Annotated in this window: 171 protein-coding genes, 6 tRNA genes and 1 other RNA gene (1 of these 178 only partly in view); 101 read left to right on the top strand and 77 right to left on the bottom strand. The window is 68.3% G+C overall.

The genetic code is table 11. The annotated features are described in order from the left end of the window. Positions 1 to 1,780, bottom strand: a 1,780-nt coding sequence (locus O7R11_RS02195; RefSeq protein ID WP_337995832.1) for a methyl-accepting chemotaxis protein, incomplete at its 3' end; no start/stop codon positions are given. A 475-nt stretch (positions 1,781 to 2,255) separates the two neighbouring features. Here O7R11_RS02195 and O7R11_RS02190 point away from each other — a divergent pair. From O7R11_RS02190 to O7R11_RS02180, 3 genes are all read left to right on the top strand, one after another. Continuing rightward, positions 2,256 to 2,726 carry a helix-turn-helix domain-containing protein gene (locus O7R11_RS02190; RefSeq protein WP_337995831.1) on the top strand — a complete coding sequence of 157 codons (471 nt, stop codon included), beginning with the start codon at positions 2,256 to 2,258 and terminating at the stop codon, positions 2,724 to 2,726. Positions 2,727 to 2,828: 102 nt separating this feature from the next. Continuing rightward, positions 2,829 to 3,668 (top strand): 23S rRNA (adenine(2030)-N(6))-methyltransferase RlmJ, encoded by an 840-nt coding sequence (rlmJ, locus tag O7R11_RS02185; protein ID WP_337995830.1) that lies wholly within the window; start codon positions 2,829 to 2,831, stop codon positions 3,666 to 3,668. A gap of 240 nt (positions 3,669 to 3,908) precedes the next feature. After that, positions 3,909 to 4,943, top strand: a complete 1,035-nt coding sequence (locus O7R11_RS02180; RefSeq protein WP_337995829.1) for a hypothetical protein — start codon at positions 3,909 to 3,911, stop codon at positions 4,941 to 4,943. Between the two features lie 130 nt (positions 4,944 to 5,073). Here the strand turns inward: O7R11_RS02180 and O7R11_RS02175 are convergent, their stop codons facing one another. Continuing rightward, a complete protein-coding gene (locus O7R11_RS02175; protein ID WP_337995828.1) occupies positions 5,074 to 6,528 on the bottom strand; it encodes an aminoacyl-histidine dipeptidase in 1,455 nt (484 codons plus the stop codon). A 49-nt stretch (positions 6,529 to 6,577) separates the two neighbouring features. Beyond that, on the bottom strand, positions 6,578 to 7,492 hold the full coding sequence (locus O7R11_RS02170) for a DMT family transporter (protein WP_337995827.1): 915 nt from the start codon (positions 7,490 to 7,492) through the stop codon (positions 6,578 to 6,580). A gap of 162 nt (positions 7,493 to 7,654) precedes the next feature. On the opposite strand from O7R11_RS02170, the gene O7R11_RS02165 reads away from it, so the two are divergent. From O7R11_RS02165 to O7R11_RS02145, 5 genes are all read left to right on the top strand, one after another. Further along, on the top strand, positions 7,655 to 8,446 hold the full coding sequence (locus tag O7R11_RS02165) for an ABC transporter ATP-binding protein (protein WP_337995826.1): 792 nt from the start codon (positions 7,655 to 7,657) through the stop codon (positions 8,444 to 8,446). Positions 8,447 to 8,484: 38 nt separating this feature from the next. Further along, complete coding sequence (locus tag O7R11_RS02160; protein ID WP_337995825.1) at positions 8,485 to 9,246, top strand: ABC transporter substrate-binding protein; 762 nt, start codon at positions 8,485 to 8,487, stop codon at positions 9,244 to 9,246. 63 nt (positions 9,247 to 9,309) lie between these two features. Beyond that, positions 9,310 to 10,002: an ABC transporter permease gene (locus tag O7R11_RS02155; protein WP_337995824.1), complete on the top strand. Its 693-nt coding sequence runs from the start codon at positions 9,310 to 9,312 to the stop codon at positions 10,000 to 10,002. Then, complete coding sequence (locus O7R11_RS02150; RefSeq protein WP_337995823.1) at positions 10,002 to 10,703, top strand: ABC transporter permease; 702 nt, start codon at positions 10,002 to 10,004, stop codon at positions 10,701 to 10,703. The genes O7R11_RS02155 and O7R11_RS02150 overlap by 1 nt, the downstream gene beginning before the upstream one ends. Before the next feature lie 207 nt (positions 10,704 to 10,910). After that, a complete protein-coding gene (locus O7R11_RS02145) occupies positions 10,911 to 11,315 on the top strand; it encodes a GIY-YIG nuclease family protein (protein ID WP_337995822.1) in 405 nt (134 codons plus the stop codon). Positions 11,316 to 11,328: 13 nt separating this feature from the next. Here O7R11_RS02145 and O7R11_RS02140 read toward each other — a convergent pair whose 3' ends face one another. The 8 genes from O7R11_RS02140 to gph all read right to left on the bottom strand — a co-directional run bounded on the left by O7R11_RS02140 (position 11,329) and on the right by gph (position 20,209). Continuing rightward, complete coding sequence (locus O7R11_RS02140) at positions 11,329 to 13,131, bottom strand: sigma-54 interaction domain-containing protein (RefSeq protein WP_337995821.1); 1,803 nt, start codon at positions 13,129 to 13,131, stop codon at positions 11,329 to 11,331. A gap of 113 nt (positions 13,132 to 13,244) precedes the next feature. Continuing rightward, positions 13,245 to 14,588 carry a short-chain fatty acid transporter gene (locus O7R11_RS02135; RefSeq protein ID WP_337995820.1) on the bottom strand — a complete coding sequence of 448 codons (1,344 nt, stop codon included), beginning with the start codon at positions 14,586 to 14,588 and terminating at the stop codon, positions 13,245 to 13,247. 66 nt (positions 14,589 to 14,654) lie between these two features. Further along, positions 14,655 to 15,602: a 3-hydroxyacyl-CoA dehydrogenase family protein gene (locus O7R11_RS02130; RefSeq protein WP_337995819.1), complete on the bottom strand. Its 948-nt coding sequence runs from the start codon at positions 15,600 to 15,602 to the stop codon at positions 14,655 to 14,657. Positions 15,603 to 15,617: 15 nt separating this feature from the next. Beyond that, positions 15,618 to 16,454: a beta-keto acid cleavage family enzyme gene (locus O7R11_RS02125; protein WP_337995818.1), complete on the bottom strand. Its 837-nt coding sequence runs from the start codon at positions 16,452 to 16,454 to the stop codon at positions 15,618 to 15,620. A 348-nt stretch (positions 16,455 to 16,802) separates the two neighbouring features. Further along, a complete protein-coding gene (locus O7R11_RS02120) occupies positions 16,803 to 17,591 on the bottom strand; it encodes a slipin family protein (RefSeq protein WP_337995817.1) in 789 nt (262 codons plus the stop codon). 105 nt (positions 17,592 to 17,696) lie between these two features. Beyond that, entirely contained in the window at positions 17,697 to 19,118 is a 1,422-nt protein-coding gene (locus tag O7R11_RS02115) for an MFS transporter (RefSeq protein ID WP_337995816.1), read from the bottom strand. Between the two features lie 247 nt (positions 19,119 to 19,365). Then, positions 19,366 to 19,440, bottom strand: a tRNA-Val gene (locus O7R11_RS02110). A gap of 46 nt (positions 19,441 to 19,486) precedes the next feature. After that, positions 19,487 to 20,209, bottom strand: a complete 723-nt coding sequence (gph, locus tag O7R11_RS02105; protein WP_337995815.1) for a phosphoglycolate phosphatase — start codon at positions 20,207 to 20,209, stop codon at positions 19,487 to 19,489. Between the two features lie 170 nt (positions 20,210 to 20,379). Between gph and glmU the strand changes: the two genes are divergently transcribed. Both glmU and glmS read left to right on the top strand, forming a co-directional pair. Continuing rightward, positions 20,380 to 21,738 carry a bifunctional UDP-N-acetylglucosamine diphosphorylase/glucosamine-1-phosphate N-acetyltransferase GlmU gene (gene glmU, locus O7R11_RS02100; protein ID WP_337995814.1) on the top strand — a complete coding sequence of 453 codons (1,359 nt, stop codon included), beginning with the start codon at positions 20,380 to 20,382 and terminating at the stop codon, positions 21,736 to 21,738. Positions 21,739 to 21,781: 43 nt separating this feature from the next. Further along, entirely contained in the window at positions 21,782 to 23,605 is a 1,824-nt protein-coding gene (gene glmS, locus O7R11_RS02095) for a glutamine--fructose-6-phosphate transaminase (isomerizing) (protein ID WP_337995813.1), read from the top strand. Positions 23,606 to 23,779: 174 nt separating this feature from the next. On the opposite strand, the gene O7R11_RS02090 is transcribed toward glmS, so the two are convergent. The 4 genes from O7R11_RS02090 to thiE all read right to left on the bottom strand — a co-directional run bounded on the left by O7R11_RS02090 (position 23,780) and on the right by thiE (position 26,874). Beyond that, complete coding sequence (locus O7R11_RS02090; RefSeq protein WP_337995812.1) at positions 23,780 to 24,841, bottom strand: AbrB family transcriptional regulator; 1,062 nt, start codon at positions 24,839 to 24,841, stop codon at positions 23,780 to 23,782. Between the two features lie 76 nt (positions 24,842 to 24,917). Further along, positions 24,918 to 25,793, bottom strand: a complete 876-nt coding sequence (locus tag O7R11_RS02085; RefSeq protein WP_337995811.1) for a LysR family transcriptional regulator — start codon at positions 25,791 to 25,793, stop codon at positions 24,918 to 24,920. A gap of 84 nt (positions 25,794 to 25,877) precedes the next feature. Continuing rightward, positions 25,878 to 26,150 carry a hypothetical protein gene (locus O7R11_RS02080; protein WP_337995810.1) on the bottom strand — a complete coding sequence of 91 codons (273 nt, stop codon included), beginning with the start codon at positions 26,148 to 26,150 and terminating at the stop codon, positions 25,878 to 25,880. Between the two features lie 106 nt (positions 26,151 to 26,256). After that, positions 26,257 to 26,874, bottom strand: a complete 618-nt coding sequence (gene thiE / locus O7R11_RS02075) for a thiamine phosphate synthase (protein ID WP_337995809.1) — start codon at positions 26,872 to 26,874, stop codon at positions 26,257 to 26,259. A gap of 129 nt (positions 26,875 to 27,003) precedes the next feature. Between thiE and O7R11_RS02070 the strand changes: the two genes are divergently transcribed. Beyond that, positions 27,004 to 27,780: an enoyl-CoA hydratase gene (locus O7R11_RS02070; protein WP_337995808.1), complete on the top strand. Its 777-nt coding sequence runs from the start codon at positions 27,004 to 27,006 to the stop codon at positions 27,778 to 27,780. On the opposite strand, the gene O7R11_RS02065 is transcribed toward O7R11_RS02070, so the two are convergent. Further along, positions 27,767 to 28,219, bottom strand: a complete 453-nt coding sequence (locus O7R11_RS02065; protein WP_337995807.1) for a hypothetical protein — start codon at positions 28,217 to 28,219, stop codon at positions 27,767 to 27,769. The two genes, O7R11_RS02070 and O7R11_RS02065, sit on opposite strands and share 14 nt — an antisense overlap. 81 nt (positions 28,220 to 28,300) lie before the next feature. Between O7R11_RS02065 and O7R11_RS02060 the strand changes: the two genes are divergently transcribed. The 25 genes from O7R11_RS02060 to O7R11_RS01940 all read left to right on the top strand — a co-directional run bounded on the left by O7R11_RS02060 (position 28,301) and on the right by O7R11_RS01940 (position 51,553). Then, complete coding sequence (locus O7R11_RS02060) at positions 28,301 to 28,552, top strand: hypothetical protein (RefSeq protein WP_337995806.1); 252 nt, start codon at positions 28,301 to 28,303, stop codon at positions 28,550 to 28,552. 4 nt (positions 28,553 to 28,556) lie between these two features. Next, positions 28,557 to 28,898 carry a cell division protein ZapA gene (locus tag O7R11_RS02055; RefSeq protein WP_337995805.1) on the top strand — a complete coding sequence of 114 codons (342 nt, stop codon included), beginning with the start codon at positions 28,557 to 28,559 and terminating at the stop codon, positions 28,896 to 28,898. A 13-nt stretch (positions 28,899 to 28,911) separates the two neighbouring features. Continuing rightward, positions 28,912 to 29,069: non-coding RNA, 6S RNA (gene ssrS, locus O7R11_RS02050), on the top strand. Positions 29,070 to 29,142: 73 nt separating this feature from the next. Continuing rightward, a complete protein-coding gene (locus O7R11_RS02045) occupies positions 29,143 to 29,793 on the top strand; it encodes a 5-formyltetrahydrofolate cyclo-ligase (RefSeq protein ID WP_337995804.1) in 651 nt (216 codons plus the stop codon). After that, complete coding sequence (locus tag O7R11_RS02040; RefSeq protein WP_337995803.1) at positions 29,790 to 30,656, top strand: TIGR00282 family metallophosphoesterase; 867 nt, start codon at positions 29,790 to 29,792, stop codon at positions 30,654 to 30,656. Before O7R11_RS02045 ends, O7R11_RS02040 begins: the two co-directional genes overlap by 4 nt. 258 nt (positions 30,657 to 30,914) lie before the next feature. Beyond that, a complete protein-coding gene (locus O7R11_RS02035; protein WP_337995802.1) occupies positions 30,915 to 31,664 on the top strand; it encodes a YebC/PmpR family DNA-binding transcriptional regulator in 750 nt (249 codons plus the stop codon). A gap of 35 nt (positions 31,665 to 31,699) precedes the next feature. After that, the gene (gene ruvC, locus O7R11_RS02030) at positions 31,700 to 32,218 is read left to right on the top strand and encodes a crossover junction endodeoxyribonuclease RuvC (RefSeq protein WP_337995801.1); all 519 of its coding nucleotides are present in this window, start codon (positions 31,700 to 31,702) and stop codon (positions 32,216 to 32,218) included. Continuing rightward, positions 32,215 to 32,865 carry a Holliday junction branch migration protein RuvA gene (gene ruvA, locus O7R11_RS02025; RefSeq protein WP_337995800.1) on the top strand — a complete coding sequence of 217 codons (651 nt, stop codon included), beginning with the start codon at positions 32,215 to 32,217 and terminating at the stop codon, positions 32,863 to 32,865. Before ruvC ends, ruvA begins: the two co-directional genes overlap by 4 nt. Further along, positions 32,862 to 33,920 (top strand): Holliday junction branch migration DNA helicase RuvB, encoded by a 1,059-nt coding sequence (gene ruvB / locus O7R11_RS02020; RefSeq protein ID WP_337995799.1) that lies wholly within the window; start codon positions 32,862 to 32,864, stop codon positions 33,918 to 33,920. The genes ruvA and ruvB overlap by 4 nt, the downstream gene beginning before the upstream one ends. 3 nt (positions 33,921 to 33,923) lie before the next feature. Then, positions 33,924 to 34,415, top strand: a complete 492-nt coding sequence (gene ybgC, locus O7R11_RS02015) for a tol-pal system-associated acyl-CoA thioesterase (protein ID WP_337995798.1) — start codon at positions 33,924 to 33,926, stop codon at positions 34,413 to 34,415. A gap of 43 nt (positions 34,416 to 34,458) precedes the next feature. Continuing rightward, positions 34,459 to 35,151, top strand: a complete 693-nt coding sequence (gene tolQ, locus O7R11_RS02010) for a protein TolQ (protein WP_337995797.1) — start codon at positions 34,459 to 34,461, stop codon at positions 35,149 to 35,151. Between the two features lies 1 nt (position 35,152). Next, a complete protein-coding gene (gene tolR / locus O7R11_RS02005) occupies positions 35,153 to 35,629 on the top strand; it encodes a protein TolR (protein ID WP_337995796.1) in 477 nt (158 codons plus the stop codon). A 17-nt stretch (positions 35,630 to 35,646) separates the two neighbouring features. Beyond that, positions 35,647 to 36,615, top strand: coding sequence for a cell envelope integrity protein TolA (gene tolA / locus O7R11_RS02000; RefSeq protein ID WP_337995795.1), 969 nt, complete (start codon positions 35,647 to 35,649; stop codon positions 36,613 to 36,615). Between the two features lie 28 nt (positions 36,616 to 36,643). After that, positions 36,644 to 37,996, top strand: coding sequence for a Tol-Pal system beta propeller repeat protein TolB (gene tolB / locus O7R11_RS01995; RefSeq protein ID WP_337995794.1), 1,353 nt, complete (start codon positions 36,644 to 36,646; stop codon positions 37,994 to 37,996). Positions 37,997 to 38,187: 191 nt separating this feature from the next. Further along, positions 38,188 to 38,670: a peptidoglycan-associated lipoprotein Pal gene (gene pal, locus O7R11_RS01990; RefSeq protein WP_337995793.1), complete on the top strand. Its 483-nt coding sequence runs from the start codon at positions 38,188 to 38,190 to the stop codon at positions 38,668 to 38,670. Positions 38,671 to 38,787: 117 nt separating this feature from the next. Then, positions 38,788 to 39,678: a tol-pal system protein YbgF gene (gene ybgF / locus O7R11_RS01985; protein ID WP_337995792.1), complete on the top strand. Its 891-nt coding sequence runs from the start codon at positions 38,788 to 38,790 to the stop codon at positions 39,676 to 39,678. Continuing rightward, positions 39,669 to 40,955, top strand: a complete 1,287-nt coding sequence (gene tilS / locus O7R11_RS01980) for a tRNA lysidine(34) synthetase TilS (protein WP_337995791.1) — start codon at positions 39,669 to 39,671, stop codon at positions 40,953 to 40,955. Before ybgF ends, tilS begins: the two co-directional genes overlap by 10 nt. A gap of 90 nt (positions 40,956 to 41,045) precedes the next feature. Then, positions 41,046 to 42,959 carry an ATP-dependent zinc metalloprotease FtsH gene (ftsH, locus tag O7R11_RS01975; RefSeq protein ID WP_337995790.1) on the top strand — a complete coding sequence of 638 codons (1,914 nt, stop codon included), beginning with the start codon at positions 41,046 to 41,048 and terminating at the stop codon, positions 42,957 to 42,959. A gap of 29 nt (positions 42,960 to 42,988) precedes the next feature. After that, positions 42,989 to 44,110, top strand: a complete 1,122-nt coding sequence (gene folP / locus O7R11_RS01970) for a dihydropteroate synthase (protein WP_337995789.1) — start codon at positions 42,989 to 42,991, stop codon at positions 44,108 to 44,110. 73 nt (positions 44,111 to 44,183) lie between these two features. Beyond that, positions 44,184 to 45,545 carry a phosphoglucosamine mutase gene (gene glmM / locus O7R11_RS01965; protein WP_337995788.1) on the top strand — a complete coding sequence of 454 codons (1,362 nt, stop codon included), beginning with the start codon at positions 44,184 to 44,186 and terminating at the stop codon, positions 45,543 to 45,545. Positions 45,546 to 45,567: 22 nt separating this feature from the next. Continuing rightward, entirely contained in the window at positions 45,568 to 46,368 is an 801-nt protein-coding gene (gene thiD, locus O7R11_RS01960) for a bifunctional hydroxymethylpyrimidine kinase/phosphomethylpyrimidine kinase (RefSeq protein ID WP_337995787.1), read from the top strand. 85 nt (positions 46,369 to 46,453) lie between these two features. After that, on the top strand, positions 46,454 to 47,602 hold the full coding sequence (locus O7R11_RS01955) for an ATP phosphoribosyltransferase regulatory subunit (protein WP_337995786.1): 1,149 nt from the start codon (positions 46,454 to 46,456) through the stop codon (positions 47,600 to 47,602). A gap of 25 nt (positions 47,603 to 47,627) precedes the next feature. Beyond that, positions 47,628 to 48,917 (top strand): adenylosuccinate synthase, encoded by a 1,290-nt coding sequence (locus O7R11_RS01950; RefSeq protein ID WP_337995785.1) that lies wholly within the window; start codon positions 47,628 to 47,630, stop codon positions 48,915 to 48,917. A gap of 92 nt (positions 48,918 to 49,009) precedes the next feature. Further along, positions 49,010 to 51,055 (top strand): protein kinase family protein, encoded by a 2,046-nt coding sequence (locus O7R11_RS01945; protein ID WP_337995784.1) that lies wholly within the window; start codon positions 49,010 to 49,012, stop codon positions 51,053 to 51,055. Positions 51,056 to 51,058: 3 nt separating this feature from the next. Further along, the gene (locus O7R11_RS01940; protein WP_337995783.1) at positions 51,059 to 51,553 is read left to right on the top strand and encodes a hypothetical protein; all 495 of its coding nucleotides are present in this window, start codon (positions 51,059 to 51,061) and stop codon (positions 51,551 to 51,553) included. 73 nt (positions 51,554 to 51,626) lie between these two features. Here the strand turns inward: O7R11_RS01940 and rpoH (O7R11_RS01935) are convergent, their stop codons facing one another. Further along, positions 51,627 to 52,511: an RNA polymerase sigma factor RpoH gene (rpoH, locus tag O7R11_RS01935; RefSeq protein ID WP_337995782.1), complete on the bottom strand. Its 885-nt coding sequence runs from the start codon at positions 52,509 to 52,511 to the stop codon at positions 51,627 to 51,629. Between the two features lie 134 nt (positions 52,512 to 52,645). After that, positions 52,646 to 53,650: an RluA family pseudouridine synthase gene (locus tag O7R11_RS01930; RefSeq protein WP_337995781.1), complete on the bottom strand. Its 1,005-nt coding sequence runs from the start codon at positions 53,648 to 53,650 to the stop codon at positions 52,646 to 52,648. Positions 53,651 to 53,657: 7 nt separating this feature from the next. Between O7R11_RS01930 and O7R11_RS01925 the strand changes: the two genes are divergently transcribed. From O7R11_RS01925 to O7R11_RS01880, 10 genes are all read left to right on the top strand, one after another. After that, positions 53,658 to 54,020, top strand: a complete 363-nt coding sequence (locus O7R11_RS01925; protein ID WP_337995780.1) for a hypothetical protein — start codon at positions 53,658 to 53,660, stop codon at positions 54,018 to 54,020. A gap of 5 nt (positions 54,021 to 54,025) precedes the next feature. Further along, positions 54,026 to 54,475: a M67 family metallopeptidase gene (locus tag O7R11_RS01920; protein WP_337995779.1), complete on the top strand. Its 450-nt coding sequence runs from the start codon at positions 54,026 to 54,028 to the stop codon at positions 54,473 to 54,475. Between the two features lie 56 nt (positions 54,476 to 54,531). Further along, positions 54,532 to 54,607, top strand: a tRNA-Glu gene (locus tag O7R11_RS01915). Positions 54,608 to 54,691: 84 nt separating this feature from the next. Continuing rightward, positions 54,692 to 54,767: transfer RNA gene (locus O7R11_RS01910), tRNA-Glu, on the top strand. A gap of 158 nt (positions 54,768 to 54,925) precedes the next feature. Further along, the gene (locus O7R11_RS01905; protein WP_337995846.1) at positions 54,926 to 55,315 is read left to right on the top strand and encodes an acyl-CoA thioesterase; all 390 of its coding nucleotides are present in this window, start codon (positions 54,926 to 54,928) and stop codon (positions 55,313 to 55,315) included. 206 nt (positions 55,316 to 55,521) lie between these two features. Continuing rightward, positions 55,522 to 56,793: a DUF2336 domain-containing protein gene (locus O7R11_RS01900; protein ID WP_337995778.1), complete on the top strand. Its 1,272-nt coding sequence runs from the start codon at positions 55,522 to 55,524 to the stop codon at positions 56,791 to 56,793. Positions 56,794 to 56,861: 68 nt separating this feature from the next. Then, entirely contained in the window at positions 56,862 to 57,734 is an 873-nt protein-coding gene (locus O7R11_RS01895; RefSeq protein WP_337995777.1) for a heme/hemin ABC transporter substrate-binding protein, read from the top strand. After that, positions 57,731 to 58,807, top strand: a complete 1,077-nt coding sequence (locus O7R11_RS01890) for a FecCD family ABC transporter permease (protein ID WP_337995776.1) — start codon at positions 57,731 to 57,733, stop codon at positions 58,805 to 58,807. The genes O7R11_RS01895 and O7R11_RS01890 overlap by 4 nt, the downstream gene beginning before the upstream one ends. Next, on the top strand, positions 58,804 to 59,595 hold the full coding sequence (locus O7R11_RS01885; RefSeq protein WP_337995775.1) for a heme ABC transporter ATP-binding protein: 792 nt from the start codon (positions 58,804 to 58,806) through the stop codon (positions 59,593 to 59,595). The genes O7R11_RS01890 and O7R11_RS01885 overlap by 4 nt, the downstream gene beginning before the upstream one ends. A gap of 119 nt (positions 59,596 to 59,714) precedes the next feature. Then, entirely contained in the window at positions 59,715 to 61,625 is a 1,911-nt protein-coding gene (locus tag O7R11_RS01880) for a TonB-dependent receptor plug domain-containing protein (RefSeq protein WP_337995774.1), read from the top strand. 19 nt (positions 61,626 to 61,644) lie between these two features. On the opposite strand, the gene hemG is transcribed toward O7R11_RS01880, so the two are convergent. The 8 genes from hemG to paaK all read right to left on the bottom strand — a co-directional run bounded on the left by hemG (position 61,645) and on the right by paaK (position 75,510). Beyond that, positions 61,645 to 62,199 carry a menaquinone-dependent protoporphyrinogen IX dehydrogenase gene (hemG, locus tag O7R11_RS01875; RefSeq protein ID WP_337995773.1) on the bottom strand — a complete coding sequence of 185 codons (555 nt, stop codon included), beginning with the start codon at positions 62,197 to 62,199 and terminating at the stop codon, positions 61,645 to 61,647. 86 nt (positions 62,200 to 62,285) lie between these two features. Further along, complete coding sequence (locus O7R11_RS01870; RefSeq protein ID WP_337995772.1) at positions 62,286 to 64,760, bottom strand: nitrate- and nitrite sensing domain-containing protein; 2,475 nt, start codon at positions 64,758 to 64,760, stop codon at positions 62,286 to 62,288. Between the two features lie 196 nt (positions 64,761 to 64,956). Continuing rightward, the gene (locus O7R11_RS01865) at positions 64,957 to 66,636 is read right to left on the bottom strand and encodes a methyl-accepting chemotaxis protein (RefSeq protein WP_337995771.1); all 1,680 of its coding nucleotides are present in this window, start codon (positions 66,634 to 66,636) and stop codon (positions 64,957 to 64,959) included. 198 nt (positions 66,637 to 66,834) lie between these two features. Beyond that, positions 66,835 to 70,383, bottom strand: coding sequence for a pyruvate:ferredoxin (flavodoxin) oxidoreductase (gene nifJ / locus O7R11_RS01860; RefSeq protein ID WP_337995770.1), 3,549 nt, complete (start codon positions 70,381 to 70,383; stop codon positions 66,835 to 66,837). Between the two features lie 140 nt (positions 70,384 to 70,523). Then, positions 70,524 to 71,456, bottom strand: coding sequence for an L-lactate dehydrogenase (locus tag O7R11_RS01855; protein ID WP_337995769.1), 933 nt, complete (start codon positions 71,454 to 71,456; stop codon positions 70,524 to 70,526). Between the two features lie 276 nt (positions 71,457 to 71,732). Then, positions 71,733 to 72,329, bottom strand: a complete 597-nt coding sequence (locus O7R11_RS01850; protein ID WP_337995768.1) for an indolepyruvate oxidoreductase subunit beta — start codon at positions 72,327 to 72,329, stop codon at positions 71,733 to 71,735. After that, positions 72,326 to 74,182, bottom strand: a complete 1,857-nt coding sequence (locus O7R11_RS01845) for a thiamine pyrophosphate-dependent enzyme (protein ID WP_337995767.1) — start codon at positions 74,180 to 74,182, stop codon at positions 72,326 to 72,328. Before O7R11_RS01845 ends, O7R11_RS01850 begins: the two co-directional genes overlap by 4 nt. Before the next feature lie 14 nt (positions 74,183 to 74,196). Further along, complete coding sequence (gene paaK / locus O7R11_RS01840; RefSeq protein WP_337995766.1) at positions 74,197 to 75,510, bottom strand: phenylacetate--CoA ligase PaaK; 1,314 nt, start codon at positions 75,508 to 75,510, stop codon at positions 74,197 to 74,199. 367 nt (positions 75,511 to 75,877) lie between these two features. Between paaK and O7R11_RS01835 the strand changes: the two genes are divergently transcribed. From O7R11_RS01835 to O7R11_RS01810, 6 genes are all read left to right on the top strand, one after another. After that, positions 75,878 to 76,723: a diguanylate cyclase gene (locus tag O7R11_RS01835; RefSeq protein ID WP_337995765.1), complete on the top strand. Its 846-nt coding sequence runs from the start codon at positions 75,878 to 75,880 to the stop codon at positions 76,721 to 76,723. A 15-nt stretch (positions 76,724 to 76,738) separates the two neighbouring features. Continuing rightward, on the top strand, positions 76,739 to 77,311 hold the full coding sequence (locus O7R11_RS01830) for a slr1658 family protein (protein ID WP_337995764.1): 573 nt from the start codon (positions 76,739 to 76,741) through the stop codon (positions 77,309 to 77,311). A gap of 76 nt (positions 77,312 to 77,387) precedes the next feature. Then, on the top strand, positions 77,388 to 77,732 hold the full coding sequence (locus O7R11_RS01825; protein ID WP_337995763.1) for a slr1659 superfamily regulator: 345 nt from the start codon (positions 77,388 to 77,390) through the stop codon (positions 77,730 to 77,732). A gap of 37 nt (positions 77,733 to 77,769) precedes the next feature. After that, the gene (locus O7R11_RS01820) at positions 77,770 to 79,821 is read left to right on the top strand and encodes a PP2C family protein-serine/threonine phosphatase (RefSeq protein ID WP_337995762.1); all 2,052 of its coding nucleotides are present in this window, start codon (positions 77,770 to 77,772) and stop codon (positions 79,819 to 79,821) included. Positions 79,822 to 80,048: 227 nt separating this feature from the next. Next, entirely contained in the window at positions 80,049 to 81,011 is a 963-nt protein-coding gene (locus O7R11_RS01815) for a magnesium transporter CorA family protein (RefSeq protein ID WP_337995761.1), read from the top strand. A 90-nt stretch (positions 81,012 to 81,101) separates the two neighbouring features. Then, a complete protein-coding gene (locus tag O7R11_RS01810) occupies positions 81,102 to 82,385 on the top strand; it encodes a dicarboxylate/amino acid:cation symporter (protein ID WP_337995760.1) in 1,284 nt (427 codons plus the stop codon). Here the strand turns inward: O7R11_RS01810 and O7R11_RS01805 are convergent. The 15 genes from O7R11_RS01805 to O7R11_RS01735 all read right to left on the bottom strand — a co-directional run bounded on the left by O7R11_RS01805 (position 82,382) and on the right by O7R11_RS01735 (position 98,521). Beyond that, a complete protein-coding gene (locus O7R11_RS01805; protein ID WP_337995759.1) occupies positions 82,382 to 82,798 on the bottom strand; it encodes an HIT family protein in 417 nt (138 codons plus the stop codon). The genes O7R11_RS01810 and O7R11_RS01805 overlap by 4 nt on opposite strands. A gap of 70 nt (positions 82,799 to 82,868) precedes the next feature. Continuing rightward, positions 82,869 to 82,979, bottom strand: coding sequence for a cytochrome bd-I oxidase subunit CydX (gene cydX / locus O7R11_RS01800; RefSeq protein ID WP_337995758.1), 111 nt, complete (start codon positions 82,977 to 82,979; stop codon positions 82,869 to 82,871). Positions 82,980 to 82,993: 14 nt separating this feature from the next. After that, positions 82,994 to 84,148, bottom strand: a complete 1,155-nt coding sequence (gene cydB / locus O7R11_RS01795) for a cytochrome d ubiquinol oxidase subunit II (RefSeq protein ID WP_337995757.1) — start codon at positions 84,146 to 84,148, stop codon at positions 82,994 to 82,996. 3 nt (positions 84,149 to 84,151) lie between these two features. Beyond that, positions 84,152 to 85,723, bottom strand: a complete 1,572-nt coding sequence (locus O7R11_RS01790) for a cytochrome ubiquinol oxidase subunit I (protein WP_337995756.1) — start codon at positions 85,721 to 85,723, stop codon at positions 84,152 to 84,154. Then, on the bottom strand, positions 85,720 to 85,956 hold the full coding sequence (locus O7R11_RS01785; RefSeq protein WP_337995755.1) for a hypothetical protein: 237 nt from the start codon (positions 85,954 to 85,956) through the stop codon (positions 85,720 to 85,722). The genes O7R11_RS01790 and O7R11_RS01785 overlap by 4 nt, the downstream gene beginning before the upstream one ends. Before the next feature lie 223 nt (positions 85,957 to 86,179). After that, positions 86,180 to 87,076: a PfkB family carbohydrate kinase gene (locus O7R11_RS01780; RefSeq protein WP_337995754.1), complete on the bottom strand. Its 897-nt coding sequence runs from the start codon at positions 87,074 to 87,076 to the stop codon at positions 86,180 to 86,182. Between the two features lie 15 nt (positions 87,077 to 87,091). Further along, positions 87,092 to 87,937, bottom strand: coding sequence for an HAD-IIB family hydrolase (locus O7R11_RS01775; protein WP_337995753.1), 846 nt, complete (start codon positions 87,935 to 87,937; stop codon positions 87,092 to 87,094). After that, entirely contained in the window at positions 87,934 to 90,108 is a 2,175-nt protein-coding gene (locus tag O7R11_RS01770) for an HAD family hydrolase (protein WP_337995752.1), read from the bottom strand. The genes O7R11_RS01775 and O7R11_RS01770 overlap by 4 nt, the downstream gene beginning before the upstream one ends. Before the next feature lie 19 nt (positions 90,109 to 90,127). Continuing rightward, on the bottom strand, positions 90,128 to 92,089 hold the full coding sequence (locus tag O7R11_RS01765; protein WP_337995751.1) for an amylosucrase: 1,962 nt from the start codon (positions 92,087 to 92,089) through the stop codon (positions 90,128 to 90,130). A gap of 134 nt (positions 92,090 to 92,223) precedes the next feature. Further along, positions 92,224 to 93,834 (bottom strand): hydroxylamine reductase, encoded by a 1,611-nt coding sequence (gene hcp, locus O7R11_RS01760; protein ID WP_337995750.1) that lies wholly within the window; start codon positions 93,832 to 93,834, stop codon positions 92,224 to 92,226. A 98-nt stretch (positions 93,835 to 93,932) separates the two neighbouring features. Next, positions 93,933 to 94,370: an RrF2 family transcriptional regulator gene (locus O7R11_RS01755; protein ID WP_337995749.1), complete on the bottom strand. Its 438-nt coding sequence runs from the start codon at positions 94,368 to 94,370 to the stop codon at positions 93,933 to 93,935. Positions 94,371 to 94,481: 111 nt separating this feature from the next. Beyond that, the gene (locus tag O7R11_RS01750; protein ID WP_337995748.1) at positions 94,482 to 95,126 is read right to left on the bottom strand and encodes a pyridoxamine 5'-phosphate oxidase family protein; all 645 of its coding nucleotides are present in this window, start codon (positions 95,124 to 95,126) and stop codon (positions 94,482 to 94,484) included. A 23-nt stretch (positions 95,127 to 95,149) separates the two neighbouring features. After that, on the bottom strand, positions 95,150 to 96,358 hold the full coding sequence (trpB, locus tag O7R11_RS01745; RefSeq protein ID WP_337995747.1) for a tryptophan synthase subunit beta: 1,209 nt from the start codon (positions 96,356 to 96,358) through the stop codon (positions 95,150 to 95,152). A gap of 83 nt (positions 96,359 to 96,441) precedes the next feature. Next, on the bottom strand, positions 96,442 to 97,224 hold the full coding sequence (locus O7R11_RS01740) for a DODA-type extradiol aromatic ring-opening family dioxygenase (protein WP_337995746.1): 783 nt from the start codon (positions 97,222 to 97,224) through the stop codon (positions 96,442 to 96,444). A gap of 100 nt (positions 97,225 to 97,324) precedes the next feature. After that, on the bottom strand, positions 97,325 to 98,521 hold the full coding sequence (locus tag O7R11_RS01735) for a class I SAM-dependent rRNA methyltransferase (protein ID WP_337995745.1): 1,197 nt from the start codon (positions 98,519 to 98,521) through the stop codon (positions 97,325 to 97,327). Between the two features lie 160 nt (positions 98,522 to 98,681). Here O7R11_RS01735 and O7R11_RS01730 point away from each other — a divergent pair, with 160 nt between their 5' ends. Then, positions 98,682 to 99,458, top strand: coding sequence for an MBL fold metallo-hydrolase (locus O7R11_RS01730; protein WP_337995744.1), 777 nt, complete (start codon positions 98,682 to 98,684; stop codon positions 99,456 to 99,458). A gap of 3 nt (positions 99,459 to 99,461) precedes the next feature. Here the strand turns inward: O7R11_RS01730 and O7R11_RS01725 are convergent, their stop codons facing one another. Next, positions 99,462 to 100,643, bottom strand: coding sequence for an adenylate/guanylate cyclase domain-containing protein (locus O7R11_RS01725; RefSeq protein WP_337995743.1), 1,182 nt, complete (start codon positions 100,641 to 100,643; stop codon positions 99,462 to 99,464). A 188-nt stretch (positions 100,644 to 100,831) separates the two neighbouring features. On the opposite strand from O7R11_RS01725, the gene chrA reads away from it, so the two are divergent. The 5 genes from chrA (at position 100,832) to O7R11_RS01700 (ending at position 106,811) form a co-directional block, all read left to right on the top strand. Continuing rightward, on the top strand, positions 100,832 to 101,986 hold the full coding sequence (chrA, locus tag O7R11_RS01720) for a chromate efflux transporter (RefSeq protein ID WP_337995742.1): 1,155 nt from the start codon (positions 100,832 to 100,834) through the stop codon (positions 101,984 to 101,986). Positions 101,987 to 102,100: 114 nt separating this feature from the next. Beyond that, positions 102,101 to 102,505 (top strand): cytidine deaminase, encoded by a 405-nt coding sequence (locus tag O7R11_RS01715; protein ID WP_337995741.1) that lies wholly within the window; start codon positions 102,101 to 102,103, stop codon positions 102,503 to 102,505. Beyond that, positions 102,502 to 103,332, top strand: coding sequence for a purine-nucleoside phosphorylase (locus O7R11_RS01710; protein WP_337995740.1), 831 nt, complete (start codon positions 102,502 to 102,504; stop codon positions 103,330 to 103,332). The genes O7R11_RS01715 and O7R11_RS01710 overlap by 4 nt, the downstream gene beginning before the upstream one ends. After that, positions 103,329 to 105,419, top strand: a complete 2,091-nt coding sequence (deoA, locus tag O7R11_RS01705; RefSeq protein WP_337995739.1) for a thymidine phosphorylase — start codon at positions 103,329 to 103,331, stop codon at positions 105,417 to 105,419. Before O7R11_RS01710 ends, deoA begins: the two co-directional genes overlap by 4 nt. A 192-nt stretch (positions 105,420 to 105,611) precedes the next feature. Then, complete coding sequence (locus O7R11_RS01700) at positions 105,612 to 106,811, top strand: phosphopentomutase (protein WP_337995738.1); 1,200 nt, start codon at positions 105,612 to 105,614, stop codon at positions 106,809 to 106,811. A 5-nt stretch (positions 106,812 to 106,816) separates the two neighbouring features. Here the strand turns inward: O7R11_RS01700 and O7R11_RS01695 are convergent, their stop codons facing one another. Next, positions 106,817 to 107,092 carry a hypothetical protein gene (locus O7R11_RS01695; protein WP_337995737.1) on the bottom strand — a complete coding sequence of 92 codons (276 nt, stop codon included), beginning with the start codon at positions 107,090 to 107,092 and terminating at the stop codon, positions 106,817 to 106,819. Beyond that, positions 107,089 to 108,915: a Na/Pi cotransporter family protein gene (locus tag O7R11_RS01690; protein ID WP_337995736.1), complete on the bottom strand. Its 1,827-nt coding sequence runs from the start codon at positions 108,913 to 108,915 to the stop codon at positions 107,089 to 107,091. Before O7R11_RS01690 ends, O7R11_RS01695 begins: the two co-directional genes overlap by 4 nt. Positions 108,916 to 109,161: 246 nt before the next feature. Here O7R11_RS01690 and O7R11_RS01685 point away from each other — a divergent pair, with 246 nt between their 5' ends. Continuing rightward, positions 109,162 to 109,665, top strand: a complete 504-nt coding sequence (locus O7R11_RS01685; protein ID WP_337995735.1) for a hypothetical protein — start codon at positions 109,162 to 109,164, stop codon at positions 109,663 to 109,665. A gap of 1 nt (position 109,666) precedes the next feature. Here O7R11_RS01685 and msrA read toward each other — a convergent pair whose 3' ends face one another. The 3 genes from msrA to O7R11_RS01670 form a co-directional block, all read right to left on the bottom strand. Next, positions 109,667 to 110,143, bottom strand: a complete 477-nt coding sequence (gene msrA / locus O7R11_RS01680; protein ID WP_337995734.1) for a peptide-methionine (S)-S-oxide reductase MsrA — start codon at positions 110,141 to 110,143, stop codon at positions 109,667 to 109,669. Further along, positions 110,140 to 110,913: an ABC transporter substrate-binding protein gene (locus O7R11_RS01675; protein WP_337995733.1), complete on the bottom strand. Its 774-nt coding sequence runs from the start codon at positions 110,911 to 110,913 to the stop codon at positions 110,140 to 110,142. The genes msrA and O7R11_RS01675 overlap by 4 nt, the downstream gene beginning before the upstream one ends. 75 nt (positions 110,914 to 110,988) lie before the next feature. Next, complete coding sequence (locus O7R11_RS01670) at positions 110,989 to 113,004, bottom strand: methyl-accepting chemotaxis protein (protein ID WP_337995732.1); 2,016 nt, start codon at positions 113,002 to 113,004, stop codon at positions 110,989 to 110,991. A 269-nt stretch (positions 113,005 to 113,273) separates the two neighbouring features. Here O7R11_RS01670 and O7R11_RS01665 point away from each other — a divergent pair, with 269 nt between their 5' ends. After that, a complete protein-coding gene (locus O7R11_RS01665) occupies positions 113,274 to 115,067 on the top strand; it encodes an ABC-F family ATP-binding cassette domain-containing protein (protein ID WP_337995731.1) in 1,794 nt (597 codons plus the stop codon). A gap of 209 nt (positions 115,068 to 115,276) precedes the next feature. Here O7R11_RS01665 and O7R11_RS01660 read toward each other — a convergent pair whose 3' ends face one another. After that, positions 115,277 to 115,687 (bottom strand): c-type cytochrome, encoded by a 411-nt coding sequence (locus O7R11_RS01660; RefSeq protein ID WP_337995730.1) that lies wholly within the window; start codon positions 115,685 to 115,687, stop codon positions 115,277 to 115,279. Positions 115,688 to 116,142: 455 nt separating this feature from the next. Between O7R11_RS01660 and rpoH (O7R11_RS01655) the strand changes: the two genes are divergently transcribed. The 8 genes from rpoH (O7R11_RS01655) (at position 116,143) to O7R11_RS01620 (ending at position 123,108) form a co-directional block, all read left to right on the top strand. Further along, positions 116,143 to 117,048, top strand: a complete 906-nt coding sequence (rpoH, locus tag O7R11_RS01655) for an RNA polymerase sigma factor RpoH (RefSeq protein WP_337995729.1) — start codon at positions 116,143 to 116,145, stop codon at positions 117,046 to 117,048. A gap of 307 nt (positions 117,049 to 117,355) precedes the next feature. Beyond that, positions 117,356 to 117,694 carry a P-II family nitrogen regulator gene (gene glnK, locus O7R11_RS01650; protein ID WP_337995728.1) on the top strand — a complete coding sequence of 113 codons (339 nt, stop codon included), beginning with the start codon at positions 117,356 to 117,358 and terminating at the stop codon, positions 117,692 to 117,694. 14 nt (positions 117,695 to 117,708) lie between these two features. Next, entirely contained in the window at positions 117,709 to 119,031 is a 1,323-nt protein-coding gene (locus O7R11_RS01645) for an ammonium transporter (protein ID WP_420792960.1), read from the top strand. A gap of 467 nt (positions 119,032 to 119,498) precedes the next feature. Next, positions 119,499 to 119,837 (top strand): P-II family nitrogen regulator, encoded by a 339-nt coding sequence (locus O7R11_RS01640; RefSeq protein ID WP_337995727.1) that lies wholly within the window; start codon positions 119,499 to 119,501, stop codon positions 119,835 to 119,837. Positions 119,838 to 119,851: 14 nt separating this feature from the next. Continuing rightward, the gene (gene amt / locus O7R11_RS01635; RefSeq protein WP_337995726.1) at positions 119,852 to 121,210 is read left to right on the top strand and encodes an ammonium transporter; all 1,359 of its coding nucleotides are present in this window, start codon (positions 119,852 to 119,854) and stop codon (positions 121,208 to 121,210) included. 170 nt (positions 121,211 to 121,380) lie between these two features. Next, the gene (locus O7R11_RS01630; RefSeq protein WP_337995725.1) at positions 121,381 to 122,079 is read left to right on the top strand and encodes a Crp/Fnr family transcriptional regulator; all 699 of its coding nucleotides are present in this window, start codon (positions 121,381 to 121,383) and stop codon (positions 122,077 to 122,079) included. 241 nt (positions 122,080 to 122,320) lie between these two features. Further along, positions 122,321 to 122,734: a DUF423 domain-containing protein gene (locus tag O7R11_RS01625; RefSeq protein WP_337995724.1), complete on the top strand. Its 414-nt coding sequence runs from the start codon at positions 122,321 to 122,323 to the stop codon at positions 122,732 to 122,734. Beyond that, positions 122,731 to 123,108, top strand: a complete 378-nt coding sequence (locus tag O7R11_RS01620; protein WP_337995723.1) for a response regulator — start codon at positions 122,731 to 122,733, stop codon at positions 123,106 to 123,108. Before O7R11_RS01625 ends, O7R11_RS01620 begins: the two co-directional genes overlap by 4 nt. A gap of 56 nt (positions 123,109 to 123,164) precedes the next feature. Here the strand turns inward: O7R11_RS01620 and rpmG are convergent, their stop codons facing one another. The 9 genes from rpmG to dusA all read right to left on the bottom strand — a co-directional run bounded on the left by rpmG (position 123,165) and on the right by dusA (position 135,369). After that, positions 123,165 to 123,332: a 50S ribosomal protein L33 gene (gene rpmG / locus O7R11_RS01615; RefSeq protein ID WP_337995722.1), complete on the bottom strand. Its 168-nt coding sequence runs from the start codon at positions 123,330 to 123,332 to the stop codon at positions 123,165 to 123,167. A gap of 86 nt (positions 123,333 to 123,418) precedes the next feature. Continuing rightward, positions 123,419 to 124,999: a S41 family peptidase gene (locus O7R11_RS01610; RefSeq protein ID WP_337995721.1), complete on the bottom strand. Its 1,581-nt coding sequence runs from the start codon at positions 124,997 to 124,999 to the stop codon at positions 123,419 to 123,421. Between the two features lie 248 nt (positions 125,000 to 125,247). After that, positions 125,248 to 127,479 (bottom strand): ribonuclease R, encoded by a 2,232-nt coding sequence (rnr, locus tag O7R11_RS01605; protein WP_337995720.1) that lies wholly within the window; start codon positions 127,477 to 127,479, stop codon positions 125,248 to 125,250. Next, complete coding sequence (gene topA, locus O7R11_RS01600; protein ID WP_337995719.1) at positions 127,476 to 130,172, bottom strand: type I DNA topoisomerase; 2,697 nt, start codon at positions 130,170 to 130,172, stop codon at positions 127,476 to 127,478. The genes rnr and topA overlap by 4 nt, the downstream gene beginning before the upstream one ends. Before the next feature lie 124 nt (positions 130,173 to 130,296). Further along, positions 130,297 to 131,433 (bottom strand): DNA-processing protein DprA, encoded by a 1,137-nt coding sequence (dprA, locus tag O7R11_RS01595; protein ID WP_337995718.1) that lies wholly within the window; start codon positions 131,431 to 131,433, stop codon positions 130,297 to 130,299. Then, positions 131,430 to 132,047 (bottom strand): glycerol-3-phosphate 1-O-acyltransferase PlsY, encoded by a 618-nt coding sequence (plsY, locus tag O7R11_RS01590; protein WP_337995717.1) that lies wholly within the window; start codon positions 132,045 to 132,047, stop codon positions 131,430 to 131,432. The genes dprA and plsY overlap by 4 nt, the downstream gene beginning before the upstream one ends. Then, positions 132,040 to 133,326 (bottom strand): dihydroorotase, encoded by a 1,287-nt coding sequence (locus O7R11_RS01585; RefSeq protein WP_337995844.1) that lies wholly within the window; start codon positions 133,324 to 133,326, stop codon positions 132,040 to 132,042. Before O7R11_RS01585 ends, plsY begins: the two co-directional genes overlap by 8 nt. Positions 133,327 to 133,331: 5 nt before the next feature. Beyond that, positions 133,332 to 134,297, bottom strand: coding sequence for an aspartate carbamoyltransferase catalytic subunit (locus O7R11_RS01580; protein ID WP_337995716.1), 966 nt, complete (start codon positions 134,295 to 134,297; stop codon positions 133,332 to 133,334). A gap of 70 nt (positions 134,298 to 134,367) precedes the next feature. After that, on the bottom strand, positions 134,368 to 135,369 hold the full coding sequence (dusA, locus tag O7R11_RS01575; RefSeq protein ID WP_337995715.1) for a tRNA dihydrouridine(20/20a) synthase DusA: 1,002 nt from the start codon (positions 135,367 to 135,369) through the stop codon (positions 134,368 to 134,370). 128 nt (positions 135,370 to 135,497) lie between these two features. On the opposite strand from dusA, the gene O7R11_RS01570 reads away from it, so the two are divergent. After that, positions 135,498 to 136,199, top strand: a complete 702-nt coding sequence (locus O7R11_RS01570) for a Crp/Fnr family transcriptional regulator (RefSeq protein WP_337995714.1) — start codon at positions 135,498 to 135,500, stop codon at positions 136,197 to 136,199. Here the strand turns inward: O7R11_RS01570 and O7R11_RS01565 are convergent. The 3 genes from O7R11_RS01565 to O7R11_RS01555 all read right to left on the bottom strand — a co-directional run bounded on the left by O7R11_RS01565 (position 136,196) and on the right by O7R11_RS01555 (position 139,650). After that, complete coding sequence (locus O7R11_RS01565; protein WP_337995713.1) at positions 136,196 to 136,720, bottom strand: glycine cleavage system transcriptional repressor; 525 nt, start codon at positions 136,718 to 136,720, stop codon at positions 136,196 to 136,198. The two genes, O7R11_RS01570 and O7R11_RS01565, sit on opposite strands and share 4 nt — an antisense overlap. 83 nt (positions 136,721 to 136,803) lie before the next feature. After that, on the bottom strand, positions 136,804 to 138,042 hold the full coding sequence (locus tag O7R11_RS01560) for a response regulator (protein WP_337995712.1): 1,239 nt from the start codon (positions 138,040 to 138,042) through the stop codon (positions 136,804 to 136,806). 9 nt (positions 138,043 to 138,051) lie between these two features. Further along, positions 138,052 to 139,650 carry a sensor histidine kinase gene (locus tag O7R11_RS01555; protein ID WP_337995711.1) on the bottom strand — a complete coding sequence of 533 codons (1,599 nt, stop codon included), beginning with the start codon at positions 139,648 to 139,650 and terminating at the stop codon, positions 138,052 to 138,054. Positions 139,651 to 139,870: 220 nt separating this feature from the next. On the opposite strand from O7R11_RS01555, the gene O7R11_RS01550 reads away from it, so the two are divergent. From O7R11_RS01550 to O7R11_RS01540, 3 genes are read left to right on the top strand one after another with little or no spacing between them, the layout of a single operon-like run. Further along, positions 139,871 to 140,257 carry a response regulator gene (locus O7R11_RS01550; RefSeq protein WP_337995710.1) on the top strand — a complete coding sequence of 129 codons (387 nt, stop codon included), beginning with the start codon at positions 139,871 to 139,873 and terminating at the stop codon, positions 140,255 to 140,257. After that, on the top strand, positions 140,254 to 140,871 hold the full coding sequence (locus O7R11_RS01545; RefSeq protein WP_337995709.1) for an Hpt domain-containing protein: 618 nt from the start codon (positions 140,254 to 140,256) through the stop codon (positions 140,869 to 140,871). Before O7R11_RS01550 ends, O7R11_RS01545 begins: the two co-directional genes overlap by 4 nt. A gap of 52 nt (positions 140,872 to 140,923) precedes the next feature. Then, the gene (locus tag O7R11_RS01540) at positions 140,924 to 142,180 is read left to right on the top strand and encodes an FAD-binding oxidoreductase/lyase (RefSeq protein ID WP_337995708.1); all 1,257 of its coding nucleotides are present in this window, start codon (positions 140,924 to 140,926) and stop codon (positions 142,178 to 142,180) included. Positions 142,181 to 142,231: 51 nt separating this feature from the next. Here O7R11_RS01540 and O7R11_RS01535 read toward each other — a convergent pair whose 3' ends face one another. The 3 genes from O7R11_RS01535 to O7R11_RS01525 are packed head-to-tail and all read right to left on the bottom strand — an operon-like array spanning position 142,232 to position 144,322. Then, positions 142,232 to 143,035, bottom strand: coding sequence for a metal ABC transporter permease (locus O7R11_RS01535; RefSeq protein WP_337995707.1), 804 nt, complete (start codon positions 143,033 to 143,035; stop codon positions 142,232 to 142,234). Further along, the gene (locus tag O7R11_RS01530) at positions 143,019 to 143,798 is read right to left on the bottom strand and encodes a metal ABC transporter ATP-binding protein (RefSeq protein WP_337995706.1); all 780 of its coding nucleotides are present in this window, start codon (positions 143,796 to 143,798) and stop codon (positions 143,019 to 143,021) included. The genes O7R11_RS01535 and O7R11_RS01530 overlap by 17 nt, the downstream gene beginning before the upstream one ends. A gap of 20 nt (positions 143,799 to 143,818) precedes the next feature. Then, on the bottom strand, positions 143,819 to 144,322 hold the full coding sequence (locus O7R11_RS01525; RefSeq protein ID WP_337995705.1) for a Fur family transcriptional regulator: 504 nt from the start codon (positions 144,320 to 144,322) through the stop codon (positions 143,819 to 143,821). 204 nt (positions 144,323 to 144,526) lie between these two features. Between O7R11_RS01525 and O7R11_RS01520 the strand changes: the two genes are divergently transcribed. Beyond that, on the top strand, positions 144,527 to 145,516 hold the full coding sequence (locus tag O7R11_RS01520; protein ID WP_337995704.1) for a zinc ABC transporter substrate-binding protein: 990 nt from the start codon (positions 144,527 to 144,529) through the stop codon (positions 145,514 to 145,516). Positions 145,517 to 145,524: 8 nt separating this feature from the next. On the opposite strand, the gene O7R11_RS01515 is transcribed toward O7R11_RS01520, so the two are convergent. Then, a complete protein-coding gene (locus O7R11_RS01515; protein WP_337995703.1) occupies positions 145,525 to 145,941 on the bottom strand; it encodes a DUF1465 family protein in 417 nt (138 codons plus the stop codon). A 191-nt stretch (positions 145,942 to 146,132) separates the two neighbouring features. Between O7R11_RS01515 and O7R11_RS01510 the strand changes: the two genes are divergently transcribed. The 3 genes from O7R11_RS01510 to O7R11_RS01500 all read left to right on the top strand — a co-directional run bounded on the left by O7R11_RS01510 (position 146,133) and on the right by O7R11_RS01500 (position 149,626). Further along, complete coding sequence (locus O7R11_RS01510) at positions 146,133 to 147,662, top strand: glycosyltransferase family 9 protein (protein WP_337995702.1); 1,530 nt, start codon at positions 146,133 to 146,135, stop codon at positions 147,660 to 147,662. Positions 147,663 to 147,735: 73 nt separating this feature from the next. Next, positions 147,736 to 149,121, top strand: coding sequence for a DUF4139 domain-containing protein (locus O7R11_RS01505; RefSeq protein ID WP_337995701.1), 1,386 nt, complete (start codon positions 147,736 to 147,738; stop codon positions 149,119 to 149,121). A 142-nt stretch (positions 149,122 to 149,263) separates the two neighbouring features. After that, positions 149,264 to 149,626 (top strand): GcrA family cell cycle regulator, encoded by a 363-nt coding sequence (locus tag O7R11_RS01500; protein ID WP_337995843.1) that lies wholly within the window; start codon positions 149,264 to 149,266, stop codon positions 149,624 to 149,626. A gap of 4 nt (positions 149,627 to 149,630) precedes the next feature. Here the strand turns inward: O7R11_RS01500 and O7R11_RS01495 are convergent, their stop codons facing one another. Beyond that, complete coding sequence (locus O7R11_RS01495; RefSeq protein ID WP_337995842.1) at positions 149,631 to 150,785, bottom strand: MFS transporter; 1,155 nt, start codon at positions 150,783 to 150,785, stop codon at positions 149,631 to 149,633. Between the two features lie 5 nt (positions 150,786 to 150,790). Next, a complete protein-coding gene (cysQ, locus tag O7R11_RS01490) occupies positions 150,791 to 151,615 on the bottom strand; it encodes a 3'(2'),5'-bisphosphate nucleotidase CysQ (RefSeq protein WP_337995700.1) in 825 nt (274 codons plus the stop codon). Between the two features lie 107 nt (positions 151,616 to 151,722). Here cysQ and O7R11_RS01485 point away from each other — a divergent pair, with 107 nt between their 5' ends. Then, positions 151,723 to 152,754, top strand: coding sequence for a class I SAM-dependent methyltransferase (locus tag O7R11_RS01485; RefSeq protein WP_337995841.1), 1,032 nt, complete (start codon positions 151,723 to 151,725; stop codon positions 152,752 to 152,754). After that, positions 152,751 to 153,212 carry a PaaI family thioesterase gene (locus tag O7R11_RS01480; protein ID WP_337995699.1) on the top strand — a complete coding sequence of 154 codons (462 nt, stop codon included), beginning with the start codon at positions 152,751 to 152,753 and terminating at the stop codon, positions 153,210 to 153,212. The genes O7R11_RS01485 and O7R11_RS01480 overlap by 4 nt, the downstream gene beginning before the upstream one ends. 6 nt (positions 153,213 to 153,218) lie before the next feature. Here the strand turns inward: O7R11_RS01480 and O7R11_RS01475 are convergent, their stop codons facing one another. Further along, on the bottom strand, positions 153,219 to 154,157 hold the full coding sequence (locus O7R11_RS01475; RefSeq protein ID WP_337995698.1) for an N-formylglutamate amidohydrolase: 939 nt from the start codon (positions 154,155 to 154,157) through the stop codon (positions 153,219 to 153,221). 160 nt (positions 154,158 to 154,317) lie between these two features. On the opposite strand from O7R11_RS01475, the gene O7R11_RS01470 reads away from it, so the two are divergent. Continuing rightward, positions 154,318 to 154,392: transfer RNA gene (locus O7R11_RS01470), tRNA-Val, on the top strand. Between the two features lie 111 nt (positions 154,393 to 154,503). Here the strand turns inward: O7R11_RS01470 and O7R11_RS01465 are convergent. The 3 genes from O7R11_RS01465 to O7R11_RS01455 all read right to left on the bottom strand — a co-directional run bounded on the left by O7R11_RS01465 (position 154,504) and on the right by O7R11_RS01455 (position 158,422). Continuing rightward, positions 154,504 to 155,337: an acetoacetate decarboxylase family protein gene (locus tag O7R11_RS01465; protein WP_337995697.1), complete on the bottom strand. Its 834-nt coding sequence runs from the start codon at positions 155,335 to 155,337 to the stop codon at positions 154,504 to 154,506. A 30-nt stretch (positions 155,338 to 155,367) separates the two neighbouring features. Then, entirely contained in the window at positions 155,368 to 157,302 is a 1,935-nt protein-coding gene (locus tag O7R11_RS01460; RefSeq protein WP_337995696.1) for a TRAP transporter permease, read from the bottom strand. Positions 157,303 to 157,471: 169 nt separating this feature from the next. Next, a complete protein-coding gene (locus O7R11_RS01455) occupies positions 157,472 to 158,422 on the bottom strand; it encodes a TAXI family TRAP transporter solute-binding subunit (RefSeq protein WP_337995695.1) in 951 nt (316 codons plus the stop codon). Between the two features lie 206 nt (positions 158,423 to 158,628). On the opposite strand from O7R11_RS01455, the gene O7R11_RS01450 reads away from it, so the two are divergent. The 3 genes from O7R11_RS01450 (at position 158,629) to pflA (ending at position 164,148) form a co-directional block, all read left to right on the top strand. Further along, positions 158,629 to 160,563 (top strand): sigma 54-interacting transcriptional regulator, encoded by a 1,935-nt coding sequence (locus O7R11_RS01450; protein ID WP_337995694.1) that lies wholly within the window; start codon positions 158,629 to 158,631, stop codon positions 160,561 to 160,563. Between the two features lie 560 nt (positions 160,564 to 161,123). After that, complete coding sequence (gene pflB / locus O7R11_RS01445; protein ID WP_337995693.1) at positions 161,124 to 163,352, top strand: formate C-acetyltransferase; 2,229 nt, start codon at positions 161,124 to 161,126, stop codon at positions 163,350 to 163,352. 4 nt (positions 163,353 to 163,356) lie between these two features. Then, positions 163,357 to 164,148, top strand: coding sequence for a pyruvate formate-lyase-activating protein (pflA, locus tag O7R11_RS01440; protein WP_337995692.1), 792 nt, complete (start codon positions 163,357 to 163,359; stop codon positions 164,146 to 164,148). 223 nt (positions 164,149 to 164,371) lie between these two features. Here the strand turns inward: pflA and dinB are convergent, their stop codons facing one another. The 3 genes from dinB to O7R11_RS01425 form a co-directional block, all read right to left on the bottom strand. After that, the gene (dinB, locus tag O7R11_RS01435) at positions 164,372 to 165,457 is read right to left on the bottom strand and encodes a DNA polymerase IV (protein ID WP_337995691.1); all 1,086 of its coding nucleotides are present in this window, start codon (positions 165,455 to 165,457) and stop codon (positions 164,372 to 164,374) included. Positions 165,458 to 165,556: 99 nt separating this feature from the next. Then, positions 165,557 to 166,948 (bottom strand): class II fumarate hydratase, encoded by a 1,392-nt coding sequence (fumC, locus tag O7R11_RS01430; RefSeq protein WP_337995690.1) that lies wholly within the window; start codon positions 166,946 to 166,948, stop codon positions 165,557 to 165,559. Positions 166,949 to 167,079: 131 nt separating this feature from the next. Then, on the bottom strand, positions 167,080 to 167,934 hold the full coding sequence (locus tag O7R11_RS01425) for a D-amino-acid transaminase (RefSeq protein ID WP_337995689.1): 855 nt from the start codon (positions 167,932 to 167,934) through the stop codon (positions 167,080 to 167,082). A gap of 265 nt (positions 167,935 to 168,199) precedes the next feature. Between O7R11_RS01425 and gss the strand changes: the two genes are divergently transcribed. Beyond that, a complete protein-coding gene (gss, locus tag O7R11_RS01420) occupies positions 168,200 to 170,101 on the top strand; it encodes a bifunctional glutathionylspermidine amidase/synthase (protein ID WP_337995688.1) in 1,902 nt (633 codons plus the stop codon). Here gss and O7R11_RS01415 read toward each other — a convergent pair. Next, positions 170,086 to 170,964, bottom strand: coding sequence for a LysR family transcriptional regulator (locus O7R11_RS01415; protein ID WP_337995687.1), 879 nt, complete (start codon positions 170,962 to 170,964; stop codon positions 170,086 to 170,088). The two genes, gss and O7R11_RS01415, sit on opposite strands and share 16 nt — an antisense overlap. A gap of 127 nt (positions 170,965 to 171,091) precedes the next feature. On the opposite strand from O7R11_RS01415, the gene O7R11_RS01410 reads away from it, so the two are divergent. The 6 genes from O7R11_RS01410 to O7R11_RS01385 all read left to right on the top strand — a co-directional run bounded on the left by O7R11_RS01410 (position 171,092) and on the right by O7R11_RS01385 (position 175,977). After that, positions 171,092 to 171,499 carry a CidA/LrgA family protein gene (locus tag O7R11_RS01410; RefSeq protein ID WP_337995686.1) on the top strand — a complete coding sequence of 136 codons (408 nt, stop codon included), beginning with the start codon at positions 171,092 to 171,094 and terminating at the stop codon, positions 171,497 to 171,499. Further along, on the top strand, positions 171,486 to 172,184 hold the full coding sequence (locus O7R11_RS01405) for an LrgB family protein (protein WP_337995685.1): 699 nt from the start codon (positions 171,486 to 171,488) through the stop codon (positions 172,182 to 172,184). Before O7R11_RS01410 ends, O7R11_RS01405 begins: the two co-directional genes overlap by 14 nt. A 204-nt stretch (positions 172,185 to 172,388) precedes the next feature. Then, positions 172,389 to 173,447, top strand: coding sequence for an alkene reductase (locus O7R11_RS01400; protein ID WP_337995684.1), 1,059 nt, complete (start codon positions 172,389 to 172,391; stop codon positions 173,445 to 173,447). 61 nt (positions 173,448 to 173,508) lie between these two features. Then, positions 173,509 to 174,300: a Card1-like endonuclease domain-containing protein gene (locus O7R11_RS01395; RefSeq protein WP_337995683.1), complete on the top strand. Its 792-nt coding sequence runs from the start codon at positions 173,509 to 173,511 to the stop codon at positions 174,298 to 174,300. Positions 174,301 to 174,317: 17 nt separating this feature from the next. Continuing rightward, complete coding sequence (locus O7R11_RS01390; RefSeq protein WP_337995682.1) at positions 174,318 to 175,172, top strand: mechanosensitive ion channel family protein; 855 nt, start codon at positions 174,318 to 174,320, stop codon at positions 175,170 to 175,172. A 4-nt stretch (positions 175,173 to 175,176) separates the two neighbouring features. After that, positions 175,177 to 175,977, top strand: a complete 801-nt coding sequence (locus tag O7R11_RS01385; RefSeq protein ID WP_337995681.1) for a rhomboid family intramembrane serine protease — start codon at positions 175,177 to 175,179, stop codon at positions 175,975 to 175,977. A 173-nt stretch (positions 175,978 to 176,150) separates the two neighbouring features. On the opposite strand, the gene O7R11_RS01380 is transcribed toward O7R11_RS01385, so the two are convergent. Next, positions 176,151 to 177,413, bottom strand: a complete 1,263-nt coding sequence (locus O7R11_RS01380; RefSeq protein ID WP_337995680.1) for a D-amino acid dehydrogenase — start codon at positions 177,411 to 177,413, stop codon at positions 176,151 to 176,153. Between the two features lie 129 nt (positions 177,414 to 177,542). On the opposite strand from O7R11_RS01380, the gene O7R11_RS01375 reads away from it, so the two are divergent. The 8 genes from O7R11_RS01375 to O7R11_RS01340 all read left to right on the top strand — a co-directional run bounded on the left by O7R11_RS01375 (position 177,543) and on the right by O7R11_RS01340 (position 186,342). After that, positions 177,543 to 179,042, top strand: a complete 1,500-nt coding sequence (locus O7R11_RS01375) for an NAD(P)H-hydrate dehydratase (protein WP_337995679.1) — start codon at positions 177,543 to 177,545, stop codon at positions 179,040 to 179,042. Positions 179,043 to 179,117: 75 nt separating this feature from the next. Beyond that, a tRNA-Leu gene (locus tag O7R11_RS01370) sits at positions 179,118 to 179,201 on the top strand. A 158-nt stretch (positions 179,202 to 179,359) separates the two neighbouring features. Then, the gene (gene tig / locus O7R11_RS01365; protein ID WP_337995678.1) at positions 179,360 to 180,832 is read left to right on the top strand and encodes a trigger factor; all 1,473 of its coding nucleotides are present in this window, start codon (positions 179,360 to 179,362) and stop codon (positions 180,830 to 180,832) included. Positions 180,833 to 180,975: 143 nt separating this feature from the next. Continuing rightward, entirely contained in the window at positions 180,976 to 181,620 is a 645-nt protein-coding gene (clpP, locus tag O7R11_RS01360) for an ATP-dependent Clp endopeptidase proteolytic subunit ClpP (protein WP_337995677.1), read from the top strand. Between the two features lie 207 nt (positions 181,621 to 181,827). Further along, positions 181,828 to 183,093: an ATP-dependent Clp protease ATP-binding subunit ClpX gene (clpX, locus tag O7R11_RS01355; protein ID WP_337995676.1), complete on the top strand. Its 1,266-nt coding sequence runs from the start codon at positions 181,828 to 181,830 to the stop codon at positions 183,091 to 183,093. Between the two features lie 96 nt (positions 183,094 to 183,189). Next, positions 183,190 to 185,598 (top strand): endopeptidase La, encoded by a 2,409-nt coding sequence (lon, locus tag O7R11_RS01350; RefSeq protein ID WP_337995675.1) that lies wholly within the window; start codon positions 183,190 to 183,192, stop codon positions 185,596 to 185,598. 327 nt (positions 185,599 to 185,925) lie between these two features. Continuing rightward, complete coding sequence (locus O7R11_RS01345) at positions 185,926 to 186,198, top strand: HU family DNA-binding protein (RefSeq protein ID WP_337995674.1); 273 nt, start codon at positions 185,926 to 185,928, stop codon at positions 186,196 to 186,198. A gap of 68 nt (positions 186,199 to 186,266) precedes the next feature. Next, a tRNA-Val gene (locus O7R11_RS01340) sits at positions 186,267 to 186,342 on the top strand. A gap of 186 nt (positions 186,343 to 186,528) precedes the next feature. Here the strand turns inward: O7R11_RS01340 and O7R11_RS01335 are convergent. Beyond that, a complete protein-coding gene (locus O7R11_RS01335) occupies positions 186,529 to 187,143 on the bottom strand; it encodes a LysE family translocator (protein ID WP_337995673.1) in 615 nt (204 codons plus the stop codon). A 70-nt stretch (positions 187,144 to 187,213) separates the two neighbouring features. After that, on the bottom strand, positions 187,214 to 187,417 hold the full coding sequence (locus O7R11_RS01330) for a YgaP family membrane protein (RefSeq protein WP_337995672.1): 204 nt from the start codon (positions 187,415 to 187,417) through the stop codon (positions 187,214 to 187,216). 554 nt (positions 187,418 to 187,971) lie between these two features. Here O7R11_RS01330 and O7R11_RS01325 point away from each other — a divergent pair. The 4 genes in view from O7R11_RS01325 to O7R11_RS01310 are tightly spaced (at most 36 nt apart) and all read left to right on the top strand, a layout consistent with a single transcriptional unit that may run on beyond the window. Then, positions 187,972 to 188,337 carry an NADH-quinone oxidoreductase subunit A gene (locus tag O7R11_RS01325; protein WP_337995671.1) on the top strand — a complete coding sequence of 122 codons (366 nt, stop codon included), beginning with the start codon at positions 187,972 to 187,974 and terminating at the stop codon, positions 188,335 to 188,337. 4 nt (positions 188,338 to 188,341) lie between these two features. After that, entirely contained in the window at positions 188,342 to 188,899 is a 558-nt protein-coding gene (locus tag O7R11_RS01320) for a NuoB/complex I 20 kDa subunit family protein (RefSeq protein WP_337995670.1), read from the top strand. A gap of 36 nt (positions 188,900 to 188,935) precedes the next feature. Continuing rightward, positions 188,936 to 189,586 (top strand): NADH-quinone oxidoreductase subunit C, encoded by a 651-nt coding sequence (locus tag O7R11_RS01315; protein ID WP_337995669.1) that lies wholly within the window; start codon positions 188,936 to 188,938, stop codon positions 189,584 to 189,586. Positions 189,587 to 189,600: 14 nt separating this feature from the next. Beyond that, on the top strand, positions 189,601 to 190,077 hold the beginning of the coding sequence (locus O7R11_RS01310; protein WP_337995668.1) for an NADH-quinone oxidoreductase subunit D. 702 nt of this gene lie beyond the right edge of the window; the window shows 477 of its 1,179 coding nt (coding positions 1–477); its start codon is at positions 189,601 to 189,603; the stop codon falls past the right edge of the window.

Here is a 190,077-nt window from a genome sequence, read left to right as displayed (position 1 = left end):
CTCGGCTTCGCCTCGGACCGTTGCCTTCGGCAACGTCCCTACGAACGCCTTCGGCGTTCTCCGTGCCCCGGACCCCGGGGGGGGGGGGGGGCCCGCCCCCCCCCACGCCGTTCAGGAAGTTCTCGACGACGGTCTTGAGGCTCACCGCCTCTCCCGCCAGGGACTGCGAGGCGGCGAGCATCTGCCGCGACGCGGCGCCGGTTTCGCCCGCCGCCTCGCTGACGCCGGAGATGTTGGAAGAGATCTCCTGGGTGCCGATCGCGGCCTGCTGCACGTTGCGCGCGATCTCCACCGCGGCGGCGGACTGTTCCTCCACCGCGGCGGCGATCGCCGCGGAGATCTCGCTGAGTTCGCCGATATCGGTGACGATCCGGGCGATCGCGGTGACCACGTTGCCGGTGGACTCCTGCACTGCGCCGATCTGGTTGCCGATCTCCTCGGTCGCCCGCGCCGTCTGGTTGGCGAGGTTCTTCACCTCGCCCGCGACCACGGCGAAGCCCTTGCCCGCCTCGCCGGCGCGCGCCGCCTCGATCGTGGCGTTGAGGGCGAGGAGGTTGGTCTGGCTGGCGATGTCGTTGATCAGGTTGACCACGGTGCCGATATGCGCCGAGTTTTCGGCCAGGGCCTTGACCACGTCGTTGGTGCGCCGCGCCTCGTCGGCGGCGTTCTGGGATATCCTGCTGGCGGTATCGACCTGACGGCCGATCTCGCCGATCGAGGCGGAAAGCTCCTCCGCCGCGGTCGCCACGGTCTGCACCGAGGCGGAGGCCTGTTCCGATGCCGCGGCCACCGTGCCGACCTGGCGGTTGGTCTGCTCGGCGGTGGCGGAGAGGTTCTGCGCCGTGGCGTCCAGCTCGGTGCACGCCCCGGTGACCACGCCGAGCACCTGCGACACCTGGGAGTCGAAGTCGCGGGTCAGGGTTTCGATCGTCGCGGCGCGGCTCATCTGGGCGGCGCGCGCCGCCTCCTGCTCGGCGGCGAGGCGGTCCGCCTCGATGGCGTTCCGCTTGAACACCTCGACCGCGGCGGACATCGCGCCGACCTCGTCGGTGCGGCCGCGCGCCGGAATTTCGATGCTCTTGTCGCCCGCGGCGAGGCGGCGCATCGCCTCGGTCATCGCCAGGATCGGCACGGCGATGCCGGACTTGAGCGTCAGCGCCGCGCCGACCGCCAGCGCCACCACCACGCCGAGGATGAGGATGGTGGCGGTGCGCGCGGTGTTTTCCACCTCCACGGCGGCGGCGGCGGATTGCTGCCCGGCTTCCGCGGTGAGCTTGCCCAGATCCTCGAACTCCTTGGACATGGCGAGGAAGTCGCTGCGCAGCTTGCCGTTCATCAGGGCGGCGGCCTCCGCGGGCTGGTGCGCGCGGGAGAGCGCCATCACCGGCGCGACGTCCTTGTCGTAGGCGGCGTAGCGCGCCTCGAACTGCGCGAGCAGCGCCTTGCCGCGCTCCGAGGTGAGAAGCGTGCCGTAACTCTTGCGTAATGCATCCAACGCCTTCAAATAATTGGTATGCTGGCCCTCGAAGGTTTTCATTTCGGCATCGTCGGTGGAGAGGACATGCATGTATTCCAGGGTCCGGCGGGCCGCCAGGAGGTAGCGAATTTCTCCGTTGACCTGAATCCCGGGCATACGGACTTGCGATAGCTCCGACGTCGCGGCGCTCATGCGGGACATCTGCTGCAAGGCGCTGCCGCCCATCGCCGCCACGAACGCCGTCAGCAAGGCGAACACCAGCAGCAATTTGCGTCCCAGTTTCAGGTTGTCGAACCATCGCATGACGTGTTGCTCCCTATTGCGTGTCGCGGAAAAAAAGCCGCCTCAAGGGAGAAACCAGGGAATGGCATAGTTCGAAGGTAGTACGCGCCAGACTGGAAAACCCTCGAGGAAAAACCTCTAAAAGGATTTGTGGCAATCGCCGAACGCCTCGTGCAGAGTGAATAATTCGTTGCCCGAGAGACAAAACAACCCTGTAGCTTTCCCTTGAGGGGGGAGAAGCCGTGGTCCCTGAGCCGACCGTTCGAGCCGTGAGACGTGGAAACTCCAAATCATACTCGAACGCCGTGCCGGGGCCGGAGGTCGCCATGTGCAGAAAAACGTTAAACGCGTTTTTCGTTAAACGCAATACACGAAATGCTGTCGTGTCCGTACTTCGCGTGCGCTGTATTTTTGCGCCGTCAGTGCCCTCGATTAAAAAATCGTATGACCGCGTATTTGCAACCGGAAAGGGTTGCGCGCTCGGGAGGATGATCCCATGGCCCGGCGCTTGAAGCCCAGAACCCCCTTTGCCGAGCGTCTGATCGCAGCGCGCGCTGGGATGACTCGTGCGGAACTGGCGACGCACCTGAACTGTCCCCTGACCACGGTGGCGGGGTGGGAGCGCGGCGTCAGCTTTCCGTCTTCCGACAATCTGGTGCGTCTGTCGGACCTGTTGCAGGTTTCCCTGGACTGGCTGATCGCCGGCCGCGGTTCGGCCGGGGACAGGGTTCTCGCCGTGCAGGCCGATCCCGACGAGGAGCTTCTGGAAACCATCTTCGAAAACCTGCAGATGCTCGCGGCGGAGGAGGACGTCTGCCTCGAGGACGGCCGCTGCATCCGCCTGATGGCGCGGCTCTACGGCGACCTGATGCGCGCCTTCACGGGCAAGGCGGAACGCCGCATCGGCCTGCGCGCCCTGTCGGCCCAGGTCCGGCGGGAACTGACGGACGGCAAAAACCTGCTCTGAGCCGAATCCGCGCGGAAATCCGCGTTGCCCGATCGTGCCCGTGGACAACCGGGGGAGAGCTTTGGCAGAGTGCCGGGGCCTCTCCACCGTTGGGCGCATGCGATGCTGAGCTATCTCCACCGCTATCACGCCGGAAACTTCGCCGACGTGCACAAACACCTGCTGCTCACCCGGGTTCTCCTGGCGCTCGGGCGCAAGGCGTCGCCCTATTGCGTCATCGACACCCACGCCGGGGAAGGCATTTATGATCTGGCGTCGGCGGAATCCCTCGCCGCGGGGGAGGCGGCCGAGGGCGTGGCGCGCTTCCGCGCGCTCCCCGGCGCGCCCGATGCGGCGGCGGCCTATGCCGCCCTGGCGGCCGATGCGGCGGCCTATCCCGGCTCGCCGGAGATCGCGCGCCGCCTGATGCGGCAGAACGACCGCCTGCTGGCGGTGGAACTGCACCCCCAGGCCTTCGCCGCGCTGAAGCGCGCGATGCGGGGCGATGCGCGCGTCCATCTGCACCGCCGCGATGCGCTGGAGGCTCTGGTGGCGCTCGTGCCGCCGCCGGAAAAGCGCGGCGTCGTGGTGATCGATCCGGCCTACGAGGTGAAGGACGAATACCGCAGCGTGCCCGCCGCGGTGGCCAAGGCGTTCGCGCGCTGGCGCGCCGGAGTGTTCCTGGTGTGGTATCCGTTGCTGCCGGAAGGGCGGCACGAGGCCCTGGTCGCGGCGCTGGCCGGGGCGGGCTTTCCCGAGCTTCTGATCAGCGAATGGCATCGCCGCGCGCCGGAGGGCGGGCGCGGCCTCTACGGCTCGGGCGTCGCCGTGGTCAATCCGCCGTGGAAGCTGAAGGAAGAGGCGGAGGAAATCGGCGCCTGGCTCGAAACCGCCGGATTCGGCGGACGCCCCGAGTTGCGCTTTTTCTCCTCCGCAGAGGTGAAGCCCCGGTCGTGGGAGTGACCGGGGCTTCTGGGCCTTTAGGGATGGTACGTCTGTGGGCCGACGGGAGATGAGGGGATGTCGAGGGGTGTCGAAACCACAAACCAGCCGGAAGAGAGTATCCCGTGAAGCCGGAGGTAAATCAGTGAAGCGCTTCACACAATCTGAGCGACATGCGATTTTGTGCGCGCGGCGACGGCTGGACAGGCATCCGGCGGCATGCTCTGATGCGGCTTTCCCGGCGTGAAGGAGAAGGCAGGAATGCGGCGCAGCGGCAAGATCGGTGTGGCGGTGGCGGCGCTCGGCGTGCTCGCCTTCGGCGGTTTCAAGGCGTTCGAGCACGTGGCGGAGGGCAAGGCGCGGGCGCGCCTCGATGCGCAGTTGGCGGACCTCGGCGTTGCCGAGTCCGTGCGCTACGGCGCGGTGACGGTCTCGCCGTTCTCGCGCGGCGTCACCGTGGCGGACCTCGCCTACAGCGAGGAAGGCACGGTGGTCTGGCGCATCGACCGGGTGGAGATGGCGGACCTCGCCGAGGATTCCCAGGGACTCCTGCGCGACGCCGTGGTCGGGGTGCGGGGCGTGCACCTCGCCTTCGCGCAGTGGAGCAAGGACTGCGCCGAGACCGGGGCTTCCTGCGGCTATGCCGCGGACGCCCAGGAGATGCTCGACAACGGCGTCGAGGAACTCCTCGTCGATCTCGACTTCGCCTATCACATGGACGATGCGGCGAAGCGCCTGCGCCTCGCGGGCGGGCTGACACTGCGCAACTACGTGGCCTTCTCCACCAAGCTGACGGTGGGCGGCCTTTCCGCGGCCACCCTGCGCGACGTCGGCGTCTGGGGACGCGACGCGCTGCAAAGCGGCGTGCCGCCGATGATCGCCGTCGCCCTGTTCGGCCAGACCGTGGGCAAAACCATCGAGAAGGTGGAACTCGGCGATTTCGGTTTCACCATGACCGATCTCGGCGGCGTGCGCCGCCATGCCGAAATCCACGCCAAGGACACCGGCGACAGCCGTCCGGTGGACGATATCGTGCGCGAACAGGTCACGGCGGTGCAGGCGGACATCCGCACCGGGACCCAGCCCTGGATGCCGCCGGAATTCACCGAAACCATGGCCAAGGCGCTGGAGCCCTTCGCCTATCAGGGCAAGCCGCTGCGCATCCGCACCACCGCCGCCGCGCCGCTCCTGCTGTTGCAGCGCGGCCCGGCCGGGCTACAGGCGGGCCCCGACCTCGCCGACCCCGCCCGCCTGTTCCAGGCCCTCGCGCCGAAGGTGGACAACGCACCGCTGTGAGCGGGGTATAAAATAAAAACTTTGCGGGGAGACTCGGTCTCCCCGCACCCCTCATAACGGGTTTTTCGCCGCGTGACGGTCTTATCGCGCTGCGCGAGGGGTCCAAGACCCCTCGCAAAGTTTTGGTTTTTCAAACCTCCGCCAGCGTGCCGGCGATCAGGTTCCAGAAGTTGGCGACGCTTTCGATGCCGACGCGTTCGTCCGGCGAGTGGGGTGCGCGGATATTGGGGCCGATCGAGGCCATCTGCCAGTTGGGATAGGCGGCGCCGAGGATGGCGCATTCCAGGCCCGCGTGCACCGTGGAGATTTCCGGCGGGTTGCCCTTCTGCGCCGCGTAGACGCGGGAGAGCAGGGAGAGGATCGGCGCGTCCGGGTCGGGCCGCCAGCCGGGGTAGGGCGCGCCCGGCGCGCAGCTGCCGCCCGCCAGGGCGAAGGCGTCGGCGATGCGGCCGCACAGCGCGTCGCGCGCCGCGTCCACGCTGCTGCGCACCATGCAGACGATGCGCACGCCGTCGTCCGCCGCGGCGATCACGCCGACGTTGCTGGAGGTTTCCGGCGTGCCGGGCAGGCTGTCGCTGAGGCGCGCAATGCCGTCCGGGCAGGCGTTGAGCGCGCGCAGGAAGGCCAGGGTTTCCGTGGCGGAAAAGGCCGGGGCGGGCTTGGCCGCGGCGATCGCGGCGGTCAGGCCGGGGTCGGCGGCGGCGATTTCGGCCGCGGCCTCCGCCTCGACGGCGGCGATGGCGGCCTTGGCCGCGGCGGCCTCGGCGGGGTCGAGCAGGATGGCGGCTTCCGCCTCGCGCGGGATGGCGTTGCGCGCCGAGCCGCCGGACATCGCGGCGAGGCGCAGCGACGGCGCGGCGTCCGCCGCGGCGCGCAGCATCCGCGCCAGCAGGCGGATGGCGTTGCCGTGGCCCTTGTGGATGTCGAGGCCGGAGTGCCCGCCCTTCAGCCCGCGGATGGCGACGGAGAGCGCCGCCGCCCCGGCGGGCGGAGCCTGCCGCGCCATCGGCAGGTGGATGGCGAGGTCGCGGCCGCCGGCGCAGCCGATGGTGATGCGGCTTTCGTCCTCGCTGTCGAGGTTGAGCAGAATCGAGCCTTTCAGCACGCCGGGGGCGACGGCGCGCGCGCCGTTGAGGCCGATCTCCTCCTCCACGGTGAAGAGGAATTCGAGCGGCCCGTGGGGCAGGGTTGCATCCTCCATCAGCGCCAGCATCGCGGCGGCGCCGATGCCGTTGTCGGCCCCCAGCGTGGTGCCGGTGGCGTAGACCCAATCGCCCTCCACCCGCGGGCGGATCGGGTCGGCGCGGAAGTCGTGCTGCGTCGCGGCGTTGGCCTGCGGCACCATGTCCACATGCGCCTGGAGGATCACCCCCGGGCGGCCTTCGCGGCCCGGCGTGGCGGGCTTGCGCACGATCAGGTTGCCCTTGACGTCGATCTCGGCGGAAAGGCCCTTGGCGGCGGCGCGGTCGCGCAGGTGCGCGATCACCGCGGCCTCGTGCCGCGAGGGATGCGGAATGGCGCAGATGTCGGCGAAGGCGGACCACAGGGCGGCGGGGGAAAGCGCGGCGAGCGGGGATGCGGACACGGGAGAACTCCACGAAGCGGGATGGGAAAGGTTCTATATGGAAGCGGATTTACGGCGCATCCAGAGGGCGGGGGCGTTTCAGCCGCCCGAGGGTCAGCGGCAACAGCTCCACCGCCAGCACGCCGCCGAGAATCAGCGCGCAGCCCTGGAGTTCCAGCGGGCTGAGGCGCTCTCCCAGGAGGATCGCGCCGGCGATGGCGGCGAACACCGTCTCGCCGCTGAGGATGATCGAGGCGTCGGCGGCGGGGGTGTGGCGCTGTCCCACCACCTGTAGGGTGAAGCCCACGCCCACCGACATCAGCCCGGAGAACGCCAGCATCGGCCAGGCGGCGACGGCCATGCCCCAGTGGAACGGCTCGCCGGTCAGGCCCCAGACGGTGCCGAGCGCGCCGCACACCGCGAACTGGACGCACGAGATGACGAAGGGCGCGCCGAGGCGCGCGGTCATCGCGCCGATCAGGAGGATGTGGCAGGCCCAGAACACGCTGCCCGCCAGCACCCAGGCGTCGCCTTCGCGCAGGGTGTCGAGCGCGCCGCCGGACATCAGGTAGGCCCCGGCGACGCAGGCGGCGGCGGCGGCCCAGATCGCCGGGTGCGGCGCGTGGCGCAGCACCAGGAAGCCGAGAATCGGCGTCAGCGGCACGTAGAGCGCGGTGAGGAACCCGGCGTTGGCCACCGAGGTTCCGGCGATGCCGATCTGCTGCAACAGCGCGGCGGAGAACAGCACGGAGCCGGTGAGAGCCAACCAGGGCAGGGCGGCGGGTTCGAGCCGCCAGCCGTTGCGGCGCTTCGCCCGCGCCTCGGCAAGCGCGAACGGCAGCACCGCCGCCGCGCCCATGAGGAAGCGCAGCCCGGTGAAGGTGATCGGTCCGATATGGCGCATCGCCATCTGCTGGATCGAGAAGGTGACGCCCCAGATCAGGGCGGCGGTGAGCAGCAGCAGGTTGGCGTACAGGCGGCGCATCGGGATGAACTTTCGCTTCGAACGGGACGAGGGAGTTTTATACCGCGTGTGGAAAACCGTTCAAGACGCGGTGGCGACGGAATTGTACCCTGCCAATAAAATGTTGTGGCGCGCCTCCGCGCGGCATAAGGTGCGCGAAAAGCCACGAGGATACCCCTGCCGATGAGTCCCAACCCGACCGTTGACGGCGTGCCGCTTCTGCAAGTCGAGAACATCCATAAACGCTTCGGCGGCAACGAAGTCCTGAAGGGGGTCTCGCTCAGCGCGCGCACCGGCGACGTGATCTCCATTCTCGGTTCCAGCGGCTCGGGCAAGAGCACCTTCCTGCGTTGCATCAACTATCTGGAAACTCCGGATAAGGGCCGCGTCATCCTCGGCGGCGAGGAGATTCACACCAAGACGGCCAAGGATGGCCGCGCCGTGCCCGCCGACCACCGGCAGTTGGCGCGGCTGCGCGCGCGCATCGGCTTCGTCTTCCAGTCGTTCAACCTGTGGCCGCACCTCACGGTGCTGGAGAACGTCATCGAGGCGCCGGTGCAGGTGGCGCGGAAACCGCGCAAGGAGGCGGCCGCCCGCGCCGAGGCGATGCTCGCCCGCGTCGGGCTTTCCGACCACATGGGGCACTATCCGGCGCACCTCTCCGGCGGCCAGCAGCAGCGCGCGGCGATCGCGCGGACCCTGGTGATGGATCCGGAGGTGATTCTCTTCGACGAACCGACATCGGCCCTGGACCCGGAACTGGTGGGCGAGGTGCTGCTGGTGATGCGCTCGTTGGCGGAAGAAGGACGCACCATGCTGATCGTCACCCACGAGATGGGCTTCGCCCGCGAGGTGTCGAACTGGGTGATGTTTCTGCATGAAGGCAAGGTGGAGGAACAGGGCCCGCCGGAAAAGATCTTCAACCGGGCGGAATCGGAGCGGGTCCGCCAGTTCATGTCCAGTCACGTGAGTTGAGACGCCGCTTTGGGCGAACAGGGAAGGAAGCAAGGAAAATGAACCTGACCAAGATGTGGGTGAAAATGGCGGTGGCCGCCCTTGCGGTGGTTGCGGTTTCCGCCTCCGGCGCGCGCGCCGCGGAGAAGCTGCGTATCGGTACGGAGGGCGCCTATCCGCCCTTCAACATGGTCGATTCCAAGGGCGAGTTGCAGGGCTTCGACGTCGATATCTCCAAGGCCCTGTGCGCCAAGATGAAGGCGCAGTGCACCTTCGTGAAGCAGGACTGGGACGGCATGATCCCGGCGCTCAACAAGCGCAAGTTCGACGCCGTCGTCGCCTCGATGTCGATCACCGAGGAGCGCAAGAAGGCGGTGGACTTCTCCGAGCGCTACTACACCAACAAGTTGCAGTTCATCGGCAAGAAGGGGGTTCCGCTCGACATCTCCGCCGACGGGCTGAAGGGCAAGACGGTGGGCGCGCAGCGCGCCACGATCAGCGGCCAGTGGCTGGAGAAGAACCGTCCCGGCGCCGACATCAAGCTCTACGACACCCAGGAGAACGCCTACCTCGACCTCGGCGCGGGCCGCCTCACCGCGATTCTCGCCGACGCCTTCGTCAATTACGAGTGGCTGAAGTCCGACGCGGGCAAGGACTACGAGTTCAAGGGCAAGCCGGTGTTCGACGGCGACCTCATCGGCATCGCGGTGCGCAAGGGAGACCCCCTGCGCGGCAAGCTGAATGCGGCGATCAAGGAGATCGTCGCGGACGGCACCTACGCGAAGATCAACGCCAAGTACTTCCCGTTTCCGATCTATTGATGCGTGAAGACCTCGGCGGGGCATGACCCCGCCGAGGCATTTTCATTCCGGATTTTTCGTTCGATGATGGATCTGCACGGCTTCGGCGCGCTCCTGATGACGGGGACCCTGGTGACCTTGCGGCTCACCCTCTCCGCGCTCAGCCTCGGCCTGGTGCTGGGGCTGCTCGGGGCCGCGGCGAAGCTTTCCGAATTTCCGGCGCTGCGCGTGCTCGGCAACGGCTATTCCACCCTGGTGCGCGGCCTGCCGGAGTTCCTGGTGGTGCTGACCTTCTACTTCGGCGCGACCGACGTGCTGATGGCCGTCGCCGCGCGTTTCGGCTACGACGAATACATCGAGGTGAGCGCCTTCGCCGCGGGCACCGCGGCGCTCGGCTTCATCTTCGGGGCCTACGCGTCGGAACTCTTCCGCGGCGCGATCATCGCCATTCCGCCCGGCCAGGCGGAGGCGGCGCGCGCGCTCGGGATGAACCGGCGGCAGACCTTCTTCCGCATCACCCTGCCGCAGGTCTGGCGGCTCGCCCTGCCGGGGCTGGGCAACCTGTTCATGATCTTGATGAAGGATACGGCGCTCGTCTCCGTGGTCGGCCTGGAGGAGTTGATGCGCGTCACCTCCTTCGCGGTGGGGCGGACCAAGGAGCCCTTCACCTTCTACCTCGTCGCCGCCCTGATCTACCTCTGCCTCACCTCCGCCGCCTCCCTCGGGCTGCGGCGTCTGGAAAAGCGCGCCGGACGCGGCGTGCGGGAGCTCGCCTGATGGACTGGGACGTCGTCCTTGGGATGCTGCCGCAGCTCGCTCTGGGCGCGGTGCTGACCCTCAAGCTCCTGGTGGTCTCCGGCGCCGCCGGGTTCTGCATCGCGGTGCCGATGTCGCTCGCCAAGGCGTCGCGCACCTGGTGGGTGAGCCTGTTGCCGCGCACCTACGTGTTCTTCTTCCGCGGCACGCCGCTCCTGGTGCAGCTGTTCCTGGTGTATTACGGCCTCGGCCAGTTCGTGACGGTGCGCGAAAGCTTCTTTTGGCCGGTGATCTACGACGCCTACTGGTGCGCCATCCTCACCTTCTCGATGCATACCGGCGCCTACATCACCGAAATTCTGCGCGGAGCGATCCAGGCGGTGCCGCCGGGCGAGATCGAGGCGGCGCGCGCCATCGGCATGACCCGCGCCCAGGTCTACCGCCGCATCGTGCTGCCGCGCGCCTTCCGCATGGCGCTGCCCGCCTACGGCAACGAGGTGATCCTGATGCTCAAGGCGAGCGCGCTCGCCAGCACCATCACCCTGCTCGACATCACCGGCGCGGCGCGCACCCTCTACGCCAAGAACTACCTGCCGGTGGAAACCTTCGTCACCGCCGGGGCGTTCTACCTCGTCATCACCTATACCCTCACCCACATGCTGTGGTTCCTCGAACGCCGCCTCCACCCCGAGCGCAAGGAGCCGGTGACCATCGTCGGGTGATGCCGAAATTTTCTGAAAACTAAAACGTTGCGAGGGGACTCGGTCCCCTCGCGCGCCCCCCAAGTTTTTCGCCGCACAGCGGCCATCAACCGTCACGCCGCGTGATGATTTTATCGCGCTACGCGCAAGAACCAAAGTTGCGGCGGTCGGCTTCGATCTCCGCAAAGTTTTTGCTTTCTCCCCCAGCCCTTCGGCTACGCTACGGCGATGAGCGATTTTCATCCGACTGCGGAGACCGTTCCCGCCGTTCCCGGCGCATATGTGCTGGCGGTGGCGCTCGACCGCGCAGCGGCGGGGCTGCCGCCCGGGCGGTATCTCTATTGCGGCAGCGCCAAGGGCCCCGGCGGGCTGAAGGCGCGGCTGGCCCGGCACATGCGCAAGGGCAAGGCGGTACGCTGGCATGTGGACCGCCTGACCGAGGCGGGGCGGGTGTTGGGCGCATGGGCGTTCCCCGGCGGCGACGAGTGCGCCCTGGCGCAGCGGCTGGCGGGGGCGGGCTTTCCGGTGCCGATTCCGGGGTTCGGCAGCAGCGACTGCCGGGTGTGCGAAAGCCACCTGCTCGCCTGGCCGGAAGGCGCGGGCTTGCCCTGGGAGGACGAATCATGGACCTGACGCGGTCCTGAGCCTAGGCGGGCTGCGGCGTGCCGCGCGATGTTCGGCGGAGCTGTTTGTAGATGGTGCTGCGGGCCACGCCGAGCCTGCGGGCGGCGTGGGAGACGTTGCCGTCGCATGCCGCGATGGCGTCTTCGATGGCCTTGCGTTGTATTTCCTGCAACGAGACCGGCGTTGCGAGAGCCGCTTCGGCCCTCGGGGAGGCATCGGGTTCCGCTGTGCCCGCCTTATGCGGCGCGTGATTCTGCCGCACGTGTTCCGGTTCGATCCGGTCCCGGCAGAGATGCACCGCCCGGGCGATGGTGTTGTCCAGTTCCCGGGCGTTGCCCGGCCACGGCCTGTTTTGCAGGACCGACAGAGCCTCCGGGCTGATTTCCAGGTTGGGTTTCATGAACCGCACCTTGTACTTTTCGAAGAAGTGCCGGGCCAGGAGGCCGATGTCTTCGGGCCGGGAGCGCAGGGACGGGATCTGGATGGTCAGCACGTTCAGCCGGTAGAACAAATCCGCCCGGAAGTTGCCGCGGCGCACCTCTTCGTGGAGGTCGCGGTTGGTCGCCGCGATGACCCGGATATCCACCGGCAGCGGTTCCGCGCCGCCGAGGCGGACCACCTCGCGGTTGTGGAGAACCCGCAGCAGCCGGGACTGCAGTTCCAGGGGCAGTTCGCCCAGTTCGTCGAGGAAGACGGTTCCGCCGTTCGCCAGTTCGAACTTGCCGGGACGGCCGCCGCGGACCGCTCCGGTGAAGGTTCCCTCCGCGTAACCGAAAAGCTCGCTTTCCACCAGGTCGCGCGGCATCGAGGCGCAGTCGATGACGACGAAAGGCGCGGCGTTGCGGCTGCTGGCCTGATGGATGGCGTGGGCGAACATTTCCTTGCCGGTGCCGCTTTCCCCGTGGAGGAGGACGGACAGATTGCCGGAGGCCGCCATGCGGGCGAGTTCCACCGCCGTGCTCATCGCCTCGCTGCGGAAGATGATGTCGTCGAAGGTGAAGCCGGCCTTGGTGCCGGACAGGCGGCTGACCAGTTGGTGCGCGTCCTTGATCTGCCGGAAATGGTCGAGGGCGGCGATGATTTTGCCCCGGTCGTCGAACATCGGCACGCAGGTCTTGAGAATGTGCACCGTGCCGTCGGCCAGCTTGATGAACTGTTCCTCGTCGATCAGGGGCTTGCCGGTCTGAAACACCCTGCGCACCTTGAGGTCCGAAAAGATGAACTCCGTCAGCTTGTGGCCGACGAGCTTCTTTTCGGTGGTGTGCAGAATCTTGGCCGCAGGCGGGTTTGCGTGGGTGACGGTGAGATCCGGCAGCAGGACGATGAAGCCGGACGACATGGAACTGACGATGCTCTCCGAGAAGCGGTCCCTGTCCCGCATTTCCTCCATCCATATGCGGTTGGACAGTTCCCTGCCGAGAGACGCCAGCACGGCCTGCGCCAGAACCGCGGTGGAGGGGGGCCAGTCCTTGCGCATCGGCGAGACGGCCATGAATCCCTTGCCCGTGGTCAGGCAAATCTTGCGGCACGAGGACAACGGCGCGCGCGAAAGCTTCGGGCCGTGCACGGCCAGAGGGATCGCCATGCAGCAGCCCCGCGAACAGAAGACGGGGGCCGGGCGGCTTCCCTCGGCCGCGATCAGCCTGCGCAGTTCGGCGAGGTGCGGAATCTTCCCCGGCGGGGAGGCCTGATCCGGAGCCTCCGGCGCGACGGTATGGAGGTCGAGAATCCGGCCGTCGTCATCCACCAGCGCCATGTGGAGGCCTGGCAGGACGCCGGGCGGCAACAGCTCCATGGTCAATTCTGCAAGGGTCGGGCAGGGCATCGTACTGGTCCGCCGGGATCTTGCGAAAGCGTCTGGATAACGGAGACGGCGAAAGCGAAGATACCGTCCGTTCCGGCGGATTGCCGGAACGGACGACCTATGGGGAAAGACTATCAGGGCAGAAAGATCTTAGGCAAGACATAGAAGCCGATGCTCATGAAGCCGAGCCAGAAGACGCACAGGAAAGCGCATATGCCCCAGGCCTCCTTCAGCTTCATGCCGACGAGGGCGAGCGCCGGAATGAGGTAGAGCGGCTGCAACAGGTTGGTCACCTCGTCACCGGCGACGAACGCGTTCATCACATACGGGATGTGCGCCCCGAGCTGTTGGGCGGCGTCGGTGAGAATGCCGCCCTGAACGATCCACTGGCCGCCCTGGGAGGGAATGAACAGGTTGAGCAGGGCCGCGCTGAGGAAGGACAGGGTGTAGAAGCTGTCGGCGCTGCCGACGGTGGCCAGCATGTTGGAGATCGCCTTGTCCAGGCCGGAGGCCGTCATCATGCCCATGATGCCGCCGTAGAAGGGGAACTGAATCATCACGTCGGTGGCGGACCGCATGCTGTCGCGGTATGCGCCGAGGAACTTGCTGGGAGAACTGTAGAGGAAACAGTTCAGGGTCAGGAACATGAAGATGACGAAGTTGAAGTTCAGGGACGGCAGGATGCCCTTCTGCAGGAAGGAGCGGACGATCAGGATCAGGCCGGTCAGTCCGATGATCCACATCAGCGCGCGGCTGCGGTTCATGAACCCGGCGATGGTCTGCTCCTTGTCTTCCTCGACGTCGGAGGCGCCGCTGGTGATGTCGCCCTGGTATTCGATCACCTCGTCCTGCGGCGGACGGGTGAAGATGCACAGCAGGAGGATGAGGAAGAAGGTGCCGAAGAACAGGATGGTGTTGACCGGGTTGTAGACGGAGACATCCTGCGTGATCACCCCGATCTTGCCTGCCAGGAAGTGCCCGGGGGAGGCGGAGAGGGCATAGATGCTGGCGCTCGGGCACCAGGTCTGGCCCAGGATCATCATGCTGTAGCCCGCCGCGATCATGAAGGGGAAGTGAAGCCCCTTGACGTTGCGCGAGAGGTACATCGCCAGGATCGGCGTGAGGATGGTGGAGAACGCCCAGTTGATCAGGGAGGATGCCACGCCGAAGACCAGCAGCACGACATAGGCCATGGCCGGGGTCTTGGCCATGCGGGCGACCGCGGCGAGGCCGCGGGCCACGGTCGGGGCCTTGGCGGCGGCGGCGCAGGTGACGACCATGAACGACATCTGGAAGGCGAAGGCGATCATGCTCCACAGGCCCTTGTACCAGCCGTCGATCAAGACCAAGGGGCCGCCGCCATGTACGGCGAGGCCGAGAGCGAAGGCGATCAAGGTTAAAATAATGCAGAAGACGAACGATTCCGGGATGATTCTATCTGCGGCGAACTGAAAGCGCTTGGAGAGACTCCACAACATGTCTGTTCCTCCTTTGACGTTAAAAAAACGGATGGACAGCCTGTCCCCTGTTGTCTGTTCCGGCGTCTATCGGCCGGATTTTACTTGCTTTTCCGCCACGTCCAGCAGGTAGTCGCGCAAGGCGTCGCGGGATGCCTGCTGCCTGTCGGCCGGCCAGTCCTGCAGACCCTTTCCGGTCTTGAAGCCGAGTTCGCCGGCGGCAACCTTGTCGAGCACCACGGGCGAGGTTTTATGGCTGTCGCAAAGGGCGGGCAGGATGTAGTCGTGAATGGCCCGGGTGAGGTCCAGTCCGACCATGTCCGCGTTTTCCAGCGGACCGAGAATGGGCAGGCGCATGCCGAAACTGAGGCGCACCGCCTCATCGACGGTGCGCGGGTCGGCGATGCCCTGCTCGACGATGGAGATCGCCTCCCGCCACAGGGCATGCTGCATCCGGTTGGCAATGAAGCCGGGCACGTCCTTGCGGCAGTGGACGGGGTGTTTCCCCACGCGGCGGAGCAGGTCCATGGTGAATTCCACGGTTGCCGGGGTGGTCTCTCCGGCCTGCACCACTTCGACCAGGGGGATGAGGTAGGGCGGGTTCCAGAAATGCGTGCCGACGATGCGTGCGCGATGCCGCGAGGTGGAGGCGATCTCGGTGATGCTCATCACCGAGGTGTTGCTGGCCAGAACCGCCTCCGGTTTGCTCATCGCGTCGAGGCGGCTGAAGATGTCCTGTTTGAGCGTCATGTTCTCGGGCACGGCCTCGACGATGAAATCCGCGCTTTTGGCCGCTTCCTCCAGGTGGAGGGTACAGGTTATGCGGGCGGGGGCGGCCTCGGCCTCGGCCTGCCCGATGATCCCTCTGGCGGCGAAGGCGCCGAGGTTGGCCTTGACGCCGGCGATGGCCTTGTCGAGGAAGTCCTGCCGGATGTCGTAGAGCGTCACGTCGTGGCCGTGCAGCGCGAAGACCTGCGCGATGCCATGCCCCATGAGCCCCGATCCGATGACCGAAATGCGTTCGAGCGTAGTCATTGTCGCCTCCCAGGTTCAGCGTTTCGCAACGCCGAGGATCGCCCGCGCCTCGTCCGGCGTGGCGAGGTCCTTGTCCAGTTCGCGGATGACGCGGCCCGCGCGTTCGACGAATTCCGCATTGGAAGCGGCAAGCCGGTCCTTGCCGTACATGACGTTGTCTTCCATGCCGACGCGCACGTGTCCGCCGAGGGCGAGCGCCGCGTAGAAGATCGGCATGTGGCCCCGGCCGATGCCGAATGCGGACCAGGTGGACTCCGCCGGAATCAGCCCCCTGAGGAAGACGAGGTTTTCCACCGTGGCGGCGATGCCGCCCGCGGCGCCGAGGACGAACTGGTAGTGCAGCGGCCCCTTGAGGAAGCCCTTCTTCTGATAATACAACGAGTTGTAGATCATGCCCGCGTCGAAGATCTCGATCTCCGGCTTGACGCCGTTGTCGTTCATGGCGGTGGCCAGCCGTTCGAGAAACGCGGGATGATTGATGAACAGGCTGTTGTGCATCCAGTTCATGCTGCCGCAGTCGTAGGAGGCGAGCTCCGGCTTCAGCGCGATGAAGTGCGCCATGCGGGTTTCGTCCGTGGCGTTGAGGTCCCCCGAGGTCGTCAGGTTGAGCACGATATCGCATCTTTCCCGGACCAGGCCGACCGTCTCCTTGAACCGCTCCGTGTCCATGGTGCCTTTGCCCTCGGCGTCGCGCATGTGCAGGTGCGCCACGGCGGCTCCCGCCTGCCAGCAGGCATAGACGTCGTCCGCTATCTCCTGCGGCGTCAGGGGGATGGCCGGGTTGTCCTTTTTGGAGGGCCAGGCTCCGGTCGGTGCTACGGTCACGATGACCTTTCTGCTGAGATCGCTCATGTTTTTCCTCTACGACATGGACTGTTCGCGTGTTTTTCGGGTTCCATCGCCACAACCATAGCAAACGCCAAGCCAACGCGTTTTTCCCGCGGATGGCGTAGCCATGGCAGGCGGAAAGCGCGGCATGTGCCGGGAAATGCAGGGAATATCGAAAGGGCGGAGCCCGGCGGACGATGCCGGGCCCGGGAATGGGGCGTGATGGCGACAGGGATATGTATTTAAAGACTACACTTTGTGTCTCTTAGGAAGACGATGTAGCCAAACGGAACGGTCTCTGCGCGCTTTGCCTGCGGGCATGGGCAAAAGCGGGCGGGCGGCCGCGGCGCGCCGTGCGCCGCGGCCGGTAGGTCAGGCGGCGGCGCCGGGCGGCGCGGCGCGCTTCTCCAGCAGGTCCAGCAGCGGCTTGAGGATGTCGATGGGCATCGGGAACACCACCGTGGAGTTCTGCTCGCTGGCGATTTCGCTCAGGGTCTGCAGGTAGCGCAACTGCATCGCCGAGGGGGTCGCGCCGAGGATGCGCGCCGCATCCACCAGTGTCTGGGAGGCCTGGAACTCCGCCTCCGCGTGGATCACCTTGGCGCGGCGGTCGCGCTCCGCCTCCGCCTGCTTGGCGATGGCGCGCACCATGCTTTCGGTCAGTTCGACGGTGCGGATTTCGACGTTGCTGACCGTAATCCCCCAGGTCTCGGTGTGGGAGTCCAGAATGCTCTGGACGTCGGCGTTGAGCTTCTTTCTCTCGGAGAGAATCTCATCCAGGTCGTGCTGCCCCAGCACCGCGCGCAGGGTGGTCTGCGCCAGCATGTTGGTGGCGGGCTGGTACTGCTGCACCTGGATGATCGCGCGCTCCGGATTGACCACCTTGAAATAGACCACGGCGTCCACCTTCATCGACACGTTGTCGCGCGAGATCACGTCCTGGCTGGGAATCTCGATCACGTGGACGCGCAGATCGACGCGCACGATGACCTGGATGAAGGGGATGAGCAACACCAGCCCTGGCCCCCGGATGCCGCGAAAGCGTCCGAGGGTGAAGACCACGGCCCGCTCGTATTCGCGGAGAATCTTCACGCTCAGGGCAAGCAGCCCGGCCACCGCCACGATGGCCGGAACGACGATGTACGCGGTTGAGAGCGGCATGGCAGGCTCCTTTCCGGGCGGCGGCGCGGGCGCGCCGTGCGCCCGCGCCGATGGCCCATCCCTGTCATATCGGTGCGCGCCGCCGCTATGGCAAAGGGGGAGGGGTCAGCGCGGCTTGCCGAACGGCAGGCGGGAGAGCGAGGTGATCGCCGCGAGGGTGGCGAAGCCGGTGCCGAGGAAGAGCGCGCCGTTCGCGCCCGCGAGCCCGGCCTGCCCCAGCATCAGCGCCACCAGGGCGGCGCCGATCGACTGCCCGGTGAGGCGCGCGGTGCCGAGCATGCCGCTGGCCGCGCCGCTGCGGTCCATCGGCGCGGCATCGAACATGGCGCGGTTGTTCGGCGCCTGGAACAGGCCGAAGCCTAAGCCGCACAGCGCCATGCGCCAGCAGATGTCCGGCAGGCTCGCCCCGGGCCCGATAAAGCCGAGCGCCGCCATGCCGAGGGCGAGCAGCGCGAGCCCGACGCCGCCGAGGATGGCGGGCGGATAGGCGTCGGACATCCGTCCGGCGAGCGGCGCGACCACCGCCACCGCGAGCGGCCAGGGCATCATCATCAGGCCCACCTGTTCCGGCGGATAGTGCAGGACCAGCTGGAACAGGAAGGGCAGCGCCACGAAGGCGAGAAGCTGCGTCGCGAAGGAGGCGATGGAGGTGCAGACCGCCAGCGTGAACGCCGGAATGCGCAGGAGGTCGAGCGGCAGCATCGGCCGGGCAGAGCTCCGCGCCCGCCGCACCAGGAAGACGAAGCAGGGCACGCAGGCGAGAATCTGCGCCGCGGTGGCGTACCACGGCAGATTGTGGCCGAAGCTGTCGATCGAGGTGACGATCAGCCCGATCGCCGCGGCGCTGAGGACGGCGCTCGGCCAGTCGAAGCGGTGCGTGGCGCGCTGGCTGTCGGGCAGGCTGGGGATGCCGAGGCCGACGGTGATGATCCCGAGCGGGATGTTGACGGCGAAGAGCCAGCGCCAGTCCACCACCGCCAGGGCGAAGCCCGCGAACGCCGGGCCGACGGTGGAGGCGACGGCGACGACCAGCGCATTGATGCCGACGGCGGCGCCGAACTTCTCGCGCGCCACGGTGTGGCGCAGCACGGCGATGTTCACGCTCATCATCCCCGCCGCGCCGAGGCCCTGGACGATCCGCGCGGCGGTGAGCTGGGCGAGGGACTCCGCCAGCACGCAGCCGACCGAGGCCACGGTGAACAGCGCGATGCCGGTCAGATAGACCACCCGGTAGCCGAAGATCTCGCCCAGGGCGGCGAGCGGCAGCAGCGTCATCACGATGGCGAGCTGGTATCCGTTGACGATCCAGATCGAGGCCGCGGCCCCGGCGTGGAAATGCGCGGCGATGGTCGGCAGCGCGACGTTGGCGATGGTGCCGTCGAGCACCGCGAGGCTCAGCCCCACGATGATCGTGGCCCAGGCGAAATAGCGGCGCGGCGCGGGCAGGCCGTGCCCCGCGGCGGCGGCGGCGCGAAGCTGGAGACGTCGTTTCTGAACGCAGGCGGCGGAAGGTTTCGGTGGAGACACGGGTACCTCGACTGATCGGTCGTTCCGGGCATCCGCCCCGGAACCGCGCTTCTGCGCGCGCAAACACCCCCCCTGTCTCCCCCAGGACTGCGCACGATAGCAGATTCCGGCAAAACCGGAAGAGCGACGATGCGGCACGTGCGCCGCCGCCCGGGCACGGCCTCCGGCACGCCCGCGGCGGCCCCCGGAAGCCGCCGGGGGAAACGGCAAAGGGGTCATCCGTTGCCGGATGACCCCTTGAAGCCGATGGTGGGCGCGACAGGGATTGAACCTGTGACCCCTGCCGTGTGAAGGCAGTGCTCTCCCGCTGAGCTACGCGCCCCCGTTCGCGGTGAGGGGCGATGTTTAGCCTTTCCCCGCGCGGCCTGTCAAGTGGCAATCGCCTCGGTTGCGGGCAGCATGGCGAGCGCGTGCGGCAGGGCGGCGAGGCCGTCGATCAGCGCCTCCGCGCCGAACTCCGCGGGTGGGATGCGGGTGTAGCCGTAACTCACCGCGACGGCGCGCATCCCGGCGCGGTGCGCGCCGTCCACGTCGTTGATCGAATCGCCCACCACCACCACCCGCTCGGGCGAAAGCTCCAGCCGGTCGGCGGCGTGCAGGAAGGGCTCGGGGTGCGGTTTCAGGTGCGGCGTGGTGTCGCCGCCGACGACGATGTCGAGCAGCGGCAGCAGGGTGAAATCGCGCAGCAGCGAGATCGCCGGGGTATAGGGCTTGTTGGTGACCACGCCGAGGCGGTAGCCCATTCCGGCAAGCCCGGCGAGAATTTCCGCGGTGTACGGGAAGAGCGCGCACCCGGCGGTGGGGTCGGCCTCGTAGTGGGCGGAAAACCGCGCGGTGAGGGCGCGCAGGCGCGCGTCGGAGTCCGGCGCGTCGCCGGTGGCGGCATAGGCGCGGGCGACCAGAACCTTGATGCCGTCGCCGACCATGGCGCGCACCTCGGCGTCGGAGACGGCGCGGCGGCCGTCCTCGCGCAGGACGGCGTTGAGGCTGCGGGCGAGCGCGGGCAGGCTGTCCACCAGCGTGCCGTCCAGGTCGAAGAGGATGGCGCCATAGCCGTTGGGGTCCGTCGCCGCGGCTGAGGTGTGGGGCATCTGGTGTCTCATGTCATTGGAACGAAAGGGTCTTGCAACGCATCGTAACATGGAGTGATTGGCCGAATCCGGTCAACTGTGCTGACATGTGGTGTCTCGCGGGGGAGTATGCTACAGACGTTCCGGCGTTTCGCCCCGGTGAAAATTTTCTCGCACAGGTGTTTTTTCCGATGTCCGAACCTTCCGTCGCCGCGGTCATCCTCGCCGCCGGGCTGGGCACCCGGATGAAGTCCGAGTTGCCGAAGGTGATGCACCCGGTCTGCGGCCGCCCGATGCTGGCCCATGTGCTGGCCCTGATGGATGAACTGGCGGTCGCCCGCCGCGTCGTCGTTTCCGGCCCCGATACCCCCGCAGTTGCGGCTCTGGCCGAGGCGTCCGGCGCGCAGGTGGCGGTGCAGGCGGAGCGCCTGGGCACCGCGCACGCGGTGCTGGCGGCCAAGGGCGCGCTCGCCGGGCATGGCGGGGACGTTCTCGTCGCCTTCGGCGACACGCCGCTGATCTCCGCCGAAACCGTGCGCCGCGCGCTCGATGCGCGGCGCTCCGCCGCCGATCCGGCGGTGGTGGTGCTCGGTTTCGACGCTGCCGATCCCGGGTCCTACGGCCGCCTCATCCTGGGGGCGGGGGGCGCGCTCGAGGCGATCGTCGAGGCCAAGGACGCAACCCCCGAACAGCGTGCGGTGACGCTCTGCAACTCCGGCGTCATGGTGCTCGACGGGCGCATCGCCTGGGACCTGCTTTCCGCGGTGGGCAACGCCAACGCCAAGGGCGAGTACTACCTCACCGACGCGGTCGCGCTGGCGCGCGCTGCGGGCCGCGCCTGCGCCGTGGTGGAGGGCGCGGAGGAGGAGTTCCTCGGCGTCAACACCCGCGCCGACCTCGCAGCGCTGGAGGCGACCGCCCAGACCCGCCTGCGCGCCAAGTGGCTGGCCGGGGGGGTGACGATGACCGACCCCACCACCGTCTATTTCAGCGCCGACACGCGGCTCGGCCGCGACGTCGTCATCGATCCCTTCGTGGTGTTCGGCCCCGGCGTTTCCATCGGCGACGACGTGACGATCAAAAGCTTCTGCCATTTCGAGAACGCGCAGGTGGCCGCGGGGGCGATCCTCGGGCCCTATGCGCGGCTGCGCCCCGGCGCGGAGATCGGGCCGGGCGCGCACATCGGCAACTTCGTCGAGATCAAGAAATCGCGCGTCGAGGAAGGGGCCAAGGTCAACCACCTCACCTACATCGGCGATGCGCGCGTCGGCGCGGGGGCCAACGTCGGCGCGGGCACCATCACCTGCAACTACGACGGCTTTACCAAGAGCTTCACCGATATCGGCGCGGGGGCGTTCATCGGCTCCAACACCTCTCTGGTGGCGCCGGTGACCGTGGGCGACGGCGCCATCGTCGGCGCGGGTTCGGTGGTCACCCACGAGGTTCCGGCGGACGCGTTGGCGGTCACCCGCGCGCCGCAGAAGACTTTGGCGGGCTGGGCCGCCCGCTTCCGCGCCAAGATGCGCGCGGCGAAGGCGAAGAAGAACTGAGACCAGACAACATCGGGCGAGAGAGCCCGGGGAGCGATCGGGCATGTGCGGTATCGTCGGAATTATCGGAAAGTCGGAAGTTGCGCCGTTCCTTCTGGACGGCTTGAAGCGCCTGGAGTACCGGGGCTACGACAGCGCGGGCATCGCCACGGTGACGGCAAAGGGCATCGACCGCCGCCGCGCCGAGGGCAAGATCGTCAATCTCGAAGCCGCGGTGGAAAAGCGGCCGATCCACGGCGCCACCGGCATCGGCCACACCCGCTGGGCGACCCACGGCGTGCCCAACGAGACCAACGCCCACCCGCATTCCGACGGCACCGTCGCCCTGGTCCACAACGGCATCATCGAGAACTTCCAGGAACTGCGGCGCCAACTCACCGCGCAGGGCCACGTTTTCGAATCCGAGACCGACACCGAAGTGGTGGTGCACCTCATCTCCGCCGGAATCTCCGCCGGAAAGACGCCGAAGCAGGCGACGCAGGACGCCCTACAGCGCCTCAAGGGCGCGTTCGCTCTGGCGATTCTGTTCACCGGCCACGACGGGTTGATCATCGGCGCGCGCAAGGGCTCGCCGCTCGCCATCGGCTACGGCGAGGGCGAGATGTTCCTCGGCTCCGACGCCCTGGCGCTTGCGCCGCTCACCCGCCGCATCTCCTACCTGGAGGACGGCGACTTCGTGGTGCTCGCCGCCGAGGGCGCGCAGATATTCAACCTCCTCGGCCAGCCGGTGGAGCGCGACATCCACATCACCCAGCTGTCCGGCGCGATGATCGGCAAGGGCGCCTACCGCCACTTCATGCTCAAGGAGATCTACGAGCAGGCGACGGTGATCGGCGACACCCTCAACAGCCACTTCAACCCGGTGGAGCGCACCCTCACCCTGCCGCCCATGCCCTTCGACCTCTCGGCGGTGGAGCGCGTCACCCTGGTCGCCTGCGGCACCTCCTATTACGCCGCGATGGTCGGCAAATACTGGATCGAGCGCTTCGCGCGGGTGCCGGTGGACCTGGATATCGCCTCGGAGTTCCGCTATCGCGGCTCGCCGGTGGAAAAGGGCGGGCTCTCGGTGTTCATCTCCCAGTCCGGCGAGACTGCGGATACGCTGGCGGCGCTGCGCTTCTGCCGCGACGCGGAGATGCATACGGTGGCCATCGTCAACGCGCCGGAAAGCACCATGGCGCGCGAAGCGGACGCGGTGCTGCCGACCCTGGCCGGGCCGGAAATCGGCGTCGCCTCGACCAAGGCGTTCACCACCCAGCTGATCGTGCTCGCCTGCCTCGCCATCGTGCTCGGCAAGGAGAAGGGGGCGCTCGACCGCGACGGCGAGGCGGCGCTCTCCAAGGCGCTCACCGAAATCCCCGCCTACGCCACCGAGGTGCTGAAGAGCGACGACCACATCCGCAGCATCGCCCAGACCATGCTCGACGTCGCCGACGTGTTCTACCTCGGCCGCGGCACCGCCTATCCCATCGCCCTGGAAGGGGCGCTCAAGCTCAAGGAAATCAGCTACATCCACGCCGAGGGCTTCGCCGCCGGCGAGATGAAGCACGGCCCGATCGCGATGATCGACGAGACCGTGCCGGTGGTGGTGGTGGCCCCGCCGGACGAACTCTTCGAAAAGACCGCCTCCAACGTCGAGGAGGTGATCGCCCGCGGCGGCCGCGTCGTCTTCATCGGCGACGCCGACGGCGTGGCGCAGTTCAAGGGCAAGGCTTTCGCCACCATCACCATGCCCACGGTCAAGACCTTCGCCGCGCCGATCCTCTACGCCATCCCGGTGCAGCTGCTCGCCTACCACATCGCCGCCCTCAAGGGCACCGACGTGGACCAGCCGCGCAACCTGGCGAAAAGCGTGACCGTGGAATAAAAACCGGGCCGGGAGGCCCCTTGACCCCATAAACTTGTCTTTGCCGCGAAGCGGCAGACAACGCCTTTGCGGCAATCGCAACAGGTGGATGGCGCTTCGCGCAAAAACCATCAAAGTTATGGGGAGCGCGAGGGGACCGAGTCCCCTCGCAAAGTTTTTGTTTTTTCCGGGGGCTTACCCCGGCTTGTGGCCCATCGACTTGGCGAGGCGGCGCGCCATGATCGGCGCGACGACGACGACGACGATCAGGCGCACCGTTTGGAACGCGAGCACGAAGCCGAGGTCCACGTTCGTCGAGGCGGCGATGATGGCGATCGAATCCGCGCCGCCGGGGCTGGTGGCGAGGTATGCGGTGAGCATGTCGATGCCGAGCACCCGGGTCAGCAGCCAGCCGATTCCCGCGCAGAAGATCATCAGGCCGATGATCGAGCTCATCATGTGCGGCAGCTTGGCCGCCACCGTCCTCATGATCTCGGCGGTGAAGCGCAGCCCCACCGTCCAGCCGATCATCGCATAGGCGAACAGCAGCAGGGGCTGCGGCAGGACCAGGTCGAGCAGGCCTAGGCTGCGCAGCACCGCGCCGATGATGAGCGGGATGAGAAGCGAGCCGGAGGGTATCTTCACCACGCGGCTGAGGATGACGCCGCCGACGATGAGGGCGAGAGTCTCGGCGAAGGGCCGCAGTTCCGGCACGGCGAACCAGCCGGGGCCGGACGGATGCGGCGCGGCGGCCCCGGCCGAGATATGGGCGATGACGGCGGCGGAGAGCGCGACGCAGAGCACCCGCATGTATTGCATGAAGGCGACGATGCGGACGTCGGCTCCGAACTCCTCGGCCATCACCACCATGGCGGAGGCCGCGCCCGGCGAGTTGCCCCAGATTCCGGAGGTGCCGGGCAGCATCCGCCAGCGGCTCATCGCCCAGCCGACCACGCCGCTGGCGATGACGGTGCTGAGCACCACGCTGAGGAAGAGCATCCAGTTGCCGAGGAAGGTTTTGAGGATGTCCGGCGTGACGGCGCCCGCCATCATCGCGCCGATCACCGCCTGGGCGAGGATGTAGACGCGTCCGGGCACTTTGAGCTTTGCCCCGTTCAGGGCGACGATGATGCCGGAGGCCATGGCGCCGAGCAGGAGCGCGCCGGGCAGGTCGATGATTTTGAGAATCACGGTGACCGCGACGCTCATAAGCAACAGGGCGGCCCATTGGCCGCGCGGACCGAACTTTGCAAGCATGAAACCGGACAATCACAGAAGGAAAGCCCGCACAAGGTAGGCCGACCGGACGCGCCTGCCAAGGCCCGGCGTGCGTTCATCCCCACTGATGCCGCCGCGCCAGAGAGACGAACGCCCGCAGGGCGGGAGAATGCCGCCGTCCGGAAACGGTGGCGAGCACCACGTTGCGGCTGATCTCCGGCTCCACCAGGGGGCGGGTTGCGATGCCCGGCAGCATCGGCAGGAATTCGGGGATCACCGAGCAGCCCAGGCCCGCGAGGATCATCGCCTGGATCCAGTCCTCGCGCTCGGTCTCGTAACAGATGCGGGACTCGGCGGCGGGGTCGGGGATGCCGAGCGCGTCGAAGTGTTCGGGGTACTCGCAGTTGACGCGGGAGAGGTAGTCCTCGTGGTTCAACTCGGCGAGCGGCACCACGTCCATCGCCTCGAAGCGGTGCCCGGGGCGGAAGGCCACCACATAGGCCTCGCGGAACAGCGGCAGGGTGTCGAAGCGCTCGGGCAGGTGCGGCAGGGCGAGCAGCGCGGCGTCCAGATCCCCCGCCAGCAGCATGGCGGAAAGCTCGCGCCCCGGCGCGTCGTGGATGTTGAGGACGGCCGAGGGCACCAGGGCGCGGAAGCGCTTGAGAAAGTCGATCAGCCGCGCCGGGCCGATGGTGCACATCGCGCCGATGCGCAGGTTGGCCTTTTCCAGGTCGTGGAAGCTGCGCGCCTCGACGCGCGCCGCCTCGCTCGCCTCGTAGATCGCCTCGAGGTGCGGCCGGGTGAGGCGGCCGAGATCGGTGAGGTGGGTGAGGCCGCGCTCGCGGACGAACAGCGGGCCGCCCAGTTCCTCCTCCAGCTTCCGGATCGCCTTGGTGAGGGAGGGCTGCGCGACGTTGCAGGCCTCGGCGGCCTTGGTGAAGTTCAAGGTCTCGCACAACGCCACGAAGTAGCGGACCTGATGCATCTCCATCGGGAACGTCCCAACCGGTTGCCGTTCCTCAAGAAATGGGGGCGCGCGGCGGCCCGGCAAGAGCCGCCGCGGCGCGGGGCGGGGTTACTTCTTCATCATCGCCGGACCGCGCGCATTTCCGGCCGGTCCCTGCATGGCGTTGCCGGGCTTGGTCATCGTGTCGCCCGGCTTGGTCATCGTGTCGCCGGAGGTCGTCATCTTGTCGTCCGGCTTGGTCATCGCGCCGGCGGGCTTCATCGCCTCGCCGGAGGACATCATCGCGCCTTCGGACTTGGGCTTCATCTCGGCGGCCGAGGCCACGGCAAGCGGCGCGGCGGCGATGGCGGCGATCAGGGCAAGGGTGTGGAACGTGCGCATGAGGCTGTCTCCTCGCGGGGGTTGACCTGAGAATCAGTCTCAATCAACGCCGCCGCACGGGGAAATACCGATGCGCTATGGTTTCCATAGCCGGGGAGGGCGGGGCTCAGAACAGGCGGTTGAACGCCGCCACCGCCGCCGCCGGACCCTCCGGATGCGCCCACACGGCGCTGCTCACCGCGAGGAAGTCCGCCCCCGCTTCCACCAGCGGCGCGGCGTTGTCCACGGTGATGCCGCCGATGGCGACGCAGGGCACGGTGAACAGTTCCGACCACCAGACCAGGATCTCCGGCTCGGCGGTGGATTTCGGAATCTTCGTCGGCGTCGGATAGAACGCGCCGAAGGCGACATAGTCCGCGCCCTGTTCGCCCGCGGTCATCGCGAGGTGGCGGGAATCGTGGCAGGTGATGCCGACGATGGCATCCGCGCCGACGATCTTCCGCGCCTCGGCGTAGGGGGTGTCCTCTTGCCCCACGTGCACGCCGTCGCAGCCGAGTTCGTGGGCCAGGTCCGGGCGGTCGTTGATCAGGAACGCCACGCCGCGCTCCTGCGCGAGGGGCCGCAACAGGTCGCAGGCGCGGCGCACCGTGTCGTCGTCCACGTCCTTGAGGCGCAACTGCACGCAGGCGACGTCGCCCGCGTCCAACGCCGCGGCGAACGCCCGGGCGAAGGCGGCGGGGTCGGGCAGGGCGGGCGGGGTGATCAGGTAGAGGCGGCAGGGCATGGCGTCGGGTTTCCGGAAAAAGGGTTTATCCCCGGACGCTAGAGCAAATTCCGCGCGGAGGGAAGGGTTCGGCTTTGCGTGCGCCGCCGCGCCGCCGCATCATGGGGCATCGTCATCGGAGGAACCGCCATGCCGTATCAATACCTGAACGTCGAGACCAAGGGGCCGGTGGGGGTGATCGCGCTCGACCGCCCGGACGCCCTCAACGCCCTCTGCACCCCGCTGATCAAGGAACTGGAGGCCGCGCTCGCCGCCTTCGACGCCGACGACGCGGTCGGCGCGGTGGTGCTCACCGGCGGGGAGAGGGCCTTCGCCGCCGGGGCGGACATCAAGGAAATGGCGGGCAAGACCTATGCGGACTGCGTGCGCGAGAACTTCATCACCGACGGGTGGGAGGCGGCGTCGCACCTGCGCAAGCCCCTGATCGCCGCGGTGGCGGGCTATGCGCTGGGCGGCGGCTGCGAACTGGCGATGATGGCGGATTTCATCATCGCCGCGGAGACCGCGAAGTTCGGCCAGCCGGAGATCACCATCGGCGTCATCCCCGGCGCGGGCGGCACCCAGCGCCTCGCCCGCGCGGTGGGCAAGGCGAAGGCGATGGACATGGTGCTGACCGGGCGGACGATCGATGCGCACGAGGCGGAGCGCATCGGCCTGGCGGCGCGGGTGGTGCCCGCCGACGCGCTGCTCGACGAGGCGCTGGCCGCGGCGGCGCGCATCGCCGGGATGGGGCGGCTCGCCGCGCTGGCGGCGAAGGCGGCGGTGAACGCGGCGTTCGAGACGACGCTGGCCGAGGGCCTGCGCTTCGAGCGGCAGAGCTTCCACGCGCTGTTCTCCACCGCGGATCAGAAAGAGGGGATGGCCGCCTTCGCCGAGAAGCGCAAGCCCGCCTTCACAGGCCGTTGAGCCACGCGGCTGCGGCGGCGGAAAGCGCCGCGGGGTTGGGCCGCGCCACCGGCGGCGGAAAGCGCCAGTGCGGCGGCCCCGGCGGGCCGAGCAGCAGGGTAGAGCCCTGCGCCGCGGCGATTTCGGCAAGCGCCGCGGCGACGCGGGGCGGGGCGTCCGCCTCCGGGTCGAAGCGCAGGGCGGGCAGGGCGAGGCGCAGCCCCGCCTGCGCCAGTCCGGCGGACCCGCCGCAGTGGAACACCACCGGCCCGGGCGGAACCGCGCCTTCCGCCGCGCAGGCGTCGAGGAAGGCGCGCATCCACGCCGGCCCCAGAACTTCCGCCATGTCCGCCGGGGTTTCCACCTGCACGGCGCGGCCGCACGCCGCGGCGGCGGCGAAGGCGGCAAGCGCCTGGGCGCGGTCGTTGGCGATCAGAACCGGTAAGTCACGGAAAGTCACGTTGCTTGAATACCTGCGATTGACGTCAAGGGGTTCCGGAATTATCCTTAAGTCCGCTTCACGGAATACGGCGATAATACATTGAAACCATTCGCGGTATATAAACTTTCTCGTATCGAAGCGGCGCTGCGCCGCCTCGACGCCGCGGTGGCATCCCTGGAGAGCGCCGCCGAGCCGTGCCCGGCGGGGGATATCCCCGTCCTCGGGGCGGACGACGGGGCGGAAACCGCCCGCCTGCGCGACCGTTGCGACGCCCTGGAAGCGGCGGCGCAGCAGGCCTCGGAGGGTATCGGAGACACCATGGCGCGGCTCAAGCGCCTGCTGGAAGGATAACCCCGTGGCCCAGGTCACGCTGACCATCGCCGGACACCAGTATCACATTTCCTGCGACGATGGGCAGGAGGCGCAGATCGGCCGCCTCGGGCGCTACCTCGACCAGCGCGGGCGCGAACTCACCGCCGCGATAGGGCCGATCCAGGAAAATCTGCTGCTCGCCATGGTCGGCCTTCTCATCGCCGACGAACTGGCCGAGACCTACGGCGAGCTCGAGGAACTGCGTGCCGCCTCGGGTTTCGGCGGGGCGGAAACCAAGGCTGCGGCGGAAGCCGTGGCGGTGGACGCCATCGAAGCCCTCTCCACGCGAATCGAAACGATTGCCGAACGGCTGCGGGGTGCTTAAGTTAAGGGTAAGGCGGGTGCTGTGCGATGCGTTAGGTCCGCGACATCACTGGGGCCAACGTTGATAGTAAGGGAGCCGTCCCTGACCTGACCGTGGTCTGGTCACATGGCGCCCACTTTGTTGGAGCGGCCCTTGTGGATTCCACACACCGACGGTCGTAACGGCCCCGCTGCTTCCCTGCCGACCGTCCGATAACCGGCGCCGCCCATCGGGGGCGGCGCACGCACGAGGGGGTGCGTTGGTCATGCTGATGCCGTCTGTTGTGGGCGAGTCCGTGGCCGCGACGAAGCGGGCCCTGCGCGGCAACGCCAAGTTCCTGCGCGGCCGTATCGACGCCGTGGACCGCCGCCACGCGGCGGAAAGCGTGGTGCGCCATGCGGCGACCGTGCCTCTGCTCGCGGTGCCGCCGGAAAACGGCGTGATCGCCGCCTACTATCCCATCGGCGGCGAACTCGACACGCGGCTTCTGGTGGACTGGCTGCGCCAGGTCGGCTGGCGCATCGCGCTGCCGGTGGTGGAGACCATCGACGCGCCGCTGATCTTCCGCGAGTGGGCCGCCGACGCGGTGCTGGAGCGCGGCCCCTTCGAGACGCGGCATCCCCCGGCCGACGCGCCGCGCTGCGTTCCCCACGTGATCCTCATGCCGCTTTTGGCCTTCGACGCCGACGGTTACCGCCTCGGCTACGGCGGCGGCTATTACGACCGCACCCTGGCGGCCCTGGCGGAGGCGGGCTACCGCGTTTCCGCCCTGGGCACCGCCTTCGCGGTGCAGGAGATCGAGATGGTGCCCCATGAGTCCTGGGACCGCCGCCTCGACATGGTGTTGACCGAGCGGGGCGTCCTGCCCCTGCGCGACGGGCTGCGCGCCCATCGGAAGAGCGGCGAGTTTTCATGAGAATTCTGTTTCTGGGTGACATCGTCGGGCGCAGCGGACGCTCCGCCGCGCTCGACGCCTTGCCGGGTTTGCGGCGCGACTTGAAGCTGGATTTCGTGGTGGTGAACGGCGAGAACGCGGCGCACGGCTTCGGCATCACGCCGAAGATCTGCACCGACTTCTACGAGGCGGGAGCGGATGCGCTGACCACCGGCAACCACGTCTGGGACCAGAGGGAACTGATTTCCTACATCGACGGCGACGCGCGGCTGGTCCGCCCCGCCAACTTCCCCAAGGGCACGCCGGGGCGCGGCGCGGCGGAGATTTCGCTGCCCGACGGGCGCAAGGTGCTGGTGGTGCAGGTGATGGGCAGGCTCTTCCTCGAGCCGCTGGACGATCCCTTCCAGGCGCTGGAGGACATCCTGTCGCGCTACCGCCTGGGGGCCACCATCGCGGCGATCGTCGTGGACGTGCACGCCGAGGCGACCAGCGAGAAGATGGCGCTCGGCCACGCGTTCGACGGGCGGGTCTCCCTGGTGGTCGGCTCGCACAGCCATGTGCCCACGGCGGATGCCCAGGTGCTGCCGGGCGGCACCGCCTACCTCACCGATGCGGGCATGTGCGGCGACTACGATTCGGTGATCGGCATGGGCAAGGACGTGGCGATCTCCCGCTTCACCCGCCGCGTGCCGGGCGACCGGCTGACCCCGGCGGACGGCGAGGCGACGCTGTGCGGCGTCTTCGTCGAAACCGACGACCGCTCCGGACGGGCGCTCTCGGTCGCGCCGTTGCGCATCGGCGGCCGGCTGCGGCAGGCGTTCCCCGAGGGTTGGCGGAACACAAAAGCTTTCCGGGGGGACTCGGTCCCCCCGTACCCCCCATGACTTTGGTTTCTTGCGCGTAGCGCCATAAGCCTGCGGTGGTTGCGACCGAAGTGCCGTCTGCCGCTGCGCCGCGAAAAAAGTCATGAGGGGCGCGGGGAGACCAAGTCTCCCCGCAAAGTTTTTGTTTTTTTGCAGCCTCGTTCCCCACCCGCTTTGGGGGTTGCGTTTTGCGGGCGGCTGATCGGATAATGCCGCGCGCATTTCACGGGCGCCGCCGTCAGGGGATGGCGGCGCGTTTCCACGTACCACAGGTTATCCATGGCCGGTCATTCCCAGTTCAAGAATATCATGCACCGCAAGGGTGCGCAGGATGCCCAGCGCGCCAGGCTGTTCACCAAGCTCGCACGCGAGATCACGGTTTCCGCCAAGTGCGGTCTGCCCACTCCGGACTCCAACCCGCGCCTGCGCGCGGCGATCGCCGCGGCGAAGGCGCAGAGCATGCCCAAGGACAACATCGAGCGGGCGATCAAGCGCGCCCTGCCGGGCGGCGACGATACCAACTACGTCGAAGTGCGCTACGAGGGGCGCGGCCCCGGCGGCGTGGCGCTGATCGTCGAGGGTCTCACCGACAACCGCAACCGCACCGCTTCGGAAGTCCGCTCCACCTTCAACAAGCTGGGCGGCCAGATGGGCGAAACCAACTCGGTGGCCTTCAACTTCGAACGCATCGGCCTGATCCAGTATCCGCCGACCGCGGCGGATGCCGACGCGATGTTCGAGGCGGCGCTGGATGCGGGGGCGGCGGATGTGGTTTCCTCCGAAGACGGCCACGACGTGATCACCGGCCCGGACGACCTGCACACCGTCAAGGACGTGCTGGAAAAGGCCTTCGGCGAGCCCGCGGTGGCGCGCCTGGATTGGAAGCCCACCACCACCGTGGACCTCGACGAGGAGACCGCCGCGGCGGTGATGCGTCTGGTCGATGCGCTGGACGACAGCGACGACGTGCAGCGGGTTTCCGGCAACTACGAAATCTCGGACGAGGTGGCGGCGCGCCTGGGACTCTGAAGGTCCGCCGCCATGGGTGCCGTGGAGCGATACGCATGCGGTTGATCGGACTGGACCCGGGGTTGCAAGTCACCGGCTGGGGCATCATCGAGGCCGAGGGCAACCGTCTGTCCTATGTCGGTTGCGGCGTGGTGACCTCCGAGGCGAGGCTCTCCCTGGCCGAGCGCCTGACCATGCTGCATGCGGGGATTCTCGACGTGCTGAAGCGCTACGCCCCCGACGAGGCGGCGGTCGAGGAAACCTTCGTCAACCGCAACCCCACCTCGACCCTGAAGCTCGGCCAGGCGCGCGGCGTAGTGATGCTCGCGCCCGCGCTCATGGGCCTTCCGGTGGCGGAGTACCCGCCCAATCTGATCAAGAAGACCGTGGTCGGCACCGGCCATGCGGCGAAGCCGCAGGTCGGGCTGATGGTGCGCGCGCTGCTGCCCGGGGCCGACCCGCAGGCCGCCGACGCCGCCGACGCCCTGGCGGTGGCGATCTGTCATGCGCGCTACCGCGCCTCCGGCCAGACCCTGGAACAGGCGATCCGCCGCGCGGAAGGCGGGCGGCGATGATCGCACGTCTGAAGGGGCGCATCGAGGCTCTCGACACCGACACCGCGATCATCGATGTGGGAGGCGTCGGTTATCTGGTGTTCTGCCCGGCGCGCACGCTCGCGCGCCTCGCCATCGGCTCCGCCGCCGCGCTGTGGGTGGAAACCGTGGTGCGCGAGGATGCGATCCTGCTCTACGGCTTCCTCGACGCGGAGGAGAAGACCTGGTTCCGCCGCCTCACCACGGTGCAGGGGGTGGGGGCCAAGGTGGCGCTCGGCCTGCTCTCGGTGCTCGCCCCGGATGCGCTGATGCGCGCCATCGCGGCGGGCGACAAGGCGGCGCTGGGGCGCGCCTCCGGCGTCGGGCCGAAGCTTGCGGCGCGCATTCTGTCCGAACTCAAGGACAAGGTGGGCGGCTTCATCGCGCCGCTGCCCGCGGGCGTGGCCGCGCCGTCGCGCGCCGCCGCAGCCGCCGACCCGCGCGCCGCCCTGGCGGAGGATGCGGTGTCCGCCCTGGTCAACCTCGGCTATGCGCCGAGCGACGCCTTCGGCGTGGTCGCGGCGGTGATCTCCGCGGCGGGCGAAACCCTGCCGGGGGTGGAAACGGTGATCGCCCGCGCCCTCAAGGAATTCGCGCGGATGGGCAGCCTGGGGGGTGAGCGGCGATGAGCGGCTGGGACGACAGCGAGGATCGGGTGGTCTCCGCCGCGGCGCAGCCGGAGGATGCGGACGTCACCTTGCGTCCGCGCAGCCTCGCCGACTTCCTCGGCCAGCCGGAGGCCTGCGACAACCTCGCGGTTTTCGTCGCCGCGGCGCGCACCCGCGGCGACTCCCTCGACCACGTGCTGCTGCACGGCCCGCCCGGCCTGGGCAAGACCACGCTGGCGCAGATCGTCGCGCACGAACTCGGGGTGGGCTTCCGCGCCACCTCGGGGCCGATGATCGCCAAGGCGGGCGACCTCGCCGCGATCCTGACCAATCTCGAGGCGCGGGACGTTCTCTTCATCGACGAGATCCACCGCCTTTCCCCCGCCATCGAGGAAGTGCTGTATTCCGCCATGGAGGACTTCCAGCTCGACCTGATCATCGGCGAGGGCCCTGCGGCGCGCTCGGTGCGCATCGACCTGCAACCCTTCACCCTGGTCGGCGCGACGACGCGCGCCGGGCTTTTGACCACGCCCTTGCGCGACCGCTTCGGCATTCCGTTGCGGCTGCGTTTCTATTCCACCGAGGACCTGACGCGCATCGTGCTGCGCGGCGCGGCCAAGCTCGGCCTGCCGATGACCGACGACGGCGCGGTGGAGATCGCCCGGCGCTCCCGCGGCACGCCGCGCGTCGCGGGCCGCCTGCTGCGCCGGGTGCGCGACTTCGTCACGGTGGCGGGGACGGGGCGGGTGGACAAGGCGTCGGCGGACGGCGCGCTCAATCGGCTGGAAGTCGATGGCCTCGGACTTGACAGCCAGGACCGGCGGTATTTGCTATGTATCGTCGAGTCCTATGGCGGCGGGCCGGTGGGGATCGAGACCCTGGCCGCCGCCCTGGCGGAAGAACGCGACACCCTGGAGGAAGTCATCGAACCGTTCCTGATGCAGCAAGGCATGGTGCAGCGCACGCCGCGCGGGCGCGTGCTTTCGGCCAAGGGGTATCGCCACTTGGGCCTCGCCGCGCCGCCGCGCGGGCCGGAACAGTTGGGCCTCCTCGACGAACCCGGCGAGGCGGACTGACCGATGACCATGGCTTCCCCCCAGATCGCGGAGACGGCCGAAGGCGGCCGCTCGCATTTCGACGGCGACGAGCACGTGCTCACCGTGCGCATCTATTACGAGGACACCGATGCGGGCGGCGTGGTCTATTACGCCAACTATCTGAAGTATGCGGAGCGCGGGCGTTCCGCCCTGTTGCGCCTCGGCGGCTGGGAAAACGGGCGGCTCTCCCGCGGCGAGTATGCGGGCCAGGCGGGCGGCGTGGCCTTCGTGATGCGGCGGTTCGAGGCGGACTACCTGAGGTCGGCGATGCTCGACGACCTGTTGGAAATCCGCACCCGCGTGGTTTCGGTGGGCGGCGCCACCCTGGAAATGGCCCAGACGATCCGCCGTGGCGAGGACGTTCTGGTCGAGGCGCGGGCGAAGCTCGCCTGCGTTTCGGCGGCGACGCAGCGCCCGGCGCGCATGCCCGAGGCGCTGCGCGCGGACATGACGGCGCGGTTGGTAAAGAGTTGATCGGCGCCCGGCGGCTCCGGGCGGTGAAGGAAAGGCGAAGCGTATGGAAGCGCAAACCGATTTGTCGATGATCACCCTGTTCTTGCGGGCGGATTTTGTGGTCAAGGCGGTGATGATCGCCCTGATGTGCGCCTCGGTGTGGTCGTGGGCGATCATCTTCGAGAAGATCCGCAGGCTCACCTGGCTCAACCGCCACGCCCGCGACTTCGAGGAGCAGTTCTGGTCCGGCGGGCCGCTCGACGACCTCTACGACCGCATCGGCAAGAACGCCCACGACCCGATGACCGCGATCTTCGTCGCGGCGATGCGCGAGTGGCGGCGCTCGATCGAACGCTCCCGCAACGAGGCGCCCTCGCTCAAGACCTCGATCGCGCAGCGCATCGAGCGGGTGATGCAGATCACCAGCGAGCGCGAGGTCGAGAGCATCGAAGCGCGCATGGGCTTTCTCGCCTCCACCGGCTCGGTGTCGCCGTTCATCGGCCTGTTCGGCACGGTGTGGGGCATCATGAACAGCTTCCACGCCATCGGCATGAGCAAGAACACCTCGCTCGCCGTGGTCGCCCCGGGCATCGCCGAGGCGCTGTTCGCCACCGCGCTCGGCCTCGTCGCGGCGATTCCCGCGGTGATCGCCTACAACAAGCTCTCCACCGACATCGACCGCTACGCCAAGCGCCTGGAGATCTTCTCCGGCGAGTTCGCGGCGATCGTGTCGCGGCAGCTCGACGAAAGGCGCTGACATGGCTATGGCGGTTTCCGGCGGGCGGCGGCGCAACGGGCGGCGCAAGACGGCGCGCATGTCCGAGATCAACGTCACCCCGATGGTGGACGTGATGCTGGTGCTGCTGGTGATCTTCATGGTCACCGCGCCCCTGATGACCACCGGCGTGCCGCTCGACCTGCCGAAGGGCGGCACCGAGGTGCTGGCCAACGCCAACCGCTCGCTGCGCATCTCGGTGGACGAGGACGGCGTGGTCTACCTCGGCACCGACGCGGTCTCCGACATGACGCAGCTCATCGGCCGCGTCGTCGAGATGAAGCGTGCCAACCCGGAACTCGGCGTGGTGATCAGCGGCGACAAGGTGGCGACCTATGGCGCGGTGATGGGGGTGATGCAGGCGCTCAAGGATGCGGGCATCGAGAAGGTCGGCCTGGAAACCGGGACCGGCGCGCCGCCCGCCAAGGACGCCGCGCGCAAGCCCCGGAAGAAGCCGTGAGGACGTAGGCACCCATCATGAGGCGCGAGCTCGGCTACTCCCTGGCCTTGCATCTGGCGGTGATCCTGTTCGGGATCGTCGGCCTGCCCTATTTGACTCCGGAACCGCCGGAACTGACCGAGCGCATCCTCATCGTCGATTTGAGCAAGGTGACGGTGGGGGAGAAGACCTCGCTGCCGAAGGCCACCGCCATCGACAAGCCGAAGGGCGAGGAAAAGCAGCCGGAAAAGAAGGCGGAGGAGCAGAAGCCCGAGCCGAAGAAGCCGGAACCCCCGCCGCCGCCGCCGCCGAAGCCGGAACCGCCCAAGCCCGCGCCGAAGGAGGAGCCCTCCAAGGCCGCGCTGCTTGAGGAGAAAAAGGCCGAGGAGGCGAAACAGGCCGCCGATGCGAAGAAGGTTGCCGACGCCAAGAAGAAGGCCGAGGCCGACGCCAAGAAGAAGGCCGAGGCCGACGCCAAGAAGAAGGCCGAGGCCGACGCCAAGAAGAAGGCCGAGGAACTCAAGAAGAAGCAGAAGCCGCGCCCCTCCTTCGACGACCTGATGGCCTCGGTGGACAAGATGCGCAAGGACACCGCGCCGCCCGCCAACATGCCGCCGGGCAAGTCCGCGGGCGGCAAGACCGGCACTTCCGGCGCGATCGAGGCGCCCGCCATCTCCAAGGACCGCGAGGGCTTCGGCGACGTGCTGACGCTTTCCGAGATGGATATGATCCGCGCCCAGATCGAGAAGCACTGGAACGTCGATCCGGGCAAGGCGGGGGCGCTCGACATCGTCATCGAGATCGCCGTCTCCTTCGATCCCAACGGCGCGGTGCGGAACGCGCGCATCGTCGATCAGGCGCGCATGGCGCACGATCCGGTGTTCCGCTCCCTTGCGGAAAGCGCTCTGCGCGCCGTATTTATGGCGAGCCCGGTGCAGGCGCCGCAGAAGAAGTATGAAGTCTGGCGCGAGGTGCGTTTGTTCTTCCGTCCGCAGGACCGTCTGTAATCAAGCCGTTGCCGAAAGGGGTTTCTCGATGATCAAGGTGTTGTCTCGCGCGTGGGGGCGGCTGGGCGCGGCCCTTTTCGCCGTTGCGCTGGGGGTCGCGGGCTTCTCCGGCGCGGCGCGCGCCGAGTTGCGCATCGACATCACCCGCGGCAACGTGGACCCGATCCCGATCGCCATTCCGGCCTTCGGCGGCGGCGACGAGCAGTCCTCGCGCGTCGGCGCGGACCTTGCCGGAGTATTGCAGGCCGACCTCGAGCGTTCGGGTCTGTTCCGCGGCATCGACCCGCGCGCCTTCATCCAGAGCTTCGCCTCGATGCAGGTGCAGCCGCGCTTCCCCGACTGGCAGGCGATCAATGCGCAAGGGCTGGTGCAGGGCCGCGCCGAGGTGCAGGCCGACGGCCGCCTGCGCGTCGAATTCCGCCTCTGGGACGTGTTCTCGACGCAGCAGTTGAAGGCCCAGGCCTACGTCACCGAACCCGGCAACTGGCGGCGCATCGCCCACATCATCGCGGATGCGGTGTACGAGCGCCTCACCGGCGAATCCGGCTATTTCGACACCCGCATCGTCTACATCGCGGAAAACGGCCCGGCGACGAAGCGCATCAAACGCCTGGCGATCATGGACCAGGACGGCGCCAACCACCGCTTCCTCACCGACGGCGCGGACCTGGTGCTGACGCCGCGGTTCTCGCCGTCGCTGCAAGAAATCACCTACATGTCGTACTACAACGGCGTGCCGCGGGTGTACCTCTACAACATCGACAGCGGCAAGCGCGAGCGCCTGGGCGATTTCCCCGGCATGACCTTCGCGCCGCGCTTCTCCCCCGACGGCAACCGGGTGATCATGAGCATGGCGCGCGGCGGCAGTTCCGACATCTACACCATGGACCTGCGCACCCTGGAACGCCGCCGCCTGACCAACACCCCGGCGATCGACACCTCGCCGTCGTATTCTCCCGATTCGCAGCGCATCGCGTTCAACTCCGACCGCGGCGGCAACCAGCAGCTCTACGTGATGAACGCCGACGGTTCCGGTGTGCGCCGCATCAGCCACGGCGCAGGCCTTTACGCCACGCCGGTGTGGTCGCCGCGCGGCGACTACATCGCCTTCACCAAGATAGCGCAGGGGCGCTTCTTCATCGGCGTGATGAAACCCGACGGCACCGGCGAACGCCTGCTCTCCGACGGTTATCTGGTGGAGGGGCCGACCTGGGCGCCGAACGGCCGAGTCCTCATGTACTTCCGCCAGACCCCCTCGGACTCGCGTGGGCGCGGCGGCGATTCTTATCTCTACAGTATCGACTTAACCGGTTACAATGAACGCCGGGTGGTGACTCCGGTGCAGGCGTCGGACCCGGCATGGTCGCCGTTGATCCCCTGATCGGGACGGGGCGTCGGCGGGTGTGGCAAGAAGATCACATTTGGGGGCTGCGGTAGAGACAATTTCGGATTCCGATAGCTAACCCAATGCGGTTGAAGTATGACAAAGGCCAACCAGATCGGTTTTCCGGCGGTCGTGCCGCAGCCGTGTGGCCGTATCGTTTTTAATTCCCGAGTGGGGAGAAGAAGGCAATGAAGATTAGTGTTTTGAGTGTTGTGGCGGCCAGCCTGCTTGTGGCGGCTTGCGCCTCTGGTCCGCAAGAAGGTGGTGACGCGTCGGGCGCCGGTAAGGGCGCTGCGATGAATGCGCCGGTTCCGGGCACCCCGGAGCATTTCATCGCGAATGCCAAGGACCGCGTGTTCTTCGCGTTCGATCGTTCCGATTTGGATGAGTCCGCGGTGAAGACCCTGATGGGCCAGACCGCTTGGCTCAAGACCTATCCGAACACCAAGGTCACCGTCGAAGGCCATGCCGACGAGCGCGGCACCCGCGAGTACAACCTCGCGCTGGGTGAGCGCCGCGCCAACGCCGTCAAGCAGTTCCTGAAGGCTCAGGGCATTGCCGACGCGCGCGTGAAGGTCATCTCCTACGGCAAGGAGCGTCCGGCTGTGATCGGCTCCAACGAGTATGCCTGGGCGCAGAACCGTCGCGCCGTGACCGTCGTCGCGAAGTAAAGCCTTCTCCGCGTCAGCGGAGACAGTGTGTCGGGCGCCCGCCGTTCCTCGCCGTGCGAAGAACGGTGGGCGCCCTTATGTTTTGATCGGTTCTCTGGGAAGCGGGAAGGAAGAGGCATGATCCAGGGCGTGGCCGCGCGCATGCGCAGAAGCATTTTGACCGGAGTGTTCGCCGCCGTCGGCGTGCTCGCCGTCATCGGCATTGCGCCGGCGCAGGACGCGGGCAGCCTGGCTTCCCGGCTGGAGCGGGTGGAACGCGACCTCCAGGTGCTGCAGCGCCAGCTCTACCGCGACCAGGCGGGCGGCGGCGGCGAGGCGCTCTCCCCCGATGCGTCGGCTTCGCTTTTCGTGCGCATCGGCCAGATGGAAGAGCAGATGCGCGACCTCACCGGCCAGATCGAGGACCTTTCCTACAAGATCGACCAGAACAAGGAACGCATGGAGCGCATGCAGGCGGACATCGACTTCCGCCTGCAGCCGCTGGAAAAGAGCGCGCCGCCGGGCGCCGCCGCGGCGGAGCCGCCGCCGCCCGCCGCCGCCGGAACCGCGCCGAAACCCGCGCCCGCGCCCGCGCAGCTCGGCCGGACCGCGCCGTCGCAGCCGCTGCCTCCGCCGCCCGCGCAGAGCGCCGAGGACGCCTACCGCGCCGCGCGATCGCTGCTGCTCAAGGCCGACTACGCGGCGGCCGAAGTGGCGTTCAAGGATTTCCTCAAGGCGCACGGCGACAGCGAGTTCGCGGGCAACGCCCAGTATTGGCTGGGCGAGACCTATTACGTGCGCGGCCAGTTCGAGCAGGCGGCGATCGCCTTCGCCGACGGCTACAAGAAGTTCCGCAAGGGCTCCAAGGCTCCGGACAGCCTGTTCAAGCTCGGCTTCTCGATGCGCAAGCTCAACCAGTCGGACAAGGCCTGCGCGGCGTTCGACCAGTTGCTCAAGGAGTATCCGGGCGCGTCGAAGGCGGTGCTGGACCTGGCGCGCAAGACCCGCACCGAGCTCAAGTGCCGGTAGGCGGCAGCATCGCGGACATCCGCGCGCGTTTCGACGCCGCGATGGCGGGGTTCGGCGGCTTCGAATCCCGCCCCCTGCTCGCCGTCGGGGTTTCCGGCGGCGCGGACAGTCTGGCGCTGTTGCGCCTTGCCGACGCCTGGTGCCGCGCGCGCGGCGGTTCCGCCCTCGCCGTCACCTTCGACCATCGCCTGCGCCCGGAGTCCGCGGCGGAGGCGGCGCGTCTCGGCGGCTGGCTCGCGGACCTCGATATTCCGCACCGTATTCTCGTCTGGGAGGGGGAGAAACCGGAAACCGGCATCGAGGCGGCGGCGCGCCACGTCCGCCACGCCGCGCTGGAGGCCGTCTGCCGTGCCGAAGGCGTGTTGCACCTGCTGCTCGCCCATCACGCCGGGGACCAGCGCGAGACGGTGACGATGCGCGCCGCGCGCGGCCCCGGCCCCGGCGAAGCGGGGATGGCGGCGCTGGACGCCCGCCGCGACGTGCGGGTGCTGCGGCCGCTTCTGGGCTGCGAGAAGGCGGAGCTGCAAGAACTCTGCCGCGCGCTCGGCCAGCCGTGGATCGAGGACCCCTCCAACGCCTCCGGGATATTCGAGCGCAACCGCGTGCGCAAGCGCCTCGCCGCCTTGCCGCAGGAGAAGCTCTCTGCGCTGGACGCCGCCATCGCCGCCGCCCAGGCGCGCCGCGCCGCGGCGGAGGCAGCCACCGCCGCCCGCGTGCAGGCGTGGGCGCGCGTCTCTTCCCTCGGCTTCGCCTGGGTGGATGTCGCCGCATGGCGCGCCGCGCCGCGTGACGCGGCGGCGGACCGCGGCTTCCTCGCCGCGCTGTTGCGCTGCATCGGCGGCGGCGGCTATGCGCCGCCGCGCCTTGCGCTGGACCGCGCCTGCGAAACCCTGCTCGCCGGGCAGGGGGCGACGCTGGCGGGCTGCGTGCTGCGCCCCGGCGGCGGCGGGCTGTGGATTCTGCGGGAGTGCCGTTCCGCCGTGCCGCCGCGCCGCGCCGAGGGCCTGTGGGATGGGCGCTTTTCGGTTGCGGCGGAGTGGGATGGACGCCTGCGTTATCCCCGCGACGCGGCGGAGCGGGAGGCGGTTCTCGCCGCCTTTTCCGCCCTCGGGCCGGGGGAGGCTCCGCCCTCCTGCGCCGTGGCTGCGCGAATTCCGGTGGCCGATGCCGTCGATGGTGTTTGCGTGCCCGGACTCCTGGGCTATGATCCCGGCGTTTCGCCGGTGCGTTTCCGGCCGCCGCACGGCGTGTCGGCCTGCACGGTTTGGCTTGCGTAGCCGGGCGCACGCCTTATGTATTGACCTGGAGCCGATGCGCAGAAACGGCGCGGTTTTGGCCCATCCAGGTGCAAGGGAAGGACTTCCGCATTGAACGTTGGCAAAAACATCGCCCTCTGGGCTTTGATCGGCATCCTGCTGCTGGCGGTTTTCAGCGAGTTTCAAGGTTCGGACAAGGTGCGGGAGGGCAACACCGTCGCCTATTCCGACTTCATGAACATGGTGGACAAGGGTGTGGTCCGCTCCGTCACCATCCAGGGCCGCCAGGTTTCCGGACAGATGCAGAGCGGCGAGAGCTTTTCCACCTACGTGCCCGCCGACCCCAACATGGTTTCCACCCTGCGCTCCGCGGGCGTGAAGATCGTCGCCGAGCCGGTTCCGGAGAACGCGCCGAGCTTCTGGAGCATCGTGGTGTCGTGGTTCCCGATGCTGCTGCTCATCGGCGTGTGGATCTACCTGATGCGCCAGATGCAGGGCGGCGGCGGCAAGGCCATGGGCTTCGGCAAGTCGCGCGCCAAGCTGCTCACCGAGCACCAGGGGCGCGTCACCTTCGAGGACGTGGCGGGCATCGAGGAGGCGAAGGTCGAGCTTGAAGAGGTCGTGGAGTTCCTGCGCGATCCGCAGAAGTTCCAGCGCCTCGGCGGCAAGATCCCCAAGGGCGTGCTGCTGGTCGGTCCGCCCGGCACCGGCAAGACCCTGCTCGCGCGGTCCGTCGCGGGCGAGGCCAACGTGCCGTTCTTCACGATTTCCGGGTCCGACTTCGTCGAGATGTTCGTCGGCGTCGGCGCTTCGCGCGTGCGCGACATGTTCGAACAGGGCAAGAAGAACGCGCCCTGCATCATCTTCATCGACGAAATCGACGCGGTGGGCCGCCACCGCGGCGCAGGCCTGGGCGGCGGCAACGACGAACGCGAGCAGACCTTGAACCAGCTCCTGGTGGAGATGGACGGCTTCGAATCCACCGAGGGCGTCATCCTCATCGCCGCGACCAACCGCCCCGACGTTCTCGACCCGGCGCTGCTGCGCCCCGGCCGCTTCGACCGCGAGGTGCAGGTGCCCAACCCGGACGTCGGCGGGCGCGAGCAGATTCTCCGCGTGCACATGCGCAAGGTGCCGCTGGGGCCGGATGTCGATCCGAAGATTCTGGCCCGCGGCACGCCGGGGTTCTCCGGCGCGGACCTCGCCAACCTGGTGAACGAGGCGGCGCTGATGGCCGCCCGGCGCTCCAAGCGCGTCGTCACCATGAGCGAGTTCGAGGAAGCCAAGGACAAGGTGATGATGGGCGCGGAGCGCCGTTCCATGGTTCTGGGGCCGGAAGAGAAGCGCCTCACCGCCTATCACGAGGCGGGCCACGCGCTGGTGCAGCTCGAATACGCGGTCTCCGACCCGATCCACAAGGCGACGATCATTCCGCGCGGTCGCGCCATGGGTCTGGTGATGGGCCTGCCGGAGAAGGACCGCTACAGCATGTCCAAGGAGTTCCTGGAGGCGCGCATCGCGGTGGCGATGGCGGGCCGCCTCTCCGAGGAAATGATCTTCGGTGAGGAGAAGGTGACCAACGGCGCGCAGCAGGACATCCGCATGGCTACCTCCATGGCGCGCGCCATGGTGACGCAGTGGGGCATGAGCACCCTCGGCCCGCTCGCCTACGAGGAGCCGGACCAGGAGATCTTCCTCGGCCACTCGGTGACGCGCACCAAGAACATCTCCGACGAGACCGCCCGCAAGGTGGACGAGGAGATCCGCAAGCTGGTGGAGGAGGGCAACGCCAAGGCGAAGAAGATCCTCGAGGAGAAGCGCAGCGAGCTGGAAATCATCGCCAACGGCCTCCTGGAATACGAGACGCTCAGCGGCGAGGAGATCAAGGCGCTGCTGCGTGGCGAAACCATCGTGCGCGAGGACCCTGCGGCGCCGCGCGGCCGCGACGGCGGACGCCGCGCTTCGGTGCCCACGGCGGGCGGCCAGCCCGCGGCGGGCGGGGCGGAGCCGCAGCCCGAGGCGTGATCCGGCCTGTGGGGGGACGGGGGAGCGACGTGACCACCGAACATTCCGTACAACGCATGCGATACCCGGCCCCAGGGCTGGGTATCGCTTTTCCGTCTGCGGCGCAGGTCTACCTCGCGCCGGCGGACCTCTTGTCCGGCGCGGCGGCGCGCGGCATCGTGGAGTCCGGGCGCGCCGTGTGGTTCGGCGGCACCGAACAGGCGTTCTGCTGCGCCTATCTGGTGGCGCGGGCGGCGGACAAGGTTTCGGTCTACCGCCTCTCGGTGCGCGAGGTGGAGGGCCTCCACCCGCAGACCGATGCGCTTCTGGAAACCCTACAGGACCCGCTGCCCGACTTCGCCGGTCTGCCGATGGACCGCCCGCACGTCATGGGCATCGTCAACGTCACCCCCGACAGCTTCTCCGACGGCGGCGAACGCATCGAGGCGGAGACCGCCATCGCCGCCGCCCTGGCGATGGCGGATGCGGGCGCGACGATCATCGACGTGGGCGGCGAGTCCACCCGCCCCGGCGCCGCGGAAGTGCCGCCGGAAGAGGAAATCCGCCGCGTCGCGCCGGTGGTGCGGGCGCTGGCGGAGCGCGGCGTGTGCGTCTCCGTGGACACCCGCCATGCCGCCACCATGGCCGCGGCGGTGGAGGCCGGGGCGCGCATCATCAACGACGTCACCGCGCTCGCCGGCGACCCCGAGGCGCTGCGGGTGGCCCGCGCCTCCGGCGTGGACGTGGTGCTGATGCACATGCGGGGCGAGCCGCAGACGATGCAGGCCGATCCGGTCTACGATTGCGCGCCGTTCGACGTGTTCGACTACCTGCGCGGCCGCGTTGCGGCCTGTGCCGCCGCGGGCATCGAGCGCAAACGCCTCTGCGTCGATCCGGGCATCGGCTTCGGCAAGACGATGGACCACAACCTGTCGATCCTGCGCTGGCTTTCGCTCTATCGCGGCCTCGGCGTGCCGGTGCTGCTGGGGGCCTCGCGCAAGAGCCTGATCGCCAGGGTGTGCGGCGACATGCCGCCGAAGGCGCGCCTGCCGGGGTCTCTCGCCATCGCGCTCGCCGGGCTGCGCGGCGGCGCCAACATCGTGCGCGTCCACGACGTCGCCGAGACGGTGCAGGCGGTCCGCATGCAGGCGGCGATCGACCGTGCCGAATGAGCTTTCCTCCGGGGAGAGGATTCAGTAGGGTCTGGACGGTTTCAACGTTGCAATTCGGGGACAGTTTCAGGAAATGACGGCAAGACGCCTGTTCGGGACCGATGGGGTGCGCGGCACCGCCAACCGCGAGCCGATGACCGCAGCCACCGCCCTCAAGATCGGCATGGCCGCGGGCCGCCAGTTCCAGCGCGGGGAATACCGCCACACCGTGGTGATCGGCAAGGATACGCGGCTTTCCTGCTACATGCTGGAGCAGGCGCTGACCGCGGGCTTCACCTCCGTCGGCATGGACGTTCTGCTCACCGGGCCGTTGCCCACCCCGGCGGTGGCCAAGCTCACCCGCAGCATGCGCGCCGACCTCGGCGTGATGATCTCCGCCTCGCACAATCCCTACGAGGACAACGGCATCAAGCTGTTCGGCCCCGACGGCTACAAGCTCTCCGACGAGACCGAGGCGGAGATCGAGGCCCTGGTCGGCAACGGCGTCGAGGCGGCGCTGGTGGAACCGGCGCGCCTCGGGCGGGTGCGCCGCCTGGAGGATGCCTCCGGCCGCTACATCGAATACGTCAAGAGCACCTTCCCCTCCGGCCGCCGCCTCGACGGGCTGAAGATCGTGCTCGACTGCGCCAACGGCGCGGCCTACCGCGTCGCGCCGACGATTTTGTGGGAACTCGGCGCCGAGGTGGTGCCGATCGGCGTCACCCCCGACGGCATGAACATCAACGCCCGCTGCGGCGCGATGTATCCGCAGGCGCTCTCCCGCGCGGTGGTGGAGGAGGGCGCCGACCTCGGCATCGCGCTCGACGGCGACGCCGACCGCGTGGTGCTGTGCGACGAGCGCGGCCGCGAGATCGACGGCGACCAGGTGCTCGGCCTGATCGGCGGCAAGTGGGCGGAAACCGGGGATCTGGCGGGCGGCGGCGTCGTCGCCACGGTGATGTCCAACCTCGGCCTGGAGCGCTTCCTGGCGGGCAAGAAGCTGCATATGCGGCGCACCCAGGTGGGCGACCGCTACGTCGTCGAGGCGATGCGCGATTTGGGCTACAACCTCGGCGGCGAGCAGTCGGGGCACGTCATCCTCGGCAACTATTCGACCACCGGCGACGGGCTGGCCGCGGCGCTGCAGGTGCTCGCCGCCCTGGTGGAGGACGGCGGCCTGGCGAGCGAGGTGCTGCACGTCTTCGACCCGCTGCCCCAGGTGCTGAAGAACGTGCGCTTCAAAAGCCGCGACGCGGCCAAGGCGGCGCTTGCCGAACCGGACGTCGCCGCGGCGCTGGCCGAGGCGGAAAACCGCCTGGCGGGCGGCGGGCGGCTGCTCATCCGCTCCTCCGGCACCGAGCCGGTGATCCGCGTGATGGCCGAGGGCGAGGACGAAGGGGCGGTCAAGGCGGTGGTGGACTGGGTGGTCTCGGTGTTCGAGACCAAGACCGCCTGAGAACGAAAAGGGAAAACAGCGGATGCGCGGACGGGTGCTCATCGTGGCGGGGTCGGATTCCGGCGGCGGCGCGGGAATCCAGGCCGACATCAAGACGGTCACCACGCTCGACGGGTTCGCCATGACCGCGGTGACCGCGCTCACCGCGCAGAACACCCTGGGCGTGCACGGCATCCACGCGGTGCCGGTGGAGTTCATCCAGGCGCAGATGCGCGTGGTGCTGGAGGACCTGGGTGCCGACGTGATCAAGACCGGCATGCTCGCCGCCGCGCCGGTGATCCGCGGCGTGGCGGAGTGCCTGGAACAATCCGCGCCCGCGGTGCCCCTGGTGGTGGACCCGGTGATGGTGGCCAAGGGCGGCGCGCTGCTGCTCGAATCCGAGGCGGTGAAGACCCTGAAGTGGATGCTGCTGCCGCGCGCCGCGCTGATCACCCCCAATCTCTACGAGGCGGAGGTGCTCACCGGCCTCTCCATCGCCGACGAGGCGGGCATGCTTGCCGCGGCGAAGCAGCTTCTGGAACTGGGACCGAAGGCGGTGCTGGTGAAGGGCGGCCATCTCGAGGGCCACCTCACCGTGGACCTGCTGCTCACCGCCGAAGGGCTCACCCGCTTCGCCGATCTGCGCATCGACACCCGCCACAGCCACGGCACCGGCTGCACGCTCGCTTCCGCCATCGCCTGCGGCATCGCCCAGGGCCTCGCCTTGCCCGATGCGGTGGCGCGCGCCCGCGCCTATGTGCGCCGCGCGCTGGAAACCGCGCCGGGATTCGGCCGGGGCAACGGGCCGCTCAACCACGCGCATACTGTGCGCAGGGACGCGTGAAGGTGTTGCCCTCGGGTAGGCAATCGGGGTACACCACAGCCTTGCCGCGTTTCGCGGCGGGCAGGGGAAGGCATAGGGGCCTGAGATGACCGAACCGATGAACCGGGCGCTGCTGCCTGCGGGCCTCAGGGACGTTCTGCCCGGCAAGGCGGCGTTCGAGGCCGCGGTGGTGCAGTCCCTGCTCGGCTGCTTCTCCGCACATGGCTACGACCGCGTCAAGCCGCCGCTCCTGGAATTCGAGGAAAGCCTGCTCGCCGGTGCGGGGACCGACCTGGTGGCGCAGACCTTCCGCGTCATGGACCCGGTGACGCAGCGGATGATGGGCATGCGCGCCGACATGACGGTGCAGGTGGCGCGCATCGCCGCCACCCGCCTTGCGCGCGAGCCGCGGCCCCTGCGCTTGTCCTATGCGGGCGACGTGCTGCGGGTGAAGGGCAGCCAGCTGCGCCCCGACCGCCAGTTCATCCAGGCGGGGCTGGAGCTGATCGGCCCCGATACCGCCGAGGCGGACGCCGAGGTGATCCGCATCGCCGCGGAGGCACTCTCCCGCATCGGCGTGCCGCAGGTGTGCGTCGATCTCACTCTGCCGCCCCTGGCGCCGCTGATTCTCGGCGCTGCGGGCCTTTCGGATGCGGAAAAGCGCGCCGCGCGTCATGCGCTCGACCACAAGGACGCTGCCGAGGTGGCGGCGCTGCCCGCTTCCGTCGCGCCGGTGCTCGGCCGCCTGCTCGCGGTGTGCGGGCCGTTCGACGCCGCCTTCCCGATGCTGGAGGCGATCGACCTGCCGCCCGCGGCGGCGGCGGGGCGCGACCGCCTCGCCGCGGTGGCGGCGCGCTTGCGCGCGCTGGCGCCGGAGATCGCGCTCAGCCTGGACGCGGTGGAGAACCGCGGCTTCGAATACCACACCGGCGTGTGCTTCACCTTCTTCGCGCCGGGGTGGCGCAATCATCTCGGCCGCGGCGGCCGCTACGGCGGCCTCGCCGGGCAGGAGCCCGCCGCCGGCGCCAGCCTCTACCTGCATTCCCTGATCGGCATCCTGCCCAAGCCCGCGCCTGCGGCGCGGGTGCTGGTGCCGCTTTCCGAGGTGTCGCGCGCGTGCCTGGAGGCCCTGCAGGCGCAGGGCTTCGTCACCGTCGCCGCGGTGGCGGCGGCGGCGGACTGGGCGGCGGAGGCGCAGCGCCTCGGGTGTACGCATTTCCTGAAGGACGGGCATCCGTGCCCGGTGGTCGGATAGCTCTTTAGAGAATAGCGAGAGAAACATGAGCAATGTCGCGGTGGTCGGCGCCCAGTGGGGCGACGAGGGCAAGGGTAAGGTGGTGGACTGGCTGTCCGAGCGCGCCGATGTGGTGGTGCGCTTCCAGGGCGGGCACAACGCCGGGCATACCCTGGTGGTCGATGGGGTGACCTACAAGCTCAGCCTGCTGCCTTCGGGCGTGGTGCGCGGCAAGCCGTCGTTCATCGGCAACGGCGTGGTGGTGGACCCCTGGGCCCTGATCGACGAGATCGAGCGCATCGGCAAGCTCGGGGTGGACATCAACCCGAACATCCTGGCGCTCGCCGACAACGCCAGCCTGATCCTCCCCCTGCACCGCGATCTCGACCAGTTGCGCGAGAACGCGAGCGAGGCGGGCAAGATCGGCACCACCGGCCGCGGCATCGGCCCGGCCTACGAGGACAAGGTGGCGCGCCGCGCCATCCGCGTCTGCGACCTCGCGGACCTCGCCGCGCTCGACGACAAGATCGAGCGCCTGCTCACCCACCACAACGCGCTGCGCCGCGGCCTCGGCGTCGCCGAGATCGACGGCGTGCTGCTCAAGGCGGAACTGCTGGCGGTGAAGGACAAGGTGCTGCCGTTCGCCAAGCCGGTGTGGCTGGAACTCGACCGCCTGCGCCGCGAGAACAAGCAGATCCTCTTCGAGGGCGCGCAGGGCGCGATGCTCGACGTCGATCACGGCACCTATCCCTTCGTCACCTCGTCCAACACCGTCTCCGGCCAGGCGGCGGCGGGTTCCGGCATGGGGCCGTCGGCGGTGGGGTTCGTCCTCGGCATCGCCAAGGCCTACACCACGCGCGTCGGCTCCGGGCCGTTCCCCACCGAGCTCTTCGACAAGACCGCGGAAATCCTTACCGACCGCGGCCGCGAGTTCGGCACGGTGACCGGGCGGCGGCGGCGCTGCGGCTGGTTCGACGCGGTGGCGGTGCGCCAGGCGCTGAAGACCGGCGGGGTCAAGGGCATCGCGATGACCAAGCTCGACATCCTCGACGGCCTGCCGGAAGTGAAGGTGTGCGTCGCCTACGACCTCTACGGCGAACGCATCGACCGCCTGCCCGCCTCGATGACCGAGCAGGCGGCGGTGAAGCCGGTCTACGAGACCATCGCGGGATGGAGCGAAAGCACCTTCGGCGCGCGCTCCTGGGCGCAGCTTTCGGCCAACGCGATCAAGTACGTGCGCCGTATCGAGGAGTTGATCGAGACCCCGGTGGCGCTGCTCTCCACCAGCCCGGAGCGCGAGGACACCATCCTGGTGCAGGACCCCTTCGCCTCGTAATACGGGTCGGATTGCACCGCGCCGGGTAAAATGCCACACTCTGATCCCGAAGGCTCGAATCGGGTCCAGGCGATCGAAGGAGCATTTGTCGGATGGCCGAAGGGGCTGCCGTACAGGCCGTGAACCAGATGCCTCCGGCCCCCGGCGGGGACGGGGGCGTCCTGCTCCGCGAGCGCTTCATGGTCTATCCCGGGCGTCCGCTGCCCGAGTTGAACTCCCCCAACGCCATGGCCTATGCGGCGGAGGACCGCCGCGGCGGCCGCCCCGTGTTCGCCCTGGCGCTGTCGCCCGACCTGCCGGTGCGGCTCAACACCATCCAGGCGATGAAGGGGCAGCCGTTCAACGCGGTGCTGCCGCTGGTCGATTACGACTTCGTGCTGTGGCCGCCCCTGCAGCGTCAGATCGTGCTGGTGATCTTCGAGCGTCCGGCGGGCGGGCGCGTGGTGTCGTCCCTGGAGGACACCTTCACCCCGATGTCCGACAACGACTACCAGAAGATCATTCTCAAGCCGCTGACCCAGGGGCTGGAGGAGATGAAGGGCCGCGGCGTGGTGCATCGCGGCATCCGCCCGACCAATCTCTTTTTCATGGATGCGGAGCGCACGCGCCCGGTGTTCGGCGAGTGCGTCAGCGCGCCGCCCGCCTACGACCAGCCGATAATCTGCGAGACCATCGAGTCCGCCATGGCCCGGCCGGAGGGGCGCGGTCCGGGAACCTATGCCGACGACATGTACGCCTTCGGCGTCACCCTGCTGTTCCTGCTGATCGGGCATCGCCCCGGCAGCGCCAAGGGCAACGAGCTTCTGCGCGCCAAGATCACCGCGGGCAGTTTCGCGGCGCTGACGGGGGAGGCGCGCTTCTCCCTGGGGATGATCGAGGTGCTGCGCGGTCTTCTCATCGACACGCCGGAGATGCGCTGGGACCTCGACGGGGTGAAGATGTGGCTCGCCGGGCGGCGGTTGAGCCCGCTGCTCGCCAAGCCGGAGAAACGCGCGCAGCGCCCCTTCCGGTTTTGCGGCGCCGAGGTGGTGTCGCGGCGCGAGCTTGCCCATATGCTCGCCGCCAATTGGGAGCAGGCGGCCGGTCCGGTGATGGACGGCCAGGTCGAGGTGTGGCTGCGCCGCTCGCTGGACGAGAAGGCCTTGGCCGAGGCGGTGGCCGATCAGGTGCGCGCCGCGAGCTTCTCGGCCTCCGGGGGCAACGGGCAGACCACCGATACGGTGGTGGCGCGGGTGTGCATGCTGCTCGATCCGCATGGGCCGCTGCGCTACAAGTCGGCGAGCTTCTTCCTCGACGCGCTGGGGCCGATGCTGGCGGTGGCGACGATGCGGCAGAAGGACGTGCGCATCATCGCCGAGTGCATCCTGCGGGAGGTTCCCGAGGGCTGGCTCGAGGCGCAGCCCGCCTTCGACCCGGCGTTCGTGCAGACCATGGCGCATGTCAAGACGATCCGCGGCTACCTGCGCCAATCGCAGCCGGGCTTCGGCGTGGAGCGCTGCCTCTACGAACTCAACGAAAGCCTGCCGTGCCTGAGCCCCTTGGTGCTCTCCGACTACGTGCTCGACATCGAGGACCTGCTGCCCGCGCTCGACGCGGCGGCCAAGCGCATGGACGGCAAATCCTGGCCGGCGGACCGCCACATCATCGCCTTCGTCGCCGCGCGCTTCAATTTCGATGTGGACAAGCAGATCAACGCCCTGAACAGCACCCAGGCGGATACCTCGGCGCTCGGGCTCCTGAGCCTGCTCGCGGTGCTGCAATGGCGCCTCGGGCCGGAGGTGCTGCACGGACTCTCCGGCTGGATCGGCGGCCTGGTCGGCCCGATCATCAGCAGCTATCACAACCGCGATGTGCGCCGCCGCCTGGAGCGCGAAGTGCCGAAGCTGGTGCGCAAGGGCAGCCTGCCCGACCTCTACAACACGCTCGACGACGTGGAGGAGCGGCAGAAGGACCTGGACGGCTTCGCCTGGGCGAAGGCGGAATACGCCGGCGCGGATCAGGAAATCCTCGACCTGGAGAACGACACCACGACCCGCGACGCCCAGGCGCAGCGGGTCGGCCAGCAGACCGCTGCGATCATGTCGGTGATGATCGGCCTGATCACCATCTGCGTTCTCCTTGCGATGCAGTTGTGGTGAGCCATGGCCAAGAAACCCGCCGCCCGCAGGACCGCCGCCCCGCCGCCCGCCAGACCGCAGGCGAAGGGCGGCACGATGAGCCGCATCCTGGTGGTGTCGCTGGTGATCTTCATCGGTCTGATGTTCCTGCCGACGGTGGTGTTCCTGCTGTTCGCCCTGCTGCCCACTGCGGCGGCCTATGTGGTGGACCGCAGTTCGGAGAAGTACGAATGGATCTGCGTCGGCGGGTTGAACTTCGCCGGGACCTCGCCCTTCCTCCTCAACCTGTGGACCGGGCGGCACACCATCGAGGCGGCGGTGAGCCAGCTCACCGACGTGTTCAACCTCGTCGCGATGTACGGCGCGGCGGGTCTGGGGTGGATGCTGTTCATCGTGCTGCCGCCGGTGGTGGGGGTGTTCATGCAGTTTTCGGCACAGCGCCGCATCGCCACGCTCAAGGCGACGCAAATCCAGCTGGTCCAGGTCTGGGGGCCGGAAGTCGCCAAGCTCAAGGGCTGATCCCTTCGCGCAAGGCACGAAAAGAACCCCGCGCCGGAAGGCGCGGGGTTCTTGTTTGGGGGAAAAGCAGGGCCTAGAAGTGGAGGTTCTGCTCGACCACGGCGGCGCGCATGCTCTTTTGCAGCTTTTCGAGCGCGCGCACCTCGATCTGGCGGATGCGTTCCCGCGAGATGCCGTATTCGCGGGAGAGGTCTTCCAGCGTCGCCGGGCTCTCGGAGAGGCGGCGGGCCTGGAGGATGCGGCGCTCGCGCTGGTTCAGGAGGCAGAGCGCATCCTTGAGCAGGCGGCGGCGCTCGCCCAGTTCCTCGCGCTCGGCGAGAAGGGTCTCCTGGTCTTCGGACTCGTCCACCAGCCAGTCCTGCCATTCGCCGTCGCCGTCGATGCGCAGGGGCGCATTCAGCGAGTGGTCGGGGCTGGAGAGGCGGCGGTTCATGCTGATCACGTCGGTCTCGGCGACGCTGAGCTTTTCGGCGATGGCGGTCACCACCTCGGGGCGGAGGTCGCCTTCCTCGATCGCCTGCATCTGGCCCTTGAGCTTGCGCAGGTTGAAGAACAGCTTCTTCTGCGCCGCGGTGGTGCCCATCTTCACCAGCGACCAGGAATGCAGGATGTATTCCTGAATCGAGGCGCGGATCCACCACATCGCATAGGTCGCCAGGCGGAAGCCGCGTTCGGGGTCGAAGCGCTTCACCGATTGCATCAGGCCGACGTTGCCTTCGGAAATCACCTCGCCGATGGGCAGGCCGTAGCCGCGGTAACCCATGGCGATCTTGGCGACGAGCCGCAGATGGCTGGTCACCATCTTGTGCGCGGCAGCCATGTCGCCCTGGTCGCGGTAGCGGATGGAAAGCTCATACTCCTCCTCGGGGGAGAGCATGGGGAACTTGCGGATCTCTTGCAGGTAGCGGGTGAGGTTGTGTTCCGGCCCGATCATCAGATCGACGGTTGTTGCGGACATTTGCTGCCCTCCCTTCTCAGCCGTGCATTCGGTCCAGGTGCGCTCCATGGGGGATGGAGGCGCTTATTGTCGCGGGGGTACTTGGGGTCTTCCCTCGCTTGACAGGACCATCGTGTAATTCCCTATATGGCAAGTCAAGTATTTATTTTCGCGGCCTCCCGGAAGGCGGCGATGAGGGCTTGCATGTCGTTCGGGAGCGGCGCTTCGAAGGATAAAAAATCGTTTGAAATCGGGTGGTTGAAACCGATGCGGTGGGCATGCAGCGCCTGCCTGGGGAATTGATCGATAAAACCCTTCAAATTGTCAGGAAAATTTCTCATACCATGGCGTGGCGCTCGCCCATAAAGCGGATCGCCGACGAGGCTATGATCGCATTGGGCGAAATGGACTCGGATCTGGTGGGTGCGTCCGGTGGCGAGGCGGCACTCCACCAGGGTGGCGAGTCGGCCGAAGCGCTCGAGCACGCGGTAGCGGGTGAGCGCGGTCTTGCCGCCGCCCTTGACCACCGCCATCTTCTTGCGGTCCTTCGGGTTGCGGCCGATGTTGCCCTCGATCTCCCCCGCCTCCGCCGCCACCCAGCCCCAGACCAGGGCGGTGTAGGCGCGGTCGAGGGTGTGCGCGGCGAACTGCGCGGCGAGTCCGGCATGCGCCGCGTCGGACTTGGCCACCACCATCAGGCCGCTGGTGTCCTTGTCGATGCGGTGCACGATGCCCGGCCGCTTCACCCCGCCGATTCCCGAAAGTCCGTCGCCGCAGTGGGCGAGCAGGGCGTTGACCAGGGTGCCCGCGGCGTTGCCCGCGGCGGGGTGGACCACCAGGCCCGGCGGCTTGTCGAGCACCAGAAGGTCGGCGTCTTCGTAGACTATGGAGAGCGGAATGTCCTCGGGCTGCGGCTCGGCGGGCACCGGCGGCGGCGGCGCGACGCTAAGGCCCTGGCCGGGTTTGACCTTGGCGGAGGGGTCGGTTAAGGTGCCGCCGTCGATGCTGACGCGGCCATCCTCGATCAGCGCCTTGAGGCGCGAGCGGGAGATTCCGGGGAAGCTTGCCGCGCACGCCTTGTCCAGGCGGGCGGGGAGCGCGTCTTCCGGCCAGATCGCGGCAAGCGTCGGAGGCGAGGCGTCGGCAGGCGTCAAAGACATGGAGCGGATGACCGTGATCAAAATGATGAAGGGCGTGGCCATCCTTCTCGGCGTCATGATCGTCGGGGGACTGGCGCTGATGGCGTATGGCGTCTTCTTTTATAAGGCGGCGGAGAAAAACCGACAGCCGGAAATCACCGCGGCCCCGTCCGCGCCGGCGGTGATGGGCGATTTCGATGCGATCGGCCTCGGCCAGCCCACGGGGTCCTCCGTTGCGGCGGTGACCGCGCAGGGCGGCCTGGTCTACGTCACGGTGCGCGGCGGCGGCGAGCCGGACCGCGTGCTGGTGGTCGATCCGGCGCGCCGCCGCGTGCTCGGCCGCATCGAGATGGGCGCAGCCGACAGCCGTCCGCCGCGCCCGGCCAATTGAGGCCGATGATGGCGGCGGCAAGCGCGGTTTCCTGTACGGCCGATGCCTGGCGGACGGTGCGCGAGCACGCCGCCACCGCTTGGCCGCGCGAGGCGTGCGGCCTCTTGATCGGCCACGCCATGCCCGAGGGCTGGCGCATCGTGCGCGCCGCGCCCGCCGCCAACCGCGCGAGCGACCCCGCCCAGGCGTTCGAACTGGACCCCGGCGCCCGCGCCGCCTGGCAGCGCCGCCTGCGCGAGGCGGGCGGCGCTGAGGCGGTGATCGGCCATTACCATTCCCACCCCGGCGGCGCGCCGCGGCCCTCCGCCGCCGACCGTGCGCGGGCGGAGGAGGAGGGGCTGATCTGGCTGATCGTCGCCGCCGACACGGCGGGCGCGGGGGCCGCCGCCGCGTTTTTCGCCGAGGCGGCGCACACCCTGCGTGGCGTCTCCTTCCTGCCCGATGCGGAATCCTGAAAAAACGCTTGCGCCGCCCGCGCCCTGCGGGTAGAAGGGCGCTCCGCTTCGGCTGTGACCCCATCGTCTAGAGGCCTAGGACACCGGCCTTTCACGCCGGCAACACGGGTTCGAATCCCGTTGGGGTCGCCACCGTCGGCGGGGGGCGCGCAAGCCGCGCGGACATCTGGACAAGCCCGTCCGTTCCGTGCTAAGCACTCGCCACACGTTATCTAGGTCCCCATCGTCTAGAGGCCTAGGACACCGCCCTCTCACGGCGGCAACCGGGGTTCGAATCCCCGTGGGGACGCCAGCTTTGCTGGCAATGCGGACTTCCACGACATCTCGATCCGTACGCACGGGGCCATGCTCCGCGCTTCGGCGCGCGTGAGGGATTGGAAAACCGCCGCTTATTCCCACTTGTGGACGATAACCCCCTGAGAAGGAGACGGACAAGTGAGCGAGACGACGATGCAGGAAGAGGTTCCGGATTTCGGCAACGGCCCGGCGCTGCGCGCCATGGCGATGCCCGCCGACACCAATCCGAGCGGCGATATCTTCGGCGGCTGGCTGCTGGCGCAGATGGACATCGCAGGCGGCAGCCTGGCGCGGCAGCGCGCGGGCGGGCGCGTCACCACCGTGGGCGTCGAGGCGATGACCTTCCACAAGCCGGTGCTGGTGGGCGACGAGGTGAGCTGCTACACCACGCTCGTGCGCGTCGGGCGCACCTCGATCCGCATCAAGATCGACACCTGGGTGCGCCGCGGCGACCAGTTCGACCACATCAAGGTGACGGAAGGCGTGTTCACCTATGTGGCGATCGACGAAAACCGTCGCCCGCGTCCGATCGACGCGGAATGACGTACGATAGTCTGGCGCTTCCTTTCGCATGACCTTATGATTAGTCTTGAGGGACGGGGAGCGTGCCGATTCGATAGGGGGCCGCGGCGGATGTTCCGCCGCGCAGCATGGAAAGTGATGATGTGACGGTTTCCTCCGAGGATTCTCCCGCCGATCGAGACGAGTCCCTGGTTTCGCCTCCCCGCAGCTACGAGGATGCGAAAATCATGGCCCGCCATCCGGACCGCCGTTATCGCATGACGGCGGCCGCGGCGACCGACGTGGCGCCCGAGATTCTCTATTACATGGTGGACGACCCGGATCCGGAGGTGCGCCGCCGCGTCGCCGCCAACCCGGTGACGCCGCGCCAGGCCGACGGCAAGCTCGCCAACGACGAGGAACCGGCGGTGCGCGCCGCGCTCGCCGCGAAGATCGCCAACCTGGCGCCGCGCCTCGACCATGCGGAGCCCCACGGCCATGCGGAGATGACGCTCGGCATCCTCGACAAGCTGGCGCGCGATCAGCTGCCGATGGTGCGCCAGGTGGTGGCCGAGGTGCTGAAGAACGAAAGCCACATCCCCGCCCACATCGTGCAGCGCCTCGCGCGCGACATCGAAATCATGGTCGCCGCGCCGATGCTGGAGTTCTCGCCGCTCCTCGAGGACTCCGACCTCCTGGATATCATCGAGAGCACCCCGGTGGCGGGCGCGCTGTCGGCGATCTCGCGCCGCCAGGGGGTGAGCGTCGAGGTGGCGGACAGCGTGGCGCGCAGCGACGACACCGATGCGATCATCGAGCTGCTCAACAACCCCACGGCGCAGATGCGCGAGGACACCCTGGATATCCTGGTCGAGCGCGCGCGCATTCTGCCGCCGCTGCACGAACCCCTGGTGCGGCATCCGGTGCTGCCGCGGGGCGCGGCGTGCAAGCTTGCCACCTTCGTCGCCGACAACCTGCTGACCGTGCTGGCGGGGCGCGAGGACCTGGGCGAGAAGACCATGGAGGCGGTGCGCGACGCGGTGCACAAGCGCCTGGCCGAGACCTACGGCAAGGACAACGGCAAGGCCGCCCGCGAGGCCCCGCAGGTGAAGGATTCGCCGGAAGACCTGCGCCATCGCGCGATCATCGAGCGCGAACTCACCACGGCGCGGGCGATGCACGCGAAGAGGCCGATCTCGGAGGAGCAGATTCGCCGTTCCATCGAGTACGAGCACTGGGCGTTCGTCCAGGCGGCGCTGATCGTCACCAGCGGGTCCTCGCTGGAGTTCGTCTGCGACGTTCTGGAATCGCGCCATCCGGGATTGATTCTCGCCCTGTGCTGGCGCGCCGGGTTGGGCACGGAGGCTGCCGCCCTGGTGCAGCGCGACCTCGGGCACGTGCCGCCCTCTGCGTGCATCGCCACGCCGGGGTATCCGCTGACGCCGGAGGCGATGGGCCGGATGCTGGCCGATTTCGCCGACAACGGCGTTGCGCCGCACGAAATGCCAAGCGCCTCTTGAACCATTTCTTGACAGGCGGTTTTCCCTCGGATACTTGGCGTTACGTTATAGCATTTGATGGGGAAAGCATGGGGGCGCTCAAAAGGATGCTGTGCATCGCGGTTTGCGCGATCGCGGCGGCGGGGGCGGCGGCGGGGGCGGCGGCGGGGGCGGCGCGGGCGGCCGCGCCGATGCGCATCGTCAGCCTGTCGGGGTCTCTGACCGAGGTGGTGGCGCGCCTGGGCTTCGCCGACCGGCTGGTCGGGGTGGACCGCAGCAGCCTGCGCCCGCACGAGGTGGTGGCGCGGCTGCCGCGGGTCGGCACGCCGCGTGCGGTGTCGATCGAGAGCGTGCTCGCGGTGTCGCCGACCCTGGTGATTTCCTACGACGACCTGGAGCCGCGCGAAACCCTGGAGCGCCTGCGCGCCCTGGGGATCGCGGTGGTCGAGGTGCCGCGCCGCCGCACCGTGGAGTCGGTGCGCGACAAGGTGACGCGCATCGCCGCAGGGCTGGACGCGGCGGAGAAGGGGGCGGCGCTGTGGGCGGAGATCGCCCGCGATCTCGCCTGGCCCGCGGGCAAGCCGACGCCGTCGCCGCGGCTGCGCGGCCTGTTCATCCAGACCATGGGCAACGGCCCGCTGATGGTGGCGGGCGAGGAGACCGCCGCCGCGGCGCTGCTGGAGGCGGCGGAAGTGGAGAACGCGGTCTCCGGGTTCTCCGCCTATCGCCCGCTCAACCCGGAGGCGGCCGCCGCCGCCAACCCCGATGCGGTGATCATTCTGCGCCGCGCCTATGACCGCATCGGCGGATTTTCCGGCCTGGCGGCGTTGCCGGGCATGGCGGAGACCGCCGCAGTCCGCCACCGGCGCATCGTCGTCGCCGACGATTCCGCCTATCTCGGCCTGGGGCCGGGGGCGGGCGAGGCGGTGCGCCATCTGCGCGAGGCGTTGTACGGGCCATGAAGCGGTTGTGCGGCGCGGCGCGCGCGGCGGCGGAGCGGGGAGAAGCCCGCGCCTTCGCCTTGTTGGTGGGGATCGTTCTCCTGGTTTTTGCGTGGAACGCGGCGAGCGGCGCGCTCGCGGTGCCGCTCTCCGCGTTTCCCCGGATTTTCGGCGCGGCGCTCGGCCTGTGCGCGCCGCAGGAGGGCGACCGCCTGTTCGCCATGGTGCTGCTCGAGGTGCGGCTGCCGCGGCTGTGCCTCGCCGGGGCGGTGGGGGCGATTCTCGGTTTTTCCGGCGCGGCGATGCAGGGGGTGCTGCGCAACCCCCTGGCCGAGCCGGGGCTGCTCGGCACCTCCAGCGGCGCCGCCCTGGGGGCCGTCGCCGCCATCGTGCTGGAAGGGGTGCTGACCCGCCGCCACGATTTCGCGCCGTTCATGGTGCCGCTCGCGGCGTTCGGCGGCGCGATGGCGAGCACCGTGGTGGTGGTCGCGGTGGCGCGCGCCATGGCGCTTCCCAGCGCGACGACGCTGCTGCTCACCGGCATTGCGATCAACGCGCTCGCCGGCTCGGCGATCGGCCTTTTGATCTCTCTGGCCAACGACGAACAGCTGCGCAGCCTGACCTTCTGGATGATGGGCAGTCTCGCCTCCGCCAACTGGGTGCATGCCGGGGTGGTCTCCGCCGTCGGCGCGGTTTCCGGCGCGTTCGTTTTTCATCAGGCCCTGGCGCTGGACGCCACCACCCTGGGCGACGATGTCGCCGGGCACCTCGGCCTGGATGCGGTGGCGGTGCGCGGCCGGGTGCTCGGCGCGGTCGCCCTGGCGGTGGGCGCGGCGGTGGCGTTCGTCGGGATGATCGGCTTCGTCGGCCTGGTGGCGCCGCATCTGGTGCGCCTGATGCTCGGCGCGCGGCACCGCCTGGTCATTCCCGGCGCGATGCTGCTCGGCGCGGTGCTGGTGATGCTGGCGGACATGGCGGCGCGCACCGTGGCGATCCCCGCCGAACTGCCGCTCGGCGTGCTCACCGGCATTCTCGGCGGGCCTTTCCTCCTGTGGCTGCTGCTGCGGGTCGGCCGCCAGGGCGGCGCGGCATGATCCGCGCCACCGGCATCACGGTGCGCCGCAGCGGGCGCAACCTGGTGGACGGGGCGGATATCGCCGCCGCCGCCGGGGAACTGACGGTGATCGTCGGACCCAACGGCGCAGGCAAGTCCACCCTGCTGCGGGTGCTCGGCGGAGACATCGCCGCCGACGCGGGGGAGACGGTGCTGCTCGACCGGCCGCTGCGCCACTGGCGGCGGGGCGAGATCGCCCGCTGGCGGGCGGTGCTGCCGCAGGGGAGCGCCCTCAACTTCGCCTTCCGGGTGCGCGACGTGGTGCGCCTGGGGAGATTGCCGTTTCCGCCCTCGCCGGAGGACGGGGCGATCGCCGCGCGGGCGCTTTCCACCGTCGGTCTTCATGGTTTCGGCGAGCGGCTCTACCCCAACCTCTCCGGCGGCGAGCAGCGGCGGGTGCAGCTTGCCCGCGTGCTGGCGCAGGCCGACGACGCGCTGCGCGCCGGGCGCGGCGTGTTGCTGCTCGACGAACCCACCGCCAACCTCGACCCCGCGCACGGTCTTGCCGCGCTGCGCGAGGCGCGGCGCATGGCGCGCGCCGGTCTGACCGTGCTCGCGGTGGTGCACGACGTCAACCTCGCCGCGCCGTTCGCCGACCGCTTCATCGGCATGCGCGAGGGAAGGGTGGCGTTTTCCGGACCTCCGCACGAGGCGCTGACGCCGGAAAACCTGCGCACGGTCTATGGCGTGGAGACCGCGGTGCTGCGCCATCCGGGAATGGATTGCCCGCTGGTGGCGTTCCTCCCCGGTGCGGCGGAACGTGCCTAGAATTTATGTTATAAAGTAACAAAAGCTTTGACCCCGAAAACGTGATCTTGTATGCACGGTCCTGGCGCGGGGGCGCCGTCATGGATTTCGTCTGGCTTGCACACAAGAGGGGTAAGAGCATGAAGAAATGGTATGGTGCAGCCGTGCCGATGGGCGCGGTGCTGCTGGCGGCGTCGCCCGCCCTGGCCGACGGTTATCAAGACCTGGGCAAGATGGTGGTATCGGCCAACCGCGTGGAAACCGCGGCGGATCAGGTCGGCAGCGCGGTTACCGTGATCACCGCCGAAGAGCTGGAAAAGAAGCAGGCGGTGACGCTCGAGGATGTGCTGAAGGACATTCCCGGCCTCTACGTCTATTCCAACGGCAATTCCAACTACAATACCCGGTTCAAGGTGCGCGGTTACGATTCCGGGCGCGTCCTGGTTTTGATCGACGGGGTGAAGATCGACAATCAGGCCTCACAGATGTACGACCGCCCGTTCAACCATCTGCAGGCCTCGGATATCGAGCGAATCGAGGTGCTGCGCGGCAGCCAGAGCACGCTCTACGGCAGCGATGCGATCGGCGGCGTGATCTCCATTACCACCAAGTCGGGCAAGAACTCCGGCAAGCTGCTGGAAGGCGTCGCCACCACCGAGATCGGCACTTTGGTGACGCGGCGCGCCTCGTTGTCCGCCTGGGGCCGCTATGAGAACGTCTACTACAAGGTGGGCGGAGCCGGGTTCAGCACCCACGGCGACGATAACCGCAAGAATCTGCCGCCGAATGAGAGCGACGGCTCCCGCAACGTCAACTACAGCGCCAAGATCGGCGCCGACCTGATGAGGGACGTGGGGATTCTCGACCTGCTCAACGTCGAGGGCAGCTACGACTTCGTGCGCGGCACCGCGGAATACGACACCTCGTCTGGGACTCAGGACTCCGACGGCTTCATGCTGCAGAAGACCGAGAGCGGCCGGGTGCAGATGCAGGCCAACATGTTCGACGGCCTGCTCGACAACACCTTCTCGGCGAGCCGCATGGACGCCTACGTGAACACCCGCTCGTCGCGCTATTCCACAGCCAAGGCCAACCGCTACTGGGGCGATCTGCAGCGCTACGAATACCAGGGCGTGCTGCGTCACATGGAAGGTCACTCCGTGGTCTTCGGCGGCGACCAGGAGCGCGACCACTTCCGCACCGATGCCACCTCGCAGGACAACAAGTCCCTGGTCAACAGCAGTGTGTTCGCGGACTACGCGCTCAACCTTCTGGACGACACGCTGACCCTCACCGCGGGCGCGCGGCAGTACTACCACGATACCTTCGGCGACCAGACCACCTACCGCACCACCGCATCCTACAAGGTCGTGGACACCGGCACGCGCCTCCACGCCAGCTACAGCACCGGCTTCAAGGCACCGACCCTGGTGCAGGTCTACTACAACAACAACGCCGGCAACGCGATTCTGATGCCCGAAGAGTCGCAGGGTTACGACATCGGCGTCGAGCAGGCGCTGTTGAACGACCGTGCACACTTCGACGTGACGTTCTTCAACAACCGCATGACCAACCAGATCGAACGCGATTCCAGCGTTACGCCTTCGGTCTATCGGAACGTGCAGTCGGCGCGGCACATGGGCTTCGAGAGCAGCGCAGGCGTCGAGGCCACCGACGAGATCAGCCTGACGCTCACCCACACCTACATGCAGTCGCGCAACAACGCGACGGGCCTGGCGATGGAGTACCAGCCGCACCACGTCGCCTCGCTGCGCGTCACCTACGATCCGCGCGCCGTGCCCGGCCTCTCCACCTGGACCCGCGGCACCGTCGCCACCGGCAGCTACGATACCAGCGAGCCGAGCGGCGCCTCGCCGCGCCACCGCATCGGCGGTTACACCACATGGGACCTCGGCGCCGATTACAAGATCGACGACACCTTCACCGTCTACGGGCGGGTGGAGAACCTCTTCGACAAGAACTACGGCCAGTACTACAACGCCAACAATGCGGGGGTCGCCGCCTACGCCGGCATGCGGGTGAAGTTCTAAACCCGCTGCGGGCGGCGCTTCAGGCGCCGTCCGCGCCCGCCAGGCGGGCGATTTCCGCGGCGAGGCCGTCCACCTGGTCCCAGTCGGTGAACTCGATGGTCCGGCTGGGATCGGTGGGGCCCTTGGTGAGGGTCATGATCAGGCGGATCATCAAGCGGTCGAACCAGCCGTAACGCGGGTAGTCGAGCCTGCCCGCCACCGCCGCCGCCACCGCGGGCGAAAGCCCGGCGCGCGCCATCCACTTGCGCAGATAGACCGAGCTTTGCAGCGTCCGTTTTTCCGGCTTGCGCGCCGTCAGGTTGACCGAGATCACCGCGAGAGGCTTTCCCGCCAGGCGGGCGCGGTGCGCCGTCACCATGCGCCGCGCGGGCGGCAGGTGGTGCCCGTAGCGGATCGCCGCGATCACGGCGACCACGCCCGCCGCCGTAACCTCCGCGGCATCGGGCTGGCGGTCGGCGAGATCGGTGACCGCGACCGCGCACCCGGCTTCGCGCAGGCGCGCCGCGAAGCGTGCGGCGATGCGGCGGGTGTGGCCGTCGTGGCTGGCGTAATAGAGGGAAACCGGCAGGGACATGACAGGATCCTGAAAGACACACCGACACTACAGGATCGCGCCGCGTTTGGGGAGGGGGAGCGCGGTGCGGCGCTCCCCCGCCGCGCTCAGGCGGTGGCGACGTCGCGCAGATAGCTTTCCACCTGGCGGCGCAGGGTGTTGGTGTGTTCCGCCATCTGTTCCGCGGCGCTGGACACGGTTTTCGACATTTCGCCGATGCGGTCGTTGGCGTCCGCCACGCCCGCGATGTTGGAGGTGACGTTGCGGGTGCCGCCCGCGGCGTTGACCACGCTGTTGCTGATTTCCTCGGTGGCGGCGCGCTGTTCTTCGATTGCGCCGGCGATGGAGCCTGCGATCTCGCTCATCTCCCGCACGTTGCGGGAGACCACATCGATGGCGCTGACCACCTGGCCGGTGGCGGCCTGCACCGCGCCGACCTGCGCCTCGATTTCCTCCGTCGCCTTGGCGGTCTGGCCGGCCAGGGTCTTGACCTCGCCCGCCACTACGGCGAAGCCCTTGCCCGCATCGCCCGCGCGCGCCGCCTCGATCGTGGCGTTGAGCGCCAAGAGGTTGGTCTGACTGGCGATGTCGGTGATGATGCCGATGATGTCGCCGATCTTCACCGCGCTGGTGGAGAGGGCCTCCATGGCGCCTTGCGCGGTTTCCGAGCTGTCGGCGACGTTGCGGCTGACCTCGGCGGAGCGGGTGACCTGGCGCGCGATCTCGCCGATCGAGGCGGAAAGCTCCTCCGCCGCGGCGGCCACCGCATCCACCGATTGCGCCGCCCCCTCCGCCGCGGTGGCGACCTGCTGCGCCTGGCGGTGGCTCTGTCCGGTGGAGAATTCCATGCTGTTTGCCGCCTCCTGCAAGGCCTGAGCCGCCTGGGTGAGCGTGGTGAGGAAGCTTTCGATGTCGCCGCGGAAGGTCTGGGTGATCGCGGCACGGGTCTGTGCGCGCCGCGCCTCCACGGTGACGTCCACGGCGTTTCCGGCTTCGGAGAAGCCGTTGCGCACGAGATTCTGGCGGAAGGCATGCACCGCCCGTGCGATCAGGCCGATCTCGTCGTGGCGGGTCTGGCCGCGCACCGGCACGGTGATGTCGCCCGCGCTCAACTTGGCGATGGCGGTGCGCAGATCCTCCATCGGGCGGGTGATCGAGGCGATGATCGCGGCGACCAGCGCGCCGACGGCAAGCAGCAGCGCGGCCATGCCGCCGGTGGCGAGATAGGCGGTCTGCCGCGCCGCCGCCGCCTTGGCGGAGGCATCGGCGGCAAGGTTGGCGGCGAGGGTGTTCTCGGTGGCCTTCAGCACGTCGATGCGCCGCGTCGCGGCGTCGAACCAGGCCGTGCCGGTGACCCCGGCGAAGTCGCCGCTCTCCATGCCGCCGGCGGCGATCTTGCGCAGGCGCGCCACCTCGGTTTCCGCGGTTCCGGAGAAGGCCGCGTCGAGGGCCTCCCGGTTGCGGCCGGAGGCGGTGTCCCGCGCGATGGCGAAATAGGCGTCCTGCGCCGCGCCGACGCCGACGAATCCCTGAAACAGAGCGGGCGTGAACTTGCCCGCGCCGAACCCGGCGGCGCCGCGCGCCCGCTCGATCCCCGCCAGGTCCTTGCCGTGCAGGAAGATGGCGAAGGCGCTCATCTCGCGGGCGGTGTCCTCGTCCGGGGAGAGGGCGGCCATGTCGTCCACGCCCGCGAGAATGTCGTCGATCGCCTTGGTGTAGGCTGCCACTTCCTCGGCGACGGGAATGCCGAACGCATCGACGCGGCCGCGCAGGGCGCCGAGGCCCGTGGCGGCGCTGCGGATCGCCGCAACCTCGGCGGCGAGGCCGAGGGCCGCGCCGTCGCCCAGGGCGGCTTCCAGGCGGCGCATCGCGGCGTCGCTCTCCTGACGGAACTGCCGCACGTCGGCCGCGAACTGCGCGCCCTTGCTGTTGAGGAAACCGGCGGAGGCGCCGCGCTCCTTCTGCAGCGCGTGCACCACGTCGCCGAAGATCGCGGCGCTGCGGCTGAGTTCCGCCACATGGTCGAGGGAGTCGGCGTTGCGGTATTCGCGCAGGCCCAGCTGCGCCGCGGCGAGCAGCAGCAGCAGCAGCGGCGCCGCGGCCATCATCCAGATGCGCGAGCCGATGCGCAGCCGCGACATGCGCGGCGGGCGGTCGATGGCGTCGCGCGGAATGTGCCCCGCTTCGATCAGCTTCTCGCGCGCCTGGTTGTCGCCGACGAGGACGTGGTCGAGCAGCCAGTGCTGGAGATAGCGCAACACCGTTTCTTGCGGAATGTCCCGCTCGCCGCCTTGCAGCAGGCGGCCGAAGAAAGCTTCGGTCTCCTGATGATGGGCGATGTGCGCCTGCGCCTCGGCAGGGGGCAACGCCTTGTGCAGCATCGCCTCCTCGCGGCCGAAGTGGGCGCGCAGGTGCGCATGCAGATTGCCGACCTCGGCATAGAAGGCCTCCGTGGAATCCGCTCCGGCGGCGATCTCGTTGAGGCGGTTGATGAAGTCCACGAGTTTGCGGTGGTCGGCGTCGAGCTCGGGAATTCCGAGGGAGAAGGCGTCGCTCCAGACGATCAGGGGCGCTGTGGTCATTCTGGGTTCCTTGCGGCGATGCGGGTGGTGACGCGATCTGTCCTAAAAGTAGAAAGTAGATGCATATTCATGCACTTCAAGGATTGCACGTATAAATATTATGGTTCAACGGATTGTAACCTGGAGAGGGAATGGCGGAGAAAAAAACCGCCGCCCCGGGCGGTCCGGGGCGGCGGTTCGGGCGCGCTTAAAAGGGTCAGGCGGCCTTCACCTCCGTGAGGAAGCGGCCGATCTCGTCACGCAGAATGCCGGTCTGGCGCGACAGGGTCTGCACCGCTTCCAGCACCGCGTTGGAGGCGAGGCCGGTCTCCCCGGCGGCCTGGCTGACCCCGGCGATGCCGCTCGCCACCTCCTGGGTGCCTGCGGCGGCCTCCTGGACGTTGCGGGCGATCTCGTTGGTGGCGGCGGATTGCTCCTCCACCGCCGAGGCGATGGCGCCGGAGATCTCGCCGATCTTGTCCATGTGCTCGGAGACGGCGGAAATGGCGGTCACCGCTTCGTCCACGGTCTGCTGCACCGCACCGATTTGCGCCTGGATCTCCTCGGTGGCCTTGGCGGTCTGGTTGGCGAGGTTCTTCACCTCGCCCGCGACCACCGCGAAGCCCTTGCCCATCTCGCCCGCGCGCGCCGCCTCGATCGTGGCGTTGAGGGCGAGAAGGTTGGTCTGGCTGGCGATGTCGGTGATCAGATCGACCACGTCGCCGATGCGCGCCGAGGCGGCGGCGAGGTGCTCCATGATCGTCTTGGCGCGGGCCATCTCGTCTTGTGCCGTGGTCGAGAGATCGCTCGACTGCGCCACCTGGCGGGCGATCTCGTGAATCGCCGCGGAGAGTTCCTCCGCCGCGGTGGCCACCGTCTGCACGTTGGTCGAGGCCTCTTCGGTCGCAGCCGCGACCGCGGCGGTGCGCTGGTTGGCGTGCTCGGCGGTGAGCGCAAGGCCGTGCGCCGTGCCCTCCAGCTCGCCGGTGGCCGCGCCCAGGGCCTGGAGGGCGGCTTCGGAGAGGTTCTGGAAGGAGGCGACCAGTCCGTCGATGGTGCGGACGCGTTCCGCCTGGCGCGCGCGTGCCGCCTCCTGTTCTGCGGCGAGGCGGTCGGCCTCCTGTTTGTTGGCGCGGAACACCTCCACCGCCTTGGCCATGTCGCCGATTTCGTCGTGGGCCGCGAGGCCGGGGATATCCACCTCGGCGTTGCCGGCGGCGAGCGCGCGCATCGCCCCGGTCATCGCCTGGATCGGCTGCGAGATCATCCCCCGGCCGATCAGCCGCGACAACACGATGCCCGCGGCGAGGCCGAGCGCCAGCGCCCCGACGGAAATCGCCAGGCGCGTGCGGAAAAAGGCGCCCATGTCGTCGTTCACCTGCGCCATCGCCTTGGCGTAGGCATCGACGCGGCGGACGATCTGGACGTTGAATGCCTGGCGGTTCTTGCGGTTGTCGTCGTTGTTGCCGTAGGCGTCGGCGGCGGGGCCGCCGCCCTCGCGCGCCCGGCGCACCGTCTCGGAGCGGAATTTCACGAAATCGGCGGATGCGGTCTCGAGCGCGGCGAATTCGGCGCGCTGATCCTGCGGCAGCAGCGTCTTCCAGGCGGCGACGTCCTGCTGTAGCGTTTCCAGGTTCTTGAGCAGGGGTTTGCCGAACTTTTCCACCTGTTCCGGCGATTTCGCCATATAGAGGCCGCGGCTGTCCATCACCACGGCCAGCACCAGGCCGTTGACCCGCTCGGCGACGAGGGCGCGCTTGCCAAGATCCAGCATGTCGTCGGTGCGTTGATTGAACACCCACATGCCGTGCAGGCCGGCCAATCCGATGACCAACGCCAATATCCCCATAAGAGCGGCGAGAACATTGATCTTTGCACCGATAGAGAGATTTTGCATGGTGTCGGTTCCTCGGCGGGGCCTGTTCCGAACATTTCGGGTAGAATGTCAGGCTCGATTATTCTCTTTCTCATGTAGGTGGCCGCCCGCCGCCACCTATGGCTCTTGCCGCAAAAATCGCACGACCGGAAAAAAGCGCATGAAAAAGGCCCCCCGCAGAGCGGGGGGCCGGGCCGTGTCCGGAGACCGGAGAGGCGGTTATCCCTGGGCGATGCGCTTGAGGATGTCGGCGCGCCGCTGCGCGTGCGCCACCGCCTGCGCCACCAGCTCGGGGTAGGCCTTCGGGTTGGCGTTTTCGGTGATGCGGAAGCGGGTTTCCGCCTCCATGAAGTCGGCGAGGTTCATCGTCGGCTCCTTGGCGTCCAGTTCGAGCGCCGGCTCCTCGGTGCCGAGGCGCCGCGGGTCGTAGCGGTAGAGCGGCCAGTAGCCGGACTCCACGGCGAGCTGCTGGCGCTGTAGGCCGCAGGCCATGTCGTAGCCGTGGGAGATGCAGTGGGCATAGCCGACGATCAGGGAGACGCCCTTGTAGGCGGCGGCCTCCTGCATCGCCAGCACCGTCTGCGCGTCCTTGGCGCCATAGGAGACCGAGGCGGTGTAGACATCGCCGTAGGACAACGCCATCAGGCCCAGGTCCTTCTTCGGGCGCACCTTGCCGCCGACCGCGAACTTGGCCGCCGCGCCGGTGGGCGTGGACTTGGAGGCCTGGCCGCCGGTGTTGGAATACACCTCGGTGTCCAGCACCAGGATGTTGACGTTGCGTCCGGAGGCGAGCACGTGGTCGAGGCCGCCGTAGCCGATGTCATAGGCCCAGCCGTCGCCGCCGATGATCCAGATGACCCGCTCCACCAGGGTGTCGGCCACCTCGATCAGGCGTTTCGCGGCAAGATCGTCGATGTCGGCGAGCAGCGCCTTGAGGTCCGCGACGCGGGCCCGCTGATCGCGGATTCCGGCTTCGGTGTCCTGGTCGGCCCCGAGGATGCCCTGGACCAGGCGCTCGGGCAGGCGGTCCGCCAATCCGGTCACCAGGGCGCGCGCCAGCGCGCGCTGGTGATCGACGGCGAGCCGGAAACCCAGTCCGAATTCCGCGTTGTCCTCGAACAGCGAGTTCGCCCATGCCGGGCCGCGCCCTTCGGCGTTGCAGGTATAGGGCGTGGTCGGCAGGTTGCCGCCGAAGATCGACGAGCAGCCGGTGGCGTTGGCGATCATCAGGTGGTCGCCGAACAGCTGGGTCAGGGTCTTGATGTAGGGCGTCTCGCCGCAGGCGAGGCAGGCGCCCGAGAACTCGAACAGCGGCGTGATCAGCTGTGCGGTCTTGATGTTGATGTTGGCGATCTCGGCGCGGTCGAAGTCCGGCAGCTTCATGAAGGCTTCGAAGTTGGCCTTCTCCTGCTCGAGGATCGGCGCCTTCTCGGCCATCGACAGGGCCTTGTGGTCCGGCTCCGCCTTGATCTTGCCGGGGCGGCAGGCGGCGACGCAGATGCCGCAGCCGGTGCAGTCTTCCGGCGCGACCTGCAGCACGTAGTAGCCGTCCTTCATCTCGACGCCGCGATAGGGCAGGGATTTCAGTTCGCCGCCCACGGCTTCCAGCTCTTCCTTGCTGACCAGCTTGGCGCGGATCGCCGCATGCGGGCAGACCATGGTGCACTTGTTGCATTCGCGACAAGCCTCGGGGTCCCACACCGGGATTTCGTCGGCAATGTTACGCTTCTCGAACTTCGAGGTGCCGACCGGCCAGGTGCCGTCCACCGGGAAGGCGGAAACCGGCAGCAGGTCGCCCTTGCCCGCCAGCATCATCGCGGTGACGCGCTTGACGAAGTCCGGCGCGTCGTCGGGAACGATCGGCGGCAACTGGCGGCCGTTCACCACCTGCGGCACCGGCACCTCGTAGAGGTGCGCGAGCGTCGCATCCACGGCGGCGAAGTTCTGTTCCACCAGTTTCTGGCTCTTGCGGCCATAGGTCTTCTGGATCGCCTTCTTGATCTTGGCGATCGCCTCGTCGCGCGGCAGGACGCCCGACAGCGCGAAGAAGCAGGTCTGCATCACCGTGTTGATGCGCCGCCCCATGTCGGCTTCCTGCGCCACCTTGCGGGCGTCGATGGTGTAGAGCTTGATCTCCTTGTCGAGAATCTCCTGCTGCACCGGGGCGGGCAGGTGGTCCCACACCTCGGCGGGCTCGAAGGGCGCATTGAGCAGGAGAGTCGCCCCCCGCGCCGCGGCGCCGAGGATGTCCACCCGGTCGAAGAACACGAAGTGGTGGCAGGCGACGAAGTCCGCGCCGTTGATCAGATACGGCGCGCGGATCTGATGCGGGCTGAAGCGCAGGTGCGAGACGGTGAGGCCGCCGGACTTCTTCGAGTCATAGACGAAGTAGCCCTGGGCGAAGAGGTCGGTGTTCTCGGCGATGATCTTGATCGAGTTCTTGTTGGCGCCGACCGTGCCGTCGGAGCCGAGGCCGAAGAACATCGCCCGCTTGGTGCCCGGCGTGCCGAGCGAGAAGGCGGGGTCGAACGCCAGCGACAGGTTGGTCACGTCGTCGAAGATGCCGACGGTGAACGAGCGCTTCGGCGCGGCGGCCTTCAACTCGTCGAACACCGCCTTGGCCATGCCCGGGTTGAACTCCTTGGACGACAGGCCGTAGCGGCCGCCGATCACCTTGGGCATTTCGGCCATCGGCAGGCGGCCTTCCTGCTGCGCCTGGTTGAGCGCGGCGACCACGTCCATGTAGAGCGGCTCGCCGGGGGAGCCCGGTTCCTTGCAACGGTCGAGCACCGCGACCGCCTTCACCGTCTTGGGCAGCGCGGCGACCAGCAGCGAGGCGGGGAAGGGGCGGAACAGGTGGACGTGCAGCACGCCGACCTTCTCGCCCATGGCGTTGAGTTTGATGGCGGTCTGTTCCACCGTCTCGGCGCCCGAACCCATCACCACCACCACGCGCTCGGCATCCGGCGCGCCGGAATACTGGCACAGCGCATAGGCGCGGCCGGTGATCTTGGTGAAGCGGTCCATCTCCGCCTGAACGATGCCCGGCACCGCGGCGTAGAAGGGATTGCGCGCTTCCTGCGCCTGGAAGAAGGTGTCCGGGTTCTGCGCCGTGCCGCGCACCACCGGATGATCCGGGGAGAGCCCGCGGCGGCGGGTTTCCAGCACCAGGTCGTCGTCGATCATCCGCTTGAGCTGATCGTCGCCGAGGTAGGCGATCTTGCCGACCTCGTGCGAGGTGCGGAAGCCGTCGAAGAAGTGCATGAACGGCACGCGCGAGCGCAGGGTCGCGGCATGCGCGATGGCGGCCATGTCCTGGGCCTCCTGCACCGAGGCGGCGGCGAGCATGGCGAAGCCGGTCTGGCGGCATGCCATGACGTCGGAATGGTCGCCGAAGATCGACAGCGCATGGGTGGCCAGCGTGCGCGCCGAGACATGCATCACGAACGGCGTCAGCTCGCCCGCGATCTTGTACATGTTCGGGATCATCAGCAGCAGGCCCTGGGAGGCGGTGAAGGTGGTGCCGAGCGCACCGGCCTGCACCGCGCCGTGGACCGCGCCCGCGGCGCCGCCTTCGGACTGCATTTCGGTGATCTCGGGGATATCGCCCCAGATGTTCGGCTTCTTCTCGAACGACCACTGGTCGGCAAACTCACCCATCGTCGAGGACGGGGTGATCGGATAGATGACGGCGATTTCGCTCGCCCGGTAGGCAACCGAGGCGCAGGCCTCGTTACCGTCAACGGCAACCCATTTTACACTGGACACAGATCGGCACTCCTGTTCCGGCTTGGACCCCGGCGGAGCGACCCTTCGCTCCGCCTTTCAAGCAGACCTAAACCCGGGGCGGAGCGGCCGGAGGACCCCCTCGCGCCGCCCGTCCCACGCGTCGTTACACACCCGGCGTCCTAGAGCGCCAGGCCCTCCGTGGCCGCCTTCAGAATTTCCGCGCTGCGACGCAGGGCGAAGCGTTCGCCCTCGTCGAGTTCGGGGACGAGGGTCGAGACGATCCCGGCCGCGCCGATGACGCGCGGCAGCGACAGGGTGACGTTCTCGATGCCCTCGACCCGCGCGGTCGGCGCGGAAACCGAAAGCAGGACATGTTCGTTGCCGGCGATCGCCTGCACGAGGCGTGCCAGCCCTCCGCCGATGCCGAACCACGTCGCCCCCTTGCCGGAAATGATGGCATCGGCGGCGCGGCGCACCGCGGTATCGATACGTGCCTTCGACTCGGCGGTCAGCGGGCGATTGCGTTGCTCGGCCATGGCCGCGACCGGCAGCCCGGCCACGGTGGCCCCGGTCCACCACAGAACCTCGGAATCGCCATGCTCGCCGAGAACGTAAGCATGCACCGATTTCGGCGAGACGTCCAGATGCGCGCCCAGAAGCGCACGGAAGCGCGCCGAGTCGAGAATGGTGCCCGAGCCGATGACGCGGCCTTCCGGCAATCCGGAGATGCGCGCCGCGATCTCGGTCATCACGTCGAGCGGGTTGGAGGCGACCAGCAGAATCGCCTGCGGCGCGGCGGCGAGCACCGCGGGAATGATCGTCCCGAACACCGCGGCGTTGCGTTCCAGCAGCGCGAGCCGGGTTTCGCCCTCGCGCTGCGCCACCCCGGCGGCAAGCACCACCACCCCGGCGTCCGCGAGGTCGGCGTAGTCCCCGGCGCGGACGCGCGCGGGGTAGGAAAACTGCGTGGCGTGCAGGATGTCCTCGGCCTGGGCGCGCGCGAGGGCGGCGTTCCTGTCCACCAGGACCACCTCGCTCGCCGCGCCGCGCAGCACCATGGCGAAGGCCGCGGTGGCGCCGACTTGCCCGGCTCCGACGATTCCGACTTTCATGGACGCGCTTCTCCTGTGGGACGCCCGCGGATTTGGTGTCCACAAGGTACATGCCTGAGGCCGGGTAGGAAAGAGCTCAATCCGGTTTTTCCTGCGCCGCCGGAATCCGAGCCGCAGTGCGGGTTTGCGCAGGCCTTGCACGGCTGCGGGGCGGCGGAGAGGCGGCAGGGGTGGCGCAAGGGCGGGAGACTCGGCGGCGATTCGCCCGTCCCGCCCGTTCGGGGAGGGGGAAAAGGGTGGGGCGGCAGCCGCGCCGGGGGGCGCGGCCGCAACGCCTCAGGCGGCGGCGCGGGCCTGGGCGCGGCCCATGTCGAAGGCGCGGGCGTTGGCCTCGGCGAGTTCCGGCTTGCGGTCGCGGAAGCGTGCGACGATGCGCTCCTTCAACTCGTCCTGAGGGAACGGCAGATGGTCGGAGATCGCGCCGAGCATCACCGTGTTGATCAGCTTGATCTCCCCCAGTTCGCGGGCGATCGCCCCGGCGTCGAAGGCATAGACGGTGCGGCCGGTGGCGCGCAGCGACGCGATCGGGTCGTCGGGATAGGCGAACAGCCCGGTGGAGACCACCGGCGGCGCGAGCCGGAGCGTGTTGACCAGGATCACCCCCGCGGGCCGCAGTTCGTGGCAGCAGCGCAACGCCTCCGCCGCCTCGAAGGCGAGCAGCACGTCGGCCTCGCCTGCCGGGATCACCGGGGAGAGAACCTTTTCGCCGAAGCGCAGGTGCGAGGTCACCACGCCGCCGCGCTGCGCCATGCCCGCCACCTCGGTCTTCTTCACGTCGTAGCCGTGGGCGAGCGCCGCGAGGGCGAGAATCTCGGCGGCGGTCATCACGCCTTGCCCGCCGGTGCCCGCGACCAGGATGTTGGTGATGCTCATGGCCGGCAATCCTCCTTCGCCGCAGTTTCGTCGCGCACGATCGCTTCCGACGCGCAGACGTTGACGCACATGCCGCAGCCGGTGCACACGGCGGTGTCGATGCGGGCGAAGGCGAGTTCCACCTCGCGCCCGTTCTTGCGCACCGCGGTCTCGCGGCGCGCCACCGAGATCGCCGGGCAGCCGATGTCGATGCACTTGCCGCAGCCGGTGCAGGCGTCCTCGTCGGTATGGTAGGGCTGGTGCCGCTCGAACGCCTCGATCAGGGTGCACGGCCGGTTGGTGATGATCACCGACGGGCCGGGGGTGGCGATCTCCTGCCGCAGGGTGCGGTCGAGCACCGGCAGCTGGTAGGGGTCCACCACGTGCACCCGTTCCGGCGCGACGCCGAGCGCGGTGACCAGCCTGGCGAAGTCCACCTTCGGCGCCGGGGCGCCCTTGAGGTCGCGGCCGTTGGCCGGGTGGTTCTGGCCGCCGGTCATGCCGGTGGTGCCGTTGTCCATCAGCAGCACGGTGACGTTGCCGCCGGTGTAGGTGATGTCCAGGAGGCCCTGCATGCCCATGTGCAGGAAGGTGGAATCGCCGATCACCGCAAGCACCGCCTTGTCGCGGTCGTCTTCGTCGCGGGCCTTGTCCATGCCCAGCGCCACGCCCATGGAAGCGCCCATGGAAACGCAGGTGTCGAGCGCCCCCCACGGGTGGCCCGCGCCCAGGCTGTAGCAGCCGATGTCGCCCGCGATCACCACCTTTTTGCGCAGCCGCGCCAGGGTATGATAGACCGCGAGGTGCGGGCACGCCGGGCACAGCGTCGGCGGCCGCGGGAAGAGCTTCGCCGGGGCGGCGGGAGCGGGCGGTTCCGCGATGCCGAGCAGAGGCCGCACCGCCGGGCCGACGACGTGGGGCAGGAGTTCGCCGAAGCGCGGCAGGATCTCCTTGCCGCGCACCGCGATGCCCGCGGCCTTCATCTCCATCTCGATCAGGGGCTCGGTCTCCTCCGCCACCACCAGGGTATCCACCGTCGCGGCGAAGGCGCGCAGCCGTTCGATCGGCAGCGGGCAGGAGAAGCCGAGCTTGAAGATCGGCGCATCGGGGAAGACCTCGCGCAGGGTCGTCGCCACCGGGCCGGAGGTGACGAAGCCGACGCGGCGGTCGGAGCCTTCGTCGATGCGGTTGAGGCCGGTTTCCTCGGTGAAGGCCTTGAGCGCCACGTCGCGCGCCGCCATCAGCGGCAGGCGGTTGCGCGCGTTGCCGGGCACCATCACCCAGCGCGCCGCCTCGGGCACGAACTCCGCCTTCGGTCCTTCGACGCGTTCGCCCACCACCGCCACCGCCTTGACGTGGCAGACCCGGGTGGTGGCGCGCAGGATCACCGGAGTGGCGAAGCGTTCGGAAATCTCGAACGCCGCCTTGGTCATCTCATAGGCTTCCTGCGAATCCGCGGGCTCCAGCATCGGCATGTGGCCGAAGCGGCCCCAGTAGCGGGAGTCCTGCTCGTTCTGCGACGAGGAGAGGCCGACGTCGTCGGCCACCACGATCACCAGGCCGCCCTTGGTGCCGGTGAGGGTATAGGTCATGAAGGCGTCGGCGGCGACGTTCATCCCCACATGCTTCATCGAGCACAGCGCGCGCACCCCCGACATCGCGGCGCCGATGGCGACTTCCATCGCCACCTTCTCGTTGACCGAGAACTGCGCGTGCAGGTTCGGGTAGAGCGCGATCGCCTCGAGGATTTCGGTGGCCGGCGTGCCGGGATAGGAGGTGGCGACCTTCACCCCGGCCTCCCAGGCGGCGCGGGCGACCGCCTCGTTGCCGGACAGCAGCAGGCGGTCCTCGGCTTCTTTCACTGCAGTGGTCATGGCGGTGTTCTCCCTCAATCCTTCGGGCGCAGGTCGATGACCCGCTTCGCCTTGCCGATCGAACGCTCGATGGTGCCGGGGTCGGCGATGCGCACGCCCACGGAAACCCCCACCATCGATTTGACGTGACGCGCCAGGTCCTTGGCGCAGCTGTCCACGGCGATGGGGTCCGCCTCCGGCGGTTGGCGCGTCTCGACGATGACGTCGAGGGTGTCGAGCTTGCCCTTGCGCCCGAGCTCCAGCACGTAATGCGGCGACAGGCGCTTGTCGGCGAGCACCAGCTCCTCGATCTGCGAGGGGAAGACGTTGACGCCGTGGAAGATGATCATGTCGTCGGAACGGCCGTTGATGCGCTCGATGCGGCGCATGCTGCGCGCCGTGCCGGGCATCAGGCGGGTGAGGTCGCGGGTGCGGTAGCGCAGGATCGGCAGCGCCTCCTTGGTCAGCGAGGTGAGCACCAGTTCGCCGTGCGCGCCGTCGGGCAGCACCTCGCCGGTCTCCGGGTCGATCACCTCGGGGTAGAAGTGGTCCTCCCAGAGGTGCAGGCCGTCCTTGCTCTCGACGCATTCGTTGGCGACGCCGGGGCCGAGCACCTCGGACAGGCCGTAGATGTCGAGCGCATCGATGTCGAAGGTGTCCTCGATCTCGGCGCGCATCGCCTCCGACCACGGCTCCGCGCCGTGCATCGCGATCTTGAGCGAACTCGCCCGCGGGTCCACGCCCTGGCGGCGGAATTCGTCGCCGAGCGCCAGCATGTAGCTCGGCGTGACCATGATGATGTCGGGCTTGAAGTCGGAGATCAGCTTGACCTGGCGCTCGGTCTGGCCTCCGGACATCGGGATCACCGTGCAGCCGTAGGCCTCCGCCCCGTAGTGCGCGCCGAGGCCGCCGGTGAACAGGCCGTAGCCGTAGGCGACGTGGACGATGTCGCTCGGCACGCCGCCCGCGGCGCGGATGCTGCGCGCGATCAGCTGCGCCCAGGTGTCGATGTCCTTCCTGGTGTAGCCGACCACGGTGGGTTTGCCGGTGGTGCCGCTGGAAGCGTGGATGCGGGCCACCTTCTCGCGCGGCACGGCAAACAGGCCGAAGGGATAGTTCTGGCGCAGGTCCTCCTTCGTGGTGAAGGGCAGGCGCGCGATGTCGGAAAGCGCGCGGATGTCCTCCGGCCGGACGCCCGCGGCATCCAGCTTGGCACGGTAGTGAGGTACGTTGTCGTAGGCGTGCTTGACCGTCCATTGCAGACGGGAGAGTTGCAGCGCAGAAATTTCGTCGCGGCTGGCGGTCTCGATGGGGTCGAGGACACGCCCGGCCGAGAGGCCGCGTTTCATGAAGGATCCCCCCTAAAACCTCGTTGCATGCGGTGCCCGGCGTGGACATCCGCGGTTCGCCGGAACCTTCCGTTACCCGGAAGTTGCTTCACCGGCACAGCCGTCCGGCGCTGACGATTGCGGTTTTCGGGTTGAATCGGAAACGCGAACGCACGGTTGGGCGCGGAGAATAGCAGATTTCCAAATTCGCATCTCTGCAAAAAAACACCTGCGGCGACTCCGCCCCCAGGGTGGTTTTGGCGTAACCGTCACGCCAATCTCCTGGTTCGTCCGGGGCCTCTTGTGCTATGAAACGGCTTCGAGACACGCGGAAGGGAAGAGGTTGCTTGCGCGAATGGGCGGGTCGGACGCGTCGGATACCACAGCATTGACCGAACAGCTGGCGGAGCTGGCGAAGGAAAACCAGAGTCTCAGGCACCGAATCGAGGAACTGGAGCAGACCTGCTCCGACCTCGACATCGCCCTCGCTACGTCGATCGAACATGGCGACATGATCGAGGCGTCGCTCTATGCGGCCAACGCCAAGCTGCGGGTCGAGGTGCGCGACCGCGTCGTCGCGGAGCGCCGCCTGTCGCACGTGCTCGGCGCGGTGCGCCAGCAGAAGACGGATCTGGAGCTTCTCGTCGAGACGATCACCGAACACAGCGATGCGATCGACACGCAGTGGCTGCGGCGCTATGCGGTGGCGGAAACCCTGTCGCGGGTGGACCCGCTCACCGGGCTGTTCAACCGCCGCGAAATCGACGAGCGCCTGGATGCGGAGTGGCGGCGCTGCGCCCGCGCCGCCCGTCCGATCGCCCTGGTGATGGCGGATATCGACCACTTCAAGGGCTACAACGATTCCTATGGCCACGCCCAGGGCGATGAAGCGCTGAAGCAGGTGGCCGAGTTGCTGAGGTGCGTGTGCCACCGCACCGCCGACTCGGTGGCGCGCATGGGGGGCGAGGAATTCCTGCTGCTTCTGCCCGACACCGATCTCGAAGGCGCCAGGGCGATCGCCGAGGCGTTGCGCCAGGCGGTGTGGGATGCCGGAATCCCCTATGCCGATGCCGACGACGGCCGGGTGACGCTGAGTCTCGGGGTGGCGGCGATGACGCCGGAGCGCGACGGCGACTGGGCCGACCTTCTGTCGCTCGCCGACAATCTGCTCTATCTGGCGAAGCGGGATGGACGCAACGCGATCAAACTGCCCGACGATCTGCAATCGAACTGACGGAGGACGCCAAGCATGGGGGATACGTTCGGCGCGTTTCAGTCCTGCGAGGGGGAAGGCGCGGCCCTCGAAAGCCTGCTGCTCTGCTTTTCCCCGAGTCTGCTGCCGTTGCAGCAGCGCTGGCGCAACAATGGCCTGTCGGCGGACTTTCTCTCCGACTATGTGACCACTTTTTTCCCGAAGGACGAGGCCGATCCGGCCAGCGCGACGCGCCAGTCCACGGTCAAGGGCGCGGTCAGCTACATCGCCAACGAGCTGCTCGAAAACGCGATGAAATACAGCGAGAGCAATTCCCTGCCGATCACCATCCGCCTGGTGCTGCAGGCCGACCGCATCGTCTTCGAGGAAACCAATGTCGCCTCCGCCGCCTCTGCCGCGGCCTACCGCCGGTTCATCGGCGAGTTGCAGCAGAGCGACCCCGCCGACATCTACTTCCACAAGGTGGAGGCGATGGCGGTCTCGGGGGATGCCTCCGGCCTCGGTCTGATCACCATGATCATCGACTACGCGGCAAGCCTCGCCTGGCGGTTCGAGGCGGCGCCCGGCGGCGGCGAGGCGGTGACCACGCAGGTCTGTCTCGCGGTCTAGGCGCAAGCCGGGGGGATATGCGGAAGCAACTGTCGGCGCCGCACGGCGCGGACATCTCAGGAAAGAGACGAGAGAGATGACGGAGTTTTCGGGAGAGAATTATGCGGCACGGTGCGACGTGGGGGCGCACCTGGTGACCCTGTCGGGGACGTTGCGGTTGAACGGCATTGCGGAATACGCGCCGATCGTCGCTCTCCTGGCCAATGCCGCCGAGGACGCCACGGCGATGACCCTCGACCTCTCGGCCCTGGAATTCCTCAACAGCTCCGGCATCGCGGTGCTGTCGAAATTCGTCATCGAGGCGCGCAACCGCGGCGACCTGGCGCTCACCATCATCGGTTCCGGCGCGATTCCGTGGCAGGGCAAGTCGCTGCAGAATCTGCGGCGGCTGATGCCGTCTCTGGTCGTCGAGTTCCGCTGAGGAAACGCCCCCTGCCGGGGATGAGGGGAGCGTCGGCATGAACGAAGACGGGGATAGCCGGGGAGGCTTGCAGGCGCGGTTGCGGCGGGTTCCGATTCGGCGGCGCATTTTCTATACGTTGATTCTCTATACCCTGGCGGTTGCGGTGATGGTCGTCGCGGGGTGGCAGGTTTCGCTGCTGACCCGGGACTACCGCCAGGATTCCGCCGCCCTGCGGGAGCAGACCCGCAAGGCCACGGCGATGCGCCATGCCATCAACACCCTCGGGGTTCTGGGGGATTCCTTCCTGCGGAGCGGCGATACCAGCCAGATCGCGCAATTCAACGTCATGGCGGGAGAGGTGGAGCGCACCCTCGACCCGTTCATCGGCCGGACGGAGACCCTGGACCTCGAGCCCAGCCGTCTGCACCTGTCCTTCGAGGGCTACCTTCAGGCGTTCGGCAAGGTCACCGCCCTGTCGATGTCCGCGCACGAACTGTACACGGGCTACCTGTCCTCGTCCGAGGACCTGATGCAACAGCGCCTGCTGCGCCTGGCCGAACAGCCGGACCTTCCGCCCGGGATACATGAAAACCTGCTGCAGGCGCGTTTTGAATTCGCCAAGGCACGTACGGCGATCCTGGCGTTCATGAACTCGCGGGAAGGCTTGGGCGCGGTGCAGGCGGTGGCCGCTCTCCGGCGCGTCGGCGAGTGCCTGCAACTGGCCGTTCTGCTGGACGAGCGGAGCGGCTTTTCCGAGGACTTCCGGGGAGCGCAGCGGGCCCTGCGCGGGATGATGATGGAGACCGCGCGGATCAAGACGCTGGTCGATAGGCGCACGCAGACCGCGAATGGGTTCCTGTCCCTTTACAGGATCGGCATGAACCGCAGCGCCGACCATCTCGTCGAGATGGTCTCCGCGCGTGAAGGCGCACTCCAGGACAGCCTCAAGCGGGACATGAACATCACCCTCGCGATCACCGGCGCCGGCGTGTTGCTGCTGCTTCTGGTCGGCCTGGCGGCTGGCGGATTGATCGCCCGCAGCATCCGCGACCCGCTGCTGCGCCTCAATGCGCTGATGCGCGAGGTCTCGGAGGGCAACTGGGAGCGCGACATCGCCGCCGACGACGGCCAAGACGAAATCGCCGAGATGACCCGCACCCTCGCCGGGTTCAAGCGCAACGCGCTCACCCTGCGCGAGATGGAAGTGGAAAAGCAGGTGATGCTGATCCGCGAGAAGGAGGAGACGGAGCAGGCGCTGCACAGCCTCGACCAGGCGCACCACGAGATTCAAATTCTCAACGACCGCCTCAACGAGGAGAATCTCCGCCTCGGCACCGAGCTCGACGTATCGCGGCGGCTGCAGCGCATGCTGCTGCCGCGGCCGGAGGAACTGGCCGAGGTCGCGCCTCTCGACATCGCGGCGTTCATGGAGCCCGCCACCGAGGTCGGCGGCGACTATTACGACGTGCTGGCGGATGGCGACGGCGTGTGCATCGGCATCGGCGACGTCACCGGCCACGGGCTGGAAAGCGGCGTGGTGATGCTTCTGGCGCAGAGCGCGGTGCGCACCCTGGTGACGGCGGAGGAACACGACCTGCCGCGCCTCTTGGACGTGCTCAACCGCGCGATGTACCAGAACATCCGGCGCCTGGGCTGCGAGAAGAACCTGAGCTTCGCGCTGCTCGACTACCGCCCGCGCGGCGCCGGGGAGGAAGACCTCCCGGCGGGCGTGGCGGGGCGCCTGCACATCGTCGGCCAGCACGAATCGGTGCTGATTCTGCGGTGCTCCGGCACGATCGAGGAACTCGACACCCTGGAGCTCGGTCTGCCGCTCGGTCTCGTCGATCGCATCGGCGCGTATACCGGGGTGGCCGCCGCCGACCTCTTCCCCGGAGACCTGGTGGTGCTCTATTCCGACGGCATCACCGAGGCGGCGGATGCGAACGGCCTTCTCTTCGGCGTCGCGCGTCTGAAAGAGGAGCTGTTGCGCCACGCCCCGGCGGAGGTTTCGGCGATCAAGGACGCGGTGATCGCCGCGGTGCGCGCGCACATCGGCGACGCGCCGGTCTACGACGACATGACGCTGCTGGTGATCCGCCAGCGCTGAGCGGCCGGCGCGGTTGACAAGGCGCAGCGAAAAGGGTTAGGACGGCGGCGTCCCTAGCGGCGGCGCGCGCCGCCCCGCCGGGGCCGAAGTCAGGGACCACTGAGATGATGACCGAACCTCCCAGTCCGATGTTCATTTCCGCTTCCGCCGCGGGGCGGTCGAGGGCCGAGGAGAGCCGTCTCTGACGGAATGCGGCCCGCCCCCGGCATTTTTGCGAGGAGGCCGCCATGTTGACGCTGTTTCATTTCGATCAGGGACTGCTGCGCCAGACCGTGGTGGAGGGCGCGCTCGACTCCCTGCCGGAACAGACGGTGTGGATCGACCTCCTGACGCCGTCGCGGGACGACGAGACGGCGATCTCGCGGCTGCTCAACGTCGATATCCCCACCCACGAGGAAATGCAGGAGATCGAGGTCTCCAGCCGCCTCTACGAGGACGGCGGCGCCCAGGTGATGACCATGCCGGTGCTCACCCGCGCGATGACCGACGAGCCGGAGGCCGCGGCGGTCACCTTCATCCTCGCGGGCAGCCGCCTCCTCACGGTGCGCTATGTCGATCCGCTGCCCTTCGGTATGTTCATCCGCCGCCTCGCCCGCCAGCCCGCCCTGGTCGGCACCGGCGAGGTCGCCCTCGTCGGCCTGCTGGAGCAGATCGCCGACCGCCTCGCCGACGTGCTGGAGAGCGCCACCGCCGATCTCGAGGCGATCTCGCGCGACATCTTCCGCAAGGAGGGGGCGAGCGGCTCCGGCCTCAAGGACATCCTGCAGCGCATCGGCCGCGCCGGCGATCTCGCCACCAAGGCGAAGGACAGCCTTCTCGGCTTGAACCGCCTGCTCCTCTTCCTCGGCGGGCAGACCAGCATCCGCAAGGAGGTGAAGCTGCGCATGAAGACCCTGATGCGCGACGTCACGTCCATCGCCGAGCACGCCACCTTCCTCTCCACCAAGGTGGCCTTCCTGCTCGACGCCACGCTCGGCATGATCAACATCGAGCAGAACAACGTCATCAAGATCCTCACCGTGGCCTCGGTGGCCTTCCTGCCGCCGACCCTGATCGCCAGCATGTACGGCATGAACTTCGCCTTCATGCCGGAGTTGAAATGGCATCTCGGCTATCCGTGGGCACTCGGCCTGATGTTCGCTTCCGCAGCGATTCCGTTCCTCTACTTCCGCCGAAAGAAGTGGTTGTAATCCGCCGATAGCGTATCATTCGGAAGTTTCTTTTTTAAAAGCGTGAAACCGGCGCAACGACGCCGGACTATCCGATATGGAGGAATCACCGTGTCTCAAGGCACCTCGCAGAAGAAACCCGGTCCGTTGGGGATGTGGAACGCCATTCCCCTGTGGCAGAAGATTCTCGCCGGCCTCGTTCTGGGCCTGATCGTCGGTCTGGTGTTCGGCAAGTCGGCGGCGGCGGTCAAGCCGATCGGCACCGCGTTCATTTCCGGCATCAAGATGCTGATCGTGCCGCTGGTTTTCGTTTCCCTGGTCAGCGGCGTGACCTCGATGCGCGACCCGGCGAAGATGGGCCGCGTCGGCATCAAGACCATCGTTCTCTACCTCCTCACCACCGCCGTCGCGATCACCATCGGTCTGGCGCTCGGCACCGTTATGGCTCCCGGCGCCGGGGTGGACATGGGCGCGGCCAAGGCGGTGGCGCCCAAGGCGGCCCCGTCCCTGGTGGACACCTTCGTTGCCCTCATCCCGACCAACCCGATCGAGGCGATGAGCAAGGGCAACGTGCTGCAGGTGATCTTCTTCGCCATCCTGTTCGGCCTGGCGATCAACATGTCGGGCAAGCCCGGCGAAAAGGTGCGCGACGCCTTCAATGCCCTGGCGGAAGTGATCTACAAGCTCACCGCCATCGTCATCTGGTTCGCCCCCTTCGGCGTGTTCGCGCTGATGGCGTGGACCGCGGGCACCTATGGCCTCGACCTGCTGCTGCCGCTGGCGATGGTGATCGTCGCCGTCTACCTCGGCTGCATCCTGCATGCGCTTCTGGTCTACGGCCTCGCCATCCGCGCGGTGGGGCTCAACCCGCTGAAGTTCTACAAGGGCATCGCCGAGGCGGCCACCGTCGCCTTCACCACCACCTCGAGCTCCGGCACCCTGCCGGTGACGATGTCCTGCGCGCAGAAGAACCTGGGCATTTCCCAGGGCGTGTCGGGCTTCGTGCTGCCGCTCGGGGCCACCGTCAACATGGACGGCACGGCGCTCTACCAGGGCGTCTGCGCGCTGTTCGTGGCGCAGGTGTTCGGCGTGCACCTGTCGGGCGGAGACTACGTCACCATCATCCTCACCGCGACGCTGGCCTCCATCGGCACCGCGGGCGTGCCGGGCGCGGGCCTGATCATGCTCTCCCTGGTGCTGTCCTCGGTCGGCCTGCCGCTCGAGGGCGTGGCGATCATCGCGGGCATCGACCGCGTGCTCGACATGGCGCGCACCTCGCTCAACGTCGTCGGCGACGGCATGGTCGCCACCCTGGTGGCGAAGTCGGAGGGCGAGCTCGATCTCGCGGTGTTCAACAGCGGCCGCGACGCCCTGGGCGAGCTGGAAGAAGCCTAGGCTTCGAGGTCCTGCAAAATCTTGCGGAAGGCGGCGCTTTGCGCCGCCTTTTGATTTTCGTCCATCGGTTCGCGGCTGCCCGCGCCCCATACCGGGCCGGGCCAGGCGGCATCGCCCGCCCGCCGCGCCACGATGTGGACGTGCAACTGCGTCACGATGTTGCCGAGCGCGCCGATGTTGATCTTGTCCGCGGCGAAGGCGGGCTTCATCGCCGCGCCGAGGCGGCAGGCGAGGTCCAGCACGGCGCGGCGCTCCGCCTCCGGCAGGTCGAACAACTCGGCCGCACCGGGATGTTCCGGCACCAGCAGCAGCCAGGGAAAGCGCGCATCGTCGAGCATGCGCACCTGGCAGCCGCCGATCCCGGCGAGGCACAGGCTGTCGGCGGCGAGGCGCGGGTCGAGTTCGAAGGGCATCGCGGAATCTCCGGCACGAAAAAAGGCGCGCCGCGAGAGTACGCGGCGCGCCATCCGGCGGAAAGCGGAATCACTCGTCGGTGCCGGCGATCTCCGGCAGGTGGTTTTCCTGCCACAGGGCGTTGAGGATGCCGAAGAAACAGGCCAGTCCGACGCCCAGAACCCAAGAGAAGTACCACATGGTTCGCTCCGTTCTCAGTAGAGGCTCTTGTTGCCTTTTTCGATGTGCTGCGCCGTCAGCTTGCCGCGCAGCACGTGGAAGATGAAGCTGGTGTAGCCGAGCACGATCGGCACGAAGATCAGCGCGCACACCGCCATGACGAACAGGGTGCGGTGGCTGGAAGAGGAGTCCCACACCGTCAGGCTGGCGTTGGGCGCGAGGCTGGAGGGCATGATGAACGGGAACAGGCTGACCCCGGCGGTGAGGATCACCCCGGCGATGCCCGCCGCGCTGGCGATGAAGGCGAGGCCCTCATGGCGCAGCTTGGCGAGCAGGGCGGCGCCGAACAACCCAGCGATGCCGAGAAGCGGCGCGATTGCCGCGGCCGGATACTTGACGTAGACCGAGGTCCACAGGCCGACGCCGGTGGTCACGGTCTTCAGCAGCGGGTTGGACGGCCCGGAAGGATCCACCGGCGAGGTGATGGCGTAGCCGGAAATCCCCGAGGCGATCCATAAGCCCCCGAGGATGAAGAACGCGGCGGACACCGGGGCCAGCAGCATGGTGGCCTTGCGGGCGCGTTCGCGCACCGGGCCGTCGCTCTTCAGCGCGAGGTAGGAGCCGCCGTGCGCGGCGAGCATGGTGAGGCTGACGATCCCGGCGAGCAGGCCGAACGGGTTCAAGAGTTCGAACAGGCCGGAGCCCTCGTAGAAGATGCGCTGGTCCGCGTCGATGGTGAAGGGCACGCCGAGCAGCACGTTGCCCACCGCCACGCCGAACACCAGAGACGGCACCGCGCCGCCGATGAACAGCGCATAGTCCCAGTTGCGCCGCCAGCGGGGGGAGGGCAGCTTGTTGCGGAAGTCGAAGCCCACCGGCCGCAGGATCAGCGCGGCCAGCACCAGGAACATCGCGATGTAGAAGCCGGAGAAGGCGGTGGCGTAGATCGGCGGCCAGGCAGCGAAGATCGCCCCCGCGCCGAGGACCAGCCACACCTGGTTGCCGTCCCACACCGGGCCGATGGAGTTGATGGCGATGCGACGCTCGGTGTCGTTCCTGGCGACGAAGGGAAGCAGGGTGGCGACGCCGAGGTCGAAGCCGTCCATGATGGCGAAGCCGATGAGCAAAACGCCGAGAAGAGCCCACCAAAGGAGGCGCAGGATCGAATAGTCGATGAGATCGAACAGCATGGATCACACTCCCTTGGCGGCTTTGGCCGCTTTGGCGGGCTTCGCCGGGGTGAGGCCGAGGGCCTGCACCGGCCCCATCAGCACGTAGCGGCGCATCAGGAACACGTCGATCACCGCCAGCACCGAATAGAACGCGACGAAGCCGAACAGGGTGAAGCCGACCTTGACGGTGGAGATGCTGGACGCGGCGAGGAAGGTGGGCAGCACCCCTTCGATCGCCCAGGGCTGACGCCCGTGCTCGGCGACGAACCAGCCGAGTTCGCAGGAGAGCCACGGCAGCGGCAGGCTGAACAGCAGCAGGGTGAGGAACCACTTCTTATCGAAGGCGAGCTTGGTGGACATGTAGAAGGCGAAGGCGAAGGCGGCGATGAAGTAGAAGCCCAGCCCCACCATCAGGCGGAACGACCAGAACAGCGAGGCGACGTGCGGCACCGTGCTCTCCGCCGCCTTGACCACGGTCGCGGTGTCGGCGGTTTCCGGCGTGTCGGTGTAGCGCTTCAGCAGGAGCGCATAGCCGAGGTCGGCCTTGGACTTGTCGAAGGCGGCGCGCGCCGCGGCGTTGTCCGGGTCGGCGCGCAGCGTCTTGAGCGCGGCGAGCGCGGCCTTGCCGTCCTCGATGCGGATCGCGGCATCGGCCACCAGGTCCTTGATGCCGGGCAGCGGCGTGTCGATGGAGCGCGTCGCGATCAGCCCCATCAGCCAGGGAATGCGCACCGCGAAACGGGTTTCCTGCGCGTCCTGGTCGGGCAAGCCGATGAGGGTGAAGCTCGCGGGCGCGGGTTCGCTCTCCCACATGCCTTCGATCGCGGCGAGCTTCATCTTCTGGTGTTCGGTGACGGTGTAGCCGCTTTCGTCGCCCAGCACCACCACCGACAGGGCGGAGGCGAGGCCGAACGCCGAGGCGACGATGAAGGACCGTTGCGCAAAGGCGACATGGCGCTTGCGCAGCAGGTACCACGCGCTGATCGACAGCACGAACATCGCGCCGGTGACGTATCCGGCGGAGACGGTGTGGACGAACTTCGCCTGCGCCACCGGGTTGAAGATGATGTCGTAGAACGAGGTCAGCTCCATGCGCATGGTGCGGAAGTTGAACTCGGAGCCCGTGGGGTTCTGCATCCAGCCGTTGGCGATGAGAATCCACAACGCCGAGAGGTTGGAGCCGATCGCCACCAGCCAGGTGGCGAGCAGGTGGCCGCGTTTGCTGAGCTTATCCCAGCCGAAGAAGAACAGGCCGACGAACGAGCTTTCGAGGAAGAACGCCATCAGACCTTCGATGGCCAGCGGCGCGCCGAAAATGTCGCCGACGTAATGGGAGTAATACGACCAGTTGGTGCCGAACTGGAATTCCATGGTGATGCCGGTAGCCACCCCCATGGCGAAATTGATGCCGAACAGCTTGCCCCAGAACTGCGTCATCTCCTTCCAGATGGTCTTGCCGGTCATCACGTAGACGCTCTCCATGATCGCAAGCAAGAGGGAGAGGCCGAGGGTGAGGGGCACGAAGAGGAAATGATACATCGCCGTCATGGCGAATTGCAGGCGGGACAGATCGACGACGCTGGACTCGATCATGGATGGTCTCCTTCGGTGTCTCCGGCGATCGACGGAGCGGGCGCGGAGACGAATTTCTCCGCAACCTCGCCGGGGACGACATGGTGGATCATCGGGCCGAACCAGAAGATCCGGGCGCAGACGATGATCGCGATCTTCAACAGGATGAGCGGCGCGATCGCCTTGGCGAGGCGCGACCGCGGCCGGAACACATTGCCCAGGGCGATACCGAGTACGGACAGCACGCGGACCATGACAATCCTCTCCCCCGGATTTTTACCCTACGCTAATGCTTGGGTATTCACGAGACATTGATGGATATCAATTTTCACGAAAATTCCCAGGCTGTGCCCCTACTAGACGGCAAATATCGAACGGTTTCAAGTTGCGCTTTCGCATATTCCCGAGAAATTCCATAAGGGATTTGAGGGCTTTCCTTTTTGCACATATAGGCCGCCCTCGCGGCGCGAAAAGGGGTCAGCTTCCGGAAGGGGAGAGTCCCCAGGAGTCGGCGAATCCGCGGTAGAGCTCCGGCTCGCGCGGCACCGCGCCGTGGCGGCCGACGATGGCGGAGGCGAAGGACTGGGCGCGCGCCAGGGTGACGGCGAGGTCCCAACCGCGCGCCAGGCCGAGGATGAGCGCCGCGGAGAAGGCGTCTCCGGCTCCTACCGGATCGACGATGCGCGCGGCGGCGGGCGGCGGCGGGGCGAGCGTCTCTCCCGCGGCGTTCACCGCGATGCAGCCCTGCGCGCCCAGGGTGACGACCACGAGGTCGAGTCCGTGGGCGGTTATCCACGCCCGCGCGCGGGTGGGAATGTCACCGCCCGCGGGGGCGAGCGCGTCCAGCTCTTCGGCGTTGAGCTTCACCCAGCGGGCCTCGGCGATGAGGCGGCGGGCCTCCGGGATGGTCCACCACGGGGCGCGCAGGTTGACGTCGAGGAACACCGGCGCGCCGGTGAAGCGGCGCAGGGTGTCGAATCCGGCGCGGCTGCCGGTGCCGCGCAGCGCCAGCGTGCCGTGATAGAGCAGCGCCGCGTCGGAAAGCGGCGGCAGCGCCTCGGGGCGGATCGCATCGAAGGCGGCGTTGGGCGGAATGGCGTAGTGCGGCTCGCCGTCGGCCATGGCGACGTCCACCGCGCCGGTGGGGCGCTGCGGGTCTTCCTGCAGGCCGGAATCGTCCATCCCCCAGGCGCGCATCGCGGCGCGCACCTCGCGCCCCGGCGCGTCTGCGCCGATGCGTGAAATGAGGAGCGGCCGCGCGCCGAAGGCGTGGAGATGCCAGGCGACGTTGAACGGCGCGCCGCCGAGCACGGAGGAGCCGTCGGGGAAGCGGTCGAACAGGACCTCGCCGAAGATCAGGGGAGAAGCGGTCATGTCCTCGTCTCCGCGTCAGGGGTCCATCCAGGCGGCGCTCTCGGGGAAGAAGTGCGCCAGACCCTCGAGAATGCCCGCGGCGTAGTTGCCGTTCATGCCGAGAAAATCGCCGCGCGCCATGTAGAGGATATCGGATTTTCCGGCGGCATGCGCCAGCCGCCGCGCCTCGGCGCGCACCGTCTCGGCGGCGTTGGCGACGAGAACCGCGGGGAACGGTCCGGTGAGCGCCGCGAGGTCGTTGCCGGAATCCCCGGCGAAGAGCACGCGTTGCGGCGGGACGCCGCGCTTGCGCATCAGAAACTCCACGGCGCCCTGCTTGGTGGCGCGCGCGGGCAGCACGTCCATCAGGCCGATCGGGCCGGTCTCGTCGATGCTCCACACCACCTCGGCGGAAACCCCGAGGGCATCGAGCCGCGCCCGCGCGGCGGCGGTGAGCGCCGCGGCGTCGGCATCCGGCGGCGCGGTGTAGCACAGCTTGAACGGCCCCTGGCGGTCCTCGGCCTGCGGCGTCAGGGCGGCCAGCCCGGCGAGCGCAGCGGCGATCTCCGCGGGGGTGCGGCCGCGCCAGTCGCGGGCGATCTCGGCGCGCCAGTCCTCCCACGCGCGCCACAGGCCGCGCGGTCCGACGTCGTAGATGGTGGTGCCGACGTCGGCGACCACCACATCCGGCGGCGGCAGGCTCCAGCGCGCCATCGCCCGTTCCACCAGGGCGCGGGAGCGTCCGGTGACGTAGGCGAGGCTCACCTCCGGCCGCGCCGCGACGCGGCGGAAGCGCGGCAGGGCGGCGGGGTCGTCCGGCTGCGGGCCGTTGGGCAGCAGGGTGCGGTCGAGATCGCAGCAGAGCAGCAGCGGCAGGCTCACGGGGTTTCCTCCTTCTGCGGCGCGGGCTCCGCCGCCTCGGCGGCGGGGGCGGGGAAGGCGCAGGCGCCGAAGAAGTCGAAGGCCGCAATCGCCTCGAGAATGCCCGCGGCGTGCTTGCCCTCGGGGCGGAACACCCGGTCGAGTTCGGCGAGGCTTTCGAGTTCGTCGTCGTGGCGGTCGGCGACGATCACCGCCAGCGTGTTGCCGCGCATCATGTTGGCGTCGCTGCCCGAGCCGCCCGCCACCAGGATGCGCTCCAGCGGAATGTCGAGCTGGTGCGCCGCATAGCGCAGCGCCATGCCCTTGCCGGCGCGGCTGGGCAGGATGTCGAGGAACTGCCCGTACGAGAGCACCGGGTTGACCGTCAGTTCCGCCTGGTAGAACAGGCTTTGCAGGTCCTCGAACTTCGGCGCCACCGTGCCGTCGTAGTAGTAGCTGACCTTGTAGAAGGTCTGCTGATTCTGCGGTTGCAGGGTGACGCCGTCGATCCCGGCGAGGATGCGGCGTACCGCGCGCGGGTTCCACTGGTGGTCGATGTGGCGTTCCCACCAGTTGTCGGGCAGAAGCCGCGGGCCGTAGTGGATCTCGGTGCCGAGCGCGGTGATCAGGATGTCCGGCGCGGGGATGCCGTGGCGGCGGATCACCCGCAGCGCGGAATCGAGAGGCCGCCCGGTGGCGATGCCGAAGGCGGCGTCCTTGCGGTTGGCGCGCAACAGTTCGCAGAGCCGCGTCAGGCTTTCGCCGTCGCCGATCAGCACCTGGTCGAGATCGGCGATCAGCGCGCGGTCGGCATAGACGCTGTGGCGGCGTACCGCGGGGCGCGCCTCCGCGGCCTTGCCGACCAGAGGCAGGATGCGGTGGACATAGGTGTCGGCGTGCGCCGCCCAGGAATAGTGGTGCGCCACGTTGACCAGGCCGTTGTCGCGCAGCCGCCGCCACTCCTTGGGCGAGAAGAGGAGGGCGCGTAGCGCCCGGCCGATGTCGGCGGGGTCGAGCGGATCGACGAGCAGGCCGTTGTCGCAGTTGCGGATGATGTCGGTGGGGCCGCCGTCGTGGGTGGCGACGAGCGGCAGGCCGCTCGCCGCCGCCTCCAGCAGGGTGAGGCCGAAGGGCTCGGTGAGCGCCGGGTTGACGAACACCCCCTTGCTCGCGGCGGCGAGGCGGTACATCAGCGGCACCTCGGTGACCGATTTGGGCATGGCGATCGAGCCGTAGAGGTCGTGGCGGTCGATGGCGAGGAGAAGGTCCTTCAGCACCTCGCGCGAGCCTTCGTCCATGTCGCGGATGTCGTCGCGGGTGCCGGGCACGATCACCAGATTGGCGCGTGCCCGGAGCTTCGGCTCGTTGCCGAAGGCTTCCACCAGGGCGGGCAGGTTCTTGCGCTCGTCGGGGCGCGCGATGGCGAGCACCATGGGTTTTTTCGGCCTGCGCAGGAAGCGGCCGATCTCCGCGGCGAGCGGGGTTTCCGCCTCGTCGCCCTCGGGCGGGTGGAAGCGGGTGAGGTTGACGCCGGGCGGGATCACCGCCATGCCGTCGGGGTGGTAGCAGTCGTAGAGCTCGTACTGCTCGGTCACCTCGTTGTGGGTGCTGGCGATCACCAAGTCGGCGGTGGAGAGGGTTTTCTCCTCCGCTTCGATGCGCCGCTGCATCGCATAGCGTGTCTCGATGTCCTCGCCGTCCATGCCCGCGGCGAGCAGGCGCAGGCGCTTCACCCGGCCGAGCGAATGCCCGGTGTGCACCAGCGGGCGGCCGAACAGGCGGGCCAGCCGCACCCCCACATAGCCCGCGTCGGCATAATGGCTGTGAATGACGTCGGGCAGGCGGTCTTGTTCGCGCAGGAACTCGGCGGCGGTGTCGGCCATGCCGTCCAGGTGGTCCCACAGCAGCTCCTTGCGGATGTAGTCCGGCGGTCCCGCCGGGATGCGCACGATGCGCACCCCCGGGGCCACCCGCTCCACCGCCTTGGCGTAGTCGGCATCGACAGCGGGATCGTCGATCCGGCGGGTGAGCAGATCGACGCGTTCCACCTCGGGGTGCTTGCCGAGCGCGCGGGCGAGCTCCACCACGTAGAGCGTCTGCCCGCCGGTGTCGGCGTCGCGGCCGAGTTCCAGGTCGCGGCCGCGGATCAGGCCGTGCAGGCTCAAGTGCAGGACGTACAGGCCCTGTGCCATCGGATTTGCCTCCAGGCGGTCAGGTGGCGGCGAGAAGCACCGCCAGTTGATAGGGCGCGAGTTGCATCTGCTCGGTAGCGACGATGATCTTGCCGGCGAGGATGTCGGTGACCGTCTTGCGCAGCCCCAGGGTGCGCAGACGCCGTGCCGAGATCACTTGTTCCTCCTCGGTGAAGTTGGCGAGCACCAGCATGCTCTGGTTCTCGTGGCGGCGGAAATAGCCGAACACGTGGGCGTTGCCGGTGTTGACGATCTCGGTGTCGGCGCGGGTAAAGGCGAGGTTCTGCTGGCGGATCTGGAACAGCCGCAACAGCCCGAGGAAGATGCGCCCCTCGATGGTGGTGCGGTCGTGACGGCGCTCGGCGCGTTCCCAGTCGGTCTTCAGGCGGTGCGCCCAGCGGGAATCGCCCACCAGCGCCGGGTCCTTCTCGTAGCCGTAGTCGTTGGTCACGCCCAGTTCGTCGCCGAGGTAGAGCAGGGGGATGCCGCCGATGGTGAGGACGACGCCGTAGAGCAGCAGGATGCGGTCCACGGCGAGGGATACCTCCGCCTCGTCGCCCCCGGCCAGCGCCGCCTCCAGCCCGGCGAGCGAGGCGGTGGTGCCGGAGATGCGCATGTCGCCGGTCTCCGGATTGTCCTGGAACGGCAAACCGCGTGCGAAGCTGTCCTTGAAGTTTCCGGTGTAGAACGCGTTGAGGAAGCGGCGGTGGTCGAAGGCGTTGATGCTGAGGTCGTGCGCGTCGTCGTCGGAGAACACCCAGCCGATATCGTCGTGACAGCGCACGTAGTTGACCCAGGCGCAATCCGGCGGCAGGGCGAAGCGCTTTTCCATGGCGCTTTGCAGCAGCGCCACGTTGCGGGTGGCCAGGGTGTTCCACAGCAGCGCCATCAGTTGCGGATTGTAGGAGAGCTGGCACTCTTCGCGGTGGATGTACTTGATCACCTCGTCGGGGTGGACGATCGCCTCGGAGAGGAAGAGCAGCGCGGGCGCGGCGATCTGCACCAGGGCGTTGAACGCCTGCACCACCACGTGCGCCTCGGCGAGGTTTTCGCACGGCGTGCCCTCGCGCTTCCACACGAAGGCGACGGCGTCGAGACGGAGGATTTCCACGCCGACGTTGGCGAGCGCCAGCATCTCGCCGCCCATGGCGTTGAACACCGCCGGGTTCTCGTAGTTCAGATCCCACTGGTAGTTGTGGAAGGTGGTCCACACCCACTTGCCGATGCGGTTGCGGTAGGTGAACGCGCCGGGGTGCTCGTCGGGGAACACCGCGCGCAGGTGCTTTTCGAACACGTCCGGCTCGGTGCGGTCGGGGAACATGCGGTAGAAGGCCTGGTAGTCCTCGTCCCCGGCCAGGGCCTGCTTCGCCCACTCGTGCTCGTCGGAGGTGTGGTTGAACACGAAGTCGAGCACCAGGCTGATGCCGTAGTGGCGCAGTTCGGTGGCGAGTTCCGCCATCTCCTCCATGTCGCCGAGCTTGGGGTCGATGTCGCGGTAGCTGGAAATCGCGTAGCCGCCGTCGTCGTCGCCGTCGGGCGAGCGGAAGGGCGGCATCAGGTGGAGGAAGGTGACGCCCATCTCCGAAAGGTAGGGGATGCGGGTGCGCAGCCCGGCGATGTCGCCGGCGAAGAGGTCGATGTAGCACATCGCGCCGACCATGCGCTGGCTCTGGAACCATTGCGGGTCGGCGGCGCGGCTGGCGTCCAGCGCCTTGAGCGCATCGGAGCGGCGCGCCCACGCCTCGGTGGCGGTGATGAGAATCTGTTCCAGGTGATAGAAGAAATCGTAGCGCGATCCATAAAGAGTCAGGAGGGCGCTGAACAGTCTTGGAAAATATCGCTTCAGGCGGTCCGTGTAGGCGCGCCATGCGGCGGCGTCTATGCCGTCGGCAAAGCGGTTTTCCAGGCGCGGCATCAGCCGGGCCAGGGTGATTCTGCTTTGCTCGCTGATCCAGGACTCGTCTTTCTTCCTCGGGGGCAATGGGCGCTCCTTGCGGGTTTCGGTGTTCTCCTTCGCGCAGTATTTGCCCGTCCAGGGTACCCATGGATATGGTGACGAATCAACCCTTTCGCCCGGCGGAAGCGATATTTCTTCCGCCGGGGCGGCCTTTTTTCTTACGCGCCAAGCGCCTGGATGGCGCGCAGATCGTCGGCGGCGGAGGCGCCGATCGGCTTGATGCCGAAGCGCTCGACCAGCACCTTCAGCACCGCGGGGGAGATGAAGGCGGGCAGGCGCGGCCCCAGGCGGATGCCCTTCACCCCCAGGGACAGCAGCGCCAGCAGCACGCACACCGCCTTCTGTTCGTACCACGAGATCACCAGCGACAGCGGCAGGCCGTTGACGTCGGTGCCGAACGCCTCGGCGAGCGCCAGCGCCACCTTGACCGCCGAGAAGCTGTCGTTGCACTGCCCCATGTCGAGCAGTCGCGGCAACCCGGCGACGCTGCCGAGGTCGAGGCCGGTGACGCGGAACTTGCCGCAGCCGAGGGTGAGGATCATCCAGTCCTTGGGGGCCTGCTCGGCGATTTCGGTGAAGTAGTTGCGCCCGGCCATCGCGCCGTCGCAGCCGCCGACCAGCAGGAAGCGCTTGATCTCGCCGCGGCTCACCGCCTCGATCACGGCGTCGGCGACGCCGAGCACCGCGTCGTGGCCGAAGCCGGCGATGTGGGTGCGCGGCGCGGGGTCGTCGGCGGCGAAGCCGGGGGCCGCCTGCGCCGCCGCGATGGCGGCGGAGAAATCCCGCTCCGGCAGGTGCGCGATGCCCGGCCAGCTCACCAGGCTGCGGGTGAACAGGCGGCCGCGGTAGGCGGGTTGCGGCTCCATCAGGCAGTTGGTGGTGATCACGATGGCGCCGGGGAAGGCGGCGAACTCCTCGCGCTGGAGCATCCACGCGCCGCCGTAGTGACCGGCGAGGTGCGGATATTTCTTGAGGCCGGGATAGCCGTGGGCGGGCAGCATCTCGCCGTGGGTGTAGACGTTGATGCCGGTCCCCGCGGTCTGTTCCAGCAGCGCTTCGAGGTCCGGGAGGTCGTGGCCGGAGACCAGGATCGCCTTGCCCTTCACCGCGCCCATGCGCACCGGCGTCGGTTCCGGATGGCCGAAGGCGCCGGTGTTGGCGGCGTCCAGAAGGGCCAGCACCTTCACCGAAACTTCGCCGCAGCGCATGGCGAGGGCGAACAGGCCGTCCACGGTGGGAGCGGGGTCGTTGAGGGCGTCCAGGCCCTCCAGGATGAAGGCGTCCGCCTCGGCATCCGACCGGCCGAGTTCCCGCGCGTGGTGGGCATAGGCGGCGACGCCCTTGAGACCGTAGGTGAGCAGTTCCTGCAACCCGGCGCGGTCCGCGCCGAAACGCGACCGCCGCGAAGCGATGCCGATCGCCTCGCCCTGGGCGGCCAGACCGGCGGTCTCGGCGGCGGGGGCGAAGAGGGCGGCATCGGGCGCGCCCGCCTTGTCCGCGAGCAGGGAGTCGCGCAGCGCGGCGACGGCGCGGATGCGCCGCGCGATGTCCTCCGCATCGAAGTTGACGTTGGTGACGGTGAGGAACAGCGCCTCGCCCGCCACCCCGGCGGCGGCGATGTCGCCCTTCGTCCGCGCCGCATGGGCGAGGCCGCGCGCGGCATAGAGCAGCAGGTCCTGCAGGGCGGCGACCTCGGGGGTCTTGGCGCAGACGCCCTTTTCGGTGCAGGCGATCCCCTTGCGGGTCTGTTCGCATTGATAACAGAACATGGCGGTCATCCTTTTCGGCTTGGCGTTCGGCAAAGAGGGAGCGTTCGCGCCGCGCGGGCGCGTGGTTCGTCCGGGAAAAACGGAAAGGCCGGGAAGGCCTAGTCGGCGGGGTTTCGCATTTTCCACCCCGCATCGGTGAAGGCGCGCACCTTGTCGAGGGTCATGGCGCGCAGGGTTTTCTCGATCTCGTCACGGGCCTGCCCCCAGAACCCGTGCACCGGGCAGGGGTGGTCGTCGGAGCAGCCGGGCAGGCCGAGCAGGCAGCGGCAGCGCCAGCTTGGGCCGTCGATGGCGTCGGCCAGGTCGAACACCGAGATCTCGTGCGCCTTGCGCAGCAGGCGGAGGCCGCCGTTCTGGCCGCGCTTGCCCTCGATGATGCCCGCGGCCTGCAGCTTGGCGAGAATCTTCGCGAGGTAGGGCTTGGGAATGTTGGCGGCGGCGGCGATGTCGGCGGCGAGCGCCAGGGTCTCGCCTTCCGGGTCCATGTGGGCGAGGGCGAGCACCCCGTATCCCACCGATTGCGACAAGGAGAACACGATGCATCACCCCGGAAACGGTTGTTCGACCCTTCCGGTATGGCAAAAAAATACCCGTGGGTCAAATTCAAATATGACCTACGGGTATTTTATTGACCGCCGTCGCCGGAATCAGTCCGGCGGCTGGGTGTTGGTGTCCTCGATGGGATCGGAAAAGGCGATCTTGCAGGGCAGAACGCCCGCCCAGACCGGCAGGTCGTAGTCCTCCGGGTCGTCCACCGGGCCGCCGTGGCGCGCCTTGGCCGAGGCCTCGGCGATCGGGAAGGCGAGGATCATGGTGCCGCGCATCTCCGCTTCCGAGGGCCTGCGTATCTGCGCCCAGCGCCCGGCTTCGATGCGCTCGACGCTCTGCTTCAGCGCCTCCATGCGCTCCGCCTCGTCGGTGACGGCGCGGGCATGGGCGTAGATCACCACCGAGCGGTAGTTCATCGAGTGGTGGAAGGCGGAGCGCGCCATCACCAGCCCGTCGAGCAGGGTGACGGTGAGGCAGGCTTCCTGTCCGTCCATCAGCGCGTTGAACAGGGCGTTGCGGCGCGAGCCGTGGACGTAGAGCTCGTCGCCGATGCGCCAGAAGTAGATCGGCTGGGCGCGCACGCCGCCCTCGACCGTGGCGCTGATCACCGCGGTGTAGGCGTCGTCGAGGATGGCGTTGACCACCTCGCGGTCGTAGGAGGCGCGGCGGGAGAGCCGCTGCACGGTGTTGCGCGGGGTTTGCAGGATCGGCGGAGATTTTTCTTTCGTCGTTTTGCCGTCCATCGCGGCCTCCTCTGGTCGTGGGGTTACGGCGTCTCGCCGTAGCCGAAGGTTTCGGTCACGTAGTCGATGTCCTTGTCGCCGCGGCCGGAGAGGTTGACCAGGATGGTCTTGCCCGGCAGGTCGGGTGCGATGCGCATGGCATAGGCCACGGCGTGCGCGCTTTCCAGCGCGGGAATGATGCCTTCGAGGCGGGACAGCACATAGAACGCATCCAGCGCCTGCTTGTCGTCGGCCCCGTCATAGGTGGCGCGGCCGATCTTCTTGAGGAAGCAGTGCTCGGGGCCGACGCCGGGGTAGTCCAGGCCGCTCGCCAGCGAGTGCACCGGCGCGGGTTCGCCCTTTTCGTCTTGCAGCAGCAGGCACTTGAAGCCGTGGATCATGCCGTCGGTGCCGTAGCTCATGGTCGCGGCGTGCTGGCCGAGCTTGGTGCCGGTGCCGAGAGGCTCGACGCCGCGCAGTTCCACGCCCTCGTCATCGATGAAGCCCATGAAGATGCCCATGGCGTTGGAGCCGCCGCCGACGCAAGCGGTGACGATGTCCGGCAACTCGTCCACCAGTTCGAGGAACTGGGCGCGCGCCTCCTCGCCGACGATCTTCTGGAAGTCGCGCACCATCTTGGGGAAGGGGTGCGGCCCGACCACCGAACCGATGGCGTAGATCGCGTGGTCGGCCTGCTCGAGGTAGGAGATGAAAGCGGAATCCACCGCCTCCTTCAGGGTCTTCGCGCCGAAGGAGACCGGCACCACCTGCGCGCCGAGCAGCTTCATCCGCACCACGTTGGGGTGCTCCTTGGCGATGTCCACCTCGCCCATGTGGATCTCGCAATCCATGCCGAAGTAGGCGGCGGCGGTGGCCAGCGCCACGCCGTGCTGCCCGGCGCCGGTTTCGGCGATCAGCTTGGTCTTGCCCATGTGCTTGGCGAGCAGCGCCTCGGCCATGCAGTGGTTGAGCTTGTGCGCGCCGGAATGGTTCAAATCCTCGCGCTTGAGGTAGATGCGCGCGCCGCCGCATTCGTCGGAGAGGCGGCGGGCATAGGACACCGGAGTCGGACGGCCCTGGAAGTGCTTGCGGATGTAGCGCAACTCGTTCTGGAATTCGGCGGAGATGGACAGCCGGTCGTAGGCGGCGGCGATCTCCTTGAAGTGGGGTTCCAATTGCGGCGGAATGAAAGCGCCGCCGTAGGTGCCGAAGAAGCCGTTGGCGTCCGGCTGTTGTTTTTGATAGCGCGACATCGTTTGTCCTCGAAGACCCGTGGGAAGTGAAGTTTCGTGTTGCCCTACGGTTCTGGCGCAGAACGCGGCGTCGTGCAAGCGCGTCAGGGAAATTCGTAGGCGTCCATCATCAGGCTGCCGAACGTGGCGCTGGTGTGGATGCGCCGCCCCGCGGACTCCGGCGCTGCGGCGGCGAGGGCGGCGAACAGCGGCAGCAGGTGCTCCTCGCTCGGATGGTGAAACGCGGCAAACGGTGCGCGGGCGCGGTAATCGAGCAGCGCTGCGCGGTCGTTGCGCGCGATCGCGGAGTCGATCCAGTCGGCGAAGGCGGCGGCGCGCGGCTCGGCCCCGCCGTCCGCGCCCCAGTCGAGCGCGCCGAGATTGTGGGTGAGCGAGCCGGAGGCGAGGATCATCACGCCTTCCTGCCGCAGCGGCGCGAGCGCCGCGCCGAGTCTTGCGGCATGCGCCGGGCCGAGGCGCGGCTGCACCGAAACCTGGAACACCGGCACGTCGGCCTGCGGGTAGATCAGCATCAGCGGCACCCAGGCGCCGTGGTCGAGGCCGCGCGCCGCGTCGCGCACCGCGGGAAGGCCCGCGGCATCCAGAAGTTCCGTGGCGCGGGCCGCGGCCTGCGGCGCGCCGGGGGCGGGGTAGCGCAGGCGGTACATCTCCTCGGGGAAGCCGCCGAAGTCGTGAATGGTCTTCGGTTGCGCAGCGGTGCCGACGGCGGGCGCGGGCGTGGTCCAGTGCGCGGAGACCACGGCGACGGCCTCGGGGTGGCCGAGGTGCTCCCCCAGTCCGGCGAGGAAGCGCCGCGCCGGGCCGTCGGCGATGGCGAGCGTCGGCGCGCCGTGAGAGACGAACAGGGCGGGGAAGGGGTGCGGCATGGCGGACCTCCGGTAGGGTTTCGGTCTCACCGATGTCGTGTGGGTCGCGTCCGCAACAAAGGGGGCGTGAAGACAACGCATTGTTGCGGAGGCCGCAACGTCAGGCGTCGAGGCGGTAGGTCAGCGCCTTGAGGTAGTCGTTCTGCGGCAACTTGGGGTGCACCGGGTGGTCGCGGTCGGCGCGCGCCGCGCGCAACAGCGTGAAGGACCGCCCGGCATCGGCCAGCCCGCCCTCCACCGCCGCCTTGAACTGCGGCGGGTGCGCATGGTGCGAGCACGACGCCATGAAGAAGAGGCCGCCGGGCCTGGCGCGCACGCAGGCCATGCGCGCGAGCTTGCGGTATCCGGCGAGCCCGGCGGGAATCTTGCGGCGGTCCTTGATGAAGGCGGGCGGGTCCACCACCACGATGTCGAAGCGTTCGCCGTCGTCCGCTTCGGGCGCAAGGAAGGAGAAGACGTCCGCCTCGGTCCAGCGGCAGCGCTCCGCCACGCCGTTCTCCGCCGCGGCGCGGCGGGAGAGGCCGAGCGCCAGGGCGGAGACATCCACCATGCGCACTGCGGCCGCCCCGGCCACGGCGGCGGGCAGGCCGAAGCCGCCGGAGTGGGAATAGAGGTCGAGCACCGAGAGCCCGGCGGCGAGTTCGGCGATGTGGCGGCGGTTGGCGCGCTGGTCGAAGAACCAGCCGGTCTTCTGCCCCTCCACTAGGTCGGCGCGGAAGACCACGCCCTCCTCGATCACCCGCACCGGCCCTTCCGGCAGATCGCCCAGAACCTCCGGCGCGGCGGCAAGGCCCTCCTGCGCGCGGGCGGGAATGTCGTTGCGGAAGACCATGGCGCGCGGCTGCGCCAGCGCCCGCACCGCAGGCAGCCACAGGGGCTTCAGCCGCTCCATGCCCGCGGTGGAAACCTGGATCGACAGCACCTCGCCGTAGCGGTCGATCACCAGCCCGGGCAGGCCGTCGCCCTCCGCGTGCACCCAGCGGTAATGCGGCACGGCAAACAGCTTTTCCCGCTTCGCCAGGGCGCGGTCGAGGCGGCGCTCGAACAGCGCCGCATCCACCGCCGGGTTCGCGCCGGTCGCCAGGATGCGGCCGCAGAGTCCGGTCGCGGGGTTGAAGGTGCCGGCGGCAAGCGGTTTCAGCCGCGCGTCGCAGAAGCGCGCAAGGCAGCCCGGCTCGGCGATGTCGAGCGCCGAGGACCACGCCACGTCGCCCTTGAACACCCAAGGGTATCCTTCGGCGATGCGGCGCGCCGCGGGCTTGGTCAGGATCACCGAAAGGCTGTCGGGATTTCTCATGCGGGTGTCATACAAAGGAACGATCGGCGGCGCAAGTTCCGGGCAAAGGTGTAACGCAGGACACAGAACGCGCCCTATCGGTTCATCTATGCTGGTCGGGTTGATATGATGTGTCGTTTTAGGTGACGCGCAGATAATTTATGGCAACGGGCAGAGTTCCATGCGGTTGACGTTCATCGGTTCCGGCTCGGCGTTCGCGACGATGCCGGGCAATTTCCACAGCAACATGCTGTTCGAGGCGCCCGACCCGGCAAGCGGCGAAACGCGGCGCCTGCTCTTCGATTGCGGCTCCGACGTGCGCTGGGGACTGGCCGCCATGGGGCTGGACTACTCGGCGATCGATGCGGTCTACATCAGCCACCTGCACAACGACCATATCGGCGGCCTGGAGTGGCTGGGCTTCAAGCGCTACTTCCTGGAGCAGGGCGCGCGCATCCCGATGTTCGTGCCCGAGCCGCTGCGCCGCCCGTTGTGGGAGAACTGCCTGAAGGGCGGCATGGAGCTTCTCGACTTCGGGCCCGGCGATCTCTCCAACTTCTTCGACGTCACCGAGGTCGCCACCGACGACGGCTTCACCTGGATGGGCACGCGTTTCTCCCTGGTGCCGCTGGTGCACCTGCGCGCCGGAGGCTACCTGATGTGGTCCTACGGGGTGTTCCTGGAGGGCGCGGCGGGCGGCGTTCTGCTGACCTCCGATTGCCGCTTCGAGCGCGACCGCCTCGACCCCTGGTACGAGCGCGCCGCGCTGATCCTCCAGGATTGCGAAACCCTGCCGCGGCCGACCGGGGCGCACGCCCACTACCGCGATCTTCTCACCCTGCCCACCGGGCTGCGCGGGCGGATGTGGCTCTATCACATCAACTGCCAGGATCGTCCGGACGCGGTGGCGGACGGGTTTCTCGGCTATGTCGCGCCGGGGCAGAGCTTCGACCTCTGAGCCTCAGTCGTCCGCCGGGCCGAACACCGCGGCGCCGTCCGCAAGCTCGCGGGTATCCATGAATCCCAGGCGCTGCCAGCGGCCGCCATGGGCGCGCGCGAAGTCTTCGGACACCACCAGCGGGCAGTTGAGCACCTTGCTCTGGTCCTGCAGGCGCGCCGCGCGGTTGGCCGCCTCGCCGATCACCGTGAACTCCAGCCGCCGCGGCACGCCGATGTTGCCGTAGGTGACCTCCCCCAGGTGCAGGCCGATGCCGAAGTCGATGGGGAAGAGGCCCTTGCCGCCGCGTTCGGCGTTGAGCGCCGCCAGACGTTGCCGCGCCTCCCGCGCCGCCGCCTCGGCGCGCAGGCAGGCGTCCTGGGTCTCGGGGCCGGAGCGTGCGGCGGGAAAAATCGCCAGCGCCGCGTCGCCGATGTAGCGCAGCACCTCGCCGCCGTGGTCGAGCACCGGCTCGGCGACGCAGTCGAAGTAGCGGTTGAGCAGGGAAAGATACTCCGCGCGCGGCAGCAGGGCGGACAGCCGCGTCGAATTGCGCAGGTCGGAGAACCAGATCACCGCGTGGATGTCCAGGCCGTCGCCGCGGCGGATCTGCCCCTTCATCACCCGTTGCCCCGGGGTCTGGCCGAGGTAGGTCTGCATCAGGGTCGTGGTCATCTCTTCCATGATGTAGAGTTCGGCCACATGGGAGAGCGCGGGCATGAAGTCGTCGATGATGGTGAGTTGCTCGGCGGTGAAGCCGCCCGGCACGTCGGTGGCGATGCTGAACGCGCCGTCCGGCGTCGGCAGCCGCAGAAACGACATGCGGAAGCTGGCGAAGTCGGTCATCCCCCGGTCCATCGGGTCGGCCGAGCAGGGGCGGTGCTGGCGTTGCGGGCGGCAGCGCACCGCATGCGCCCCTTCGAAGAAGATCGCGTGCAGCGGGCTGTTGATGAACAGCGGGTCGTCGTCACGCACGTCGTGCGGCACTTCGACCTCGTCCACGCGGTCGCCGTTGTGGTCCCAGGTGACGGCGTAGCCCTTGAATTCCGGGTGCAGCACCGGCGTGGCGATGCGCAGCCGCCGCGCCGGGATGCCGTGCGCGTTGAGCAGTGCGCCGAAGCTGCGGATACCGCCCTGGTCGTCGTCCTTCGGCAGGGCCCAGGCGGCGGTGTTGAGCCAGTCGCGGATCGGATTGTGGGCGAGCACGCAAAACCCCCGGCAAGCGGCGGGCGGAGGGTTCCGTCCCGCGGACAGCGCACGATCATAGCGGCTCGGCGCGGGGGCGTCCAAGCCTCGTGTCGTCGGCCAAGGTTGCGTTTCGGTGAAACCCGGCGGCGCGCCGCTTGATCCGCCGCGCCGCGCCAATATCTCCAAGACGCGGCAGGGAGATGCGCATGATCCGGATTTTCTCGGCGTTTCTGGTGCTCGGCTGCACCGCCTTCGGCGGGCCGGTGGCGCATATCGGGTTCTTCCGCGAGGCGTTCGTGACGCGCCGCGCCTGGCTTTCTCCCGCCGCCTTCGCCGACCTCGTGGCGCTGTGCCACGTGCTGCCCGGCCCGGCGAGCTCCCAGGTGGGGCTCGGCATCGGCTATCTGCGCGGTGGCGTGCCCGGCGCGCTCGCCGCCTGGGCGGGCTTCACCCTGCCTTCGGCGCTTCTCCTTGCGGCGCTGGCCGTGGGCTTTTCCGCCTTGCCGCCGGACTCCACCGCCGCTGCGGCGCGCGGCCTGGCCTGGGCCGCTGCGGCGGTGGTGGCGCAGGCGGTGCTGCACATGGCGAAGGACCGCGTCCGCCGCGCCGCCGATGCGCCGCTTCTTCTCGCCGCTGCGGCGCTCGCCTGGGTGTGGCCGGGCGTCGGCGGGCAGATTGCGGCGCTCGCCCTCGGCGCGGCCTGGGGCATCGCCTTCGCCGCCGCGCCGCAGGCCGAGGCCGCGGCGGATGCGCCGCCGCCGCGTTTCGCCTGGCTGTGGCTCGCGGCGTGGGCCGCGCTGCTCGCCCTGCTGCCGCTGCTGGCGGCGGGGGCGGGGCGCTGGGCGTCCCTCGCCGACCGCTTCTACCGCGTCGGCAGCCTGGTGTTCGGCGGCGGCCACGTGGTGCTGCCGCTGCTGAAGGCGGAGTGGGTGGATGCGGGGCTGCTGCCCGCCGAGACCTTCCTCGCCGGATACGGCGCGGCGCAGGCGGTGCCCGGACCGCTGTTCACCCTGGCCGCCTATCTCGGCGCGGCGCTTGCGCCCGATGCGCCGTGGCGCGGCGCGGCGGTGGCCCTGGTCGCGGTGTTCCTCCCCTCGGCGCTGCTGGTGTTCGGCATCCTGCCCTATGCGGCGCGGCTGCGCCGTTCCGCGCGCGTGGCGCGGGCGCTTTCCGGCGTCAACCTGGCGGTGGTGGGTCTGCTCGCCGCCGCCTGGGTGAATCCGGTGTGCGCCGCGGCGGTGCGCGGCTGGCCCGATGCGGCGGCGGTGGCCGCGGGATTCGCGCTGCTGCTCAGCCGCCGCGTGCCGGTGCCGCTGCTGGTGGCGGTTCTGGCGGCGGTGGCCGCGGCGTTTCCGTTTTGATTTCGTAACGACAGTCTGCGTCCGCAGTTGAAGACCCCGGGATTTTTTCCGGTTGACGGGGTGCGCTTTGCGCGGATTGATGAAACGCAACGAGAAACCGAGGGAGGAACCCGGATGGAGGCGATGGCCGAACTCATCGCGGCGGCGCGCGCGGTGCGGGAGAACGCCTATGCCCCCTATTCGCACTATGCGGTAGGGGCGGCGGTGCGTGCGGAGGATGGCTCCATTTACGCCGGATGCAACGTCGAGAACGCCGCCTCGCCCGAGGGCCTGTGCGCCGAGGCCGCCGCCATCGCCGCGATGGTGGCCGCCGGACGCCGCCGCCTGACCGCGGTGGCGGTGGTCGGCGGCGATGTGGCGCGGCCCGCCATGCCGTGCGGCGGTTGCCGCCAGAGACTGCATGAATTCGCCGCCCCCGGCGCCGTCGTGGCGGTGGCCGATGCGGCGGGCCGCCTGCTGTGCGAGACGCCGCTTGCGGCGCTTCTGCCCGAGGCGTTCGGCCCCGGAGGCCGGATATGACCAACCTGCTTCTCGCGGCGGATGCCGAAATCGAGGCTGCGACCGCGGCGGCGCGCGCCCGCCTGGGCGGCCTGACGCCGGAGATCGGCCTGATCCTCGGCAGCGGCCTGGGCGAGCTGTCCTCGGCCCTTTCCGATGCGGTGACGGTGCCCTACGACGGCCTGCCGGGCTTTCCCCGGCTGTCGGTGGCGGGGCACGCCGGACGCCTGGTGGCGGGGCGCATGGGCCGCCACAGCGTGGCGATGCTGCAGGGCCGGGTGCACGCCTACGAGACCAACACCGCCGACGCCATGGCGGTGCCGGTGGGGGTTCTGGCGCGGCTCGGCTGCACCACCCTGATCGTCACCAACGCGGCGGGCTCGCTGCTGCCGGAGGTCGGCCCCGGCGGCATGATGATGATTTCCGACCACATCAGCCTTACCGGGCGCAGCCCGTTGGCCCGGGCGGTGGGCGACGGCCGCTTCGTCGATATGGTGGACGCCTACGATCCGGGGCTGCGCGCCCGCTTCCGCGCGATCGCCGCGGCGCGCGGCCTCCCCCTGGCGGAGGGGGTCTATATGTGGTTCGTCGGCCCGGCCTTCGAGACTCCGGCGGAAATCCGCGCCGCCAGGGTTCTGGGGGCCGACGCGGTGGGCATGTCCACGGTGCCGGAGGTGGTGATCGCCCGCGCGCTCGGCATGAGGGTGGCGGGTTTTTCGCTGATCACCAACCTGGCGGCGGGGATGGGCGGCTCGCACCTCTCCCACGCCCGCACCCTGGCGCGCGCCGCCGACGGCGCATCCAAGCTCAAGGGCCTGTTGCAGGCCTTCATGGAGGACGAAGCGTGAGTGCCACCCGCAAGGATTGGGCGCGCCGCGTTCTGGCGCTTCTCGACCTCACCAGCCTCAACGACGGCGACGACGACCCGGCGATCGTCGCGCTCGTCGAACGCGCCCTGGAGGCGCCGGTGCGCCCCGCGGGGGTGTGCGTCGGGCCGCGCCAGGCCCTGGTGCCGGTGGTGCTGCTGCGCGGCTCGGGCATCCGCGCGGTGACGGTGGCCAATTTCCCGGCGGGCGGGAACAACGTCTCCCAGGCCGCCTTCGAGGTGCTGCGCGCGGTCAACGACGGCGTGGAGGAGGTGGACGTGGTCTTCCCCTACCGCGCCTGGCTGGCGGGCAAGGAGGACGAGTGCGCCGAGTTCGTCGCCGCCTGCAAGGCCGCCTGCGGCGCGCTGGCGAAACTCAAGGTGATTCTCGAAACCTGCGAACTCGGCGGCGCGGAAGCCGTTGCCGCGGCGGCGCGCGCGGCGATCGCGGGCGGGGCCGACTTCATCAAGACCTCCACCGGCAAGGCGGCGGCGGGGGCGACGCCGGAAGCGGCGGAGACGATGCTGCGCGTCATCGCGGAGACCGGCGGAACCTGCGGCTTCAAGGCCGCGGGAGGGGTGAAGACCCTGGCGGATGCGGCGGTCTACGTGCGCCTGGCGGAGAGTGTTCTCGGCGCGGATTGGGTGAGCGCGGAGCGGTTCCGCATCGGCGCGAGCGGCCTGATGGACGAACTGCTCGCCATTCTCGCCGCGCCGGGCGATGAGCCCTTCGCGGAGGAGGCGCGCCACGCGGCGGTGTTTCTGCCGCAGGAGACGATCCGCAAGAAGCGTGACGGCGGCGCCCTGGACGGGGCGGAGATCGCCGCCTTCGTCGCGGGCATCGCCAACGGCGCGGTGGCCGACGCGCAGGTGGGGGCCTTCGCCATGGCGGCGCTGCTGTGCGGCCTCTCCGATGCGGAATGCCGCGGCCTCACCCTGGCGATGCGGGATTCCGGGCGGGTGATGGCGTGGCCGGAGCTCGGCGGCGCGCCGGTGATCGACAAGCACTCCACCGGCGGCGTCGGCGACAAGGTGAGCCTCATCCTCGCGCCGCTCGCCGCCGCCTGCGGCCTCAAGGTGCCGATGCTCGCCGGGCGCGGCCTCGGCCATACCGGCGGCACCCTGGACAAGCTCGCGGCGATTCCCGGCTACGACGTCGCCCCCGCGCCGGAGGCGTTCGCCGCAGTGGTGCGGCGCGTCGGCTGCGCGGTGATCGGCCAGACCGCCGACCTCGCCCCCGCCGACCGGCGGCTTTATGCGATCCGCGACGTCACCGCGACGGTGGAGAGCCTGCCGCTGATCGTCGCCTCGATCCTCTCCAAGAAGCTGGCGGCGGGCCTCGGCGGCCTGGTGCTCGACGTCAAGGCCGGGTCCGGCGCCTTCATGGCGGAAGAGGAAAAAGCCCGCGAACTCGCCCGCGCCCTGGTGGCGGTGGCGCAGGGCGCGGGGCTGCCCGCCCGCGCCCTGGTCTCCGGCATGGATCAGGTGCTCGGCCACGCCGCGGGCAACGCGGTGGAAGTGGCGGAGGCGGTGGCCTTTCTGCGCGCCGACCGCCGCGATGCGCGGCTCGAAGAGCTCACCATCGCGCTCGGCATCGAGATGCTGGGCCTGGCGGGCATCGAGCCGGCCACCGCGGCGCGCAAGCTCAAGCGCGCGCTGGACGGCGGCGCGGCGGCGGAGACCTTCGGCCGCATGGTCGCGGCGCTGGGCGGCCCCCTCGACTTCATCGACGATGCGGCGGCGCACCTGCCCGCCGCGCCGGTGATCGCGCCGGTGTTCCCGGCGCAGGCGGGCGTCGTCGCCGCCCTCGACGTGCGCCGGATCGGCCTCGCCGTGGTCGATCTCGGCGGCGGACGCCGCCGCCCGGACGCCGCCATTGACCCGGCGGTGGGGATCACCGACATGCAGGGAATCGGCGGCGCGGTGGGACCGGATGCGCCGCTCTGCACGGTGCACGCGCGCAACGCCGCGGCCTGGGAACGCGCCGCCGCGCGCTTGCGCGCCGCGGTGACGGTGGCGGAAACCGCGCCGCCCGCGCGTCCGGTGGTGTGGGGCCGCGTGGGCGGGTAGGAAAAGAAAAACTTTGCGAGGGGACTCGGTCCCTCCGGGCCTCCCATAACTTCTTGTTTTTGCGCGTAGCGCCATAGGCCTATGCCGTTGCAACGAACGCATTGCCTGCCGCTTCGCGGCGAAAAAAGTGCAAGGGGTGCGCGAGGGGGCTTAGACCCCTCGCAACGTTTTGGTTTTTAGGGGCGGAAGATCATGGGGCGTGCCTTCGTCTTGGTGATGGACAGTTTCGGCATCGGCGCGGCGCCGGATGCGGCGTCTTTCGGCGATGCCGGGGCCGACACCTTGGGGCACATCGCCGCGGCCTGCGCCGCCTTGCCGCGCGGGCCGTTGAAACTGCCGTTCCTCGCCGCCCTCGGCCTGGGCGAGGCGGCGCGCGGCGTCACCGGCGCGCTGCCGCGGGGTCTGGCGCATGAGGGGCCGTTCACCGGGGTGTACGGCGCGGCGCGGGAGGTCAGCCACGGCAAGGACACGCCGAGCGGCCATTGGGAGATGATGGGCCTGCCGGTGCGCTTCGACTGGGGGTATTTCCCCGCCACCGTGCCGGCCTTTCCCTCCACCCTCACCGAGGCGCTGGTCGGCCGTGCGGGCCTGCCCGGGCTGCTCGGCGACTGCCATGCCTCGGGCACCGAGATCGTCGCCCGCCTCGGCGCGGAGCACGTGCGGACCGGCAAGCCGATCGTCTACACCTCGGCGGATTCGGTTTTCCAGATCGCCGCGCACGAGGAGAGTTTCGGCCTGCAACGGCTCTACGCGGTGTGCGAAATCGCCCGCGAACTGGTGGATTCCTACAAGGTGGGGCGGGTGATCGCGCGGCCCTTCACCGGCGGGGAGGGGGCCTTCGCGCGCACCGCCAACCGCAAGGACTATGCGGTGCCGCCGCCGCAGCCGACGCTGCTCGACCGCCTCAAGGCGATGGGCCGCGAGGTGATCGGCATCGGCAAGATCGGCGACATCTTCGCCCACCGCGGCCTGACGCAGGAGGTCAAGGCGGCGGGGGACATGGCGCTCTTCGACGCCACGCTTGCGGCGGCGCGGCAGGCGGGCAGCGGCTCGCTCGTCTTCGCCAATTTCGTCGATTTCGACACCCTCTACGGCCACCGCCGCGACGTGGAGGGCTATGCCGCGGCGCTGGAGGCGTTCGACGCCCGCCTGCCGGAGCTGGCGGCGGCGCTGCGCTGCGAGGACGTCGTCATCCTCACCGCCGACCACGGCTGCGACCCCACCTGGGGCGGCACCGACCATACCCGCGAATGGGTGCCGGTGCTCGCCTTCGGCCCCGGCATGGCGGCGCGCGGCATCGGCCTGCGGCAGAGCTTCGCCGACGTGGCGCAGACCGTGGCGCGCCACCTCGGGCTGGAGCCGATGGCGGAGGGCCGCGCCTTCCTGCCCTGATCCGCTCAGCCTGCTTCGGGGGGTGGCGTCTCGCCGGTCCTGGCCCAGGAGTCGAGCGCGGCGCGCGCCTTGTCCTGATGCGCGCGGTTGACCTGGAGCTTGAGGTTGAGGTGGGCGATTTCGTCGGCGTCCAGCGGCCCGGCGAGCCTTTCGAGGATTTTCTCCTCCTTGTCGGCAAGCTTTTCCAGCAGGTCCTGCACCGCGCGTTCGCGCCGCGTGCGCTTGGTGCGCTCGCCGCCGAGCAGACCGTCCAGCACCTCGATGATCTTGCGGGTCTTCATTGCGGGCCTCGCGCCAGGCGGGAGATGTCGGCGTCGCTCAGGCCCAGGGCGCGCTCCGCGGCGCTGTGCGTGGCCTCCGCCTCGCCGAAGAGGATGCGGCCGATGTCTCCCAGGGCCCAGACGATACTCCGGGTATAACGCAAATCGTTCATCAGGGACATCCCCATGCGCGGCGTGATCCGCCCCTCGCGCAGGAGCGTGTCCAACTCGCCGCTCGCCACCGGGTCGGCCTGGGCGAAGCGCACGCGCAGGGCTTCCATTTCCAGGGTGTCGCGGTGCTCCGCCGGTTCGGCGCGCAGCTGGCCGATGGCGCGCAGGGCGTTGCCGATGAGGCAGCGCAGGGCGTTGTAGGGGGCGCGGATGTCGGCGTTGTCGTGGCGGGCGTAGAGGGTCAGATCGGGGCGCAGGTGCTTGGTTTCCTTGACGCAGGCGACGATGCCGAGGCAGGCCTCCCGGTAGGATCTCAGCAGTTCCGCTTCTTCCGGCGTGGTCTTGCGGGCGCGTACGATCGCCCCGAGGATGGCGGCGGAAAGGGTCTCCACGCGCTCCGCGTACTGGCTGTCGAGGTCGATGACGATCAGGTCTGTCTGCTTCTCCACCGCGGTTTCCAGCGGCTCGGGGCCGAACAGCACGTGGCGGTGCAGGTGCAGGCCGTGCGCCATGATCTCCACCGCGTTGTCGTAGAGGCGGATCAGTTCCTGGCGCAGGGCGCGGCGCAGGGTCTCGGGGAAGGCCTCGGTGGCCGGGGTGAGGAAGCGCGGCTTCAGCCCCGGCTCCGGCGGCGCGGGCAGCAGGCGTTGCAGCACCGGCACCATGCGCGGAATCAGGGGGGTGAGCAGCAGCACGCCGAGGCCGTTGAACAAGGTGTGGAAGAGGGCGAGTTCCAGCGTCGGGTCGCCGCCGAGGCCGAGGCGCGCCGCCAGCCATGCGACGGCGCGCACCGTCGGGCCGAGCGTGGCGATGACGATGCCGCCGGTCACCAGGTTGAAGAACAGGTGTGCGGCGGCGAGGCGCTTGCCGTCCACGTTGGCGCTGAGCGAGCCGATGGCGGCGGTGACGGTGGTGCCGATGTTGGCGCCGATGGCCAGCGCGATCGCCCCTTCGGCGCCGATCTGGCCGGAGGCGAGGGCGGTGAGGATGAGCAGCAGGGTGGCGTGGCTCGACTGCATGATCACCGTGGCGAGGGCGCCGAAGGCGACGAAGAGGAGGACGGCCTGGAGCCCGTGCGTGTCGATCGCCGACAGGTCGATGCCGTCGTGGAAGACCTCGAAGCCCTCCTTCATGAAGGAGATGGCGAGGAAGAGGAAACCCATCCCGGCGAGGATGTTGCCCGCGCCTTTGGCGGCGCGCGCCGGGTGCATGGTGAGGACGAGGCCGAGCGCCAGCATCGGCATCGCCCAGGCGGCGATGTCCACCTTCAGCCCGAAGGCGGCGATCAGCCACGCGCCGCTGGTGGTGCCGAGGTTGGCGCCGAACACCACGCCGATGCCCGCGGCGAGGTCGATCAGTCCGGCGGAGAGGAAGGAGATGGTGATCACCGAGACCAGGCCGCTCGACTGGGTGATGCTGGTGGTGACGACGCCGAAGACGATGCTGCGCCAGGGGCCGCGGGTGGAGCGCTTGAGCAGGGTTTCCAGCGCGCCGCCGGCGAAGGCGGCGAAGCCGGTTTCGATGGCGCGCATGCCGAAGAGGAAGATCGCCACCCCGGCGGCGATTTCGGCGAAGGAGGCGTCCACGACGAGCGCAAAGGCGAGCGCCGCGACGGCGGCGGTGGCCGCCGCGGTGGTGGCGTAACGGTAGGAGGTGCGGCCGAGGCGCATCATCGCGGCATTCACCCTGCGCGCTGGACTCCAAGGATTCGATGATACACGCGCCGCTGCCGCGGGGCAGGCGGAATCCGTGTGCTGCGGCGGAGCCGGGGCGTTGCCGAAGGCGCGGGCAGCCCCCACATATGTTCTATCGGAAGGTGTGGTCGGCGCCGCGTGCGGGCCGCCCGCCGGGCGCCGGGCGCACCAAGAGGTGGCCGGGGCGCGAAAACGGCCGGATATCGCTTTCAGGAGGATATCGCCATGACCAGAATGGAAACGCGCGACACCATCCACCGGATGATCGGCGCCTCGGTACGGACCGCGGCGCGGCTGTCCGGGCGCGACGCGGCGGTCTCGGGGATTCTCTCCGGACTGCGGCACCTGCGCGACGTCGTGGTTTCGCAGGGCGGCGAGGACGCGGCGCGGATTTTCGACGATCAGGTGCGGGAGCACATCCTCGGACGCCTGCTCGTCACCATGAAGGGCGCCCCGGAGCCGATCACCGTGCTGCTGCCCAAGGCGGTATATGCGGAGCCGCGCGCCGGTGCGATCATGCGCGACGTCTCGGAGTCCTGCCTGGTGCTCAACACCGTGGCGCGCGACGAGGGGGTGTTCACCCACACCCTGACCGGCCTCCTGGAGCAATTGGTGGATCAGCTTGGCGGCCTGCCCAAGTGGAGCGATCTCGAGGATGCGCTCAAGGTTGCCGAACCCTCCTGGACGTGGGAAAGCTCGCCGATCAAGGGCGACGTGACGATCCACTGACTCACCGGCAGAACGGCCCGGCATTCTTCTCCAGATAGCGTTGGTGATATTCCTCGGCGGGCCAGAAACGGCCCGCCGGTTCTATCACCGTCGCCACCGGGCGGACCAGGCGGCCCGAGGCCTCGAGCGCCGCGATGCGTGCCGTGGCGCGGGCCTCCTGGTCGGCATCGAGGGGGAAGATCACCGAGCGGTACTGCCGCCCGATGTCCGGGCCCTGGCGGTTCGCCTGGGTGGGGTCGTGAATGGCGAAGAACACGTCGAGCAGCGTCTCGTAGCCGGTGCGCGCCGGGTCGTATTCCACCAGCACCGCCTCGGCATGGCCGGTCCGGTCGGTGCACACCTGGGCGTAGGTGGGGTTGTCCACATCGCCGCCCGCGTAGCCGGAGGTGACTTCGAGAACCCCCACCTGGCGGCGGAAGGCGGCCTCCACCCCCCAGAAGCATCCGGCGCCGAACATCGCCTTTGCGGTTGCGGTCATGGGCTCTCCTCTGCGAGCAGGCGGCGCTTCAGGGCGGCGAGGTCGGCGAGCGCGGCGATGACGCGGCTGCCGTACCAGGCGATCGACTCCCCGGTGACCAGGCAGACATGGGGGGTGCCGAGTTCGCCGCGCAAGGCCGCGGCGTGGCCTTCGTCGAAAAGGTAGGGTTCGGTGGCGAGCAGCACCCAGTCGGCGGCGGCGGCGGCGCGGGGCAGGTCGGCGATGCGCGGGTAGAGCCCGTCCCCGGGCGGCGCGACGGCAAGCCCCACCGCATCCAGCATCGCCGCGACGTAGGTGGCGCGTCCCACGCTGACCCAGGGGTCCTTCCAGATCAACGGCAGCACGGCGATTTCCGGCGTTTCCGCGCGCACGCGGGCGGCCTCCGCCAGCGCCGCGTCGAGGCGGCGGCAAAGCTCCGCGGCCTCCGTCTCGCGGCCGAACAGCGCGCCGAAGCGGACGAACATCCCGCGGTTGTCTTCCGGCGCGAGGGGATGCACCAGCACCGCCTCGGCCCCGGCTTCGGCGATCAGGGGCAGGATGCCGCGGGCGTTCTCCTCCGGGCTGATCAGCACGTGAGTCGGCCTTGCCGCGCGGAACGCCGCGGCGTCCACGGTCTTCGGCCCGCCCATGGAGGGAACGGCCTCCACCGCGCCCGGCGGCGAGATGCAGAAATCGGTGCGCCCCGCCATCTGCGGGCCGAGGCCGATCTCGAAGCAGAGTTCGGTGAGGCTCGGCACCAGGGAGACGATGCGGAAAGAAGCGGTCATCATCGGCACCTCCATGCGTGGAGGTCCCAGGATAGGCGGCGGCGGCCTCCCCCGGCAAGGGAAGGCCGCCCGGTTCGCTCACGCGGCGCGGACTTCGCCGAGGAAGGTCTCGACCACGCTCTTCATGCCGTCGGTCTGGGCGAACAGGTGCTGCGAGGCGGCGAGCACCTGCTCCGAGGCCGCGCCGGTCTGTTCGGCGGTCTGCGCCACGCCCTGCATGTTGCGGGTGACGTCGTCGGCGCCCGCCGCCGCCTCCTGCACGTTGCGGGCGATCTCCTGCGTCGCGGCGCTCTGCTGCTCCACCGCCGCGGCGATCGCCTGGGCGATGTCGCGCAGTTCGGCGATGCGCTGCGCGATGGTCTCGATCGCCGCCACCGCGCTTTGGGTCTCGCCCTGCACGGAGCGGATCTGCGCGGCGATCTCTTCCGTCGCCTTGGCTGTCTGGTGCGACAGGCTCTTCACCTCGCCCGCCACCACCGCGAAGCCCTTGCCCATGTCGCCCGCGCGCGCCGCCTCGATGGTGGCGTTGAGGGCGAGGAGGTTGGTGTTCTCCGCGATGTCGGTGATCAGGCTGACGATGTCGCCGATGCGCGCGGCGGAGCCCGCCAGGCCTTTGATCAGCACGCTCGCCTGGTCGGATTCCTCCGCCGCGGCGGCGGCGATGCCCGCCACCTGACCGGCCTGGCGGCTGATCTCGCCGATCGAGGAGGATAACTCCTCCACCGTCGCCGCGACGTTGCGCACGTTGGCGGAGGCCTGATCCGCCGCGGCGGCGGAGGCGGCGGCGCTTTCCAGCGAGGAGCGCGCCGCGCCCGACATCTCGCGCGCCGAGGACTGCATCTGGGTGCCCGCGAGCGCCAGGCCGGAGAGCACGTCCGCGACGTTGCCGTCGAAGGCGCGGGTGAGGAGGGAGAGCGCCTCGGCGCGCTGCGCCGTGGCCTTCTGGTGCGCCGCCTGCTCGGCGGCGAGCGCGTCGGCGCGGATCATCCCGTCCTTGAATACCTGCACGGCGCGCGCCATCTCGCCGATCTCGTTCCTGTCGTCCAGGGCCGGAATCTCGGCGGCCATGTCCTTTTCGGCAAGGCGGCGCATCGCCTCGGTCATCCGCAGCACCGGCCGCGCGATCCCGGCGGAGAGCAGCTTGGCCATCGCCAGGGTGACGGCGATGCTGACCAGCGAGGTGATGCTGACGATGACGTAGGCGTCGTGGGCCTGGGCGCGCATCGCTTCGGCCTGTGCGGCCTTGCGCGCCGTGGCGAGGGTGTCGAAATTTTGGGCGGCGGCCACCGCCTGGCGGCCGAGCGGCGTCAGGCGTTTTTCCACTGCGTCGAGTCGCGCCGCGGCATCGGCGCGCACCGTGGCGAGCGTCGCCTGGTAGGTGGCGGCGTTGCCGACCATCTGCTCCACCAGGTCGCGGGTGTCGGAGGCGTACATGCGGGCGGAGATGCTTTTCAGCGCGGCGGCAAGCTGGCTCATCTCGTGGGAGACGCGCTCCGCGTTGGCGTCCTCGTAACCGTTCATGAACTTGCCGAAATAGACCCGCGCCAGCAGCAGGTTGCGCAGCCCCTGCGAGAAGTCGAAGGCAAGGTCGCTGCGGCCTTCGCCGACCGACTGCTTGACCATGCGGGCGAGTTTGCGTTCGAGGTCGAAACCGATGCGCTCGATCACGCTCTGCGACGCCTCGCCGATTCGCAGCTGTTGTGCGGCCACTTCGGAAAAAATCTCGCCATATGCGGTGAGCGAGCCGTCCAGCTCCGAGAGGATGCGCCGCCACTCCGCCTCGCGGGTGCGGGCCACCGCGGCGCGGATGTCGCTGCGCGCCGCCTCGACGCCGGCCCTTGCCGCGGCGGCGGTGGAGTCCTCGGGGCGGTCGAGGAACTCCCGCACCAGAACCTGGGTCTGTAGGGTTTGCGATTTGATTTCCGAGACTTTCGCGGCTTCCGCCTCGATCGCCTGATAGGCCGCGATGTCGGTGCGCAGACCGGAAAAACGCAGGTTGGAGACGCCGGCGATGAGGGCGAGGAATCCAAGTAGAAGCAGAAATCCGCCCCAAATCTTCAGTTTAATGGAAGTGTCACGAAGTTTTTTCATCATCACATCTCCAATGCAATAGAGTCCGCACCAGGAAAGGCAAGACACACTTTGATCGAGATGTAAACAAAAACGAAAATGACAATATTTTGGGCAAATTGCACAAAAACTGTTCTTTAAAATATTATGAATATATATAACCCGACTGTGGAATTGAATTCATGCCACACTGCCGCCGCACAGGGAGTTCCGCCGCGATGCCGACGTGGCGGTTGCCCCGCGGCCGCGCGGGCGGTATGTGCAGGGGCGGACAACAGCAAGCGGGGATCGGCGTGGCGCCACCGTTGATGCACGTGCGGGGGCTTTCCCTGCGTTTCGGAACCAAGGTCCTGTTCGACGGCGCGGAGCTTGCGGTCTCCCGCGGCGACCGCATCTGCCTGGTCGGGCGCAACGGCACGGGCAAATCGACGCTGCTCAAGGTGGCGGCGGGGCTGATTTCCGCCGATGCCGGGGAGCGCTTCCTGCAGCCCGGCACGCGGCTCGCCTATCTGCCGCAGGAGCCGGACTTCGCGCGCCGCGCCACCGCGGGAGAGGTGGTGGCGGAGGGGCTGGCCGATCCGGCGGAGACCTTCCGCGTCGCCGCCATCCTCGGCGAACTCGGGGTGGCGCCCGAGGCGTCCGCCGCCGCGCTCTCGGGCGGCGAGGGGCGCCGCGTCGCGCTCGCCCGCGCGCTGGTGGGCGAGCCGGACGTGCTGCTGCTCGACGAGCCGACCAACCACCTCGACCTGCCCGCCATCGAATGGCTGGAGAACCGCCTCGCCGGGTTTACCGGCGGCGTGGTGATGATCAGCCACGACCGGGCCTTCCTCACCCGCCTGACCCGTCAGACGGTGTGGCTGGACCGCGGCGTGGCGCGGCGTCTGGATGCGGGCTTCGCCGGTTTCGAGGAATGGGCGGAGGGCCTGCTGGAACAGGAGACGGCGGAACGCGCCCGCCTGGACAAGAAAATCGCCGAGGAGACGGTGTGGTCGCGCCAGGGCATCAGCGCGCGGCGCAAGCGCAACCAGGGACGCCTGCGGGCGCTGGCGGACCTGCGGCAGGAGCGCGCCGAGCAGCGCGCCCGCCTGGGCGCGGTGAAGCTCGCCGCCGAGGCGGGCGGGCTTTCCGGCAAGCTGGTGCTGGAGGCGACGGAGGTCTCCTATGCCTGGGAGGGCGTGCCGGTGGTGCTGCCGACGTCGCTCAAGGTGCTGCGCGGCGACCGCATCGGCATCGTCGGCGCCAACGGTGCGGGCAAGTCCACGCTGCTGAAGCTGCTGATGGGCGAACTGCCGCCGGATACCGGCATGGTGCGCCTCGGCACCAACCTCACCACGGTCTACCTCGACCAGGGACGGGCGGCGCTTTCCGACGCCGCGACGGTATGGGATATCCTGTGCCCGCAGGGCGGCGATCAGGTGATGGTGCGCGGCCGTCCGCGCCACGTGGTCTCCTACATGCGCGATTTCCTGTTCGATGACGCGCAGGCGAAAAGCCCGGTGGGTTCGCTCTCCGGCGGCGAGAAGAACCGCCTGCTGCTCGCCGTCGCGCTGGCCAAGCCCTCCAATCTGCTGGTCCTCGACGAGCCGACCAACGACCTCGACATGGAGACCCTGGACCTGTTGCAGGAAACCCTCTCCGACTACGACGGCACGGTGCTGGTGGTCAGCCACGACCGCGACTTCCTCGACCGCGTCGCCACCGCGATCTGGGCGCTGGAGGGCGACGGCCGGGTCGGCGAATACGTCGGCGGCTTTTCCGACTACCGGCGGCAGCGGCCCGCCCCGGCGGAGGCGGCCAAATCCGCCGCGGCGAAGCCGAAGCCGCAGCGCGCCGAGCCGCCGCGCAAGGCGGCTAAGCTTTCCTACAAGGACCAGCGCGAGTGGGAGGGCCTGCCCGCGCGCCTCGCGGCGCTGGAGGCGGAGCAGGAAGACCTGGAAAAGCGGCTTGCCGATCCCGGCTTCTTCGCGCGCGATGCGGCGGGCTTCTCCGCCGCGACGCGGCGCCTCGCCGCCCTCGCCACGGAACGTGCCGCGGCGGAGGACCGCTGGCTGGAACTGGAAATCCTGCGCGAGGAACTCTCGGGCTGATTTGCGGGGCTGCCGCCCCGCGCCCCGCAAAGAAAAACTTCGCGAGGGGACTCGGTCCCCTCGCGCACCCCATTACTATTACTTTTTTCGCCGTGCAACGGCGGGCAACCGTCACGCCGCGTGATGGTCTTATGGCGCTTCGCGCAAAAACCGAAAGTTGGGGGAGCGCGAGGGGGCTAAGACCCCTCGCAAAGGTTTGGTTTTTATACTTAATCCTTGAGGCTCTTCAAATAGGCGACGATGGCGGCGCGGTCGGCGGGTTTGCGGATGCGCGCGATCATGTTGGTGCGGGTGTCGGGGTCGCCGGAGGCGGCCTTGAGGAAGGCGACCGGGTTGTCCACGTAGGCCTCCAGGTTTTCCGCGGTCCAGGTGAGGCCCTTGGCCGCCGCGGCTTTCATCGCTTCGCCGTAACGGTCGAAGCCGGGCACCGCGGCGGCGGGCTTGCCGTAGATGCCGAAAAGGTTGGGGCCGATTTTCGATTCTCCGCCCTTGGTGAAGGTGTGGCAGGCGACGCAGGCGCGCACCGCCTTGGGCACGTCGGCGGCGCGCGCAAGGGTGGCGCCGCCCGCAAGCGCGAGGCACGCGGCCAGGGCGGCGGCCGCCCGATTCGCCGGAATCATCGCTGGTTTCTCCCCCGTAGTGGCGCCTGCGCCCTTGAAAAACCCTGGGCGCTCCATGACTTTTTCATGAAGCCGCCGCCGCCGCAAGACCGCAGCGGGCAGGAATCCCCGAGACTTGGGGAAAGCGCTCGGTTTTGTGAGGCGCCTCTCATAACCGAGTAGACTAAGGGGACTTGCAACGAAGGCGATTTCCTGTATCTTTGAAGGGTCGGTGCTACCCGTCTAGGCCGACCTACCCGGCGTGCAAGGGCAGCCGGGTCGAATCGGAATTCATGTTGCTCGATGGAGGATATGATGATCCAGACTTTTCCGATCGTTCGTTTTCGCCACGGCTTTTAGGACCGCTCGCGTCGATCCGCCCCGCTGTCTCCCCGCGTTGGGAGAAACGGGAGCGCTGGGGATTTTTCCCCATCCGAACAGCGTCCACCCCTGGTTGGTATCAAGGAGCCCAAGCAATGACGACGATCAGCGTTCCGGCGATTTCCGATGAAGGCGGTTTGCAGGCCTATCTGCGGGCGATCCGGGTGTTCCCGATTCTCCCCGTGGAAGAGGAATACATGCTCTCGCGCCGTTTCTCCGAACATGGCGACATCGAGGCCGCGCACAAACTGGTGACCAGCCACCTGCGTCTCGTCGCGAAGATCGCGATGGGGTACCGGCATTATGGTCTGCCGGTGGCCGACCTGATTTCCGAAGGCAACGTCGGTTTGATGCGCGCCGTGAAGAAGTTCGACCCCGAACGCGGCTTCCGCCTCTCCACCTATGCGATGTGGTGGATCAAGGCGGCGATCAACGAATACATCCTCAACAGCTGGTCGATGGTGAAGATCGGCACCGTCGCGGCACAGAAGAAGCTGTTCTTCAACCTGCGGCGCGCCAAGGCGGCGCTCGGCCGTTACGAGGAGGGCGATCTCGCGCCTTCCGAAGTGGCGCAGATCGCCAAGGATCTCGGCGTGCCGGAGCACGAGGTTGTGACGATGAACCGCCGCCTGGCGCGGCCGGACGCGACCCTGAACGCGCCGGTGGGCGAGGAAGGCGGCATGGAGCGCATCGAGCTCCTGGTCGATTCCCGCCCCAACCAGGAGGAGGAGATGACCTCCCGCCAGGAGAACGACCTCGGCAAGCGCCTGATCGCCGATGCGATGAGCAGCCTCTCCGAACGCGAGGCGGAGATCATCCGCCTGCGCCGTCTGCAGAGCGAGCCGATGACGCTCGAGGATATCGGCAGGTCCTACGGCATCAGCCGCGAGCGCGTGCGCCAGATCGAGAACCGTGCCTTCGACAAGCTTTCCCGCGCCATCCGCGAGGCGGCGGGCCGCCTCGGCCACGATGCGCCGGAGGTGGCGCTGTTCACCCCGTAAGGCGGCGGCGGGAACGGCTTTTGCAAAACACGAACCCGGCCCACTGCGGCCGGGTTTTTTCGTGCTCGCCGCGCGCCGCCGCGTGCTACATTCTTGTGCGGATGTCGGTGCTCACGGCAGGCGTTACCGCCTGTTTCCTGGGCACGTCCTCGCTGCGGCAGGTTGGCGACATTTCGGCGATGCCGCCGAGTCATTGGAATAAAAGGGCAATTTTATCCGGTGGACGGGCATGGCGTTTGGCATGTGGTTTGTATATAGGCGGCACGCATAAAAAACGTGCATCAGCGGGTACAGTGGGAGACGAACAATGAAACTGATTACCGCCATCATCAAGCCCTTCAAGCTGGAGGACGTGCGCGCCGTCCTGACGCCCTTGGGCATCCAGGGACTGACCGTCACCGAGGTCAAGGGCTTCGGCCGCCAGAAGGGCCAGACCGAAATCTACCGCGGCGCCGAGTATGTGGTGAGCTTCCTGCCCAAGGTGAAAATCGAGATCGCGGTGTCCGACGACATGGTCGATGCGGTGATCGACGCCATCGCGGCGTCGGCCAAGACCGGCAAGATCGGCGACGGCAAGATTTTCGTCGCGGAGATCGGCAAGGTGGTGCGCATCCGCACCGGCGAAACCGACGCCGAAGCGATCTGAGGGAGGATCGCCCCATGCATGGTCCGACGCAGCGGATCGCCGCCATGGCGATCTGCGGAGCCTTTCTGTATCCGGCGGCTCCCGCCCTTGCCCAGGCCGCGCCCGCGGCCCCGGCGATCGATTCCGGCGATACCGCCTGGCTGCTCATCTCCTCGGCCCTGGTGCTGATGATGACCATCCCCGGCCTTGCCCTCTTCTATGGCGGCATGGTGCGCCGCAAGAACGTGCTCGCGGTGCTCACCCAGTGCCTGTTCGCCGCCGGATGGATGAGCGTTCTCTGGGTGCTCGCGGGCTACAGCCTCGCCTTCACCGAGGGCAACGCCTTCGTCGGCGGGCTGTCCCGCGCCCTGCTTTCGGGGATTCTGCCCGAAACCCCGGCGCCGCTCGCGCCGACCATCCCGGAAACCGTGTTCGTGATGTTCCAGTGCACCTTCGCGGTGATCACCCCCGCGCTCATCGTCGGCGGCCCCGCCGACCGCATGAAGTTCTCCGCGATGATGCTGTTCCTCGGCGCGTGGCTGCTTCTCGTCTACGTGCCGGTGGCGCACATGGTGTGGGGGCCGGGCGGCTACCTCGCCGGCGACGGCGTGATGGACTTCGCAGGCGGCACCGTGGTGCACATCAACGCCGCGGTGGCGGGCATCATCGCCGCGGTGATGATCGGGCCGCGCCACGGCTACGGCAGCGAGAACATGGCGCCCCACAACCTGGCGCTGACGATGACCGGCGCGGCGCTGCTGTGGGTCGGCTGGTTCGGCTTCAACGCGGGCTCGGCGCTCACCGCGGGCGGCCTTGCCGGTTACGCGATGATCAACACCCATGCGGCCACCGCCGCGGCGGTGTGCGCCTGGACCCTGGCGGAGTGGGCGGTGCGCGGCAAGCCCAGCCTGCTCGGCGCGGCCTCGGGCGCGGTGGCGGGACTGGTGGCGGTGACCCCGGCCTGCGGCTTCGTTTCGGTAGGCAGCGCGATGCTGATCGGCGCGGCCTCCGGGCTCGTCTGCTTCTGGGGCGTGGTCTGGCTCAAGGCGCGCTTCGGCTATGACGACGCGCTCGACGTCTGGGGCGTGCACGGCCTGGGCGGCCTGCTCGGCGCGGTGCTGACCGGGGTGTTCGCGGTCGCCGCGGTGGGCGGCGCGGGCAAGTCCGGCCTGATCGACGGCAACGCGATGCAGGTGTGGGTGCAGATCAAGGGCGCGCTCGTCACCATCGCCTGGTCGGGGATCGGCAGCTTCCTCCTCCTCAAGGCGCTCGACCTGAGCGTGGGCCTGCGGGTCAGCAAGGAAGAGGAGATCGGCGGCCTGGATTTCGCCCTGCACGGCGAGACTCTGGTGCAGTAGGCGGCCGCGAACGGCGAAAAAGCGTGCGGCGCCGGGGCATTCCCCGGCGCCGTCATGCTGCCTGCCGGGCTTTGTTGCATATTTTTTAATCGCATGTCCGAGCTTGCGGACGGCGCCATGGAAGCCCGGCGATCCACCTATATCTATTTGGCTATGCAAGATTTCCAGGAAATCTGGAAAACCTCCAGCCGCCACCTGCGGGGATTGCCGGGGGGGTGGGGAGGGCGCGGCGGAAGTGTGGGCCCGATTTTTGACCTGATTTTGTGCAGAATACCCATCCATGCGCACGGAAAGGCCCGGACCCGCTTCGGGATAACCTTATAACCCTTTGCTGATAAACGATTGTTTTTTTGCCCTCGGCCCGCCCGAGAAGTGGCACGCGGCTTGTATTGATGGCGGCGTGCGCAGGGAGGCTGCGTGAGAGGGAGGCGGCCTCACCCGCCGTAGCGAGATGTGGAGGAGAACGGATGAAGCTCGTCACTGCGATCATCAAACCGTTCAAGCTGGATGATGTCCGCGAGGCGTTGACGCCTCTCGGGATTCAGGGCTTGACGGTGACCGAGGTCAAGGGTTTTGGCCGCCAGAAGGGCCAGACCGAGATTTATCGTGGCGCCGAATACGTGGTGAATTTTCTGCCCAAGGTGAAGATCGAAGTCGCGGTTCCCGCCGACATGGTTGACACCGTCGTTGACGCCATCGTCAGCACCGCCAAGACCGGCAAGATCGGCGACGGCAAGGTGTTCATTACCGACATCGCCAAGGTGGTGCGCATTCGCACGGGCGAGACCAACGCCGAAGCGCTTTGAGGAGACATTCAGCAATGAAGATCAGCAAAAACTTGGCCGTGCTCCCGGCCCTGGCCGCCCTTGGGGTGGTGGCGACCTCCGGCGTCGCCCAGGCCGCGGTGGAGACGGAAACCGCATTCGTTTTCAACACGTTTTCCTTCCTGATTCACGGCGCGTTGGTGATGTGGATGGCCGCCGGCTTCGCCATGCTGGAAGCCGGTCTGGTGCGCACCAAGAACACCGCCACGATCTGCTTGAAGAACATCGCCCTCTATGCGATGGCCTGCATCATGTACTACCTCGTCGGGTACAACCTGATGTACACCGGCGTCGATGGCGGCTTCATCGGCACCTTCTCGCTGTTCTACGATCCCTCCGCGGCCGAGGCCGCGCTGATCGCCGCCACCGACAAGACCGCGGCTCTGGTCGATCCGGTGGTCGGCAACAAGTATGCGGTGATGTCCGACTGGTTCTTCCAGGTGGTGTTCGTCGCGACCGCCGCCTCGGTGGTCTCCGGCACCGTCGCCGAGCGTATGAAGCTGTGGCCCTTCATGGTCTTCACCATGGTGCTCACCGCCGTGATCTACCCGATCACCGGTTCCTGGGCATGGGGTCAGGGCTGGCTTGCGGGCTTGGGCTTCAAGGACTTCGCCGGTTCCACCCTGGTGCACTCGGTGGGCGGCTGGGCCGCTCTTACCGGCGCCATCCTGCTTGGGCCGCGCAAGGGCAAGTTCAACGCCGACGGCTCGGTCAACCCGTTCCCGGGTTCCAACCTGCCGCTCGCGACGCTCGGCACCTTCATCCTGTGGTTCGGCTGGTTCGGGTTCAACGGCGGCTCGCAGCTGGCCCTGGGTTCGGCGGCTGACGCGGTGTCCATCGCCAACGTCTACGCCAACACCAACATCGCGGCCTGCGCCGGTATCGTCGCGGCGATGATGGCCTCGCAGGTGCTGTTCAAGAAGGTCGATCTGTCGATGTCCCTGAACGGCGCGCTCGCCGGCCTGGTGGCGATCACCGCCGGTCCGGACGTGCCCACCCCGCTCTACGCCATCATCATCGGCGGCGTCGGCGGCGTGCTGGCCGTGGTTGCGGTGCCGATCATCGACAAGCTGAAGATCGACGACGTGGTCGGCGCTCTCTCGGTGCACCTGGTCAACGGCATCTGGGGCACCCTTTGCGTCGGCATCTTCGACGGCGGCGACATCGTCGCGCAGATCACCGGCATCGTGGCGATCGGCGCGTTCACCGTGGTGGCCACCGGCGCGACCTGGGCGGTGCTGAAGTACACCGTCGGCATCCGCGTCACCGAAGAGGAAGAGTTCCAGGGTCAGGACAAGGCCGAACTCGGCATGGAAGCCTATCCGGAATTCGGCACCGGTTCCGCCCGCCTGTAAGGCGCGCCGGTTTTCCCAAGCGCAAGCCGGGACGCCCCATGGGCGTCCCGGTTTTTCTGTGCGTGACGGTTTTGTCTTTCACACTTTGTTGAGACTCCGGGCATACTGTTTAATGGGAGTCCGCCTGCGGACCTCTCCCGTTCACGCTTTCGACACCTTTGGCGCCACCGATGAAGCAAAAGCCGCTTGCTACCGACGTGACGATGTTCGCCGGGCTTTCCCCGGAGCTTCTGGCCTATCTCGACCGGGTCCTGATCTGGCGGCGTTTCCGCGCGGGCGAAGAGATCATCGACCGCCAGAGCGATTCCCGCGACGTGTTCTTCGTCGTCGAGGGGATGGTGCGCGTCGTCCTCTATTCGGTGTCCGGCCGCGAGATCACGCTGGACGACATCGGCCCCGGCGGCTATTTCGGCGAGCTCGCGGCGCTCGACGGCGAACCGCGCTCCGCCAGCGTGATGGCGGTGGAGCCCTCCCTCGTCGCCTCCCTGGGCGACGAGCCCTTCCGCAAGGTGTCCACCGAACATCCCGCGGTGGCGCTCGCGCTGATGCGCCGCCTCGCCGCGGTGGTGCGCACCTCCTCGGGGCGGATTCTCGACCTCAGCACGCTCGGGGCCAACAACCGCGTGCATGCCGAGGTGCTGCGCCTCGCCCGCGCGGCGGGGGAGGACGAAAACGGCCGCGCCGTGATCTCTCCCATACCGGTGCATTCCGACATGGCGAGCCGGGTTTCCACCACCCGCGAGACGGTGGCCCGGGTGATGAGCGATCTGTCGCGCCAGGGCATCGTGAAGCGCGAAAAGAGCGCCCTGGTGGTGCAGGATGTGGCGCGGCTGGCCGCCATCGTCGAGGATGTGCGTGGCGATCTGTGAAAATTCCTTGACGTTGATAACTTTTCCCCAGGGAGTGACGAACGTCACTTCCCTCGCGGTCGGTTTGAGGCAAGGTGAACCTATCGGTGATCCTATCGCCGATATCGGTATCCTCTTTCCCTCAAGAGCATACTCGAGGCCGGGCTTTCTTAAGCCCGGCCTTTTTTCTTTTCGCGGAGGCGGTTGCATCGCCGCGGCAGCCCGCCAACATGAGCCGGGGACTTCACGCACGGAGACGATCATGACCTCTTCCTCCTCCCCGCTGCGCACGGCGGGCGCAGCGCTCGGCATCCTCGCCGGGGCGCTCGGCCTGCTGGCGGTGGTGGTCGGTGCGCTGGGCGCGCACGCCGGGCTCTCCACCGCGTCCTCGGCGTGGATCGAGACCGGCCTGAAGTACCACCTGCCGCATCTCGCCGTGGCGTGGGCCGCGGTGATCGCCGCGCCCGCCGCGCCGCCGAAGGCGCGGCGCGACCTGCTGCTCGCCGCGGCGCTGTGGAGCTTCGGCATCCTCGCCTTCGCGGGCGGGCTCTACGTGCAGGCGCTCTCCGACCTGCGGCCCGGCATCATCGTTCCCGCCGGGGCCTTCGGCCTGATCGGCGGCTGGATCTTCGCCGCGCTCGCCGCGGTGCGACTCTCCCGCGGAGCCGCGGCATGAGCGCGCCGCTGGTTCTGGTGGTGGAGGATACGGGGCCCGGCGCCCGCCTGATGGGCGAACTGGTGGCCCTTGCCGGGGGACGCGCCGCGCTGGCGGCGAACGGCGCGGAGGCGCTGCGCCTCGCCGCGGCGGAGGCTCCGGCCCTGGTGCTGATGGACCTGCGCCTGCCCGACGGCGACGGGCGGGAGTGGGCGCGGCGCATCCGGTCTCTGGCGGGGCTGGAGTCGGTGCCGGTGTGGGCGTGTTCCGGCCTGTTGCCGGAGGCGCTGCTTGCCGAGGAGTGGGCGGATGTGCCGTTTTCCGGCTGGATCGGCAAGCCCTTCGAAATCGCCGAGGTGCTGGCCAAGTTGCGCGCCGCCCTGGCGCGCCCATGAAAAAAAAGCACGCCGCCCGAAGGCGGCGCGCTTTTTCAGGCGGCAAGAAGCCGCTCTTACTTCATCTTGGTTTCCTTGAACGGCACGTGCTTGCGCGCCACCGGATCGTACTTGCGGAATTCCATCTTCTCGGTGGTGTTCCGCGGGTTCTTCTTGATGACATAGAAGTAACCGGTGCCGGCGGTGCTCTCCAGCTTGATCAGCACGGTGGCGGGCTTAGCCATGACCTGAATTCCATCGTTAGAGACGTAAACCTTGTGAAACGCGGAAAATAACGGTTCCAGCGGCGATGTCAAGCCTCAAAGCGGCTTCACGGCGAAGGACGGCTGGCCGAGGCGGTTTCCAGCGCCGCCAGCGCGGTGCGGTAGGCGCCGGGGCTCTGTAGGATCGCCTGCGCCACGTCGAGGTCGAGCGCGTCGCGGTCGCCGTGATCCTCCGGCGGGCAGACGCGGCGCAGCGCGCGGCGGCTCTCCGCGTCGGCGAGGGGAACGCTGCGCCAGCGGCCGTAGTTGGCGATGGCGGGCAGCGTGCCGCCGGTGAGCGCGCGCATCAGCATCTCCGGCGTGGTGCGGCCCTCGGCGGTGCACACCGTGGGCATCACCCCGAGTCCGTGCAGGGCGTAGCCCGAAGGGGTGTAGAAGCGCGACCAGGTCAGCGTGAGTTCGCCGCCGTTGGGCATCGCCACCACGGTCTGCACCGTGCCCTTGCCGTAGGAGGTGGTGCCCACCACTACGGCGCGGCCATCCGCCTGCAGCGCGGCGGCGACGATCTCCGCCGCCGAGGCGGTGCGCCCGTCGATCAGCGCCAGAATCGGCAGCCCGCCGAGGATGTCGCCGCCCGGCACGTCGGTCTGCGTCGCCTGGTAGCTTTGCAGGGTGTGGGGGTGGCGGCCGCGGGTGGAAACGATGTCGCCCTTGATCAGGAAGAGGTCGCTCAGGCTCACTGCCTGGTCGAGCAGGCCGCCGGGGTTGCCGCGCAAATCGAGGATCAGCCCCGCCGGGCGTTCGCGCGCCGCGGCGAGGTATTCCTCGATCAGGCGGCGGGAGAGCGCCACCGTCTGCTGGCTGAAGCGGGTGATCTTGAGGCGCGGCATGCCGCCGCTCTGGGAGAGGAAGGCGGTGGGGGTGGACACCAGGCCGCGGCGCATCTCGACGACGCGGGTCTCGCCGCCGTGGGTGAGGGTGAGCGCGAGGCGGCTGTCCACCGGGCCGCGCAAGAGGTCGTGCACCGCCTTGCGCGAGAGGTTGTCCACCGGGGTGTCGCCGATCTTGACGATGCGGTCGCCGGGCTCGATGTCGGAGTCCTCTGCCGGGGTGCCCTCCAGCACCGAGGTGACCTCCAGGTGGTCGCGGTGCAGGCGGTAGCGGATGCCGATGCCGCCGAAGCCGTTGCGGCGCTCCTGCTGGCGTTCCGCCTCTACCCGCCCGGCATAGCGGGAGAACGGGTCGAGCTGCGCCAGGGCGGAATCGAAGAACGCCTGGTAGAGCGCCTCGGCGTCGATCCCGGCCAGCGCGCCGGAACGTTCCTGCGCCGCAGCGAGCAGGTTCATCGCCAGCACCGCCCAGGCCTCCGGCGTGTCGTCGGCGGGGCGGGGCCGGCGGCCGATGAGCCGCCCGCCGAGTTCCGCGGAAATGCCTTTCTCGTCGCTCTGCAGGGTCAGCCCCGGTTCGATGGCGGCGAGGCCGCGCAGGCCCTCCAGGGTCGTGGCGTCGAGGCGGACAGGCTCCAGGGTGCGGGTCTCCATGGCGCGCAGGCCATAGGCGAGAACCCGTGCCGCCTCCGGCGCGTCCAGCGCCGCCGCCGGAAACGCCGCACCCAGCAGCAGCGCCGCCGCCAGGGCGAGGCGCGCCAGAACGTGTCCGAGCATCCGTCCGGAGGACCGCGTGTTCATCGTTGTTTCCGCCGTTCCAGAGTCTGACCGTTTCTAGCAGAAAGCGGCGGGGGGCTGGAAAACAAAAACTTCGTGGAGGGACTTCCTTCCGGGGGATTTCCCCCTAAGTTTTTCGCCGCAAAGCGGCAGGCGACATCTCTCGCGGCAATCGCCTCAGGCGAATGGCGCTGCGCGGAAAACCTAAGTTATGGGGTGCGCGAGGGGATCGAGTCCCCTCGCAAAGTTTTGGCTTTTTGCCTTTTTCAGCTTCACCGGCGGGGCTTCGGGCGGGGGATGCGCGCGGGTCTGCGTTGCGGCAGGGAATCGGCGGTTTCCGCCAGGGCGAGGACGAGGGAGCCGGTCAGCGGGTCGGCCTCCATCAGGCGCACGGTCAGCGCGTCGCCGAGGGCGAAGGTGCGGCCGCCGCGCTGCCCGACCAGGCGGTTGCGCGCCTCGTCGTGGCGGTAGAAGTCGTTGGGCAGGGTGGAGATCGGCACCAGGCCGTCGGCCCCGGTTTCCGCCAGGGTGACGAACAGCCCGAAGCGGGAGACCCCGGCGATGCGCCCGGCAAAGTCCGCGCCGACGCGGTCGGCGAGGTAGAGCGCGGCGTAGCGGTCCACCACCTCGCGCTCCGCCTTGGCGGCGCGGCGCTCGGCCATCGAGATGTGTTCCGCAACGTCGTGGAGTCCGGCAGCGGCGTCCGGCGGCAGGCCGCCGTCGCCCATGGCGAAACCGGAAATCAGGGCGCGGTGGATGAGGAGGTCGGCATAGCGGCGGATCGGCGAGGTGAAATGCGCATAGCGGCGCAGCGCCAGGCCGAAGTGGCCGATGTTTTCCGGGTCGTACTGCGCCTGCGCCTGGGTGCGCAGCACCATCTGGTGGATCATCTCGCGCTGCGGCATGCGCTCCGCCTGTTCGAGGATGCGCATGAAGTGCTTGGGCATCAGCACCTGGCCCTTGGCGAGTTTGATCCCCACGGTGGCCAGCGTGGTGCGCAGCGCCTCCAGCTTTTCCAGCGAAGGCTCGTCGTGGACGCGGTAGACCACCGGCCCGCGCACCGATTCCAGGGCCTCGGCGGCGGCGACGTTGGCGAGGATCATGAACTCCTCGATCAGGCGGTGGCTGTCGAAGCGCTCGCGCACCGAAACCCCGGTGACGTTGCCCTGCTCATCCACCAGGATCTTCTTTTCCGGAATGTCGAGGTCCAGCGTGCCGCGCGCGATGCGGGCGCGGTTGAGCGCCGCGTATGCGCCGTAGAGCGGCGCGATGACGGTCTCCAGCAGCGGCTCGGTCGCCTCGTCGGGGTGGCCGTCGCGCGCCGCCTGGACGCGGGTATAGGTCAGCCGCGCGGCGGAGCGCATCAGCGCGCGCTCGAAGCGGTGGGCGCGCTTGCGGCCCTCGGCGTCGATCCACAGGTGCGCGGCGAGGCACGGGCGGTCCTCGTCGGGCTTGAGCGAGCAGAGATTGTTGGAAAGCTCCTCCGGCAGCATCGGCACCACGCGGTCGGGGAAGTAGACCGAGTTGCCGCGTTCCTTCGCGGTGCGGTCCAGCGCGTCGCCGGGGCGGACGTAGTGGGCCACGTCGGCGATGGCGACGACGAGGTGCCAGCCGCCGGGGTTGGCGGGGTCGGGGTCCGCCTCGGCGAACACCGCGTCGTCGAAGTCGCGCGCGTCCTCGCCGTCGATGGTGACCAGGGGAACCTTGCGCAGGTCGGCGCGCGTGCCCAGCGCGGTCACCGGCTGCGCCGCCTTCGCCTGGGCGACCGCCTCGTCGGTGAAGACGTAGGGGATGTCGTTGGCGTGCAGGGCGATGAGGCTGAACGCCTTGGGCTCGGCGCGGCTGCCGAGGCGCTCGACGACGCGGGCCTGCCGTGCGCCGAAGCGGTTGCCGCGGCGCGGCAGCATTTCGGCGGAGACCAGATCGCCCGGCTTGGCGCGGCCGAGGTCTTCCGCCCGTACCGTGAACTCGCCGCCCGCCTTGCGGTCGGTGGGCCGCAGCACGAAGCCCTCGCCCGCCGCCTCGATGATGCCGAGAAGGCGCGCCGTGCCGTGGGAGATGCGGCGGATCGGCCGCGCGGTGTAGGCGTGGCGGCCCGCCGGTTCCAGCTTCGCCAGCAGGCGGTCGCCGACGCCGATCGCCGGGCGGATGCGCGGCGCGGCGAGCACGCGGATGTGCGGCGGGTCGTCGGAGACGCTCTTGGAAATTTCCCAGTCGGCCTGGGTTACCGGGCGGGCCAGCAGGTCGCCCTGGCGGTCGGCGGCGAACACCTCGACCACGGTGATGGTGGGCAGCGCCTGGGGGTCGGCGAAGCGGCGCTTCGCGCCCTTGCGTACCTGGCCGTCGTCGGCGAGCTCGCGCAGCATCGCCTTGAGGTAGGTGCGGTTGTCGCCGGTGATGGAAAACGCGCGGGCGATCTCCCGCTTTCCCACGTCGCCTCCGGCTTCGCGGATGAAGGCGGCGAGTTGCTCCTTGCTGGGAAGCGGCGGTTTTTTCGCGGTCACGGCGCGGCGGTTTCCTTCTTTTTCGTCTTGGCGGCGGGCTTCTTTTTCGCCGCAGGTTTCTTTTTCGCCGCGGGCTTCTTCGCGGCGGGTTTCTTCTCCGCCTTGGCGGGCTTTTTCGCCGGGGCGGCGGTGCCGTCCTTCGCCGCCTTGGCGGCGAGAATTTCCACGGCGCGGGCGAGGCTGAGGTCGCCCGCCTCGCGGTCGGCCTTGGGCAGGGTGGCGCGCAGGGTCTTGTGCTGCACGTAGGGGCCGAAGCGGCCCTGGCGCAGGCTCACCGGCTGGCCGTCGGCAGGGTGGGGGCCGAGTTCTTTGGGCGGGTTCTTCGCCGCCGGGGACTGCGCCAGCAGTTCGCAGGCGCGGGGCAGCGCGATTTCGAGCACGTCGTCGGTGGCGGCGAGCGACTTGTAGATGCTGCCGCGCTTGACGTAGGGGCCGAAACGCCCGAGGCCCGCCTGCACCATCTCGCCGTTTTCCGGGTCGGCGCCGAGGTCGCGCGGCAGGGCGAGCAGGGCAAGCGCCTGGGCCAGAGTCACGTCCGACGGCTCGAGGCCGCGCGGCAGGGAAACCCGCTTCGGCTTTTCCACCTTGGCTTTGGCTTTCTTCTTGCCGCCCTTGGCCGCCTCCGCGGCCTGGCCTTCGCCGAGCTGCACGTAGGCGCCGTAGGGACCCTTGCGCACGCTCACCGTCTGGCCGCTCTCCGGATCGGGGCCGAGGACGCGCGGCCCTTCGATCACCGGCGCTTCCGCCTCGCCGTTGCCGTTGCCGTTGAGGCTCAGCGGGCGGGTGTAGCGGCACTCCGGATAGCCGGAGCAGCCGATGAACGCGCCGTGCTTGCCGAGGCGCAGGCCGAGGCGGCCGGTGCCGCACTGCGGGCAGGCGCGCGGGTCGGCGCCGTCCGCCTTTTCGGGGAAGAAGTGCGGCCCGAGGTCGGCGTCCAGCTGGTCCAGCACCTGGGAGACGCGCAGCTCCTTGGTGGCATCCACCGCGCCGGTGAAATCCTTCCAGAATTCGGTGAGCACGCGCTGCCAGGCGAGCTTGCCGTCGGAAATCTCGTCGAGCTGCTGTTCCAGGTCGGCGGTGAAGGTGTACTGCACGTAGCGGCTGAAGTAGTTCTCGAGGAACGCGGTGACGACGCGGCCGCGGTCCTCGGGGATGAAGCGGCGCGCATCCAGGCGCACGTAGTCGCGGTCCTGCAGCACCGAAATGATCGAGGCGTAGGTGGAGGGCCGCCCGATGCCGAGCTCTTCCATCTTCTTCACCAGGCTCGCTTCCGAATAGCGCGGCGGCGGCTGGGTGAAGTGCTGCTCGGGGGTGATTTCCTTGAGCGCGAGCACGTCGCCTTCCCGCATCGGCGGCAGGCGGCGGTCGCCGTCATCGGTCTTGTTAAGGGTCTCGCTGTCGTCGGCGTCCTCGCGGTAGACCTTGAGAAAACCGTCGAAGGCGACGATGGAGCCGGTGGCGCGCAGCGTCGCCTTGGCTTCCGGCGCGTCCACGTCCACCGCCACCTGGTCCAGCACCGCGCTTTCCATTTGGCTCGCGATGGTGCGCTTCCACACCAGTTCGTAGAGCCGCGCCTGGTCGCGGGAGAGCAGGTGCTCCACCGAGGCGGGGGTGCGGGTGAGGTCGGTGGGGCGGATCGCCTCGTGCGCTTCCTGGGCGTTCTTCGCCTTGGTCTTGTAGACCCGCGGCGCGCCGGGCAGGTAGGCCTGGCCGAAGTCCCGCGCGATCACCTCGCGCGCCGAGGCCACCGCCTCCGCCGCCATCTGCACGCCGTCGGTACGCATGTAGGTGATCAGACCCACGGTCTCGCCGCCGAGGTCGATGCCCTCGTAGAGGCGCTGCGCCACGTCCATGGTCTTCTTCGCCGGGAAGTGGAGCTTGCGCGCCGCCTCCTGCTGCAGGGTGGAGGTGGTGAACGGCGCATAGGGGTGGCGCTTCGCGGTCTTGCGCTCCACCGTGCCGACGGAGAATTTCGCGCGGCGCAGGGCGAGTTCCATCGCCTTGGCCATCGCCTCGCCGGAGACCGACATCTTGTCGAGCTTCTGCCCGTCGAAACGGGTGAGCCGTGCGGAGAAGGGCGCGCCTGCCGGGGTGAGGAAGGCGCCGTCGATGCTCCAGTATTCCTCGGAGCGGAAGTCCTCGACTTCCTTTTCGCGCTCGCAGATCAGGCGCAGCGCCACCGACTGCACGCGCCCGGCGGAGCGGCTGCCCGGCAGCTTGCGCCACAGCACCGGCGAAAGGGTGAAGCCGACCAGATAGTCGAGCGCGCGGCGCGCCAGATAGGCCCGCACCAGTTCCTGGTCGATGTCGCGCGGATTGGCCATCGCCTCGAGGATCGCGCGCTTGGTGATTTCGTTGAACACGACGCGCTGGATCGGCTTGTCCTTCAGCACGTTGCGCCGCGCCAGTTCGTCCTGGACGTGCCAGGAGATCGCCTCCCCCTCGCGGTCCGGGTCGGTGGCGAGGATCAGGCGGTCGGCCTTTCTCAGCGCATCGGCGATGGCGCGGATGTGCTTTTCGCCGTTGGGGTCGATCTCCCACTGCATCGCGAAACCGCTTTCGGGATCGACCGAGCCGTCTTTTGGCGGCAGGTCGCGAATGTGCCCATAGCTCGCGACGACGGTGTAGCCGGGGCCAAGATACTTGTTGATGGTCTTGGCCTTGGCCGGGGATTCGACGACGACGACGTCCATTAAACGCACCGGAACTTGAGGTTGTTTCTAAGCGCCCCGCAAGGGAAACAGCTTTCGGGAACGGATTGCAACCCCCAAAACGCATGTGCATCAGGGAAGCCGCATGTTCGCCGCCGCCGGGGGATCAGGGATCGGGGATCAAGGCGATCATCTGGCCGGGCAGGTGTTCGATGCGCCCGGCGAGTTCCAGTTCCAGCAGCGCGACCGCGCCCTCGGCAGCAGACAATTGACATCGGCGCAGCGCCGCGTCAACCGGAAGCGGCGCCGTCGTCAAAGATTCAAGAAGGGTTCGCCGCTTCTCCGCCGCGGTTTTCGCGCCGTCCAAGGGGGCGGAGAGGCGGCTGGGCAGGACCTTCGCCTCCGCCTCGGCGAGGCCGGGAAAGAGGTCCTCTCGGGCGGGACGCTCCAAGGCGGCGGCCACGTCCGCGGCGTTTTCCACCAGCGCAGCGCCGTCCTTGATCAGGCGGTTCGGCCCGGCGGAGCGCGGGTCGGCGGGGGAGCCGGGCACCGCCATCACCTCGCGCCCCTGCTCGGCGGCGAGCCGCGCGGTGATCAGCGAGCCGCTGCGCGCCGTCGCTTCGACCACCACTGTGCCCTCGGCGAGTCCGGAGACGATGCGGTTGCGCCGCGGGAAGTGGCGGGCCTGCGGCTCCACCCCCGGCGGCATTTCGGAAACCAGGCAGCCTTCGGCGCGGATTTTCGCATGCAGAACGGCGTTGTCGCTGGGATAGGCGACATCCGCGCCGCCCGCCATCACCGCGACGGTGCGCGCCGCTCCGGCCCCGGCATGGGCCGCCGCGTCGATGCCGCGCGCCAGGCCGGAAACCACGGCAAAGCCCATCTCCGCAAGGTCGTGGGCGAGCCCGGCGGCGATGCGGCAGCCGCTGGTGGAGGCGTTGCGCGCCCCGACCACGGCGACGCAGCGGTTGTGCAGCAGCTCGGCGCGGCCGAGGACGCAGATCAGCGGCGGCGCATCGGCGAGCGCGCGCAGAAGCGGCGGATAGTCCGCGTCCGGCAGGGCGAGGAGCCGCCCGCCGATGGCGGCGACGGCGGCGGCCTCGGCCTCCGCCGCGGCGCGGGAGGCGATGGCGACGGGGCGCCGCGCGCCGCCGCAGCGGGCAAGATCGGGCAGCGCGTCGAGCGCCGCGGCGGCGGAGCCGAAGCGGGCGAGCAGGCGGCGGAAGGCGATCGGGCCGACGTTCTCGGAGCGGTAGAGCCGCAGCCAGTCCAGCCGTTCGCCGTCTGCCAGGCCTGGGGTCATGGCTTCCTGAATTTCTTCTGCAAATCGATGCGCGGCTCGGTGCCCGCCAGCAGGCGCTCGATGTTGGCGCGGTGGCGGATCAGCGCGAGAACCGCCAGAACCGCATAGACCAGGGCGTGGCCCGCATCGCCGAAGGCGAAGGCGAAGAGCGGCGCGAGGCTGAGCGCCACCAGGGCGGAGAGCGACGAATAGTGGAGGAACCACGCCACGACGAGCCAGGTGAGGCAGGCGAGCGCGCCGACCGCCGGAGAGGTGGCGAGCAGCACGCCGAGGGTGGTGGCGACGCCCTTGCCGCCCTTCATGTCGAGCCAGACCGGGAAGTTGTGGCCGAGCACCGCGAACAGCCCGGCGACCAGGGCGGCCTGCGGCCCGGCGAGCAGCAGGGCGGCGATGGCGGCGATCGCCCCCTTGCCGGAATCGAGCAGCAGGGTGGCGAGGGCCAGGCCCTTGCGGCCGGTGCGCAGCACGTTGGTGGCCCCGATGTTGCCGGAGCCGATCTGCCGCAGGTCGCCGAGCCCGGCGAGGCGCGTCAGCACCAGGCCGAAGGGTACGGAGCCGAGCAGGTATCCCCCTGCGGCGGCGATGACGAGAGCGAACACGCCGACTTCAACCATGGGCGGCCTCGAACACGGTACGGCCGTCGATCACGGTGCGGATGACGCGGCCGGGCAGGGTGGATTCGTCGAACGGCGAGTTCTTCGACTTCGAGAGCAGGGTGGCGGCGTTGACCTCCCACCGCGCCTCGGGGTCGAAGAGCACGAGGTCCGCCGCCGCCCCGGCGGTCAGCCGCCCGGCGGGCAGGCCGAGCACGCGGGCGGGGTTGACCGTCACCTTGGCCAGCGCGTCGAGGAGGCCGAGGCCGCCGGCGCGGGCGAGTTCCAGGGCGGCGGAGAGCAGGGTCTCCACGCCGACGCCGCCGAAGGCCGCATCGTGGAAGGTCTTGCGCTTGGAGTCCGCGTCCTGCGGGCTGTGGTCGGAGGCGAGGCAGTCGATGGTGCCGTCGGCGAGGCCCGCGGCGATGGCGGCGCGGTCGCTCTCCTTGCGCAGCGGCGGCGAGAGCTTGGCGAAGGTGCGGAACTCGCCCACCGCATCCTCGGTGAGAAGGGCATAGGGCGGCGCGGTGTCGCAGGTCACGGCGAGGCCCTTCTCCTTGGCGCGGCGGATGATCGCCACGCTTTCGGCGGTGGAGATGTGGGCGGCGTGGTAGCGCGCGCCGGTGATCTCGACGAGACGCAGGTCGCGCTCCAGCATGATCCACTCGGCGGCGGGCGAAATGCCCGCAAGCCCGAGGCGTCCGGCGGTGGTTCCGGCGTTCATGTCGCCGCCCGCGAGCGTCGGCTCCTCCGGGTGCTGCACGATGAGGTGGCCGAAGCCCGCGGCGTAGGAGAGCAGGCGGCTCATCACCACGGCGGAAGCGACGGCGCGCTCCCCGTCGGTGAAGGCGACCGCGCCGGAGTCGGCCAGAAGGCCGATCTCGGCGACTTCCTCGCCTTTCAGGCCCTTGGTCGCCGCGCCGTAAGGGTAGACCTTGGTCAGGCCCGCCTGGCGGGCGCGCCGCGCCACGAACTCCACCACCGCGTCGTTGTCGATCACCGGGCCGGTGTTGGGCAGGCAGACCATGGAAGTGACGCCGCCCGCCACTGCGGCGCGGCAGGCCGAGGCGATGGTTTCCTTGTGCTCCTCGCCCGGTTCGCGCAGTTGCACCCGCATATCCACCAGGCCCGGCGCGAGGCAGAGGCCGCGGCAGTCCACCGCTTCGGCGTCGGCGGGGATTTCGCCGATGCTGCCGACGGCGGCGATGGTCTCGCCCTCGGCGAGCAGCGCGCCCGGCGCATCGAGGCCGCTCGCCGGGTCCAGCAGGCGGGCGTTGACGTAGGCGGTTTTTCCCGGCATCGGCTTCATTTTTCGTCCCCCCAGGGTTCGCCGTTCTCGCGGGCGAGGTTGCGGGTGACGCTCTCCAGCACCGCCATGCGCACCGCTACGCCCATTTCCACCTGTTCGCGGATGACGCTGCGGTCCACGTCGTCGGCGATGTCGGAGTCGATCTCGACGCCGCGGTTCATCGGGCCGGGGTGCATCACCAGGGCGTCGGGCTTGGCGGCGGCAAGGCGCTCGCGGTCGAGGCCGAAATGGCGGAAGTATTCGCGCGTCGAGGGGATGTAGCCGCCGGACATCCGTTCGTTCTGGATGCGCAGCATCATCACGATGTCGCAGCCGGAGATGCCCGCGGCCATGTCGTGGAACACCGAAACCCCCATCGACTCCGCGCCGGGAATGCACAGGGTGCGCGGCGCGACGAGGCGGACCTCCGCCCCCATGGTGGTGAGCAGATGGATGTTGGAGCGCGCCACGCGGCTGTGCAGCACGTCGCCGCAGATCGCCACCTTGAGCCCCGCGAGTTTGCCCTTGCGGCGGCGGATGGTGAGCGCGTCCAAAAGCGCCTGGGTGGGGTGCTCGTGCCAGCCGTCGCCGGCGTTGACCACGGCGCAGTTGACCTTCTGCGACAACAGGCTGACCGCGCCGGAATCGTGGTGGCGCACCACCAGCACGTCGGGGTGCATGGCGTTGAGCGTCGCCGCGGTGTCGATCAGGGTTTCGCCCTTGGCTACCGAGCTTGCGCCGGTCTGCATGTTGACGACGTCGGCGGAAAGGCGCTTCGCCGCGAGTTCGAAGGAAGTGCGGGTGCGTGTCGAGTTCTCGTAGAACAGGTTGATGACGGTGCGCCCGGCGAGTACGGAGAGTTTCTTTTCCGGCGAGCGGTTGACCGCGACGTAGCGGTCGGCGCGGTCGAGCAGGTCGAGGATCTCCGCAGCGGAGAGGGTGCGCGTGCCGAGGAGATGCCGTTGGATGAATCCGGAGGTCATGGCGCGTCCATGGTGCGAAACGGCGGGATAATCGCCTCTTTATGGAGGATTTGCCGCCGCGTGACCATGCTTATTCGCAAGCGGCGGCGGCGTGCGGAATCGCCTCTGCGGCGGTGCGGATCAGCTCGCCCGCGCGCGGTCCCCGCCACTGCGGGTCGCGCGCATCCTCGCCCAGCGCGCGCCGCCACAGCTTGGCTCCGGGCCGCCCGTGGAACAGGCCGAGCGCATGGCGGGTGAGGCGGGGCAGCGGCGTGTCCTCGGCGGTCACCGCCTCGGCCAGAGCGGCCAGTTCCATGGCTATGGCGTGGCGGCTTTTCGGCGGCGCGGCCTCGCCGAACACCCTGGAGTCGGCCGCGGCGAGCACGTATGGCGTCTCGTAGGCGGCGCGCCCCAGCATCGCGCCGTCGAGCGGGCCGATCTCGGCGAGCGCCGCATCGAGGGAGCGGATGCCGCCGTTGAGGATGATTTCGAGGTCCGGGAAATCCGCCTTGAGGCGGCGCACCACGTCGTAGCGCAAGGGCGGCACCTCGCGGTTTTCCTTCGGCGAGAGGCCGGAAAGCCAGGCCTTGCGCGCGTGCACGATGAAGCTGCGGCACCCGGCGTCGGCGACCGTGGCGACGAAGCCCGCAAGGTGCTCGTAGCTGTCGGTCTCGTCCACGCCGATGCGATGCTTCACGGTGACCGGCAGCGCGGTGGCGCGCGCCATGGCGGCCACGCAGGCGGCCACGGTGGCGGGTTCGGTCATCAGGCACGCGCCGAAGCGCCCGGCGGCAACCCGGTCCGACGGGCAGCCGACGTTGAGGTTGACCTCGCAGAAGCCGTGCCCCTCGGCGATGCGCACCGCCTCGGCAAGCCGCGCGGGCTCGCCGCCGCCGAGTTGCAGCGCCAGCGGGTGTTCTTCCGGACAATGGGCGAGCAACGCCGCGGCGTCGCCATGGATCAGCGCCTGTGCCGTCACCATTTCGGTGTAGAGCAGCGTCCGCCGGGTGATCAGGCGCAGGAAGCGGCGGTCGAGGCTGTCGGTCCAGTCCATCATCGGCGCGACGGAGAGGCGGCGGTCGGGTCGGGTCATCGGGCGGCCTTCCAATGGGGAACGCAGGAATACCCTACCTGAGGGCGCGACAAAACGTCAAAAAACGGGCACAAAGGACAATGGGTCATGAGCAGGGACCGGCCGCGGGCGGCCGGAAGGGGGCGGCGGTGGATCAGGCGCGTTTCGACGGGGCGACGGACCTGGGGCAGGCCTGCCGGTTCTGCCTGCGGCGCGGGGCCGCGCTGTTCCGCGACCTCACGGATGAGGAACTCACCCGCTTCGGCCAGATGCAGATCGCCGATCTCGGCTTTCTGCCCGGCGAGGTGCTCTACCGCCAGGGCGATCCGGGGCAGGCGGTCTACATGATCCGCGACGGCATGGTGAAGCTGGAACAGTTTCTCCCCGACGGCAGCCAGCGCATCGTGCGCCTGGCGCGCGGCGGCGCGGCGATCGCGCTCGAGGTGCTGCTGGACGGGGATTGCGAGCATCAGGCGGTGGCGTTGCAGCCCACCCGAGTCTGCCGCCTGCCGCGCGAGGTGCTGTTGCGCATCGAGGGCGAGACGCCGCGCCTGCACCGCCAGTTGATGGCCTTCTGGCACGCCTCGGTTTCCGAAGCGGACACCTGGCTCACCCTGCTCTCCACCGGCAGCGCGCGCACCCGCGTGGCGCGGCTTCTTCTGCTGCTGTCGGAGGAGGGGGAGTCCTTCGAGATGCTGTCCCGCGAGGATATCGGCGCGATGCTCGGCATCACCACCGAGACGGCGAGCCGCACCGTCGCGGAATTCCGCCGCGCCGGCACCCTGCGCCCGGTCGGGGTGCGGCGCTTCGCGGTGGACCGCGGCGCGCTTGCCGGGATTTCCGGAACCTAGACCGGGTCGATGCGGCAGGTGAGTCCCAGTTCGCCCGCGGTGTTGGCCACGGTGTTGAGGCAGGAGGCGGAGGTCTCTTCCGGAATGTAGGCGGCGATGCGCACCAGGTAGGAGGCGGCGCTGCCGCGGCCGCTGCGGGTGCTGTTGAGCCGCACGATGTTGGCTCCGTACTGCTGGAACACTTCCGCCAGGCGCGCCACCAGGCCGGGGCGGTCGCCGCCGCCCACCTCGATGGCATGGGTGGTGCGGCCGGTGTGGTCCTGTTCCGCCGCGAAGGCGAAGGCGCGCACCGAAACCTCGCCGCCCTCCGTTTCCGGCAGGGCCTTCAGCGCCGCCTCCACCGCGGCGGGGGCGATGCCGTCGGGCATGTCGCACACCGCGGAGAACTCCGCGCCGCGGCCCAGCACCGCGAAGGCGGCGTCGCCCAGGTTGGCGCCGAGGTCGAACAGGCACTCGGCAAGCGCCGCGATCAGTCCGGTGCGGTCCGGGCAGACCACGGAAACGATGAACAACTGGCTCATGGGAAGTTCCTCCGTCGCGTCGGCGTCCGGGCGGCCGCCTCGCCCATCAGGGTACGGGATCGCGGCGGGAAATCAAGCCGTCGTCAGAGGGATGCGTGGCCGAGGTGCGGGCAGCTGCGGATCCACTGCGGCAGGTTGTCCTGCGCGCCGAAGGCGGTGAGCCGCGCGATGTCCGCGCCGCTTTCGGCCAGGTCGTCGGCCTCGATCGGCAGGTCGCCGCTCGCGCGGTCGAGCTGCATGGCGACGCGGGCGATGTGCACGAAATCGGCGGTGGTGGGCAGGTTGGGCAAGTCGCCGATCCTGGAGGGGAAGGGCCAGCCGATGACGCCCTCCACCACCGCGTCGGGGAAGCCCCAGAGGTGCAGCAGGTAGCCCCCGGCGAGCGCATGGTTGAAGCCGAAGAGGCGCTCTTCCGCCTCGGTGAGGCGCAACTGCCCGGCCCTGGCGGCGGCGCGCGCGGCGCGGTGGCGGCGCGGGTCGTTCATCGCCAGCAGCAGTTGGCCGATGCCGTGCAGCATTCCGGCGAGCGTCGCCTCGTTGGCGAGGTCGGACGGCGCGCGCATGTTGAGCGCCATGTGGCGGGTGACGGTGCCGCACTGGATGCCGTCCATCCACAGCTGCTCGATCGGCAGGCCGCCGAGGTCGAGGCCGGAGAGGGAGGAGACCATGCCGTGGGTCAGAGCCAGCGCGCGGACGGTGTCGATGCCGAGAAGACGCACAGCGTGCGCCACGTCGGAGATCGTCATCGGCAGGGCGAACACCGGCGAATTGGCGATTTGCAGCAGCCGTGCGGAGAACGCCAGGTCCTGCGCGATGATGCGGCTCACCGAGTCGAGCGGCGCGGTGTCGTTGCGGATCGCCTCCATCAGCTTGGTGTAGATGCCGGGCGGCGAGGGCAGGTTGCGCAATTGCCCGACGCGCTCGAGGAAGGCGGGCTCGCCGAGCAGATGGCGCAGGCGCAGCGCGCGGGAGATCACCGCCTCCAGGCGTTCGGCGCTGCACGGTTTGGCGAGGAACTGCGGCGCCGGGCCGATGGCGCGCAGCAGGGTTTCGCGTTCGGTCTGGCCGGAAAGGATGACCCGCACCGTACCGGGCCACAGCGAGGCGACGCGTTCGAGAAACTGCACGCCGTCCATTCCCGGCATGCGCAAATCGCTGATCACCACGTCGGCGGGGGCGGCGTGCATGGCGGCGAAGGCCGCCTCCGCGCTTTCGACGAAGCGCATCGACCAATCCGCATGGTGGCGGTGCAGGGCGCGTTTGAGCCCTTGCAGGACCATGGGATCGTCATCAACGAAGAGGATTTGCGTCGGGGGACTCATTGCCGCGCCTCATCGGTCGGTGGCTGTCAGCCGATAGGGTAGGCTTACCGTAAATCGGGTGAAGTGGCCAGGGTCACTTTCGACCTTTACCTCGCCGCCGTGCCCGCGGGCGACGATGGCGTGGACGATGCTCAAGCCCTGGCCGGTGCCGCGCCCCGGCGCCTTGGTGGTGAAGAAGGGTTCGAAAATCCGGCCGATAAGATGCGCGGGGATGCCGGAGCCGTTGTCCTCGATGCGGATTTCCGCATGGTCGCCGCACGCCCGGCTGCTCAGGCGGATGCGGCCGCGCCCGGCGCGGTCGGCATCCTCGATGGCGTGCATCGCGTTGACGATGAGGTTGAGCACCACCTGGCCGAGCTGGTCGCCGTGGCCGAGGATCAGCGGCATCGTTTCGTCCAGGTCCTCCTCGACCTCGGCCACCGGCTTCCACTGGTTGCGGCTGACCACGACGGCGTCGCGGATCACGCCGTTGATGTCCACCGGCATGGGGTCGGCATGGCCGGGGTGGGAGAAGGTCTTGATCGCGGTGACGATGCGGCTGATCGCCCGCACCCCGGAGAGGGCCTGGGCGACCGCCTCGCCGCTCTCGCTGGCGAGGAAGGGCAGGTCGATGGCGGCCTCGGCGCCGGCGATGCGTTGCCGCGTCTCCGGCGGCGGGCCGGCTGCGGCGAGCGCCTCGCGGTAGAGGGCGACGAGACCGGAAAGATCGCCGACCGCGCCGGAGAGGAAGCCCAGGTTGTCGCTGATGTACTGGATCGGCGAGTTGATCTCGTGCGCGATGCCGCCCGCGAGGGTGCCGAGCGCTTCCATCTTCTGCTGGTGCTGCAGGCTCGCCTGGCGGCTCTCCGCCGCGGCTTCCGCCTCTTTCCGCGCGGTGATGATCTGCGCGAAGATGAGGATGCCGCCGATCTCGCCGTCCTCGCGGGTCCATGGCAGGGACTGGGTGATCATCCATTCGACGCGGCCGGTGTCCGGCCGGGTGAAGAATATCTCCACCGGCGGCATGTCCTCTCCGGCGAGGGCGCGGCGGTGGCGTTCCTTCCAATCCGGAGGCACATCCACCAGGTCGTAGTGACACCGTCCCTCCAGGCGCTCCGGCAGGAAGCCGAAGTCCGAGCGCCAGCGGCGGCTCGCCAGCAGATAGCGCATGTCGCGGTCGAACATCGCGGCGGCTACCGGCACATGCTCGACGAAGCGGCGCAGCAGGGAGTCGTAGGCCGAGGGCGCGCCCTTGGCCATGGGGTCGGCGATGGAGCCGGAAAGCAGGGCATACCCGCCGACGTCTGCGGCGAACATCGAGACGCCGTGGCCGTCGGGGGCGAGCGCATAGCTCCACTGCAGCACGGTGGCCGCATCGTAGAAACGGGCGCAGGCGGTGACGGTCTCGCCGGGGGCGGCCAGCGCGGCGGCCAGGTACTTGCCGTGGTATTCGGGCAGCAGGGCGGAGAGGCCGTCGGCAAGACGCGCGGCGAGGCGGCGGGCGGCGCGGTTGGCGTAGAGAATGCCCCCATCGCTGCCGGCGCGCAGGGCGGGCAGGGGGTAGTGCTCCAGAGGGTCTCCGAGATCGGCGGCCTGGTCCGGTCCGCCGGGGGCGTGTGCGCCGCGCATGGTGTTCCTTCTGTCTCGGTAAACGCTTCGTCCGGGGCATGCACGGCGAATGCCACGCTCTTCCGTACCTGGGAAAAAAGGCGAATTTCGACAAGCTGTTATGGATTTCAACCGGATGCACGGGAAAACCGGCCTGGAAAAATCTGGCATCCGGGGGAGGGCTGATGCATTTTGCTTTGCAAAATGCGAATCCTTCTGCGGTTTTGCCCGGAGATTGCCGATGACGCCGCTTTCCCGTGTCGCCCTGATCGACGACGATCCCGACATCCGGGAGATCGCCCGCTTCGCCCTGGCCGACCTCGGCGGATTGGAGGTGCGCGCCTGGGGCGACGCGCGGCGCTTCCTTGCGGACCTTGCCGCCTGGCCGCCGCAGATCGTCCTGCTTGACCTGGAGATGCCCGGCATGGATGGTTGGGAAACCGTGGCGGCGCTGCGCGCGCACCCGTCCGCGGAGCGTCCGGCGGTGGTGCTGATGAGCGGCCGGGTCGAGGCCGCAGCGGCGGAAGAGGGGATCGCGGGGCGTATCGCCAAGCCGTTCGATCCTCTCGCCCTGGCGGAAACCCTGCGCGCGCTGTGGGCCCGGTATGCGGCGGAGGCAGGGGAATGAGCGACGGTTTGCAGGGTGTGGTGGAAGGCTACGTGGCGGCGATGCGGCCGAAGGGGGAGGATTTCTCCCGGGCGCTCGCCGCCTTTGCCGCGGCGGGCGCGCCGCTTGCGGAGTTGCCGGACCTTATCGCTGCGGTGCACAAGTTCGCGGGATCGGCAGGGTCCGCCGGTTTCATGCGCCTCTCGGCGATCGCCGCGCTGATCGAGATCGGCCTGCGCGGCGCGCGCGATGCGGGCATGCTGGAGGATACGGCGCTGTCGCAGGTGCGCTGCCTGGGGGAAGATTTCGCCGCGGAGATCGCAGGCCTCGCAGCGGAGCGGTCGAGCCTGATCTCCGGCGAGGAAGCGCCGGTCTACGCGCCGTTCGCGCGCCCGCTGCGGGTGTTGCTGGCGGGACTGCCGGAGGCGGTGGCGCGGATGCTCACCCACGTGGTGGAACAACGCATGGGCATGGCCTGGAGCCTGCCGGATGCGGCGATGCTCGCCGCCGTCCCGGCGGGACGGGGGCCGGATTTCGCGGTGGCGGCGGCGGCGGCGGCGGGCTTCGCTTTTCCGGTGGTGGCGTTCGCGCCCAGCCGGTTCGACGCCATTGCGGCGGCATGGCCGGACGCGTGAGCGCCGGATGGGGATGGCAATGGGTGACGGATTGATCTTTACGGATTTGGCGATGCCTCTGGACGCGGCGGAACGCCGCTCCGTGGCGGTGGTCGGCGGCGATGTGGGCGCGGTGTTCGCCGCCGCGATTCTGGCGCAGCGCGGCCACCGTGTCGTCTGGTATCGCGGCGACCGCACCAATCCGCACCCCGGCAGCGGCGTGCTGCGCACCTTCGCGGCGGAACCCCTGGCCCTGCCCGGTTACCCGCTGGAGGTTCCCGCCCTGCTGCTCGGCAACGCGGTGCGCGGCGGCCTGCACGCGACGTTTGCGCCGGAGTTCGCCGCCTGGCTGCTGCGCGCCGCGGCGGCCGGCCGCCCCCCGGCGGTGGAGACGATCGCGGCGGACCGTGCGTTTCTGCTGGCGCAGGCGCGCGGGGCTTTTGCGGCCTTGGCTGCGGTGGCTCCGGTGGAAATCGGCGAGGCGGCGGTGACCTCGCTCTACCGCGGGCCGCGCGCCTATGCTGCGGGCTGGGCGGCGCACGACGTGCGGCGGCGCCACGGCGGCGATTTCGCCGACGTGGCGTTTGCCGAGATCGCGGAGCGTTTCCCCCATCTTTCGCCGCGCTACACGCGGGGCATGCGCGTCGCCGCCGCGCCGCGGGTGCAAAACCCCGAGGCGCTGCTGGAGGCGCTGAAGGCGGAGCTGGAAACCGCGGCGACGGTGGCGCGCCACTGGCCGGAGCGGGTGCGTCCGCAGGCCGATGGCGTGGAGATCGTGGATGGCGGAGCGGTGAAACGCTTCGACTGGGCGGTGCGCTGCGAGGACGGCGGGCCGGAGGCGGTCTGGCCGCGCGGACGCGGCTGCTTCTCCGCCTGTCTGCCGTGGCGGGAGCGCATTCTGGTGCGCGACGCGGCGGTGGAAGAGGGGGAGGACTCCCCGGCCTGCGAGGTTCTCGTCGATGGCGCGTCCGGGGCCTGGCTGGAGCGCTGTCCGGGCCGCATCGTCGCGGCCGGGGCGCAGCGCCTGGGCGGCGCGCCGGGCGACGACCTGCGCTATCTCGTCGCCGCCTCCTACGTGCGGCTGTGGCGCGACCTCGCCGGGCCGGGCTGGCGCGACGAGGGCGGGCGTCTCACCGTGGCGCAAGGCTGGATGGCCCCGGATTCCCGGCCGCTTCTGGGCTCCGCGGGCGGGCGCATCCTGGTCGCCGCCGGGTTCGGCGATCTCGGCTGGACGCTCGGGCCGCTTTCCGGCTTCGCGCTTGCCGCCGCCATCGAGGGCAACGCCGCGGCGGAGGCCCTCGCGCCGTTCTCGCCGCGCCGGTTCGATTAAAACCAAAACTTCGTGGAGGGGCTCGGTCCCTCCGCGAAGTTTTTTCCGCCCTCAGTGCCGACGCACCGTCGCCAGGCGTCCGGCGGCAAAGAAAAAGCCGCCGACGGCGACGATCGCCGGGCCGGTGGGCCAGTCCCAGGCGAACGACAGCATCAGGCCGATCAGCACCGCGCCGCCTGCGAACAGCGCGCTCTTCAGCGCCGCCCCCTCCGGCGTGCGGGCGAAGGGCTGCGCCGCGGCGGCGGGGATGACCAGAAGCGAGGTGACCAGCAGTACGCCCACCAGCTTCATCGCCAGCGCCACGTAGCCCGCGAGGCCTGCGAGGAAGAGGATGTCGTAGAGGCGGTCCGGCAGCCCGGAGACGCGGGCGAGGTCGCGGTGCAGGGTGAGAAACACCAGCCGCCGCCAGATCAGGGCCAGGGCCAGCCCGCCGCCGACGCAGGCGGCGGCGGTGGAGAGGACGTCGCCGGGCGCAAGCGCCAGGATGTCGCCGAACAGCAGCGACATCGGATCGAAGCGGATCGCGCCGTTGAGCGACAGGATGATCAGACCGGCGGAGAGCCCGACGTGCGCCAGGGTGGCGAGGATGGCGTCCATGCCGGTGCCGCCGTCGCGGGAGGACAGCGCAAGCAGGCAGGCGGTGATCAGCCCGGCGGCGGCGGCGCCGGCGAACGGCGGCAGGCCGGCGATCAGGGCTACCGCGATGCCCGGCAGGGCGACGTGGGCCAGCGTTTCGCCGAAGAAGGCGATGCGCCGCCACACCACCAGGCAGCCGAGCGGCGCGCCGAGCACGGCGAGCGCCAGCCCCGCGGCGAGCGGACGCAGGAACAGGGGGTCGTCAATCCAGGTCGGCATGGTCGGTCTCGCCGCCGTGGTCATCGTCGTGGCTGTGGGGGTGCATGTGCGGGCGGTGGTGGTAGAGCGCGAGGTTGGCGGACTCCGGATCGGAGAACAGGTTGCGGAACGCGGCGATGGCGTCGATGTCCTGCGGCGATCCCTGGCAACTGATGCAGCGGTTGAGGCAGATCACCCGGTCGGTGGCGGCCATCACCACGTGCAGGTCGTGGGAGATCATCAGCACGCCGAAGCCGAAGCGGTCGCGCAACTGCGGCAGGCGGGCGTAGAGGTCGTTCTCCGACACCGGGTCGAGGCCCTTGCTCGGTTCGTCGAGGATCAGGAGGTCGGGTTTCCCGGCGAGCGCGAGCGCGATCAGCACGCGCTGCCGTTCGCCGCCGGAAAGCCGCGCCAGGGGCTTTTTCGTCAGATGCGCGGCGGACATCATGTCCAGCGCGTCGGCGGCCGCGGCGTCGGAGAGGCGGCGCGGCAGGTCGAGGAAGCGGCGGACCGAGATCGGCACCGTCGGGTCGGCGGGGAAGTCCTGCGGCACGTAGCCGACGCGCAGCCCCGGCGCGCGCCGCACGCTGCCGCCCTGGGGGCGGATCAGCCCGGCGGCGACGCGCGCGAGCGAGGTCTTGCCCGCGCCGTTGGGGCCGACGATGGTGAGGATTTCGCGGCGGGAGACGTCGAGATCGACGTCCTCGAGAATGCTCTGCCCTCCCCGGCTCAGGCGGATCGCCCGCAGCGAGATCAGGATGTCGGGGGGGAGAGGGGCCTCCATCGCGGCGGTTCGTCCTTACGTTAACTCTTCTTGCAGTCCCCGGCGGTCTTGCCTTCGGCGGCGCAGTGCGCGCAGATGCCCATGATTTCCACCAGGGGATAGCTCACCTGGAAATCCGCGGCGCGCGCGCCCTCGGCGATCGCCTTGTCGATCACCGGGTCGGAAATCTCGGTGACCGAGCCGCAGCACTGGCAGATCAGGAACTGCGCGGCGTGCGGGTCCTCCGGCGTGACACAGGCCATATAGGCATTGATCGTCGCCAGACGATGGACGAAACGCTGTTCGATCAGGAAATCGAGAACCCGATACACCGAAATCGGCGCGGCGATCTTTCCGTGGTCCCGCAGGCGCTCGAGAATGTCGTAAGCGCCGATCGGCTTTCCGGCGCGGAGGATGATCTCGAAGACGCGGCGGCGCAGCGGCGTGAAGCGCACGCCCGCACTCTGGAAATATTTGTCCGCCGCTTCCAGGGCGGCGTCCGGGTCCGACGCATAATCGTGCGTATGATGTGCGAAAACGGACATCACGCAAGTCCTTACGGGTTGAGAAGCGGCGGATAGGGGGTCCTGTGCGGGCCGAGGTGGACCCTCGCGCTTCGTTCGGCCATGGCCCTGACAGACGTATCGACGACGAGCTTTTTTGTTATAGTATCACTTTCGCGCCGGTAAAGATGTTGTTATATGCTTTCCGGCCCGTGTTGGCGGGACTGTACCGCGAGGAGATGAACGATGCAACGATGGGACGTGAAAATCCTGGCCATGGCGATGGCGGGGCTGGGATTCTCCGCGGGCGCCGCCGCCGCCGCGCCGACGGTGGCGGTGAGCATCGCGCCGTTGGCGGGGATCGCCGCGGCGGTGATGGCGGACGCCGGAAAGCCCACCTTGCTGCTGCCGCCCGGGCAATCGCCGCATCATGCGGCGCTGAAACCCTCGCAGGCGCGGGCGCTGACGCGGACCGACGTGGTGCTGTGGATCGGCCCGGACATGGAGATGGGGCTGGACAAGGCGCTGGACGCGCGGCCCGAGGACTGGGTGAAGGCGCACGTGATGACCGCGATGAGCCTGCCGGGGGTGACCCTGCGGCAGTTCCGCCATCTCGAGGAGATCGGCCCGGACGAACGCGAACCCGCGCACGAGGATGCGCACGAAAAACCGCATGCCGGGGAAACCCACGCGGCGGAGGAGCACCACCATCACCACGGTTCGGCCAACCCGCACCTGTGGCTCGACCCGGCCAACGGCGCGGCGATCGCCCAGGCTCTGGCGGAACGCCTGGCGGCGCTCGATGCGGCGCACGCCGCGCTCTACCGCGCCAATGCGGCGCGTTTCGCGGCTTCGCTGGAGACGCTCAAGGGCGACCTCGCGGCGCGGCTTTCCGGCCTCGGCGGCAAGGGGTTCGTGGTGTTCCACGACGCCTATGCATATTTCGAGGAGCCCTTCGGCCTCACTGCGGTGGCGGCGCTCACCCTCGATCCGGGGCAGCCGATCGGCGGCAAGCACTTGAGCGAGGTGCGCGACAAGGTGCGCGCCACCGGCGCGGTGTGCGTGTTCGCCGACGAGCAGGCGTCGAAGCAGGCGGTCGCCGGCATGGCCCGCGACCTCGGCCTGAGGGTGGGCACGCTGGACCCGATCGGGGCGCACGTCGCCCCCGGTCCGGATGCCTATCCGGCGCTGCTGCGCAACCTGGCGGAGGCGTATCGCGCCTGCCTCGGCAAGTGAGGGTAAGGTCAGTTCGCCGCGGCGCGGGCGTTGGCGAGAATCCCCCGGACGTCTACGAACAAATCCAAAGACTTGACGTAGAGTTCTTCAAGCTCCTTGGGGATTTCCGGCACGATATCCGGGGCGTCCTCGTTGCGCGCGCCGATGTTGGCGCACAGGGAGGCCGCCTCTTCCAGAAGGTCGTCGAGCGGCACCTCGTGGTTGTTCACCGCCTTGTTGAGCAGCAGCCAGGACATCGTTTCGGCGAGCAGGGCGGTGAGGCGCGAGGCCTCCCGCGTCGCGGTGAGTTTGGCGATCGGGTCCGCGGTTTCCGGCTGGCCGTGCGTCAGATTGTGCTGCAGGTAGTCGCGGGTCTCGGTCAACAGGGCGATGTTGGCATCGAAAATCCGGGAAAACTGCTGCGTTTCAACCCATTCGGCGGTCATCTCATGCTCCGGTAAAATGGCCGTTGCGGCGTCCGCCTGCCGTGCGTGCGACGCCGCTCTTCCGGCTAATGTGGGCCGGGGGGGAAAGAATGACAAGCGAAAGCACCCCAATGCGTTGCGACGGGAGATTGCGGTTTGCCGCGCGGGTTGCTACGACCGGGGGGGACGGAACTCCCAGGAGGGAAGCGGGCATGACGGATGCGGAGATCACACGGGCGGTGGCGGCCTGCCGCGCCGCGCTCGGCCGCGACCCGGCGGAGGCGGAGCGCCTGGCGCTCGCCCATCTCGACGGCCTGGGGGAGAACCCGGAACTGCGCGCCGTCGCCGCCACGGCGCGGCTCGCCCGCGGCGATGCGCGCGGCGCGCTGGCGGATTTCCGCCTGGCGGCGAAGTGGGGCGGCGGCGGCGCCGATTTCTACTACGCCATGGGCGTGGCCTGCCGCGAGGCGGGCCGCGCGGCGGAGGCGACGTCCTGCTGGCGGCGCGCCCTGACGCTAATGCCCGGGCATGCGGATGCGGCGGTCAACGCCACGCTGGCGGCGTTGCAGGCCGCGGCGTGGGAGGAGGCGCGCCGGGTCGCCGCGGACGCGCTGGCGGCGGGGGTTGCCGACCCGCGCCTGCCGCTGTGGCTGGGGCATGCTCTGGCGAAGCTGCACCGCGAGGCGGAGGCGGCGGTTGCCTATCGCGAGGCGGTGGGGCGGGCTCCCGGCGACCCGGAGGCGTGGTTCGCCCTGGCCCTGGCGCTGCGCGACACCTGCGCCTTCGCCGCGGCGCGCGCGGCGCTGGCGCGGGTGCTGGAACTTGCGCCGGAACATGCGGATGCGGCCTACGAGGCGGCGCAGCTCGACCTCATGGCGGGGCGCTGGCGGGAGGGGTTCTCCCGTTTCGACGCGCGGCTCCGCCGCCGCCTGCCGCTGCTGCCCGCCGAGATGCCGGGCGAACCCTGGGACGGCGCACCGCGCCCCGGCGCGACGCTGCTTCTCCAGGCGGAGCAGGGCTTCGGCGACACTTTGCAGTTCCTGCGCTTCGGCTTCGCCGCGGCGCAACGCGTCGGCCGCGTCGTGCTGCGGGCGCACCCGCCCTTGCTGCCGCTGTTTGCCGATGCGGCGTTGCCGTGGCGCACGGTTCCCCTGGATGCGCCGGTGGCGGCGGATTTCCACGTGCCGCTTCTCAGCCTGCCGCGGGTTCTCGGCCTCGATGCGATCGCCGACACCCCGGCGGCGTACCTGCCTGCGGAAGCGCAGGCCGCGCCCAACCGCGTCGGCGTGGTCTGGGCGGGCAGCGCGGCGCACTACAACGACACGAAGCGCAGTTGCCCGCTTGCGGAATTCGCGGCGCTGCGGCAGGTTGCCGGCATCGAATTCGTCCACTTTCAGTTCGGCGCCGATGCGGCGGCGGTGCGCCGCCTCTGGCCGGACCTGGCGGACGGCACGCAGGGGGCGGCCGATTTCCGCGAGACGGCGCGGCGGCTTGCGGCGTGCGCACTGGTGGTGTGCGTCGATACCGCGGCGGCGCACCTCGCCGGGGCGCTGGGGCGGCCCGCCTGGGTGCTGGTGCCCGCGGCGCCGGACTGGCGCTGGGGCGCGGCGGGGGAGGCGACGCCCTGGTATCCGCGGGCGCGGGTGTGGCGGCAGGCGCAGCCCGGCGGCTGGGCGGAGTTGCTGGAACGGGTGGCCGCGGGGCTTGCCGCATGGCGCGACAACGCGGCGATGGAGTCTTGAGACGGGCGGGGGTACAGTCGCATCCTTGCGGCGGCGGCGGGAGTGCATGATGACGAAGACAGGACGCGCGGGAATGGCCTGCGCTGTGGCCTTGATGCTCTGCGGAGGCGCTGCCGCGGCGCAGGAGATCTCTCTTGGGGGAGGTTCGCTGCGTTCCCGCGTGCTGACCGTCTATGCCGACGGTTTCGCCCAGGTGGAGGAGGTGCGCGCCGGTGATCTGCCGAAAGGGCAGTGCCACCTGCGCGTGCTCGACGTCGCCTCCGGCATCGTGCCGGAATCCACCTTCCTGCAAGCGGAGGGGGTGTCGGTGCGCGAGATGTCGGTGCGCGCGCCGATGACCGACCCGCGCTCGCTTTTGACCAGCCGCCTCGGCAAGACGGTGAAGGCGGTGCGGCAGGATCCGCGCACCGGCGAGGACCGCTCCGAGACCGCCACCCTGCTGGCGGTGGAGCCGCACCCGATCCTGCGCATCGGCGACCGCCTGGAGACCGATTATCCCGGACGCATCGTCCTGCCGATCACCTCCGACACGCCGGTCCCCGGCGCGGCGCGGCTGGACTTCGTGGTGGAGAGCGAACGCGCCGCCCACCGCGATCTGGTGTTGCAATACCTGCTGCCGGGGCTGCGTTGGCAGGCCGATTATGCGGCGGTCTACGACGAGGACAAGCGCCGCCTGACCCTGCGCGGCTGGATCGGCGTGACCAACGGCAGCGACGATTTCTTCGAGAACGTGAGCCTGCGGGTGGTGGCGGGCAATGTCGCGCGGGTGGCCGAGCGTCCGGGCGTCGCCACCTTCCGCGCCGCCAACAAGACGATCTCCGAGGTGGGGGCGTTGCAGCAGCCGCCCGCGGTGGCGGGCTACCGCCTCTATCCGATCGCCAAGAGCGTTTCCCTCTCCGCCGGGGAGCGCAAGCAGGTGGCCTTCATCAAGCACCTCAACCTGCCGGTGACGCGCAGCTACCGCATCGTCGATCCGGTCGGGGTGTTCCGTTCCGCGCCGGGGCAGTGGCCGCAGCGCGGCGCGTTCCTGCGGCTTGCCTTCGTCAATCCGCCGGGCGGTCTGCCCCTGCCCGCGGGCGTGGCGCGGGTGATGGCGGTGCGGGCCAACGACGCCGACCTCTTCCTCGGCGAGGACCGCATCGACCATGTCGCCGCGGGCGCGCCGGTTGCGGTGCAACTGGGCCGCGTCGTCGATGTCACCTATGAGGCGCAGCGCCTGGAGTTCCGCGACATTTCGCGCACCTCCAACGAGCAGCGCTTCAGCATCACCCTGCGCAACGACGGCGACCGTCCGGCCGATGTGGAGGTGACGCAGACCTTCCCCGGCCAGTGGACGATTTTCGGCGAGGAGGACCTCTACACCCGCAAGGATGCGCAGACCGTCGCCTGGAACGTCACGGTGCCCGCGCGTGGCCGAACGAATATTGCCTTTTCCGTGCGCATTTCATCCGGCGGGTAATATTTTTGAATGAATATAGAAATATTCGACCCCTCCCTGCCGCAGCGCGCGGGCAAGCCGGTGGACTTGCAGGGAGGGATCGGGTATGCCTTAAAACAGGGGCTCCGTGCTGAAGGTGGGGAAATTGGACGACAAGAACGCAATGGCCTGGACCGACGAGATGGTCGCGGAACTGGCGCGGCTGTGGGAACAGGGACTTTCGACTGGCGACATCGGGCGGCAATTGGGAGTTTCGAAGAACGCGGTGGTCGGCAAGGCGCATCGCCTCGGGCTGACCGGCCGCCCTTCGCCGATCAAACGGACGTCGCCGAAGCCGAAGAAGGAAAAGCAGCTGTCTCTGGTCGATCTCGGGCCGAACTGCTGCCGCTGGCCGATCGGCGATCCGCGCGATCCGGGGTTCCACTTCTGCGGCAAGAAGGCGCTGCCGGGGAAACCCTATTGCCCGGAACACGCGGCGGTCGCCTACGTGAACACCAGCAAGAAGGCGGACACCTCCGCCGAGTGACGGCTCAGACGGAGGCGGCGGTGCGCCGCGCCATGCGCAGCAGCAGGAATGCGGCTGCGCTGCCGCCTGCCGCCATCACCGACATCGCCAGGAAGGCATGGCCGCCGGTGGCCGCATAGAGGCGGCCCGCCGCGAGCGTCGCCAGCCCCAGCACCACGCCGTTGCCCGCCGCCGCATAAAGGCCCTGCGCCCGCCCGGCGAGGCCGGGGGCGATGTGGCGCGCGATGAAGTGCATCGCGCCCAGGTGCGTCGCGCCGAAGGTGAAGGCGTGCAGGGCCTGCAGCGGGAAGAGCAGCCACGGGTCGGTGACGAAGGCGAGCAGCGTCCAGCGCACCACCCCGGCGAGGCCGCCGAGCAGGATCAGGCGGAACGGCCCGAGGGCGCGCACCACCCGGCCGCTGAAGGCGAACAGCACCACCTCGGCGGCCACTCCGGTGCCCCACAGCGCGCCGATCAACGCGTGATCGATGCCCGCTTCGCTCCAATGCAGGGTGACGAAGCCGTAATAGACCGCGTGGCTCGCGCCGGTGAGCGCGGTGGCGGCGAGAAACGTCCAGTAGATCGGCGAGGAGAAGAGGTCGATCCACGAAAGCCGCGCCGGGGCCGCCGCGGCGGCGGGCGGCGGCGCGTCGGGCAGGGCGAATACCGCGAAGCACAGGGGCACGAAGCCGCCGACGATCAGCCAGACGACGATGCTTTCCGAGGTCACGTCGAGCAGGCGGCCGACGGCGCCGGAGGCGGCGATGAAGGCGAGAGATCCCCACAGGCGGATGCGCCCGTAGTCGAGGCCCTCGCGCACCACATGCGTCATCGTCAGGTTGTCGCCCACCGGCAGGATCGCGGCGAAGAGCGCGCCGCTGACCACCGAGAGCGCCAAGAGCGCGGGGAATCCGGGCATCAGCGGAAACAGTGCGGTGGCGGCCAGGCATCCGGCGGCGAGGACGAACAGCACCGGGCGGCGGCGTCCGGTGCGATCGACGATGTGCCCGGCCACCGGATTGAAGGCGACCTTCACCCACAGTTGGGTGGCCACCAGGATGCCGATCTCGGTGGCGCTCAAGCCCCGCCCGCGCAGCCACACCGGCCAGTAGGGCAGTTGAATGCCCACCACCAGGAAGAGGCTCGCGTAGAACAGGGAAAAGCGCAGCGGCAGGGTCATCGCGTTCACGCGGGCAAGAGGTTCACCCCGGCGCCGCAGGCGACGAAGAAGGGGTTGCGCAGGCCGGGCTTGCCGTAGCGGAGTTCCTCTCCCCCCGGATACGCCGTGACGTGGCCGCCCGCGGCGCGCAGCACCGCGTGCGCCGCCGCGGTGTCCCATTCGCAGGTCGGACCCATGCGGGGGTAGAGGTCGGCCTCGCCCGCGGCGAGCAGGCAGAACTTCAGCGAGGACCCGGCGTTGCTTGCGGCGGCGACGGCATAGCGCGCCACGTAGGCGCGGGTTTCCGGATTCATGTGGGAACGCGACAGCACCGCCGTCAGCGCCGCGTTGTCCGCCGCGCGGCAGCGGATTTGCGTGAGCGCGCCGATGCGGTCCGCGGCATGCGGCGGCGTTTCCTCCACCGCATCGCCGGGGCCGCGCACCCATTGCAGGCGTGCGATCGCCGGGGCGTAGACGACGCCGAGGAGCGGCAGGCGATCGACCATCAGAGCGATGTTGACGGTGAACTGGCCGCTGCCGTTGAGGAACTCCTTGGTGCCGTCCAGCGGGTCGATGAGGAAGAACGGCCGTTCCGGCTCGGTCAGCACGTCGCTGCCTTCCTCCTCGCTGATCAGCGGAATGCCGGGGTAGTTGGCGCGCAGCCCGGCGAGGATCACCGCGTTGGCGGCGAGGTCGGCGGCGGTGACCGGGGTGCCGTCGGGCTTGTCGCGGCGCTCCAGGGAGGCGCTGCGGAAGTGCGGCATGATCGCTGCGCCCGCCTCTACGGCAAGGTCGCGCATGTGCCGCGCAAGCGCGGCCAGGTCGGCATCGGAAAATCGGGAGGAGGACATCGGACTCGGGCCTTGTTGGCGAACGGCGGCTATTATGGGCACCTCGCCGCGGCGATGCAATCGCCCGCCGCACCGCTTTCCCTTGGACAAGGCGCAAGGCCGTGGGTATGTCAGAGGGCATGACGCCCAATGCCGCTGCCGCCCTGCTGACGCCGTTTTCCACCGGCCTGCTGCCGTTTCCCGAAGGGGCGCGCAGCCTGCTTCTGCGCGCCGCGGCCGACCCGGCGCTCGCGCCTTGGCGCGGCGGCCTGGTCTGCGCGCAGGGCTTCCGCCCGGCGTTCAACGCGCTCGCCGCCGCCGGGTTCGACGTGCGGCCGGATGCGCCGGAGGAAGGGGGCTTCGCTACGGTGCTGTGCCTGCTCTCCAAGCACAAGGCGGTGGCGCTCGCCGACGTGGCGCGCGCCCTCGATCTCGTCGCGGAAGGCGGCCTGGTGGTCTGCGCGGGCGCGGCGGATGCGGGCGCGGCGGCGGTGGAGAAGGCGGCGGCGCGCGCCTTCGGAGGCATCGGCCGCCTCTCCAAGCACCATTGCCGGGTGTTCTGGCTGCGCCGGAACGGCCCCTTGCCGCCGCTCTGCGCTTCGTGGCGCGCCGCCGCCGGGGCGCGCCCGGTTGCCGCCATCGAAGCGGTTTCCGCGCCCGGGGTGTTCGGCTGGGACCGCATCGACCCCGGTTCCCGCCTGCTGGCGGGTTGCCTGGATGCGCGGATTTCCGGCCGGGTGGCGGATTTCGGCGCGGGCTGGGGATATCTCTGCCGCGAGATGCTGCGCCGCTGCCCCGGCATCGCGAGCCTGGACGCGGTGGAGGCGGAGGCCGCCGCCCTTGCCGCGGCGCGGCTCAACCTCGCGCCGCCGCCGGGCGTGGCGCTCGCCTTGCGCTGGCACGACGTGCTCGCCGAGCCGGGACTCGGCCCCTACGACTGGGTGATCAGCAACCCGCCGTTCCACGACGGCAAGGCGGGCGATCCGGAGATCGGCCGCGGCTTCATCCGCGCCGCGCGCGCCGCGCTGGCGCCGGGCGGCCACCTGCTTCTGGTGGCGAACCGCCATCTCCCCTACGAATCGGCGATCGACGCGGCATTCTCCGCCCGCGCCGTGGCCGCCGAGGATTCCGCCTTCAAGGTGATCGAGGCACGCACATGACCGAACTCACGACCCACATCGATCCCGGTTCCGAGGACTGGCCGGACTTCATCAAGCGGCATTTCGGCACCGTCGCCTTTCTGCGCTTCATGGAGGTGACGGTGGAGGAGACCGGCCCCGGCACTGCCGTGCTCTCCCTGCCGCTCAGGCCGGAGTTCGCCAATTCCTACGGCATCGCCCACGGCGGCATCGCCGCGCTGTTCGTCGATATGGCGGCGGGCGTGGCGTTGCGCACCCTGAAGATGACCGTGGTGACGGTGGAAACCACCACCACCTACCTCGCGCCGATTCCGATCGAGGGCGTGCTGCGCGCCGAGGCGCAGACCTTGCACCAGGGGCGCCGCATTCTGCATGCGGAGGTCAGGCTGATCGCGCCGGACGGGGTTCTGGCGGCGGTGGGGCGCGCCATCTACACCGCCACCGGCGTCGATACCGGGGATTATCCGGCAAGGAAATGAGGGGGGTCAGTCCGCCGCTTCGGCGCTGCGGCCGGAGAGCTGCGCCAGCGGCAGGGCGAGCTTGCCCAGGGCGTCGATCAGCACCGCCATCTTGCGCGCCATCTCGGGCAGGCAGGGGAGCGGCGTCAGAGTTTCCTCGTTCATGTAGAGGCGGCGCGCGATCTCGATCTGTAGGGCGTGCGTGCCCTGGCTCGGGCGTCCGTAGTGGCGGGTGGTGAATCCCCCGGCATAGGGGCGGTTGCGCGCCACCACGAAGCCGAGTTCGGAGAGCACGCGTTCCGCGGTGTCGGCGATCTCCGCGTCGCAGGTGGCGCCGAAGCCGTCGCCGAGCACCACGTCGGGGCCGAAGGGATCGGTGGAATCCTCGCCCGGGCTGGTCGGCATGGAGTGGCAATCCAGCAGCAGGCAGGCGCCGAAACGCCGCTTGGTGTCGCGCAGCAGCGATTCCAGCCGGGCGTGATAGGGGTAGTAGAGGTCCTCGATGCGCTCCTGCGCCTCGGCGAAGCGCAGCTTGCCCGCATAGATCGGCTGGTTGTGGCCGACGATGCGGGGAATGGTGCCGAGCCCGATGGCGGCGCGCGGCGAGATCGCATTGACGAAGGGCGGCAGCGGATCCTCGAACATCTCGGGATCGAGCTCATAGGCCTCGCGGTTGACGTCCAGGAAGGCGCGGGGAAACAGCGCGCGGATCAGGGGGACGCCGCGCTTCGGCCCGAGGGCGAACAGGCGATCGACGAAGGCGTCCTCGGAGCGTCGGATGGCGAGCGGGCCGAGTTGCGCACTCTCGAGAAACTTCCAGGTGTAGTCGCAGCCGCTGTGCGGCGAGGCGAGCACCAGGGGCAGGGACTGGACGTCGGGGTAGAGAATTTCCAAAACACCGCCGATGCGCTCCGACAACGTGTTGTCGAAGACGCCGCACCCCATCCCCGTCGGCTTCGGCTTCATTCTCATCGGCGGGAGTTTATCAAACCGCAGGGGGGGGTGCCAAGCCCGTGTGAAGAGGCTTGAAACGCGGCCGCCTTGCCCGCAAAATAAAGCCTTGCCAACGCATCCGGCATTGGCTAAAAGCCATGCCTCCGGTTTGGCCGATCCGGCCACGGATCATGGGCGGTTAGCTCAGCGGGAGAGCACTACGTTGACATCGTAGGGGTCACTGGTTCAATCCCAGTACCGCCCACCATCGAAGCCCCAAGGGAACCCTTGGGGCTTCGTCCGTTTGAGCTATTGGGGGCGGGGGCTGCGAGGGAATTTCCCCGGTTGGCGTTTCGTGCCTTCGTGCCGGGGATTCGCGTCAGGATAGGATGCGGACGTCGCTCAGATCTTTGCCGCCGATGGTTTTGATCACCCGAGTACCGATGACCTGCTTCACTTCCAGATCGGCCAAGGCATTCACGATCATGTACTGGGTCGGCATTTCCTGCCAGGTCGGCCGGTGGAAGGTTATCTTCCCTTCTCCCATCCAGGTCTCCAACACCTGCAGAGATGTGTCGCTCTTGGGGTTCAACACCGGGTATTCCACTTCGGGCGTGCCCCAGTCGCCGGATTTGGGAATGTATTTGTAATAGAATACTCCCTGGCTTTGGGTGGCTCTGGCGGCGTATTCGCGGTTTTCCTCATCGGTGGGTGTGCGCAGGCCGGCGATGGTGAAATCCATGAACTTGAAGCCCATCCAACTCGCGGAGCAGTATGTGGTGTCCCCCACTTCCATGGGGTCGGGAATGTCGGCGAATATTTTGGGGCAACCCAGTTCTTCCCGTCCGGTCAGGATGGGCTCGGTCAGGTTTTCCCATACCACGCTGACGAAGTCGCCTCGCACCGTGTCGTTGTTTCCCTGGAACACCGTGGGGAACGATACGTTGAGTACGCTATACCCGCGCCCACCCAGCCACGGGATGTTCTTCTTGTAGCGCGTGAACACGGAGACGATGGGCTCGCCGGCCAGGCTGAATCCGGGGGGAAGCAGCTCTTCAAGCTGCTTTGCGTCGGTGAGGAAGGAAATGGTGTATTTGAAACACTCGCGGCCGGTGGTTTCATCGAACTTGTCACCGTTCGGGGCGCGCCTGGGGCCGCAAGCCGGCCCGTAGACGATGGGCATACGGTACATGGGATTTTTGCTGGTTTTCATGGTGGTGCTCCTCTGCGATGGCACTGTGCCTCACTGCGCGGGGTAAGAGACGGTTCGGTTTTTGGCCCGCAGCGACGCCAGCGCGTATACGGCCGCTAGGCCCATCAGGCCCGCTACGTCGGTGTAAAAACCGGGTTTGATCATGGCCAATGCCGCTGCCACGAGCGCTGCCCGCTCGTAAGCCCTCAATTCCACTTTCAAAAAGCCCTCCAGGCCGATCGACAGGGTAGCGATGCCGATCATGCCGGAAGCGAGCGTCAGTGCAAAAGAGCCCCAATTGGTGACGTTGGTCAGCAGCAGTGTCGGCGAATATATGAACACGAAGGGGATGATGAAGCCGGGCAGTGCGAGCCGCATGGCGGTAAAGGCTGTCTGGTTGGGGGGAGAGCCGGCGATGCCCGCGGCCGTATAGGCCCCGACGCAGACCGGAGGAGTGACGGATGAAAGCACTGCGAAAAAGAACACGAAGAAGTGCGCGTCGAGCGGCGTACAGCCCAGTTGGATCAGGGCGGGAATGCCGACGGCTCCGGCCATGACGTAGCTGGCGGTCGTGGGCATGCCCATGCCGAGCAGCAGCGATATGCCCATGGTCACCGCCAGTGTGAGGGTCAAGTTGCCGGCGGTGTAGGCCAGAATGGCGTCACCGATACGCAGGGTCACGCCGGTGGCGCCCATCATGCCGATGACGACGCCGACGATGGTGCAGGCGATGGCCACGGGAAGTACGCCTTTGGCGCCGTTCTCCAGGGTGCAGATCAGCTTTTTGATGGTCATCCGGTCCTCTTTCTTCACGAAGGACAGGACGAAGCAGCAACTGATGCCGATGCAGGCCGCGAACAGGGCATTACGGCCCATGACCAGCAGAAAGATGATGGTGAGCAAGGGGATGGCCCTATATCCGGTTTTGAACACCACGTCTTTCAGCAACGGCAGGCTTTCTTTGGGCAGGCCCTTGAGGCCGAGTCGGTTGGCCTCGACGCTGAGACTGCACCAGATACCGAAGAAATAGAGCAGCGCCGGGACCAGGGATGCCTCCACCACCTTCAGGTAAGGTACTCCCACGGTGTCGGCGATGATGAAAGCGGCGGAACCCAGGACCGGAGGCATGATTTGCCCGCCGGTGGAGGCGGCCGCTTCCACCGCTCCGGAGTAGTGAGGTGGATAACCGACCTTTTTCATCAACGGGATGGTGAAGGTGCCGGTAGTGGCCACGTTGGCCGATGTGCTGCCGCTGATGGTGCCCATCAGCGCGCTGGAAATCACGGCTATCTTCGCGGGGCCGCCTTTCAGGTGACCTGTCAGGCTCATCGCTAGGTCGTTGAAGAAGTTGGATGTGCCAGTGGAACTCAAGAATTCGCCGAAAAGAATGAACATAAAGATGTATGAGGCCGATACCCCGGTCACCATGCCGAAAATGCCGTCCGTGGTCAGATACAGATTCTCGATGATGCTGGTTACGGAAAGGCCAGCGTGGGCAAGGGGGCCGGGCATATAGGTGCCGAAGTAGGCGAAGAACAGGAAGAAGCCGCAAAAGCAGGGAAGTACATACCCGAGGACGCGCCTGGCGGCCTCGAATATCAGTAAAATCATGGCCGCGCCGAGATAGAGGACGTAATCGTCGAGCATCCCTGCATTCACGGAGACTTCTTCATAGAAGACGAACACGTACAGGGAGCATGCGGTGATCGTTCCGGCCAGTGCCCAATCCACGGTGGAAGGTTTGTCTTTGGGGGATCCTTCGCGGGCGGGATAAAGCAGGAAGATCAAGGGCAGCACCAGGGCGAGGTGAAAACTGCGCTGCTGGATGGCCGGCAACAACCCGAAGAAGGCCGTGTAGAGGTGAAAAAGGGAGAGGAATACCGTCAGAGCGGTGATGAAATACATCATGGGGCCGCTGAAGGTACGGCGTTTCGACTTCTTTTTCAGTTCGTTCTGGGGGACGCTTGTGGCGGCTACCTGGGGCATATCCGGTTCCTCGTCTGTGCACAGCAGTCATGCGGGCCGCCACGGGGCATGAGCACAGGCTCGCTTTTCGGCTGCGGCTTGGCTGGTGATGGAAAACGCTGGGAGTCTCATCCCCGTGGAATTTCCATTCCGCGGGGACGAGCCGTTTCTGCGGTTCGAGGGCAAGCGCCTATAGCAGGCCTTTTTCCCTGTAATAGCGTGCCGCACCCGGATGCAGGGGGATCTGTCCCCGGCCCAGCAGGGCGAGCTTCAAGTCGAAATCTGCGAAATAGTTGCTCAACCGCCCTTTCAGAAAGGCCGTGTTCTCGTGCAGCATTTTGGTGACCTGGTAGACCAGTTCTTCGGACATTCCGTCATGCGTGATCAGAGCGCCTACCGGGGCGAAGGTGTGGATATCGTTGGGCAGTCCCGCATAGGTGCCGCCGGGAATGGTGAAAGGGATGTAATGGGGATACTTTTCGATCAGCGCCTTGACCTTGTCCGGCTCCGGCGTGATCAAGGTCGCGGCCTTGAGACGGATCAGGTCTGCGATCTGGGCGTTGGGGAAGGTTGTGCTCCAGATGTGTCCGTCGATGCGGCCGTTTTTGAAGGCCTCGTCGAATTCGGAGCGTCCGAAGCGTTCCACCGTGAAATCCTTCTCCTGCACCCCCCAGAACGGTATGGCCTGGCGGGTGCTCATTTCGACGTTACTGCCGACGTTGGCGAAGTCGATATGCTTGCCCTTGAAGTCGGAAATGCTTTTGATACCCGACTTTGTGCCCACCATGATATGGGCGGCCATGGGATACAGCGTCGTCACATAGCGCAGGTGGCTCATAGGCTGCTTGAAGGGGGCGCTTCCGGCCCAGGCGGCACTGAAGTTGGGAGAACCGATCACGGCGAATTCCAACTCTCTCTTTTCCAGCGTGATGCAGCTTTTATTGCTGCTGCCGGTGACCGCGCTGAACACGTGGTCCTTCATGGCATTCTGGCCGAGCTGGGCGATGGTATTGCCGATCATATAAAAACCGCTGCCCACGCTGGCGGTGCCGATGCGCAAGTACTGTTCGGCGGAAAAAGCTGGGCCTGCCGCGACGCAGGTCATGCTCAATGCGAGGAAGAGCTTTTTGAGTTGGAGCATAGGATCGTCTCCCGCAGATGTTTATGAATCGAAGTTTGGTTGCCCTCCAATGTAGCAAATAGGGTGCCACCGGCTCCGAGGGGGCAAACGCCCTGTTTCTGCGCGATTCGCGGTGCGACTGCGCCGTGGCTGTTCATATTGATGTTACATTTAACGAAAAAATGAAACATGATGTAACAACATGAAGCATATGCAGGGGGTCGCGCATGTCCGTGCTATTCGCCACCACTTCGCCGGATATGTTGGCTCAGGCCCGCCGGGTTCTGCGCAGGGAGCATTCCGATATCCGCTTTTTCCAGATTCCTTGGGACATGGATTTCGCCGATTCCGGGATCGTGGACGAGGTTGAGCGGAACAATATAGAGGCAATCATTGCGCGCGGTGCGGTGGCCAAACGGGTGCGCGGCCTCGGGCTACCGGTTTCCGTGGTGGACCTGCCCGTGTTGGCGCCGGACCTCATTGCAACCTTGAACCGAGCCAAGAAGTCCGGACGGCGGGTGGCGGCGGTGGCGTCGCGGGGCATGCTTTCGGGCATCGAAAATCTGGGGCCCAGCCTGGGGCTCTCCGTCACCCTTTATCACCTCGACGAGCACGTATCCTCGGAAACCTTGGTGCGGCAGGCCGTTCAGGATGGCGCCGACGTCATCGTCGGCAGCTATGTGACCACGCGCGCGGCGAAGAACATGGGGCTGCCTGCGCAAGTCATCGTGGCCTCAGCCGGGGTGATCACCCAGGCGGCGGTGGAAGCCAAGCGCATCGCGATGAATTTGGCGCAGGAACGTGCGAAGAGCGTGCTGTTCAAAACCCTGTTGGATTACACTACGGACGCAGTGGTGGCCGTGGACGACCAATGCCGCATCGTGGCCTGGAACCCGGAAGCGGAACGGCTGACCGGCCTGCAGTCGGATTCGGTGCAGAAAAGGGATCTGTTCTCCGTCTGCCCCGAACTCAGGCTGGACGAAACCATTGCCGAAGGTCACGACGAGCAGGGGCTCATTCTGACGGTCAACGGCACGGACGTGGTTTGCCACAAGCGCGCCGTCATCGCCTCCGGCAAGCCCGTGGCGGCATTCGCCGCGTTTCAGGAAGTGAGCCGCATCCAGCAGATAGAGGCCAGGGTGCGGCGCAAAATATACGAGAACGGGCACACCGCCACCAGCACCTTCGCGGACATCAAGGGCGCACACCCCCTGGTGTTGCGGGCGATCTCCATCGCCAAGGAATTCGCGATCACCAAATCGTCGGTGATGCTGCTGGGCGAAACCGGGGTAGGGAAGGAGTTGTTCGCCCAAAGTCTGCACAATTACAGCGAACGGGCGCAGGGACCTTTCGTCGCCATCAACTGCGCCGCCCTGCCCAGCGACCTTCTGGAGAGCGAATTGTTCGGCTACGTGGGCGGCGCATTCACCGGAGCCAATCCCAAAGGTAAGCCCGGCATGTTCGAATTGGCCCACGGGGGGACGATTCTGCTGGATGAAGTGGGCGAAATGGACCTGATGCTGCAGGGAAAGCTTCTGCGGGTGTTGGAGGAGCGCAAGGTCATGCGCCTGGGGAGCGAAAGGCTGATCCCGGTCGATGTGCGGGTAATCACCTCCACCAACCAGGATTTGCAGGCCTTGATCGGCGCCCAGCGGTTCCGGCAGGATCTGTATTACCGCCTCAATGTGCTCCGCCTGACCATTCCGCCTCTGCGCGAAAGGCCTTCGGACATCCCGATTCTGGCGGCCGGCTTTCTGGGGCAGCACGCGGCGGCGCTGAAACGCCGCGTACGTCTCGGACCGGGAACCGCCGCGATTTTGCAGCGCCACGACTGGCCGGGCAATTGCCGGGAATTGCGCAATTTCATGGAACGCGTGGCGGTGGTGTCCAAGGGCAATGTCGTGGACGCCGAGGAAGTCGCCACGCTGTTGGCGGAGGAGCGGAGGGAAACCGCATTTCAGCCGCCGCCCATACGCGCGGCCGAGATGCCGGGGGGGAGACCGGGCGATTCCGATCTCGATCCGGACCTGGCGGCCATAGAGCACGCGTTGCGCTGCACAAAGGGCAACGCCAGCCAGGCGGCGCGTCTTCTGGGTATCAGCCGTATCACCCTCTGGCGCAAGGTGAAGCGTGGGAAGGAAATATCCGCCGAGAGGGCGTGATGTCGCGCCCGCTGCGCCGAAGCGGGTGCCATGGAGCGCTGATGCGGTAGAATATCCACCCTTAGGGGTGGTTCCCTCCGTGTGGCCGCGGCGGACGCTGGAGATGACGGCAAGGTTCTTGGAGGGCCCGCGCCGCGGCCTGAGGCCCTCCGCCCTGCGAGTCTCGCGGAAATCCCAGGAACTTGGTGATATGCCTTTGCTCCAGGGTGACCTCGGATGCGGAGGTGCGGGAATTTTCCTGCGTGCGAGGAGTGCGTATTCTCAGGAAATTACAAGCGGGCGGGGCAAAAACGCCGCTTCGTTATCCGGTCGCGGGGTGGGTATTTTCCGTTGAAATCCACCCCGAAGTGGGGGTAACGTCCGCCCCGGCAGACCAGGAGACGGCCGCGGGAGACGGCCGCCGGAAAACCTGGCACGGCGCGTAAGGGAAGACGCGCTGCTCTCTGTGGACATGAAGGCGAGGAAGCAACGGCGCGGATAGTGCGCGGCCGCATGCGCCCCTGCGGGCGTTCGGACGGAGAGAGGGTGAAATGGACGCAAGGATTACCGAAACGAGGCAGATGAATCCCTGGCAGGGCTTCGCGCCGGGCGAATGGATGCGCCGCGTCGATGTGCGCGATTTCATTCAGAAGAACTACACGCCCTACGATGGGGACGAGGCGTTTCTCGCCGGTCCCACCGCGCGCACCCGCGGCATCTGGGAGACCCTGACGCCGCTGCTGGCGGCGGAGCGCGAGAAGGGCATCCTCGACGCCTCCACCGACCGCCCCGCGGCGATCACCGCGCATGAGCCGGGCTACATCGACCGCGCCAACGAGATCATCGTCGGCCTGCAGACCGATGCGCCGCTGAAGCGCGCGATCATGCCCAACGGCGGCCTGCGCATGGTGGAAAGCGGCCTGCACGCCTATGGCTACAGCCTCGATCCGGTGGTCGAGGAGGTGTGGACGAAGTACCGCAAGAGCCACAACCAGGCGGTGTTCGACGTTTACACCCCGGATATCCTGGCGGCGCGCAAGGCGGGCATCGTCACCGGCCTGCCGGATGCCTATGGCCGCGGACGCATCATCGGCGATTATCGCCGCGTCGCGCTCTACGGCGTCGATTTCCTGCGGCGCGACAAGCAGCGTGAATTCCACGAGCTGGACGGTGCGGGATTCACCGAGGCGACCATCCGCCTGCGGGAGGAACTGGCCGAGCAGGAGCGTGCGCTCGCCGAGTTGCAGGCGATGGCCGCCTCCTACGGTTTCGACATCTCCCGCCCGGCGATCGACGCCCGCGAGGCGGTGCAGTGGACCTACTTCGGCTATCTCGCCGCGGTGAAGGAGCAGAACGGCGCGGCGATGTCGCTGGGCCGCGTCTCCACCTTCCTCGACGTCTACATCCTGCGCGACATGGCGGCGGGCCTGCTGACCGAGGAAGAGGCGCAGGAGATGATCGACGACTTCGTGATCAAGCTGCGCATCGTGCGCTTCCTCCGCACGCCGGAATACGACGGATTGTTCTCCGGCGACCCCACCTGGGTCACCGAGTGCATCGGCGGCATGGGCGAGGACGGCCGCCCGCTGGTCACCCGGACCAGCTTCCGCTTCCTCAACACCCTGTCCAACCTCGGCCCGGCGCCGGAGCCGAACCTGACGGTTCTCTGGAGCACCAAGCTGCCCGAGGCGTTCAAGGCCTACGCGGCGAAGATGTCGATCGAGACCAGCGCCATCCAGTATGAGAACGACGACCTGATGCGTCCGCACTGGGGCGACGACTACGGTATCGCCTGCTGCGTCTCGGCGATGCGCATCGGCAAGCAGATGCAGTTCTTCGGCGCGCGCGCCAACCTCGCCAAGACGCTGCTCTACGCGATCAACGGCGGCGTGGACGAGAAGTCGGGGGAGACCGTGGCCCACGGCTTCGCGCCGATTGCGGGCGAGGTGCTGGACTACGCCGAGGTGGTGGAGAAGTACGAGGCGATGATGGCGTGGCTCGCCGCCACCTACGTCAAGGCGCTCGACTGCATCCACTACATGCACGACAAATACGCCTACGAGCGCATCGAGATGGCGCTGCACGACCGCGACATCCTGCGCACCATGGCCTGCGGCCTCGCCGGGCTGTCGGTGGCGGCGGATTCGCTCTCGGCGATCAAGCACGCCAAGGTTTCGGTGATCCGCAACGCGGCGGGCCTGGCCACCGACTTCAAGATCGAGGGCGACTACCCGGCCTACGGCAACAACGACGACCGCGCCGACCGGCTGGCGGTGTGGGTGGCCGAGACCTTCATGGAGAAGATCAAGGCGCAGCCGCACTTCTACCGCGACTCCATGCCCACCCAGTCGATCCTCACCATCACTTCCAACGTCGTCTACGGCAAGAAGACCGGCAACACTCCGGACGGACGCCGCGGCGGCACCCCCTTCGCCCCCGGCGCCAACCCGATGAACGGGCGCGACCTCAAGGGCTTCGTCGCGGCGGGGGCCTCGGTGGCGAAAATCCCCTATGAGTGCTCGCTCGACGGCATCAGTTGGACCGCTTCCGCCACGCCGGATGCGCTGGGCCGCACTCTGGAGGACCGCAAGCGCAACCTCGCCGCCTGCCTCGATGCCTATGCGGAGGCGGGGGGCTTCCACGTCAACGTCAACGTGCTGAACCGCGAGACCCTGCTCGACGCCATGGAGCACCCGGAGCTTTATCCGCAGCTCACCATCCGCGTCTCCGGCTATGCGGTGAACTTCATCAAGCTGTCGCGCGAGCAGCAGATGGACGTGATCAGCCGCACCTTCCACCAGCGGATGTGACCCCGTGAACTACATCTGCACGCATCCGGATTGCCCCTCCGCCCTGACCGGGCGGAGGGCGGGCACCTGCGACGGCTTCCTCCACTCGGTGGAAACCGGGGCGGCGGTGGACGGGCCGGGCATGCGCTTCGTCTACTTCCTCTCCGGCTGCATGTTCCGCTGCCTCTACTGCCACAACCCGGACACCTGGAAGGTCGGCGGCGGGCGGCGGGTCTCGGTGGAGGAGGCGCTGGCGGAAATCGCGCCCTATGCGGGCTTCCTGCGCCGCGCGGGCGGCGTCACCATAAGCGGCGGCGAGCCCCTGGTGCAGGCGGGCTTCGTCGGCGAACTGCTGGCGCGGCTGAAGGCGGATCATCGCCTCCACACCGCGCTCGACACCCAGGGCTTCCTGCACCGGAACCTGCCGGATTCCTGGTTCGACGCCATGGACCTGGCGCTTCTGGACATCAAGCACATCGACCCGGAAAAACACCGCGCGCTCACCGCCTGCGACGTCGCGCCGACGCTCGACTGCGCGCAGCGCCTGGCGCGCCTCGGCAAGCCGATGTGGATCCGCCATGTGCTGGTGCCGGGGATGACCGACGACCCCGCCGACCTCGCGAAGCTCGCCGGTTTCATCGCCGATCTCGGCCCGGCGGTGGAACGGGTGGAAATCCTGCCGCTGCATCACCTCGGGGCCTTCAAGTGGAAGGAACTCGGCAAGCCCTACGCCCTGGAAAACACCCCGACCCCGACGCCGCAGCAGCTCGCCGCGGCGCGGACGATTTTCGCCGGGCACGGGCTCGCGGTGTTCTGAGGGGAAAAACGGGCCGGGCTGCAGTTCGGAAAACGCTCAAAGCATTTTCCTCATCCTCGGCTTCGCCTCGGACCGTTGCCTCCGGCAACGTCCCTACGAACGCCTTCGGCGTTCTCCGTGCCCGGACCCGCAAGGGGCCGGGAGGCCCCTTGACCCCATGACCTTTCGGCGATCGCGCGGGATGACGCTCGATAGCCGCTGCGCGGCGTAAAACTAAGGGGACTCACAACGCGAGGCGGAGCTGGGCGGGGGCGGGGGCGGTTTCCTCTTCGAAGGAGGAAAGCGTGATGCCGAGGAGGCGGATGCCCTTCCGCGCCGGGAACAGCGGTGCGAGCAGGGCGGCGCCCAGGCTCTCCAGCTCCGCGGCGGAGGCGATGGCCGCGGGCGCGGTGTGGCTGCGGGTGATCTGCCGGAAGTCCGCGTACTTGACCTTCAGGGTGGCGGTGCGTCCGGAGAGGCGCAGCGCCCGGGTGTGCTCCCACACCTTGGCGGCGAGGGGGCGCAGGGCGGTCCGCGCCTCGTCCAGGGAGGCGATGTCCGCCGCGAAGGTGGTCTCCGTGCCGATGGACTTGCGTTCCCGGTCGGGGCGCACCGGGCGGCCGTCGATGCCGCGCGCGATCCAGTAATAGAACGCCCCCGCCTTGCCGAAGCGCTGCGTCAGGAAGGGCAGGTCCCGCGCGGCGAGGTCGCCGCCCGTGGCGATCCCCAGCGCCAGCATCTTCTCCGCCGTGGCCGGGCCGATGCCGTGGAACTTCCGCACCGGCAGGGCGGCGACGAAGGCGGGACCCATCTGCGGCGTGACGACGAACATGCCGTCGGGTTTGCGGTAGTCCGAGGCGATCTTGGCGAGGAACTTGTTGTAGGAAACCCCGGCGGAAGCGGTGAGGCCGGTTTCCGCACGGATCGCGGCGCGGATTTCCTCGGCGATGGCGGTGGCGGAGGTTTCGCCCGCGGCGTCGGTGACGTCCAGGTAAGCCTCGTCCAGGGAAAGCGGCTCGATCAGCGGCGTGACGCGGGCGAAGATGCCGCGGATCTGCCGCGAGACCGCCTTGTAGACGTCGAACCGCGGCTCCACGAAGATCAACCCGGGGCACTTGTGGCGCGCGGTGACCGATGGCATCGCCGAATGCACGCCGAAGGCCCGCGCCTCGTAGCTCGCCGTGGCGACGACGCCGCGCATGCGGTCGCGCCCCACCGCGATCGCCTTGCCGCGCAGGGCCGGGTCGTCCCGCTGCTCCACCGCCGCGTAGAAGGCGTCCATGTCGATATGGATGATCTTGCGCACGCGGTCTTCGGGCTGCGCAGCCATGCTTTCCTCGTTTCCGTGCCGCCGGAGGGGTGGAACATAAGGAGAACATAGCAGCCGGGCGCCCCCCTGCCAAGAGGGCGCCTCGGCCATTCGGTATGGTCAGCCTTCGCCGGTCATCGCGGCGGGGACCACCGCCTGGTCGAACTGTTCGGCGGTGACGTAGCCGAGTTCCAGCGCCGCGGCCTTGAGGGTGAGGTCGTGCTCGTAGGCGTGGTGGGCGATTTCCGAGGCCTTGTCGTAGCCGATCACCGGCGAGAGGGCGGTGACCAGCATCAGCGACTGTTCCACCGAGGCGGCGATCTTCCTCTCGTTGGCCTTCATCCCGACGACGCAGAACTCGGTGAAGGCGTTCATCGCGTCGCCGAGCATGCGCGCCGATTCGACGAGGTTGAAGCCCATCATCGGCTTGTAGACGTTCATGTCGAGCAACCCGCCCGCGCCCGCGATGCCGGTGGCGACGTCGAGGCCGATCACCTGCGCGCCGACCATGGCCATCGCCTCGCACTGCGTCGGGTTGACCTTGCCCGGCATGATCGACGAGCCGGGCTCGTTGGCCGGGAGTTCCAGCTCGAAGAACCCGGCGCGCGGGCCGCAGCCGAGCAGGCGGATGTCGTTGGCGATCTTGTAGAGGGAGACGGCGAGGGTGCGCAGCGCGCCGGAGGCCATCACCATGTCGTCGTGCGCGCCCATCACCACGAACTTGTTGGGCGCGGTGACGAAGGGCAGGCCGGTGAGCGCGGCGAGGCGCGCCGCCGCCTTTTCGGCGAAGCCCTTGGGCGCGTTGAGCCCGGTGCCGAGGGCGGTGCCGCCGAGCGCCAGGCGCATCAGGCCCTTGAGGGCGAAGTCCAGGCGCTCCACGTTGTCCGCCAGCATTCCCGCATAGCCCGAGAACTCCTGGCCGAGGGTCATCGGCACCGCATCCTGCATGTGGGTGCGGCCGATCTTGACGATGTGCGCCCAGGCCTTGGCCTTTTCGTCCAGGGCGTCGCGCAGGCGCGCAAGCGCGGGCAGGGTGCGGCCGTGGATCATCCGCGCCGCGGCGATGGTGACGGCGGTGGGGAAGGCGTCGTTGGACGACTGCGACATGTTGACGTGGTCGTTGGGGTGGATCGGCTTTTTCGAGCCCATCGCGCCGCCGGTGATCTCGATGGCGCGGTTGGAGATCACCTCGTTGACGTTCATGTTGGATTGGGTGCCGGAGCCGGTCATCCACACGTGCAGGGGGAAGTGGCCGTCGAGCTTGCCGTCGGCGACCTCCGTCCCCGCGCGGACGATGAGGTCGGCGAGTTCGGCGGGCAGCAGGCCGAGGTCGCGGTTGACCTCCGCCGCGGCGATCTTGATCAGCGCCTGGGCGTGGATGATCTCGATCGGGATGCGGTCGTTGCCGATGTGGAAGTGGTGCAGGGAGCGCTCGGTCTGCGCCCCCCAGTACTTCTCCGCCGGAACCTCGACGGCGCCCATGGCGTCGGTTTCGCGTCGCGTGCCGCTCATTGCGCAAATCCTCCCGTGTGTCGCATGCGTTTTCAAGAACGTAGGAGCGGGCGCACCGCCGGGCAATCCGCAGACGCAATGAAAAAGGCCCCGGAGGAATGTTCCGGGGCCTTTTTTCGGGCGTCTGCCGCTCAGATCGCGGTGGCGACGCGGTGTTCGAGGTAGAGCTGGTGCAGCTTCTTGCCCACCGGGCCGGGCTTGCCGTCGCCGACCGGCTGTCCGTCGATGCGCACCACCGGAATGGCGAACTGCGTCGCCGAGGTGATGAAGGCCTCCTTCGCCGCCTTCGCTTCCTCGACGGTGAAGGGGCGTTCCTCCACGCTGATGCCCGCCTCGCGCGCGAGGTCGAGGATCGAGCGGCGGGTGATGCCGTGCAGGATGCGGGTGCTCAGCTGGCGGGTGATCAGGGTGCCCTGCGCGTTGACGATGTGGGCGGAAGAGGAGGTCGATTCGGTGATGAAGCCGTCCTCGTAGAGCCAGGCGTCGTCGGCGTCGTGCTTCTGCGCCTCCATCTTCGCCATCGAGGGGGCGAGCAGTTGCACCGTCTTGATGTCGCGGCGGCCCCAGCGGATGTCCGGCACGGTGATCACCGAGATGCCGGTCGCGTAGTTGGGGTTGTCCAGCACCTTCTTCGACTGGGTGAACAGCGACAGCGTCGGCTTGGGATTTTCCGGATAGTGGAAGTCGCGGTCGGCCGCGCCGCGCGAGATCTGAAGGTAGATCAGGCCCTCGTTCAGGGCGTTGCGCTTGACGATCTCGCGGTGCACGGCGAGCAGGTCGTCGGCGTTGAGCGGGCAGACGATGCCGACCTCGCCGATGGAGCGTTGCAGGCGCGCGGCGTGCCCGGCGTAGTCCACCAGTTTGCCGCCGACCACGGCGGTGACTTCGTAGATCGCGTCTCCGAACACGTAGCCGCGGTCGAAGATCGACACCTTGGCCTCGTTTTCCGGCATCCAGTCGCCGTTGAGATAGACGATGCGGTTCATTGCAGAATCCCTGTTGCGGATGTGTCTCGAAAAATCAGAAGCAAGGGCGCGGTGCCGCGTTTTCGCGTTCTGGCCGCGCCGGGCCACAGGATGGATCGATGGCAACCGGAAAGAGCCCGGCGGCGCGCCGCATCGACCGAGCGGCCTTTTTATCCCCTTCGCGGCGAATGCGCCATTGCGGAATTGCGGAAAATGCGTCGTATCTGGCTTTTCGCGCCGCGGCATCCCATCTCGAAAGCCGGTTTTCGTTGGTCAGAGTTCCGTCATGTCCGTTCCCGACCTTCCGCCCGCCAAATTCGGCACCGTTCTCGGCCATGCGCCGGGCGGCGTGCCGGTCTATTCCTCCGACTACGACAGCGCCGACCCGGCGGAATATCCCAACCGCGCCGCCTTCCGCCACGTCGTGGACGGCATCACCATGGGCCACAAGTGGCAGTGCGTGGAGTTCGCCCGGCGCTGGCTCTATGAGACCCAGGGCCTGATCTTCCGCGACGTCGCCATGGCCTACGACATCTTCCAGTTGCGCTCCCTGCGCGAGGTGGAAAGCGGCGCGCTGCACCCGCTCAAATCCTTCCGCAACGGCGCGAAGCGCCGGCCGGAACCCGGCGCGCTGTTGATCTGGAACGAGGGCGGGGAGTTCGTCGTCACCGGCCACGTGGCGGTGGTCACCGAGGTCTTCCCCGACCGGGTGCGCGTCGCCGAGCAGAACGTGGACAACCGCCCCTGGCCGCCCGGCCGGACCTATTCCCGCGAGTTGCGGGCCAAGGTGGGGGCGGACGGCTCCTACTGGGTGGAGTGCACCTTCGGCGACGCCACGGTGCTCGGCTGGGTGATCCGGACCGACGACCCGACGCATGCGGAAACCATCGCCGACGCCGATCCGCGGCTGTTCGACCTGATCCCCCGCGCCGTCGCGCCGAAGCAGCCGGAAGGCGCGGTGTGGCTCGACCCCGCGGTGCCGGAGGAAGCGGCCTACATGGCGGGCATGGGCGGCAGCAAAATGGCCAGCCACCCGGAGAACGAGCGCCGCTATTTCCTCATCGGCGAGACCGCGGAGCGCGAACTCAAGCGCGCCACCAACGAGTTGCACGCGATGTTCCTGCACGCCACCCATGCGGTGCTGCAGGACGACGACCTGTTGCGCCGTTTCAACCTGCCGCCGGTTCTCTGGCCGCGGCTGCGCCGCTCGTGGGAGAACCGCCGCACCCGGATGATCACCGGGCGCTTCGACTTCTCGCTCTCGTCGCGGGGGCTGAAGGTCTACGAATACAACGCGGATTCCGCCTCCTGCCACATGGAGTGCGGCCGCGTGCAGTGCGCCTGGGCGCACCACTACGGCTGCACCGAGGGCCGTTGCTCCGGCGCGGAACTGCACCCGGACCTGATCGCGGCGTGGAAGACCGCGGGGATCTCCGGCACCCTGCACATCATGCGCGACCACGACGCGGAGGAAACCTACCACGCCCTGTTCATGAAGGCGGCGATCGAGGCGGCGGGGATTCCCTGCAAGATCATCACCGGCGTCTCCGGCCTGCGCCGGGGCGAGGGCGGCCGGGTGGTGGATGCGGAGGGGGAGGCGATCCGCTGGGTGTGGAAGACCTGGGCGTGGGAGACGGTGATCGACCAGATCCGCGCAGAGTGCGCCGCCGACGAAGAGGACATGCGCCTGCACCGCGCCCGCGACCCCAACCGCCCGCCGCGGCTGGCCGACGTGCTGCTCGGCCCCGACGTCATGGTGTTCGAACCGCTGTGGACCTTGATTCCCAGCAACAAGGCGATCCTGCCGATCCTCTGGGAGATGTATCCCCGGCATCCCTACCTGCTCGCCACCACCTTCGACCTGACCGCGAAGCAGGAGAAGAAGGGCTACGTGGTGAAGCCGATCGTCGGGCGCTGCGGCTCCAACATCAGCATCGTCGATGTCGCCTCCGGCCGCGTGGCGGAGACTGCGGGGCGCTTCGGCGACCGCAACCAGATCTTCCAGGAGCTCTTCCCCCTGCCGGTGATCGACGGCCTCTTCGTGCAGGTCGGCACCTTCTCGGTGGCCGGGCGCTATGCGGGGGCGAACGTGCGGGTGGATGTCTCGCCGATCATCACCACCGGCAGCGACCTGTTGCCGCTGCGCATCGTGCCGGATGCGGAAATTCTTGCTCAGCCCGGCGGATAGACTTCCGCGGTGAGCGCCAGCCAGGCGCGCGCCGCGGCGGAGAGATAGGCGTTCCGCCGCCACACCAGGGCGAGCCGCCAGTCGGTGCCGGGTTCGTCGAGCAGCGCCTGGGTGGTGGCCGGGTGGCGGTGCTCGCCCGCCATCATCCGCGGCAGGAAGGCGACCCCCAGCCCGGCGGCGACCAGTTGCACCATGAAATCCATCTGCCCGCTGCGCGCCGCCACCGCGAGGGCGCGGCCGCGGTGGCGGTAGGCGTCGGCGATGATGCGGTTGACCGCGAAGGCGGCGTCGAACAGCACCACCGGCGTGGCGCCGATCTCGTCCAGCGTCACCGACGCGTGGTTCGCCGCGGGGTGGCCGGGCGGCAGGATCGCCACCATCGGCTCGGTGCGCACCGGCTGGAAGGTGAGGCCTTCCCCGGCGGGCAGCAGCGAGACGGCAAGCTCCACCTCGCCGGAGACCACCAGTTCCTCCAGCCGCTTGCTGCCGTGCTCCTCCAGATGGATGTGGATGTCCGGATAGGTGCGGCGGAACACCGCGAACAACGGCGCGAACAGGGTGCCGCCGCCGATCGGCGAAATGCCGAGGCGCAGTTCGCCGCGCTTCAGCCCGCGCAGTTCGTCCAGCTCGCGCAACAGGTCGTCGCGCTCCGCCAGAATGGCGCGGGCGCGGCGCAGCACGATCCCGCCCGCCGCGGTGGGGGCCATGCGCACCCGGTCGTAGAGCGGCAGGCCGATCTCGTCCTCCAGCTGCTTCACCGCCTTGCTCACCGTCGATTGGGTGGAGAACAGCGTCTGCGCCGCGGCGGAAAAGCCGCCCTGGCGGACCACTTCGATAAAGGCGCGCAACGTGCGGATTTCCATGGCCGTCTCCGTAGGGGGAAGGGACGAGTTATTCTATATTGGAATTTGCAACATTCGATCAATTCATTTTACGAATTCAACGAAGCGGCCGATATTGGAGTCGTTCGCAACAAACCGGACCCGTGGCATGAACCGCCTCCACCTCTTCTCCGTCCTCCGCACCGCCGTGCAGCGCAGCCGCGCCGCGCAGGTGGCGCTGCTGGCCGGGCTGTGGCTCGCGGGCAACTTCGCCACCCGGGCGATCGGGCTGCCGTTTCCCGGCGCCATCGTCGGCCTCGGCCTGATGCTGCTGCTGCTCGGCAGCGGCTTCGTCCGCCCGGCCAGCGTGCGCCGCGGCGCACGCTTCCTGATCGGCGAGATGCTGCTGTTCTTCGTGCCCGCGGTTCTGGCGGTGATGGACCATGCGGAGTGGCTCGGCCCCCTGGGGCTCAAGCTGTTCGCCACGGTGCTGCTGGGCACGCTCCTGGTGATGCTGGGCACCGCGTTCGCGGTGGACCTCTCCTATCGGTGGTGGGTGCGCCATGCGGTTCGCTGACGCCTGGGTCTCCGATGCCTTCTGGCTCGCCGCCACCGTGGCCGCGTATGTGGCCGCCCGCGCGCTCTATCGCCGCCGTCCGGTGTGGTGGCTGTCGCCGCTCCTCGTTGCGCCGACGCTGCTGCTGGGCCTGGCGCTGGGCGCGCGGGTGGGCTACGGCGACTACTTTCACGCCACCCACTGGCTGATGCTGGCGCTCGGTCCGGCGACCGTGGCCTTCGCCCTGCCGATCTACGAGCACCGCACGGTGATCCGCCGCAACTGGCCGGTGCTGATCATCGGCGTGGCCGCGGGCAGCGCCATCGCGATGACCAGCGCCTGGGGGCTGTCCTCGCTGTTCGGCCTTTCCGAGAGCCTGCGCCTGAGCCTGCTGCCGCGTTCCATGAGCATGCCGTTCGCCCTCATCGTCGCGGGCGACATCGGCGGCGTGCCGGACCTCACGGCGGTGTTCGTGGTGGTCACCGCGGTGGTCGGCGTGGCGATGGGCGAGGTGCTGCTGAAGTGGCTGCCGCTCAAGTCGGCGCTGGCGCGCGGCTCCCTGTTCGGCATGGGGGCGCACGGCGCGGGCGTCGCCAAGGCCACGGAGATCGGCGGCGAGGAAGGTTCGATCGCCGGTCTGGTGATGATTTTGTCCGGGGTCGCCAACGTTCTGGCGGCGCCATTGGTGGTGTTTCTCCTGCGCTAGGGTTTTTTGTTCCTCCCTTGCCCTGGCGTCACCTTGCGCCGCGCCCTCTCGGGCGCGGCGCCTTTTCTTTTCTGAGAAGCGCCTCACCTTGCCGCGCGGTTTTTCCGTAGGCGCTCTGGACATCCGGGCGCAGGCCGCACAGATGACTCCGCATCAAGCCGCGTTCGCGCGTTCCGTGTTGTCCCGAAGCTGGAAGGTACTCCCATGCCCTCGCTGTTCGACCCCCTGAAGGTAGGCGCTCTGACCCTGCCCAACCGTATCGTCATGGCGCCGCTCACCCGTGCCCGCGCCGGAGACCGACGCATCCCCAACGCCCTGATGGCGGACTACTACGTGCAACGCGCCGGCGCCGGCCTGATCCTCAGCGAGGCGACCTCGATCATCCCCATGGGCGTCGGCTATGCCGCGACGCCGGGCATCTGGTCCGAGGCGCAGGTGGCGGGCTGGCGCACCGTCACCGATGCGGTGCACGCCGCGGGCGGACGGATGTTCCTGCAACTCTGGCACGTCGGCCGCGTCTCCGACCCGATCTTCCTGGGGGGAGAACTGCCGGTGGCCCCCAGCGCCCTTGCGCCCGAGGGGCATGTCAGCCTGGTGCGGCCGATGCGCCCCTACGTTACGCCGCGCGCGCTGGAGATCGCGGAGATTCCCGGCATCGTCGCCGCCTATCGCCAGGCCGCGGCCAACGCCAAGACCGCGGGCTTCGACGGCGTGGAGGTGCACGGCGCCAACGGCTATCTGCTCGACCAGTTCCTCCAGGACGGCTCCAACCGCCGCACCGACGCCTACGGCGGCCCGATCGAGAACCGCGCCCGCCTGATGCTGGAAGCGGTGGACGCGGCGATCGCCGAATGGGGCGCGGACCGCGTCGGCCTGCACATCGCGCCGCGCGGCGAATCCCACAGCATGGGGGATTCCAACCCCGCCGCCACCTTCGGCTACGTCGCGGAAGAGATGAAGAAGCGCGGCATCGCCTTCATCTTCGCGCGCGAGAGCCAGGGCCCGGGCCGCATCGGCCCGGACCTCAAGAAGACCTTCGGCGGCGTGTTCATCGCCAACGAGGGGTTGACCAAGGCGGTGGCGCAGCGCCTGCTCGACGCGGGGGAGGCGGATGCCGTCTCCTTCGGCAAGGACTACATCGCCAACCCCGACCTGGTGCAGCGCCTCGCGACGGACGCGCCGCTCAACGCCTGGAACCAGGAAACCTTCTACGGCGACGGCGCGGTGGGCTACACCGATTACCCGGCTCTGGAAACCGCCTGAGCCCTTCCAAGGTTGTGCAGGGCGTCCTCCGATGGCATGTATGGGTGTCACGGGGGACGCCATGGACCATCTGAAGCTGCTGCTGGCCGGACGCAACGTCAGCCTCAACCGGGACCTCTCCCGCGAGGAGGCGGCCCGCGCCCGCACCTGGTTTCCCCATGCGCGCTTCATCGCCGAGCACTTCGCCGAATTCGACTACCTGCGCCGCGGCATGATGCACCATGCGCCCGGCACCTCCGGGCGCGGCGTGGACGTGCGCGCCTACCTCACCGATGCCGGGCTGCTGCTGCCGCGCAAGGGCACGCCCCAGCCCGCCGGGCACGATGCGGACATGTTCCTGCGCGGCCAGTGGCTGGAGGAATACGTCTGGGCCGCCTTCCTCCACGCCGGGGCGGACGCCGCCACCTTCCACCAGGCGATCCACTGGCGGGTGGACGAGTACGAAGGCGACAACGAGATCGACGTGATCGCCCGCATCGGCGACCGTCTCGCCTTCGCCTCGTGCAAGGCGATGCGCCCGCAGCCCAACGCCGCGGGCTCGCAGAACTATCGCGGCGCGCTGGTCAACTTCCTCAACGAGATCGACAACGCCCAGGACCAGTACGGCTACCCCTGGGACAGCGCCTTCCTGTTCACCACCACCGCCTTCCGGGAGGACGAGGGCGCCGCCCGCTACGGCAGCCTGTTCGGCAAGGCGCGGGCGCTCGACGTCTACGTGCTGGGGCTGGAGGACCTTCCCTGGCGGCGGCTTCTGCCCTACATGACCAAGGTGGTGCAGGACCTGCGGACGGAGGAGATTCCGCTGCTCGAGCATCCGGTGCACGGCGCGGGAATGCGCCGCGAATCCGCATAAGGAAGCATGGCATACCAATGACCTGGGAACGCTTCTTCAGCTTGGATTGGGGCGGCCTGCCCGCCGGGGAGATCATCGCTTCGGTGGCGCTGGTGGTCGCGGTGGCGCTCGGGCGCAGCCTCTTCGAGCACACGCTGCGCCGCCGCGAGCAGTTCATCAGCGAGAAGCACTGGCGCATCCTCGCCCGGGTGAAGAACGCCGCCTTCCTCCTCATCGTCGTCGGCCTGTTCCTGATCTGGGCGCCGTCGCTGAAAACCTTCGCCCTGTCGCTCACCGCCTTCGCCGTGGCGATCATCATCGCCACCAAGGAACTGATCATGTGCCTCTCCGGCGGGGTGGTGCGCGTCGTCTCCAATTCCGCGCGGGTCGGCGACTGGGTGGAGATCGGCGGGGTGCGCGGCCAGGTGGTGAACATGGACCTCCTCACCGTCACCCTGCAGGAGATCCACTCCGACGGACGCTCCTACGAGTTCACCGGGCGGCTGGTCTCCATCCCCAACGCGGTGTTCCTCACCGCGCCGGTGCGCAACGAAACCTTCTATGGCCGCTACGTCTATCACAAGTTCACCCTGACCTTCGAGCCGGGGGCGGAGATCGACGCGATGGAAAAGCTGGTGCGCGACAGCCTGGAACGCGATATGGAGCCGCACATGGAACTGGCGCGGCGCTACAATGCGACGATCGAGCGCAAGGCGGGGCTGGACTTGCAGGACGTCGAACCCGAGATCATCTTCGAGACCACCAACGAGGCGAAAATCCGCATGAACGTCAGCGCCTTTCTGCCGACCCGCAACGCCATCCGCTTCGAGCAGAACGCGGTGCGCGCCGCGCTCGGCCATCTCTCCGCCGCGGCGGACGAGGGGAGAGCCTAGCAGAATGTTCTTCCTCCCCCTGTTCGACGACAACCCGACGCGCCGGCCCGCCTATGTCACCTGGCTGCTGATCGGCCTGTGCGTCGGCGTCTTCCTCTGGCAGTCGGGGCTCACCGACGCGCAATCGCGCCTGATCTCCGTCCAGTACGGCTCGATCCCGGCGCTGCTCCTCGGCGGCGAGAGCCTGCCCGCGGAATACCGCGCCATTCCCGCCTGGGCCTCGCCGCTCACCTCGATGTTCCTGCACGGCGGCTTCCTCCACCTCGGCGGCAACATGCTGTTCCTCTGGATCTTCGGCAACAACGTCGAAGAGGCGATGGGCCGGGTCCGCTATCTGCTGTTCTATGCGCTCTGCGGCTATGCGGCGGCGCTGTTCCAGTCCGGTCTCGACACCTCCTCCACGGTGCCGATGATCGGCGCGTCCGGGGCCATCGCCGGGGTGCTCGGGGCCTATGCGCTGATGTATCCGCGCGCCAACGTGCGCACCCTGGTGGTGGTGCTGGTGTTCTTCCGCATCGTCAGCGTGCCCGCCGCGGCGATTCTCATCGGCTGGTTCCTCATGCAGACCATCTCGGGGTTGCAGGTTCCGCCCGGCGCGCAGGGCGGCGTGGCCTATTTCGCCCATGTCGGAGGCTTCCTCGCCGGGGCGGCGCTGATCTTCGCCTTCAAGCGCGGCGAGGTGCGGCTGTTCCAGCCCGCACATAGCCAGGCCTTCGAGATCACCCCCTTCCGCATGCCGTCGCAGCGGACGCGCCGCCGCCGCGGCGTGCCGGATGTGGGCGGCTCGCCGTGGGACCGGCGGTGATGAAACAAAAACTTTCCGGGGGGATTCGGTCCTTCCGGACCTCCCATAACTTTCGATTTTTGCGCGTAGCGCCATAACGGCAACGTGGGTGCTGCCTGCCGCTGCGCGGCGAAAAGAGTCATGGGGAGCGCGAGGGGAACGTGTCCCCTCGCAACGTTTTGGTTTTTGGGGGGCTACCGGCCGAAGCGGTCCATGCCCAGGCCGTCGATGTCGATCGCCGGGGTTTCGCCGGTGACGCAGTCGGCGATGACGTCGCCGGAGCCTGCGGCCATGGTCCAGCCGAGGGTGCCGTGCCCGGTGTTGAGCCACAGTCCGGAGACCGGCGTCGCGCCGATGATCGGCGCGGAGTCCGGCGTCGAGGGGCGCAGCCCGGCCCAGAAGTTGGGTTCGGCGTAGTCCGCGGCCTCGGGGAAGAGGTCGCGCGTCTTGGCGAGGATGACGTCGGCGCGGCGCTGGTCGATCGCGTCGCTCCAGCCGTTGAGTTCCGCCGTGCCCGCGGCGCGCAGGCGCTCGCCGAGGCGGGAGAACACCATCTTGTTCTCGTCGTCGATCAGGCTCACCGTCGGCGCGCCGGAGCGGCCTTCGGTGGAGACGGTGATGGAATAGCCCTTGGCGGGGTAGATCGGCAGGCCGAATCCCACGCTCTTCGTCAGTTTGCCGCTGAAGCTGCCGAGGCAGACCACCGCGGCGTCGCAGGTGAGGCGCTCCCCGCCTTCCAGAACCACCGCCTTCAGCGTCTTGCCCGCGGCCTCCAGCCCCGCCACCGAGGTGTCGAAGCGGAAGCGCACGCCGAGCTTTTCCGCCTCCTTGGCCAGTCCCTGGGCGAACATCATGGCGTCGCCGCTTTCATCGGAGGGGCTGTAGATGCCGCCGATGATGCGCTTGCGCGCATGCTCCAGCGCCGGTTCCAGGGCGATGCACTCGTCCGGGGTCTTGACCGTGCGGTCGAGGCCGTGGGCGTTCATCGCCGCGTTGGCGCGGCAGGCGGCCTCGAACTCCCGGGGGTCGCGGTAGAAATTGAGGATGCCGCAGGTGCGTTCGTCGTAGTGCAGGCCGGTCTCGGCGCGCCAGGCCTTGATCGTGTTGCGGCTGTGCAGGGCGACGCGCAGGGCGCGCTCCATGTTGCGGCAGCTGCGGGTCATCGAGGTGTTGGCGAGGAAGAGAATCCCCCAGCGCCAGAGGTCGAGATCCGGTTTCCAGAACGGCAGGTAGAGCGGCGCATCGGGACGGCCGAACCACTTCGCCAACTGGTGCGGCGTGTTGGGAGTCGCCCAGGGGGTGACGTGGCAGGCGGAAATCTGGCCGCCGTTGGCGAAGCTGGTTTCGAGGGCGGGGGCGGGCTGACGGTCGATCACCAGAACGTCTGCGCCGCGCCGCGCCAGGGCATAGGCCGTGCCGACTCCGACGACTCCGGCCCCGAGAACGATCGCGCGCATGGAAAACATCACCCGAAAAGAGAAACGCATTACATCCTGACGGGGGCAAACCGTTTTGCCCCGCGCCGCGGTGCGCTACACTTTGAACCGAAACCTCCCTGCCATGCAATGCCGTAGAGGTCGATCGCGATGGAAACCTGGGACTCCGCTTCGCCTGCCGTGCTGCTTACCCCCGCGCAGATGGCGGAGGCCGACCGTCTCGCCGTCGCCTCGGGAGTTTCCGGCGCGACGCTGATGGCGAATGCGGGCGGTGCGGTGGCGCGCGAGATCGAAAGCCGCTGGACGCCGCGCCCGGTGACGGTGCTGTGCGGTCCGGGCAACAACGGCGGCGACGGCTTCGTCATCGCCGCGGCGTTGCGCGCCGCGCGCTGGCCGGTGACTCTGACCCTGCTCGGCGATGCGTCGCGGCTGAGCGGCGACGCGGCGCGCTTCTTCGCCGCGTGGAACGCGCCGGTGGCGGAGCCGGAGCCCGCTTGCCTGAAGGGCGCGGGGCTGGTGGTGGACGCGCTGTTCGGCGCGGGGCTGAACCGCACCATCGACGGCGTCGCGGCGGAGCTGTTGCACGCGGTGCGCGACGCCGGGGCGCCGGTGGTGGCGGTGGACATTCCGAGCGGGGTGGACGGCGCCACCGGCGAGGTGCGCGGCGTCGCGGCCCCCGCGGCGCTCACCGTCACCTTCTTCCGCATGAAGCCCGGCCATCTGCTGCTGCCCGGCCGCGGCCTGTGCGGCGACGTGGTGATCGCCGATATCGGCATCCCGGAGGAGGCGGCCCGCGCCTCCGGCGCGCGTGCCTGGGCCAACCGGCCGGGGTTGTGGCGGCTGCCGCCGCCGGGCGTGGCGGACCACAAATACAGCCGCGGCCACGTTCTCGTGGTCGGCGGCGGAATGAGCGGCGCGGCGCGCCTGGCGGCGCGCGGCGCGCGGCGCGCCGGGGCCGGGCTGGTCAGCCTGTTCTGTCCGCCGCAGGTGTTTACCGTCTGCGCCGCCGATGCGCCGGGAACGCTGGTGTTTCCGGCGAAGGACGCCGCCGACGAGACGGTGTTCCGCGAGTTGCTGGCGGATCCCCGCCGCAACGCCGTGGTCATCGGCCCCGGCCACGGCGAGCCGCCGCGCCTGCGCCGCCGGGTGCTGGACATCCTTGCCGCGCGCCGCGCCTGCGTGCTCGACGCCGACGTCTTCTCCGCCTTCGCCGAAGCCCCGGCCTCGCTGTTCCGCGCCGTCGCCGGGGCGGGGCCGGTGGTGCTGACGCCGCACGAGGGCGAGTTCGCCCGCCTCTTCCCCGACCTTTCCGGCGATCGGCTCACCCGCGCCCGCGCCGCGGCGGAGCGCGCCGGGGCGGTGGTGGCGCTGAAGGGTGCGGACACGGTGATCGCCGCCCCCGACGGCTGCGCCGCGGTCAACGCCAACGCGCCGCCGTGGCTCGCCACCGCCGGGGCGGGGGATGTGCTTGCCGGAATCATCGCGGCGTTTCTGGCGCAGGGCATGGCGGCGGCGGCGGCGGCAGCGGCGGCGGTGTGGCTGCACGGCGCGGCGGCGGGACGCTTCGGCCCCGGGTTGATCGCCGAGGACCTGCCCGAAACCCTGCCCGCGGTTCTGCGCGCGCTGGGCGGCGGGGCGGGGGCAAATTAATGATGTCGTCTTGACTGGTAGCGTGTTATAGAACCCGGCTCCGGCGATACGTCGTGTCCGCGGCACGGGACGATTGCGGGCGTGGTGGAATGGTAGACACGCCAGATTTAGGTTCTGGTGGCGCAAGCCGTGGGGGTTCAAATCCCTTCGCCCGCACCACGTCGCTTTGCATCTTCCGGCGCCCGCAGGCGAATCGCCCCGGGGTTGAGTTTCGCGCGAAGGCTTCTCCCATGCCCGGACCGTTTTTCGTCGCATGGTCCCAGGGTGGACGGCCGTCGCTTCGTCAGGACGATTTTGGATAATCACAGAGCTTTCCTATGCAGGTAACCGAAACCAAGACGGAAGGGCTGAAGCGCGCGTTCTCGATCGTCGTGCCTGCTGCCCAGATTGAGGAAAAAGTCACGGCACGCCTGGTCGAGGTCGGCCACAACGCATCGATCCCCGGGTTCCGGCCCGGCAAGGTGCCGATGTCCTTCCTGAGCAAGCGGTACCGGCCCGCGGTGATGGGCGAGGTGATGGAGGCGATGATCAACGAGTGCACCGCCAAGACGGTGTCCGAGCGCAAGCTGCGCCCGGCGGTGCAGCCGAAGATCGAGATCGTCTCCTTCGACGACGGCAAGGACCTGGAGTTCTCGGTGGAGATGGAAGTCCTGCCGGAGATCGCCATCGCCGACCTCTCCAAGATCAGCCTGGAGCGTCTCAAGGCGTCCGCGCCGGAAGAGGACGTGGAGAAGGCGCTGGCCAATGTCGCCCAGCACCACGCCCACGCGCATCCGGTGGTGGTGGAGCGCGCCGCGGCCAACGGCGACGCGGTGACCATCGATTTCGTCGGCAAGCTCGACGGCACGCCGTTCCCCGGCGGGGAGGGCAAGGACTTCGACCTCGAACTCGGCTCCGGCATGTTCATTCCGGGTTTCGAGGAGCAGCTGGTCGGCGTCAAGGCGGGCGACGCGGTCGAGGTCAAGGTGACCTTCCCGGCGGACTACCACGCCAAGGACCTGGCGGGCAAGGAGACCACCTTCGACGTCACGCTGAAGGCGGTGAAGGAATTCCACGAGCACCCGGTCAACGACGAACTGGCCCAGCACGAGGGACTGAAGGACCTCGATGAACTGCGTAAGGCCCTGCGCAGCCGCATCGAGGAGGAATTCGCCCAGGCGTCGCGCCAGCGGCTGAAGCGGGTTCTGCTCGACGCGTTGGACGAGACCCACAAGTTCGAGGTGCCGTCCGCGCTGCTCGAGGGCGAGTTCGCCGCGATCTGGAAGTCCCTGGAAGAGGCCAAGGCCAACGGCACCCTCGATCCCTCCGACGTGGACAAGTCCGAGGAGGCGCTCAAGGAAGAGTATCAGGCGATCGCCGAGCGCCGCGTGCGCCTCGGCCTGCTGCTCGCCGAGATCGGCCGCATCAACAATATCCAGGTGAGCAAGGAAGACCTGCAGCGTGCGGTGTTCCAGCAGGCGCGGCAGTTCCCGGGCCAGGAGCGGCAGGTCTTCGAATACTTCACCAAGAACCAGCAGGCGATGGAGCAATTGCAGGCGCCGTTGTTCGAGGAGAAGACCGTCGATTTCGTCCTCGAACTGGTGCAGCTGACCGACCGCGAAGTGTCGCCGCAGGAGTTGATGGCCGACCCGGACGAGGCCGAGGAAGCGCCGAAGAAGAAGGCTCCGGCGAAGAAAAAGCCCGCGGCCAAGGCCAAGGCGGCCGAGGAGCCGGAGGCGGAAAAGGCGGAAAAAGCCGAGAAGGCGCCCGCCAAGAAGCCGGCGAAGAAGAAGGCCAAGGCCGAGGAATAAGCTTTGCATGCAAAGGCATGCATAAAGCCGCGGCGCCCGGAGGCCTCCTCCGGGCGCTGTTTTTTCCGGCCTTGCAAGCGCCGCCGAAAAGCGGATATGTCCTAGAGGCAGAGTTTTTCCAAATCCGATCCAGAGAGGATTTCATGCGCGACCGTGACCCCATCGACATCTACAACAGCACCCTGATTCCGATGGTGGTGGAGCAGACCAGCCGCGGCGAGCGGTCCTACGACATCTTCTCCCGCCTGCTCAAGGAGCGCATCGTCTTCCTCACCGGCGGCGTCAACGACGAGGTGGCGAGCCTGATCTGCGCGCAGCTGCTGTTCCTGGAATCGGAGAACCCGAGCAAGGACATCTCGTTCTACATCAACTCGCCGGGCGGCGTGGTGACCTCGGGCCTCGCCATTTTCGACACCATGCGCTACATCCGCTGCGGGGTGTCCACGGTGTGCATGGGGCAGGCGGCCTCCATGGGCTCGTTCCTGCTCGCCGCCGGAACCAAGGGCAAGCGCTTCGCCCTGCCGAATTCGCGGATAATGATCCACCAGCCCTCGGGCGGCTTCCAGGGCCAGGCGGCGGACATCGAGATCCAGGCGCGCGAGATTCTCGAACTGCGCGGTCGCCTCAATGCGCTCTACGCCGGGTTCACCGGCCAGGACATCGCCACCATCGAGAAGGCGATGGACCGCGACAACTATATGACCGCGGAAGCGGCAAAAGCCTTCGGTTTGGTCGATGACGTGGTGGCGGAACGCCCGGCTTCGGCCGACGGCAAAACCGCTTCCTGATCGGGAGAACGGCATAATCTCCGGCCCGTACCGGTGACGTTTTGGTGAATCGCCCCTACCTATGGTGCGTGAGGGGCGGATATCCGCCGGATCGGCACGGGATTTGCGGGTTGTTCGGTGCGTGGTTGTCCGGCTAGGATGACGCGCGGCAAGGCCGCCCAAGGATCCGGACCGGGTCCGCGGGCGACGCGAAGGCAGGAGTAAGGGATGGTCAAGTCCTCTGGCGGCGACTCGAAGAACACGCTCTATTGCTCGTTCTGCGGCAAAAGCCAGCACGAGGTGCGCAAGCTCATCGCCGGGCCGACGGTGTTCATCTGCGACGAGTGCGTCGAACTGTGCATGGACATCATCCGCGAGGAGAACAAGTCGAACCTGGTGCGCTCGCGCGACGGGGTGCCGACGCCGCTCGACATCATGGCGGTGCTCGACGACTACGTGATCGGGCAGAAGCACGCGAAGAAGGTTCTCGCGGTGGCGGTGCACAACCACTACAAGCGCCTGGCGCACGCCGCGAAGAACAACGACGTCGAGCTGTCGAAGTCCAACATTCTGCTGATCGGCCCCACCGGCTGCGGCAAGACCCTGTTGGCGCAGACGCTGGCGCGCATTCTCGACGTGCCGTTCACCATGGCGGACGCCACCACGCTCACCGAGGCGGGCTACGTCGGCGAGGACGTGGAGAACATCATCCTCAAGCTGTTGCAGGCCGCGGACTACAACGTCGAGCGGGCGCAGCGCGGCATCGTCTACATCGACGAGATCGACAAGATCTCCCGCAAGTCCGACAACCCCTCGATCACCCGCGACGTCTCGGGCGAGGGCGTGCAGCAGGCGCTGTTGAAGATCATGGAAGGCACCGTCGCCTCGGTGCCGCCGCAGGGCGGGCGCAAGCACCCGCAGCAGGAATTCCTGCAGGTGGACACCACCAACATCCTGTTCATCTGCGGCGGCGCGTTCGCCGGGCTGGAAAAGGTGATCGGCCAGCGCAACCAGGGCACCTCCATCGGCTTCGGCGCCGACGTGAAGAGCCCGGAGGAGCGCCGCTCCGGCGAAATCCTCAAGGGCGTGGAACCGGAGGACCTGCTGAAGTACGGCCTGATTCCGGAATTCGTCGGCCGCCTGCCGGTGATCGCGACGCTGGAGGACCTGGACGAAGAGGCGCTGATCGAGATTCTCACCAAGCCGAAGAACGCCCTGGTGAAGCAGTATCAGCGGCTGTTCGAGATGGAGAACGTTTCCCTGTCGTTCAAGGAGGACGCGCTTACCGCGATCGCGCACAAGGCGATCGCGCGCAAGACCGGCGCGCGCGGCCTGCGCTCGATCATGGAGGGCATCCTGCTCGAAACCATGTTCGACCTGCCGAGCCAGAACGGCATCGAGGAAGTCGTGGTGAACAAGGACGTGGTGGAGGATTCCTCCAAGCCGCTGTTCATCTACGGCGAGCGCAAGGACGAGATGGGCTCCAGCGCCTGAGCGCGCTTTGCGGCGGCCGGGGGTTGACCGGGCCGCCGCCGCCCCATAGTTCTTGCGTCTGAGGGCATTCGCCCGTCACGTATCAAACGAGGACGTATGTTGACCGAATCCAGTGGAAACGCCTTTCCTGTCTTGCCGTTGCGCGACATCGTGGTGTTTCCCCACATGATCGTGCCGCTGTTCGTCGGCCGCGAGAAGTCGGTGCTGGCGCTCGAGGAGGTGATGCGCGAGGACAAGCAGATTCTGCTGGTCGCGCAGAAGGACGCCACCCAGGACGACCCGGGCGCCGACGACATCTTCGGCGTCGGCACGCTCAGCACCGTTCTGCAACTGCTGAAGCTGCCCGACGGCACGGTGAAGGTGCTGGTGGAGGGCGGCAAGCGTGCGCGGATTTCCCGCTTCGTCGAGGGCAAGCCCTATTTCGAGGCGGCGTCGGCGACGCTCGACGACGAATGGGGCGACGAGCAGGAGACCGAGGCTCTGGCCCGCTCCGTGGTCTCCCAGTTCGACCAGTACATCAAGCTCAACAAGAAGATCCCCCCCGAGGTGATGGTCTCGATCAACCAGATCGACGACCCCTCGAAGCTCGGCGACACCGTGGCCTCGCACCTGCAGATCAAGATTTCCGAGAAGCAGGAGCTGCTGGAGGTCACCTCGGTGCACGACCGCCTGGAGAGGGTCTACGCCTTCATGGAGTCCGAGATCGGCGTGCTCCAGGTGGAAAAGAAGATCAGGAGCCGCGTCAAGCGCCAGATGGAGAAGACGCAGCGCGAGTACTACCTGAACGAACAGCTCAAGGCGATCCAGAAGGAACTGGGCGAAACCGACGACGGCCGCGACGAGATCACCGAACTCGAGGAGCGCATCGAGAAGACCAAGCTCTCCAAGGAGGCGCGGGAGAAGGCCAACGCCGAGCTGAAGAAGCTCCGCAACATGAGCCCGATGTCCGCCGAGGCGACGGTGGTGCGCAACTACCTCGACTGGATGCTCTCCCTGCCGTGGAAGAAGCGCTCCCGCGTCAAGCAGGACCTGAGGTGGGCGGAGGCGGTGCTCAACGAGGAGCACTACGGCCTCGACAAGGTCAAGGAACGCATTCTCGAATACCTCGCGGTGCAGCAGCGCACCCAGAAGGTCAAAGGCCCGATCCTCTGCCTGGTCGGCCCGCCCGGCGTCGGCAAGACCTCGCTCGGCAAGTCGATCGCCCGGGCGACCGGGCGCAACTTCGTGCGCGTGTCGCTCGGCGGCATGCGCGACGAGGCGGAAATCCGCGGCCACCGCCGCACCTACATCGGCTCGATGCCGGGCAAGGTGGTGCAGGGGATGAAGAAGGCGGGAACCTCCAACCCGCTGTTCCTGCTCGACGAAGTGGACAAGGTCGGCGCCGACTGGCGCGGCGATCCGGCTTCGGCGCTTTTGGAAGTGCTGGACCCGGAGCAGAACGTCGCCTTCAACGACCTCTATCTGGAAGTGGACTACGACCTCTCCGACGTGATGTTCGTGACCACCGCGAACACCCTGCGCATGCCGCAGCCGCTGCTGGACCGCATGGAGATCATCCGGCTTTCGGGCTACACCGAGGACGAGAAGGTGGAAATCGCCAAGCGCCACCTGGTCGAAAAGCAGCTCAAGGCCAACGGCCTGAAGACCGGCGAGTGGTCGATTTCCGACGATGCGCTGAAGGACCTCATCCGCTACTACACGCGCGAGGCCGGGGTGCGCAATCTCGAGCGCGAACTCGCCAATCTGACCCGCAAGGCGACCAAGGAAATTCTCACCAAGAACACCAAGAAAATCTCCGTAACCCGCCGCAATCTCGATAAATATGCCGGCGTGCGCCGCTTCCGCTATGGCGAGGCGGAGCTCGAGGACATGGTCGGTGCGGTGACCGGGTTGGCCTGGACCGAGGTGGGCGGCGAATTGCTCACCATCGAATCCGTGCTGATGCCGGGCAAGGGCGCGGTCACGCTCACCGGACAGCTCGGCGACGTGATGAAGGAATCGATCCAGGCGGCGCGTTCGTTCGTGCGGTCGCGTTCGCCGCTGCTCGGCATCAAGCCGACGCTGTTCGAGAAGAAGGACATCCACGTGCACGTGCCCGAGGGCGCAACGCCGAAAGACGGTCCCTCGGCGGGCGTCGCCATGGTCACCTCCATCGTTTCCGCGCTTACCGGCATTCCGGTGCGCAGGGATGTGGCGATGACCGGCGAGATTACGCTGCGCGGCCGCGTGCTCGCCATCGGCGGGTTGAAGGAAAAGCTGCTGGCGGCGCTGCGCGGCGGCATCAAAACGGTGCTGATCCCCGAGGAGAACGAGAAGGACCTGACGGAGATTCCCGACAACGTGAAGCGCGGGATGAAGATCATCCCGGTTTCCACGGCCGACGAAGTGCTGAGCCACGCCCTGGTGCGCGAGCCGGTTCCGATCGAATGGGATGAAACCGCCGACGAAGCGATGGCAAAAATCGCCCCTCCCGCCGATAATGACGATACCGTGCTGACTCATTAGTTGCGGCGGCTTCGCTCCGGGATGACAGAGAAAAGGCGGTTTATTTACCGCCTTTTCTTTGTATGGTTCAAGGATGTCCATATATTGCCGTATTTCATGGACGAATTCTTGGAAAGGTTGAGGCGTTGTCTTGTGACGATCATCACAGCCAGGCAGCTTTCGGTGGCGTAGGAGGCGGGGGGCGTATCCTGTCAACCCCGCAATTGAGAGGAAAACTGCGCTTCTTCCGTTGACGGCTCGATCAGATGCGTTCTACACTGCGCGCCGTCGGGTTGATCGAATGTTTACAAATCCAATAAAATTGGGTCTAGCATAAGGGGTCTTGCCGTGAATAAGAATGATCTCGTTGCTGCTGTCGCGGCGCAAGCGGATGTCTCCAAAACGGATGCCGCCAAGGCCGTGGACGCCGTGTTCCAGGCGATTACCGAAGCCTTGCAGAAGAATGACGAGGTTCGCCTCGTCGGTTTCGGTACTTTCAGCGTCGCCGAGCGCGCCGCCACCGAGGGTCGCAACCCCCGGACTGGCGCCAAGATCACCATCCCTGCTTCCAAGCAGCCGAAATTCAAGGCCGGCAAGGGTCTGAAGGACGCTGTGAACTAAGCAGTCTTGGGTTCAGGACAAAGCCGGTCGCGCGCCTCGCGGCCGGCTTTTCTCGTCTTGAACCTTGCGGGCGGTTAGCTCAGCTGGGAGAGCGACTGGTTTACACCCAGTAGGTCGGCGGTTCGATCCCGTCACCGCCCACCACCCTACGCCTTCGGCTTCGGGTGGCAGGCCACCCCGGAGCGTCAGCGGAGGGGTGGGCTGCCACCCGAACAGGAAACATGTAGGGTGTCTCCCGAAGCCTTGGCGTAGGGAGACTGGCACACCAAGGCACCTTGCTTTTTCCCATCTCCAGTAGCAGGCCACCCCGGAGCGTCAGTGGAGGGGTGGTCAACTCCGCATTGCGACCGCGGCGCCTGCGCCGATCAGGGTCGCGCCGGCGCCGCGGTGCATCCAGCGGCTCAGCGCCGGGTTGCGCAGGCCATGGCCCGCGCGCGCCGCCAGGGCGGCATAGGTCAACATCACGCCGCCGACCACGGTGAAGATCACCCCCACCAGCCCCGCCGCGCCCCACACGTTGACCGTGGTGAGGTCGATGAAGGTGGGCAGGAAGGCCAGATAGAACAGGATGGTCTTGGGGTTGCCGAGGGTGAGCAGGAAGCCCGCGGCGAACATCCGCCGCGACGGCGCGGGCGGCTGCGCGGTTTCCTCCCTGGCGGAGAAACTTGCGTGGATCATCCGCCCGCCCATGACGACGAGAGCCGCCGCCGCGACGATGCGGATGGCGGAGAAGACGTCGCCGAAGGCGTGCGCCACCGCCGACCAGCCGGTCAGCGCGGCGAGGAAATAGGCGGTGTCGCCGAGAACGATGCCCAACGCCATCGCCGCCGCATCGCGGAAGCCGCGGGCCATGGCGCGCGAGACGATGGCGAACACTGCGGGGCCGGGCGTCGCCGCGGCGATGGACAGCGCCACGGCCATGGCGAGAAGCGTATGAGTTTCCATGCCCCGGTTTCCTTGTGCGGGAGTGTCCGGGGCAGTGTGGCGCTTCGCGCCGGGGCAGGCAAGGCCTGCGCTACTTGAACGCCACGCCGGGCGCGAACCCGAACTTCTTGAGAACCATCGCCAGCGGGCAGAAGCCGGTGACGGAGGCCTGCATCAGGTTGAGGCCGACGAACCCGGACAGCAGCAGCCAGTAGGGGCTGGCCAGATAGGCGAGAATCGAGGCGGCGAAAACCACGCCACCGGCGAACAGCAGGACCACGCGGTCGATGCTCATGACGGGACTCCTTGGATCGTATGGCGCGATGCCATAACATTAGAGACTTCGAATATAATAAGCGGTTTTCCTTCGTCAAGACCGGGGCGGCGCTTTCCCACAGCCTCGGCGGCATGCAGCGCTCGGAAAGAGTCGAAATGGGGCCTCGGCGGGTTGAATTCCTGGGTTTGTTGTCCATGTCCTGTATCGGACGCGGTGGTGTATTTTGGTGAATGTTTCGAGGCGTTTGCGTATAACTATGGATATATTCTCGCCGGTCTTGCGGTCACCGCATCCGATCCTACCCGCGGGTAGGACAAAGCGGGTGGGTTCCGATCTCACCTTCATGCCTTTCTTGACACTTAGATACCCGCGGGATTACATGCTGTGGCGACGGCTGGAACGTAGACCGAAAGTCATGGGCACCACGTCGTCGTGGCGGCCGGTCGGCGCCGTGACGACGGTGCTGTTTCCCCATTCGCGTTTGTGGGCGTACACTCGCCGGAAACCGGCGGGCGGTGCGTCCGGTGCGCGTGCCGCCGTTGCGACGACTCTACGGTGAAGGGGCAGAACTCATGGACGAGCTCTTGCGGGAATACCTGCCGATCCTGGTGTTCATCGGCGTAGCCCTCGGCATGGCCGGGGTGATGGTGGTGGCCTCCTACGTGGTGGCGCGGCAGAATCCCGATACCGAGAAGGTCTCCGCCTACGAGTGCGGATTCGACCCCTTCGACGACGCGCGGGCGCGTTTCGAGGTGCGGTTCTACCTGGTCTCCATTCTCTTCATCATCTTCGATCTGGAGGCCGCCTTTTTGTTCCCCTGGGCCGTGGTGTTGAACCGCATCGGGATTTTCGGCCTGGCGTCCATGCTGGTGTTCCTTGGCGTTCTGACGGTCGGGTTCATCTATGAGTGGCGCAAGGGGGCTCTGGAATGGGAGTGAGGTCATGAACGGCGGCGAGGCGCACAACCCGGTCCTTTCCGGACCCGAGATTCCCGAGGGCCTGACCCAGGACGAGATGCTGGGGCTGGTCGGCGAGGAGTTGTCCAACCGCGGCTTCGTTCTGGCGAAGCTCGACGATCTGCTCAACTGGGCGCGCACCGGCTCGATGTGGCCGATGACCTTCGGCCTCGCCTGCTGCGCCATCGAGATGATCCACACCGGCTGTTCGCGCTACGATCTCGACCGTTTCGGCATCGTCTTCCGCCCCAGCCCGCGCCAGGCCGACGTGATGATCGTCGCGGGCACGCTGACCAACAAGATGGCGCCCGCCCTGCGCCGCGTCTACGACCAGATGGCGGAGCCGCGCTGGGTGATCTCCATGGGCAGTTGCGCCAACGGCGGCGGCTATTACCACTATTCCTATTCCGTCGTGCGCGGCTGCGACCGCATCGTGCCGGTGGATGTCTACGTGCCCGGCTGTCCGCCGACCGCGGAGGCGCTGCTCTACGGCATTCTCCAATTGCAGAAGAAGATCCGCCGCAGCCGCACCCTGTCGCGCTGATCCGCCGCTTTCGCCTCTTGCACGGAACCTGAAACGATGACCGACGCATTTGCCGAAACCCGCCGCAGCGCCCACCAGGAAGTGGGCGACCATATCGAGGCCATGCTGGGCGAGCATGTGGACGAGGTCGCGCTCCTCGGCGACGAACTGGTGGTGCGCGCCAAGCCGCAGAGCATCGTGCCGCTTCTGATGTTCCTGCGCGACGACGGCGTCTGCCTGTTCAAGCAGCTGATGGATGTCTGCGGCGTCGATTGGCCGGACCGCATGCCGCGTTTCGATGTGGTCTATAACCTGTTGTCGATGAAGCACAATCTGCGCGTGCGCATCGTCGTGCCGGTGGAGGAGGGGGGCGCGGTCCCCTCGGTGGTGGAGATATTCCCCTCCGCCGGATGGTTCGAGCGCGAGACCTACGACATGTACGGCATCCGCTTCGACGGGCATCCCGACCTGCGGCGCATTCTCACCGATTACGGCTTCGAGGGGTATCCCCTGCGCAAGGACTTCCCGCTCAGCGGGTTCGTCGAGGTGCGCTACGACGACGGCCAGAAGCGCGTCGTCTACGAGCCGGTCAAGCTGACCCAGGAATTCCGCACCTTCGACAACCTCAGCCCCTGGCAGGGGCCGGAGCTGGAGCGCGTCGCCAAGGCACTGCCCGGCGACGAGAAGGCGACGGGCGGGAAAGAGTAGGGGGACCCGGAATCATGGCCGAGACACGCAGCGAAACCTTCACCATGAACTTCGGGCCGCAGCACCCGGCGACGCACGGCGTGCTGCGACTGGTGCTGGACCTCTCGGGCGAGGTGGTGGAACGCGCCGACCCGCACATCGGGTTGTTGCACCGCGGCACCGAAAAGCTGATCGAATACAAGACCTACATGCAGGCGCTGCCGTATTTCGACCGCCTCGACTACACCTCGCCGATGAGCGAGGAGCACGGCTTCGCCCTGGCGGTGGAGAAGCTGCTGGGCATCGAGGCGCCGCCGCGCGCCCAGTACATCCGCGCGATGTATGCGGAGATCACCCGCGTTCTCAACCACATCCTCAACCTCACCTCGTATGCCATGGATGTCGGCGCGATGACGCCGATCCTCTGGGGCTTCGAAATCCGCGAGCGCGGCATGGAACTCTACGAGCGTGCCTCCGGCGCGCGCATGCACGCCAATTACTTCCGCCCCGGC

The organism is Oleispirillum naphthae, assembly GCA_027864655.1.
Classification (GTDB): domain Bacteria; phylum Pseudomonadota; class Alphaproteobacteria; order Rhodospirillales; family Rhodospirillaceae; genus Oleispirillum; species Oleispirillum naphthae.
This window is presented reverse-complemented; position numbering and strand designations above follow the sequence as displayed.

Bases quoted from the DNA above. Each gene is read 5' to 3' on its own strand.
- O7R11_RS02190 (WP_337995831.1), top strand. From the start codon at position 2,256: ATGGCCCGGCGCTTGAAGCCCAGAACCCCCTTTGCCGAGCGTCTGATC.
- rlmJ (WP_337995830.1), top strand. From the start codon at position 2,829: ATGCTGAGCTATCTCCACCGCTATCACGCCGGAAACTTCGCCGACGTG.
- O7R11_RS02180 (WP_337995829.1), top strand. From the start codon at position 3,909: ATGCGGCGCAGCGGCAAGATCGGTGTGGCGGTGGCGGCGCTCGGCGTG.
- O7R11_RS02170 (WP_337995827.1), bottom strand. From the start codon at position 7,492: ATGCGCCGCCTGTACGCCAACCTGCTGCTGCTCACCGCCGCCCTGATC.
- O7R11_RS02165 (WP_337995826.1), top strand. From the start codon at position 7,655: ATGAGTCCCAACCCGACCGTTGACGGCGTGCCGCTTCTGCAAGTCGAG.
- O7R11_RS02160 (WP_337995825.1), top strand. From the start codon at position 8,485: ATGAACCTGACCAAGATGTGGGTGAAAATGGCGGTGGCCGCCCTTGCG.
- O7R11_RS02155 (WP_337995824.1), top strand. From the start codon at position 9,310: ATGATGGATCTGCACGGCTTCGGCGCGCTCCTGATGACGGGGACCCTG.
- O7R11_RS02150 (WP_337995823.1), top strand. From the start codon at position 10,002: ATGGACTGGGACGTCGTCCTTGGGATGCTGCCGCAGCTCGCTCTGGGC.
- O7R11_RS02145 (WP_337995822.1), top strand. From the start codon at position 10,911: ATGAGCGATTTTCATCCGACTGCGGAGACCGTTCCCGCCGTTCCCGGC.
- O7R11_RS02140 (WP_337995821.1), bottom strand. From the start codon at position 13,131: ATGCCCTGCCCGACCCTTGCAGAATTGACCATGGAGCTGTTGCCGCCC.
- O7R11_RS02135 (WP_337995820.1), bottom strand. From the start codon at position 14,588: ATGTTGTGGAGTCTCTCCAAGCGCTTTCAGTTCGCCGCAGATAGAATC.
- O7R11_RS02130 (WP_337995819.1), bottom strand. From the start codon at position 15,602: ATGACTACGCTCGAACGCATTTCGGTCATCGGATCGGGGCTCATGGGG.
- O7R11_RS02125 (WP_337995818.1), bottom strand. From the start codon at position 16,454: ATGAGCGATCTCAGCAGAAAGGTCATCGTGACCGTAGCACCGACCGGA.
- O7R11_RS02120 (WP_337995817.1), bottom strand. From the start codon at position 17,591: ATGCCGCTCTCAACCGCGTACATCGTCGTTCCGGCCATCGTGGCGGTG.
- gph (WP_337995815.1), bottom strand. From the start codon at position 20,209: ATGCCCCACACCTCAGCCGCGGCGACGGACCCCAACGGCTATGGCGCC.
- glmU (WP_337995814.1), top strand. From the start codon at position 20,380: ATGTCCGAACCTTCCGTCGCCGCGGTCATCCTCGCCGCCGGGCTGGGC.
- glmS (WP_337995813.1), top strand. From the start codon at position 21,782: ATGTGCGGTATCGTCGGAATTATCGGAAAGTCGGAAGTTGCGCCGTTC.
- O7R11_RS02090 (WP_337995812.1), bottom strand. From the start codon at position 24,841: ATGCTTGCAAAGTTCGGTCCGCGCGGCCAATGGGCCGCCCTGTTGCTT.
- O7R11_RS02085 (WP_337995811.1), bottom strand. From the start codon at position 25,793: ATGGAGATGCATCAGGTCCGCTACTTCGTGGCGTTGTGCGAGACCTTG.
- O7R11_RS02080 (WP_337995810.1), bottom strand. From the start codon at position 26,150: ATGCGCACGTTCCACACCCTTGCCCTGATCGCCGCCATCGCCGCCGCG.
- thiE (WP_337995809.1), bottom strand. From the start codon at position 26,874: ATGCCCTGCCGCCTCTACCTGATCACCCCGCCCGCCCTGCCCGACCCC.
- O7R11_RS02070 (WP_337995808.1), top strand. From the start codon at position 27,004: ATGCCGTATCAATACCTGAACGTCGAGACCAAGGGGCCGGTGGGGGTG.
- O7R11_RS02045 (WP_337995804.1), top strand. From the start codon at position 29,143: ATGCTGATGCCGTCTGTTGTGGGCGAGTCCGTGGCCGCGACGAAGCGG.
- O7R11_RS02040 (WP_337995803.1), top strand. From the start codon at position 29,790: ATGAGAATTCTGTTTCTGGGTGACATCGTCGGGCGCAGCGGACGCTCC.
- O7R11_RS02035 (WP_337995802.1), top strand. From the start codon at position 30,915: ATGGCCGGTCATTCCCAGTTCAAGAATATCATGCACCGCAAGGGTGCG.
- ruvC (WP_337995801.1), top strand. From the start codon at position 31,700: ATGCGGTTGATCGGACTGGACCCGGGGTTGCAAGTCACCGGCTGGGGC.
- ruvA (WP_337995800.1), top strand. From the start codon at position 32,215: ATGATCGCACGTCTGAAGGGGCGCATCGAGGCTCTCGACACCGACACC.
- ruvB (WP_337995799.1), top strand. From the start codon at position 32,862: ATGAGCGGCTGGGACGACAGCGAGGATCGGGTGGTCTCCGCCGCGGCG.
- ybgC (WP_337995798.1), top strand. From the start codon at position 33,924: ATGACCATGGCTTCCCCCCAGATCGCGGAGACGGCCGAAGGCGGCCGC.
- tolQ (WP_337995797.1), top strand. From the start codon at position 34,459: ATGGAAGCGCAAACCGATTTGTCGATGATCACCCTGTTCTTGCGGGCG.
- tolR (WP_337995796.1), top strand. From the start codon at position 35,153: ATGGCTATGGCGGTTTCCGGCGGGCGGCGGCGCAACGGGCGGCGCAAG.
- tolA (WP_337995795.1), top strand. From the start codon at position 35,647: ATGAGGCGCGAGCTCGGCTACTCCCTGGCCTTGCATCTGGCGGTGATC.
- tolB (WP_337995794.1), top strand. From the start codon at position 36,644: ATGATCAAGGTGTTGTCTCGCGCGTGGGGGCGGCTGGGCGCGGCCCTT.
- pal (WP_337995793.1), top strand. From the start codon at position 38,188: ATGAAGATTAGTGTTTTGAGTGTTGTGGCGGCCAGCCTGCTTGTGGCG.
- ybgF (WP_337995792.1), top strand. From the start codon at position 38,788: ATGATCCAGGGCGTGGCCGCGCGCATGCGCAGAAGCATTTTGACCGGA.
- glmM (WP_337995788.1), top strand. From the start codon at position 44,184: ATGACGGCAAGACGCCTGTTCGGGACCGATGGGGTGCGCGGCACCGCC.
- thiD (WP_337995787.1), top strand. From the start codon at position 45,568: ATGCGCGGACGGGTGCTCATCGTGGCGGGGTCGGATTCCGGCGGCGGC.
- O7R11_RS01955 (WP_337995786.1), top strand. From the start codon at position 46,454: ATGACCGAACCGATGAACCGGGCGCTGCTGCCTGCGGGCCTCAGGGAC.
- O7R11_RS01950 (WP_337995785.1), top strand. From the start codon at position 47,628: ATGAGCAATGTCGCGGTGGTCGGCGCCCAGTGGGGCGACGAGGGCAAG.
- O7R11_RS01945 (WP_337995784.1), top strand. From the start codon at position 49,010: ATGGCCGAAGGGGCTGCCGTACAGGCCGTGAACCAGATGCCTCCGGCC.
- O7R11_RS01940 (WP_337995783.1), top strand. From the start codon at position 51,059: ATGGCCAAGAAACCCGCCGCCCGCAGGACCGCCGCCCCGCCGCCCGCC.
- rpoH (WP_337995782.1), bottom strand. From the start codon at position 52,511: ATGTCCGCAACAACCGTCGATCTGATGATCGGGCCGGAACACAACCTC.
- O7R11_RS01930 (WP_337995781.1), bottom strand. From the start codon at position 53,650: ATGTCTTTGACGCCTGCCGACGCCTCGCCTCCGACGCTTGCCGCGATC.
- O7R11_RS01925 (WP_337995780.1), top strand. From the start codon at position 53,658: ATGACCGTGATCAAAATGATGAAGGGCGTGGCCATCCTTCTCGGCGTC.
- O7R11_RS01920 (WP_337995779.1), top strand. From the start codon at position 54,026: ATGATGGCGGCGGCAAGCGCGGTTTCCTGTACGGCCGATGCCTGGCGG.
- O7R11_RS01905 (WP_337995846.1), top strand. From the start codon at position 54,926: ATGCAGGAAGAGGTTCCGGATTTCGGCAACGGCCCGGCGCTGCGCGCC.
- O7R11_RS01900 (WP_337995778.1), top strand. From the start codon at position 55,522: ATGGCCCGCCATCCGGACCGCCGTTATCGCATGACGGCGGCCGCGGCG.
- O7R11_RS01895 (WP_337995777.1), top strand. From the start codon at position 56,862: ATGGGGGCGCTCAAAAGGATGCTGTGCATCGCGGTTTGCGCGATCGCG.
- O7R11_RS01890 (WP_337995776.1), top strand. From the start codon at position 57,731: ATGAAGCGGTTGTGCGGCGCGGCGCGCGCGGCGGCGGAGCGGGGAGAA.
- O7R11_RS01885 (WP_337995775.1), top strand. From the start codon at position 58,804: ATGATCCGCGCCACCGGCATCACGGTGCGCCGCAGCGGGCGCAACCTG.
- O7R11_RS01880 (WP_337995774.1), top strand. From the start codon at position 59,715: ATGAAGAAATGGTATGGTGCAGCCGTGCCGATGGGCGCGGTGCTGCTG.
- hemG (WP_337995773.1), bottom strand. From the start codon at position 62,199: ATGTCCCTGCCGGTTTCCCTCTATTACGCCAGCCACGACGGCCACACC.
- O7R11_RS01870 (WP_337995772.1), bottom strand. From the start codon at position 64,760: ATGACCACAGCGCCCCTGATCGTCTGGAGCGACGCCTTCTCCCTCGGA.
- O7R11_RS01865 (WP_337995771.1), bottom strand. From the start codon at position 66,636: ATGCAAAATCTCTCTATCGGTGCAAAGATCAATGTTCTCGCCGCTCTT.
- O7R11_RS01855 (WP_337995769.1), bottom strand. From the start codon at position 71,456: ATGAAAGTCGGAATCGTCGGAGCCGGGCAAGTCGGCGCCACCGCGGCC.
- O7R11_RS01850 (WP_337995768.1), bottom strand. From the start codon at position 72,329: ATGAGCATCACCAACATCCTGGTCGCGGGCACCGGCGGGCAAGGCGTG.
- O7R11_RS01845 (WP_337995767.1), bottom strand. From the start codon at position 74,182: ATGACCACTGCAGTGAAAGAAGCCGAGGACCGCCTGCTGCTGTCCGGC.
- paaK (WP_337995766.1), bottom strand. From the start codon at position 75,510: ATGAAACGCGGCCTCTCGGCCGGGCGTGTCCTCGACCCCATCGAGACC.
- O7R11_RS01830 (WP_337995764.1), top strand. From the start codon at position 76,739: ATGGGGGATACGTTCGGCGCGTTTCAGTCCTGCGAGGGGGAAGGCGCG.
- O7R11_RS01825 (WP_337995763.1), top strand. From the start codon at position 77,388: ATGACGGAGTTTTCGGGAGAGAATTATGCGGCACGGTGCGACGTGGGG.
- O7R11_RS01820 (WP_337995762.1), top strand. From the start codon at position 77,770: ATGAACGAAGACGGGGATAGCCGGGGAGGCTTGCAGGCGCGGTTGCGG.
- O7R11_RS01815 (WP_337995761.1), top strand. From the start codon at position 80,049: ATGTTGACGCTGTTTCATTTCGATCAGGGACTGCTGCGCCAGACCGTG.
- O7R11_RS01805 (WP_337995759.1), bottom strand. From the start codon at position 82,798: ATGCCCTTCGAACTCGACCCGCGCCTCGCCGCCGACAGCCTGTGCCTC.
- cydX (WP_337995758.1), bottom strand. From the start codon at position 82,979: ATGTGGTACTTCTCTTGGGTTCTGGGCGTCGGACTGGCCTGTTTCTTC.
- cydB (WP_337995757.1), bottom strand. From the start codon at position 84,148: ATGCTGTTCGATCTCATCGACTATTCGATCCTGCGCCTCCTTTGGTGG.
- O7R11_RS01790 (WP_337995756.1), bottom strand. From the start codon at position 85,723: ATGATCGAGTCCAGCGTCGTCGATCTGTCCCGCCTGCAATTCGCCATG.
- O7R11_RS01785 (WP_337995755.1), bottom strand. From the start codon at position 85,956: ATGGTCCGCGTGCTGTCCGTACTCGGTATCGCCCTGGGCAATGTGTTC.
- O7R11_RS01780 (WP_337995754.1), bottom strand. From the start codon at position 87,076: ATGACCGCTTCTCCCCTGATCTTCGGCGAGGTCCTGTTCGACCGCTTC.
- O7R11_RS01770 (WP_337995752.1), bottom strand. From the start codon at position 90,108: ATGGCACAGGGCCTGTACGTCCTGCACTTGAGCCTGCACGGCCTGATC.
- hcp (WP_337995750.1), bottom strand. From the start codon at position 93,834: ATGTTCTGTTATCAATGCGAACAGACCCGCAAGGGGATCGCCTGCACC.
- O7R11_RS01750 (WP_337995748.1), bottom strand. From the start codon at position 95,126: ATGGACGGCAAAACGACGAAAGAAAAATCTCCGCCGATCCTGCAAACC.
- trpB (WP_337995747.1), bottom strand. From the start codon at position 96,358: ATGTCGCGCTATCAAAAACAACAGCCGGACGCCAACGGCTTCTTCGGC.
- O7R11_RS01740 (WP_337995746.1), bottom strand. From the start codon at position 97,224: ATGCCGCACCCCTTCCCCGCCCTGTTCGTCTCTCACGGCGCGCCGACG.
- O7R11_RS01735 (WP_337995745.1), bottom strand. From the start codon at position 98,521: ATGAGAAATCCCGACAGCCTTTCGGTGATCCTGACCAAGCCCGCGGCG.
- O7R11_RS01730 (WP_337995744.1), top strand. From the start codon at position 98,682: ATGCGGTTGACGTTCATCGGTTCCGGCTCGGCGTTCGCGACGATGCCG.
- chrA (WP_337995742.1), top strand. From the start codon at position 100,832: ATGATCCGGATTTTCTCGGCGTTTCTGGTGCTCGGCTGCACCGCCTTC.
- O7R11_RS01715 (WP_337995741.1), top strand. From the start codon at position 102,101: ATGGAGGCGATGGCCGAACTCATCGCGGCGGCGCGCGCGGTGCGGGAG.
- O7R11_RS01710 (WP_337995740.1), top strand. From the start codon at position 102,502: ATGACCAACCTGCTTCTCGCGGCGGATGCCGAAATCGAGGCTGCGACC.
- O7R11_RS01700 (WP_337995738.1), top strand. From the start codon at position 105,612: ATGGGGCGTGCCTTCGTCTTGGTGATGGACAGTTTCGGCATCGGCGCG.
- O7R11_RS01695 (WP_337995737.1), bottom strand. From the start codon at position 107,092: ATGAAGACCCGCAAGATCATCGAGGTGCTGGACGGTCTGCTCGGCGGC.
- O7R11_RS01690 (WP_337995736.1), bottom strand. From the start codon at position 108,915: ATGATGCGCCTCGGCCGCACCTCCTACCGTTACGCCACCACCGCGGCG.
- O7R11_RS01685 (WP_337995735.1), top strand. From the start codon at position 109,162: ATGACCAGAATGGAAACGCGCGACACCATCCACCGGATGATCGGCGCC.
- msrA (WP_337995734.1), bottom strand. From the start codon at position 110,143: ATGACCGCAACCGCAAAGGCGATGTTCGGCGCCGGATGCTTCTGGGGG.
- O7R11_RS01675 (WP_337995733.1), bottom strand. From the start codon at position 110,913: ATGATGACCGCTTCTTTCCGCATCGTCTCCCTGGTGCCGAGCCTCACC.
- O7R11_RS01670 (WP_337995732.1), bottom strand. From the start codon at position 113,004: ATGATGAAAAAACTTCGTGACACTTCCATTAAACTGAAGATTTGGGGC.
- O7R11_RS01660 (WP_337995730.1), bottom strand. From the start codon at position 115,687: ATGATTCCGGCGAATCGGGCGGCCGCCGCCCTGGCCGCGTGCCTCGCG.
- rpoH (WP_337995729.1), top strand. From the start codon at position 116,143: ATGACGACGATCAGCGTTCCGGCGATTTCCGATGAAGGCGGTTTGCAG.
- glnK (WP_337995728.1), top strand. From the start codon at position 117,356: ATGAAACTGATTACCGCCATCATCAAGCCCTTCAAGCTGGAGGACGTG.
- O7R11_RS01645 (WP_420792960.1), top strand. From the start codon at position 117,709: ATGCATGGTCCGACGCAGCGGATCGCCGCCATGGCGATCTGCGGAGCC.
- O7R11_RS01640 (WP_337995727.1), top strand. From the start codon at position 119,499: ATGAAGCTCGTCACTGCGATCATCAAACCGTTCAAGCTGGATGATGTC.
- amt (WP_337995726.1), top strand. From the start codon at position 119,852: ATGAAGATCAGCAAAAACTTGGCCGTGCTCCCGGCCCTGGCCGCCCTT.
- O7R11_RS01630 (WP_337995725.1), top strand. From the start codon at position 121,381: ATGAAGCAAAAGCCGCTTGCTACCGACGTGACGATGTTCGCCGGGCTT.
- O7R11_RS01625 (WP_337995724.1), top strand. From the start codon at position 122,321: ATGACCTCTTCCTCCTCCCCGCTGCGCACGGCGGGCGCAGCGCTCGGC.
- O7R11_RS01620 (WP_337995723.1), top strand. From the start codon at position 122,731: ATGAGCGCGCCGCTGGTTCTGGTGGTGGAGGATACGGGGCCCGGCGCC.
- rpmG (WP_337995722.1), bottom strand. From the start codon at position 123,332: ATGGCTAAGCCCGCCACCGTGCTGATCAAGCTGGAGAGCACCGCCGGC.
- O7R11_RS01610 (WP_337995721.1), bottom strand. From the start codon at position 124,999: ATGAACACGCGGTCCTCCGGACGGATGCTCGGACACGTTCTGGCGCGC.
- topA (WP_337995719.1), bottom strand. From the start codon at position 130,172: ATGGACGTCGTCGTCGTCGAATCCCCGGCCAAGGCCAAGACCATCAAC.
- dprA (WP_337995718.1), bottom strand. From the start codon at position 131,433: ATGACCCCAGGCCTGGCAGACGGCGAACGGCTGGACTGGCTGCGGCTC.
- plsY (WP_337995717.1), bottom strand. From the start codon at position 132,047: ATGGTTGAAGTCGGCGTGTTCGCTCTCGTCATCGCCGCCGCAGGGGGA.
- O7R11_RS01585 (WP_337995844.1), bottom strand. From the start codon at position 133,326: ATGCCGGGAAAAACCGCCTACGTCAACGCCCGCCTGCTGGACCCGGCG.
- O7R11_RS01580 (WP_337995716.1), bottom strand. From the start codon at position 134,297: ATGACCTCCGGATTCATCCAACGGCATCTCCTCGGCACGCGCACCCTC.
- dusA (WP_337995715.1), bottom strand. From the start codon at position 135,369: ATGACCCGACCCGACCGCCGCCTCTCCGTCGCGCCGATGATGGACTGG.
- O7R11_RS01565 (WP_337995713.1), bottom strand. From the start codon at position 136,720: ATGAGCCAGTTGTTCATCGTTTCCGTGGTCTGCCCGGACCGCACCGGA.
- O7R11_RS01560 (WP_337995712.1), bottom strand. From the start codon at position 138,042: ATGAGTCCCCCGACGCAAATCCTCTTCGTTGATGACGATCCCATGGTC.
- O7R11_RS01555 (WP_337995711.1), bottom strand. From the start codon at position 139,650: ATGCGCGGCGCACACGCCCCCGGCGGACCGGACCAGGCCGCCGATCTC.
- O7R11_RS01550 (WP_337995710.1), top strand. From the start codon at position 139,871: ATGACGCCGCTTTCCCGTGTCGCCCTGATCGACGACGATCCCGACATC.
- O7R11_RS01545 (WP_337995709.1), top strand. From the start codon at position 140,254: ATGAGCGACGGTTTGCAGGGTGTGGTGGAAGGCTACGTGGCGGCGATG.
- O7R11_RS01540 (WP_337995708.1), top strand. From the start codon at position 140,924: ATGCCTCTGGACGCGGCGGAACGCCGCTCCGTGGCGGTGGTCGGCGGC.
- O7R11_RS01535 (WP_337995707.1), bottom strand. From the start codon at position 143,035: ATGCCGACCTGGATTGACGACCCCCTGTTCCTGCGTCCGCTCGCCGCG.
- O7R11_RS01530 (WP_337995706.1), bottom strand. From the start codon at position 143,798: ATGGAGGCCCCTCTCCCCCCCGACATCCTGATCTCGCTGCGGGCGATC.
- O7R11_RS01525 (WP_337995705.1), bottom strand. From the start codon at position 144,322: ATGTCCGTTTTCGCACATCATACGCACGATTATGCGTCGGACCCGGAC.
- O7R11_RS01520 (WP_337995704.1), top strand. From the start codon at position 144,527: ATGCAACGATGGGACGTGAAAATCCTGGCCATGGCGATGGCGGGGCTG.
- O7R11_RS01515 (WP_337995703.1), bottom strand. From the start codon at position 145,941: ATGACCGCCGAATGGGTTGAAACGCAGCAGTTTTCCCGGATTTTCGAT.
- O7R11_RS01510 (WP_337995702.1), top strand. From the start codon at position 146,133: ATGACGGATGCGGAGATCACACGGGCGGTGGCGGCCTGCCGCGCCGCG.
- O7R11_RS01505 (WP_337995701.1), top strand. From the start codon at position 147,736: ATGGCCTGCGCTGTGGCCTTGATGCTCTGCGGAGGCGCTGCCGCGGCG.
- O7R11_RS01500 (WP_337995843.1), top strand. From the start codon at position 149,264: ATGGCCTGGACCGACGAGATGGTCGCGGAACTGGCGCGGCTGTGGGAA.
- O7R11_RS01495 (WP_337995842.1), bottom strand. From the start codon at position 150,785: ATGACCCTGCCGCTGCGCTTTTCCCTGTTCTACGCGAGCCTCTTCCTG.
- cysQ (WP_337995700.1), bottom strand. From the start codon at position 151,615: ATGTCCTCCTCCCGATTTTCCGATGCCGACCTGGCCGCGCTTGCGCGG.
- O7R11_RS01485 (WP_337995841.1), top strand. From the start codon at position 151,723: ATGTCAGAGGGCATGACGCCCAATGCCGCTGCCGCCCTGCTGACGCCG.
- O7R11_RS01480 (WP_337995699.1), top strand. From the start codon at position 152,751: ATGACCGAACTCACGACCCACATCGATCCCGGTTCCGAGGACTGGCCG.
- O7R11_RS01475 (WP_337995698.1), bottom strand. From the start codon at position 154,157: ATGAAGCCGAAGCCGACGGGGATGGGGTGCGGCGTCTTCGACAACACG.
- O7R11_RS01465 (WP_337995697.1), bottom strand. From the start codon at position 155,337: ATGAAAACCAGCAAAAATCCCATGTACCGTATGCCCATCGTCTACGGG.
- O7R11_RS01460 (WP_337995696.1), bottom strand. From the start codon at position 157,302: ATGCCCCAGGTAGCCGCCACAAGCGTCCCCCAGAACGAACTGAAAAAG.
- O7R11_RS01455 (WP_337995695.1), bottom strand. From the start codon at position 158,422: ATGCTCCAACTCAAAAAGCTCTTCCTCGCATTGAGCATGACCTGCGTC.
- O7R11_RS01450 (WP_337995694.1), top strand. From the start codon at position 158,629: ATGTCCGTGCTATTCGCCACCACTTCGCCGGATATGTTGGCTCAGGCC.
- pflB (WP_337995693.1), top strand. From the start codon at position 161,124: ATGAATCCCTGGCAGGGCTTCGCGCCGGGCGAATGGATGCGCCGCGTC.
- dinB (WP_337995691.1), bottom strand. From the start codon at position 165,457: ATGGCTGCGCAGCCCGAAGACCGCGTGCGCAAGATCATCCATATCGAC.
- fumC (WP_337995690.1), bottom strand. From the start codon at position 166,948: ATGAGCGGCACGCGACGCGAAACCGACGCCATGGGCGCCGTCGAGGTT.
- O7R11_RS01425 (WP_337995689.1), bottom strand. From the start codon at position 167,934: ATGAACCGCATCGTCTATCTCAACGGCGACTGGATGCCGGAAAACGAG.
- gss (WP_337995688.1), top strand. From the start codon at position 168,200: ATGTCCGTTCCCGACCTTCCGCCCGCCAAATTCGGCACCGTTCTCGGC.
- O7R11_RS01415 (WP_337995687.1), bottom strand. From the start codon at position 170,964: ATGGAAATCCGCACGTTGCGCGCCTTTATCGAAGTGGTCCGCCAGGGC.
- O7R11_RS01410 (WP_337995686.1), top strand. From the start codon at position 171,092: ATGAACCGCCTCCACCTCTTCTCCGTCCTCCGCACCGCCGTGCAGCGC.
- O7R11_RS01405 (WP_337995685.1), top strand. From the start codon at position 171,486: ATGCGGTTCGCTGACGCCTGGGTCTCCGATGCCTTCTGGCTCGCCGCC.
- O7R11_RS01400 (WP_337995684.1), top strand. From the start codon at position 172,389: ATGCCCTCGCTGTTCGACCCCCTGAAGGTAGGCGCTCTGACCCTGCCC.
- O7R11_RS01395 (WP_337995683.1), top strand. From the start codon at position 173,509: ATGGACCATCTGAAGCTGCTGCTGGCCGGACGCAACGTCAGCCTCAAC.
- O7R11_RS01390 (WP_337995682.1), top strand. From the start codon at position 174,318: ATGACCTGGGAACGCTTCTTCAGCTTGGATTGGGGCGGCCTGCCCGCC.
- O7R11_RS01385 (WP_337995681.1), top strand. From the start codon at position 175,177: ATGTTCTTCCTCCCCCTGTTCGACGACAACCCGACGCGCCGGCCCGCC.
- O7R11_RS01380 (WP_337995680.1), bottom strand. From the start codon at position 177,413: ATGCGCGCGATCGTTCTCGGGGCCGGAGTCGTCGGAGTCGGCACGGCC.
- O7R11_RS01375 (WP_337995679.1), top strand. From the start codon at position 177,543: ATGGAAACCTGGGACTCCGCTTCGCCTGCCGTGCTGCTTACCCCCGCG.
- tig (WP_337995678.1), top strand. From the start codon at position 179,360: ATGCAGGTAACCGAAACCAAGACGGAAGGGCTGAAGCGCGCGTTCTCG.
- clpP (WP_337995677.1), top strand. From the start codon at position 180,976: ATGCGCGACCGTGACCCCATCGACATCTACAACAGCACCCTGATTCCG.
- clpX (WP_337995676.1), top strand. From the start codon at position 181,828: ATGGTCAAGTCCTCTGGCGGCGACTCGAAGAACACGCTCTATTGCTCG.
- lon (WP_337995675.1), top strand. From the start codon at position 183,190: ATGTTGACCGAATCCAGTGGAAACGCCTTTCCTGTCTTGCCGTTGCGC.
- O7R11_RS01335 (WP_337995673.1), bottom strand. From the start codon at position 187,143: ATGGAAACTCATACGCTTCTCGCCATGGCCGTGGCGCTGTCCATCGCC.
- O7R11_RS01330 (WP_337995672.1), bottom strand. From the start codon at position 187,417: ATGAGCATCGACCGCGTGGTCCTGCTGTTCGCCGGTGGCGTGGTTTTC.
- O7R11_RS01325 (WP_337995671.1), top strand. From the start codon at position 187,972: ATGGACGAGCTCTTGCGGGAATACCTGCCGATCCTGGTGTTCATCGGC.
- O7R11_RS01320 (WP_337995670.1), top strand. From the start codon at position 188,342: ATGAACGGCGGCGAGGCGCACAACCCGGTCCTTTCCGGACCCGAGATT.
- O7R11_RS01315 (WP_337995669.1), top strand. From the start codon at position 188,936: ATGACCGACGCATTTGCCGAAACCCGCCGCAGCGCCCACCAGGAAGTG.